This window comes from Chryseobacterium sp. CBSDS_008 (assembly GCF_049959325.1).
Taxonomy (GTDB): Bacteria; Bacteroidota; Bacteroidia; order Flavobacteriales; family Weeksellaceae; genus Chryseobacterium.
In genome coordinates this window covers 2248939-2479624 of record NZ_CP188202.1, presented here as the reverse complement: position 1 = coordinate 2479624, position 230686 = coordinate 2248939, and the positions used below count along the sequence as shown (strand labels likewise).

Genomic DNA, 230686 nt, shown 5'->3' with positions numbered 1-230686 from the left:
GTCTTGCAATGGCAACTATGGATATCATCAAATTATCAGGTGGTAACCCTGCTAACTTCCTTGATGTAGGGGGTACTGCAGATGCTCAGAGAGTACAGACTGCTTTCGGAATCATCTTAAGAGATCCAAACGTAAAAGCTATCCTGATCAACATCTTCGGAGGTATCGTAAGATGTGACAGAGTTGCTCAGGGGGTTGTAGATGCTTACAAAGCAATGGGTAGCCTTCCGGTTCCATTGATCGTAAGATTACAGGGAACTAATGCTGTAGAAGCTAAAAAATTAATTGATGAGTCTGGTCTTCCGGTACACTCTGCAATTACTTTAGAAGAAGCTGCAAACAAAGTAAAAGAAGTTTTAGCGTAATCTGAAATTTTCAAATAAATAGAAAACCGTTCCATTTTTGGAACGGTTTTTTTGTTGGCAAAAGTAATGGTAAAGTTTTTAACTTCAGCTGGAATTGTTTTATTGTAAACCTAACAGGTTTCGGAAACCTGTTAGGTTTTTTACCGATCATCATAAAAAAACACCTAGTTTTGAGGTGATCTTTATTTTATATCTCTGTGGTTACTTATCCTGATGGCTTTCAGGTAAAATATTCTCTCCACTGGTAATGCTGATGCTTGTAGGTGTTACCAGCTGAATATTGTCTGCATCAAGGCGTGTTTTAATGTTCAGGTAGGCGCTGCTTCTTACCTGGGCAAGATTGGCGCCTACTTTTATCCAGAATTTGACCTGAAGATTGAATGAGCCTTGCTTTAAATCTGTAAAAATAACTTCTGCCGTATCCAGCTTATCTACATTGTCAAGAGTTTTAACCACCTCTAAAATTGCTTTCTGAGCTTTACTGATATCTTCGTCCGCAGGAATTTCAAAATTTAAAATAATCCTGCGCTGTGGAGAAGCTGTAATATTGTAGAACGGGGCATTGAAAACAACCTGATTAGGAATGTATGCTTTCTTTCCATCATCAGTAAGAATTTTGGTGGTTAAAAAACCAATTTCCTGTACCGTTCCGGAATGGGTTCCAATGGTAATATAATCTCCTACTTTATATGCTTTATCAATTCCGATAAGCATCCCTGAGAAAATACTTGAAACAAGGTCTTTCAGCGCTACCCCGGCAATAACCCCGGCTACTCCTAAACTTCCGATGAACTTCCAAAGAAAACCGCTGAAACCCATTATTTCAAGGGAAATAAACGTTCCCATCAGCATGATCAGGAATCTGAATACACTGATTAAAGTGACTAATGAACTCTCTTTTTGGCTTTTGGGGAAAAATTTGTGAAATAATTTTACTGCTCCTTTGCTCAGATATTTACTGCTGATAAGAAAAAATGTAAATACTAAAACGCCGACAATCAACTTTGGGGTAAGCTTAGCAAAGGTAATATACCAATTTTCCAATACTTTACATACAACATCTAGATACCTTAATCCGGTTTTCTCCATGAATAAAATTTTAAATAAATATATAAATTTTCAGCAAAAAATTTGCCAGTTCCAAAAAGTCTACTAAATTTGTAGACTATAAAGAGAGCATTATGTCAATTAAACTAGGAGATACAGCACCTAACTTTCAGGCAGAGTCATCTGTAGGTGACATCAATTTTTATAATTATCTGGGGAATTCCTGGGGGATTCTGTTTTCGCATCCTGCAGATTATACGCCGGTATGCACTACAGAGCTCGGATATACTGCAAAGCTGCAGTCTGAGTTTGATGCGAGGGACACTAAAGTGATTGCTTTAAGTGTGGATGGAGTAGAAGACCATCAAAACTGGGTGAAAGATATTAATGAAACCCAGAATATCAACGTCCTGTTTCCTATCATTGCTGATAAAGACAGGAAAGTCTCGGAGCTGTATGATTTTATTCACCCGAATGCCTCAGTTACGGCAACTGTACGCTCACTTCTGATTATTGATCCTTCAAAAAAAGTACGGCTGATTATTACTTATCCGGCCTCTACAGGAAGAAATTTTGATGAGATCCTTAGAGTGCTGGATTCTTTACAGCTGGTAGATAATTATCACGTGGCAACACCTGTTAACTGGAAAAATGGGGAAGATGTGATTATTCCGCCTGCAATTTCTACAGAGGAAGCCCGGGATATATTCCCGAAAGGTGTAACGGAAGTAAAACCGTATTTAAGATACACACCTCAGCCTAATACATGATTTATTTGATTTTTTATAGTTTAGTTTTAATTTGTACGAAAAGCGCCCCGAAATAAAATTTCGGGCGCTTTCATTTTTTTATACGTATTTTAGTGATTACTTAACGTCGTTGATGATTTGTTTTGCTTTAGAGGTTGGAAGATAAATCTGGAATCCTAACCCAAAAGTAATTTTGTTAGTATATCCACCGCTTCCGAATCCTGCGTTTGCATCATACTTCACTAAACCTTCCAATCCGATGTTTGGAGTGATAAAGTAAGAATATCCAGGTCCGAATCCGAAGTTAAGGCCATTAGAAGAAGAACCTCCTTTAGAGATCGACATCCCCCCAACACCTAGGTTACCTTCGAAGAACCATCTTCCGTGGTGTAGTAAGTTATTTACTCCCTGCTCTCCCGGATTAAGATAATAACGTCCTAACGCTCCTACGTTATAAGTGAAAGTAGTCGGAGCATCTTTAGCTCCCTTGAAGCCCAAATCTACATATCCACCAACTGCAATATTGTCTTCAATGAAATATGCTCCTTTTGGTTGAATGGCAAAATCGTATCCTGCTCCTTCATTTAAACCAAAATTAGCACCTACAAGGTTACCCCCTACCATCCAATTACCTTTTTGAATCTGAGCGTTTGCAGTTGCTGTTAACCCTGCTACGGCTAATATCCCTGTTAAAATAAGTTTTTTCATAATTTATTATTTTAATAATTAAATGTTTTATTATTCACGAATTATAGAAAAAACAATAAATGTGCCAGACTCTTAATTTTACGTAATTTTTCTAAATAAACGTTAACGTTGTCAGGGACATAGAATTTATTTTTTTAACATATTAACTGAATATATCGTAATGATAAAGAAAATAAAATGGTTGTTTTACGAAAGAAATGATAAAAGTGGGTGGCAGATCGTTAATTGTAAAATGCTTCTTTTATTTCGCTCAGTTCCTGATTTTTAAATAAATAAAAGAATTACAGAAATAATTAGTCCTGCAATCGTAAACCTGATCCCACGTTTGAATGCTTTTGTCTTAGGATTAAACATCCAGAAACTGGAGATTACAAAAAAGAAAAGAGAAACTCCAAAGAATACGTTTAAAGGAGATAAGGTTTCTTTAGACTGTGATTTGTGAAGAGAAACCATTTTGTCTAGTACGAACGGTAGCTCTTTTTTGGAGTACTTGGCTTTTCCGGTGGCACTGTCATAAGTTCCCTGTTTAAAATAAAGGACACTTCCTTCTGTTTTTTCCACTTCAAGGCCTTTCATCTTAAGCTCCTTTTTCAGTTCTTTTTCTGAAAGATTGGCGGCAATGTTTTTTTCATATTTCTTTTCACTTTTCAGAAAATCGGTGTCTCTGTACACCAGAAGAATGCCGCTTAATGAATACACAGCCATAATTCCGGCAAGGAAATATCCCAGATAACGGTGTGTAACTCTCATAAAACTTCTTGTGTCTTTAATCTTATCCATATCTTATTGTTTTGTTTTTGTTTAAAATTTCAAAAGTGGAAACTGCATTTTTGTAGTTTCCACTTTTAATGAAAGAATTATTATATAAAGAATTCTAAAGTCTGTATGTCAGTGTAAAATAATAGTTTCTTGGAGTGATAGGGTTCACTGAATAATTCTCGTGAACATTGTAGTTGACAACATCAAACAGGTTGCCCACTCTTCCTTGGATTGAGAATTTGTTCCACTCGTAGCCAACCGATACAGAAACAGTGGTGTAATCTTTCAGATCAAACATTCTGCTCACGTTATTTCTGCTTGTATTGGTAGATTTTGTGTCATTCCATCCGGCAACTCTGTCGCCGATGTAGTAAACTCCGGCTCCTATTTTTAAGCCTTTTACATAGTTTGTGAATTTATAGAAAACGGAAGCATTTGCTGTTGTAGCCGGTGTTCTTACCAGTCTTTGGTTTTCAATATACCCCTTTTCAGGAGTGTCAGTATAAACAGAATTGTTATAAGAAAAACCTCCGATTATAGATAAGTTTTCTGTGGGATTTCCTGTAATATCCAGTTCCACACCACGGCTTCTCATATTTCCTGCAAATTCTTTAAGATTGGTATCTGTCGAATTTACCGGTGCTCCGTTTGGAGCAGAAGCGAACCAATATGGTTGATAATAATTGTTATACATAATCTGGTAAGCCGTTAAGTTGACAGCTAAAGCATTGTTCCAGAAATTCTTTTTAATACCAACCTCGTATTGATCAACTGTTGAAGGTTTTATGCTTTGTCTTGATAAAGTAGTTAACTGATTTTGAACATCTGTAACAGGTTGATTGGTATTTACTGTACCAAATTGATCTGAAGTATATCCTGCATTTGAAGCAAACGAATTCGTATAAGTTGCAAACACAGAAAGGTTTTCATTTGGAGCATACACCAAACCTACTTTTGGAGAAAATGCATTGTCAGAAGTTGAAGAATTTGCTACTTCAATTTTATCATTTGATGCAAATCGGGTTGTCAGAGTAGGCATATTTTCGATATAAGACCATCTTAGCCCTGCAATTACTTTTAATTGCTTTGTTAAGCTGATAAAATCTTGTGCATAGATACCGATTCTTCTTGTATTGATTCTGTTTCTCGTAGTAAGAGTAGAGTTCGGCATATCAATACTTCCCCACGTTGAAGGATCATCTAAATACAGAAGATTTTTTGGTGCTGTAACACTATAAGCATAAGCATCCGCCTGGCCGTAATCAGCATCTGCCCCAATTAAAACTTTATGGTTGATTTTTCCTGTATTGAATTCACCATTGATGTTTACCTGTGCTGAGGTATAGTTTTGTTCGTTATAAGTTCTGCCGAAAGGTCTTTTCCAGGATAATCTGTTAGGATCTACAGTGGTATCTTTAGTATCATATATCCATTGCACTCTTTCAGAAGAAAAATAATCTTTAGTATAGTTTTGGTAAGAAGCAGTTGCGTTCAAAGACCATCTTTCGTTAAATTGATGATTAAAAGTTACATTCGTAGAAGCTTGCTGTACATTTTGGTATTGCCAGTCAGTTCCGAAGAATGTGTTTCTGGAAACAGTATCATTCAATCTGTAGCTTTGGTCTTTTTCCGTAATAGATCCAATCCCGAAATCCGGGGTAAAATTAGTTTTAAGATAATCTGCCTCAACAATTAATTGTGACTTATCACTTAAGTTAAATAGAAATGATGGATTGAAATAATATTTCTCCGATTCTACAACATCTCTGAAACTTTCAGCATGCTCATAGGCACCATTTATTCTAAATGCAATATTCTTGGATAAAGGTCCATAAATATCAACTGTTGGTTTATAGGAATTCCAGCTGCCACCATTTAGCCCTACACTTCCACCAAAATTGAATTTAGGTTTTTTTGTAATCATATTGATAACACCTCCAGCTGCTGTATTACCAAAAAGCATAGCATTAGCACCCTTTAAAACTTCTACTCTTTCCAGACCACTTACTTCAGGGAAAACACCACTATTTATTCTTGAGCCATTCTTAAAAATATTATCATTTCCTAAAATGAAACCACGTCCACCAAAGCTATCCTGAGAATTTCCCCTGGATGAAGTGATATACAGACCGTTTACATTCTGAAGAACATCGCTCAGCTGCTTCGCTTGTTGCTGCTCAATGATTTCGTGAGTCACAATAGCAATAGGCTGTGGATTTTCCATTATCGTCAGATTAGATTTTGTCGATAATGGTCTTGCCTGGTTAGGATTTCCTGTTTTATGAAGGTTGATATCCTCAATAGTCTGAGTTCTGATAGTATCTGCTTCAGCATTTTTCAGCTGTGAACTTGCCGAAACAGCGATAAATAGAAGACCTAAAGAAAGTAATTGTCTTTTCATTTTATTTTTATGTAGAACAGTTTTAAATAAGGCGCAAATGTAAGTATTTGTTTAGAATAGATAAAAATAATTTTATGATTTAAATCATATTTTTTAGCGATGATGAGATGGATTATTTCTATACCTCCTTTAGACTAAGGGATAGAGAAATTTTTATGAATATATTTGTTAAAAATTTTAATATGCAATTGGTAAAAGCAGGGCTTTGCGCCTTTGGAATGAGCGGAAAAGTATTCCATGCTCCCTTTTTAAAGGAACATCCGGGATTCTTTATTGCTGCCGTAGTAGAAAGAAGTAAAGAGGAGTCAAAGGAAAAATATCCGGAAGCAACAATTTACCGTTCTGTAGAAGCCATGCTTGAGCAGGCAGATGTAGAACTGGTGGTTATCAACACTCCGGTTCAGACCCATTACGAATATGCAAAAAAAGCATTGGAAGCCGGGAAAAACATTATTGTAGAAAAACCTTTTACAGTAAATGTTTCTGAAGCAGAAGAGCTGGTGAAATTAGCTGAAGAAAAAGGGTTATTCCTGAGTGTATATCAAAACAGAAGGTTTGACCGTGATTTTTTACAGGTTCAAAAAGTTTTGGCTGATGGAAAATTAGGAAATATAAAAGAAGTTGAGATCCGTTTTGACAGATTCCGTACTACTGCCAGCGGAAAGCAGCATAAGGAAAGTCCAGATCAGGTAGGCTCAGGATCACTTCATGATCTGGGAGCACATCTTGTAGATCAGGCGGTACAGTATTTTGGATATCCTGAAAAACTTTTTGCTGATGTATTTTCTATGAAGGGTAAAGAGTTTGCGAATGATTATTTTGAAGTTCTTTTATTCTACAGAGATGATCTTAGGGTAAGACTTAAATCCTCAGTTTTCAGTAAAGAAGGTCACTATGCCTATACCATTCATGGGGATAAAGGAACTTTCCTGCAGGAAAGAACCGATAATCAGGAGAATGAGCTGGTAGCTGGTTCTGTTCCTGAATATGGTAAAGAATGGACACAACCCTTACAAGAAGCTGATGGAATTTTAAACTTCCTGAATGATCATTCTGAAACAGAAAGAATTCTTACCTCAAGTGCAGCCGGAAATTATATGGATTATTATCAGCAGATTTATGAACACATTGTTTTCGGATATGCATTACCATCTCCGGGAAAAGAGGTGATTCAGAATATGAAAATCATTGATGCTTCCCTGCAAAGTGCAAAAGAGGAAAAAGTAATTAAATTATAGTTGAGAAGTTATGAATGAGTTCAGGGTGTAAAGTTCAGGGTTGATACCGGTTGGGATCAGGAATTTTCAACTCGTTTACCCTCAAACCCTCAAATCCTCCAACTCTTTGAACTCATTCATATTCTTATTTTTTAGAGAATTTCCTGAAGTTCCAGCCATCTCATTTCGTAGTTCTCCAGTTTTTCTGAGACCGTTTCCAGTTCTGAAGACAGGCTGGCTATCTTTTCATAATCAGCTTCGTTGTTGAGCTTGTCCAGAATTTTGGCGCGCTGTTCTTCCAGCCCCGGCATTTCTTTTTCAATAGTTTCCAGCTCTCTCTGCTCTTTGAAAGTTAATTTTCGTTTAGCACCTGAGGCTGTTGAATTTTCTACAATGGAAGCAGTTTCTTTAACCGGTTCAGGTTTTACTGCAGCATTTTTTTCTAATGCTTCTTCGCGGCTTCTCGCTTCTCTGTATTCTGAGAAATTTCCTACAAAATCTCTGATTTTTCCGTTGCCTTCAAAAGCCAGCACATGATCTACAATTCTGTCCATAAAATACCTGTCGTGAGAAACGATAATCAAAGACCCCTGGAATTGCTGCAGGAAGTTTTCAAGAACCGTTAACGTTGGAAGGTCAAGATCATTGGTAGGTTCATCAAAAATCAGGAAGTTAGGATTCTGATATAAAATATACATCAGGTGTAGTCTTCTCTTTTCACCACCCGAAAGCTTGGAAATAGGAGAATACTGCGTCTGATCGTCAAATAGGAACAATCTTAGGAACTGTGAGGCAGATAAACTTTTTCCATTGGCTAAAGGATAAAATTCTGCAATCTCCTTGATGAAATCAATCACACGTTCGTCCTCTTTATAAGTAAGCCCTTTTTGTGAAAAATAACCGAAAGAAATAGTTTCGCCGGTTTCAATTTCCCCTTTATCAGCCTTTTCGAGCCCTTGGATGATATTGAGAAGAGTAGATTTTCCAGCACCGTTTTTTCCGATGATTCCCACTTTTTCGCCACGTTGAAACTGGTAGCTGAAATCTTTTAAAAGAACTTTAGATCCAAAACTCTTATCAATATGTTTGAGTTCAAGAATTTTATTTCCCAGACGTTTCATCTCAAAATCCAGTTCCAGCCCGTCTTTTCTGGTGTCGGTTTTGGCCACTTTTTCAGTTTCATAGAAAGCATCAATTCTGCTTTTTGATTTTGTAGTTCTGGCTTTCGGCTGTCTTCGCATCCATTCCAGTTCCTTTCTGTAAAGGTTATTAGCCTTATCAATAGTAGAATTAAGGTTCTCCTCACGGATCATTTTGTTCTCAAGATAAGTCGCATATGAGCCGTTGTGAACATACAGATTTTGATCTTCCATCTCCCAGATAATATCACAGACACTGTCAAGGAAATAACGGTCGTGGGTTACAAGCAGCAGCGTGATTTTTGCTTTGTTCAGATAATTTTCAAGCCATTCTACCATGTCCACATCCAGGTGGTTGGTAGGTTCGTCCATGATAAGAAGTGTATGTCTGTGTTCGGCTCTTGTTTCTGTTAAAAGCTTAGCCAAAGCCACACGCTTAATCTGCCCTCCCGACAGAGTTCCCATTTTAGCATCCAGATCAGTGATTTTAAGCTGGGAAAGAATCTGCTTCATTTCATTCTCAAGGTCCCAGGCCTTGTGAACTTCCATGTCAGCCAATGCTTTTTCAATAAAATCATGATCTGTAGAATGAAGGGATTGATGATAGTTTTTAAGCGCAAGAATAGGCTCCGAATCCAGGGCCATCATAAATTCTTCAATGCTGAGCTCAGGATCATAGTCGATCTCCTGGTCGAATAATACCACCTGGATATCTTTGCTGATGACCGGAGTTCCGCTGTCTGCAATTTCTTTACCCATTAATATTTTCAGAAGGGTAGATTTTCCACTTCCGTTTTTGGCAACAATAGCTATTTTATCTCCTTCATTGATGTGAAAAGATATGTTTTTAAACAAAACCTTGATGCCGTAAGATTTGGTGAGATTTTCTGCAGAAACGTAATTCATTGGGAATTAATGGTTTGATTTTAATTTTGAATTGAACCGCAAAAATACGAAAATGTAACCTAAAATTTTCCGGAACCTCTTTTATAAAAATAAATATTTATAATTTTTTAATGGACTGTGTCCGCTCTCTGAGAAAACTAATCAGTAAATTTGGTAGGCTGTACATAACACAGTTTAAGAATAGTAATACAAAAATCTGATTGAAGTAATGAAAAAAATTATTGTCGACATGGATGGGGTAATGGCCGATGTATATCATCAGCTGGTACAATTTGAAAAAAGAGATACGGGAAGAGAAGTGGAGATTAGTGATTTCGTGGGAAGACCGGAAATAGAAGCTTTCCCAAATGGGAAGAAACACGTTAATGAGGCAGGATTTTTCAGAACCTTACCGGTGATGAAAGGAAGCCGTGAAGCAATGGAATATCTGAATAAGAAATATGAGCTCTATATTGTATCTGCCGGAATGGAGTTTCCCAACAGCTTGAGGGAAAAGTATGACTGGCTGGCAGAGCATTTTCCATTTATCACATGGGAGCAGATTGTTCTTTGCGGAAGTAAGAAAGTAGTTTCCGGAGATATAATGATTGATGATTATCCTAAGAATTTAGATCATTTTTCAGGACAAAGACTAATCTTCACCCAGCCTCATAATGAACTGATTGAAAATGAAACTTACCAGAGAGTTCATTCCTGGGAAGAAGTGATGAATATTCTTTAAAAGCCGGAAGAAGGAAGCTGGAGGCTGGAAGTTACCTAAGACAGATTATTTCTGAAAGCCGATATGGAATTATGCGGTCAGCATTAACTTCCATCTTCCTGCTTCCATCTTCACTTTTTACTAATCAAGCGTAAGCCTTTTCAAGGACCAGGAATTACCATTGTAAATATCAAGGTCCACTTTCGCATTGATGCCGTGTACGATACCGTTTTCTGTAAACTGCCAGAAATCCCACTCATCATCGGGAGAAGGAGAAGGAACATCGTTGTAATTGGCCAGCCATAAAGGATACCCTTCAAATTCACCTTTCAGAAAATCTTTATAATAGTGATAGTAGGTATAGATGATGGGTTTTTCACCGTAAGCATCTTCTACAATTTTACACCATACTTTCAAGTCTTCAACCAGTTTTTTGTTGGTTTTGCGTTTGGGGATTTTTTCAATATCGAGAATCGGAGGGAGATCCCCGCTCTCCAGTTTTACATTCTCTAAAAAATTATTCGCCTGGATCACAGGATCTTCATCAGCTCTGTAAAAATGATAAGCTCCACGGATAAGCTCATGCTTTTTGGCGCTTTCCCAAAACTCATCAAAATGTTTATCGGCACTTCGGTTTCCCATCGTTGCACGCATGACAACAAATTCTAATGGAATGGTTTTATTTCCAATGCTCAGGCTGTCCCATTTAATATCTTCCCTGTTCTGGTAATGGGAAACATCAAAACCATAGGTTTTGTCAAGGTTGTTAGCTAATACCCTTTGAATTCTCGCGGCTTCCTTTTCGCTGTTATGAAGCTTTTTATGCTTAAATTTATTAAAGTACAATGCATAGTAATAACTGATGGACTGTTTTAAGTAAAGCCCTGTTCCTATTAATGCTATCATTAAAATTGCCAATATCACCCACCTTCGGAAAAAATACTTCTTCCGTCGGGATTTATGAACTTGTTTGGCAGTTTTTTTGGTGTACTTTCTTGGTGTCATAAAGTTTTGCAAAACTAACTTTTTTCACTGCTAAATGCTAAAATAAAATCAGTAAATTTGTGTATTATGGAAACACGCGAAAAAATCATCATCATAGGAGGAGGATTTGCGGGGCTGCAGCTTGCAAAAACATTAAATAACAAGAACAAAAAAGTAATCGTTCTGGATAAAATGAATCACCATATGTTTCAGCCGCTTTTTTATCAGGTAGCCTCAGGAAGGATAGAACCTTCCAACATTTCTTTCCCCTTCAGAAAGATTTTTCAGCAGTCCAGAAACACGCAGTTCCGAATGACCGAGGTAAAAGAAATAGATCCCGCCGGCAATAAAGTAATTACCGACGAAGCGGAATTTACCTACGATAAACTCATTATTGCAACAGGCTGTAAAACAAATTTTTTTGGAAATAAGGAACTGGAAGGTAAAGCTTTCGGAATGAAAAATACCCAGGAAGCCATCAGTATCAGAAATCATGTTTTGATGACCTTTGAAAAACTGATTATTGAAAAAAGCCGAAGTGATGACGGAAACTGGAATATTGTTATCGTAGGAAGCGGTCCCACCGGAGTAGAACTGGCGGGAGCTTTTGCCGAAATGAAAAAAGACATTCTTCCCAGAGATTATCCCTATATGAATTTTGATCACCTGAAGATTATTCTGGTAAGTTCTACAGAAAAACCACTTGCTGTAATGAGCAGCGAAGCCCAGGAAAAATCTGAAAAGTATCTTAAAGATCTGGGAGTAACTTTTCTGAGTGGGGAAGTGGTAACTGATTACGACGGAGACAAGGTACATTTAAAAAGCGGAAAAGAAATTCCATCCAATAATGTCATCTGGGCAGCCGGAGTTACAGGAAATGTTGTGGGCGGTTTTCCGGAAGAAAAATTAGTAAGAAACAGATATATTGTAGATCGATATAATAAAATAAAAGGTTACGATAATATTTATGCCATCGGGGATATCGCTTATATGGAAACGCCCAAGTATCCGCAGGGGCATCCTCAGGTAGCCAACGTAGCCATTAATCAGGCAAAAAATTTAGGTAAAAATCTATTAAAGAAAAATCAAGACGAATGGAAAGAATATGAATATGATGATAAAGGATCACTGGCGACTATTGGGAAGCACAGAGCCGTTGTCGATCTGCCGTTCATAAAATTTCAGGGATTTTTCGCGTGGTATTTCTGGATGTTTCTCCATTTAATGCTAATTTTGAGCGTTCGAAATAAGCTGGCTATATTCTTCAACTGGATGTGGAGCTATATCAACAAAGATTCTTCTTTACGATTAATTATTATACCTACTAAGAAAAACGGAACATTACAATGAGAATTGACATAATAAGCGTACTTCCCGAGTTGATGGAAAGTCCTTTCAAAACTTCTATTTTGAAAAGAGCGATGGATAAGGGGCTGGTAGAAGTACACTTTCACCATTTGAGAGACTGGGCCATCAATAAGCACAGACAAATTGATGATGAGCCTTACGGAGGCGGAGCAGGAATGGTAATGATGGTTGAGCCATTGGATAAATGTATTTCAGAGCTTAAATCTCAAAGAGACTATGATGAGGTAATTTACCTGACACCGGATGGGGTTACTTTGAACCAGAAGATTGCCAATTCACTTTCCATCAAAGAAAATCTGATCTTTCTCTGCGGTCATTACAAAGGAATAGACCAAAGAGTAAGAGATCTTCATATTACAAAAGAAATTTCCATCGGAGATTACGTTCTTACAGGAGGAGAACTCGCTGCCTGTGTTCTGGCGGATTCAATTATCAGGCTGCTTCCCGGAGTTTTGAATGATGAGCAGAGCGCTTTAACAGACAGTTTTCAGGACGATCTTCTTTCACCGCCTATCTATACCAGACCTGAAAGCTATAAAGGCCTGGATGTACCCAAAATTCTGTTGAGCGGCAATTTTGGGAAAATTGAAGAATGGCGCCATGATGAAGCTGTACGAATTACCAAAGAGAAACGCCCCGATTTATTGTAAACGAAAAGTGTCGGAATTTTTAGCTCTTACTCTTACTTATTTATTCCATTGATCTTAGTATGAGATAAATGGAATAATATTTGTTATAGTTTTAATAAATATAAAAAATATTACTTTTTCTAATTTTAAATTGGAAAAATTTTTCGATTATCTCTGATTTTGTATATTGTCTCAGTTTTGACTAATATACAATAAGTCATGAATAATTGAAAAATTAATTTATTATAGTTTATTTCATTGGTATTTTTTACTATATTTGAATAGCTTTTTAGTGGAATTGATTTATTCTTTAGGGGTAAATCAGGGAAATTTTAAAAAAAATAATAAATTTACACCTTAAAGGGAAAAAAGAACATATAAATTAAAGTATAGAAATTAGTGTAGATGGAGCTGTTCTCTTTTTATAATGTTGAAAATTTATTTTTACCCGATCCGAAACCTGTCCATAAGCTAGATCCTACCCGGTCAGGATTAAGGAATTGGGATGAAAAGAGATACAGAAATAAGCTTTTCAAGATCTCGCATGTATTTCAGCTGATGAAGGAAGATAATGGCGTACTGCCATTTGTAATAGGATTGTCTGAAGTTTCCGGAAGGAGAGTTTTGGAAGATCTTGTACAGATGGAGCCTTTTAATTCAGAATATGGAATTGTACATTATAATTCCATGGATGAAAGAAAAGTGGATGTAGCCATGTTATATGATAAAAGCAAAGTAGAGGTTATAGATTCAGAGACCATTACTTTCTTTTTTGAAATAGTAAATAAAAACACAGAAAATTACGACACAACCAGAGACGTACTTTTTTCAAAAATTAAATATAAAGGAGAAATTATTAATGTCTTTATCGCTCATCTTCCCTCTAAGCGCGAAAAAGATATCAATAAACCTAAAAGAACTTTTATATTAAATGAAGTCCGGCAACGGATTATGAAAATAGTAGATGCCAATAATGAGCATGTCATATTGTGTGGTGATTTTAACGAAAACCCGGATGATGAAAATTTAGTACAGATTCTCTATGACAATGACGATGAGAAGGTCTTAATGAACCCTTTTCAGCAATTGTTTTCTACAAGAAATTATTCTACTTTTCATTATAAATCTGGATTGCTGTATGATCAGATCATTATGTCAAGATCTTTGCTTGATAATAAAACGCTGGCTTTTCAGGATGCCCATATATTCAATTCTGAAAAAATCCGCAGCAGAACCAGGAATTTTGAAGGACGGCCATTCCGAACTTATGCTGGTACACGGTATTTAGGCGGATATAGCGATCACTTCCCGGTTTTTGTAAAATTTAAAAATTTACAGTAAAAAAACATAAATAATAAAAAAAGTAGAAAATGAAAAATTCGAGCAACACAAGCTACCATTTAGATTCTATTGACAAAGAAATCATCTACATGTTGATGGATAATGCTAAAACTTCTTTAGCCCACATTTCAAAAAATGTTGGAATTTCCACCACTGCAGTGCATCAAAGAATCAAAAAACTCGAACACGCAGGAGTTATTGAAAATTCAATATCATTTCTTAACCCTAAGAAAATTGGATATAAAGTGATTTCCTATATCGGCGTATTTTTGGATCAGCCAAGTCATTATCCGGAAGTGGTAAAGTCTTTGCATGATATCAACGAAGTAGTGGAAGCCCACTATACTACAGGAAACTATACAATATTCCTGAAAGTTTTATGTAAGGATAATGATCACTTAATGCAGATCCTTAGCAAACTTCAAAAGCTGAAGGGAGTGACAAGAACAGAAACTTTTATTTCTTTGGAACAAGGCATTTACAGACAATTGAAAGTATAATCATATGAACATAGCCCAATATTTGGATTCAACCTACCTGAAAACACCAGAACAATCAGGTATTTCCCATGAAGAAACACTTCAAAAAGATAAAGAACTTGCTCAGGAAGCCATTGATAATGGTATTTTTGCCGTGATGATTCGTCCGGATTATGTGTCTGAGATCAAGAAATATATTCAGGAAAGAAATTCAAATGTTGCAGTAGGAACTGTAATAGGCTTTCACGAAGGAACGTATTCTATTGACGGGAAACTTGCAGAAGCTTCACAGGCAATAGAAGACGGAGCTGATGAACTGGATTTTGTTATTAATTACACTGCTTATCTGCAGGGAAATATACAACTGGTAAAAGAAGAATTTGTAAAATGTACAAGATTATCTCTTGAGCATCATAAAATTGCAAAATGGATTATTGAAATTGCAGCTTTAACTGATGAACAAATTGCAGATCTTACTAAAAATATTTCCACATGGGCAGAAGAGAACTTCTCTGAAAATGAGCTGTCGAAAATTTTTGTCAAGTCATCAACAGGATTTTACCAAACTGCAGAAGGAAAACCTAACGGAGCAACCTTTGAAGGGATAACCATTATGCTTAACAACGCAGGAAAACTTCCTGTAAAAGCAGCGGGTGGTGTGAGAACTCCTGGAGATGCTGAGAAAATGATCAACATGGGAGTAAAGAGAATTGGAACCTCTTCCGCATTAGCATTAATTAAAAATGAATCTTCATCAGAAGGATATTAATATTAAATTCCTAAATAATAAAAAACCATCAGTTTTGCTGATGGTTTTTATTTTTATAGCTGTGCCTGATATTCTTCGTAGAACTGTTGGGTCTCTTTGATCAGGCTGTCCATTTCTTCCATGGTAAAAACTTCCAGGAATTTTTTTCTAAACTCCTTGAAATGCGGAATTCCTCTGAAATAATTGCTGTAATGCTGTCTCATTTCCACCAATCCTAATCGCTCTCCTTTCCATTCGGCACTCCATTCTGCGTGTTGGCGAACAGCCAGTAACCGGTCTGAAATTGTCGGTTCAGGTAAATGTTCTCCGGTTGTAAAGAAATGTTTGATTTCATTAAATATCCATGGATATCCAATAGCTGCACGCCCGATCATAATCCCGTCACATGCATATTTTTGTTTATATTCTAAAGCTTTTTCAGCAGAATCTATATCACCATTTCCAAAAATAGGAATCTCAATATTAGGATTTTGTTTAATTCTTGAAATATGCTCCCAGTCTGCTTCCCCCTTGTACATCTGGGCACGGGTTCTGGCGTGGATGGTAAGAGCTTTGATTCCTGTTTCCTGCAGACGTTCTGCCACTTCATCAATATTAATACTGGTGCTGTCCCATCCTAAACGGGTTTTTACCGTTACAGGCAGGTGGGTAGAGCTTACTACCGCTTTTGTAAGGCGAACCATAAGATCGATATCTTTTAAAACACCAGCTCCTGCTCCCTTGCAGACAACCTTTTTTACCGGGCATCCAAAATTAATATCTACAAGATCCGGATTTACCGTTTCAACAATTCTTGCAGACATGGCCATAGCTTCTTCGTCTCCACCAAAGATCTGTATGCCAACCGGTCTCTCATAATCGAAAATATCCAGCTTTTTACGGCTTTTGATTGCGTCACGAATCAACCCTTCAGAAGAAATAAATTCCGAATACATTAAATCTGCACCGTGCATTTTACACAAACGTCTGAACGGAGGATCACTTACGTCTTCCATCGGAGCCAGCAAAAGTGGAAATTCCGGCAGTTCTATGTTGCCTATTTTTATCATGGTGCAAATTTACGAAATTCTGAAAAACAATATTTTTAATTTTCATTGTGAATTATTTTTGCACGATGTATGAAAGTAACCTTCGGAATAACACGGTGGAGAAAGGATATATGAGATCCTCCGATGTTGAAAATACTGTATCAAAAGCTTGCTTTTACCTGCATACTTCCGATATGAATGGTTCTGTCACCGGAATTTCTTCCTTCATAATTAAGATTCAGCTGGATAAAAGAGTTGATAGCCTGTTGGATAAATACGCTCCATACCTGGTTTTTACCCGGTTTCAGTCCATCCAGCATCTGATTACCTACAATACTGAAATTGTTTCCGGTAAAATTGTTGCTGATGAACGAGAAATTTCCGCGGATAGAAGTTTTTCTCCGTTCCCATTGGATGGTTCCGGTGACATCAAATGCTTTAAGAAGTTCTTCGCCGTCTAATCTTTGCTTCTGACGGAAAGCAGATGATAATTCAGCCTGAATGGCATCTGTGAACTTATAAGTTGCCTTAGGCTTGGTTTCAAAATTATTGAGACGATAATCTCTTGTTGTAAATAATTGTGAAGAGTTTTTAATATCGTGAACCGAGTTTTCCCAATCTATCCTGAATTCTTTATTGAACCAATACCCTATATTCAGGAAATGGGAAGTCTGTTCACGTTCTTCATTGCTGAAATTGGCATTGATCAGGTTGTCATTGGTGATGAACCTGTAGTTTCCGTTCCAGCCTGATTTGTCGGTTGGATTAAACTGTACAGAGGCGAGAATATTCTGATTCTTAAGAATCTGATCACTGTTCTTTTCAAAAGGGTTTAAGACAAGAACTTTGTCCTTTTTATAGAATGAGTTCTGGGAATTCAATGAAATATTGAAATTCCAGCGCTTTAAAAATCCATTTTCTGAATTGAAAACAATTGCCGGATTAACAAATAAAGCCAGCTGTATTTTATTTTTATTGGAAGGAATATATCTTACGGAATTGGTATAGATACGGATATATTGTGCAAGATCAGAATACTCGGCAATTTCAAATTCGTCCAGCTGCTGAATCCCGTCTCCGTTATAATCGGTCCATTTATAAACACCCTGGCCGTCCGTTACTTTAATGTATTGAAATTCCCTTTGGGCTTCCTGTCCGTTCCCAAGTTCATAGAAAGCCTGAAGGCGCATTCCGTTTCTGAAAAGCTGCTGATTGTATAAGATATTTCCGACAACGAAGTCATTGTTTCTGGTTACTTCACCTTCAGCACCTGCGTAGAAGAATTTTCGGTAGTGGATTAAAGCATTTAAAGTGGTTCTTTCTGTTTTGATAATCTGACTTTCGGCCATGATTCCCAAAATATTATTCATATTCTGAAGCCTGTTGTCACGTACAGAGTCATTGTCTCTCATATATACCTTTGCCAGTAATTTGGTTCTTGTGCTATCGCCGATTTTCTTTTGTAAAAAGATTTCCTTCCAGCTGAAACTGGTGACATCCATAAGTTGAGTGTCATTGTATTTTTTCTCATTATGCTCCATGCTTCCGCCGATGGCCCAGCTTCCTTTTTTACCGGTAAATTCTGTAGAAACTCCACCACGGATGAATTTTGTATCCTGAAGGGTAGCATTGGTATTCAGATAAGATAAATTTCCTTTGGTAAAGAATTTACCGGTAAGCCAGCCGAAGTCCAGGTCATTTTTAATTCCTTTGTAAGAATCCTGTTCATTCAGATAGTTGACACGGTAATTTAAAGTAGACTTATTATTCCATTTATTCAGAAAACTGAAGATAAATCTGTTTTGAGTTCTTTTATTAAATTCCTGCGTAAGGTTGAAATCTCTGGAGAATTCCACATCATTGATACGGTCAAGGATATGAAACTGTCTGTCAATATACTGATATTCAAAACTGGGAGTTCCCTTCCATGTGTTTTTCGTGAAGCTTTTATTTCCAAAGATACGCCAAGCATACCCCATATTCTGATCAGAATCCTTTGATGAAAATAAATTGACATCATAATTACTCAGGGAAATATCAGCACCTATTTTTCCTTCGTTCAATACATATTCAGAATTCAGAGAGTATACCTGTGATTTCTGTGGAGAAGGAAGTTTTCTTACTGCCCGGTAGTCTCCGGCATTAGGTCCTACATATTCAAAAACACGGCCGTTATTCGTGGTCTGTGCTATTTTATAATCTCCCAGGTTGGCTCCGAAATAAGTAAAAGAAACCTGGTAAAGCGTTAAGCTTGAATCATTAGAATATTCGTAGAAATTTCCAGGATTTAATTTGTATAAAATTTTATTGACATCATACTCAGTTACCACTCCTGAAGGGGCATACATCAGATCAGGATTGTTTCCGGCATCAGCAAGAATCTGTTCATCCTCCTTGGAAAGACTTAATGAAAGAGGGGCATTTTTATTGTCATTTTCCATGAACCAGCTTAACCCTACTTTAAATTTTTCTCTTTGATGTTCCAGCTTTCCTGTAAATAAATATCTGGAATAATTTCTGTTCGCGTAGTTATAAGAAATGGTAATGAAATTCTGCTGGAAAATAGGACGGAAACTGGTAAAAGTAACTTCTCCTGTATTATAGTTGATGATATAATCCTGGTTTTCGCCACGCTTCATCAGGATCCCGTCAATAAATACCTGCTCAGAACCGGAGATCAGCGTGATAAATTGTTCCCCGTTCTTACCGGTCAGACGGTAAGGTCCCTGGTTACCTTCAACCCCCTGAAAACGGATCCTGTGAAACTCACTTCGTGCAACACCTGCAGAGATATCTACCAATGTTTTATTTTCTTTCCCGAATTCTGTCTGGAACTGAAGCCCCATACTTCTTCTCTGGTATTTGGCAAAATAATTTTTAGCTTCTAGAAGATCAAGGTGTCCGGCCCTCAGGATAGACTTTTCCTTAATATTAAGCTGCATATAAATTTTGTCAAATTCTTCCAGAGTCTGCGTATAGCCATCAGCCTGAATAGGCAGGTTGTGGTCTGAAATACTGGCCAAAATGGTAACATCTTTTGATAAACGCCCTGAAATCTGAAGATCCATAGAGCTCTGTACAGACTGTCCCTGATTGTTCCCAAAAGTAATCCCCCGGATAATAGAACCTTTTGAATTAAGCTCTCCTAAGAATCTTTTTTTATCATTTTTCGCCAGTACAGCTTCATCAATAATGATCTTGTTGTGCGTTCTTATGAAATCAAGGGTGTCTTTTGCAAAGATATCCTGTTCCAGTCTTGCTGCAAGAATACTGTCCTTTTTGATGCTGTCTTCAGGAATGTTGGGATTTTTCCATGAAAATACCTGAGCATTTCCTGAAAATATGCCTAAGAAGAATAATACAAATAGAAGGATATAATTGCGCAACTTTTAAAATAATCCGTAAAAATAATTAAAAAATGTTAACATTCAGAGATCAACTATAATTAACAGAAACTTAACCTATTTATTGTCCCAGATAAAAAATTAGATGTAGTTTTGTTAAAATTATTAACAACAAAAATCTGAATTATGAAAAAACTTTATTTTCTTTTCGCAACAGTAGTGATGAGCGCAGTTGCTTTTGCGCAAACAACGTATGTTTGGGATTGTACTTCTGTAAATCCTATTTCCGGTACAAATGCTAATATTTCAAGTGTGGCATTTGCTGCAACTCAGGGAAATAATAATGGTACTACAGCTTTAATTACCACTTCATCAGTGTCTTCTGGCTATACAGGCGCTAGCGGATCCAGCAATTTTGGTGCTGCTGCTTATAAAGAAGTTCTTTCTACTGCTACAAGTACCTATTTTAGCGTAACTGTTACTCCTGTTGCTGGTAACAAAATAACTTTGAATTCTTTAAGTTTAGGTTCCAGAGGGACATCTACCGGGCCAGGGAAGATTACTGTATATTCCAGTATTGATAACTATACTACTGCAATAGGTAGTGCAAATGTTAATAACAATAGTACATGGGCATTGAGTAGCATCACTTTTTCAGGTGCTAATTTAGTAGGTGCAGAATCGGCGCCGGTTACATTAAGAATCTATGGAAGCGACAGTGCGGGTACGGGAACTCCATCTCTTGGTACTGCCAACTGGAGAATTGATGATATTTCTTTAATTGTTACTTCGTCTACTGCCTCTCTAGCAGTTGTCGACAGTAAAAGCCTAAAGTCAGGAAACTTTGTAAAAAACTCTTTCGTTAAAAATAATGAGATCGTTTTTGGATCTGATGTGAAAGATATAAAAGTTTTCAACATGTTCGGACAGCTTGTAAAAGAAACTTCTGTAAAACAAAACGGAACTGTAAGCGTTGCTGAATTAGCAAAAGGAAACTATATTGTAACAGGTACTGTGAACAACCAACCGGTTTCTCAAAAAGTTCTTAAAGACTAATCTCTTTTAAATAAAAATATAAACAGCCGCTTCATTGAAGCGGCTGTTTTTTATGCTGTTATTTACTGATTTTACATTTTTATGTCCTATATTTCTTAATTTGCTGGTATTGTTTTTGATGTTTTATGATTCAATCCATTTCTAAAAAATTGTTACGATGAAAAAAATCTTTACTCTTGTTGGACTTATGTTATTGGCTTCCCTTTCAAACGCCCAGATTGTGATCAATGAAATTTATGGCGGGAATGTAAGCTCAGGTGCTGTATTGAAGAATAACTATATTGTCCTTAAAAATACCGGAACTACTTTGGTTTCCCTGACGGGGGCCAGCATACAATATGCTCCGGCAATAGGTGCTTTTACCGAGTATCATACCCTGCCTGATTTTACTCTGGGGCCTGAAGAAACCTATTTAATTCAGGAATCAGCGATTGAAGGAGGTGTTGAAGATCTGCCGACACCGGATTTTATTGCAACAACAATCATAAATTTTGACGGCACTCCGAATAAATCTTCAGGGCTGAAAATTTCCGGTGTATCCGGAAAAATTGCTTTAGCCGCAAATATAGTCCAGGTGGCAGGGCCTTCTGCCTCCAATGTACTGGATTTTGTGGGATACGGATCAAATGCAGATCAGTTTAAAGGAGAGGGCCCGGCTCCTTCTCCCACTACAAATGCAGCTATCAAAAGAACCTTGATAGGAAGTAATAATAATATGGCGGATTTTTCCCTGGAAGGAAGTGTGAAATCCGGTTTTGTACAAAATCTCTTTATAAAAGATAATAAAGTTGTGTTCGGAACTGAGGTAAAAGATGTGAAAGTATATGATACATTCAGGCAGGTTGTTAAAAAATCACCTACGAAGTTGGCCTTGACACTTGATATTGCAGAGCTTCCAAAAGGAACTTATATTGTCACAGGAACAATAAACAATATTCCGATTTCACAGAAAATTATAAAAGATTAGTTTTTAATAAAAAGAACAGCCTGTATTCATAAGCTGTTCTTTTATTTTTATATAATGTGTTATCCATATGGATTTAATCCACAAAGATATCCACAATTTTTTTATATTAATACCAGCCTCTTCTTGCGGCATTAATGATTGATCCAAGATTAAGAATCAATGTATACCTGATACGTTTACCATAATCTTTGAATGAAGGCTCAAACCCTAAAGAGGACTGTATCGGGAAATAAACTTCCAGAAAATCAGGGATGATTCTTACTTTAACTCCGGTGTCCCATATGAATTTGGCCGGCAGATCCTTGTTTTTATACACTCCGGCATCAGCATACACATGAAATATTTTCCATACGCTTGAATCTACGTTGGCAGATGTGATCCATTGGTTTACCGTTCCCGGTAGAAAAGATTTAAAACCACCGTCAGCTAATATAAACTGTTGGGATAGAAGGCCGCTGCTAGCGCTCTCTCCTAAAAGGGTATAAGAGAAAGAGTAATTGGAAACCCTTGAAATTCCATAATCGAAAAGGTTGTTTCGGGTGTTGTTTCTTAAAAAATATCCGGCAAATAATCGTAAGCTCAGCTTTTGTTTCGGGGCAAATTCCCATCTGTAGAAACCTTCAGCTGTTATTTTGTTGAAATCTTCCATTCCCTGGGCACTCAGACTAAAGCTTTTTTCATGAATCATCTGGCTGTCACTATAGCCATACCCGATACTCCAGAGATTGTACTTGCTGTAGTCGTTTTCAGCGATCATTTTAGGACTAAGATCCCTTTCAAAATAATTATAGGAAATCCCCAGGCCTCTGCTTACCGTACTCCTTGGGTTCTTTCTGAAGTTGATGGAAGATGATATGGAGGTTTTTCTGTACGCCAGATCATAATCATAATGAAAATATGAACCGGAAACCCCGAATGTCAGACTCCGGATGATACTTTCTGCAGGCAGAATAGAGTAGGAGACAGCTCCAGAGCCTGTCAGCTTTCCTGTTCCGGTACTGTAGGTTGGTGTAACAGAGTACAGGAATTTCTGATCAAACAAAGATTGATTTTTAAAATTTAACCCCAGAAGGAATTTATCATAGGTATTGTTGAAACGTACTCTTGGACTGATGTAAATTTCATTATATTCCGGATTCGGAATATCTTTTATTAATTTAAGTTTAATTTTTTTTGCATTGGAAAACAAGCCTTTTGCATACAGGAAATTGTCTCTGTAATTGGATTCCGGGAAAGTATAACCGCTATTTAAAGTGACTTTATAAATATTGTCTGACGCAGGAAGAGACAAAGTAGAGTTGCGTTCATTCTCCTCAGTATCTATCCAGTAAGACTTCTTTTCACCTTCTTTGGTTTCTGTTTCCAGTTTTACCGGGATAGAAACATCTGTATTTTTTACAATTCTTATTTGTAGGGAATCGTTTTCTTTTCTGATGTTTTTTAATTTAAAATCAACCCTGTTTTTCTGTTTAAAAAAGTTGGAAAGATAGGCTGTTGATTTATTATTTTCAGAAAGGGCTGCCAGAAATTCTTCGGGATTTATTTTTTTTCCTGAATTCCGGGAAATAGTATTTTTTATAATCCCATCGAATTGATCATATCCCATTTTGTCTGCCGAATAATTGAAAAGACTTCCGGTTTCAAAGCTGCTGATAGCCATATCATTGAAGTTACTCAGAACAGGGAAGTGTTCATCAATCTTCTGATCAAGGTTTTGCAGCATGATATACTGATAGGAGAGTCCATAGCGGTCCAGAAGTTTTACCCTGGATGCATGAAATAATTTTAAAGGTTTGAGTCCAAATATTCTGGTTTCAGGAAGGGTACCCAAAAGTTTCGTGTCAGCATAGAACTTTTTGAGATACTGAATTTCAAGATAAGATTTTAACCCATTTTTAAACCAGTGGTCTTTTTCTTTATCCGCAATAATGCTTTGGTCAAGAATTTTCTTGGCAATAATGCCAAAATAATCCATATCTGTTTTTTCTGTCTCGGTAAATAACCGGAATCTGAATTTCCAGAAAGTAATATCATTATTTCCGAAAAAGTCTTCTTTAGCTCTGAACTTATCTGAAATAAAAATGCTTTTCGGAAGAAAACCGATGCGTTCTTTAATAAACTTTAATTGCAAAGGAAGATAGAATTCCAGGTTTTGTTTTTCTTCCGGTTTCAGATTGTACCCAAACTTGATTTCGACTTCAGATCCTTCAACATTGGTTTTTATCGAAGGAAAGGCGGTTGGAGAAATCAAAAATTCAGGATCTGAATCAAGGTATCCCCTGAAGGAATTCATCTGAATCTGTGGAAGATTACCTTCAACAAAACTATTGACAGGAATATCAAAATTTATAGTCCAGAAAGTGTTGAAATTTACCTGTTCTTCAATATCGTGGTAGTTTCTTCTGGAAATATTGTCCGGATCAAAATGATCCGGAACAATAAAGAAATATTTTAATAGCGTATTCTGAGCGGACGTTCCATATCCCGTAAACGTTTTATCGGGAAGCTGCATGCTGTATTGCAACTGTAAGGTGACGCTTTCGCCGGGTTTTAATACATTTTTCAGTGGAATAAAAAGATTTTCATCCGAAAGTGTATTAACAGGAGCAGCTTCATTTACAGAACTTTTAATATTCAGTTCAAGAAGCTTTCCCAATTGATCATTTTTTGCAAAATGCAAATCATTATTTCGGTCTTCCAGTTTTCTGTAGACTAAAGAGGTTCCCCGTTTATTGTATGCGGAAACCCAATTCAGGAGTTTTACGGTCTGAAGGTCCTTTCCGGAATGATTGTAATAAACAATTTCCTGTCTGACCTCAAGGTTCCTTTTGTCCGGAGACAGTTTAGCTTCAATGTATATACTGTCTGTCTGTGCAGAAACCTGTACAACTCCCCACAACAAAATAAGGCAAATGCTGATCTTTTTCAAATATTCGTGATAAAGCTCAAATATAGCTTTATTTTGTATATATTTTATACGATTTTAACCCTGAACTGCTTTTTTTTCCAAAGAATTAATATATGCATTCCATCCCTCTGTTTTATAGGTGATCGCAGATGCTTCAGGATCATGGGATTGGTAGATTCCTCTTCCTACGATAATAAAATCTGTGTGCAGTGTGTTGAAAACATGTTCCGGTGTGTTGTACTGCTGTCCTTTACCATCCCCAGAATCTGCAAGATTTACTCCCGGAGTGAATAAAAGAAGTTCCTCGGGAATTTTATTCTGAGATACACCACCAATTACGTTAGGATGGGATAAAGCTACTTTTAAAGCTTCTTCACGATAGCTTGCAGTTGTTAATGTTCCCTTGGAAGACATTCCAACGATGGCTACCACTCCTACATTTTTGAAGCAGTCTAATGATTCAAAACCGCCGATTACCTGAGAGGTCACAAAATCTGCCCAATTTGTAATTTTGAAAACCCCGCTTGTAAACTGAAGTTCCTGGGTATTTCCGATGTCAGCAAATTTTCTGTCTTCCATCAGTAAAAACTGGTGTTTTTCAGCGATTGCTTTTAAAGGAGTAATTGTTTTTTCATAATCGAAATCAGAAATAATATCGATATGTGTTTTTAAAGCAATAATATGCGGACCCACTTTTTCTGCCAGTTCCAATAGCTCCTGAGTTGTTGTAACATCTGCAGAAGCAATAAGATTTGATTTTTTGGCTAAAGCTGCTTCCAGTAATTTTTTTGAAACGGAGTGCTGGGTAACCTGAAGTTTCTGCTCATAAGAAGATCTTGTTTCTTCTTCAAACTGAATATGATTCCCCTGAAGAAAGTCCTGAATTCTTTTTACCTCTTCATCTGACAATTCCCCGGTTCCCTGAAGAATACAGCATACTTCTGAAATATTGAAAAGAGTATGTACTCTGTAGCCTTTATTTTCCAGTAATTGTTTTCCTCCCTGTTCTCTGTCCAGTACCACAACGATATCCGAAACTTTAAGATCTTCCTGTTCTATTTCAGGAATAGTTTCTAACAAAGATTTTCCTGATGTGATCACATCTTCTACCAAAAGGCAGTTTTGACCTTTCTGGTAAATTCCTTCAATCAGTTTTTTTGTACCGTAACTTTTCGCTTCTTTTCTTTTAATAATTAATGGAATATAGCTTTCCAGAGACATTGCAGTCGCCATAGGAAGAGCCGCATACGGAACTCCACAGATTAAATCAAAATTATCTAACGGAAGCATTTCCAATAAATAATTAGCAAGATTTTTTAAAATTTTAGGATCTGAAGCCAAAGGTCTCAGGTCTACATAAAAAGGACTTTCAATACCGCTTTTCAGGGTAAACCTGCCGAATTTGATGATGCCTAGTTTGTAGCACTCTAAGAAGAATTCTTTTTTACTTTCCATTATTTTTTATTAGATATTGCAAATTTAAGGAATTGAAATAAGGCTTAAAAATTTATCGCTCATTTGACAAAAAAAAACCATCCCGGATTGATCGGGATGGTGTGAGATTGCAGATTATATTGGAGGGAATATTTTTTTATAATGTCTGTTTTTACTTTCTATTATAATATTCACATTTACTAGTATGTTCTTATTCATTCTTGAATTCTTTCTGTTCTGAAGAAATCTCCCAATTTCCACTATGATTAAGGCTGTATTTATTTATATTAATATGACAACATCCTATAATACTTTGTGTTGTAATTCTAACCTTTTGAATAATTTGTGATGTTGTATTTTTATCTTTTCTTAGTTTTGTAAAACCATCTCTTTATAACTAAAAAAGAAAGATAGGGGGAGTAATAGAAATATTTTTCATTTATTCTGATAGGATTTTATCCAAATCAAGCTGTTTGAGCGATATTTTTTTAGAGATCTCTTTTTGCATCCATTCTTCCTCACCTGTTTTCGCACTCGTTCCCAAAGTTGCGATGAATAATTTTTCAATAAATAAATCATTATTTTTGAAAAAAACGGGTATAACAATTTTTCGAGACGTATTTTGATACTGTTCTGTGTAACCTAAAATTAAATTGAAAGCTTGTTTGTTTTTTGTATCAGTATCTATTTCTATAAAATCACAGCTAATATTTTTTGTAAAAAATACTTTATTATCGATTTGCGCTTTTAAAGTATAGTCATTTGTATTTTTTTCTATAAGAATGAGATCATTTTTGTCACTTTTATTGAAGTTAACTCTATAGTTTTTAGTTTGTGTTGAATTTGAATTAAAAGAAGAAGGTAGATCTTCTTCGTTCATATTTTCTTTAGACTTTAGGAAATATTTTTTACATTCTGGTAGCTCACATCCGAGAATTTGTGTTTTTTTTCCATCAAAAAAAGAAATGTATGAACCTCCATTAATTTGTAAGTCATATTTTTTTCCTTTATACGAATAGCCTTTTATATCAATATTACACGGTGTAATTGGATATGAAAAATGCCATTCTTCATCAGTAATGAGAATTGATAAATTCATGATTTTTTCAACATCATTACTATTGAGAGACCATGCTATATCTCTTTCAGTTAATTTTTCTTTTGTAGAATATTCACCTTTACAGTTTGCAATGTAAACTTTTGTTTCTATTCTCTTTTTTTCATCTTTATCCTGGCCTTTACAAGATATTATAAATGAAAATATTATTGAGAAAATTATAACAGTATTTTTCATAGTTCTAATTTATAAATAGCCTTTAATAGCATTATATACAATTTGTCCTTCTCCTGCCTCTTTAGGAGCTAAATGTTCGTGGCAATCAATGTTACTTTTATCTAAATTATAATAATTTAAAAGGGCTTTGACTAAACATGCTACTGATTTAGCTTGTTCTTCCGTTAAGTTTTCCCATCCAACCACTGGGTTTTGTCCTTTTAATCCTAGGGTTGGTTTACCATCTTTATCAATCGCAAAGCCAACAACTTCAATTCCAACAGATTTTGAATTCCATCCAGCGCAATGCCATGTTACTTTTGTTAAATTTGCGGTTTGAGTAATAATTCCATCTTTTCCAACCACAAAATGAGTTCCATAATGATCTATACCTCCTTTTTTATTTTTTCGTCCTCCTTTAAAAGCATTTATGCACGCCTGGGTTGTTCCACCTGCTGTTCTATGTAAAATTATTTTTTGAATACTTGTTTTAAGATCTTTAAACGTTCCATGTTCAATAACACTTACATGATTTTCAACAACTCTAGAATGCTTTATAAAACCATTTTCAACTGTAAATTTATCAAGGCAGATACAACTTTTTAAACCACTAGGGCAAGGTGTCTTTTCTTTAGCATCTTCTTTGTTTCCTAGGCTAACACATTCTTGTGGATATTTAAATACTATTTTAAGTGCATTAATAGCATTAATTCTTTGATTATAACCAATAATAGAAGAAGACTTTGTTGCATTCGGTTTGTTAACCAATCTTGATGTATCAAAAATATTATCTTTATCTGCAAATGGATTTATATCTCCAATATCATTATACTTCCAATACCAACCGCTTGACATTGCTGCAACTTCTATATTAGTAGAAACTAATTTAGGGTTATTTACAACATCATATCCGGAGTTATCTTTAAACTTTTGATAATTTCCTAGCAATGTTAAATGTATAAAGCCTCTTCCTCTATAAGGATCATACCAATATTCTTGGCTTTTCTTACCTTCTACACTTTTTACAAAGGAACCTGTTTCATGATAACATTGTCCTAAAAAATGAATTTTTCTTATGCACGTATTTATATCATAGTTTTCGAACGTTTTATTCAATACTTCTGCAAATTTTTCATAGGTTTTAATAGTAAATTGTTCGTGACCACCTGTGAATAAACTATCCTTATTCCATTTATAAAAATTTTCTCCAGCTTCATCAAAAGTAGCTTTCCGCATAGCAATTACCATTTCTTTTAATTCTTCGCGAGTAATTTTCCTATTACAAAAACATTTTGCAACTATTGGCTTCTCCGGTTCAGGCTGCTTCTCCACCACCGCCGCACTCTTCACCCTCTCCACTTCCATCAAACCATCCGAAGTTACCCCAAATTTCTGAGATTCTGCTGACAGATCTTTGGAGATAATTTCTATAAAGTAGTTTTGCTTATATGAATCTAGATTACCGATACTCGGGTCCATTCCTTTGTTAAAAATATCTTTGGTAATGACAAATCCTGAGGTGTCGCATATATCTGCAGGGATTTTAATCATTGCACTTCTGTAGACTTCATCGTGGAATACCGAGTCAGATTCCCAGATGACATATTGGATGTGTTTTCCCACCATATTTTTGGAGTGAATTCTTATCCTAACTTTATCTCCTACCGTTACTTTGGAAAGTTCTTTTCCTGTATCGTCTATGAAAACAGCTTCTATAATATTGCCTTTGGGATCAGGCTGTTTCGGGGCGTTTCCTGATCCGGCAGGGAATTTCGGGGTGTCTTTCTGAGGTTGAGGCTTAGGCTGGTTTTGAGGCTGTCCTTTATAATCAGGGTTGGCCACATTTACATTCACCTGGCTTGCTCCCTGTATTTTCCCGGAATAAGTAGCTGTAACATAATACTCATGATTCGCGCCTTCATCTCTGTCACCTTTCATCATAAACTGATTGGCGATCTGGCGGAGAATTTTTTCGTCAGATATCAGCGGTATCTGTACTTCGGCAATACCATTTGCATTCACCTTTGCTTTGTAGCTGCGTGTATGGCGGTTGTTTTTGTTGATACTGGCATCGTGGCCTTTTCCCGCAGCATCATCTTCCCAAAGATGGAATTCTATCTCTTTATTAAACATCGCAATGCAGTGAGCCTGCGCAATAAGGGTATCATGGTAGCTGGCTGTATTGAAGTCTTTTGCTCCTCTGTTGAAGAGCACTACTTTATCTATTTTCGGGACTTTGTTGCTGGCAGGGATAATGGTAAGGGTGCCTGCCAGCTCTTTGGTATCGGGAAGTCCCGGTAAAATTCCTTTCTTAATCTCGTAGACTTTCATTTGAAATTCTATTCCCAAAGCTATTTCCCCAAATTTGTAGGTTACTTTTTCCCCGGTTTTAGGAGTGCCTGTGATGTCTTTCCAGTTTCCGCTTTTCTGTTTCTTGTAAATATACCATTCATATTCACCTTTCAGTCCGAATGAAAAACCGGAAGGCATTATTTCGTAGGAATATGTTATTCCTACAAGAGGATTTTGATTCCCCGTAATATGTCCTGTCATGGCTAATATAATTTATAAGCAGCCTCCAGCCGGAAGCTGTTTAGACAGGTATTACTTGTAAGATGAGATTGCAGGAGAAGATGAAGGATTTTATCCTCCCATAAGGTTACATTTTTTTTCATCGTGTTTTTGTGTTGGTTCAAAAACAAAAATAAAAAAAATCATAATATATTGATATAAAAAACCACCCCGGATTGATCAGGGTGGTGTGAAAAATATAATAAACTGTTATTTTACGATTTCGGCATCAATGACTTGAGCGCCTCTGTATCTTTGTTCGGTTTCCCATAATAAAAACTTGTCAACCTCTTTGATAAGTTTAGGAATCGTTAGTGACAGAACTGCCAGGTCATCCATAACTCCAAGTACTGGTATGGCAAATTCAGGAAGCAGGTCAATAGGAGAGAGTACATATAAAATTCCTAGTAAAGGAAGAATAATGTCGATGGATTTCATAGGATAGATTCCTTTTCTCCACATTTTAACCATTCTGAAAATATCAGGGATCTTTTTTATAAAGCCCTTGTGATTGATGGCTTCTTTTGCAATATTTAATTTTGAATATTTCATTTTGTGTTTGGATTTAATAAATTTTTCAACATTTATAAATTTCACAAATCCTGTACCAACAAATTATAAAATTAGTTAAATATTATTTAATGATATTATCAATGAACTGATGCACAGTCTCTGTATCCCAGTCTTTTGTAGCGTCTTCTTTAATAAGGATTCTTCCATGCTTATCCAAAAGGAAAGTAGTAGGGAATACTTTTGGAAGAATTTTCTCAGAAATCGGACTTTGAGCAATATAAACAGGAACGGTATAATTGTTTTCTTTCAGAAACTTTCTTACATCCTCTTCTTTATCATTCATGGCAATCAGGACAAAATCTACATGATCTTTTCTGGAATCATACAATTTCTGAATAGAAGGCCATTCTTTTCTGCATGGCGGGCACCATGTTCCCCAGAAATTCAGGAATATACCCTTGTCTTTAAAGTTTTTAAGATTGGTGCTCGGTGCATTAATACCTTTAAGCTCTATATCGTAATCTTCTTCACTGATATGCACTGCATTTTCAATGGTGGCTACCGGAAAGAAGGCGTCTTTAAGAAAATTTCTTACCCCGGGTATAAAAGCAACACCCGCAATAATGACGATTAATATAAGATAAATGACATTTTTTTTCATATCTCTTTTTTATAAAAGATCTAAAATTTCCTGAACAGCATCTTTTCCTCTGTTTCTGGCATAATATATCTGCAGGTCATTATAGAAAGTATCTTTTGGATACGCTTGAGGATCAGCTTTATATTTCATCAGAAGCTCATATCCATATTTCGGACGTGGTCCCCATGAATTTTTTACATTCAGGTCTTTATCCAGAATCAATACTTTAGGGATAGATTCTGTACCATTGGTCAGAAACTGATTGATTAGGCTTTTATCGCTGTCTCTCAGAAAAACTCTTACTTCATTATGTCCTTCAAAAAATCTGAATACTGCAGGCACTGTTGCACTTGCATCTCCACACCATGCTTCGGAAATGATTAAAATCTTTCCGTCAAAGTTTTTGGCAGCAAGTTCTTTCAGCTGATCTTCATCGGGAACGTATTTTTTTACCGTTCTGTCCATTCTCTGAAGACCCAGTTCATAATATTGTTTATAATCAGCTTCCTGCTGGTTGGCAGGATTCTCTAATCTTTCTTTTGCAATCTGAAGGTACTCTTCAAAAGAAATTCCCTTATCCCAGTAATTTTTCATTACCAAAAATATTTATTAAAAGTTATTGATATTTCTTGTTTTGTTGATCAAAAACAGGTCTGCCAGTACAAATGCAGCAAGGCCTTCCACTACGGGAACCGCTCTTGGAACCACACAAGGGTCGTGACGTCCTTTTCCTTCTACGATAACAGGATTTCCATCCTTATCAATACTGTCCTGGGGTCTCAGAATAGTTGCCACAGGCTTGAAAGCTACACGGAAATAGATATCCATTCCATTGGAAATCCCTCCCTGAATCCCTCCTGAAAGGTTAGATTTTGTAGTGAAATCTGTATTGAAAGCATCATTATGCTCTTTTCCTGTCATTTTGGCGCCGCAGAAACCGCTTCCATACTCAAAACCTTTGCAGGCATTGATATTCAGCATTGCTTTTGCCAGTTCGGCCTGAAGTTTTGAAAATATAGGTTCACCTATTCCCACAGGAACATTTTTTATCACACAGGTGATCGTTCCTCCGATTGTATTACCTTCTTTTTTGATCTCTTTGATCCTTGAAATCATCTTTTCTGCCGTTTCCGCATCCGGACAACGAACATCATTGCTTTCTGTTTTGGAAAAATCTAAATCCTGATATGGTTTTTCACAGAAAATATCACCTACGGAAGAAACGTACGCGTTGATCTCAATGTCTGGTAGAAGCTGCTTGGCAAGTGCTCCGGCAACCACCCAGTTCATTGTTTCTCTTGCAGAAGATTTTCCGCCGCCACGATGGTCTCTGAAACCAAATTTCTGGTCATACGTGAAATCAGCATGACTTGGACGATAGGCTCCTGCAATATGATCATAATCTTTTGACTTCTGATTTTCGTTTTCAATGATAAAGCCTATTGGGGTACCCGTAGTTTTGCCATCAAAGATTCCTGAAAGAAACTTTACTGTGTCACTTTCTTTTCTTTGAGTAACGATTGCTGACTGGCCGGGTTTTCTTCGGTTCAGTTCATATTGAACTTTATCGAGATCTACCGTTAAACCCGCCGGAAAATTAGTGATGATACCGCCATAAGCCACTCCGTGACTTTCTCCAAATGTTGTAAGACTAAGAAGATTACCTAATGTATTGAACATACTACAAAATTACCTTTTTTTCTTCAGATAATAAAGTTTCTGGATTTGTTCTATTTATCAGTGTTTTTGATATTATTGATAACCTTTTGGGCTTCCTTTTTTTCTTCTGAAGTCATTTTTTTCCAGACAAATCCTTTTTTGATATTATTTTTGTCTGAAAGCTGTGGAAAAATACCTGCTTTTAGATCGTCAAAAAGATAATCAGGGGTAACAGCCGGGATAGGGGTGTCAAAGCTATAAGGGTAATGGTGGGACACATTAAATTGAAAATTCCCGATTTTAAATGTATTAAACTGCTGATATTTGTAGGCTGAAGGTCTGTAAAACTGTTCCTTTTCAAATCCGGTCATAAAACTTCCCACACGGAAACTGGGAATATATTTTTGAATGATTCCCGGAAAAGATAATATTGAAATGAAAAATAAACTGAGAATTGAAAAGGCAAGGATAGATTTTTTTTGATCAAAATATTCATGAAACAGAACAAAGAATATAACAAAAAAAACATCTATAAAAAACCGGTACTGGGCTGAGAAAGCAAGAACCAAAATGCTTTTTATCAATATTGAAATACAAATAAATGTGATGAGTTTTCTTTTTTTTATCCAGGCAAATACCGTAAACACAGCTAAGCTTAGTATAAAAAGAATATTAATTTTTGATTTAATTCCTTCGAGGGAAAGCCAGTTTCTAATATAATCAGCTGTTGAAAACTTTTGAATTTCTTCATAAGAATATTGCATGTCATATGTTTTCATGACTGCAAATTGTGACGAGATTTTTAAAACTTCAGGATTCGGTTTCCATGATAAACCAAAATCACCCATGGCTACCGGAAAGACAGGATATCCGAATGTCCAGATATTTTTGATGAAAAATAAAAAGAGAATTGACGATCCTAAAAGAAGGTGTTTCAAAGTACTTTTAAAAATAAAAACAGAGCTTAAGAAAACCAGTATGGGCACCCAAATCATTGTGGGTTTTATCGCAAAAACAAAGGCTGAAAATGCAAAAAGAAGATTGATATTTCTGTTTCCTGTTATCATTTCATTTAAAATAATGAGTGAAAAAATAATGACAGGAAGGTCAGGGCTTGGAGATTGAGAAAATAACAGCAATACGGGAAGGAAACAAAGATGTATCCAGTTTTTTCTTTCAACAATGTAAAATATATAAATGATCAGCAGCACTGTGTTTATCCTTAAAAACGGATCTGAAAAGTTTGAAAATCCGGCCTGAAAAATATGCCATACAGACATCTGGCCCAATGTAAGATCTACATTGGAAATTCCTTTTATAAGACCATATTCTGTAAGCCACTGAAGAGTAGGAATATAATACCCGAAATGATCTAATATATAAGGATAAAAAGACCCTGCGAATATAATAAACAGAGTTGCAAAACCAATTAATATAAAATCTTTTTTTGAAAAATGATCAAACTGAAGATAAAGTTTATTTTTAAAGAAAAAGAATAATCCCGGGAGTATAGAAGCTGTTTCTACATATAGATTCAAAGGTGTAAAAAAGGAAATAACAGTCCATGCCAGGCTTATTCCTATAATTCCGGACAGTATTTTCCAGGAGATTCCATGAAATAAAATTCCCCAAACATGTTCCATGATTTTTCCCCAGCCTATTAAGACAGGAATAATGAAAATTGAAGAAAACAGAATCAATATCATAAAAAAAGATTGCTTAAAAATAAGCAATCTTTATATTTTATGGTGAAAATATTTATTAACGGGGCTGCACCCTTCCATCTTTTCTATCTTGTGATCTACCAATTGTATAACCGGTTGCACCTCCTACAACACCACCAATAACAGCTCCCAGTCCTCTGTTTTTCTTAGCAATAAGGGCTCCGGCAGCCGCACCACCTACAGTACCAATGACGGTTCCTTTGGCCGCTTTACTCCAACCTTTTTTCTGAGTCGTTCCCTGTGAAGTACCGCTTCCGTTATTGGCATAACTTCCGTTGCTGGCTCCTCCAGAACCTGAGTTTGAGCTTCTGTCTCTATATACTGTTCTGGTTTCTCTGATCACCTGTGGTCTTGAATTATTTTCAGAAGCAGCTTTTGCTTTTTTGTTTTCTGATATACTGTCTGCTTTTTTCTGGGCTTCATATACAAGCTTTTCTTTTTCAATGGCCAGTTTTTGCTTTTCTATTTCAAGTTGTTTTGCCTGAAATTCAAGTTTCTGTTCTTCCAGAGATTTCTCAGCAGTTCTGTCATCTTTCTTGCAGGCCGTCATTAGGAAGACGGATAAAAAACCTGCTATTATTATCTTTCTCATAATTCAAATTTTAATAAGGTAAAGTCAACAAGACTTTAATTTTAGTTTTATTTTCAATTATGAAGCCAAATTTTAGTTAACGAATGTTAAAGTTAACAATATAAAAGGGAAATAATTTTGAATATTGATTGATTTTATATTGTTGATGCAGGGTTTCAAGCATATTTGTAAATTTTAATTCATTGATAGTTTTCATTAAATTCATATAAGTTGAGTATTTTTGAATATCAAATTACTTTTTAATATGAAAAAATCAATTTTTACAGTATCAGCAATTATTGGGTTGTTTGCTGTTACAACATCGTTTTCCTCCGCGGAAACAGGAGAAGTCCCTAAAGGGTGTTCAGAAATATCTGATAAAGCACCAAAAGCGGATACTTATAAAGTTCGGTATGGTCTTCTTTCAAAGAGTGGAGCAAAAATTCTTTCAGGAAATTATGATGTAGGAAGTTTCATTGCTGAAAATATGACTACAGGAGAAGTGTATGATACTTATTATAGTGGCGGATTTCAGTCTGTTCCTCAATATTATAATGGTCTTCCGGCAGGAACCTACACTTTTTCTGCAATGCAGGGACAGGGAGGATGGGTTGGTTATGGAACGGTAGTTGCTACGGTTTCGGATGCACAGGTAGATTCCGATGGATACATTACCGTGTATATTCCGGTCATTTGGGAAGAATAAGCCTTGTGAACAAAAAAATATTTAGCTACATTTACCCATTCAGAAGTGAATATTTTTTTAACCATTTGTCTTAATGGTGTAAACTATATTTTTTTTCTTCAGAATGCCGCTGGTTTCTTATAGAAAGTATTCATTCTTCAATCATATATTGTATTATATTTTTCTACATCAGAAATATAATCATAGAAGTGTTGAATGATTTTACAATATTCTGTTTGGATTTTTCTAAATAGATTTTTTTCATCATTTGTGTTTTTTAGGCCTCCTAATGGAGGCCGTTTCTTTTTATACCGGTTGTATGATTTTGTGTATAAAAATTGTTCAAAACCTGATATTTTTCTGTAAATATTCATTCATAATCACCAAAAAAGACTCTTTGGAGTAAGGAGTCTTTTTATATATTGCCTAAAGTAAGTTTTATCTTACTGATCAGCCGGTGCATTTTGTTCGTCTGATAATTGAGAAGTTCAAAAATTTCATGTGAACTGGTAAAAAACTCGGGAACAACTTTATGGTTGATGCTTTTAATTCCCCGCCTTTTCATGGTATCATGTATTACTCTGGCAAATGACTCTTTTGAACTTTGTTTTGCCTTATCCTGAGAAATTCCATTAGAATGGAGCCTGTAATAATAAAGGGGTTCTCTGATATATTTCACTTCTCCCTGTTCCAGGATTTTTAGATAAAGATCCTGGTCTACTGCATTTTTCAGATAGGGATTAATTCCTGTTGTTCTTAGGTACGCTTCTCTTTTAAAAGTGAAAAAATGTGCAAACTGAATGGGATAGTTGAAGAAATACCGATTATTATAAATCTGCTTGGTACCGGCATATATTTTTTCAGGGATCAGTTTTTCATTACAAAGAATCATCTGAGAATAAGCGGCTGCAAGATTATCCCTGTTCATGAATCCTTGGACCATTTTTTCCAGCGCCTGCGGATACAAGGCATCATCGGGATCCAAAAAAGCGCATAAATCTCCCTGGGCATATTTCATACAGGCAGCTTTGGTAAAGCCACAACCTTTATTAACTGAATGATGGTAAAGGGTAAAACGTGAATCTTCTTTAATCAATGATTGTATGACCTCTACTGAATTATCTGTAGAGGCATCATCAATAATAATCACCTCCCAGTTTTCGTAGGTTTGGTTGATTAATGATTGATAGCATTCCTTAAAATACTTTCCATTATTATAATTGGCTATAAGTATAGAAAAATTTATCACGAGATGTAGAATTAATGATACGAAGTTATAAAATAGTAAATATGAAAATCATAACCCGGGTCATCACTTATCTAGTATTTTTTTCTTATATTGTGCAATTATGGATGCTGAATTATTTCTTGAATGATATTTAATATAAATAATCCGAATAATAATTTATGACAACAATTTTTTATTATTGTCTTTTTTTGAGAAATAATGATGGTAATTAGAAAAGCTTTTATTGAAAAGAAGTAATAATTTTATGATTGTACTCATAAAATAAAAAAAAAGACTGATATATCTTTGATTTAGAATTAAAAGATAAATAATTTTTATCTCTGATATAAAATTTTTTTTCATCATTTGTGTTTTTTGAGGCCTCCATTTCTGGGGGCTTTTTGTATGGAAACCTATGCGTGTATTATACATCAAAAAGGATTCTGCCGTCAAACGGATTATCCCAGATAATATATATCTTGTCATTTGATTTTTGTAAAGGGGCCTGAATTATTTCATAGTTTCCTTTGTCGGTCAACCTTTCTACGATAAGATTAGATCCTTCACCTATTTCACTTATAGTATATTCCAGCTGGTATTCTTTTTCATTAATCTTTGTGAAATCTTTTTTATTAAAAATTTTTTGTGACATAATTTTAAAATATTAATGGATTAATATGAGGAGAGAATAAAGTGTGCCAATTTGGTACTTAAATTTTTTTTATGTCCAATCGGTTCACTCTAATTTTTTTATGTCATGAATGTAAATTTTATATTATTAAAATGTAAATTATTTTTTTTTTAATACTTTTGCCGGAGCATTATATTTATCTGAATTAATTATAGATAATTATGAAGTGGTTTTTAAAGTATCAGTAAAATCGATTTAAAATGCTGAATTGATAAAAATGGTGCAGCAAGAATAAATAAACTTTTTTTCTCAAAATTAATATTCTTGGCACGATTTTTCAATATAGAAATGTAACTCATGTTTAATTTGAGTTTTCATGGTTATTAGTTTTTATCCTCGGAATTTCCGGGGATTTTTTTTGCCTTAATATGACGCTGCTCATAAAACCTGAATTGATTAATCCTCTATCTTTGATTTAAGATAATTTTCTATCCATCATTACTTTTTGCATTATTTACCAAGCTCTTCTTTGATCTGGAGGAGCTTGTTTTGTATCTTAAAAAGAAAGGTTACATGATAAATAATAAACCATAAAGATTGAATAATGAATGGAAAAGTACGGTTAAAATAAACTATATCTATAGACGTGATGGATGTAATAAATATAAAGGTTATTTAAAATAATGCCTCCAAAAAATGTCATAACAATATATAGCCAATTATAATAATGCATTGATGCGAAAATGATACTCATAATGATTATACAAAATACTTTATTGTTGAGCTTTATCCATTTACTTAAGATGAAATAGGGAAGATACTGAAATAGAAAAGTCTCCAGAAAAGGAGCAATGAAAATTGCAATGAAGTTTAATTCATTTTTTGAGATATTTTGAGACTTATTGTAATTTACATCAAAATGTAAATATGCATCATTAATATAATTAAAAAAATAACCATTTAAAAGGGCAAATACAAATGAAACGATAAAAAAGGTGACTGTTTTTTTCATAAGTATATTGTTAATAAATGAATGGAATATCTGAAAAAATTTAAGCTGTAAAAATAAAAAAACCTCTAATTTAATTAGAGGTTTTTTTGAGGTACCTAGCGGATTCGAACCGCTGTAGATGGTGTTGCAGACCACTGCCTAGCCGCTCGGCCAAAGTACCATTTTTACCATTTTTGAGGTGTGCAAATATAGCAAAATTTCTTTATGAACAAAAGTTTTTAAGCAATTTCTTTCTTTCCAAGGTCTTCAATTTCGCTTTTTACTTGAATTTCAGTCTGATAATTTTTGATGTTAATAACCCTTGTTTCACTCCACTTGTCATGCCAGCCGTTTACTCCAAGAAATGACAGCCCATCAAAAGGAACAATTCTGGTAAGACTTCTGTAAATAATTTGCTGGGTGGTTGGTTTTGTGCCATCTGTACTGATTACTTTAGTGCCTGTAATATACTTTGCAACGGTTCTTCCGTCTAAATAGTTTTCCATCAAAAAGTAATAAAGGCAATAATTGAAATTTCCAATAAAGAGCTGCCATAATATATTTCCATTACTATAGAAGTAGAAAAACTCAATTGAAGTTACTTCATAAAGAAAATTAGAAACAATAGAGAGGAGATAATTAATAATATATAGTATTATAAGATCAAGGAAATTATTAGCAAGTCTAACCCCTGATGAGGCTTTATTATATTCAACAACATTTAGAATTCTTTTCATGTGTAAGATTATTAGTTTTTATGTTAGTTTTTATTGAAATTTTTTAAAATCCGTTGACAAGTAGTTTCAGCGAAGCATTCGTATCAATCACAGCTGTAATTCCCGTATTGCTGAGTAGAATCTTGCTGGGCTTAAGATTGAAAACTTTTCCGTTCATCTTTAACCCTTTATAATATTCTTTGTTAAAGGCTTCTTCAATGCTCTTTCTTGACGTTTCTTCCAGTTCCTGGGTAGGAATGCCATATTCCTCTTCAATCATTTTTACAATTTTCCCCTGGAATAGGAGCGAAGCTGTTTTTTGCAGGATGTTGGTGGTTTTCAGTTTGAATTTGGTTTCCGATAAAACAATTTTTCTTTTTGTTTCATCATACACAGGAATTCCTGAAATAATGGATGTTCCTTTTATATAGCCATCGGTTTGTGCTTCAATGACCACTCTGTCATCAACTCCATATACTCTGATATCGGTTACTTTCACTTTAGAGTCCCGCACATCAAACTCCTTGTTTAAAAAAGTTTTTCTTGCCATACTGCTTGCTTCTGTAAAGGGAATATTGGCTGTAGTCTGTAAAATAAACCGATCTGCAACAGTAGGGGTGGAGTTAAAATTAGCAACGCTGGTTACCGGTAAAGATGCTGAAGGTTTATTTCCCGTAAAAGTTTCGGAATAAATATCAACACCAAGCGTTGCATTGATCTGGTTTCCGTAAAATTTAAAAGGCGTTATATTGACTCCCACCGGGCTTACTTTCAGCCAGGTGTTGTATTCATCGGAGATATTGAAAGGCTGCAGAAAAGTATTCCACGCCATTAAGGCGTATTGCTGGAAATTCAGCTGCGTAGCCATTTGCTGGTCTATGGTTTTGCAGAATTTTTCCTGCTGCTCTTTTAAGCTTTTTTCAACGATCGAAGTAATGGGAATCTGTATTCTTCCATAATCAAGTACCGGTTTTGTTACCCACCTGAAACCATTGGGCCTGGTATTGGTAATAATGGTCCAGTTATTTTTAAAAGTAACTGTTGTGTTGAATGACATTACCGTTTCAAAAGTGGTATTCTGATACGTGTATACTCCCAAAGTACCAATTCCTTTTTCTGCCCATATTTTTAATGGAACTTCAATCAGTAAATTCTGGCTGGTTCCGCCTACAAGACGAATAGGTCTGGTCTTCCAAACCTTTACTTTGAACTGATCATTATTATTATCCGTATAAGAATCATCCTGGTACACCAGATCTTTCACAGAAGCATTGATCATATTGCTCAGCTCCGAAAGAGGAATTGTCACAGGCATGGTAATACTTGATCTGATCTTCGGAAAGTTATAAGCTGCCAGCTGATTATCAACGTTGGTCTGACCAAAAACGCTGATCCCTGCGGCTAAAAATAATATTTTAACGAATTTCAATGTGTATCTTTTTTAATGAACGAAAATAAGAATTTTAATTTTCCGGTTTAAAGCTTTTTTCAAGCTCAATGCTGGCACCCTTCATTTCTCCCTGCATCGGCGGAGCTGTTTTCGTGATTTTTAATTTAATATAATCAATCTGTGGAAAGCTGTCGTGAATTTTTGTGATGATTCTGCCGGCTACATGTTCCAGTAACTTGGATTTTATTTTCATTTCCTTATGGAGAATATCGTTGATATCCGCATAGCTTATGGTGTCATGCAAATCATCGGATGCAGCTGCTTTCCACAGGTCGGTATGAAGTTCTGCATTCAGAATATAATATGTTCCGATGATATTTTCCTCAGGAAGTACACCATGGTACGCATATATTTGTACATCTTCAAGATATATTTTGCTCATTGCTTCAGATTTTATGAAACAAAAATCGTCTTAATTCTTCAAAATCTGAATTTATTTCTACAGTTTTTTTCTCCTTTTTCATAAGTTCATTTAATGATTCAGGAATTTCAATCTGGGTATGAATAGCTTTTTCCACAGCATCAGGGAACTTTACCGGATGTGCAGTACCCAGAATAAATCCTTTTTGTCCTGGGTTTTCCTGCAGATATTGTTCCATTGCAGCAAATGCGACAGCACTGTGAGGTTCCAGCATATATCCGTATTTCTCATAGATTTCCGTGATGGTGCTCATTGTTTGATCATCATCAATGGAATACGCTGATATTTTATTTTTCAATGTTTCAAACTGATGCCCGAAAAGTTCCAGGATTCTCACAAAATTGCTTGGATTTCCTACATCCATGGCATTGGATAAAGTAGCAATGGCTTTTTGCGGCTGATAGTTTTTAGTTTTAAAATAATCTGGAATTACATGATTGGCATTACAGGCAGCAATAAAATGGCTGGCAGGCAAACCTCTGAAATGAGCCAGCAGTCCGGCACAAATATTTCCGAAATTTCCGCTTGGAACACAGATTACGGGTTGCTCTTTATGATACGGCATCCATTGTTTCAATGCTATTAAATAATAAATTTGCTGGGGAAGCCATCTTGCCACGTTGATAGAATTAGCAGACGTCAGAAACAACTGGCTGTTGATTTCTTCATCCGAAAAAGCCTGTTTTACAAGATTCTGACAGTCATCAAAACTGCCGTTGACTTCCAACGCTGAAATATTTTCTCCTAATGCAGTCAACTGCTTTTCCTGAACCGGGCTTACCCTGTTCTTAGGATACAAAATAACTACATCAATCTGTGGGATTTTATAAAATCCATGGGCAACAGCACCTCCTGTATCTCCTGATGTAGCTACCAGAACAGTGACTTTTTTCTGCTCGTCTTTCAGGAAATAAGACAGACAACGGCTCATGAATCGGGCTCCGATATCTTTAAAGGCCAGCGTAGGACCATGAAATAACTCCAAAATTGATATCTGCTCATTAATCTTAACTAACGGAATTTCAAAGCTGACGGTTTCGGCTACAATTTCTTTGAGAATTTCTGATGGAATTTCATCTCCGACAAAATCTTTCATGCATTGGTATGCAATCTCTTCATTAGAATATTGATCAAGATTTTGAATAAATTCTTCATCAAACTGAGGAATGTTCTCAGGGAAAAACAATCCTTTTTCTTTTCCCTGACCTTTTATGGTTGCCCCTCTAAAATCAATTTTTTCCTGATGATCCTTTAAATTATAATATTTCATTTTTGTTTTTTTATGATTAAGCTTCCCCGATGATCTGAATGCCTGCCGGATTTATTTTTGAGACATAGACAAGGCTTTCTATTTCAATTTTATCATATACTGATTGCATCATTTGAGCAATTTTTTCTGCGGTTTCTTTCTGTTCGGACAGCATGAAAATAGAAGGTCCTGAACCGGAAATTCCACCTCCCAATGCACCTGATTGCAGACTTTTTGTTTTAATTTCATCAAATTTCGGAATCAAAATACTGCGGACAGGTTCTACAATGACATCGTTAAGACTCCTTCCAATCAGCGGAAAATCATTTTTCTGAATTCCTGCTACCAGACCTGCTATATTTCCCCACTGTTCTACAGCACTTTTTAAGGTGATATTTTTCTTTAAAATCTGTCTGGCATCTGAAGTTTTGACTTCCACCTGCGGATGTACAGCTGTTACAAATAAATCAGGACTATTTAAAGGAATAATATCAATAGGATTGGTAGATTTTACCAGGGTAATTCCGCCATAGATGCACGGTGCGATATTATCTGCATGGCGTACTCCTGAAGCCAGTTCTTCTCCAAACATGGCAAAATAAACCATTTCCTCTTTAGAAAGCTTATTTCCTAATAAAATATTGGCTCCAAAGGCGGCTCCGGCGGCACTTGCCGCGCTGGAGCCGAGCCCGCTTCCTGGTTTTATATGTTTATGGATAATGACTTCAAATCCGTTTTTCAGATTGAAATATTCCTGAATTTTTAATAGAACAAAACCCGCAACATTTTTAGAAGCTTCTTCTGGAAGCCCGTAAGAATCTGTATGTTTTATAATAATTTCGGGAGTTTCCAGTAATCGGAATTCCATCTCATCGTATGGATCATGAACTGCCATTCCTAAAATATCAAATCCGCAAACCAGATTGGCTACCGTAGCAGGAACTTTTAATTTTACATTTTTCATAATTGTATTTTTAAATAGAGCGAATAATATCTGCAAAAACTCCACTTGCCGTAACATCAGCTCCGGCACCGGCACCTTTCACTACCAATGGCTGTTCGGAATATCTGAGGGTTTTAAAAATGACAATATTGTCTTTGCCATACAGGTGAAACAGATCACTGTCCGGAGCGATATGCTGTAAACCTACTTTTGCTTTTCCCTCTTCAAATTTTGCAACGTATTTTAATATTTTGCCTTCGTTTTCAGCTTCGTTAAATAAGTTCTTAAAATGATCTTCATACACTGTCAGTTTTTCATAAAAACTGTCAACACTTTCCTGCATGCATTCTTCAGGCAGAAAACCTATGTTTTCAATTTCTTCAAACTGAAGGGGATATCCGGCTTCTCTTGCCAGAATTAAAATTTTTCTTGCTACATCAGTTCCGGACAAATCGAGTCTTGGATCCGGTTCCGTATATCCTTCTTTCTGGGCCTGAGCTACTACTTCAGAGAATGTTCTGCTGCCATCATACTCATTAAAGACAAAATTCAATGTTCCACTTAAAACGGCCTGGATGGATTGGATTTTATCACCGCTTTTGATGAGGTCGTTAATAGTTCCTATCACGGGAAGACCGGCTCCTACATTGGTTTCAAAATAGAAATTGCAGCTATGGTTTCTCGCCGTATTCTTTAAGGTTTTATACTTTTTAAAATCTGAAGAAGCTGCAATCTTATTACACGCAACGATATTCACACTTCTTTTCAATAGCCCTTCATACACTTCAGGAACATCAGGACTTGCCGTTACATCAACGAAAATGGAATTTCTAAGGTTTCTGTGGATAATTTCATCAGCAAATTCCTGGGCAGAGGCCTTTTCACCCTGCTGATTCCAGTTAAGGTAATTTTCCCTTGGTATTCCCTGATCTGAAAACAGCATATAACGGCTATTGGAAACCCCTGCGATTCTCAAGTTGATCAAAAAATTTTCTTTTAAATATTCGTTTTGGTCATAAATCTGCTGAATCAGTTTTGAACCTACATTTCCAGTTCCACAGATGTAGAGGTGGATTTGTTTTATTTCAGATTCAAAAAATTCTTCGTGAAGTACATTCACTGCTTTTTTACTGTCTTTTTCTGAAATAACAATACTGATATTTCTTTCTGAAGATCCCTGCGCAATGGCTCTTATATTGATACCATTATTTCCCAGGCATCCGAACATTTTTGCACTGACACCGCTTCTGCTTTTCATGTTTTCTCCTACAAGCGCTACAATGGAAAGTCCTGTTTCGATTTTTACGGCACAGACCCTTTTAAGATTGATATCATCAGCGAAAGAAGAATTGATTGCGTATTCCGCACGTAAAGCTTCTTTTTCTTCAATAGCTATGGTGATAGAATGTTCTGAAGACCCTTGTGTGATAAGGATTACATTTATTTTTTCATGACTTAAACACTGGAAAAGTTTTGCTGAAATACCCGGAATTCCTACCATACCGCTTCCTTCTAAGGTAAGCAGAGCAATATTGTTCATATTTGAAATTCCTACTGCAATCTGTTTTTCATTGTCTGAAGATTTCAGTTGATGAGAAATTAAAGTTCCCTGTGCTTCAGGATCAAAAGTATTCTTGATGATCAGGTTTATATTGTTTATCATTACAGGCTGAATAGAAGGCGGATAAAGTACTTTTGCCCCAAAATGAGAAAGTTCCATGGCTTCATGATAAGAAATTTCTGAAATAGGTTTGGCATTGGAGGCCAGACGTGGATCGGCAGTCATCATCCCACTTACATCGGTCCAGATCTGTAGCTCTTCTGCATGCACAGAAGCTGCAATAATAGAAGCGGTATAATCTGAGCCGCCTCTTCCTAATGTTGTTGCATTATTTTTTTTGTCATGGGCTACAAAACCGGGGCCTACGATAATACGGTTCTGATTTTCATTCATAAAATGGATAATATTCTTTTCGGTAGCGGCGAAATCTACTTTTGCATTGGTGAAATTGCTGTCTGTTCTGATCAGATCTGCAGTATTCATCCATGCACAGTCTAAACCTTCATGATGAAGTTTTGCTGCAATAATTTTTGAAGACAGAAATTCTCCGTAAGAAGCAATTTTATCTTTTATTCTATCTGTCAATTCACCAAGTACAGCGATTCCGTTGCAGAGGTCTTCAATGTCATTGAAATGTTTTTTTACAAAACTTAGCCATGAACTTTGTTCTGCAATTGGGAACAGTTCTTTAACCAAAGCGAGATGTTTTTCTTCAAGGTTTTGAACAATCTGATTATAATTTTCATCTTTTACGGAGGCATATTCTGCTGCTTTGATCAGCTGGTCGGTAACACCGTGAAGGGCTGATACAATGACAACAACTTTACTTTTTAAAGATTCTTTTTTTATGATTTTTTCCACCAGTAGGATATTCTGGGCGTGGGCGACTGATGTTCCGCCGAATTTTAAAACTTTCATCAATTATTTTTTTGAAGTTGGATAAAAAGAAATAGCTACTCTTTAAAAAAAGAGTACAGGTACCGGAAATAATATGTGAAAATTTACCCCGTTATGGGGTAGTTGTTGTAGTTGTGAATGTAGAAACGGAAGATATGCCTGAAATAGGTAATCTCAGGGCAGAAATATCAGATATGTTTCTTAATAAATTCATCGTAACAGAACAAATGTACAACTTATTTTGAAACAGCCAAGCTTTTAACATAATAAAATATATTTCCTTTTTTAGAGATATATTTGGTGTAATTAATTAAAAATATTACATTTATCGTATTAACTAATAACGAAATAACCATGAAAAATTTAAAGAAATTAAAACGTCAAAACCTGAAATCAATCAGTGGAGGAGATGTGAATACCTGTTTTGAGAATTGTCCTGCCGGACCCTACGGACCGGGTGAAACCAGATCATGTGCTGATTATTATGCCTTACCGGAATGCTGTAAAGGAAGAGTATTAGTGAGCTTTGAATGCTTCGGTCCTTACTAAATTTAAATGATAAAAATTTATTGCTAATACAGAATACCAAAATTATAATATGAAAACAATCAAAAAATTATCAAGAGAGGATAAGAAAAATATCAAGGGTGGTTTCACGGATATTCAGATTGAAGCTTGCGGAGGAGAACAGTTTGTTTGTTTCCGTGGAGGCGGAAAATGGGGCTGCTGGCTGAAGCCGGGAGGAACCTGTTATGCACCAATGCTGTAATAAGAGAGATTAAATTATTTAAAAAAACTTAATCAAGCTAAATTGCCATGAGAAACTCTAAAAAATTAAACAGAGAAAATTTAAGATCCATTATTGGAGGTACAGGAGACAGTTGTGCTGTAGATCTTGACTGCGGACCAAAAGGATGTGCGGTATGTACAGATTTTAAAGGCCGTAAAGTTTGTCTTTACCTTTTCCCTTATGATCCATCCATTCCGGGCAGCTGTCCAATTCTTGAAGCCTAAAAAATAAATCAGAATATAATTTAAAACGACTATGAAAAATTTAAAAAAATTAAACAGAAAAGAGCTTGAACAATTAAATGGAGCTGCAGGTCCGTCAAGATGTGCAGGATGTCCGCAGAATGCTACATTTGGTAATGGTCCGGAATATCAGTATTCATGTGCTGCTTATCAGGGACTGCCTGATTATTGTAAGATGTGTGTTCTGGTAAGCATGGAATGTGTGGATGGAGGAGTATCCTAAAAATAATATATGTTCGTAACAATAATAAAGCACTGCAAAAACAGTGCTTTATTTTATTTTAACAATTATCCGGAATATACATTCCTCTTGGTACGCAGATCAATTCTCCATTGCATCCTGAACCACAGGTTTCGTGTATTTCGCAGTTTAAGTTGCATATACCGCTGCCTCCGTTTACATTTTTAAGACTTCTTCTGTCCAATTTTTTTAGATTTTTCATATTTATTATTAGTTTGAATGCTAAATATAATAAATATTGAATAACAAAAAGAAATTATTTTATGCTTTTAGAAAGGTCAAGCATGGCTTCAATAGGCTTCAATGCTTTTAACCTTAATTCTTCGTCGATAAGAATTTCAGGAAGCTCATATTTCATACATAAATACAGCTTTTCCATTGTATTACGTTTCATGTAGAAACATTCTGAACAGTTACAGCTTTCATCAAAAACCAATGCAGGAATCAGTTCCTTATGAGGAGCACGCTTTCTCATTTCATGAAGAATTCCTTCTTCAGTTGCAATGATGAATTTCTGGCAGTCATCTTTTTCTACATAGTTCAACAGAGCAGAAGTGGAACCGATAAAGTGAGCCAGTTTCAAAACAGCTTCTTCACTTTCAGGGTGTGCAATCAGCTTGGCATCCGGATTGTCTGCCAGCTGCTGGGCAATTCTTTCCATGGAGAATGCTTCGTGTACTACGCAGCTTCCATCCCAAAGGATCATATCACGACCTGTTTTTTTAGATAAATATCTTCCCAGGTTTTTATCCGGTGCGAAAATAATCGGTCTGTCTTTTGGCAGGGCTTCAATTACTGTTTCAGCATTTGAACTGGTTACGATGATATCACTTTCTGCTTTCGTTTCTGCGTTACAGTTGATGTAAGTGGCAATTAAAGCATTCGGGTGCTGTTCACGCATTTTTCTTAGTCCTTCTCCGGAACAGCCATCTGCCAGAGAGCATCCGGCCATGGTATCAGGAAGAACTACTTTTTTAGTTGGATTCAGAATTTTTGCTGCTTCTGCCATGAAATGTACACCGCAGAATACAATCATGTCAGCATTGGTGTCTTTTGCCTGCCTTGCCAGCTGTAAAGAATCTCCCAGAAAGTCAGCGATATCCTGAATTTCTCCGGGCTGGTAATAATGGGCAAGAATAACAGCATTTTTTTCCTCTTTAAGCTTCAGAATGGCTTTTACCAATTCTTCACCCTGAGGAATAGCAATATCTTTAATATCCAGAAATCCTCTGACAGGAATTGCAGATTTAGCTTTTTCTAATGTTTCGGTACTCATATCAACCTCAATTTTTTCTTTTATAGAAGTTAGAGATTAGAAACTAGAAGTTAGTATAAAATGAGGATAATTTTTCCTGACACTAAAAAAACTAACTTCTAATTTCTAACTTCTAGTTTCTTTCTATAAAACTTTTTATTAAACTTTCTATTTCTATTTTAGCTGCATCAAGATCTTCATTAATAACGATCTTGTCAAACCCGCCGGCGTAGGTCATTTCTTCTTCTGCCTTTGCTACACGGGTTTTTATGGTTTCTGCATCATCTGTATCTCTGGAGATCAATCTTCGTTCCAGTTCTTCAATGGAAGGTGGTTCTATAAAGATAGACAGGGCTTTTTCACCGAAATATTTTTTTAACGAAATACCTCCTTTCACATCTACATCAAAAATAACTACTTTTCCCTGATTCCAGATTTTTTCTACTTCAGATTTTAAAGTACCGTAATATTTGTCAGTATACACTTCTTCATATTCTACAAAAGCATCTTCGGAAATTTTCTGTCTGAATTCATCAGGTGTCAGAAAATGATAGTCCACAGCATGAACTTCACTTCCTCTCGGCTGTCTCGTTGTACATGAGATTGAAAATTCAAGTTCAGGAAATGTTTCTAATGAATGCTTTACCAGTGTAGTTTTTCCGCTCCCTGATGGTGCTGAAAATATAATTACTTTATCCATTTCTATGGGTTTCGGGTTTCGGGATTGTGAGTTTCGGGTAGTGATTCCGTAGTATTTGTACTCGGAATTATTACCTCGCATCTCGAACCCCGCAACTTATAATACGTTTAACGTTTGTTCTTTAATTTTTTCAAGGTCATCTTTCATCATCACGACCAGTTTCTGGATTTCTGCGTGATTGGCTTTAGAACCCAGGGTATTGATTTCTCTTCCGATTTCCTGAGAAATAAAGCCCAGTTTTTTTCCGTTGAAAGATTCATTGTCCATTACTTCTTTATAATATTTCAGGTGCTGGGCAAGTCTTACCTTTTCTTCAGAAATATCAAGTTTTTCAGTGAAATAGGCCATTTCCTGGTAGAAACGTGTTTCATCCACGTTTTCAAATTCTTTCAAAGACTTCTGATAACGCTCTTTCACACTTACAATTCTTTCTTCTTCAAAAGGAATCACTTCTCCAAGATATTTGTCGATATTCTGAATATTCCTGTTTAATTCTTCATGTAAATTGCTGCCTTCAGTTCTTCTGAATTCTTCGAATCTGTCTACGGCATTGTTAACAATCTTAGCCAAAGCTTCCCATTCGCCTTCCGTCAATTCATCAGGTCTTGATGTGATGGCATCAGGAAGTCTTACCGCCATTTTAAGGTATTCGAAATCGGGACCGTCAGAAGCTATGTTTTTAAGTTCATTGATATAAGAGTCAATTAAGTTTTTATTAATTTTTACATCATTAGACTCTTCAAGGTTCTCAATATTAACGTAGCAGTCTACTTTTCCACGGATAATTCTATCGTTAAGAATTTTTCTGATTTCAAATTCTTTTTCTTTATAACGTAAAGGAATTTTAATATTCAAATCAAAGCTCTTGCTGTTCAGAGATTTAATATCTATAGTAATTTTTTTTCCTTCAAAAACATCTTCGGCTCTACCGAATCCGGTCATTGATAAAATCATAGTTTTTTATTGTTCTACAAAGATAAACATTTAAGTCTATAGTTTGGCTACTGTTGAATGGCTGGAAGGTGGAGGCAGGAAGCGGGAAGATTGTTGTGAATATATAAAGATATTTAATTTTAAATTCCAGCCTCAGGCTTCCATCTTCCAGCCAATTAAATAAACTCATTTTCGTAAATTAGCGCGGTGAAAAAGAAAAATTTGATTTCTGTAGTAGGACCCACCGGAATTGGTAAAACGAGATTGGCAATTGATTTGGCTCAGCATTTCAATACAGAGATTATTTCCTGTGATTCCCGTCAGTTTTTTAAAGAAATGAAAATAGGAACAGCAGCGCCCTCTGAAGAAGAACTGGCCGGAGCACCTCATCATTTTATCGGAAATCTTTCGGTGGAAGACTATTATTCTATCGGGCAATATGAAGAAGATGCTCTTCAAAAACTCAATGAACTTTTTACAATTCATGACACGGTAATTCTTGTGGGTGGAAGCATGATGTATGAAAAAGCTGTGATAGAAGGTCTCCACGATCTTCCGGAAGCTGATGCTGAAAATCAGGAGAAACTCCAAAATATCATGGAGCAGGAGGGAATTGAAAAACTTCAGGAAATTTTACAGGAACTTGATCCCGAGTATTTCAATGTGGTGGATATTCACAATCACCGCAGGCTGTTGAGAGCCATTGATATTATCTGGCAAACGGATAAAAAATATTCTGAACATATTTCGGTTTCTCAAAATGGAAGAGATTTTAATGTCATCAGAATCGGAATTGAAGCGCAAAGAGAAGAACTGTATGACAGAATCAACCGTAGGGTGGATATTATGATGAAAAACGGATTGCTGGATGAGGTAAAAGGTCTTGAAAAATTCAAAGAATTGACTGCTTTAAATACGGTAGGATATGCTGAGCTTTTTAAATATTTTGACGGAGAATGGGATCTTGATTTTGCGGTTTCAGAAATTAAAAAAAACAGCCGCAGGTATGCGAAACGCCAGCTGACATGGTACAGAAAGGCGGATGATATTCATTATTTACAATTGGGATATTCTGAAAAGGATTTTGAAGATTTGCTGAAATGGATTGAAAATCAGTTTCAAAAATAAATACTTTTACATTATTGAGTGGCTCTGGAAGCTTTGAAAATATAGATTCCTACGGAATGACACAGTGTACGGATAAACTAAGCGCTTAGTTTGTCATTCTGACGAAGGAAGAGTCTCATCGATTGTTTTTAAAGATTCTTCATTCCACTTTGTTCCATTCAGAATGACAGTACAGATGGTAATTAATTAGGGTGTTTTTATACTGAAAAAAATGCGGCTCTGAAAAGAACCGCATCTTAAAACAAATATAATTTAATGTACTACTTCCAACCGCCGCCTAGCGCTCTGTATAAATCTACAATGCTGCTTAATCTCTGTCTTTTAATGGAAGCCAGATTCAACTCTGCCTGTAGGGAATTTCCCTGTGCTGTAATCACTTCCAGGTAATTGGCTGAACCTCCTTTGTAAAGAAGTTGTGCGCTTTTAATTCCATCTTTCAAGGTAGTTGCCTGCTCTGCAGCTTTCTGTTCCTGAACTTTTAAATTTTCATTGGAAACCAAAGCATCGGAAATTTCTCCCACTGCATTCAATACCGACTGACGGAATGCCAGCACATTTTTCTCTCTTTGAATTTTTGCTACTTCCAGATCTGTTTTTAATTGTCTTTTCTGAAAAATAGGTTGGGTAAGTCCCCCTAAAACAGATCCGAATAATGAAGCCGGAATCTGAAACCAGTTATCAATTTTAAATGAATTTACTCCTCCGTTGGCTGTAATCTTCAATGCCGGATACATATTCGCCTGAGCAATTCCTACCATGGCATTGGATTCTAATAAAACCAATTCCTGCTGGCGCACATCCGGTCTTCGGCTTACCATAGCTGCCGGAAGCCCTGCGGAGATATTCTGAGGTAATGAAGTATCAGACATTTCAATGGTTCTGTTTACTTTGTTAGGAAGTTCACCTGTCAGAATGCTCAAAGCATTTTCCTGAATAGCGATATTCTGTTCCAGCTGCGTAATCAGAAGTTCTGTTGCCTGTTTCTGAGCGGCTGCCTGCTGAACTCCTAAAGAGGTATTATCACCACTTTCCCACATTTTTTGGGTCATCAAAAGGGTATTGCTGGTCAGTTCCAGATTAGATTTTGCAATGGCTAATTGTCTGTCAAGCATTAACAGGTTATAATATCCCTGAGCAATCGCCGCTACTACCTGAGTCTGAACTGCCTTTGAACCTTCATAGGTTTGAAGATACTGCATTCTTGAAACTTCCTGCTGGTTTTTGATTTTTCCCCAGATATCCGCTTCCCACGAAAGGTTGAAGGCTGCATTATAATCTTCAACATGGCTTGAGCCTAAAAATAAATTTAAGCTTTGCCCGTTCATGCTGTTTTTGGAAGGTCTTGAAATCTGTCCGCTAACTCCGAAACCTACGTCCGGATATTGCATATATTTTGCCTGTTTCAGTTTTTCCTGTGAAGCAGCAACCTGCTTTAAGGCAATCTGAAGGTCATAATTATTTTTAATTCCTTTTTCAATCAATCCCTGTAAAATAGGATCGCTGAAAAACTGTTTCCACTCCAGATTGGCAATACTGGCAGTGTCGGCAGTTGCTGTGTACTGGAACTTTTCCGGAAGAGGAAGCTCAGGCTCCGTGTATGCCAGTTTAGACACACACGAAACAGAGCCGATGGCCAGCACAAATGTTAGAATAATATTTTTTACTCGTTTCATAGTTTTTAAACTTTTAATTGAATACAAAACTTAGAGAGGTTTTTTGAGGCAAAAATTGTCTTTAGTAGGAGAAAATAGTTAGCTTTTGTAAACCATTAAGAACAGAAAAGGAGAATAGTTAAGCCTTTGTGATCTTAAAATTTTCTCTAAGTTTTTGTATTTCATTTTTTATTAGTGACTAGCAGCTAAAAGTTCTTCCTCCATTTGTTTTTTCAGAAGTCTTTTCTTTTTTCTGCTTGGCATTTTTTCATGCAGATACTGGAATACTACATACATTACCGGAATGATAAAGATTCCCAATATTACTCCTGTAAGCATTCCTCCTACGGTACTGTAACCGATAGAGTGGTTTCCTTTTGAAGAAGCACCCTGTGTCCATACCAGTGGAAGCATTCCCACGATGAAAGCAAAAGAGGTCATTAAGATCGGTCTTAAACGTAATCTTGACGCCTGAAGGGCAGATTCAATTAATGTTTTACCTGCTTTTCTTCTCTGTACGGCAAACTCTACAATCAGGATGGCATTTTTGGCCAGTAGCCCGACCAGCATGATCAATCCTACCTGAACATAAATATTGTTATCAATTCCCGCTAATCCTGTGAAGGCAAATACTCCGAAAATCCCGGTTGGAATGGTAAGAATAATCGCAAACGGAAGAATGTAGCTTTCATATTGAGCTGCCAGTAAGAAGTAAACAAACAGAATACTTAAGAAGAAAATGAACGAAGTCTGTCCGCTTGTTTTAATTTCCTCACGGGTAATCCCTGTCCACTCATATCCATATCCTCTTGGAAGGGACTGCTGAGCAACTTCTTCTACCGCTTTGATGGCATCTCCGGTACTGTAACCGGGTTTTGGTGTTCCGTTAATCGTAACTGCGTTGAAAAGGTTATTTCTTGTTACCGTTTCAGGACCGAAAGATCTTTTTAACGTTACCAGTGTTTTGGCAGGAACCATTTCTCCTGATTTATTTTTCACATAAATTCCTTCCAGTGAATTGACATCCGTACGGTAAGGAATATCTGCCTGAGCCATTACTCTGTAATACTTTCCGAATCTGTTGAAATCCGATACAAAGCTGCTTCCGAAATAAATCTGCATGGTCTGCATCAATTCTGTTACAGAAACACCCAACTGATTAGCTTTATCCGTGTCTACATCAATGGTATACTGAGGATTTCCTGCTGCATACGTTGTAAAGGCAAATGCAATTTCAGGTCTTTTCATCAGCTCTCCAATGAACTGTTGAGTAGTTGTTCCCAACTGTTCGAAAGAACCGTTTGTTTTATCCTGAAGCATGAATTCAAATCCGGAAACGTTACCGAAACCTTGTACAGTAGGGAAGTTGAAGAAGAATGCATTGGCATCTTTCACCTGGCTTACCTTACCTGTCAATGTTGCTGCAATCTGATCAGTATCTTTCATTTCACCACGCTTGTCATAATCTTTAAGCTTAATGAAACCTGCAGAATAGGGAGAAGCGTTCGCATTACTGATGAAGTTCATTCCATCCGCTACCCAAAGGTGGTTGGTTGCTTTTTCACCATTAATAATTTTATCAATTTGGGCCGTAGCTCTGTGTGTTCTTTCTAATGAACTTCCCGGAGGAGTATTTACTGCATACAATACGAATCCCTGGTCTTCAGTAGGAATAAATCCTGACGGTGCTTTTTTGATCAGGAATATACTTGCTGCTGTGATAAGAACAAGACCTCCTATCGCCACCCATTTGTTTTTAATTAAAAACTTAAGGCTGTAGATATACTTTCTGGTCATGCTGTTGAAACTGGCATTGAAAGCATTGAAGAATCTTGCTCCAAAACCTTTTTTATGACCGTGTTCACCATGTTCTCCCTGAGGATCATTTAAGAACATCGCACATAATGCCGGGCTCAATGTTAATGCATTCACTGCTGAGATTAAAATCGCAATCGCTAATGTGAAAGCAAACTGTCTGTAGAAAACCCCTGCAGGTCCCTGCATGAAGCCAACCGGAATAAACACGGCACACATTACCAATGTAATGGATATAATAGCTCCTGAAATTTCACTCATCGAGTTCATTGTAGCCTGTTCTACCGGCATACCTGTCTGTTCCATTTTAGAATGGACGGCTTCTACCACTACAATGGCATCATCCACTACAATACCAATGGCCAGAACCAATGCGAATAAGGTAAGCATGTTGATACTGAAACCAAATAACTGAAGGAAGAAGAATGTTCCGATAATCGCTACCGGTACGGCAATAGCCGGAATTAATGTAGATCTGAAATCCTGAAGGAAGATAAATACTACAATAAATACCAATACAAAGGCAATAACAAGCGTTTCCACAACCTGATGGATAGAAGCATCCAAAAAGTCTTTGGAATTGTACATGATAATGGGTTTCACTCCTTTTGGAAGCGTGGTTTCCATTACTTTTACCTGGCTTTCAATTTCAGTCAGGATTTCATTGGCATTGGATCCTGCAGTTTGTAGGATGGCAAATCCGGCAACGGGTTTTCCGTCTACTCTGTTGGTGGCAGTATAGGTATAAGATCCAAACTCTACTCGTGCAACATCTTTTAATCTTAAGAAAGAACCATCACTATTTGCTTTGATAGCAATATTTTCATAGTCTTCATTCTTATTCAGTTTTCCTTTATACTTAAGGATATATTCGTAAGTTTCCTTACTTCCCTGTCCAAGACGGCCTGGGGCTGCTTCAAGGTTGTGATCTTTAATGGCTGCTAAAACTTCCTGTGGAGAAAGATTATTTGATGCCAGACGATCCGGTTTCAACCAGATTCTCATGGAATAATCCCTGGTTCCGAATACCTGAGCCTGTGCAACTCCGGGGATACGCTGTATCTGTGGAATAACGTTGATCTTCAGATAATTTTGAAGGAATAATTCATCATATTGTTTTTCATTTTCACTGGTCAGTCCCATGAACATGATCATACTGTTCTGAACCTTCTGGGTTGAAATCCCGGCCTGTACTACTTCCTGAGGCAGCTGGCTCATTGCTTTTGATACACGGTTCTGTACGTTTACCGCCGCGTTATCAGCATCTGCTCCCTGTTTGAAGTACACACTAAGTGTCATGGTACCGTCATTACTGGAGTTGGAAGTCATATAGGTCATATTTTCAACCCCGTTCACTGCTTCCTCAATAGGAGTGGCAACCGAACGTGCTACAACCTCCGCGTTGGCTCCAGGATAGAATGCCGTTACCTGAACGCTTGGTGGAGCAATATCCGGAAAGAGGGCAATCGGTAAATTAAAGAGAGACAAAGCTCCCAATAATAAGAGTATTATGGAGATGACCGTTGAAAGGACCGGTCTTTCTATAAATTGTTTTAACATAAGAAGTTTATTTTTTTAAGTCTTCTGTTTTCGGAAAGGACTATAATGGTTTCGCTTTTAATAAGCTGTCAGACGAAATATTTTTCGGTCTGATGGAGACGCCGTCTTTTAAGCTTCCGATTCCTGTGTATACGATTTTTTCTCCACGGGAAAGTCCCTCAGAAATAAAGTAATAGCTGTCTGTTTTTCCGGATATTTTAATAGGTCTCCCCATTACTTTTTTATCTTTATCCATCACATATACATAGGTTTTATCCTGAATTTCGAATGTGGATTCCTGAGGAATAACGACGGCATTCGAGATCAGCTGAGGCATGCGCACTCTTCCTGTGTTTCCGGTTCTTAAAGTTCCGTTGGTATTAGGGAAAACGGCGCGTACACTGATGGCTCCGGTAGTTTTATCAAATTGCCCGTCTACAATACTTAATCTTCCTTTTTCAGGGTAAGTACTGTTATCGGCGATGACAAGATCTACCATCGGCATATTTTTAAGTTTCTCTTCTAAGCTTGCTCCCGGGTATTTGTTTTGGAATGCAATGAAATCAAGTTCACTTAAAGAGAAATACGCGTAGATTTCACTGATATCAGATAATAATGTTAATGGATTTGGATCTGTTCTGGAGATCAGACTTCCTTTTTTGTAAGGAATTCTTCCGATATAACCGCTTACAGGAGCTGTAATGGTTGTAAATCCTACGTTGATTCTTGCGCTTCCAACAGAGGCTCTGGCTTGAGAAGCAGCAGCAACGGCAGCTTCATAATTGGCTTTCGCTGTTTTAAGCTGTACATCAGAAACTACTTTGGCAGCAACCAGTGGCTGAAGTCTGTCTACTTCCACTTTTGCTTTTTGGATATTGGCATTGGCAGCCTGAAGATTAGCCTGAGCCATATTCATCTGCTCGCCGTAGCTTCTTGAATCTATTTTAAATAACGGTTGTCCTGCTCTTACATAAGCTCCTTCTTCCACATAGATTCTATCCAGGTAGCCGTCTACCTGAGATCTGATTTCTACGTTGTTTTTCCCTTCCAAAGCAGTTGGGAATTCCTGATATGTAGTAGCGGGTGATGTAATAACGGTATAAACCGGAAGTTCTGGAGCTGGAGGCGCGGCATTGGTTCCTTCTGCGGCTTTTGTGCAGCTCTGTAAAAGAATTATACTTGCAATAAGTACAATAAACCTTGTTTTTCCAGGTATTTTCATTGTTAGTTTAATTTTTTTAATGAAGTGTTAGATTTAAGTAAAGTTCTTTTTAATAAATGCTGTATTTTTTCCTAACAGTGTTAATAATTAGTTCAAAAAAAATTACAGAATTTTTAATGTCCAATGAAGTCGATTGTTTCCATAATTGAAAATTGTTTTTAATGTATTTAAGTGTATAATGATGGTGTAAGGTGTGTTAATTTTACTAACAGTGTTAATTGATAAGCAAAAAATGACTAATTTAACAACTGAATACTAGGAATGGTTCCATAAATGATTGATTTTTAATCAGGAATAACAGAATAATTTAAATTAATTCGGTGTTAAATTTCCTAACGGTGTTAATTTTTAATTCAAAAAAAATTTACAAAGACTTAATAAAAGCCGAAACAGTTTCGTCCAAAGTCGTTTTATTCATCGTTGAAGGGATATCAGCTGTACGCATCATCATAATAGAGATCATTCCGTGTACGGCAGAAAACAGAGCATGAGACATATGACAGGCATTGTCCGGATTGGATCCGTTTTTCTTAATAATCTCATAAGTACATTCATAGATCAGTTCCTGAAATGATGAGAATTCTTTTTTCATCTGCCCTTTTCCGCAGCACTGCATTCCAAGACCAAACATAAGCTGGTAATATTCCTTGTTTTTAAAAGCAAAGTTCCAGTACGCATCCACAATGGCAACAAGCTGCTCTTCCGGAGTATCGTGTTTTTGCTGAGCTTTTAATAATTCTATGTGTAACTTGTGAAAGCCGTCTAAAGAAATCTCAAATAGAATGGCTTCTTTGTTTTCAAAATAATCATATACTACAGGAGCACTGTATTCAATAGCATCAGCGATCTTTCGCATAGAAAGTGATGCCCAGCCTTCAGTTTTAGCCAACGTAAAAGCAGCCTGCAAAATATTTGCACGGATAGATTCTTTTTCTCGTTGACGGCGTTCATGTAGACCCATGATATTTTTTTACTAACAGCGTTAGCAAAACTACAAACTTTTTACTATAACTTCCAAAGGATATTATGAGTTTTATAGATTGGGCGACTATTTAAAGAAAAATAGATCAAAGGCTGGAAGCTGGAAGAATGGGGGCTGGAAGTTGTTTCGCGTTAAAAAATTACCATAATAGAATTTGACTATAACTATTTTTGAGGGGCCAATATCTTCCTTCCTCCAGCTTCCAGCTTCCTTCCTCTACTAAAAATAAAAGGTCTGTTTCAGAACCCAGCCCAATTAATAAAAGAAATATCTATCTTTGCCAATAAAGAAAAAAGGATATGAATACTCCATCAAATATGCTTGCATTAGGAACAAAAGCACCGTTTTTTGAACTTCCTAATCCGTCAAAAACGAATGAACTTCAGTCTTTGGACGAACTGAAAGGAGAAAAAGGAACCTTGGTGATCTTCATGTGCAACCACTGTCCGTTTGTGCTTCATGTGATCGACAAGATCAATGAACTATACGAAGATTATAACGAACGTGGAATTGAATTCATCGCCATCAATGCTAATGATATTGAAAAATATCCGGCAGATTCTCCTGAAAAAATGATCGAATTCCAAATTGAAAGAAATTTTGATTTCCCATATCTGTTTGATGAAAGCCAGGCTGTAGCTAAAGCTTATGATGCGGCTTGCACACCGGATTTTTATTTCTTTGATGATAAATTAGACCTGGTTTACAGAGGTCAGATGGATGATTCAAGGCCTGGAAATAATAAAGATGTCACCGGAGAAGATTTAATCATTGCTTTTGAAAATCTTTTGGCTGGGGAACCGCAGGAAGAAATTCAAAGACCTAGTATGGGATGCAATATTAAATGGAAATAATTGGTGGTTGCTGGTTATTTAGTTACTGGCTTTACTCATTATAATACAAGCTGCTCTTTAAGAGTGGCTTTTTTGTTTCTTGTTAGATTATTTTTCTCCCACAGATTGGCAGATAACACAGAACCGAACAAATTATTAAAAGCTTATTTTAGCCTTAGTCTCCTTTTCCACCTTCAAATCTACATTCACTTTATTATGAGAATAATTCCTGATAAACTCAGAAGGAGTCTTCCCGGTATATTTTTTAAACATCCTGTTAAAATATGTGACATTATTAAAACCACATTGATAACTGCATTCAGAAATAGATCTGTCCTGAGCCATCAGCAGACATGCCTTATTGATTCTATAGCGGTTCACGAACTCTGTGAACGTAATCTGTGTCGCTTTTTTAAAGAAATTACAGAAAGCCGGCAGGGTAAGATTGGCCAGTTTGGCAACGTCTTCAATATCAATTTCCTTGTCGTAATGATGTTCTACATAAGTGAAGATATTTTCAAGGCGGGTTTTATTTTTTGAAATAATGGTATAAGGCATGATTTCCTTATTTAAAAGATCATAATCTTCACATTTTGAAAGTTCAAAAAGAATTTCCAACAGCAATAAGTATCTTTTATAGCCTTCTGATTCCAGCATCAACTTCAGTTTGGGAAGCATTACTTTTTTTACTTTTTGATGAAAATGAATCCCATATTTAGAAAGTTCCAACAAGTTTTTGATAGATAGAGCTTCCACTTCCTGCTGGGGAAACTGAAGGATTTCTTCTTTGAACTGAAGTACAATTTCTTCGTGCGGATCAATAGAATTCAGCCCAAAACCGGAGTGGGGAGTATTGGAACCGATTAATACCAGATCTCCATTCGTATAATTACTTTTATGGTACCCCACATGGCGGGTTCCACTCCCGGAAATCACACATACCAGCTCAATTTCGGGATGATAATGATATTCCCATTTGAATTCCGAGATAGGGGAATTGTTATGAATGGTACGGAATGAACTCTTTTCATCAGGGATAACCCTTTCAAAAGTAACTTTCATTTAATTAATCATATTTAATTACTAAAAATACTAAATATATTAATATAGTTCAAATATTCATTTACTGTGTTAAATAATCGTTAACGCAAATGCTTCTATCTTAGCCGACAAGAAATAACCTGAATGAAAAATATTAACATCAAGGCCGTTTTATTTTTAAACTATTTTGTCTTTGCCATTCTTCTGAATTCTGTAGGAACAGTCATCCTGCAGGTACAGCAGAATTTTGGGATTTCAAAATCTTCGGCCAGCATTTTGGAAGGCTTTAAAGATCTTCCGATTGCCATATGTTCTTTCATTCTGGCTTCATTTCTTCCGAAGATAGGAATCAAAAAATCAATGCTGATTGCTTTATTGCTGGTAAGCTGCATGTGTTTTGTAATGCCGTTTACCAATGATTTCTGGGTTTTTAAATTATTATTTGCAACTGTAGGGGTTTCTTTCGCATTGATTAAAATATCGGTTTTTACTTCTATCGGGCTGGTAACGGAAACAGATAAAGAACATTCCAGCTTTATGGGATTTCTGGAAGGGTTTTTCATGATCGGGGTATTGGCCGGAAATATTTTGTTCAGTTTATATATGGATGATCATAATCCTAAATCTACAGAATGGCTGAATGTATATTGGGTGTTGGGAGGGCTTTCAGGTTTATCTTTTTTATTCTTATTCTTTTCAAAACTGAATGAGCAGGAAGCTAAAAGTGAGAAAACAGATCTCCTGGGGGATTTAAAAAACAGTGCAAGCTTATTCAGTTATAAAAAGGTATTGTGCTTTTTATTATGCGCTTTCCTTTTTGTACTGGTGGAGCAGAGTTTTCAGACCTGGACGCCTACATTTTATAAAGAAATTTTAAAAGTGCCTACCTCTATGAGTATCCAGGCGGGAGCGGTTTTGGCAGGAGCTTTTGCCCTGGGAAGATTCTTATCGGGATTCTTTTCCAGGAAATTCAGCTGGATCTATGTAGTTTCTTTCTGTGTGGTTGGTTTTGCCATCAGTTTACTGCTGGTTTTACCTCTTACCCATAATATTCATATTGATACAAATACAAACTGGATGAATGCACCGTTGGTGGTCTATTTATTTCCTTTGATGGGAGGTTTGCTCGCACCGATATATCCAAGCATTAATTCTGTAATTCTGGCATCTATCCCGAAATATTTACACAGTGCCATGTCAGGATTGATTGTTGTGTTCTCAGCAATCGGAGGAACGATAGGTTCTATTATTACCGGTTTTGTGTTTCAGGAGTTCAGCGGGCAGCAGGCATTTTATCTTTCCCTGATTCCACTTTCACTACTGATCACATCAGCGCTTTTCATGAATAAATTAAAAATTAATCCTAAAAAATAACAATGAGTAATCAGCTTTACATAAAAGAAATTCAAAGCCTGTTTGATGAGGTGCAGAGATCTGAAATTTTTGATGATCAGAAAATGATGACAGATGCAGTTCCTCTGTTTCCTATTGCAAAGATTAATGAGGATTATGTACAATCAAAAAATACAGAAGGTTTTGATCTGAAAGATTTTGTGATGGCTCATTTTGATTTTTTAGGAGCCCGAGTTTCTATTCAGCGGGAAGAACATCTTCCAATCGGTGAACATATTGAAAAGTTGTGGGATGACCTTACCCGTACATCCTATGAAGAAAAAGGAACCCTTTTACAATTACCGAAGCCTTACATTGTGCCGGGCGGTCGTTTTAATGAGTTTTTCTATTGGGACAGCTATTTTATTATGCTTGGATTAAAAGCTTCAGGCAGGATAGAAATGATGGAAAATATAATTGAAAACTGCGCTTATCTGATTAAAAATATAGGATTTGTTCCGAATGCGAGCAGAACACATTTCTTAAGCAGATCGCAGCCTCCTTATTTTTCATTAATGCTGGATCTTCTTTTTGAAACGACACATGACGAAGGAATTTATACCCAATACCATGAAACTCTTGAAAAAGAATATGCTTTCTGGATGGATGGTGAAGAAGAACTTGAAAACAATCCCAGTGTAAAAAGAGTGGTTAAAACAATAGATGGAGATATCCTGAACCGTTATTACGATGCAGAAAATGCACCGCGTCCCGAAAGTTACCTGATCGACATCGAAGATCATGAGACCGCTTCAGGAGATGAATTTTACAGAAACATAAGAAGTGCCTGTGAATCCGGCTGGGATTTTTCCAGCAGATGGTTTGCAGACGGAGAAAATATACAGACAATAGAAACGCTGAACCTTGCACAGGTTGATCTGAACTGCCTTTTGTGGCATTTGGAAATGACTTTGGCAAAATCTTCAGCACTTCAGAATCTGAGTGAAAAAAACAATTATTTTTCAGAAAGAGCAGCAAGCCGAAGACAGATGATCAATACCTATTTCTGGGATGGAAATACTAACAATTATAAAGATTATCACACTAAAAAAAACACAAAAACACCGTCTGAACATATTGCTGCTCTTTACCCTTTATTCCTGGGAATTGCAGATCAGGAGCAGGCAGAGGCGGTTGCCAAAGCGGTTGCTGAAAAATTCCTTTATCCGGGAGGATTGGTGACAACCACCAAAAATTCAGGACAGCAGTGGGATCTTCCCAATGCATGGGCTCCTTATCAGTGGCTGGGCTTTAAAGCCATGAAAAATTACGGCTTTGATGAGCTGGCAGAAAAAATTAAAAACAACTGGTGTTCCAATGTAGAAAGGGTCTACAAAAATACCGGGAAACTGATGGAAAAATACAATGCATTAGACACAGAAACAATAGCAGGCGGCGGGGAATACCCCAATCAGGATGGATTCGGTTGGACCAATGGAGTGTATTTACAATTACAACAAAATTGAAACTAACAATAAAAAATAGGGCTATGAAAAAAAAATCAGTCTTTTTAATCGCCGCAACAGCTACATTATATTTTAATAATGCTTATGCTCAGGAAACGCCGCAGGATTCTGCAAAAATTTCCTCTATCGATCAGATTGTCATTACCGGAAACTCAAATCCAAAGAAGAAAATAGAATCCAGTACTGCGATTTCTACATTTAGTGCCAAAGAAATTCAGAAGCAGAATCCAATCAGTGCAGCGGCTTTGCTGCAGAGAGTTCCCGGATTTGCGGTGGAAACTTCGGGAGGTGAAGTAGGAAATAACCTTTTTGCAAGAGGAATTCCTTCCGCGGGAGCTTATGAGTTTGTACAGGTGCAGGAAGACGGTCTTCCGGTTTTTGAAGATGGGGCTCTTCAGTTTGCCAATGCAGACAACTTTTTCCGTGTTGATAATTCGGTAAGTCGTCTGGAAGCGTTGAGGGGAGGCTCAGGTTCTATTTACGCCAATAATTCTCCCGGTGGTCTGATCAACTTTATTACGAAAGAAGGAACCAATGATTTCAGAGGTACGGCAAAACTCGAAACAAGTACCTATGGTTTGATGCGTACCGATGTGAATGTAGGAGGAGCTTTGGTTCAGGATAAATTGTTTTTCAATGTCGGCGGTTTTTACAGAACAGATGACGGAATCAGAAAAACAGGTTTCAAAGCCAATAATGGCGGACAGATCAGGATGAATCTGAAATATGTATTTGATAAAGGTTATGCAAAAATCTATTATAAAAAGCTGGACGACAGAAATACCTTCTATTTGCCGATCCCTTTGATACAGGATGGAAATAAACTGAAAAAATTCCAGGATTTTGATCCAAATTACGGAACATACAGTTACAGAGCTATCAGTCAGCTGAATATTCCACAGGCTGGAGGCGGATTTTTCAACAGAGATCTGGAAAATGGCATCCACCCGAAAGTCGATGTATTGGGAGCAGAATTTAAATACGATCTTGGAAACAATTTCAGTGTTTTAAACAAGACCAGATATACGAATATCAATATGAACTATACAGGGATTTTCCCTGCAGGAGCTCCATACACAGCAGCAGATTTTGCCAAAAAAAGCGGAATTTCCGGAAGCAATTATCAATATTCTTTGGTAAGTAGCGGAGCTGTTGTAAACCCTGCCAACGTACAGGAACTTGGATTCTGGGCAATTGATAAACAGATGAATAATTTTGTTAATGATTTGCAGTTCAATTATAAATTCAATAAAGGAAATGTAACTGCGGGTTTTTATAAATCAAACTGGAAATCTCATCAGTACTGGAACTGGAGTAATATTCTGACAACAGCTACAGACAGGCCTCAATTATTAAACCTTGTAGATTCTTCTCTTAGTCCGGCAGATGCAGGATATTCAAAAACGTATAACGGAGTGACAAGCATGTCTTTTCTGATCAGAGATTCGCAAATTCAGGGAAGTCTTAACGATGTTTATATGAATCTGGATTATAATATTACTGACGCATGGAGCTTCAACGGTGGTATCCGTTACAGCCGTGATTATTATAAAGGATACGGAGTCAATACGACAACAGCCAATCTAAATAATTCAGGATTAACGGTGGATGGCACTCATAGTTTTGCCACTACAACAGCTGATGATAAGATGTCTGTATTAGGAAATAAATATACCTATTGGTACTATGACATCAACAAAGTTTCCTATACGCTGGCAACAAATTATAAAATTAATCGCGAAAATGCAGTGTATGCCCGTTTTTCCAATGGATTCAGATCTCCGAACGAAGAAGCGTATTATAATAATATGGCAGATCTGAGCCAGATCAAACCTGTATTGACAAATCAGCTGGAAGTAGGATATAAATATTATTCCAGAACATTTGATGTTGCGGTGATACCGTTTTATTCAACTCTTAAAAACCTTTCGTTTACAGATGTTTTCTCTGATGGAACTTCTGAGAATAAATTTGCAAATACAACCAACCTTGGAGTGGAGATTGAAGGATACACAAGGTTATTCAATAATATCCTGGAAGTTACTTTTAACGGAACCATTCAGAATCCGAAATATAAAGATTTCAAAGGAAGAAATGCAGATGGTTCTGCATTCGATTATGATGGAAATGTGGTAAGAAGAATGCCGAAGCTGTATTTCAATATTTCACCGGCAGTCAATATTACAAAAGCATGGAGAACCTATGTAAGTATGAACTATTATGGTAAACGTTTTCAGAATGAAGGAAATACTGATGATAATATCCTGCCGTCATTTACTGAATTTGGTGCAGGGATGTCTTATCAGCTTGGAAAAATCAGATTTGCAGTGGATGGTACGAATATTTTTAATACCATTGGAATTACAGAAGGAGACCCAAGATCGCAGACAACAGCTGGAAATATCAGAATGGCCAGACCTATCATGGGAGCAGCTGCCAGAGCATCCATTACTTTAGATTTCTAAATTCTATTTCTTTATAACAGCAAAACCGTCAGAATATTCTGGCGGTTTTGTATTTTTTATCATTACTATCCGATAAAAAGTCTAAATACATTGGAAATATCAATATTTATGGCATGGATTAACAGGTCGCACCTCCGGAGCTTTGTTTTACGGTGATCTCATTTTTCTACTAACAGTTGATCCCCATGGGATAAAATTCAGCTCCAACGGGAGCTAACTGTTAATAGAACGTATATGCTTTAAAATTAGAGCTCCGTAGGAGCGACCTGTTAATTATGTTTAAATTTAACGAACAAAAATGATTATGACGCTCAAACCCTCCGACTCTCAAACTCTCTTACTTAAAAAAGGATTATACTGTTTCTCAAAACCAATCGAAGTAGCATTTCCATGACCAGAGAAGACCTGGGTATCATGATCTAAAATAAAAAGTTTCGATTTAATTCCTTCAATCAGCTGATCATAATTTCCTTTATATAAATCTGTTCTTCCGATACTGCCTTCAAAAAGTACATCACCCGAAATCATGAATTTCTGATTATCATTATGATAGACCACGCTTCCTGGCGAATGTCCCGGAACATGATAAATTTTAAACTTCTCACCGTCCAGATCCAGTTCATCACCTTCCTTGATGTATTCTACATCCACTTTCACAGGATCTATCTGCATTCCGAATCTCATACCGCTTGCCTGAAGCATATCCAGTACCTCCTGATCTTCCTGATGCATATTGACAGGTACATTAAATTGGTCAAAAGCCCACTGAAGTCCCAATACATGATCAATATGAGCGTGGGTCAAAAGGATTCTCTGAATTTTAAGCCCTTTTTCAGTAATGAAGCTTTCAATAGCCTGAGTTTCCTGAGCATTCATATTTCCCGGATCAATAAGCCAGGCATTTTTATGGTCGTTATAGATGATATAAGTATTTTCGCTCGCAAAGTTGAAAACGAAACCCTGAATCTGAAGCATATCTGAATATTTTTATTCAAAAATACGATATTATTAAGAAAATGGCGATTTTTCGTTATCTTCGTCATAATGAAAACTTTGCGAATACTCTTACTTTCTTTGGGCGGACTGGTTTTTGGACAAAATATCCAAAGTATTCAGCTGTTCAATCCTCAGACTAATGACGAAACCCCCGTAATCAGGATAGGGGAGCAGTTGGTGCTGGGCTTTGATGATCTCACTAACGGCAGCCAGATCTATCGGTATACATTCAAACATTATGACAGAAACTGGAATGAAGATAATCTGTTTTTTACAGAATTTGCTACCGGAAGTATGAATGCGCTGCTGGATCAGTTTCAGTACTCTTTCAACACACTGCAGGCTTATACCCACTATAAACTGGTTTTCCCGAACGATAAAATCCAGCTGAAGGTTTCAGGGAATTATGAGCTGATTGTTTATAAAGATTCCGCAGACCAGCCTCTTTTCAAAAAAAGATTTTATCTGGTAGAAGATATAACATCAGTCGGTTTAAATATTTCAAGATTTGCAGATGCAAAAAATCCCAATCTTAACCAGCGGGTAGAAGTGAACGTTTCTCCGAAAGGCGGAGATATTTCTTCCAACGTGAATTCGATCACAATGAATGTGATGCAGAATAACAACCCGAATATGGTGATTTCCAATCTTAAGCCAAGCAGCGTTTTAGGGAATCAGGTACTTTTTCAACAGATGAATCTTACGTTCCCCGGGGATAATGAGTTTTATTACTTCGATAATAAAAATATGAATATGGCAGCGGATATGGTGCGGGCTGCCGAAATAAAAGATGATGTCAACCAGACTTATCTGCATCCGGTATGGGCCTTTCCTTTAAATTATCAGTATCAGCCTGATGTCAACGGAGCATGGTATTACAGAAGAAATGATTTGGGAAGAGAAAGAGATGCCGAAAGGGAAGCTGACTATTCCTGGGTACATTTTTATCTTGAATCAGATCCTGTGGATAAGGAAATTTATGTGCTGGGAGGATTTAATAATTTTAAACCAGGCAAAGAAAATCAGATGCAATATGATGCTGCAACTAAACAATATGTAGCCAGAATATTTCTTAAACAAGGTTTTTATAATTATGTACTGGCAACAAAAGAAGGAAGCGGTCCTTTGAATTTTGGAGAAGTAAACGGTAATTTCTGGCAGACGGAAAACCTGTATCAGGCATTTCTTTATTACGCTCCGTTCGGGAGAAATTACGATGGGCTGATGGGATATGGAGAATTCAGAACTCCGATAGCCAACAAACGCTAGCCAGCGTTAAATAATAAAAATTATAATATAAAATGGGACTGTCTTTTAAGATGGTCCCTATTTTTTTATTCATATTAAAAAAAATTACCACCCAAATCTCAGATCAGGGGTTAATTTTTTAAATTATAATGCACTACATAGTGAAAAAAAATAATTCACAAAATTTTTATTTTAGTTAAATATTTTAACATAAAATTCACATTACTGAAAAATTATATTTAAATAATTTTCTTTGTTTTAAAATCATCATTGTGTTTTCTTTATTGATTTATAATATCTATTGAATTTTCTTTACCGTTTATATCATTTTATTGTGAAAAGTTTATAAATTCGTCATCACAATCAACCAATATTATTATGAAAACGAAATTTATCTTAGTGGCAAGCGTTGCTGCCTGTTCTTTTGTCTTTGGACAAAACACACCGTCGAAATTAGTTCCGGGTAAAAGCGGATTACACGCAGAATTTATGAGATTTGAAAAAAATGCACCTGCATTCCAGGGCAGTCCTGTTTTATTTGACGAAGCATCTCAGAGGCTTTCTCCGGGGCAGGCTCGTAAACTGGGCTTAGAAAAAGATGCATTAGGTTTTGAAACCCATAAATTCCAACAGACTGTAAACGATATTCCTGTAGAATACGGAATGATGGCAGTTCAGACAAAAGACGGTAAAATTGTTGGACAGTCAGGAAAGTGGGTTATTAAAGTTCCGAAAGTGCTTGACAAAAATGCCAGCCTTGCTGAAAATGCCGCATTACAAAGTGCTCTATCTTTTGTAGGGGCAGAATCCTATAAATGGAAAAATAAAGAAGAAGAAGATTTTCTTAAAAAAGAAACCGGTGATCCCAATGCAAGCTTTGCCCCCAAAGGTGAACTGGTTTATTATTCAGACCCTGATGATGACAAGCTGGGTGATTTAAGACTGGCCTATAAATTTGATATCTATGCTGAAAAACCATTAAGCAGACAATATGTTTTTGTAGATGCAAAAAATGGAAAAATACTGGGAGTAGATGCCATTATTCATGAAGTGAACAGCCCGGGGACAGCAGTTACCGGATACAGCGGAACCCGTAATATAACCACAGACTCTTATAACGGAAGCTACAGGTTAAGAGAAACAGGTAGAAATGCAGGAACAGCTGTAGAAACCTACAACCTGAGAAAAGGAACCAGCTATTCTTCTGCGGTAGACTTTACCGATACAGACAACAACTGGAATAATGTCAATACCAATAAAGACCAATATGCTACTGATGCGCATTGGGGAGCAGAAATGACACTGGATTATTACTATACAAAATTTGGAAGAAAAAGTATAGATAATAATAATTTTGCCATCAAATCTTATGTTCATTATTCTACTAATTATTTCAATGCATTTTGGGATGGTTCAAGAATGACTTATGGCGATGGAAGCTCCACAACCAATGGAGGAAAACCTTTAACAGCAATAGATGTCTGCGGCCATGAAATTACACACGGGCTGACTTCCAAAACTGCTAATCTTGCGTATCAGAGAGAATCTGGAGCATTAAATGAAGGGTTCTCAGATATCTTTGGAAATACCATTGAGCGCTGGGCAAGACCTACTCAGGCAAGCTGGACACTGGGCGAAGATTTCAATTATGTAATCAGAAATATGGCTAATCCCAATGCTTACAGCCAGCCGGATACTTATATGGGAACATACTGGAAAACAACAACAACTTCCGGTTGTGTTACGCCAAGCCAGTCTAATGACTATTGTGGGGTGCATACCAATTCAGGGGTACTTAATTTCTGGTACTATTTGTTAGTAACCGGAGGATCAGGTACCAACGATAAAGGATTTGCTTATAATGTTTCCGGAATCGGCCTGGATAAGGCAGGGGCAATTGCCTACAGAACATTAACAACTTATCTTACTTCTTCTTCTACGTATGCAAACGCAAGAACCTATTCCCTTCAGGCAGCAGCAGATCTGTATGGAGCTGGAAGCAATGAAGTAACACAGGTTACTAACGCATGGAATGCAGTAGGCGTTGGAGGTGGAACATCACCGGTAGGACTTGTTGCAGCCACTTCAAATGTTTCAAACTATACGATCAGCCCGAATCCGGCAACAGACAGATTCACCGTAAACTTCGAAGGCAAAGCCGGAAGAGGAGTGGTAGAGCTGGTAAGCCTTACAGGTAAGAAAGAAATTTCTGAAAAAGTTGAATTGACAGATGGTACGAATAAACTGAATATCCAATTACCTTCCAACTTACTTCCAGGAGTATATGTGGTAATTGTCAACGGAGAAAAAGCAGGAAACCTGATTAAAAAGTAAACCAAATTTTTTAATATATTTATAAAAAGGCCACAAGTAAATTCTTGTGGCCATTTGTATATGGTGAGTGAAACAGATTACACCAGATAAAAATCATTCAGTTTTTCTTCACACAATATTTTTACTACCTCAATCCATCGGTCCTCATTGTTCAGACAGGGAATATAGTGGAAATTTTCACCGCCGCCATGCATGAATTGCTCTTTTCCTTCTACAGAAATTTCTTCCAGAGTCTCAAGACAATCGGAAACGAAAGCCGGACATACAATGGCCAGGTTTTTTATCCCTTTTTTACCAATGGTTTCCAATGTTTCGTCGGTATAGGGCTCAATCCATTTATCTTTTCCTAATCTTGACTGGAAAGAAACAATCGTTTTCTCTTTAGGTAAATTCAATTTCTCAATGACAAGCTGTGTCGTTTTATAACATTGATGACGATAGCAGAACTGATGACTGGGATTATCTTCCCTGGAACAACAGTCATTAAGATTACAGGTTTTCGTAGGATCTGTCTTATAAATATGTCTTTCCGGAACGCCATGGTAAGAAAACTGCAGGGCATCAAAATTTTCAGGAAGCTTCTCTTTAATACTTTCCGCAAGGCAGTTGATATAAATATCCCTGTTGTAGAAAGGTTGAATATAATTGATCTTTACAATTGGGAACTTCTTCTTTCTTACTTCCTCTGCCTTTTCAATCACCGTTTCCGTTGTACTCATCGCATATTGAGGATATAAAGGAAAAAGAACGATTTCAGTAATCCCCTGATCTACCAGTTTCTGGATACCGGTTTCAATGCTTGGTTCTGCATATCTCATTCCGATTTCTACTGGAACATCTACCACTTTCTGAAGTTTTTTCTGAATTTGTTCCGTGATGACAATCAGTGGAGAGCCTTGATCTGTCCAGACCGTTTTATAGGCTTCAGCAGATTTGGCGGGTCTTGTTTTCAGAATGATTCCCTGTACAAGGAGTGCACGAAAGATCCAACGGTAATCAATCACTCTTTCATCCATCAGAAATTCATCAAGATATTCCTTTACGTCGTTTACTGAAGTTGATCTCGGTGATCCGAGGTTGACGAGTAAAATTCCTTTCTTATTCAATATTATAAATTTTAATTATGAAACAGAGTTCTAAAATCTGTTACTAATTTTGATACTTTAGCAAAGGTATTACTTTCCAGTAAGCCATTGCTGTCAAATTTGCCTTTTATCCCTTTTATTAATGCCTGATGTTTATCATCTGTTACAGCTCCAAGTGTTCTTAAAATAAGCAATAGCTCTTCGTGGCCTTTTTCTCCACTGGCGGAAGCGGTGATCACAGCCACCGGCTTTGCAGAAAAAACGGTGGTGGAAACACACCATTCCAACAGGTTTTTTAATCTTCCGGGAATGCTGAAAATGTATTCCGGGGTAGAAAATATAACGCCGGCCGAATTCTTAATATCTTCTCTGACCTTCAGAACTTCTTCCGGAGTATCATCATCCGTTAATGCGGTATCAAAATGTGGGAAAACAGAAAGGTCATCATACATTTGAAAATTCATATAACCTGTCTTTTCCAGTACCTGCTCCATCAGTTTCTGGTTACTGGAATTTTCAGAAGCACTTCCTATAATGATTAAAATTTTCTTTCCGGGAGGCATTTCAAATGTTTTATCCGTTTACAGCTTCCACTTTTTCTACTAAATCAGGAACGAATTGCTTTAAGATATTTTCAATTCCGTTTTTCAAAGTAGCTGTAGAGCTTGGGCAGCCGGAGCATGCACCTTGTAAAAGCATTTTTGCGGTTTTGTTCTCCTGATCATATTCCATTAATGAAATCTTTCCGCCATCATTTTCCACGGCAGGAGCCACATATTCATTTAAAATATCAGAAATTTTCTGCTCATCTTCAGTATAATCTCTGTTGATGATCTTTTCAACAGGATTTTCATGTTTCTGAGGTTCGATTTTTGAAATTTCGCCTCCGTTTTGAAGATATTCGGCGATAAGTGCACGAACAGTCATCATCACCTGGTGCCATTCTACAGAATTATCTCTTGTCACGGCTACAAAGTTGTCAGAAATGAAAACTTCCGTTGCAAAATCAAACTCTTTAAAAATAGCCAGAGCCAAAGGAACTTCTTCCGCAGCTTCTTTCGATTTTACTTCCACAAAACCATCCATCAGCAGCTTGCTCGAAACAAACTTCATTACATTGGGATTAGGAGTCATTTCAGCATAAATCTGATACATTTCTTTTTTCTTCTGAAGATAAATTCTCGGATTAGCCAGTAATTCATCTTCAATCACATTTTTCAGACTTTCAGCAACATGTTCCCATTCAATGGTATCCTGTTTTGCTACAGCTACAAAATTAGCGGTAATGAAAACTCTTTCCACAAAAGGATAATTGAAAAGCTCCTGTGCCAAAGGAATTTCTGAAATATCTGAATTTCTGTCCAGTTCTAAAGACCCTGGGATGAGATTGTAATCTGCTACAAATTTCATCACTTTTGGGTTTTCAGTTGGTTCTATAAGTACGGTACGCATTTTTTCGTTAAATTTGAGATACAAAAATACGCATTAGAAGTTAGAAGCTGAAAATTGAGAGTTAGATTTTTGCTATTACTATAATTTAGAAGTTAGATACTGAAATTATAGCATACATATTCTGCTTTCAAATCGGCATATTTTCAAATTTTCAAATTAATATTATGGCACTTATAAAAGAACTTTTAGGAAAAGCACCACAGATCGGAGAAAATACTTTTTTAGCAGAAACAGCTACCATTATTGGTGATGTAACGATGGGAAAAGACTGTAGTATCTGGTATAACGCAGTGATCCGTGGAGATGTTAATTATATCAAAATGGGTGATAAGGTGAATGTTCAGGATAATGCAATGCTGCATTGTACTTATCAGAAATTTCCATTGAATATCGGGAATAATGTTTCTATCGGGCATAACGCGATTGTTCATGGATGCACTATTAAAGACAATGTACTGATCGGGATGGGAGCTATTGTAATGGATGATTGTCTGGTAGAAGAAAATTCTATTGTAGGAGCTGGTTCTGTAGTTACTCAGGGAACCCACGTCAAATCCGGAGAAGTCTGGGGTGGAGTTCCTGCAAAAAAAATCAAAGATATCAATGCGCAGCTACTGGAAGGAGAAGTGAACAGGATTGCAGATAACTATGTAAAATATTCATCATGGTATAAGGAAAATGTGAAAGACCATCAATTATAATCTGGCTAGTGAATAGTCAATTCTCTGCGCTTGTCAATTTTTATTGCGATCAAAATTCACGATTCACTTGCGAAGCAAAATTCACGATGATCTGTTTAAAATATAAAAGCTCTGTCTCAGGACAGAGCTTTTTCGATTTGATATAGAACCTTTGCTTTATTGTTAATTATTATCCGGTGTAATAAGTCTGATCTTGCCATTGATACATTTAAGAGATGCAGGAGGCATCACCATCATACAGTCAGACGTAATATTATACTTTTCATTAAAAGCTTTCACCTTATCTGTATACTCATTCACTCTTTGTAAGAAAGTTTCTTCTATTTTCTTAGGATAAGCAATGTATTGCTGCGGCCCTCCACAGGCCTTAGCGCCCATAGGGGCAAATGCCCACTCACCGGCATCCGTACATTTTCCGCCTGATACTTCAGATTCGATAGAGGCTTTTAATCTATCCAGCTGTGCCTGTTCATATTTCTGACTGTCTTCATCAGCAGGTCTGTCTGCGATATCAACAGGCAGATTGGCATTGGCATTCTTTGATGTATTACAGGAAACTAAAGTTAATGTAGCACATAATACTATTGCCGGAATATGAAAGAATAATTTTTTCACAATAAACTTTTTTCTCTTTAAGAATTTTCAAAACTTATGCCAAGGTAAGAAAATCAAATTCATTTCCGTATTTTTGACAACGATGAATAATCATTTTTTTGACTTAATAGAATATACCAACAGAAGTGTTTTTCTGACTGGGAAAGCAGGAACAGGGAAGACTACATTTCTTAATGATTTTGTAAGACGTACCAGGAAAAAGCATATTGTAGTGGCTCCCACAGGGATTGCTGCGATCAATGCAGGAGGCGTAACCATTCATTCTATGTTTGGGCTGCCATTAAGAACCTTTCTTCCTACTACAGAAAGGATAGATACCAGTTTGGCTAATAATATCGCCGATCTGATGCCTCATTTCAAATACCGTAAGGATAAATTGAAGCTTCTGAGAGAAGTTGAAATCATTATCATAGATGAGGTCTCAATGTTGAGAGCGGATGTTCTGGATATGATGGATTTTTCTCTGAGATTTATCAGAAGAAACAACCAAAGGTTTGGGGGTGTACAGATGCTGTTTATCGGAGATTTGTTTCAGCTTCCTCCCGTGGTGAGGGATGAGCATATCCTGAAAATGTATTACAACTCACCTTTCTTTTTCGACAGTCATGCGATTAAAGAAATCCCCATTGTTACTATTGAGCTGACCAAAGTGTACAGACAGTCTGACGAGAATTTTCTTGAGATTCTGAATGCTATCCGTGACGGGGATGTAGATAATATCGATTTTAACCATCTTAATGAAAGGTATGATCCTGACTTTGATATGGGGAAAGAATCCTACGTTTATCTGTGTTCTCACAATAAGATGGCGGATGAGATCAACCAGGAGAAGCTGGCGGAGATCAAAGCCGATCCTCAGGTTTATGAAGCTAAGCTTGTAGGAGATTTTAAAGAAAACCAGTTTCCAAACGAGCAGTTTCTGGAACTTAAAATCGGGGCTCAGATCATGTTTATCCGGAATGATATTTCCGGGGAGAAGAAATATTTTAACGGAAAGCTGGGGGAGATCATTGGATTGGACGAAAATGAAATCCGGGTGGTTCTGGATGAAAGTGAGAGGGAAATTGTGGTAAAAAAAGAAATCTGGGAACAGAAAAAATATTTTCTTGATACGGATAAAAATATAAAAGAAGAAGTATTGGGAAGCTTTGAACAGTTTCCTATAAAACTTGCATGGGCCGTAACGATCCATAAAAGCCAGGGATTAACGTTTGATAAAGTGATTATTGATGCCGGAAAAAGCTTCACAGCCGGCCAGGTTTACGTGGCCTTGTCCCGTTGCAGAACATTGGAAGGAATTGTTTTAAAATCAAAAATTACTCCCGAAGTTATTTTTAAGGATAACAGGATCTTACATTTCCATACCGATACGATTGCCAACGACCATGTTGATGCGATTCTGAATCAGGAAAAGTATGATTACAGCATCAGAAAGGTGTTGCGTACGCTGGACTGTACGTGGTTTTTAAAAGAAGTGGAAGAGTGGAATAACCTCTCGATTGTAACCAAGAATATTGATCATGCTAAAACCAAACAGATGTATCTGCAATTAAAGCACGAAGCTGTCAATCTGGGAAAAATCTTTGAAAAACTGGAGCGGATCATTTTCCAGAAGGTTAATAATTTTATTGAACAGAAAGAAGAATGGTCCGAAATCGAAAGCAAGTCAAAAGGTGCCGTTAATTTCTTTTTTACAGAAACCAGAAATAAAATTTTCGATCCTTTGAAAGATTTTTACGCCGAAATAAAAGGAGCAAAAGGTTTAAAACAATATAATGAAGAATTCAAAAACTGGCTGGAAGACCTTGAGGAATATCTGAACAGCCTGAGAGAGATTCATCTTCTTGAAACAAAGCTTTTAGACGAGAAAAATGATAAGGAAATCAATCTGAAAATTGCTAAAGTTCCTTCTCAGGTCTTAACGTTCCAGTTATTTGAACAAGGAAAAACCATCGGAGAAATTGCATTGGAAAGAGGTTTGGTAAAAGAAACCGTGATCGGCCACCTTGCTAAATTTGCAGAACAGGGACTGCTGGATATTGCCAGAGTTATTACTTCAGATAAAATCAAGGCTTTTGAAGATGAATTCTACAAAAAACCGCATGAAACCCTTACAGAATGGAAAAACGCACTGCCAAGTCATTTTGAATTTAACGAGATCAGGATTTTGATCAATCATTACAATTATAAAAAAGAAAAGAACTCATAAGAGTTCTTTTTTATTGATGTTTTTAGACGCTAAATTAAGGATACATCGCATTGATAGTATTGATATCTCCTGTCGTAAAGCCGGTTCTGTTATAGGTAAAGTTTGAGTTATCAGCTCTTGTGATTGAAATATCATCCGGATTTTTTCCATAACGAAGTTCCCAATAAAATTTTATAGGAATTTTTTCACCGTCTGTTTTGTCAGACTCTCGGTCTTTATAAAATTGATTGAAAGAGCAGCTTATTAAAAGGAATGATAAAAGCAGCAAATAAATATTTTTCATTTAAATTTTAATATCTAAGATTAATTTTCTGCGGTTGTTGTCGTAAAAAGTAGCGTGGTAACTTTCGTCTCTGAAATCAGTTTCTGTATTTTCTATTTCATTAAATAAACTTTTGTCTGTCCGGGAAAATTCAACAATTTCAAAGTACTTTTCATCAATACTATTAAAGTCAACTAATTTCAGATAGTCATTAATGGAGTTTTTGTCAATCATAATTTTTCCACCACCAAACTGATGCCTGTTCTGACCATTTTTCTTAATGCCGGATACCCAATATTCTTCTCCCGTTTCTATATCAAAATGATTAGCGTTGATTCCTGGCCTTTTGAGTTTTTTGAGTGCCTTGCCATCGAAATAAACAGTTTGTCCTGATTTTGAGAATTCTACAAAACCAATCCATGCCGGTCCGTGATGTCCGTAGGATTTGTTTTCGACATACATTATTTTTGTTTTCATGTTCTAGTTGATACTGCAATTTACCCAAAATCTTATAAGTAAAATCATGTAAACAAAAATTTTATTCCAATAGTTTTTCCCTGAACTGATCCATTGTTTTTATTAATTACAAAAAGTAACTAATGCAGTTTTTATGTTTTAAATTTGTCTCGTTTTTCAGACTAAGAAAAATTAACATCATAACATGAAAAATTTTGAAATTTCTGTTTTAGATCTTGCCCCGGTAAAGCAGGACAAAAGCATTCACGATACTTTTCAGGACAGCTTATCATTGGCTCATCATGCTGAAAATTTAAATTATAAAAGATTCTGGCTGGCGGAACATCACAATATGGAAAGTATTGCGAGTTCAGCAACCTCTGTTTTAATAGGTTTTATTGCCAATGGAACGAAGAGAATCAGAGTAGGTTCAGGTGGAATTATGCTTCCCAACCACAGTTCTCTGATTATTGCAGAGCAGTTCGGTACTTTGGAATCCCTTTTTCCTGGAAGAATTGATCTTGGAGTAGGAAGAGCACCCGGAACTGACGGATTAACGGCTCAGGCTTTAGGAAGAAATCCAGCCATCATCAATGAACAGTTTCCAAGACAGATTCTTGAGCTTCAAAGATATTTCTCAAAAGAAAATTCAGATGCGATGGTTCGGGCGATTCCCGGAGAAGGTTTGGATATTCCGCTTTATATTCTGGGATCAAGTACAGATAGTGCATGGCTGGCTGCAGAACTTGGTTTACCTTATGCGTTTGCAGGACATTTTGCGCCAGAGCAGATGGAGATGGCTTTTAAAATATACAGAGAACATTTTGAACCGTCAAAATATTTGGACAAACCTTATATCATTGCCTGTGTAAACGGAGTTGCGGCAGAAACTTCCGAAGAAGCTCATAAGATATCTACAACGTTATTCCAGGCATTCATCAATATTGTAAGAAACGACAGAAAACCTTTTGCACCGCCGGTGGATGATATGGATGATATCTGGTCACCTATGGAAAAATCTATGGTTTTACAGAAACTGAGATATACTTTTATCGGAGACCAGGCTGAAGTTCAGGAAAAGCTCAAAGATTTCCAGGAAAGATTCCAGGTTGATGAGCTGATGATCAATTCACATATTTATGATCATCAGAAAAGATTAAGATCTTATGAGATTTTCAGAGAGGCTGCAGACTCCTTATCCAAAGCGTAATAAACCATTCATAATTAATTGGCAGATGCTTATTTTTATGAGTATCTTTGCAAAAATAAAAAGTAAAAATGTCCGATATTAAATTAAATACTATTCCAGAGGCTATTGAAGACCTTAGAAATGGTAAAATAATAATAGTAGTAGATGATGAAGACAGAGAAAATGAAGGCGATTTTCTTTGTGCAGCAGAATTGACAACGCCGGAAATTATCAATTTTATGGCTCTTCACGGGAGAGGGCTTATCTGTATGCCGCTGCCTGAAAAAAGATGTGATGAGCTTGGACTTGAAGTAATGGTAAGCAGAAGCAGCGATCCTAAAGAAACTGCTTTCACCGTATCAGTTGACCTTTTGGGTAACGGAACATCTACCGGAATTTCTGCTGGAGACAGAGCAAAAACTATTTTAGCCCTGATGGATGAAAAATCCAAGCCTACAGATTTTATGAGACCTGGCCACATTTTCCCGCTTCGTGCAAGAAAAGGAGGCGTATTGAAAAGAGCCGGACATACAGAAGCAGCTATTGATCTTACCAGCTTAGCCGGTTTAAAAGAAGGAGGAGTAATTTGTGAGATCATGAATGAAGATGGAACAATGTCCCGTCTGCCTGAGCTTCACGCATTCGCTCAAAAGCATGACATGAAGATTGTTTCTATTGAAGATCTGATCCATTATCAGCTTAAAAAAGGAAACCTGGTAGAGAGATTGGAAGAGAAAAAAGTAAAAACCCACTATGGTGAGTTTGATTTTTACGCTTTCAGAGAAACTTCCAATGACCAGATCCACTTTGCTTTGACAAAAGGAGCATGGACTGTGGATGAGCCTGTTTTGGTAAGAGTACAGTCTTCTGATTCTTATTTTGATGTATTAACAAGACTGAATAACGGTGAGAAGCCATTGCTGGAAAAAGTAACGGGCATGGTTAATGAAGCCGGCAAAGGAGCGATCATTTTTATCAATAACGTTTCCAATTCCGAAAATACATTGAGAAAGCTTCAGCAGTTCCTGAATTATCAGGATGGCCAGGAGCAGCACCCTACATTGGCGTACAATTACAGAGATTATGGAATTGGAACGCAGATCTTAAAGAATTTAGGAATCAACAAGTTTAAAGTAATCACTCAAAACCCAAATATCAAGCCTCAGGTTGGAGGATATGATGTAGAGGTAACTGAAATGGTACAACTATAATAAATGAATAGTCAAGGGTAATCTTGACTGTTTACAAAATAAAAAAGGTTTAGAATTTTCTAAACCTTTTTTATTTATTTAAGGTGATGTAATATCATTTTCTAGTGTAATGAGATTCCTTCAAAATTTCGGAACCCGTTCAGAAAATCTTTTATCATCATTCTTTTTTTGCCTTCCAACTGAAGCTCCATTGGGTAGTATATTCCGTCCGTGGTATAAATTTTAAATTCAGTTTTTGAGATATCCATGGTTCCAGCTGGTTTTCCGTGATCAGCAAGTTCAAACTTACCCCCGAATATTTTCAATCCTTTTTCTTCGTTTTCAATCTTTAACGTGGTGAAAGCTGCAGGATAAGGCGACATTCCAAGGATAAACTGATGAACAGCTTTTGATGGCTGCTTCCAATTGATTTTAGTATCTTCTTTGAAAATTTTATAAGCATTTTTAGGATGTTCAACCTGTGGCTGAGGTTTTTCTTCAATAGCATTTTCGGCCAGGCCATCCAGCGTTTTTACCACAAGTCCTGATCCCATTACCATGAGCCTGTCGTGAAGGCTTCCTGCAGTTTCATCCGGTAAAATGTCTATTTCCTGCTGAAGAAGAATATTTCCTTCATCAATTTTTTCATTAATAAAGAAAGTAGTAGCCCCGGATTTTTCCTCTCCGTTGATCACTGCGTAATTGATAGGGGCAGCCCCTCTGTAGTCGGGTAGTAATGAAGCATGAAGATTGAATGTTCCCATTTTAGGCATTTCAAAAAGTACTTTAGGCATCATTCTGAAAGCTACAACTACAAAAACATCAGCATCCAGCTTTCTAAGATCTTCCAAAAACTCAGGGTTTCTTAGCTTTTCCGGTTGAAAAACAGGGATATTATTTTCTTCTGCATAGATTTTTACCGGTGATTGGTGAATTTTCTGTCCCCTTCCGCTTGCCTTATCGGCAACGGTTACAACACCTACTACCTGATGGTGGGATTGATGGATCGCCTCCAAAGAAGTTTTTGCAAACTCAGGAGTTCCTAAAAAAACGACTTTCAATGATTTCATCCTGCAAAGATAAGTTTTTGAGCCGAGAGTCGAAAAGTATTAGGGTTGGAGAGTGATAGAGTTTTAGAGATAAAAACATTAAAGTATTTTATCCAAACAATATGTATTTCATTCCTTACATTTCATCTCATTACTCATACTTATCATTGCTTACTCATGATTCAGCGCATACGTTCTGAAATTCAGCATTCTTACTTTTCCTGAATCCAAAAGGAAGATCAGGTTTTCAAGTATATTTTCTTTTGAATGGTAGCTGAGCTGGATAGACAGTTCTTCAATGGTTGCAGCCTTCTTAGCTAATAAATTAATGATTTGCTGGGAAATGTTTTTTCCAAAGATAGACTGCTTATTTTTTTCACAGACGGAACACTGACCACAGTTTTTTGAATTTTTTTCACCAAAATAGGCAAGTATTAGTTTCATTTTACAGTAGTCGTTATTTTCTACGTAAAATTTCATCTCTTCCCATTTCTGGATTTTGTTTCTCTGAATATGTTCAAACAATTTCCAGTAAGCGCTATTTACGGCTCTTTCATCGCGGGGTCTCAGGAATTTAATGCTGGAAAGCGCACCATCAATATATTCAAGATAATTCTTTTGCTGCATCTCCTTCAGGCGTTCTTTGATCAAAGGGACACTGATATTGATTTTATTGCTGATCTGCTGTTCACTGAACATTACTTTATGAGTGGTTATTCCGGATATAGTACGGAAAAGAAGCTCTATAAAGTGAGCATCCTTTTGCGGCAGCTGATCTATCTCATCAGCTTTGATATAAAGTTCCAGCGAAGAGAGGCTTTTATTTTCATTATAGTAAATAATTTCCTGGTTGTGCAGAAAATTAAGTATGTTGTTGATTTTTGCTTTCGAAAGCTTTGTAAAGTTTTGTATACCAAGGGTGTTCAGCTGAAATGTTTTTTCAGGAAGTTCAAATTCCGCTACCTGAAAAATGGAGTAGAGGTAGCTCACAATCTTTAAAAACTCTGCTTTGTTGGGAGTCTGGTTTTTTAAAATCTGATCAAAATTCTGGAGCTCCTGTTTATTCCAAAGCATGAAGGCAAAACTGTCTTTTCCATCTCTTCCGGCTCTTCCGATTTCCTGGTAATAGTTTTCCAGAGATGCAGCAGGCGAGTAGTGGATTACAAACCGCACATTGTCTTTGTCAATACCCATTCCAAAGGCATTGGTAGAAATGAGGACATGGTTGTCACTGTTGTTCCACAGATTCTGTCTTACATTTTTTTCTTTGGTTGTTAAACCGGCATGAAAATAATCCACATTTTTCAGTTGATTTTTTTTCAAAAATTCTGCCAGCATCTCAGCTTCTTTTCTGGTTCTTACATATACGATTCCGGAGTCATTACTGTATTTTAAAATATCAAAAACACGTTGGAATTTATCAGATACTTCATCTGTAAATATTTTGATATTATCCCGCCTGAAACTTTTCTGGAAAACTGAAGGTTTTTTCAGTTCCAGTTTATTTTTGATTTCCTCCAGAACTTTTGGGGTTGCAGTTGCGGTCAGCGCAAGGCAGGGGATTTCAGGATTATTACTTCTGAATCCTTTAATATTCTGATAACTTGGCCGGAAATCCTGGCCCCATTCTGAAATACAATGTGCTTCATCAACTGCAATAAAGGATAACTGTATTTCCTGCATGTTCTGAATAAACTGAGTATTGGTAAGTCTTTCAGGCGAAACATAGAGTAATTTGGTGAGCCCTTCCTTACATCGGCCATAAATGGTTTCGGCGTCATATTCATCCAGTTCAGAGGAGAGGTACTCTGCTTCTATACCCCGGGACTTAAGCTGATTAACCTGGTCTTTCATCAATGCCAGCAATGGAGAAACTACAAGACATGTTCCTTCTTTCAGCAAGGCAGGCAGTTGATAGCATAAAGATTTTCCTGCTCCTGTGGGTAACAGAACCAGGGTATCCTTTTCGTTGATAACAGCATTGATAATGTCTTCCTGAGAATCCCTGAAGTCAGTATAACCCCAGAAATACTTAAGAGTATCATATTTCAGCTTTTGAAAATCCTGCGGAGAAATCATATGGTAAAAATAAGGAAAGATTCAGGACAAAAAAAGTCACGCGGGGCGTGACTTTCATATAATATATCAATAAGTTTATTATTTAGCTTCGAAGTATACTCTTCTATTGGCTCTGTTTTTCCATTCAGGGCATTTCGTTGCTGGTTCACACTCAGGATATTTAAGGTCTTTTTCACCTTTTCCTATTGCCTGTAGTTTACCTGTTTGAACACCGTTTTTGATCAGATAGTTCTTAACGTTGTTTGCTCTTCTTTCAGATAGTTTTTGGTTGTAAGCGTCTGTACCTCTTGTATCGGTAGCTCCGATTACACTGTAAGAACCATTTGAAGAATTAATATAGTTTACAGCATTATTTAAAATTGGAGTATTTGATGGTAAAATTCTGTCAGAATTTAAGTCAAACTCAATTCCCTCTAATTTAGTTTCTGTTTCTACTACAGGTCCTGTGGTTGCTACAGGACATCCGTTGTTTTCAACAGGTCCGGGAACCGTTACACATTTATCGTAAAGGTCAATTACACCGTCAAGGTCAGTATCAAGGGCAACTCCGGCGCCATCCACTCTTGCCCCTGCAGGAGTATCAAGCTGTCTGTCCCAATCGTCACATACGCCGTCGTTGTCTGCATCTCCTTTTTTACACACTTCAATATCCTGGTTTTTATTAGCCAGTACATCCAGTTTATAATAGATTTCCTGAAGCGGATCATGCCACATTACGTGAGATTCATGTTTTCCAAGTTTTAAAGAAACCCCTAAAGTAGCATTGAAGAAGTTGTCAGAAACCTGCTCAGAACGCTTGTTGATCGCGCTGTACGCATCACCGCCACCATCAAATTCATCATCACCGGTTACTACATACATTAGTCGGCCTTCAATATCAATTCTTCTGTTTACTTTGAATTTCAGACCTGTACCAGCCTGCATAAACATGGAACCTAATTGGAAAGGTTTAACCTCGGTCATCAATCTTTGTTTGTTGCTGCCGTCTTTCTGGTATGCTCTGTATGCAATGGTACCGATACCTGCATATCCATGAAGTGCCCATCTGTAAGGAGAATGGTTGTCTACTCTTCTTAACAGGTTAGAAAAGTTAATATCTCCTAAGATTGAAATTGCGTCATACTGAGTTCTTGCTCCTACTGCTGATGCATCGGGTGCTGCATTTTTAGTATTGAACCATCCTTGTCTGGTTTCACCTCTGTCATACTGTAAATTGATCCCAAAAGCATGGGTAATCGCTTTATCAATACTTACATACGCTGAATATCCAAAAAGGTTTTTACCGTTACCATTTTTGATGGAGGTTAAGTCTGCTGACTGAAGAAGTGGAACACCCACCCCAGCAGAAATAGACCAATCATTAAATCTTTTAGATTGATTGGTAAATGGGGAAACATTAGCAGATCCCGAAGAAAATGTATTAGGATATTCTCCTTTTGAAACTGCCGTTGAGTCTTGTGCATACGTGGCAGAAGGAATTGCCAAAGCAAATGCAACAATTGCTAAACTTAATTTCATAGTGTTATTTTTTTAAGTTAAGTTATTTTAAATGATTTTTTACGTTAAAGTGATTTTATGTTAATTTTTTTCAAAACAAACTTGCTGGTTTATAACATGTTTCATGCCAGTTGTCTTAAAAATAATGTTAAAGATATGCAAAAAATTTCGTAGTAGAAAAAAAATAAACCGAAAAGAACAATTCTTTTCGGTTTATGATGTATTTGAAATTATTTTTTCTTTTTCTTAGCAGGAACTTTTTTTACTGCTTTTTTTACAGGAGCATCTTCATAGTCTTTCTTTTTGATAGAATCCCAATCTGAACTTTCTATAAATCTTACAGTAACTTTTCTGTCTGCCATTCTTTCAGCATCTGAAGCTGATGCAGGAATAGTGGCTTCAGCGGAACCTACTCCTTTTGATTTCAAGACATTTTCATTGATTCCTCTGGTCTCCAAAGCGCCTACTACAGCCGCTGCTCTTTCTTTAGATAGTCTTAGGTTGTAAGCTGCATTTCCTTTGATATCTGTATGACCTGTTAACAGATAGTTTCCTCCGTTTTCTTTAATAATCGAAGCTGCCAGATCCAATTTTTCGTTAGATTCAGGTCTGATCGTCGCTTTATTGAAATTGAAATAAATATCTTTAAGGGTTTTCTCTACTTCAACAGCAGTTTCCTTATTGTCTTTTTTAGCAATAGGGCATCCGTTGTTTTCAACAGGTCCGGGAACCGTTACACACTTATCGTAAAGGTCAATTACACCGTCAAGGTCAGTATCAAGGGCAACTCCGGCGCCATCCACTCTTGCCCCTGCAGGAGTATCAAGCTGTCTGTCCCAATCGTCGCATACACCGTCGTTATCAGCATCTCCTTTTTTACACACTTCAATATCCTGGTTTTTATTAGCCAGTACATCCAGTTTATAATAGATTTCCTGAAGCGGATCATGCCACATTACGTGAGATTCATGTTTTCCAAGTTTTAAAGAAACCCCTAAAGTAGCATTGAAGAAGTTGTCAGAAACCTGCTCAGAACGCTTGTTGATCGCGCTGTACGCATCACCACCACCATCAAATTCATCGTCACCGGTTACTACATACATTAATCGGCCTTCAATATCGATTCTTCTGTTTACTTTGAACTTCAGACCTGTACCAGCCTGCATAAACATGGAACCTAATTGGAAAGGTTTGATTTCGGTCATCAATCTCTGACCGTTGATATCTTTCTGGTATGCTCTGTACGCAATAGTACCGATACCTGCATACCCATGAAGTGCCCATCTGTAAGGAGAATGGTTGTCTACCCTTCTTAACAGGTTAGAAAAGTTAATATCTCCTAAGATTGAAATTGCGTCATACTGAGTTCTTGCTCCTACTGCTGATGCATCGGGTGCTGCATTTTTAGTATTGAACCATCCTTGTCTGGTTTCACCTCTGTCATACTGTAAATTGATCCCAAAAGCATGGGTAATCGCTTTATCAATACTTACATAAGCAGAATATCCGAAAAGGTTTTTACCATTACCATTTTTTATAGAGGTCAAATCTGCTGACTGAAGAAGGGGAACACCTGCTCCTACAGAAACTGACCAATCATTAAATCTCTTGGACTGGCTGGTAAATGGGGTAACATTGGCTGATCCTGAGGAAAATGTATTGGGATATTTTCCACTCGAATCTACGGTTGTGTCTTGTGCATAACCAGCCATAGGAATGGCTAAAGCAAATGCAGCAATTGCTAAATTTAATTTCATCGTGTATTGTTATTTGATTTCTTTTTTTAGAAAAAGAATTTTATGTTTTTTTAATTATTTAACAGGGCAACCATTATTTTCAACAGGTCCTGGTACCGTTACACACTTATCATAGAGGTCAATAACTCCATCAAGGTCCATATCCAAAGCAACACCGGCGCCATCTACTCTTGCCCCTGCAGGAGTATCAAGCTGTCTGTCCCAGTCATCGCATACTCCATCATTATCTGCATCTCCTTTTTCGCAAACAACAAGATCGGTACTTGCATTTTCAAGAACACTGGTTCTGTAATAAGCTTCCTGAAGCGGATCATGCCATGCCAGGTGCGATAACTGCTTTCCTAATTTGAAAGATACTCCTAAACTTACTGTCCAGGCGTTATCAGATCTTCTTGAGTTCAGCATATTATATTTTGAACCTGGTGTGGAAGGATCATAATCATTGGGATCTGCCCATCCGCCGCCATCAAATTCATCATCACCACTGATGATGTACATGGTTCTTGCTTCAACATCAATAAGTTTTGAAACATTATATTTTATTCCTAAACCTCCCTGATAGAAGATCGAGTTGATATCAATGTCCTGCTTAATGAATAACGGGGTTCTTCTTGGGGTAGTGCTCCATCTGAATTCATCATTATCATGTAGTGATGTTCTGAATCCCTGAAGCCCAATACCCATGTATCCGTGGAAAGCCCATCTGTAAGGAGAGTGGTTGTCTACTCTTCTGAATAGGTTTGAGAAGTTGATATCCCCCAATAAAGAGATATTGTCAAATTGTGTTGTTGCAGTAGCTATTCCGGATTTTACACCTGCAGCACCGGGAAGCTGTGCTGTCTGTTTCGTTTCTCCTCTCATATACATAAGGCTTAGCGCAAATGCATGGGTGATTTGTTTGTCTACGCTTACATATGCATTGTACCCCCAATTGGTCTTATCCTTACGGATAGATTTTAAATCGGAGTGTACCATAAATGCAGGACCTCCTCCAACAGAAATAGACCAGTCTCTGAAACGTCTGGCTTTATTGTCAAAGGGTTGTACATTAGCGGAACCTGAGGAGAATGTATTAGGATACTCTGTGGAAGAGTTTACTGTAGTGCTGCTGTTCTGAGCGAAAGCTGCAATTGGCAATGACGTAGCCAATAATAATAAACCTAATTTCATACAATATGTTTTATGTTTTAAATAAAATCTTTTAATAATATTCTGGAAAAGTCTCTTTCAAAAAGATGCTTTCTATGAGGAATTTCTAATCTTTCTGATTTAAAATTTAACTCATTATACATAATGATATCAATGTCTATAATCCTGTCAGTATACCCTCCGGATACTTTTGAATCATTAATTCTTCCCATCTCAACTTCTATATTCTTAATACAATCAAGCAGTTGAATTGGCGAAAGGTGCGTGAATATTATTGCTGCAATATTACAAAAAATATTGGAACTTACAAACTCTACAGGGTCAGACATTAAAAATTCGCTGGTTTGTGAAATGTGATTTCCGGCTTCGCTGATCTTCTTCAATGCCAGTTCTACATTTTTTTTTTGCTCTCCTAAGTTACTTCCTAGTAACAAAACGACCTTATGCTGCGACATATTGTAAAATTGATTGATTTATGAGAAGTTTCTTCAAAAATGTTTTGGCAAATATAGTAGCAATTATCATACTTTGCGCTCTATTTTTCATCTTTTTCATTACGATGCTTGTGTTTAGTTCGATGGGTAATGATAAGACGGTGGCGGTGAAAAAGAACTCGGTTCTTACGATTAATTTAAAGACTAATATAATCGATAGTCCTACTGAGGAACAGATGGGGCTGTTCGGGATAGGTGCCCAAAATAAAAGTATCCTTATATATGATGCGCTGGAAGCTATTAATAAGGCAAAAACTGATGATAATATTAAAGGAATCAGTATAGAAGCTGATGATCTGAATGCAGGGCTTACTCAAATTGACGATCTTAGAAATGCTATTGAAGATTTCAAGAAAAGCGGAAAGTTTGTATATGCTTATGGAAACGGAGTATCACAGTCGGCTTATTATTTAGGATCTGTGGCTGATAAATATTATCTGCACCCTGCGGGAGGAATCGAATTAAAAGGACTTTCCACTGAGGTTACTTTCTTCAAGGATTTTGCTGATAAATACGGAATCGGTATTGAAGTGATCCGTCACGGTAAATTCAAATCTGCAGTAGAACCCTTTTTAAGAAATGATATTTCTCCTGAAAATAAAGAACAATTAAGTACCCTTTTGAATGACCTTTGGAAAAACACTTCCAATAAAATGGCTGCTTCAAGAAAAATTGATACCGCTCAGTTCAGAACGATTACAGACAGTTTATATGGAATGATCCCTGAACAAAGTTTAAAATATAAACTTGCGGATAAACTTATCCAGAAATCAGAATACGAAGATCTTCTTAAGACGAAACTAAGTGTAAAAGATAAAGAAAAGCTGAATAAAATTTCTTTGACAAGCTATATCAATTCTTATGCTGATGAAGATAAATCGGGTGAAAAAATAGCTGTACTTTATGCTTCAGGGTCTATTAATAACGGAGATGAGTATAATGATATTCATTCTGAAAAATATGTAAAGTATATTAAAAAGCTTCAGGAGGATGATAAAGTGAAGGCCGTTGTTTTCAGAATCAATTCTCCGGGAGGAAGTGCGAATGCTTCAGATGAAATCTTATTTGAACTGCAGCAGCTGAAAAAGAAAAAACCTTTGGTAGTATCTTTCGGTGACTATGCAGCATCAGGAGGGTATTATGTTGCGATGGCTGCGGATAAAATTTATTCAGAGCCCAACACGCTTACAGGTTCTATCGGAGTGTTCGGGGTGATGCCTTATTATAAAGATATTGCTGCTAAAAACGGTATCCGTGCAGATATTGTTTCTACCAATGCGAACTCTATGTATTATTCCGGATTAAACGGAGTAACTCCTTATGGGGTTAATATGATGACAAGAAGTGTAGAAGGTACCTATAAGAGATTTGTATATTTTGTGACGCAGAACAGAAAGAAAACTTTTGAGCAGATTGATAATGTAGGAGGTGGAAGAGTATGGAGCGGGGCTCGTGCAAAACAAATAGGATTGATAGACGAATTAGGTACTTTGACTGATGCCGTGAAGTTTGCTGCACAGAAGGCAGGCTTAAAATCATACCAGGTAGAAGCTTTCCCTAAGAAAATGTCTCCGTTTGAGCAGATCTTCAAAGACCTGAATGAGGAAGATGTTTCTGCAAGAATCATTAAAAACAAGATAGGAAAATCTAACTATGAAATTTTACAGCAGATCACAGACAAGAAATTACAGTCTGAGGTGAAAATGGAAATGCCTTATCAGATTAGAATCAACAACTAACTAAATTATATTGTATACAAAAATCCCGGATCTGAAATTTCAGATCCGGGATTTTATTTTTTATCAGCGTTAGTATCAGCTCTTCCTTGTTGCCATTCCGTAAATCCAGAGGATGATTAAAGCACCTCCGATTGAAAGAATCCAGCTTCTCGGATTCCAGAATGAAGTGACATCTCCCCAATGTAAAACGTAAACTCCTATAGCTCCTCCTATAAAAGCTCCCAGAATTCCCAGGATAATAGTAATCAGCCATCCTCCTCCCTGAGTTCCCGGCATGATCATTTTAGCAATAGCACCTGCAATAAGACCGAATAAGATCCATGTTATAATTCCCATAGTTTCAAATTTTTTATTGTTAATATTTAAAAATGATTTGTTTACTAATATACGGGAAAACATGATATAAATCATCTTTTCTTGAAGAATGAGTCTACAAATTCCGTACCATTAAAAAGTTGTAAATCCTGCATTTTCTCGCCTACTCCAATATATTTGACCGGAATTTGGAATTGATCGGAGATCCCAATGACCACACCTCCTTTTGCTGTTCCGTCTAATTTTGTTACTGCTAAAGCATTGACTTCTGTTGCGGCCGTAAATTGTTTTGCCTGTTCGAAGGCATTCTGCCCTGTGGAACCATCAAGCACCAATAAAATTTCATGAGGAGCGTCAGGAATAACTTTCTGCATTACTCTTTTGATTTTGGAAAGCTCATTCATCAGGTTGATCTTATTGTGAAGTCTTCCTGCGGTATCGATGATGACAACGTCTGCATTTTGAGCTACAGCACTTTGTACCGTATCAAAAGCTACAGACGCAGGATCTGATCCCATTTCCTGTTTTATAATAGGAACACCCACTCTTTCACTCCATATAACAAGCTGATCAACGGCAGCAGCCCTAAAGGTATCCGCAGCTCCAAGAACCACTTTTTTACCTTCTGACTTGAATTGGTGGGCAAGTTTTCCGATGGTCGTTGTTTTTCCCACTCCATTTACCCCTACAACCATGATGACATAAGGTTTTTTGGAAGTATCAATGTTTCCTGTGCCGGCATGGGGGTTTTCAAGCAGTAATCCTGAAATCTCTTCACGAAGGATATTATCCAGTTCGTTTACCCCTACATATTTGTCTCTTGCAACACGCTCTTCAATTCTTTCAATGATTTTGATAGTGGTAGAGGCACCTACATCAGAAGCTATCAGAACTTCTTCAAGGTCATCCAGTACTTCGTCATCTACTTTGCTTTTACCGACTACGGCTTTCGTCATTTTTTCAAAGAATCCCTGACTGGATTTTTCCAATCCTTTGTCCAGGGTTTCTTTTTCTTCTTTTTTGAAAATATTTTTAAACCAACTCATAGTTTTAGTTTATTCTTATTTATTTTTAATCACTGCTGTGGCTTCTACTTCTATAAGTATATCATCTCTGAAAAGCCTGCTCACTTCCATAAGGGTGCTTACGGGAGGGTTCTGAAGATTGACATACAAATCCCTTACTTTTCTGAAGTCAGCCGTTTTTTTGATGTCTGTGGTAAAGATTCCCAGTTTGATAATATCTTTTCCTGTTCCTCCGTATTCTTTCAGGATGTTTTCAATATTTTTGAAAACCTGCCGGGTCTGCTCTTCTATTGTATTGCCAACAAGGTTACCTTCCGAATCCAGAGGGACCTGCCCGGATAACAAAATCATTTTGGAATCTCCGCAATCAATACTTACCGACTGGGATAATCCTTTTATATTGAAAACTTTTGGCGAACTTTTATATTCTGCAGGGTTCATTGTTTTCTGACTGAATGAAAATAGAAAAGTTACTGTGCAGGCCAGAACAAGGATCTTTTTCATACTTTACTGATTAATAATCTGGTGAGCAAAGATAACAAAAAAACTACCCAAATCGGGAGTTGTTTTTTTATATGTAAACAAAGTACTGTTTATTTTTATTTATTAATATTCATTATCAGGAGTTTTATTGCAGTCTGATGAAAGAATCTCATGATAGCTATAATTCAAACTCATCTCCCAGCCGTGCAATATTAAAACCTTTTTCCATGACCTCTTTACTTTGTTTGCTGTCCGGATTTAAAATTTTATTGCTATGATTAAAGTGGATGAAGAAAATTTTCTTTTTATATTCAGGTGACAGGTTTTTAAATAGATCCATGCTCTCCACAACGAAAGGATGGGGGATGTCTTCAATGTTTCTGTACCCCATTTCCGCCGGATCATAGAATGTGCCGTCCAGAAATGCATAATCTACTTTTTTTATAAAATCCGCGATGCTGTATTTCCACTTATTCCATTTATCAATATCCGGAATGAATAATGCTTTTTTGTGAGGACCTTTAATGATGAAACCTACCGTTTCCGAATATTCATCACGATGGGGTACCTGTATAGGAGTGACCTCTAAATGGGAATTCACCTGGATCGGCACTTCATTCTGCATCTCATAGGGAACTGTATTATCCAAACGGACCAGCTGGGACCATGGTCCATTATTTTCAAAGAACTTTTTAAGCCTGGGCATGGTATAAACAGGCACAGCCTTGGAATTCATCCCTTCTTTTCCTAAAAACATAAGACCGGTATAATGTCCGATATGAGCGTGGGTGATGAAGATACCATCAGGAACTGTCTTTTTCTGGACTGCTGAATGCTCCATCAGCAGCTCCAGCTGCCTGGGGAAATCCGGGCTGGCATCGAAGATATAATTTTTCTGCAGTTCTCCATCAATGACTCCCAGAGATGTTACTTTCCTGTCTTCCCGGGGATGTTTCCAGAGATCCATACAGCATTCTTTATGACATCCGATCTGCGGAGAGCCGGCGTCCTGAACATTCCCTAAAATAATAATTTTTATATTCTCCGGAGAATTGCTTTTGTTGTAGTGGGCTTGAGAATGACAGGAAGAGCCCGTAAGTAGCAGGGCTGAAAGTAAAATAAATAATTGTTTCATAAAGTGTTTTTTATGAAACTAAGATAACAAAAAAACTACTCATATTCTGAGTAGTTTTTTATATTGTAAATAAAGTACTGATTATTTTTTTAAATAACCATCTACTTCATCAGCATTCATTACTTTTTCTTCGAAAACATAAGCTCCTGATTTAGAAGACTTAATCATTTTCACTACCTTAGTCATTTTCTTAGACTGACCGCTTTGTAGGGTTGCTACTACTTTCTTTGCCATGGTAAGTTATTATTTATAAATTACTTAATTTCTTTGTGAAGGGTAGATCTCTTAAGAACAGGATTGTATTTTTTCAATTCCAATCTTTCTGTAGTGTTCTTTTTATTTTTTGTAGAAATGTATCTAGACATTCCTGGCATACCACTTTCTTTGTGCTCTGTACATTCAAGGATTACTTGAACTCTGTTTCCTTTTTTTGCCATGATTTATTAATTCTTTTTAATCAATCCGTTTCTAGTAGCTCTTTCAATAGCTTCCTCGATTCCAATCTTGTTAATCACTCTCAATCCATGAGCTGATACTTTCAGTGTTACGTGCTTATCTTGCTCTGGAAGGTAAAACTTCTTCTCTAATAAGTTAATTTCAAAACGACGCTTCGTTTTGTTATTAGCGTGAGAAACGTTGTTACCAACCATTGCACGCTTTCCTGTTATTTGGCAAATTCTTGACATATCTCGATGTTCTTATTTGTATAATATTTGAGAGTGCAAAATAACGAAGAATTTTTTAGATAGACAAATCTTTTAGAAAATATTTGTAAATAAGTGACTGATTAATAATCATGAATTTTTAAAATAGCAGATTCCTTGGGATACAGCAGATAATCAGTGCTGATATATTTCATACAGGCTTTTTTTAACCCGGAGAATTTAATATTCTATCTTTGTTTTTAATTAATCTAAATAAAAACAACTATGAAGAAGATTTATATTGTATTGTCTATGTGGCCTGTCAGTATGATGGCTCAGAACTTTACTGAGATCCAGACCGGGATGAGTAATTTTTATTATTCCGCAGCAGATATTGCAGATATAGATAACAATGGTACGCCGGATATTGTGCTTAACGGAGCGGTGGATTCTGATGGTGATGGGAATGTAGACAGTACCTATAATGAAGTATATCAGAATGATGGAACAACATTGCTGCCATTTGCAGGACTGGGAACTGCCGTGACGCATCTTGGCGATATCAGATTCATTGATTATAATAATGACGGGCTGATGGATATTATTTCCACAGGACTCAGTTATATGGATGTTGTTAATTATAAACAGTACCGATTCAAAAATACCGGGGCCGGATTTGTAAAAGAAGCCGAATTACCAGGTAAAATTTATGGGTCTCTGGAAGTTTTTGATTTTAATCACGATGGAAAACCCGACTATGCCCTTAATGGAACTCAGTATGCTCATGGAGGAGGCTTCGGCAATAGCTTGGATTATTATACAAATACAGGAGCTGGTTTTGATATGACGGAAAACTGGGTGGACGGAACTCAGGGGGGAAGCTTTAAAGTGGTAGATCTTAATAATGATAACCTTCTGGATCTTGTGATTATCGGGTCAGATATCAATGGCGATCCCGTTTCCAAAGTATATATGAACCAGGCAGGAGTTCTGATTCATACACAGGATCTTGCTCCCGTAGCAGTAGGAAAAATAGATTATGCAGACTTTAATGCAGATGGTTTCCAGGATATTGTAATGATAGGAAGGGATGCCAATGACGAAGGATATTTTGCTGTGTTAATGAATGATGGAACCGGCACCTTGACCCCGCAGACAATTGCTGTAAATGATATTTCTGATGTAGCATTGAGCGTGGGCGATCTTAATAATGACGGTTATTACGACTTTATTATTTCAGGAAATGAAAATTACAATGCGGTTGTGAAAACGTATATATATGATGTTTCCCATCATAAGTTTAATGAAGGAACAGTAACCGGTATTAATGAACTGGGAGGTCCGGGGCTGGTGCAGCTTTTTGATTTTAATAATAACCATCATCTTGATGTTTTATTGGGAGGATTCGACTGGGCTTCGTCTGATCTGCCATCCCTGACTAAAGTATTCAAAAATACTGCAACAGCAACAAACGCAAAACCTACAGCACCTACTCAATTGAATCTGACTAAAAACGGAAACCGGTTCACTTTTACCTGGAGTGGAGCTTCAGATGATAAAACTCCGGTGAATGCACTGCGTTATGAAATTAGCGTAGGATCTGAACAGGGAGCTCATGATATTGCCCGATATGTGGTAACAACACCTTCGTGGTTTCTTGAGCTTGATCCATCCATTCAAAATGTGTACTGGAGTGTGAAATCTATTGATGCTGCAAAAGTATATTCTGACGCTTCTACACAAAGTGTGCTGGGAACAGGAGAAAGCAAATCTGATAAAAAAGTTGCCATCTATCCGAATCCTGTATCAGATAAAGTCTATATCAAAGGAGAAAAGGTTTCAGAAGCTGAAATGTATTCTATGGATGGGAGGAAACTTAATATCAGTGTAAGTGAAGATCAGTCTATTGATGTTTCTCATTTGCCTAAAGGAATATATCTGTTACAACTGAAGATAAAAAATGAAATAACCACAAGGAAACTTACAATTAAGTAATTGAATTAATTCCATCTTCTATCAATGAGAAAAGCCAGACGTCCAGCTGGCTTTTCTCTTTTGTATGCTCAAAATATTTTTAAATATCGCAGATAGTGTTATTCGTGTTTAAGATCTAGGCCTTCTTTGTTTTCTTTTTGAACCATTCAATCAGATAATAAAACAGTAAAAATCCTAATGCAAAGATTGAAAACCTTGAAAGAAGATCTCCGGCTCTTGTATAAAAGGTCATGTTGTCATACAGGTTTACCTTCGCGAATAGGGCTGTCTGGTCGCCGTAGAAAGTATCAGCAGTTACCTCCCCTTTAGCGTTGATATGTGCCGAAATTCCACTGTTGGCGGCACGTGCAATTTCTCTTCTGGTTTCAATGGCTCTTAGTTTAGCATAAGATAACAGCTGTTTGTGTCCTTCTGTAACGCCCCACCAGGAGTCATTGGTCATAATGGCTAAGAAATTGGCTCCTTTTTTCACATAATCTGTTACAAACTCGCCATAAATACTTTCATAGCAGATGATAGGAGCTAGTTTTCCTTTATTATAAGGGTTTGAAAAGGCCACCCTTTCCTTATCTGTTCCCAAAGAGGCTACAGTGCCGCCGAGGTTAAGCATGGCATCTCCTAAAAGTGGTTTTAAAACACTCATATAAGGGAATATTTCCACACCCGGTACGAGTTTTCCTTTATGGTAAGCCTGTACTTTCTCATTAGGTATAAGCTGGATAGCGGTATTATAACTGCTCACCCAAACACCGCTGTTGATCTGATACGCTTCTTTGGGCAGATCAGCAGGATTATAATAAAAACGGTGTGAAGAAATTCCTGTTGCAAAAACAGATCCTGGATGACCGGACAAGAATCCTTTGATATTGTTTAAAAGAAGGCTCTTTTCAAAAGCTGTTTCAGAAACAGATCCTCTCCCCGGAAGAGCTGTTTCCGGTGCAATATAATAATCAATTTTACCGGTAGAATTTTTTTCAGCAAGAGCTAATAAATCCTGTTCTATGGCCAGACTGTCTTTCGAATATTTTTCAGCATAAGGATCAAGATCAGGCTGAAGCATCAATACATTAACCTGGCCGGATGGTTTCTCATCAAAATTATTGTATTTAATGACTGAAATAATCATGGGAAGAACAATTAAAGCTCCAGCGATAGCCGAATTTTTAATCAAATCTTTTCTTTTTCTTCCGGCTTCCCAGGTTCTTACTGTGTAAAAAATCAAAACATTAATCAAAAGAATCCAGAAACTCCCTCCGGTTGCTCCTAAAGTGTCATACCACTGGATCAATTTCGGGTAGTCTGAAAATACGTTCCCCAGATTCAGCCACGGCCATGTTAATTCCCATCCCAAATGAAATTTTTCAAAACTCATCCAGATGGCGATCAAAAATCCTAATCCCCAATAGGTTCCCTGAGCATTTTTGTACCAGTGATAGCATTGGAACACTAAGGCATATAAAAAAGAATTTACCATTACGGGGAATAAAACAGCCATCAGGGAATGGCTTCCATCAGGATTCTTTGAGCCGTACAGCCATCCTGTAGTGACTACATTCCAGATCACAAAGCATACGTAAGATAGTCCGAAGACAACCCAGCTTTTCCTTTTATAATCTGAAAATTTGGAAACTCCATGTTCCATCATCAAAAGAGGAACAAGGGCAAAAAAGATAAAAAACGGAACTCCATAAGTTGGCCATGAAACCGACAGCAGCATTGCTGAAATAAGTGTAAGTAGAACGTATTTCATTAAATTATTTTAAACACAAATTTAATGTTTTTGAAATGAATATATTAGCAGTTCAATGTTAAAGAAAATATATAAAATCATTATTTTTCCATATGCTTTGTTTTTGCTCTATCTGATGTTTTTAGGAATGGGTAGATTTCAGTACGAGGAAAACCTTATTACGGTAGAACCTTTTTTTTCTACAATAAAGTTTATCCGGGACCACAATAAAGCAATAGATACTGTAAAGATTGTTTTGGGAAATATAATAATGTTTATCCCTTTTGGATTTCTGGGCTGGATGATTCCCGAACTGAAAAAACTGAAGCCGCTGATATTTGGTTTTGTCTCATATATCGTTATTGTTGAAGCGCTCCAGTACTTTACAAGAATGGGAATATTTGAGGTAGACGATATCATCCTGAATACTTTTGGAGTATATCTGGGATGGGTGTTCTGCAGGATGATTGAAAAGAGGTTTAGCGATTAAGTTCCTTCGCACGCTTTTCCGCGTTCAGAATTCCCTGTTTCAGAATTTCCTTGAAACTGTGGTCTTCGAATGTTTTTAAAGCGGCCTCAGTAGTTCCGCCTTTAGATGCTACATCTTTAATAAGTTCTTCCAGATTTTTTTCTGAATTATTGATTAAATGATAAGCACCCAACATGGTCTGTTTTACAAAAAGCTTGGAAAGATTTTCCTCAATTCCCATTTCAATACCAGCCTTAATCATTGCATCAATGATATAGTAGAAATAGGCCGGGCCACTTCCTGAAAGAGCAGTAACTCCATCCAGAAGATTTTCTTCTTCCAGATACACTGATCTTCCGGTACTGTTCAGCAACCTTTCTATATTGATTAATTGGCTGAAGGAAATTCCATCTGCAGCAGTATAGCCTGTGATTCCCATTCCCAGAAGGGTAGGAGAGTTGGGCATTGCCCGTACCACAAGCGGGTGATTCAGTAATTTCTGAATTTTCTCAATATTGATTCCGGCCATGATGGATAAAACCATCTGGTTTTCTCTTAACGTAAATTGAATATTCTGGGCAACCGTTTGAAAATCCTGAGGTTTTACTGCGATGATAATCAAATCGGCATCAATATCTTTTACTTCGTCAAAAGTGGAAATTTTAGATTTCGGGAACTCTTCAGCTATTTTGGAGATTTTTTCATGATTTCTGATAATAAGGTGAAGGTGTTCAGGTTTGATCAGTTCATATTTCAAAAATGATTTTGAAAAAGAAAGTCCCATGTTTCCGGCTCCAAGAATAGCTATTTTCATCACAAATTGTAATTTTTAGCTAAAATAATGATTTTCCGGAGACTAGATATGAATTGATTCTGATTAATTTTTATAGAAACCTCACCGTTTATCCAACAGATAAAAAAAGCTGTACTCAAAATGAATACAGCTTTACCTATTTTTAGATTAAATAATATTCACTTCCCGTTCAAGTTCTATCCCGAACTTTTCTTTCACAGAATTAATGATCTCTGTAGAAAAATCAAAAATTTCTTTTCCGGTAGCATTTCCTGTTGCATTGATGATTACCAGAGACTGCAGTTGGTGTGAAGCTGCATTCCCGATTTGCTTTCCTTTCCATCCGCATTGTTCAATCAGCCATCCGGCAGGAACTTTTACCATGTCACCATTTGGATAACCCTGAATATTTTCAAACTTTTGCTTCAGTATTTCAAACTGAGCCAAAGGAATGGTTGGATTCTTGAAAAAACTTCCGGCGTTTCCGATTTCTTTAGGATCCGGCAGTTTGCTTTGCCTGATATTAATGACCGCTTTGGAAATATCCTGTATGGTAGGATTTTTAATGCCGAGTTTTTCCAGCTCAGATTGGATAGCTCCATATTCGGTTTTGATATGGTGGTTTTTTTTGGTCAGTTTAAAAGTAACTTCCAGAATAACGTATCTGCCTTTCCCTTCCTGTTTGAAAATAGAATCCCTGTAACCGAACCTGCACTGTTCAAGATTGAAAGTTATAAGTTCAAGACTTTCTAAATCCAATACCTGGCAGCTTACAAAAATATCTTTGATTTCGGTTCCATAAGCTCCGATATTCTGCATCGGAGAAGTCCCTACATTTCCGGGAATCAAAGAAAGATTTTCAAGTCCGCCATAATTTCTCTGTAAACAGTGCATCACCAATTCATGCCAGTTTTCACCTGCTTTTGCAGTTACCCATACTTCGTTTTCGTTGATGCTTTCTTCGGAAATACCTCTTAAATTAAGTCTGATGGCAAGACCTTCAAAATTTTTGGTAAGAAGAATATTACTTCCGCCTCCTAAAAACAGAAGCTGAAGGGATTGGTTCTTTGCAAAGATAAGTGCCTCTTTTAATTCATCAATGGTATTGACTTCAGTAAAATACCGGGCTTTGGCTTCAACACCAAATGTATTATAAGGCTTTAATGAAAAATTTTCCTGCATGTTTTATTGGTATTCTTTGGGAAGAATATGGTCTAATTGTTCTTTAAGTTGTTGTAGCTGCTTGTAGTGTAAAGTATCCGCATACGCATTCACATAGATATGCGACTTTTTGGGAGTCCGGATCTGGAAGGTTTCATCCATTCCGTCTGCAGACTGCCGGCTGGGAGAACTTTTTATATGGTCAAGATCTACAATATTGACTGATGATACAAGCTTTTTCCAGGTTTCGGGATTAATGGCAGATACCCATTCTTTATGGGTCTTATTGGCTGTCATCCCTTTTTCTACAAAAACAGAATCTTTTGTGGCTTTGATAATCCTGTAATTTCCAAGATTTCCACCGATATCAGAGACACTTATCAACGTGATCTCATGCGGACTTTTGTGGAAAACAGATGGTTCCGCTTTTTTGGAATCACATGAAAAAAATGCCGACAGCAAAAGAATCGAAAACAGAATTTTCAGATATATTATTTTTGTTGTCGGCATAGGGTTTATTTTACAGACTGAATTCTTCTCTGTACTTTTTTAGAGCTTCTTTAAGAATTTCAGCACTTCTCTTTAAATCTTCTTCTTTCAGCACGTAGGCAATTCTTACCTGTTTCTTACCTAATTCAGGATCGCTGTAGAACCCTCCTGCAGGCGCAACCATGATGGTTTCGTTATTCAGGGAATATTTTTCAAGCAGCCACTGTGCAAATTTTTCAGTATCGTCTACCGGAAGTTCAGCAACACAGTAGAAAGCTCCTCTCGGCTTAGGGCAGATAACGCCTGGAATAGCATTTAAAAGATCTACCAATACATTCCTTCTGTGGGTATATTCTTCTCTTACCGCTCTGATATAAGGACCGTCGTTCTGGTGTGCCGCTGTTGCTGCAATCTGTCCTAAAAGAACCGGGCTTAATCTTGCCTGTGCAAAAAGCATGGCAGCATTACGGATCTTATGGGAACGTGTCACCATACATCCGATTCTTACCCCACACATAGAATAACGCTTGGATTCTGAATCGATGATAATACAGTTTTCAGCCAATTCAGGGAAATCAAGCATTGATATCTGCTGTTTTCCATCGTATACATATTCTCTGTATACTTCATCAGAGATGATTACAATGTCATATTTTAAGGCAATTTCTGCAAGCTTTTGAAGCTCCTCACGGGTATATAGATATCCTGTAGGGTTTCCCGGGTTACAGATGATAATTGCTCTTGTTTTTTCTGTAATTTTTTTCTCGAATTCCTCAATAGGAGGCAAAGCAAAACCCGTGTCAATTGTAGAAGGTACAGCTACAACATTCACATCAAAAGTGCTGGTAAAGCCATTGTAATTTGCATAATAAGGCTCAGGAATAATCACTTCATCGCCTTCGTCACATAAAGTGGAAATCGCGAAGTTAAGAGCTTCAGAACCTCCGTTGGTAACAATGAAGTTATCAGGGGTAAGATCTGAGAAACCTAATGAATGATAATATTCAGTAAGGGCTTTTCTATATTCAATATTACCTTCAGAAAGCGCATATTCCAATACTTTTAAATCGATGTTTTTTAAAGCATTTAAAGCATTTTCCGGAGTTTCAATATCAGGCTGCCCGATATTAAGGTGATATACTTTTATTCCTTTCTGTTTTGCTTGTAACGCAAAGGGAACCAGTTTTCTTACCGGCGATGGCGGCATATGCAGTGCTCTGTTTGAAATATTCGGCATTGTTCAAAAATTTGTATGACAAAAATAAGGTTTAATTTCTCAATAATAAAATTATGAGTCAATTAAGAAACGGGGTACTGTTTTTTTAATTTTTTTTACTGTTGATAATTTTGGAATGCTGGAATATTAATATTTAGCTGTTTTCAATATTATATTAATTTTTATCTAAAAAAAAACTTTTTTGTATTGAAATTTTTACTAAATTTCCCCACAAATGTGATTAAAATGGTAATAAATTTATTTTCTAGAGTAATACCCGCTATTGCTCTGTTTTCAGCCACGGCTATGATGGCTCAGAATTATCAAACTATGCCGGTTTCCTCAGGCTTTACCGCTGATGTGATTGCAAACGGGATAGGTTCTTCAACAATTACTACAAACAATGACGTAGATGGAGTATCTTACGCTTTTGTAGCTAAAGACTTTCAGCTGACCTCCACAAGTGCCGCTATTACGTATGGTATTCCTGTTGATGGCGTTATTAATTCCGTAGTGGGAACCACTCCCGGATTGAGCTTTCAGTTAGCAAGTTTGAATGCAAACAATTCTTTAAGGCTGGCTGCAATAAATGATGCCGGAACTCTGGCATTTACAACTCCCAAAGCGGCCACCAAGCTGTATATGCTTGCGGTAAGCGGAAGCGGTACTTCTACGGTAAGTGTAGTGGTAAATTTTACAGATGGCAGTTCACAGACGTTTTCAAGTATCAGTCTTGCAGACTGGTATAATGGATCTAATTTTGCCATACAGGGAATAGGAAGGGTTAAAAAGCCGGGGGCCACTCCCGCTGCTGGTGATGATGTTCCATCTCCTGAAGGCGGAACCAATCCAAGATTATATCAAAGTGAATTGGCAATAGATGCAGCCAACCAGGCAAAACCTATACAAAGCGTGATGGTGACCAAAGTAAGTGGTTCAGGTATACCGAATATTTTTGCTTTTTCGGCAGACGCCTATTCAGATTGTGCTCCTCCTGTATTACAGGCCGTTTCAGGAATTACAGCTAATTCTGCTTTAGTTTCATGGACAGGTAGTGCTGCCAGTTATGATGTATACCACAGTACTTCAAACACAACACCGGCAGGCTCAGCAACGCCTACTTATCCGGGAGTAACAGGTACAAGTACTACTATTGGAGGTCTTAATTCAAATACAACCTACTATTATTGGGTAAGATCCAACTGTAATACTGCCACCGGCCAAAGTGTATGGTCTTTTGCAGGAACATTTAAAACAGCGTGTTCTACGTTCACTGTTCCGTATACAGAAAACTTTGATACGACCAGTACTGGTTCGAGCACCAACAACAATGCTCCAAGCTGCTGGGCATATCTTGAAAGTGCATCATTTGCGGGCTATGGATATGTAACAACATCCAGTAACTATTCAGCACCTAATGCTTATTATATGACCAATTCAAGTGCCACTACAGGTAGTCAGATGTTAGTTGCGCCTCCTACTATAAACCTTTCAGATGGAACAAAGCGTGTAAGATTTTATGCAAAAAGCGGCGGAAGTAATTATACATTATTGGTGGGGACGCTATCAAACCCCGCAGATCCGGCATCTTTTACACAAATAGGTTCTCCTATCGCTTTGACAACTACGCACACCCAGTATACGGTAAATATTCCTGCAGGTTCCGATTTGCAGCTAGCATTTAAGCATGGTTTAGGAGGTACTTCACGTTCTATTTATATTGATAATATTACGGTTCAGAATATTCCTTCCTGCGTTGAGCCAACTGCAGTTACATCATCCAATGTGGCTGTGAATTCAGCAACAATCGGATGGACAGCACCATCTTCAGTTCCTGCAAGCGGATATGAAGTGTACTACAGTACCAACAATACTGCACCTGATGCTTCCACTGTTTTAAATGGTGCAAACTCTGCAACGTCTACAACAACTTCTGCACCGATAAGCGGATTGCAGCCATCCACAACATATTATGCATGGGTGAGATCTAACTGTAGTGCAGCTGATAAGAGCATCTGGTCTGAAGTTCCTGTATCATTTACAACTCCTTGTCTTCCAACTACATTACCTTGGAGCGAAAATTTTGATGCAATGACGAATATAGGGTCTGCTGTCATTCCAAGTTGCTGGAAACAAACTCCGGGTGGAACTTCATCTTCCTATAACTTTACTTCAGCAAATGCTTCCCAGCAAGGATATAATGATCCTAAATCTGCTCCCAATTATCTGACGATCTATTATCCATATAGCAATGCTGCTTATTTATGGACCCCTACATTTACTTTAACTGCCGGGACTTCCTATGATTTCACTTTCTATTGGGTAGGAGACGGCTATACAGGCTGGCAAAATGAAGTATTGGTAAATAATGGACAAACCGCAACAGGAGCCACCAGCTTAACAACATTTATTACGTCTGATCAAACAGCTGCAGGAGGAAGTAATAGTACTGCTTATAATAAAGTTACGGTTTCGTATACACCAGCGTCTACCGGTGATTATTCATTTGGAATTAAAGCTTTCAATACAACAACAGAGCCCTATTATATGGGATTTGATGATTTTTCTCTTACACAGTCTAATTTAGCCACCGCTGAAACATCTGTTAAGAAAAAAGAAGTGAATGTATATCCGAATCCTTTCAAAGATGTTCTGCATATTGCGGATATCAAAGATGTAAAATCTGTAACAGTTACAGATGTAGCAGGAAGAGTAGTGAAAACTATTGACAATCCGAATACAGAGCTTCAGTTAGGAGAATTGAATGCCGGCCTATACTTAGTGACGATGAACTTTAAAGACGGTTCAAAATCAACAGTAAAAGCCATTAAAAAATAAAATTTTTTGAGTTAATAATTTCTGTAGGCAGCCACATCCGTGTGGCTGTCTTTTTTATGACCAGTTTAAATCATAACTGGAAAAATATTATCGAGAATATTGATGAAATTATTATATTTAACCAGTTTCAGAAAAATTACAATATGCAGATCCAGTCAGTTTCTATAGAAGATTATATCTCAAAAATTCCTGAAGAAAGACAGGAAGCTTTTAAAAAACTTTTTGATACAGTGAATAAAAATCTTCCGACAGGTTTTGAAGAAGCTACAAATTACGGAATGATAGGCTGGGTAGTACCGTTGGCAACATTTCCGGCGGGATATCACTGTGCTCCCGGGGCACCACTGCCTTTTATCAACCTTGCTTCCCAGAAGAATTTTATAGCACTCTATCATATGGGACTGTATTCAAAACCGGAACTGCTGGATTGGTTCGTAGGAGAATACCCCAAATATTCGAAGAAAAAGCTGGATATGGGTAAATCCTGTGTCCGTTTCAAAAAAGTGGAAGATATTCCTTTTGAGCTGATTGCTGAACTGAGTCAGAAAATGACTCCTGAAGACTGGATCGGAATTTATGAATCGCAGTATAAGAGATAAAAAAGCTCTGAAATCAGACCGATTTCAGAGCTTTTTTTATGCTGGAAGATGGAGGATGGAAGCTGGCGGTAGTATTGGTGTTATAACTTCTGATGGTTCATTCAGGATAAATATTTTTGTTTATTAAACAGTGAATAGGGCTTTCAAATATCTATTCATAAACTTCCAGAATTCCCTCTCCTGGCTTCCTTCTTCCTGCTAAAAATAAGGAAGTATTTTTTAAACTTAAAAAGTTAATTAAATGGTGTGTATTTATCCATCGGCATCCGGACTTAATCCTCTATCCGTAAATGCGGAAGCTGTAAGATAAAAGCTGGAAGCTGGAGGTAGTATTGGTGTTATAACTTCTGATTGTTCATTCAGGATAAATATTTTTGATTATTAAAAAGTGAATAGAGCTTTCAAATAGCCATTCATAAACTTCCAGAATTCCCTTTCGGCTTCCTTTTTCCTGCTAAAAAGAATAAGTATTTTGATTAAATGGTGTGTGTTTATCCATCGGCATCCGGAACTTCCATCCTCCAGCTTCCCTCTTCCATTCTAAAAATGAATATCCCAGATTCCTGCTTTACGTTCAAGCTCAATCAGGGCGGCTGCATTATCCGCAAGAGCCTGATAATAATCTTTTCGAACATTGTTATAGGTTCTCTGGGCATTCAGGACTTCAAGAATAGAGCTTTCTCCTCTTTTGTAGCTGTAGGTAACCCCTTCCAGAATACTTTGTGCTTCTGTAAGCATTCCGTTATGGAATTGCCTGAGCTGTTTCTGGGTGGCTGTATATTGTTGATAAGCCTGCATTACTTCGGCTTTTATGCCCTGTTCAATCTGTTTGTATTCAACTTCTGCCTGAGAATGGGCCATTTCTGCTATTTTTAATCCTGCATTTCTTCTGTTGGAAAATTTCAAAGGAATACTAATACCCATTTTGACAGCATTTACGGTTGGGGAAGGAGCAATTTCATTGATGGCTTCGGTGTGCCGTTCTGCTCCGGCACTGATGCCTAAGTCTATAACACGGTTGGCTTTTTCAAGGTTGATCTGGCTTTTGGCAACTTCGGTATTTTGTCTGGCTGCCAATAAATCTGCTCTTTCATTCAATGCCTGAAGAATCAGATCATCAATGCTGAAGTCTCTGTTGAAGGCATTAAAGTCTCCGGTAACATCTCTGCCTGTTATTTTGCTGTCTCCAAGGAATACAGACAAACTGGTGAGAGCCTGGTCTTCCGCACTTTCAGCCTGATATACTTCATTAAGCAGAGAGGCAGCTTCAAGCTTACTCTGTTTCGAAGTGACTAATGATATAGTCCCTAATCGGTAACGAATACTGTCAGATTTTGCCAGTTGCTGCATGTTTTTATAGAATCCTGCTGTACTTCAAGCAAAGCTTTAGATTTTAAAGCATCAATATATCCTAAACTGGCGTCTGCACGGAGATTCCTGAAAAAATCCTGCAGTTGTATCTTGCTAAGCTCCAATTGGTTTCTGGCGAGATTAACTCTGGCTTTTCTTTTACCACCCAATTCAAGCGTCCAGCCGATGGAAGCACCATAGACATAGCCCATATTCTGCTTCACTCCGTTATTGGTGGTTTCCATTTCCAGTTGAGGATCAGGAAACATATTAGCCGTCTGGATAGCAGCTTCGGCCATACTTACGTTATATTTCTGAGAAGCGTAGCCCAGATTTTTATTTCCGACAAGACTCAGGTATTCTTCAAATGGTAAAAACTCTTTTTCCTGTGCCTTAATACCCGTAATGCTGAATACTATTACAGATAATATAATAATATGAACTTTAATTTTCATTTGATTCTAAATTTTGTTTTTCGCTTCGGCGTTCAGCCATAAAATAAATAGCCGGCAGCACAAATAGGGTTAAAATAGTAGAGAACATCAGTCCGTAAACAATAACTGTTGCCAGTGGACGCTGTACATCGGAACCGATTCCTGTAGCCAATGATGCCGGAAATAATCCGATTACGGCAACCGTTGCGGTCATCAGTACTGGTCTGAAACGGTCTTTTGCACCTTTGATGGCTGCCTGTTTCAGTTCATATCCTTTTTTACGTAAATCGTTGATATGAGAAATCATAATAACTCCATTCTGAATAGCAACTCCAAAGAGAGCGATGAATCCTACTGCAGAAGATACATTCAGAGACATGCCTCTTATATTGAGAGCCAGCATTCCGCCAAATAATGCCAATGGAACAATAGACATCAGAACCAATGCCTGTCTGAAATCTCCAAATGCACCATACAACAGAAGAAACATGATGGCTAATGCCAATGGAACGATAAATGCTAACCTTGAATACGCTCTGTTTTGATTTTCAAACTGTCCGCCCCATTTGATCTGGTATTTCTCGTGATCGTATTGAATATCTTTTTCAATTTTATCCTGTGCATTTTTCAGGAAAGAAGAAAGATCAGTACCTCTCAAATTCAGCTTTACCGTAAGATGTCGTTTATTCATTTCCCGGGTAATCGTGCTTTCACCGGTACTCAGTTTCACTTCTGCCACCTGTGATAAAGGAATTTTCGCTCCGGAAGCTGAGGTCAGCATCAGGTTTCCGATTTTATCAGGAGTATCACGGCTGTCTTCGGTATAGCGGCATGAAATATCATATACCTTATTGCCGATAAAGATCTGGGAAATGGCTTTTCCTCCTAATGCCACTTCAATAAGATCGGCTACATCGGCTACATTCAAACCGTACTGAGCAATCTTGTCCCTGTTGGCAATAATCTGCAATTGCGGCAATTGCGGTTCCTGATCAATGGCAAGGTCTGCCGAACCCGGAATTTTATGTAAAGTTGACAATACATTTTCCGCAATTCTTCTGGTTTCTTTAAAATCTTCTCCATACACCTTTACTACCAGTTCGCTGTGAGCTCCGGAAATTTTATCCATAACTCCGTCAATCATAGGCTGTGAAAAACCTACGGTAAATCCCGGCATATCTTTATAATCAGCTGCCAGTTCTTTGATGAGGTCTGCTTTGGTTTTTCCTGCCGGCCATTCGCTGTAAGGTTTTATTCCGACAGAAACTTCAAAATGGGAAGCTGTCCATGGGTCGGTACCATCATCATTACGTCCTGCCTGAACCATCATATACGTAATTTCAGGATGTTTCAAGGTGCGGGCACGTAAGGTATCACTCATTTCTTTTGATTGGGCTAAAGAAATTCCGGGTGGCAGCTGTACCTGAAGCCAGATGGAACCTTCATCCAGCTCCGGAAGGAAGTCTTTTCCTACATGATAGGAGAGAACTCCGGCAGAAACCAGGACAATCACAATAGGAATGATCACTCTTTTGGGGGTCTGCATTATTTTTTCAATGCTCTTTCCGTAGGCTGTACTTAGCTTTTCCAGCCATTTATTATGATAAATCTTCTGTGGTTTGCGATAAATGACGTAAGCCAATCCCGGAATCAGAAGCAATGCTACTGCAAGTGCTCCCAATAGCGCATATCCTACTGTAAAAGCCATGGGGGTAAATAATTTTTTCTCTACTCTTTCAAAAGCAAACAAGGGAAGATAGGCGGTAATGATGATAATGGTTGAAAAGAAAATAGGTTTGGCTACTTCAATCACTTTTTGGGTAATGGTCTTTTCTTCCAGAGTTTGTTCTGAATTTTCTTCCCGTTTCTTCAGAATGGTTTCCAGCATAACGATGGCTCCGTCTACAATAATCCCAAAATCAATAGCTCCCAGTGAAAGAAGGTTGGCCGGAATATGGGTAAAATGCATTAATATAAAAGCAAATAATAAAGAAAGCGGAATGGTAATCGCCACCAACAACGCTCCACGCCAGCTTCCAAGAAATACAATCAGCACAATAATAACCAATACAATTCCTTCGGTAAGGGTATGAGAAACTGTAGTAAGCGTTGTTTTTACAAGATCTGTTCTGTCCAGGAAAGGATGAATTTTTACTCCGGCAGGAAGTGTTTCATTATTCAGTTCTTCAATAGCTTCATGCACCCCTTCTAATACTTGTGAAGGATTTTGACCTCTTAATAAAAGTACGATTCCTTCCACACTTTCAGAATAATTGCGGTTTCTGTCGGTGTAGCCAAGAATTCCTTTCCTTTCCAGATTCCCGTATTTTAATGTTCCTACATCATTCAGGAAAACCGGAACTCCGTTTTGGGTTTTGACTACAATTTTTCCAAGATCATCTAAATCTTTTACCAAACCTATTCCACGGATTACATAGGCAAGATTTCCACGGGGAAGCATGCTTCCTCCGGCGCTCACGTTATTTTTGGAAATTGTTTCAGTAACTTCAGAAAGTGACAGTCCGTATTGTTCAAGCTTATGCGGATCCAGCTCAATCTGGAATTGGGTGGTAATTCCTCCGAAATTGGTGACATCAGCAATTCCTGAAACCTGTTTGATGCGCGGAATGATTACAAACTTTTGTAAATCCGTCAATTCCCGCAGACTGTGGTTGTTGCTTTCAATGATATAACGGTAGACTTCGCCGATAGGAGAGGTAAGGGGATCTAATCCGGGTTGTGCGCCATAAGGAAGCTCCACATCCGTCAGTCTTTCCTGGATACGCTGCCTTGCCCAGTAATCATCTATACCATCATCAAAAACGATAGTGATAATGGATAGTCCGAAGGTACTTTTACTTCGCATCACATGCATTCCCGGTAGACCGTTCAGGGATCTTTCCAAAGGAATGGTGATTTGCTGTTCCACTTCTTCAGCGGCCAGCCCCGGAACCTGTGTTACTACCTGGGAAGTTACGTCGGCAATATCAGGGTAGGCTTCTATGGATAATCTGGTCCATGAATAATACCCGAAGAATCCAAGTAAAAGGAAGAGGGAGAGCATCAGCCATCTCTTCTGTATGGAGAGTGTAAGTAATTTCTTCATAGTTTTTCATTTAGATTATTTCGCATCCGGCATATAAATTCCTCCTTCAGTCATGATGGTTTCTCCGGGTTGTAAGCCTGATGTGATCCTGACTGTTTTCTGGTCGGTTTCTCCTGTTGTCACTGAACGTTTGGTAAACTGGTTCTTACCGGTTTTTACCCAGACATATTGAGCGCTGTCCTGCTGCATTAAGGCTGTAACCGGAATCATTACTGCTTTTTCAGGCGTTGTTGAAAAGTTAACTGTTGCGTACATACCCGGTTTTAGCTTTCTGTCAGGGTTATCACATTCAATAAGGACTTTTATACTTCGGGTATCTTCGTCTACGGTTTCATTGATATGATAAACTTTTCCGGTAATATTTCTGTCGGGATAGGCGCTTACCTTTACAGAAACCTGATCTCCGGAATGGACAAATCTGATGTCTTTTTCTTTTACATCACCGGAAATCCAGACTTTGGATAATTCTGCGATGATCATTACCGGATCGGCATCTCCTTTCAGATACTGACCGGTTACAAGTTTGTTTAAAATAATTTCTCCGTTGATAGGAGCTCTTACAACAAGAGGGCTTCCGATACCTCCACCTTTGCTGCTATACACTTTTAAGGCAGAAGAAGTATTGGAGAGGGAGGTTTTTTTGTTTTTAAAATCGGTTTCCGCTTCTTCCAGTTCTTTCTGAATACCGACTCCATGTTTTACGAGATCCTGCTGGCGCCTGTAATTCTTTTCCGCAAGCTGTACCTCATTCAGTGCGTCCGTATAATCCTTTTGAACAGAAAAGTAATCTGAAGAAAGGATTTCAAAAAGCGGACTTCCTGCTGAAACATTTTGTCCAAGCTGAATAAACGATCTGGTAACTCTTCCGGAAAAAGGACTGGCAATTTCTGCATAATGATTAGGAATTGCCTGGATTGTTCCTGCTGAAACCACACCATCACTGTGGTCCTGTTCGGTAACAACCTGCGTTTTAATTTTTTTGAAAACTGGATTGCTTTCCGGGATGGTAATCTGGATTCCCTGAGTAATGATTTCCGGACCTTTATTTTGCTGAGGTGTATTTTCTTTACAGGAAACTGCAAAGAAAATGATACTTCTTAAGATTATTTTTTTCATGACTTTAATACAATTGAGTGCTATTGCTGATTTTTACTTTTTCTTTGTTATTTTTCTTGGTGCTGAGCCATTTTTTGCCTCTGGTTTCCTTCTGAGAGGATAGAGTAGGTCTCAGGAATATATTGACACAGACAATAAAGAGAACTGTGATGAGCGCTTCTACAGGATATCCCAGAGCACACAATGCGCCTATGGCTGCTGAACACCATAGTGTAGCTGCTGTATTGAGTCCTCTTACGGTAAGGCCGTCTTTCATGATAACCCCGCCGCCAAGGAAACCGATGCCGCTGACAATATAAGAAGTGATTCTTCCGGCTGCATCGCCACCAATTCTTATGGCTATCAGGACGAAAGCTGCAGAGCCGATGCATACGAGTGTATTGGTACGGAGACCTGCATTTTTTTTACGCCACTGTCTTTCGAAGCCAATACCGGCTCCCAGGCAGCATGCAGTGAGTAAGCGAAGGGTGAATTCAAAGGTATTCATAACTTTTCCTGTTTTTATAAAGCTTTGCTGCTGTACGGGAAAAGTGGTACAACTAAAGCTTTTAAGATTGATAATTACTGTAAGGATCTGAGTCCATATGCTTTGTTTTTTACTGTGCAAAAGTAAAGATGACAGGCTTTTTTTACCGTTAGAAAAGCTTTAGAATGTTATTAGAAAATCATTAGAAAGATGTTTTCTTATTTTAAGTATACAACAAAAAAGAAAAAATAGTGATTTATTAAGTCCTGTTAATAAATGAAAACTGTACCCATTATAAAATGTAAAAATTCAATACATTTGGGGAGCCTGTTTTACCTGATGAATTTTTTGGGTTTATCATATAAAATAAGAGCTGCTTTAATCCCGGAGACTTCTTTCCAAAATCTTTTTGAACTATATATTGTAGAAATGAAAAAATCAAACATAGCAATACCAGCTACGCTTTTAGCGATCATCTGTGTGCAGGGCGGGGCCTCCATTGCTAAGCAGCTTTTTCCTGCCATTGGTGCTATTGGTACGGTTACTTTAAGAATTGTACTTTCTGCTGTTCTTCTTACTTTGATTAACCGTCCGAAATTTCTACAATTTGACAGGCAGAAATGGAAATACTGTGCCCTATACGGAATCGGACTGGCAGCAATGAACCTTATTTTTTATATGGCGATTCAAAGGATTCCTTTGGGGCTGGCGGTTACTGTGGAATTTGCCGGACCCTTATTTCTTGCTCTGGCTTTGTCCCGTAAACTGCTGGATGTCGTATGGGCATTACTGGCTTGTGTGGGAATTTTACTGATTGTTCCGTGGCAGAGTGATCATGTAGATTTGACAGGTCTTGGTCTTGCTTTTCTGGCAGGCATGTTCTGGGCTGTTTATATCATCATGGGAGGAAAGGTCTCCAAAATAATGGACGGAAAAGATGCAGTTACTACCGGGATGATATTTGCAAGCATGGTAATCATACCTTTTACGATCTGGGATGGAGCAGTTTTCAATATTACCCCTGCTATTTTTGTGAAAGGACTTGGAGTTGCTATTCTTTCAAGTGCTTTGCCGTTTTCGTTGGAAATTATGGCGTTGAAAAGGCTTCCTGCAAAAACCTTCAGTATTCTGATGAGTCTGGAACCCGCATTTGCCGCATTTTCAGGACTGGTTTTTCTTTCCGAAAAACTGTCTTTTTTACAATGGATTTCTATTGGCTGTGTGATTGCGGCGAGTATAGGAACTACTGTTTTCAATAAAAAATCGCTGTCTCATGAGTAAGGACTGAATTTTTTAAACCTTTATCCTTAAAGATTAAGATTCAAATAAATTTGAACGAGGTTTTGATACATTAGCTAATCATAAACTCTACCGTAAAAGTTATCTCTTTATGTTCTGATACAACGTTGACTTTTGCATTATGGAGCAGAATAATCTTCTCGGTAAGGAATAGCCCTATTCCATGACCTTTTTCATGTCTGGATGTTTCGCTTCTGTAAAAAGGTTCGAAAATATGCTGTAAATCTATTTCATGAATAGTATTTCCTGTATTGGTAAAACTTATTGTAAGGATTTTCGAATTCGTCCTTACATCAATCAGGCAGGTATGTTCCGGTGAATATTTACAGGCATTGTCAATAAGGTTATTAAAAGCAACCTGCAGAAGATATTCATTTCCCTGGATGATAAGCTGATGCTCTTCTAGCGAATCTTCTATGTTCAATGAAACTTTATATCCTGAATTTTCTTTTATGATTTTAGTGTAAGATTCCAGCAGCACTTCATCAAGACGTACTTCCGAAAAACTAATCTCATTAGGGTCATAGCTCGCTTTGGCAAGATCCATTAAACTATTGGAAAGCTTTACCATATTGCGGGCATCTTCCAGCGCATATCGGATGGTTTCCTGATATTCTTCTTTGGTTTTATCCTTTTCAGAGGCCAGTTCCAGCTCCGTAATAATAGCCGACAGGGGAGTTCTCAGCTCGTGTGAAATATTGGATACAAAATGTTTTTGCGAATCAAAAGAATTTTCAAGCCTTTGCAGCATTCCATTGAAATTTTGGGCAAGTTCATTCAGCTCGTCTTTTTCTTTAGTTGTTTTCAGACGCAGCTGTAATTTTCCGGCTGTAATCTTTTTAATCTGATTCACCATCTCACTGAGCGGGCTCAATGCCTTTTTGGAAAGAAATATTCCTGCCAGGTAAATCAGGATCAGAATACTGAAAAAAGAAATAATACTGATGGTAAGAAGGTGGGTGAGATATTCATATCCGTACTGATCATAAGCTGCTGCGGTTACAGCATACGTTTTTCCTTCATAATGATACACCATTCCGATTACCTGCAGATCATCTAAAAAGAAACTGATTTTCTGTTTCCGGAAAATCTGAGCAAGCATCTCCGGGGTTTCCTTTACATCATCTACTTTGGCATCATCATGATAAACCAACTGATTATTAGTGTCATAAATGGCGACCTGAACTTCATTAAGGGTTCTGGTATTGTTTTTATAAAGCTTGTGCATTTCCTGCTCGGGAAGGGAGCTTCGGAAAAATAAATCAGCCTTGGCTATTGCCTCATTCTGAAGTTCGCTGTAAAAAGATTTCTCTCTGGCTTCTTTTGATGAATAATAGATCGAAATGCTGTAAACGCTTAAAAGCATTGCCGTGATTAAGGTAAAAAGCAGCGTAAGCCGGGTTCTTATTTTCATCCTGATATTTTTAGTTCATCTCAATGATTACTGTACAGCGCCTGATTCATAGTCTTTCTTCAGAATAAAACCCATGCCGGCTTTGGTGTGGATAAGTTTGGTGTCAAAATCTTTATCTATTTTCTTTCTGAGATAATTAATATAGACGTCAATAAAATTAGTTCCCGTATCAAAATGGGTTTCCCATACTTTCTCGGCAATTTCACTTCGGGAAAGAACCCTTTCTGAATTTTCCAGCATGAATTTTAAAAGATTAAATTCTTTGGGGGTTAATTTGACCGGAATTTGATTCCTGCTTACCGTTTTCTGCTTCAGGTTCATTTCAATGCCTTCATATGTAAGAACAGAAACTTTTTGGTGCAGCTGTTGCGAAAAGCGCTTCAGAAGTACCTTAATCCTTGCCACCAGTTCCCGCATTTCAAAAGGTTTGGTGAGATAATCATCAGCTCCGGCATCAAATCCTTCCAGTTTGTCATCAGTGGTTCCCAGTGCAGTAAGCATAATGACAGGAAGATCAGGTTGTAATGTTTTGATTTCATTGCAGAATTCAAGACCATTTTTTCCGGGTAACACAATATCGGTCACTGCCAGATCAAAATGGTTCTGCTGCGCCAGTTTCAGACCTGTGATTCCGTCATAAGCCACAGTGACCTCAAATTCAGCTTCCTGAAATCCTTTTGCAATCAATTTTGAAAGTCTGTCGTCGTCTTCAACTAATAAAATATGGGGCATGAGAATTTTGAAAATGTTTGGGTTGGTGTGAAGAATAGATCAATGTTTTCACAAATGTAATGAATTCTATTTTGTAATTTTGGCATTGAAAGTATAACGGAATGTCTGAATTTAAAATATCTTTTAGCAGAATCAAAGAAATTATTGTTGTTGGAATTTTATCCTGTTTAATAATTACATTGGTTCAGTGTAATAATGCCCGCTCTGCCAATGTACAGCTTCAAAACGGAGATCTGCTTTTTGTTACGGCAAAAGAGTCGGGACTTTCCGGTGCGATCAATAATGTCACTCAGAAACAAAAGACGGCGTCTTATGATCATATAGGAATTCTGGAAAAAGAAGGGAACAAGATGTTTGTTCTGCACGCTGCACCCAAAGGCGGTTCTCAAAAACAGGATTTAAAAGATTTTATAAAAGATCAGAAGCAAGAAGGGCAGCAGGTGATGGTATACCGTTTAAAACCTGAATACAGGAAGGTAATTCCTGCAGCCGTTAAAAAGGCAGAGTCCATGCTTGGAAAACCATACAACTTCAATTATATTCTGGATGAAAATTCCTATTACTGTTCAGATTTTGTAGAAAGAGCTTTTCGGGATAATCATATTTTCAAACTGGAACCCATGACATTTATTGATCCGAAAACAGGAAAAACAAACACATTCTGGGAAGAATTTTACAGCAAGAAAAATCTCAAAGTCCCTGAAGGAGAGCTTGGCTGCAATCCTAATGGACTGGCGGGTTCTGACAAATTGGAGAGAGTAGGAAATTTTTAAAATACAGAGAGAAGCTGATAAGGCTTCTTTTTTTTATGTTAAATTTTAAAAATATTAGTCTACTAATTTGGTGGACTAATATTTTTTTATATTTTTGTCACAGATTTAAATGCAGAGCGCACCATGATCTGATAATGTTTAGCCCAAAAATGTTTAGCGATGATTACACCTAATCCCGGCCTGCAGGTTTTGCAAAACAAAATAAACCTGCCTAAAAAAGAATTGTTACTGGAAATAGAGTTGAATGGCAAAATGAAATTTGAACATTTGATGAATACCATCTACAATCAATTAGGCATCTGTCATAGAGTGTTATCTGCTAATGTAGAGTACGTGAACGGATATAGTTTCGGTTCAGTACAGTTATATATAAATGTCAATTCAGAAGATTTTCAGCAGCTTGAAGTCTATCTGAATAAAAATAAACTTATCAATACAACGGTAGAATATACCTGCAGAACCTATTTTTAAGTGAGATTCATATAGTTTTAATTACTCAAAGTGTCCGGTTTTTTTACCGGGCACTTTTTATTTTTCGTTATAACAGATTTAAATGACGAATTATTAATTGGGACAGAAATGAGGTTGCCTCAAGGGTATCATTCTGAACGAAATGAAATGTAGTTAAGAATCTCATATATATTTGATTGATAATAAGATTCTTCCTTCGTCAGAATGACAAAAGTAAAACAAAAAAAGCGCTCAGAATACTCTGAACGCTTATATATATTAAATAAATAATTTTAGATTCTTTCAATATCAGCACCGATGGCTCTTAGCCTTCCATCAATATTTTCATATCCTCTGTCGATCTGCTCGATATTGTGGATGATAGATTTTCCTTCTGCAGAAAGTGCAGCAATAAGTAGTGCGTTTCCGGCTCTGATGTCCGGGGAAACCATGGTTGTTCCTCTTAGCGGGGCTTCCTGGTTCAATCCGATTACTGTAGCTCTGTGCGGATCACATAAAATGATCTGTGCTCCCATATCAATTAATTTATCCACAAAGAATAATCTGGATTCAAACATTTTCTGATGAACCAAGATACTTCCTTTAGCCTGAGTAGCCACCACTAAGATAATGGATAATAAATCCGGTGTAAATCCTGGCCATGGGGCATCTGAAATAGTAAGGATAGAACCGTCAATAAATTTCTGGATTTTATAATGTTCCTGAGCCGGAATGTAGATGTCATCACCACTCTGCTCAAGCTGAATTCCTAATTTTCTGAATGTATTCGGGATAACACCAAGCTGGTTCCAGTTTACATTTTTAATGGTGATCTCAGATTTTGTCATCGCTGCAAGACCAATCCACGATCCGATTTCTACCATATCCGGAAGCATAGTATGCTCAGTTCCTCTAAGATAATCTACTCCTTCAATCGTAAGGAGGTTAGATCCGATACCTGAGATATTCGCTCCCATTCTGTTCAGCATTTTGCATAATTGCTGAAGATAAGGCTCGCAGGCAGCATTGTAAATCCTTGTTTTTCCTTTTGCCAGAGCTGCAGCCATTACAATATTGGCTGTTCCGGTAACGGAAGCTTCTTCTAAAAGAATGAACTTCCCTCTTAACTCTTTAGCCTTTAAAGAATAGAAATATTCCTCTTCATCATAATTGAATTCCGCACCTAGTTCAACAAGACCCTGGAAATGAGTGTCAAGCCTTCTTCTTCCGATTTTGTCACCACCGGGAGTCGGCATATACGCTTCTCCATAACGGGCAAGCATCGGCCCCATCAGCATAATGGAACCACGTAATTTTGCGCCGTCTTTTTTGAACTCGTTAGACTTTATATAATCAAAATTTACCTGATCCGCCTTGAAAGTATAATCTCCCTGTCCGTTTTTAGTAATTTTCACTCCAAAATCCCCAAGAATTTCAATCAGCCTGTTAACATCATGAATATCCGGAATATTTTTGATTCTTACTTCTTCATCAGTAAGGAGAACAGCACATAAAATTTGCAGAGCCTCATTTTTGGCTCCTTGTGGAGTTATTTCACCCTGCAGTCTTTTTCCTCCTCTTATTTGAAATGTTCCACTCATTATTTTCTGTTTTTATTATTGTTATTATGCCTTCTTTTGTTGGGTTGGTTATTGTTTTTATTATTATTGTTGCTGTTCCTGTTGTTGTTATTGTTATTATTCCTGTTGTTGTTATTGCTGGTATAATAGATTTTACTTTTCTCTAGAGAATCTATTCCGGTAAGATCCAACCTGTTTTCAGACAGTTCTTTCAGGTGGCGGAAAATAACATCGTCCGTTACGTGTTCTTTATTATAGACATTATAAGATTTCTTCATATTGTTGGCAATCACTTCGATAAGGGCTTCTTTTTCATCACCCGGTTCCAGTTCGATTGCTTTTTCTATCAATTGAAGAATACTTTTTCCGTAAAACTTAAAGTCACCTTGAAGTTTTGGATATTCCATTCTTTTAGGTTTTTCTGCCAGCTCTTCCATAGTTGGAAACGGATAAGGAGAATCTACATCCAGATCATAATTGGCAAGAATATAAAGATGGTCCCAAAGTTTATGTTTATAATTTTCCTCGTCGCGGAGTTGTGGGTTTCTCTGACCCATAAAATCGATGATTGCCATAGCCATTTCATTCCTTTCCTCTTTGGTAGGAAGTTCTTTGCAGCGCTCAACCAACTGTTGTATAATTCTGCCGTATTCCGGCATATGAAGCTGAGTTTTTTGGGTGTTGTATTCCATAGTATGCAAATATATGGATTAAAAGAAAAATTGTTTCGAGAAACTTTAAAATTTATGATTTTTTAATGAAAAATTTGATTGCCTTTCATCTTGATTTATGATTAATAATTAAAATATCTCCCTTTCATTTGAATTTGTTTTTAATAAAATTGTATCTTGTTTAATAGATTGATAATTAATATTTACGATGAAAAAAACAACTTTTTTCCTTTCCCTGCTGGCTTTAGCATTTGCTCATTCATGCCGGAACAGTGATGAATTGACCATGGAACCTTCCAGACAGGAAGAAGTTCACAACAAAACAGTAAATGTAACCCACCATGATGGCCGACCCTTCAGTACAGGAAACGGTTCTGGTTCTGCACAAAGTAAATTTATAGCCGGTCCGGGAGGCGGAGTTCTGATGCAGGGCTTTTACTGGGATGTTCCCGGTGGCGGAAACTGGTGGAATACTGTTAAAGATAAACTGACAGCATGGTCTGGTGCAGGAATTGGCGCCGTATGGTTGCCGCCCGCATCCAAAGCACAGAACGGAGCTTATTCTATGGGATATGATCCTACGGATTATTACGATTTTGGAGATTTTAACCAGAATGGAAGTGTAGAAACCCGTTTCGGATCCAGAGCCGAACTGGAAGCATTGATAACAAAAGCTCATACCGAAAATATGCAGGTGTATGCAGATATTGTGATCAATCATAACAGCGGAGGGCAATCCGAAGCCAATCCTTTTACCGGAACCAGTACATGGACTGATTTCTCAGGTGTAGCTTCCGGAAAGTTTCAGAGAAACTATAACGATTTTTATAAAAATGCTTACGGAAATAATGATGAAGGCGCTTTTGGGGGCTTTCCTGATTTATGCCATGCCAACCCGCATGTGCAGGACTGGCTGTGGGGAAGAGATGACTCTGTTGCAAAATATTATAAAAACGTGATGAAGTTTGATGGCTGGAGATTCGATTATGTAAAAGGATTCGGACCATGGGTAGTCAATACCTGGAATTCTAATGTAGGAGGCTTTTCTGTCGGAGAATTATGGGATTCCAATGTTAACACACTGGAGTGGTGGGCTAATAATGCGAACAGTTCCGTATTTGATTTTGCTGCTTACTATAAAATGGATGAAGCTTTTGATAACGGAAACCTAAACGTTCTGAATGATGATATGATGTGGAAAAGAAATCCCTACAAAGCAGTCACTTTTGTAGCCAACCATGACACGGATATTATTTACAACAAAATGCCGGCATATGCCTATATTTTAACACACGAAGGATATCCGACTATTTTTTACAGAGATTATGAAGAATGGTTAAATAAAGAAAGACTGAACAATTTAATCTGGATTCACAACAATAAAGCTACAGGAACTACTTCTATTCTATATACCGATAACGATGAATATATCGCAAGACGTAACGGCTATAATGGTAATCCGGGGCTCGTTGTTTATATCAACACTTCATCAAGCTGGCAGGAAAGATGGGTAGAAACCAATTGGAGCAGCCAGCAGATTAAAGATTTTACGGGAAATTCAAGCTGGTATCCAACGACTCAGGGAGACAAATGGGTGAAAATCCAATGTCCTCCGAATTCTTATTCTGTTTGGTCGCTGAATTTATGAGTAATGAGTAATGAGTAATGAGTGATAATTGATAATTGATAATTGATAATTGATAATTGATAATTGATAATTGATAATTGATAATTGATTAAGCTGGTAAGAGACTGTTCTTCAGTTTAATTTCCATTAAACATTAAACATTAAACATTAAACATTAAACATTAAACATTAAACATTAAACTAGCAAAACTATACGTCTTATTTGTCATTCCGTAGGAATCTATACAATGCATTTATATTGTAGGAAACTCTTACGGAATGATCTTTTTATAAGTTAAATGAAACGGTGTAAGAATAATTAATTACACCTGGATAAACTTTTTCCGCTGATGTGGATCCGGCAGGTAGCATTTCTGATTGGCCAGCTTCATTCTGTTGCTGGAAATAATATCATATACCTTATCACTTAAAAACGAAGGAATAATTTTTCCGACAAAGGAAAGTTTATAAACTCCTCCCAATAAATTGGCAATTTCCAGTACTGCCCTTGATTTGATCTGATAATACCTTCCTGGTTTCCAGAGATACATCGTATTGAATACATTGGTTTCCAGTCCTCTTTCGGATAAAAACTTTTGCCCGAAATCAGATTGAAGAGAAGCAAACATGAACTGGTCTTTCTTGTCCCGTTCCAGAATCCACTGCACCCAGAAATTACAGACTCCGCAATCTCCGTCAAAAAAAACTATATGTTTGTTTTCCCAGTTTTCCATCATTTTATTTATTAAACATGATCCCTCTTTCTGTATCTTCTTTTACCTTTTTGAAATATTGAACAAGATCTGCACGCTGCTCATCCGATAGTTTAGCATTCTGATGACCTAAATAATAAGACTCAAGCGGCATTTCTTTTTTTTCAACCATTTCTATACATTCTTCCAGTTTATGAAGCTGTCTTTTAGGCTCATATACTGCAAAGATAGAAAAATTAAGATTTTTTCGGCCTTCATCAATGTGATTTTTCACCCACCATGAAGCAGGAGAAATATTGGTATACCAAGGATATGCTGTTTCATTGGAATGACAGTCATAGCAGGAAGTCCTGATGGTACGGGCAATTTTTTCCGGAGTATTTTTAATCTTTAGAAAATCCATTCCGGGGGTTAGTGGCGGATTGGTCTTGTCAATGGGAAAAAACTGAATGATGATAAAAGCAACAAGAATAATAACAATTATTTTTTTCATAAAGATCATGTTTGATATATAAAGATAGTTAATTTATTTTTAGTGAGAGAAAGTTGGAAGCTCGAAACAGGAAGAGGAAAAGCTTCTAGAAATTGTTGTAATGGTGTGTTTCTTCAGCAATTATTATGTTATTTTTCCTGATGATATTAAACACCCTCCTTTCACCTTCCTTTTCTCTTTAAATTCTTACGTTGAGTAATTCTAAATTGGGCTGTATACTGTTGTTTTTATTTAAGTTAATTTGAAAAATAACTAACTTAATACCACAATTTTGCCTTAGAAGAAATGCAGTCGGATTTACTTATTTATAGTTTCTAACTATTATAGAAATAAAAATTAATAGATTGTATTTATAACATAAACGTTGTAGGTTTGTCATGTCTTACAATAAGAATTTAAACTGTATTAATCAAAAGAATAAAATAAACGACAATGGAAAAAGATTTGAATGACATCAGTAAATGCCCGTTTCATAACGGAACAATGAAGAAGAACGTAGCAGGTGGCGGAATCCGGAATTCAGATTGGTGGCCGGATCAGCTTAGAGTAGATCTTCTGCGCCAGCATTCTTCCCTTTCTGATCCTATGGATAAGGATTTTGACTATGCTAAAGCATTTGAAAGCCTTGATCTGGGGGCTGTAAAAAAAGACCTTCACGCATTAATGACAGATTCCCAGGAATGGTGGCCGACAGATTTTGGCCATTATGGTCCGCTTTTTATCCGTATGGCCTGGCACAGTGCAGGAACATACCGTGTGGGGGACGGAAGAGGAGGAGCAGGAGCCGGACAGCAGCGGTTTGCGCCGCTCAACAGCTGGCCGGATAATGTAAGCCTTGATAAAGCAAGAAGGTTACTATGGCCAATTAAGCAGAAATATGGCAGGAATATATCCTGGGCTGATCTTTTGATCCTTACCGGAAACGTTGCCCTTGAATCCATGGGGTTTAAGACATTCGGATTTGCGGGAGGACGTGCAGATGTCTGGGAACCGGATTCCGACATATATTGGGGATCCGAGAAAACATGGCTGGGAGGTGATTTACGGTATGCCCACGGTTCAGAAGGAGTAGTAGAAGGGCATTCGGCAGTTCTTCCTACCGATGATGATGCAGACGGGGATATTCATTCAAGAAACCTTGAAAATCCGTTGGCTGCCGTACAAATGGGACTTATTTATGTAAATCCGGAAGGGCCGGATGGAAACCCGGATCCTATTGCAGCTGCTAAAGATATCCGTGATACTTTCGGACGTATGGCGATGAATGATGAAGAAACAGTTGCTTTGATCGCCGGAGGACATACTTTCGGTAAAACCCACGGTGCAGGCCCTGCAGATCATGTAGGCAAAGAACCTGAAGGTGCCGGGATAGAACAACAGGGACTTGGATGGACGAGTACTTATAAATCAGGCCGCGGAAGAGACGCTATTTCCAGCGGTCTGGAAGTAACCTGGACAGAAACCCCGACTCAATGGAGTAATTATTTCTTTAAAAACCTTTTTGAAAATGAATGGGAACTCACAAAAAGCCCTGCCGGAGCTCACCAATGGGTAGCGAAGGGTGGAGCGGATATTATTCCTGATGCATTTGATGCTGACAAAAAGCATAAGCCAACAATGCTTACAACAGACCTTTCGTTAAGATTGGATCCTGTATACGAAAAAATTTCAAGACACTTCTACGAAAATCCTGATGCGTTTGCCGATGCCTTTTCCAGAGCATGGTTTAAATTAACGCACAGAGATATGGGACCACGCACCCGTTACCTGGGACCGGATGTACCACAGGAAGAGCTTATCTGGCAGGATCCTATTCCGGAAGTGAACCACGAACTGGTTGACGAAAATGATGCAGAAGCATTAAAATCAAAAATTTTAAATTCAGGATTGAGTATTTCTGAGCTGGTATCTACAGCCTGGGCTTCCGCTTCTACTTTCAGAGGAAGTGATAAGCGTGGTGGTGCCAACGGAGCCAGAATCAGACTGGAGCCTCAGAGAAACTGGGAAGTGAACAATCCTTCTCAATTGAATAAAGTATTAAATGTACTGGAAGGAATTCAAAAAGAATTCAACGATACTCAAAGCGGAGGTAAAAAAATATCATTGGCAGATTTAATTGTATTAGCCGGTAATGCTGCTGTTGAACTTGCTGCAAGAAATGCAGGCCAGGACGTAAAAATTTCTTTTGCTCCGGGAAGAATGGATGCTTCTCAGGAACAGACGGATGTAGAATCCATGGGTTACCTTGAGCCTGCAGCTGATGGATTCCGTAATTATCTGAAAAGAAAATACACCGTATCTACAGAATCTTTATTGATTGATAAAGCACAGTTATTAACCCTTACCGCTCCTGAATTAACAGTACTGATAGGTGGGATGCGTGCTCTGGATACCAATTTTGACGGTTCAAAGCATGGCGTATTCACCAGCCGTCCGGGAGTGCTTACCAATGATTTCTTTGTGAATCTTCTGGATATGGGAACGCAATGGAAAGCCATGTCAGATGATAATGAACTGTATATAGGAAGTGACCGCTCAACCGGTCAGCCCAAATGGACCGCCACCCGTGCCGATCTTGTTTTCGGATCAAATTCTGAATTGAGGGCCGTAGCTGAGGTTTATGGAAGCGCCGACGCACAGGGGAAATTTGTAAAAGATTTTGTGGCTGCATGGACGAAGGTGATGAACCTGGACAGGTTTGATATATAAAAAATAATTTTTACATAATAGGATCGGCTGTCTAAAAAGTCCAAAAAAATATCCCCGTTACTTAAAAAAGTTTCGGGGATTTTTTTGTTGTTTGTCCTTTAAGATTTATCTTTAAGGTGCACCCAAACAAACATTGATATGAAAGTACGGTTTAAATCTTTACCCACCAATACTCCCAGCTTATTTCCTGAAGATATTTTTGATAAGATAGGTGCTAATCATCCGGTACGTCTTATCAATGAATTAGTGGATAACTTGAATATCGATCATATTATAAGTGAATATAAAGGCGGTGGAACGACAAGTTTTCACCCCCGGATGATGATCAAAGTTTTATTCTATGCCTATTTCAACAATATTTATTCATGCCGTAAAATAGAAAAGGCACTTGGAGAAAATATTCATTTCATGTGGCTTTCCGGCAACAGTAAGCCTGATTACAGAACCATCAATTACTTTAGGAGCAAACGGCTTAAAAACCATATTCACCGTCTTTTTGCAGATGTTACCGTTGTTTTGCAGAATTTGGGTTACGTAAGTTTAAATGTTCAATATATAGATGGTACAAAAATAGAATCATCTGCCAACCGATACAGCTTTGTATGGAAAAAATCTGTAGAAAAGAATAAATTAAAACTGGAAGCTCAAATTCATTCCGTACTTGAAGATATTGAATCCCAAATCAAAGAAGAGCGTTATGAATCCCATGAAAAGCCCCTTCCAAAATCTATTGACAGCAGAGAGCTTCAGGATAAAATAGCAGAACTTAATCACTCTTTGGCACAGGACAATAAAACCGGTAAGAAGCTCATTAAAAAGCTTCAGCATCAGGACCTGCCCAGATTACAGAAGTATGAAGATCAATTAAAAATACTCTCAGGCCGCAACAGTTATAGTAAGACAGATCCCGACGCCTGCTTCATGCGGCTCAAAGACGACCATATGAAAAATGGGCAGCTTAAGCCAGCCTATAATGCACAGATCAGTACTGAAAACCAGTTTATCACCCATTACAGCATTCATCAGACTCCTGGAGATACCACTACATTGAAGGATCATCTTAACGGCTTTGAAAATCAGTACCACAAACAAAGTAAAGAGGTAGTAGCAGATGCCGGATATGGAAGTGAAGAGAATTACGAAATGATGGCAGAAAAAGCTATAGAGGGCTATGTAAAATATAATAATTTTCATAAAGAACAGAAGCGCAGTGAGAAGAACAATGCGTTTGCTGTACAGAACTTATATTATAATGAGGAAAATAACTTCTATGTATGTCCCTGCGGACAGCAAATGAACTTTATCGGTAAAGGCAAAAGGATCAGCAGTAACGGATATGAATCTCAGGTACATTATTATCAGGCTTTCAGATGTCAGGGTTGTCCTCTTAGAGAAAGCTGCCATCAAAGCCAGGATAATCGATTAATCGAAGTGAATTATAATCTGAACCATCACAGAATGAAAGCCAGGCAAAGGCTGATATCTGAAAAAGGGCATTACCACAGAAGTAAACGGCCTATAGAAGTAGAAGCTGTATTCGGGCAATTAAAAAGCAATAATAAATTTTCAAGATTTACTCTAAAAGGACTTGAAAAAGTAAATATTGAATTTGGATTAATGGCATTGGCACATAATCTTAGAAAATTAGTGAAAAACAGAAAACTTAACCGTAAAAATTGGCTAAATACACTTAAATGCAAACAACATATGTATCTTTTCCATAAGTATATGGAAATCCAAAAGTATAAAATTGCTGCATAACTATACGCAGTCTCAAAACAAAATAAAGAGGCTGACCTTTTTGGACAGCCTCTTTTTGATGCTTATAAAATCAAATTGGTTTTGTAGATCTACAAAAATTGAGGTAGTGCTAGGAAATACAAAAATCAGGCAAGGTATTAACTAAAAATATTATAGAGTATTTATTCAATTGAGAATAAATTAAATTTACAAGTGGTTAAAAATTAGATGTTTAATCGATATGAAAAAATAATAACAAAAAAATTGTAGTTGATCAGAAACTATCCTATTTTCGAATCAGATATAAAAAATTTATCAAGAAATAGCATTGGTGAGTACTTATCAAAGTTTATAAATTCAATATATTACTTTAAAGTTTTTTATAAAAATATAATACGACAAGTATTGTCGCTTTGCAGGTATATCTTTGCTTTATTAAAGAAAAGTTAATAAATTTTCTTTGGGATGGTATAAACTTTAAAAATTTTAATTTTGTAAGCATTAAAAAACATAACCATGAAACAATAATTACACTCGATAATTTGTGTATTTCTATATACACAATAAATCAATCAACATTTACTTAACATTAATAACACAAGTATGAAAAAACTCTACATGTGTGCATTGTCTCTATGCACTATTACGGGCATATTTGCCCAAGAGGTACTTTGGCAGAAAGATATAAAATCCAATTCGCAGGATTTTTTAAGCCAAATAACTACAACAATTGATGGACAATACCTTATTACAGGGAGTAGCATTCAAACTAATAAACTCCAGCAAACCAGTAAACAGAACAACGGGTATGATTTTCACTTGATTAAATTAAACCAGCAGGGAGAACAGGTTTTTGAAAAATATTTTTCTGGAAACAATCACGACTATTTATCTTCAACTATCACTACCCAGGACGGAGGGTTTCTTATTTCTGGTACCTCGTATTCAAGTAAAGGTCTGGATAAAAAGGATGATTCTAATGGAGGATCAGACATTTGGTTAATTCGAATCAATGAATTTGGAAACCAGTTATGGCAGAAAACCTTAGGGAGTTCTTCTGATGAAGAGGCAAGAGCTGTGATCCAAACTACAGATTTTGGATTCTTTGTTGCTGGAAATATACAGAATGCCGTAAAGAGTTATGGCTCCAAAGATGTTTTAATTGTCAAATTAGACAAAGACGGAAAAGAATTATCCCAACTTATTTTAGGTGGGAAAGGTTTAGATGAAGTCGAAAAAATGATTCCAACACGTGATGGTGGTGCATTGCTTGGAATATATTCTCGAAGTAATGTGGGCGGAACAAAGAAAACTGAAAATTATGGAGAAGGAGATTTTTGGGTGATAAAAATTTCTAAAGATAATAAAGTAGAATGGGAGAAGAACTTCGGGGGCAAAGGTGATGATCATTTGAGAACTCTGGCCTTAACTTCAAATGGTTTCATTATTGGTGGAGAATCCAGATCGGAAAGATCAGGAAATAAAACCGTCGGATTAGAAGAAGGAACAGACCTTTGGTTAATCTCTTTAAATGAAAGAGGTGAAGAACAGTGGCAGAAGTCTTACAATTTTAAAAACAGAGATATTCTGATGGGAATGAGTGTTCTTCATTCAGCAGATGATAAATCTTCTAAAGGAATTTTATTGGGAGGTTATACTCAGGCAGAAGGAAGAATAGAAACAGATGATGAAACTTTCTGGATGCTGTATTTAGATCAAAATGGTAATGAACAATGGAGAAAACACATAAAAGGAGAATCCAGAAAGAAGGAAGAGAGACTTTCTGATTTAAAGCTGAACAGAGATGGTTCTATTGTTCTTGCAGGGACAAGTGCTGAAGAGCTGGGGAAAGAAAACTGGAAAATTGTAAAACTGGGAGACAAACAGGTTGATCAGCTGATTGAAAAATATGATATCAAAATCTATCCAAACCCTGTTTCGGATTATGCTTATGTGGAAATTGGCTTTGATTTCAAAGATGCTGAGATTCTGTTGTATGATATGAGCGGAAGACAGCTTCAAAATCTTACTACTAAAAACAGAGTTACCAAGCTAAACACCCAGGCACTTATTCAGGGAGCTTATCTGGTAACAATCAAAACAGACACGAATAAAACGGCAAGTGCCAAACTAATTAAGAAATAATACGATGAAAAAAACTTTAACATTGGCAGGGATTATTCTTTCTGCTTTAATGTATAGTCAGAGTAATACTCCACAAGATTATACTGCCAATACAAATGATGCTGGTAAGCACATTCCCAAGATATCTCCAACCAGCCCTGAATCATTTAAATTCAGCCAATATGGAAATGTTCCTATAGGAATGTTTACAGGTGCTCCCAATATTAATATACCAATTACAGAACTTTCAGTTGATGGAAACAGTATTCCCATTTCTCTAAATTACGCTTCCAACGGTATTAATGTGGATGAGATGAATGGCTCAGTTGGATTAGGCTGGACATTTATTTCAGGTGGAGTAATTACCAGAACCATACGGGATAAACCCGATGAAGGAAGTAATTTTAATAGCGGGGATGTACCACTAACTGAAAACTTTGCTACACAACTGAATGCGTACCTGGCATTTTGTGAAAATGATGATTTTGATTCTGAACCTGATCTGTATACTGCCAACTTTGCTGGTTATAATGTGAAATTTGTGATCAATAAAGCAGGTAATATTATTATGATTGATCAGAAAGATTACCAAATTAAAAGAAATGATAATGGAAACTTATTTTCAATTATCCTGGATAATGGGGTACGATATAATTTCAATGCTGTAGAATATATACAAAACAGGACACTTAATACTGGAGGACATCAGCCTCCACAACAATATATACAATCATGGTATTTAACTTCCATCATTACTCCTAATGGCCAGAAACTTACCTGTGAATATCAGGATGTGAATTATACCACTATTCTTTCACAGTCTCAAACAATGACCTATACCAAAGAACCACAGTATAAATATGGAGATGAATTACCTGGTGGTTCTTTAGGGCTGCCTTACTGTCCTGTTATACCGTATACAATACCCCCGGATTTAGGGCTTATTGCTGATTCAGAACAGTATGTAGTGGGTAAACAGCTCAAGAAAATATTTGATACCAACAATAACTCCATTGTTTTCTCTTATGCAGCTCAGAATGGTGATTATTCAAGGCTCACCAATATAAAAAAGTATCATAATAATACAGTCATTGATGATATTAGCTTTAATTATTTGACAACGAATTCTTTAAGAGTATTCTTAATCGAAATACAAAATAATAAAACGAATTCATCACATAAATTTACCTACAATAATCCTCAAAGTTTTCCTTCAAGATTGAGCTTCTCAAGAGATATGTGGGGGTATTATAATGGAGCTGGCAACAGTAGTCTCGTACCAAAATTGTTTGCAAGCACAGATATTACAGCTCCTCAATATGATGGAGCTGATCAAAGTGTTAATCCCTCTTATGGCCAATATGGACTATTGAAAATGATTACTTATCCAACAGGAGGAAATACACTTTTTAATTACGAAAATCATGTTAGGAAGGAAAATGTTTTGGTATATGCGCCTGAAGTTCATATAGGAACCTCAGTAGTGAATGGCTCTAACAGCTATGATTCAACACAGGAATTAACTATTACTCCTGCAAAGGCAGGGTATGTTCGTATTGGATTAGCCAATTATCTTAATCCTTACGGAAACTGTAAAGACAGTCCCGTTTTAGAAACTGATAAGCAGAAAGGTGGGATGTGGGTTAAAGATCAGGCGGGAAATTATATGCCTTTATTTGAATATTTTCCTGGTATCGGATACACCTCTCTTGGTATTTCGGCAGACTCTTCATTGAATAATAGCCAAACTGCCTATGTTTATGTTGAGAAAAATCAGACCATTAAAATCACTGTGCAAGCATTATTCGCTTGTTGTCAGGCATATATTCAGGCTTACTACTTTGATCAGGAAGACAAATATGTATTACAAGATGTGCTAAAAGGAGGATATAGAGTTGCATCAACGGTTGACACTCCTGTTGACGGACTTCCTATAACCAGAAAATATAAGTATATCAGGGATAATGGGGAGTATTCTATTAATATTACCAGAGACCCTGTATTTATTGAAGACAGGTCGGCAGGTTCACTTTGTATGGGTACTATGAATCCGTTGCCTGCTATGTCCACCTATACGGCCATTACTTCATCTAACATAGGCAGATTATTTTCTTTTAATCCGAATATTTTTTATGATACCGTGGAAGAACAAATAGAAGGAAAAGGAAAAAGCATCCATTATTTCAGTTCCGAGACGGATTACCCGGGTAATGCTATTAAAGGAGGCTCTATTATCTCTGCTCCCTGGACGAACTCAAGTTGGAAGAATGGAAAAGAGGTATTAACCGTTTATAAAGACAATGGGGGAACTACCTTAAAAACTGTTGAAAATCTGTATGCTGAAGATCCTATCAGAACATCTTATCTGGGAGGTATCAGCAGACGAAAAATTTATGAACCTATTATCAATGTTGGAAATTGGGATGCTGATTATCCACATATGGATGTTGTATATTATAAAAACATCAGTCGTTTTACCTATTTACAGTCTCAGAAAACAACGGATTACTTTAATGGTACACCTTTTGAAACTAAGACAGAGTATTTTTATGGTAGCCCTTCTCATCGTCAATTAAAGAAACAGAAAAACATTATGCCTGATGGAGTAATTAATGAGACTGAATATAATTATGCTTATGAAAAAGGCAACCAAAAACTTATCAATGCTAATATGATAGGAATTCCTTTGGAAACAACTGTGGTGAAAAAGATCAATGTAAATGATAATACAGGAAAAATTATTTCTAAAACGGAAACGAAGTATGATAATCCATTGAACTTACTACCAAGCTCTGTTGTGTCTACCGATTTGCAAAATACCCAAACCACAGAAGTTACTTACGATCAATACGATTCCAAAGGGAATCTTCAGCAGTACACCACCAAGAATGGGGTTTCCACAGTAATCATCTGGGGTTACAACCAAACCCAGCCGATAGCAAAGATAGAAGGAGCTAAATTAACAGATATTTCACAGTCGCTGATTGATTCCATTGTTAATGCTTCCAATACAGATGCTTCTGCTGTGGCTAACAATGATGAGTCTGCATTTTTATCAGTGTTGAATACCTTTAGAAGTTCTCTATCAAACTATCAGATCACTACCTATACCCATGATCCATTAATTGGAGTCAGAAGCATTACTCCACCGTCAGGAATCAGAGAAAACTACATTTATGATTCTGCAGGCAGACTTCAGAAAATAGTAGATGTAAACGGACATACTGTAAAGGAAATGATGTATAACTATAAAAACTAAACACAATGAGAAAAATAATAATCCCCATAAGTGCTTTATTTATAGCAGGTACTTTACAGGCACAGCTTTCCACGATTTCTAATACGGAAAACTATATCCAGAGCAAAACCTATCTGGATTATAATGGTACCACGGCTACCAAATCCTCGGAAACGGTACAGTATTTTGATGGGCTTGGAAGACCTAAACAGATTGTCAACTTACAGGCTTCACCTCTGGGACGTGATGTTGTCACCCATATTGAATATGATCAGTTTGGAAGACAGGTAAAAGATTACCTGCCTGTTCCCCAACTTTCTACCAGCAACGGAAACTATTATTCCGGCCCATTGGGAGTGTATCCCACCACGTATGGTGATGAAAAAATCTATTCCGAAAAGGTTCTGGAGAATTCCCCTTTAGACCGGGTTCTGGAGCAGAAACAGGTAGGTAATGACTGGAACGGAAAATCTGTAAAGTTCGGTTATGACACCAACGGATTTAATGAAGTCTATCAGTACATTACTACCACGAGCTGGATAAATGGAGCTACTAAAAGTGTACTGAGCTTATCGCCTGCCACGATTTATGCCCCAAACCAGCTTTATAAAAATTCTGTAAAAGACGAGGATGATAACGAAACTATTGAGTTTAAAAACGGTAAAGGCCAGGTTTTATTAGTTCGAAAAATAAAGAGTTCTTCGGAACATATCGATACCTATTATGTTTACAATGAATATGACCAGCTGGCTTTTGTAATACCTCCTCTGGCTGTTCATAAGCCTATTACGGATGATCTTCTCAATATCTTATGCTATCAGTACCGTTATGACGGAAAGGGCAGATTGGTGGAAAAAAAGCTTCCCGGAAAAGGATGGGAATTTATGATTTATGATAAAGCAGACAGACTTGTAGGAACTCAGGATGCTGTATTAAGTGCAAAAGGGCAATGGCTGTATACGCAGTATGATCAGTTTGGAAGAGTTGTTATTACGGGACTTGCTACAGGAGGCGACCGCAATACAGAACAAACATTGGCTGATGGTTCAAATAATATGACACGGACTAATTCTGTGGTATTTAACAGGCAGGGAATGGATGTTTATTATGACCCTGGTGTCACCTATCCTCATGCCTCTAAATGGGTTTCTTTATTATCTATAAATTATTACGACTCTTATCCTGCATACGGTTTTAATCCTGTATTTCCTTCAACTATTCAGGGAGAACCTGTACTTTCTGATTCACCTACAACCGATGGAAGAAGTACCAAAGGACTGTCTGTAATGAGCTTTGTAAAGAATATCGAAGATGATAACTGGACAAAGAACTATACCTATTATGACAAGAAAGGAAGAGTAATTGGAGGTCATTCTATCAATCATTTGGGTGGATATACCCACACAGAATCCAAGCTTGATTTTGCAGGATTACCACAACAAACCATTATCACTCATTTACGAAAAGCAGGGGAAACTGGAATCACTGTAAAAGAACGCTTTGTATATGATAGTGGAAACAGGCTAAAAGAACATTACCATCAGGTAGACAGTAATCCAGAAGAGCTACTGGCTAAAAACAGCTATAATGAACTCTCCCAGCTGGTCAACAAGCAGGTAGGAAACAACCTTCAGAGTATCGATTATGCTTACAACATCCGAGGTTGGATGACGGGTATTAACAAAGATCAGATGAGTCTTACGGATTTGGGAGGAAAGCTTTTTTCTTATAAAATCAAGTATACTCAAAAAGAGGGTATCAGCAATCCAGATCCTGCACAATTTTCGGGTAAAGATGTACTACCAAGATACAACGGCAATATCGCAGAAGTAGACTGGAGATCTGTTGAAACATTGGGCGTAAATCCTTCATTAACACCAAAGAGATATGGTTATGCTTACGATAAACTCAACAGGCTGACGGCCGGATACTATCAGAATCCCAACAACCCATACAGCAAAGAGAATACAGAATCTCTGCAGTATGATGTAAATGGTAATATTACCGCTCTTTACAGGACTTCTGTGATGGAGAATGGAAGCAATACAGCTACCGTAATTGACAATCTTGCATATAATTATATGGGAAACCAGGCTGTCAAAATCAAGGATGACAGCGGTAATAGTACAGGGTACGAAGGTACAGTCGGACTTCCAATCGGATATGATGCCAATGGAAATATGACTTCCATGCAGGATAAGCTGATCTCAGAGATCAGGTATAATTATTTAAATCTTCCTCAGGAAATGAGTATAGATTTTGGTCCTTCTGGTAAAGTTATAAATACCATGTATAGGGCAGATGGTACAAAGCTGGAAAAAACGGCTGTAAACAGTGTTTCAGGATATTATACCGTTACCACCACTACAGAAAAGACAGATTACCTGGATGGTTTTCAGTATTTTAGAAGAGACATTGTTACCTCAGGAGGGAATCCGGGAGGAGAAATTGAAATGATGACAGCAAGAGCAATGGAACCCCAGGCATTTTCTTTAATACAACCTATTGACCCCACGATAGAACCTGTTTTTGGAGGAGGAAACCTTGGAGGAAATATTGTTCTTGACCTTAAAACTCCGGACTTACAGTTTTTCCCTACTTCTGAAGGGTTTTATGATTATCAGAAAAATCAGTATATTTATCAATACAAAGATCACTTAGGAAATGTCCGTGTGAGCTTTGCAAAAAACAGCACAGGCGCTCTTGAAATCGTAGATAATAATGATTATTACCCTTTTGGAATGAATCATTTGAAAACAGGAACGGCTTATTTTGGACAGGATAGCTTTAAAAAGTACAAGTACAACGGCAAGGAGCTTCAGGAGACAGGGATGTATGATTATGGTGCACGGCTATACATGGCAGATATAGGTAGATGGGGAGTAATAGATCCACTGGCTGAAAAGATGACAAGACATAGCCCTTATAACTATGCTTTTAACAATCCTTTGAGATTTATTGATCCTGATGGAAGGCAGGCAACAGATTGGTATCGTAACAAGACGACAGGTAATTATGTATGGAAAGATACTAATAAACAAATTGCAGGCTATGAACATTTAGGCAAAAAGTATCAATTTGGAGAATCCTATAATGGACAGGACAGAATGTATTATCTGCATGCCAATGGTTCTGCTACAGCTAAAACAGGTAATAATAGTGTTACCCTTGCTCATGTTGAAAATGGCAACTCAATTAGAACCATTAATGGTGAAAAAATTACTTCATCTGCAACCAGTGTAAGTGGTTTAGCTGCTCAGGTTTCATATAATCAAAAATTAATGGGTTCTGTTGGAGTTACTGGAAGTTTTGGTTATGTGGCAGATTCAAGTACGGGGACTTTTGGAGGAAAATTTTATTATTCTTATGGCTGGTCTTTGTCAAACAGCAGTGGTTTTTCGGTTGATTTTAATACAATAAGGTCTACAGATCCAGATACTTTATTTAAAGTTAATGACTTTAAAGGTTTTGGAAATAGTGTAACAGGTGGATTTGGTGGTGGTTTTTCTTGGGGAGGATCATCTTTAACTCAGAAAGCTGATGGTTTAGATATTTCACATGGTCAAGAATGGGGTAAATATCCGGGAGGGTATAATACTTTTGGGGTTTCGTATGGTCTTCAAAATAAACCTTCATTTGGGATTTCAATATCAAGAACGCAAACTAGATTTGTTAGCGATATACCTAAAGATTGGAAATAATGGATAGAAATAAGAGTTTATTAACAGTGTTAATTATTATTGCGATAATATTTTTGTATAATCGTATATTTTCCTCAAAAAATGGAGGAGGCTTTTTAGATGGGGTGAGGGAAAAAGAAATAAAATCCTTAGTCATCAAAAAGTATATAAATTACGATAATCACAATATACCATTCTTAGTCTACGGAAATAAGGACAGTATAGTGATTTACAGAGACTGGTGGGAAAAGATTTTTGTTGGAGATTCAATAATAAAGCCAAAAGGTTCTTTAGAAATAGTTATAAAAAATTCTAATGGAATCGAAAGGTTTAATTATCAAGATAAATTTGGTTTAGATAATTAGTGTTCCTGCTAGCGAGTGTCTTGCTGGTATCCTATGGTATACAATAAAAGCCACTGCAATTTTTTTTTTGCAGTGGTTATTGTCTTTATAAACATGTTCAAATAAAGCCGACAACTAGAGAATAAGGTTAACTCTTAGTAGAATTTGTAAAAAGAAAAAACAAAAACCACCCAAAAAGGATGGTTTGTAGACCCACAGGGATTCGAACCCCAGATGACTGAACCAAAATCAGTAGTGTTACCGCTACACCATGGGTCTGTTTCTATGCCGCGAAATTATAGAATTTATTTTAAATATGAAAGTCTAAATTAAAGATTTATTAGCATAAAAGGAGCTTAAATAGCATTACTTATTGATATCCAAATAATTATTTTTCAAGAAAAATTTTAAGAAAAAGCTTTTCACCCTGAATAACCGGATACTAGAACCTACTCACTCACATTCATTGAAATGACGAGTATGACTATCTTATAGATCATGACTTCCAGCTTCCCTCTTCCAACTTCCCCTCTTCCAGCTCAGTTAAATAATAAAGTCCTATCTTTGCAAAAAAATTGGGCTCCAAAAGTTGGAGTAACCCATTAATAACATATCCTGAGCAAAGCAAAAGGATTATTAAACATTTTTTATGTCAAATATTGTCGCAATCGTTGGACGTCCCAACGTAGGAAAATCAACGCTTTTTAATCGTTTATTAGAAAGAAGAGAAGCTATTGTAGATTCTACAGCCGGTGTTACCAGAGACCGTCACTACGGAAAATCAGATTGGAATGGAGTAGATTTTACGGTAATTGATACAGGAGGATATGATGTAGGTACAGATGATATCTTTGAAGAAGAAATCCGTAAGCAGGTGCAGTTGGCGGTAGATGAAGCAACGTCCATTATCTTTATGATGAACGTGGAAGAGGGGCTTACTGATACAGATTATGAAATTTACAGACTTCTCAGAAGATCAAACAAACCGATTTATATCGTTATCAACAAAGTAGATTCTTCGAAAGAAGAACTTCCTGCAACAGAATTCTATCAGCTGGGAATAGACAAATATTATACTCTTTCTTCAGCAACAGGTTCCGGAACAGGAGAACTGTTGGATGATATTGTTAAAGATTTTCCAACTACAGAATATAAAGATCCATTTGAAGGGCTTCCTAAAATTACCATTGCAGGCCGTCCGAACGTAGGGAAATCTACAATGACTAACGCTTTATTGGATGTTGAAAGAAATATTGTAACCGATATCGCAGGAACAACAAGAGACAGTATCCAGACTTTATATAACAAATTCGGACACGAGTTCGTATTGGTAGATACAGCAGGGATGAGAAGAAAGTCTAAGGTAAACGAAGACCTTGAATTCTATTCCGTAATGAGATCTATCCGTTCTATCGAATATTCTGATGTAGTGATCATTATGGTGGATGCTACACAGGGATGGGAATCTCAGGATATGAATATCTTCGGTTTGGCTCAGAAAAACAGAAAGGGAATTGTAATCCTTGTTAACAAGTGGGATTTGGTTGAAGATAAGCAGACCAATACCATGCGTGATTTTGAAAAATCAATCAAAGATAAGATAGGTCAGTTCCAGGATATTCCAATCCTATTTGTTTCAGCTTTAACGAAGCAGAGAATTTTAAAAGCAGTAGAAGTAGCCATGCAGGTGTATGAAGACCGTAAGAAGAAAATTAAAACTTCAAAACTGAATGAAGTAATGCTTCCGATCTTCGAAAATACACCGCCGCCGGCATTGAAAGGAAAATACATTAAAATCAAATATTGTGTTCAGCTTCCTACGCCGTCACCACAGTTTGTATTCTTCTGTAACCTTCCGCAATACGTGAAAGAACCATATAAAAGATTTACTGAAAATCAGCTGAGAAAAGAATTCGGGTTTACCGGAGTTCCGATTGAAGTGTATTTCAGACAAAAATAATAAGAACAATTGTTCATGAAAATCCGGTGAGCCTGCTTACCGGATTTTTTATGCAATCAGAACAGACTTTCTCCTTAAGCCCGATCTTTCAATTCGTTTTTTAGTTGTAATTTTGCAGGAATTAATATCAATTAACTGAAATTTAAAAATAAAATTTTCATGCTTACTATTTTATCGCAACATTTTTCTCTTGTCAATGAATGGATTAACGAACTTAGAAACGTTACTATCCAGCATGACCGAATGAGATTCAGAAGAAATATGGAAAGAATCGGAGAAATTGCCGCTTTTGAAATCAGTAAAGGATTGGAGTACAGAGAGGTTGAAATTCAAACCCCGTTGGATACAATAAAAAGCAGGGAAATTGCTGTACAACCGGTTATTACAACCATTCTAAGAGCAGGAGTTCCATTATTCGAAGGAATTCTGAATTACCTTGACAGGGCAGACTGCGGTTTTGTGGCAGCTTACAGAAAACACGATGCCAACGATTATTTCTCCATCAAACAGGATTATCTTACCTGTCCAAGTATCGAAGGAAGACCTTTGATTGTAGCCGACCCGATGTTGGCAACAGGAGCTTCTTTAATTGAAGCCATTAAAGATTTGCTAACCAATGGAAATCCAACCCAGCTTCATATTGTAGCTGCAATTGCTTCAAAACAGGGGGTTGAAACAATTCAGAGCGCTTATCCTGAAGCTCACATCTGGGTAGGAGCTATTGATGAACATTTAACATCTAAAGGGTATATTACTCCGGGATTAGGAGATGCCGGAGATCTGAGCTACGGAGAAAAACTTCAGAGATAATTTAATTTAAGAAAGATTCCAGAAATCTTTCATTACATTCAGCAATAAATCAGGTCGTACTTTATCCATAGGATGCTTTGTATCCGGAAGTACGGCCAGTTTTGCATTAGGAAGGCTTCTGTAAACCCTTGCGCTTTCTTCAATGGTAACCATATTGTCTTTATCTCCCACCATAATCTGAACCGGAATATTAATGGTGGCAAAATTATTTTCCAAAGGAGGGTTCTTACCTAAATCAATCATTAAATCAGCAATAGCCGGAAGCAGCTGTTTCCATTTTGAGCCGTGCTGTAATTCTAAAAGCTGAGCATACTGCGGAATCTTTTCAACAATAACATCAGGATTAAGCATCTTACTTTCCTTCAAAGCTTCTTCTTCAGTCCAGTCAAACTTTGTTCCCAGCGTTACGACAGAATTCACATTGTCAGGATTTTCCATTGCGTAGCAAAGCGCAGCATAACCGCCCATGCTGTGCCCGAAAATTGATACATCTTTCAGATGGTGCACTTTACAATACTCGGATAATTCCTGAGCGTACTTTTCAATGCTGATACCGTCTGTCGGAAGTTCTTTATTGCCATGCCCTGAAAATAAAGGAGTATGCACTTTAAAATATTGAGATAAGGTGCTCAGATAAGGCATAAAAATGTCGCTGTGACCTAAAGCTCCGTGTAATAAAATCAGATTGGGCATAGTGGTTTAGTTTCCGGAAAATTAGCAAAAAGAATTGAATAGAGAAAATAGATTGATAAGAGGGGAAGGTAAGAGCGTGGGAGAGTGAGCGTGTTAGGGTTGAGAATATCCCCAGAAACTCGTACCCCGGATCAAACATCTTCAGCCATCACCAAAACGCTGACTTTATTATTCCCTGCATTTAAAATCTCCCATGCCACCGATGATACAGTATTTCCTGTGGTGAAAACATCATCAATCACAAGAATATGTTTTTCCGTAAGCGGGCGGGTGATTGAGAATGTACTGACAGTTTCCAATCTGTGTTTCTTGTCCTTTAAAGCTTGTGCTTTTGAATAATGATTTCTCCTGACTAATTCATGATCGAACGGAATATTATAAAACTCAGATAAAGCTTCAGTAAATAAATGAAGCTGATTATACCCTCTTTCCTTCAGCTTCTTTCGATGAAGCGGCACACTGACCAAAAGATCAGGTTTATTGCCTTTAAAATCCAGACGCTCTGTAGTCCATTCCGCTAAAACCTTTCCTGTCTTTTCCCTGCTTCTGTACTTCAGATCATGGATAATCTGCCGGCTTAAACTTTCCTCTTCAAAGTGTATTAAAGCAAACGCATTTTCAATCGGAAAGAATAAACTGCATTTTTCCTTAATCGGATTGTTTCCGAAATAATCATAATGGGTAAAATGAACCTGATTAAAGCAAAGATCGCATACCAGAATCTCAGAATCAATGATTCTGTTGCAGTGGATGCACCGGTTTGGAAACAATACATCTAATATCATAATGTGTTTTTACTAAGATATGAAAATATTGGTCAGTTTTTGCTTAGCAAAGTCAATAGTGAATTTTGTTTTGCTTGTGAATGGATTGTATTATAAAAATTCAGAAGCGAAGCGAATTGACGATTCCCTATTCACTCATTAATTCTCAAACCTCTTCCTGATCTTCTCCACAGAGCTCTTCATACTCATATTAAAATGCTCCTTTTCCAGCCTTACCGGTGGTGCCTGTCTGACTTCACAGTCAGGAATACTGCAGGATTCACAGGTAACTCCTACATTGATGGTTTTTAAAGAAGGAGACTTTATAAAGCCTATCTTTTTGATCGTTTGGGAATTCAGTAAAATGCCGAGGCAATAACTTCTGTTGCTTCCATCGGAAAAAGGATTCTTCTGTGAAGTGGAAATAACCAGATAACTTATTCCCTGATCTTTATAATGAGAAACCTGAGCATCAGTAAGGGTTTCATTTTCTTTTAAGTGATCAAGATTTTTCACAGCAATCCATCTTCTGCAGTAATGTTCGTTGGTGGCATTGGCATGAGGAGCCTGCTGATGATTAAGATGAAGCTCTTTTAAAATCTGAATCTTATCCGAATTTTTCTTTTTTACCAGGCACAAATAAAACAGGTCTTTAATTCCCATTTCAGCCGAAAGAATGTTGGTCAGCCGGTAATAGAATGTTTCAGGAGAATGGGTGAAGCTGCTGATAAGGCTTTCAAAATTCTTCGGTTCCCATTTGTTTTGCTGGAAGAATTCTGAAGTTTTTTCAATAACAGGTTCTTTTGAAATTAACAGAGCGCCTGCAAAATAGGAAGCATAAAAATTATTCAATATTTCCTCAAAACTTCCGAAATCAAGCCAGGAATAAGTATGAGGTCGGTTTTTTAATTCCAGCACATTGAACCCGATTTCTTTTGCAAGGATAAAAGTTTTCTGGTCCTTCTCCAGTTTTTGGTTCAGCAGTAAAAGTTTTTTCTCCGGAATAAAAAGAGAACGAAGATTATCCAGAGTCCCATATTTTTCAAAATCTTCAGATTGAATCATATAGCTGAACTTTTCTGCCAGAATCTTTTCCAGCATATCAGACTTTAAATTTTTCCCGGTTTGTAACTGGTTTTCCCGGGTGAACAGGTTTACCTTTTCCTCAATTTCCGGGAAATAATTGTCATATAATTCCTGAAATGACCGTAATACAGCAAAATAAAATCTTTCCTTTCCAAGATTATAATTCTGCGAAATTTCGATCAGGGCATTGATAAAAGCAGTAACTTTTTTAGGAGCATCACTGATAATACTGATCAGGTTGTTTTTGTTGATTCCGAAAAGTTCCAATGGAACTTCTTTGAAGAAATCAGATTGCAGGATTTCATTGAATGGAGCAAGGCTTTTATCAAGCTTGGTAGAAACCAAATCATCAAAAGTACAGTTCAGCGCTTCAGAAAGCTGAATAATCTTATCATGCTTAGGGTATTTTTTTCCATTCTCAATTTCATTAAGATAAGATTTTGATAATCCTGTCTTTACGGCAAGATCCTGCAGAGACCAGTTTTTTTTCTGTCGCTGCTGTTTCAGTTTTAGCCCGAAAACTGTTTTGATAAAGTCGCTATCTGAATTCATTACTCAAATATAAATAATTAGATGCGATTATTCGCATAATAAATTTTAAATAAAATTAGCGAACGTTCGCTGTTTGTGAAAATTTTTGTTTATGTTTGTAATATCAAATCACAAAATCAATACGTTATGGAAACCAAAACTCAATTAGTAATAAAGTCACAGAAGCAGTTTAAAGCAGTTTTTACTCCGGATTTGGTAGATTTTCTGATTGCCCTTCATCAGAACTTCAATCATAAAAGACTTGGGCTTTTAGAAGAAAGAAAAAAAATACAACAGCAATTCGATAACGGAAACCTTCCTGAATTTTTAAAAGAAACAGAAGAGATCCGAAATGGAAACTGGGTATGCGCACCGTTACCCAAAGATCTGCTGGACAGAAGGGTAGAAATTACCGGACCGGTTGACCGTAAGATGATTATCAATGCTTTGAATTCAGGAGCTTCTACGTTTATGGCTGATTTTGAAGACAGCAGTTCGCCGGTATGGGAAAACTGTATTCAGGGACAGATTAATCTTTCTGATGCTGTTAACCGGACTGTTGATTTTGTCAATGAAAAAGGAAAAGCCTATACGCTTAATGAAAAAACTTCGGTTTTACTGGTTCGTCCGCGAGGTCTTCATCTTCCGGAGAAGCATATTGAGATCAATGGAGAGAAAGCTTCCGGTTCACTCACTGACTTTGGAATTTATTTCTTCAGAAATGCAAAACAGCTTTTGGAAAACGGCAGCGGCCCCTATTTTTACCTTCCGAAACTGGAACATTATAAAGAAGCCCGTTGGTGGAACGAAGTTTTTGTCTTTGCACAAAACTATCTTGGAATTCCGGAGGGAACCATTAAGGCTACTGTTTTAGTAGAAACGATTACGGCCTCATTTCAGATTGATGAAATTCTATTTGAATTAAAAGAACACAGTGCTGGTCTTAACTGCGGCAGATGGGATTATATTTTCTCGTACATCAAAAAGTTCAGAAATATTCCGGAATTTATCGTTCCGGACAGGGATCAGGTGACAATGACTTCTCCCTTTATGAGTGCCTACTCAAAAAGAGTGATCGAGGTTTGTCATAAAAGAAATGTACATGCTATCGGCGGTATGGCTGCACAGATTCCCGTAAAAGATGATGAAGAAGCTAATAAAAAGGCTTTTGAAAAAGTGAAAAATGATAAAGAACGGGAAGTGAAGAACGGTCACGACGGAACCTGGGTGGCACATCCTGCACTGGTGGCTGTAGCTAAAGAAGTTTTTGACGAATATATGCCTTCCGGAAACCAGATTGATAAAAAATTTGAATACCATATCACAGAAAGCGATCTGCTGGAAATTCCCAAAGGAGATATCACAGAAAAAGGAGTCCGGAAAAATATCAATGTAGGAATTCTTTACCTTGAAAGCTGGCTGATGGGAACCGGTGCTGCTGCCATCTACAATCTGATGGAAGACGCCGCTACTGCTGAGATATCAAGAACACAGATATGGCAATGGCTGAAAAATGAAGCTGTTTTAAGCGATGACAGAACTTTAACCCGAAGTATGGTGCTGCAGTGGGAAAATGAAGAAATGGACAATATTGAAAAGTATGTAGGAGAAACCCGATTCAAAAACGGGAAATTCAACCTTGCCAAAGAACTTTTCAATGAGCTGATCTTCTGTGAGAATTTTGAAGAATTCCTGACCCTTAAAGCTTATCCTTTTATCTAGTTAGAGACTGGGAGAGTAGGAGTGTCTGAAAGTTTGGGGATCATTTTCCAAACCCCGCACCTCGTTTCCCGCACCTCAAATCTAATCAAACAAAATCCAAATATTATGAAAACAAGACAAGAACAAATCCAGGCTATTGAGCAAGATTGGCTGACAAATCCACGCTGGAAGGACATTAAGAGACCTTATACAGCAGAAGAAGTTTTAAAACTCCGTGGTTCTTATACCATAGATTATACCATTGCTACAGAAATGTCCAAAAAATTCTGGGATAAATTGAATAGCCAGGATTATGTGGCCGGGCTCGGTGCTTTGACCGGTAATCAGGCGGTACAGGAAGTAGATGCCGGGCTGGAAGCAATTTATCTTTCCGGATGGCAGGTAGCCGCAGATGCTAATTTATCAGGGGAAATGTATCCGGATCAATCGTTATATCCGGCTAATTCAGTGCCTTCTGTTGTAAAGAAAATTAATAATGCCCTATTGAGAGCAGATCAGGTACAGTCTGTAAGCGGAACCGGTGATAAAGAATATCTGGTACCCATCATTGCCGATGCAGAAGCTGGTTTTGGCGGCAATCTGAATGCTTTTGAACTGATGAAACAGATGATTGAAGCAGGAGCCGCAGCCGTACATTTTGAAGACCAGCTTTCCTCCGCAAAAAAATGCGGACACTTAGGCGGAAAAGTATTGGTGCCTACCCAGGAAGCAGTGAATAAATTGGTTGCTGCCCGTCTGGCTGCCGATGTATTGGGCGTTCCAAGCCTTATTATTGCAAGAACAGATGCTGATGCTGCGGATCTGCTGACATCTGATATTGATGACAGGGATAAAAAATTCGTAACAGGAGAAAGAACATCCGAAGGATTTTATGTCGTAAGAAACGGAGTAGAACAGGGAATAGACAGAGGGTTATCTTATGCACCATATGCAGACCTGATCTGGATGGAAACCTCCAATCCTGATCTGGAGCAGGCCAGAAGATTTGCAGAAGGAATTCATGCAAAATTTCCAGGAAAAATGCTTGCCTATAACTGTTCTCCTTCATTCAACTGGGCCGCAAGACTGAGTGTGGAGGAAATGTCTACCTTCCGTGAGGAGCTGGCTAAAATGGGCTATAAATTCCAGTTTATTACACTGGCAGGATTCCATGCATTGAATACAGCGATGTTTGAACTGGCTTTGGCATATAAAGAAAGAGGAATGGCAGGCTATTCAGAACTTCAGGAACGTGAGTTTGCATTACAGCAGAAAGGATTCAGAGCGGTAAAACATCAGTCTTTTGTAGGAACAGGATATTTTGACGAAATACAGAATATTGTTACAAGCGGCTCTTCAGCCACTGTAGCTATGAAGGATTCTACAGAAACCGCACAATTCCATTAATCATTTTCCCCATATTTTTTGATGTTAAACCTTCTCTTAATCCGGGAAGGTTTTTCTGTGTTTATGATGATTGGGTTCAATTGTAAATTTCATTCAATTTGTGAAATGATAAAGCAAAATATCCGTTGATGAATAAATGAAAATTTGAATTATATTTGAGGACGAAAAAATTATTAAAAATGAATTTAATCAAAGTACTTTTTATTACATTAGGATTAACACTTACTGCAAATGCTGCAAAAGCCCAACAGAAGATTGGAAGCGTGAATACTGATGACATTTTTGCAAGTTTACCTGAAGTAAAAACAATAAGTGCAACTGTGGATAACCTGACAAAAGCCAAACAGACTGAAATTGAAAAATTAATCGGTGATTATCAGACAAAGCTGAAAACAGCACAGGATAAGGAGAAGACGCTTAATGAATCTAACAAAGAAGCGGTAACCAAAGAACTGATCGCTGCCCAAACTGAATTACAGGGTCTTGGTAAAAAAATAGAAGAATCAAGAGCACAGGCTGCTAAAGATATTTCCGCAAAACAAAATGAATTGTTTACTCCGCTGCAGCAAAAAGTAAAAGCCGCTATTTCTGCTGCTGCCAAAGAAAGAGCTATCAATTATGTTTTTGATATAGCATCTCAGGAATCGAATAATCTTGTTTACAACGACGGTAGTGAAGATATTACTGCCCTTGTGAAAAGTAAACTGGGAGCTTCGGCAACTACTGCCAAACCAGCCGGGAAATCTAAATAAAAATTTCAATATACTGAATATTGTAACGGGATCAGAACGGCTGATTCCGTTTTTTTATGTGCAAAAAGTAAACGCTATCAATAAGGTAATTCTGTTTTAAAATGATAAATTTGAATAAACTTTCAGGAGAATGAATTTAATGTACGAAAAACAGATAAAAGTAACGGAAAATCATATTGATCAAAATAATCATGTGAATAATGTGCAGTATGTGCATTGGGTGGAAGAAGTGGCAGCTGAGCACTGGGATCTTTTAAAACATCAAACCGAATATGTAAACGATGTCTGGATGCTTCTGGACCACCACATCCAGTATAAAAAGCAGGTGTACCTGAATGATATAATCACCGTGAGAACCTATCCCATGGCACCTGAAGGAGCCAAACAGCCAAGAAAAGTTGAATTTTATTGCCATGATGAACTTGTGGTAGACTCCAGCACACTTTGGATTCTCTTTGATCCTGAAACCAAAAAGATCAAGCGTCTGGAAAGCGACTGGCTGGAGAAGTTCTTTTAACTGTCTGACATTAATCAAAAACTAAATACACATGAAACTCTTTTATTCACTGGCCTTACTGTTGTTGAGCTTGGCAGGTTTTGGTCAGGAAAATCCATACTGGTTTACCGATGATATTAAAAAAAAGGTGGAAGACCCTGCTCAAAGTCAATCCTGGAAAAGCCAGATGGAAGCAACATATTATTCAATAAGCGGACAATACCAGCCTGCATTAGAAAGTTGGGATGTAACTTTTGGACGGGTAAAAAAGTTGAGCACAGCGGATAGCCTAAAATTTACAAAATTAATCCCTGTCAAGGCAAAAGATTATATTTTAAAAAAAGCAGCGAATGAGCAGATTATGATCATTAATGAGGCCCATCACAACGCCAGCCACAGAACTTTTGCTTCTTCTTTACTTCAGGGGTTGTATGACAGAGGGTACAGGTATTTAGGAATAGAGACATTAGCGAGTGATTCTTTACATATAGGAAAGTTTGCGACCCTCAGCAGTGGGTACTACTCCAAAGAACCGGAATTTGGAAACTTTATCTACAATGCCCTGAAGATTGGATTCAGGCTTTTTCCATACGAAGCCGAAGGAAATAATAAAGAAAGAGAAATTGGTGAAGCAAAGAACATCTTTGATTTTATGCAGAATAATAAAGATGGCAAATATCTCATCTATTGCGGTTATCAGCACGCTTATGAAGGAATTCACAAATCATGGGAGAAAACGATGGCGGGAAGGCTTTCAGATTTAACAGGTATCAATCCGTTTACCATTGATCAGACCCAGTTTTCGGAAAAAAGCAATCCGAAGTATAATGAACCGCTCTTAAGATTGGTAAACAATACTGCTCCTGTTGTTTTACAAGATGAAAATCAGAGAATATACAATGGGGAAGACAAGGATTTGTATACCGATATTAAAATCATTCATCCTATTACAAAATACATCAAGGGCAGACCCGATTGGATGCTGAAGGAAAACCGGAAGTTGTATAAAATTCCGGCTTCTAAAGTTTCAATCTATCCTGTTTTGGTTTTGGCTTACAGAAAAGGAGAGTTTGATCAAAAAGGAATTCCCGCCGATATTATTGAACTCAATACTTCCAAAGACAATCGTTTTTTAATTCTGGATAAAGGAAATTATGATATTGTTATTAAAAATAAGGACTACAAAGTCATTCATAAATTTGAAAAAACAATAAGATAGTCTCCTGAAATAGATTGAAAGAAAAAATAATTGTCATTTAAAACCCGAAAATACCAGATAATTCTTTCCTAAATGTAATATAACAGAATCCACAGCTGTTTTAACAGAGAAACATTAACCATGAAATCATCCATTTCATCCATATTATTTTTAAGCTTTTTCTGTACAGGTTACAGTCATACTGCAGAACAATCAAAAGCGATTGATAGCTATATAAAAAAGGTCATTCAAATCAATGAGATACCCGGAATGGCCGTAGGACTTTAAAAAAGAAATCTATGGCTATCGGACTGAAAAGGGCAATGTTATTTTTCTTACCGGTTTCCGGACAAGCAAAATACAGAATATATCAGGAGTATTTCAGTTACAGGCTCATTTAATGATTGGAATCCCGACGATCAGGCATATTATATGAATCGGAAAAATAATAATACTTTTGAATTGGTATTCCCAAAATCTCAGTTTGAAAAAGGAAAAACGTATCAATTCAAATTTGTCATGAATAAAAACGGCTGGCTTTCTGTACCTTACCATGCGCTCAATGTTGATGGATCCGGAGATCATAATTTAACATTCAAAATTGATTAAAAAAGAAACTGTAAAATCACTGTAATAGAAACAGTCTCTTTCTGTGTTAAGCTGTTTTGTCATATCTTTGCAGTATGATACGTATTACAAAAATTTTTACATTCGAAACGGCCCACGTGCTTTACAACTACGACGGGAAGTGTAAAAATATGCATGGACATTCCTATAAGCTGTTTGTAACAGTGAAAGGAAAACCGATTAATGATATTGAAAATCCTAAAAATGGAATGGTGGTAGATTTCGGAGATATCAAAAGTATCGTAAAATCTGAGATCGTGGACGTATGGGACCATGCGGTTCTTGTCAATGCACTGTCTCCACACAGAGAATTAGGAGATGACCTTGAGCAGAAAGGGCATAAAGTAATTTATTGCAGCTTCCAGCCGACCTGTGAAAACATGTTGTATGCCATCGCCGCAAAAATCAAATCTAGACTTCCTGAAGGAATCTCTTTAGCCTATCTTAAACTTCATGAGACAGAAAACTCTTATGGAGAATGGTTTGCTGAAGATAATCAATAATTTTACCCCACAAAACTCAGAAGGTGTTAAAAACGATAATTAACTTAGAACCTGGAAAAAAAATATATTTCGCTTCGGATCAGCATTTTGGAGCTCCTACTCCCAAGGAGAGTAAGGTGCGTGAGGAGAAATTTATACGCTGGATGGATGAGATCAAGGAAGATGCGCAGGTTTTGTTTTTAATGGGTGACCTTTTTGACTTCTGGCATGAGTGGAAGCATGTCATCCCCAAAGGATACGTCCGGGTGCTTGGGAAAATTGCAGAACTTAAAGACAGAGGAATCCATATTTATTTCTTTGTCGGAAACCATGATCTTTGGATGAAAGATTATCTGGAAGAGGAAATCGGGTGTACCGTTTTTTATCAGAAACAATATTTTGAAATGGGAGGGAAGCAGTTTCTGCTGGCTCATGGTGATGGGCTGGGACCTGGTGACAAAGGATATAAAAGAATGAAAAAATTATTCACAAATCCGCTGGCCCAATGGTTTTTCAAATGGCTTCATCCGGATATTGCGATGAAGATTGCATTATACCTTTCTCAAAAAAACAAAATGATCTCAGGAGAGGAGGACAAAGCATTCCTGGGAGAAGATAAAGAGTTTTTGATTATTTATTCCAAAGAAAAGCTGAAAACGCAGAAAATTGATTATTTTATCTATGGACACAGACATCTGCCTATGGTACTGGATCTGGAACCCGATGCAAAATATATCAACCTCGGAGACTGGATCTCCTATTTTACCTACGGAGTATTTGAAAAGGATTTTGAACTAAAGACTTTTGAAAAATAAAGCAAAAAAAATTACCCCTAAAAAGAGGTAACTTTCGAGCGGGTGGAAAACCCACTCTTGTTTTTAATCCATATTCCAGATAACTGATTGCAATAAGTCTACCAAAATAGCCTGCATACATTAAAAAAATATTAAATAACAATATTTTATTTCTATAAGTGCCTTGTAGTGAGGAATTAAGAAACTCAAAAAATATGGACTTGAAAAATATATTCAACATACAGACTGAACAGGATTTCCTGAATGCCTCACTGAAGACATTTCGTTATCAATATGAAAATGTTGAAATATACAGGAAATTCGTTGACTTTCTGAATGTTAATCCCCATGAGGTAGATCATTTGGCGAAAATCCCTTTTCTGCCGATAGAAATGTTTAAAAACCATCAGATTCTGGATAAAAACAGGACTACAGATTTGTTTTTTCAAAGTTCAGGAACCACTCAGATGAATCTTTCAAAACACTTCATCGCAGATACTGAACTCTACGAAGAAAGCATTTATAAAAGCTTTGAGCAATTTATAGGAAAGCCGGAAGATTTTATTTTTCTGGGCCTGCTTCCAAGTTATCTTGAGAGACAAAATTCATCACTGATCCATATGGTAGACTATCTGATGAAAAAATCTGCCAAGCCGGAAAACGGATATTTTCTTTATAACCATTCTGAACTATTTGATCTTCTGAGCCAGCTGCAGAATAAAAAAGTTATTCTTTTCGGAGTTTCCTTTGCCTTATTGGATTTTCTGGATTACTGCTATTCTGAGCACAGTGAAGAATCTCTGAATTTTCCTGAAAATTTAATAGTAATCGAAACCGGAGGAATGAAAGGCAGAAAAGAAGAAATGACCAAAGATGAACTGCTGAAAATCTTACAGGATGGTCTTAAAACAGATAAGATCTATTCAGAATATTCCATGACGGAGCTGCTTTCACAGGCTTATTCCCTCGGAAATAACGAATATGAATGCCCGAACTGGATGAAAATCATGGTACGGAATGCAGAAGATCCTCTGGCTTACGAAAAAGAAGGCCGAACGGGTGCTATTAATATTATTGACCTGGCCAACATCCATTCCTGCTCATTTATTGCGACCCAGGATCTGGGGAAAATAGCCGGAGATAAATTTCAGGTATTGGGAAGAATAGATCATTCAGATATCAGAGGTTGTAGCCTGTTGGTAAGTTAGAAAACGTCTAAGATTAATGGTGAACGGTCAATTCGCTTCACTTATCAATTTTTATATAATTGTAATAAATAAAGAAAGATAGTCTGTAACTTTTGCTGAGTGAAGCGTCATTGCGAACATTTAACAGTAGTAAATAAAAACTTTGCGAACATTGCGTTTACAATATTTACTATTAAGGAAACGCATTATTATTAATACTTTTTACGGTTATAATCAATGATCAAAATAGAAGAACTTATACACGCCTACATCCATTCGCACTGCGATTTTGAAAAAGAAATCGTACTGACTAATTATTTCCAGGCCGATTGGGAAGCGGATATTCTGATCATTGATGCAGCAGGTGGAAGTCATGAAATTGAGATTAAGCTTTCTAAAAGTGATTTTAAAAATGATTTTAAAAAAGCATACCTCAATAAAGATACGGGAGAAAAATTTCTGAAACACGATAAAATTTCATGTGGAGATTATATGTGTAATTCTTTCAGTTTCCTGATTCCAATGGGAATGGTAGATGCCGTACTTATTCCCGAACATTGTGGAATCATCGAGTTTTATCATAATGTAGACACCTGGGAAACCGAGTTTTATCTGATCCGTCAGCCGAAAAGACTTCATGAAGATTCTTACTGGAAGCTCAATGATAAAGATTTTTTTATCAGGAAAATGGCTCTCAATCTTCTTCAGCGTAAAATGGAAATCAAAGGAAAACATGAAGAACTGATTTTCAAAAATCCTTTTGACATCAAAAAACCGAAATAAGATCAAAAAATTCTTTATTAACGCAAAAGTTTAATTTCTTATTTGATATGTCTTAAGGATGCAAAGAAGGAATCAATTTCATTGATTTTTATTAAGCGGTTGTAAAACCTATCACTTCATCAACGACGTAGTCGTAACCACTTTGCTCCCTTAAATAAAAAGTTTCTCTTATAAAATCTTTGCGTTTACAAAAAATCAAGAACCAAAAAATAAAAAAAATCCTGCCGCCTGACAGGATTTTATAATGAGGGTTATGTTAAAATTATTCTGCAATTTCAGCAGTATCTCTCTGAAGTAAAAACTTGTAGATTAATCCTCCTACAACTCCTCCTAAAATTGGAGCTACCCAGAACAGCCACAGTTGCGACATCGCTGTTCCTCCCACGAATACCGCTTGCGAAAGAGATCTCGCAGGGTTTACGGAAGTATTTGTAATCGGAATAGAGATCAGGTGGATCAAAGTAAGGGCAAGACCTATTGCAAGGCCGGCAAACTTACCGTTAGCCCATTTGTCCGTAGCTCCCATAATCACAATAAGGAAAAAAGCAGTTAATAAAAACTCAGCAAGAAATGCGGCTCCCATACTGAATGCTTTACCATTATAAACGGCTTCTCCATAAAAGTTCGTGGCAAAATCCCCGGGTTTTGAGAATTCTACTGCGCCGGCGCCGTTTAGAATCGTATACAGACATCCTGCTGCTACAATTGCTCCCAGACACTGTGCTACAATATAAGGAATAAGGTCTTTTGCAGGAAATCTTCCTCCCGCCAGAAGCCCGAAAGAAACTGCCGGATTAAAGTGCCCTCCTGAGATATGTCCTACGGCGTAAGCCATTGTAAGAACCGTAAGACCGAAGGCTAAAGCAACTCCTAAAAGTCCGATGCCAATATCTGGAACACCGGCTGCGAAAACAGCACTTCCACATCCTCCGAAAACAAGCCAAAATGTGCCGAAAAATTCAGCGAAAAGTTTTTTTATCATGTTGTTTATTGTTTAAAGTATCTCAAATGTAGAATTTAAATCTTAAAGTAAAAAGTAAAAACTGAAAAAATATTTCAAAAAAGAGCGAACAAAAATTACAAAATCTGTAATTTGGTGTAAAGTTTGTTTGGGATTTATTGATAGAGTATGATAGTCAGTTTTGAAAGATATAACATAAATGTTTTATCCTTCATTTGTAATTTAAAAGGATGGTGAATGAGAACGTTTTTTTGTGTGGTCTTTGTACCTTTTATTTATAGTTTACATTATTCGCAGGCAGCCAAAAAAGCTTTTCCCTGTTATGATCTTACTACTGTATTGAAGGTTGAACCTACGCCGCTTTATAAATCTCATCTTGATGCCTCAAAAAGTTTTGGGGTAAAGCTGCTGAAAGATTCCAAAACAGTACAGAAATACATCAATAACGGGAAGTTCCACAAAATAAAAAAAACCGGCAAAGGGTACCAGGTGCAGAGGCTTGATTACAGCAGAGCGTATATGGTATCCAAGGCAAAAACAACCCTGGAAAAAATAGCATCGAAGTTCAGCAAGGATACAAAAGGCGGTACATTTACCGTTTCATCCATAACCAGAACTCTTGAAGACCAGTGCCGGCTGAGAAGAGTAAACTCTAACGCCTCACTGGGAATTAGTTCTCACAATTATGGCAACTCTTTTGACATTTCTTACATCAGATTCAACAACGTCCTAAAATATAATCCGAAAATGGAAGTTGCTCTGGAGAAAGTTTTAAAGTATTATCAGAATGCCGGTAGAATATATTACATTAAAGAGAAACAACAGAGCTGTTATCATATTACTGTGAAAAATTATTAATTAAAATCTTACTTGCGTAGCATATTTAGTTTATATACTTTTATAAGACTAAAAACTATGCTTATGTCAACATTAAACATTGTAGGCTATATGCTGCCTGTAGAAGAATGCAGAGCCGCATCAAATGAATGGAAAGCTTCCTTTTCCGATTTTTCCAGAATTCAAAAGCTTATTCCTACCAACTATGTTTTTACTATTTCCCGAGAACATCTTGAATGGATGAAAGGGTTCAAAGACTATAAAGACTTTTGTGCGGCCGTAGGAGTTTACAGGGACCGATTGATTCTTATTTTTTATCCCATGAACAATGACGGGGAAAAAATAGACGTAAAAGAATATCCATACAGTTTCCTTACTGAACTTGACAGAGATCTGAGACTCCAGGAGATCCAGGAATATACTGTTATTAGAAATGCAGTACTTTCCAAAGATCTTGAAAGCATGGAGAAAAATGCCAATATGGGATTCCCGGTATCCAATACACCTATTCTTGAGCAGGACAAAGCCGTAGAAGCTATTGAGCGCTGGAGAAACGAAGGAATGGACTGGTTTTATAAAGAAAGCAGAGAAAATGAAGGCAGCGGAATTTTCAGGAAATTCTATGTTCCTATAGCAGACCTTTGCCTTTCAGACGAAGGCCTGGCCGGTATTACCTGTTCTTTTGGTATCCGATACAATGATATTTATGGGAAAATGCTGGTAACGCTTATTTTTATCTCTTTCCGTGAAAATCTTAGGAATGCAGAACTGGGCGTAGATACAATTTCCAATACATATGACTGGGCAAAACCATGTCCTCCTATCTGCCGCATACCGGATGTAGATGTTGGATGTGAATTCTAAAATGATAAACTGAGGAATGGCTGAACTTTATAAGGCAATCTTATTCCTGAACTATGCGCTGCTTCTGTCTGTTATACTGTTGGGAGGAGCAAAATACCGCATATTAAATCATAAAGAAAAGCAGTATTTTCATTGTATTGCTTTTCTTTTTTGTATTGAGCTGCTGAATCTGGCACTGCCTTATATCTTCAGGCTTAATGATACGTCATTCCTTTATCCTTTATATATCGCAGGAGAGTTTTTTCTGCTGACCGGTCTGTTTATCAGAAAACTGGATTGGCCGAAATCTGTTCTGGGATTTGCAGGAATGCTCGCAGCAGGTTTTATGCTGTCTAAATATGGATTTGATTATCCTGCAAATGCTGATATTGCAAAAGTGATTTCGAATATCATCATCATCTGTCTTTCCGGCTATACCCTGATCCGGGAGATTAAGAATACATCTGCACAGAACCATTTTCTCCTTGTAGATGCCAGTATTTTTTTCTACTATTCCGTTTCGGTATTTATTTTTATTATCCAGCATCAGATTGCGAACCTGTCGGAAAACGATTATTATATGATTCTCAGTGCCAATAATATTCTTTCGGGTATTTTGTACTGTTCATTTTTATATACATTTTTAAGATTAAAGAAGTAACCTTAAATATCAATCTGCTGATCCTTATAATTGTTACCATAACAGTTATAGTATCTTTTATTCTGCTGGCTTACCGGGCTTTTATAGCCAGAATCATTAAGGAGAAAAATGTACAGCATGAGGCGGAAGTTCTTCATCAGAAAAAATTGGTGCTGGAAAACATCAAAGCTCAGGAAGAAGAAAGGAAAAGAATCGCAGTAATGATTCATGATGATATCGGAAACCGCCTTAATATTCTTTCCCTATGGCTGAATAACCTTGACACCCAGGGAGATGAGCAGATCAAAAAAAATATTTACGGCCAGATGTCTTCCCTGATTGATGCTGCCAGAAGTATTTCACATTCTTTATACCCTGTAAATCTGGAATCAGTAGGACTGGTGCTGTACGTTGAAGAATTAATAGCCAACCTTTCCCACAAAATTAATATTTCCCTGCAGGTGATGCCGGGATATGAAAAGAAAGATCTTTTCGTGGAAGTACAGCTGTACAGGATCATTCAGGAGTTTACCACCAATGTGATCAGGCATTCCGATGCTACGGATCTCTGGATTTATATAAAAGACTATCCCGAAAATATGGCAGTGGTGATTTCGGATAACGGACAGGGATTTGAATATGAAGAAGTAAAAAAGGGAATGGGAATCAAAAATATTGAATCCCGTATCAAGTCAATGAATGCCGCACACAAATGGAAAAAAACTTTTTCAAACAAAGGAAGTCGTTTAATCATAAAAATTCCAAAATATCATGAGTTCCCAAATCAAAGTAGCACTGATTGATGATGAACAGCTGATCCTCGAAGGAGTAAAAATGCTGCTGTCCAATGAAAAAAATATATCGGTATGCCTTACCGCTGATAACGGCCCCGATTTTATAGAAGACCTCGGAAAACTTGCAACAGACGAATTTCCTGATATCGCCTTGGTAGATGTTCAGATGAAACCCATGAACGGTTTTGAACTGGTAGAAATTCTGAAGGAAAAGTTTCCCGATCTTAAAATCATTATCCTGTCATCCCATTATAAAACCTCTATCCTTGGATATATGGTCAAGCTGGGAGTTTCAGCATTTCTTCCGAAAAATTCAAATAAAAAAACATTCATTGAGGCCATCACCATGGTAGATAAAAATGGTGTTTTCTTCACTGCTGAAGACCATCAGATGCTGTTTACCTATATGAACAGTTCTGCCAAGAAAAAGTCTCTTTTTGAAACCGAAGATGAGCTGTCCGAAAGAGAGAAAGACGTTGTAAAGCTCATCTGCCAGGAATTTACCAATAACGAAATAGGCGAAAAACTTTTTATCAGTCCAAGAACTGTAGAAAGCCACCGGCAGCGTATTCTCGAGAAGATAGGAGCCAAAAACACAGTGGGAATAGTCATTTATGCCATTGTCAACAATATTTATGCTCTTGAAAAAATATAATCTGATTCCGTAGAAATACGGAATTTTTTATTTGGTACTTTTCACTCTAGCTAGCCTTGTTTTTCTTCTGTTATTTTGAAATGTCTCTTGAAGGGATGCTGATTAAAAAAACACAAACAGAACTGTAATAAAAAAAATTAAAGTAAAGCATGAATGGCAGCAGCGTGATTTCCGTCGGGATTTTCTTTGACGGTACAGGAAACAATGGGGTAAATATTCTTTCACCGGATAAACCGCTGAACAATAATGAAAGCTATTATGGAACATTTACCAATATCTATAAATTATACAGTTTATTCGTTGGAGATGAAAAAATATATATCGAAGGAATTGGAACCGTACCAGGCAGTGAAGATAATAATTTTGCCATGGCAACATGCGCAAATCCACCTTATGGAAGCGGATACTCTTCCGATGATAAACTTCATAAAGCCGGAGATTTTGTACAAAATATTGCCCGTGAAGAGACCCGGGAATATCATTTCTATATATACGGCTTCGGGAGAGGAGGAATGCTGGCCAGAACTTTCTGTCATCAGCTTTTGACTTATTATGCTCCGACAAATGGCAGGATAAAATTTTTAGGTGTTTTTGATACCGTAGAATCCAAACCTTTTAATACCTATAATCTGAGTATCCCTTTGCAGGTAGAAAATGCTTTGCATATATGTGCTGTCAATGAAAGCCGGTTTTTCTTTCCGCTTACCGGTTTTTTTGAAAACTCGGGAACAATGCAGGATCAGAAATCAGAAAATAAGTCATCTTTCTGGAAAGAAATCTTCGTGCCTGGGGATCATGCTGATATCGGAGGCGGATATCTGGAAGGACCACAATCTGTATATATTTCTACAGATTTTATCAATGTTGAAGATCTGCACCACTACGTTTCAGATATCAGAAATGAAAAAATGAATGCGGATGGAAATAAAATCTGGGATGCATTGCTCTCTGGATACGGAATTGAAACAGCCAATGGGCTCTCACAGGCATATGTGTGCCGTGATAAAGTATACAATGACCTGTCAAAAGTATATGGAAAACTAATGATGGATGAAACGAATGCTGTACTGTCAGTTTTTAATACTGAAAACGAGGCTTATTTTGGAACAGACTATAATAAACATTTTTTGCTCACTCGTTTTTATATCCAAATGAAGGAATATTTAAAAGACCTTTCTGCTAATAAAAAGCCGATATATGACTTCGGGAAATTTGCAGATTATATCCATATTTCAGCAAACTTCGGGTTATACAGTGACAGTTTCCGGTACAGGACTCAGCAGGAAATTAATATTGAGCTGATTAATAAAGGGCTTAACGTATCAAGCAGTACCTCTGTTGATCAAGCCAGCCAAACAAGGCTTTCCGTAGAACTTCACCTGCCGGAAGACAGTTTTGTGGCAGACTTCTTATACGGAACCAGTGTTCCCAATAATGACATCTGGGTCCGTTCCATTTTAAAAACACCGGAAACGATCACATTAAAAGAAATTAAAAATTAGTGCCAACGCTTCTCAGTTTTAAATTTAGGTTTGGAGACATCGTATGGTGTCTCCTTTTTTCTAAGTTTAATACATACTTTATAAAGAGAAAAGCAGTTCAAAACAGACTGCTTTTTTTATTTCTGGGCCATTCATTTCTTTTTCCGTATTTTTGCCGGCGAAAATTCATTATTCATTACTAATTATTAATTAAGATGCTTTCGGTTCAAAGTTTAGGATTACATCATTCAGGAAATTATTTATTTCAAAATGTCAATTTCACCATTAAAAAGGATGATAAAGTAGGTCTGGTAGGTAAAAATGGAGCGGGGAAATCCACTTTGTTGAAAATGCTTTCCGGGGAAATTAATTTCTACGAAGGAGAAGTTGTAACGGAAGGAAGCGTTACCATTGGTTTCCTGAAGCAGGATCTTGATTTCGTAAAAGGAAGAACGGTTTGGGCTGAAACAATGCAGGCTTTTGAACAGATCAATGCCTGGAAAAATGAGCTTGAAGAGGTGAATCACCAGATGACTGTCCGAACAGACTACGAAAGTGATTCCTATACAGATCTGATTAATAAAATGACCGAGCTGAATGACCTTTTGATGAACCATGATGCCTACAATCTTGAAGGTGACATGGAAAAAGTGTTATTTGGTTTAGGATTTAAAGCAGATGACTTCCAAAAAATTACCGATGAATTTTCCGGAGGATGGAGAATGAGGATCGAATTGGCAAAACTACTTCTTCAGAAGAATGATATTATGCTTCTCGATGAGCCTACCAACCACCTGGATATGGAATCCATTATCTGGCTGGAGAACTTCCTGAAAGATTATCCGGGAGCCATTGTTCTGGTAAGCCACGATAAGCAGTTTATGACAGCGGTTTGCAACCGTACTTTCGATATCAACAATAGAAAAGTTGATGACTACAAAGCCAATTATTCCAAATATCTTGTCATGAGAGAAGACCGCCGCGAAAAACTGATTCAGGCTAAAAAGAATCAGGATGCGGAGATTAAGCAGATGGAAGACAATATTAATAAGTTCCGTGCAAGTGCTACAAAAGCATCTTTTGCGCAGTCGCTTATTAAAAAATTAGATAAAATAGAACGTATCGAAGTTGATAATGAAGACGTTTCAAAATTCAATATCCGTTTCGTACAGTCTATGGTTCCCGGAAAAGTAATTTTCGAGGCAATAAACCTTGGAAAAGCTTACGGACAGAAGCAGATTTTTGATGATGTAGACTTTATCGTTCAGCGAGGAGACAGAATTGCTCTTTTGGGGCAGAACGGACAGGGAAAAACGACGTTGGCTAAAATTTTAGCCGGAGATATTAAAGATTATTCAGGAACCTGGAATCTGGGCCATAACGTCAACATCGGATACTTTGCACAGAATCAGGAAGAGGTTTTAACGCCTAATAAAACGGTTCTGGAAGAAGCAGAAGATGCGGCAACGGAAGAGACAAGACCAAGAGTAAGAGACTTATTAGGATCTTTCCTTTTCCAGGGAGATGCCGTTACTAAAAAAACAAAAGTGCTTTCCGGAGGAGAAAGAAACCGTCTGGCACTTTGTAAACTGTTACTTCGTCCTTTCAATACCTTAATCATGGACGAACCTACCAACCACCTTGATATCCAGTCTAAGGAAATTATCAAGCTGGCGCTGCAGAATTTTGAAGGAACTTTAATTGTGATCTCTCACGACAGAGAATTCCTTCAGGGGCTTTGTGATAAGATTTACGAATTCCGTGACGGGAAAATGAAAGAGTTCCTGGGAGATATCAACGAATATCTTGAGTACAGACAAAAGGAAACCATCAGAGAAATTTCTGCTGAAAAGGCAAAACTTCATAGCGAAGTAAAGGTAGAACCTAAAAAAGTAGAAGAAAAACCTGTGGTAAGCAACAGTCCTTCTTCCAGTATTGTAAGTAAAGAACAGAAGAATATTCAGAATAAAATCAAGAAGGTGGAAGAAAGAATTGCCGAGCTTGAAACAAAAATTGAAGAGATGGAAGCTTCTTTTGCCAAAGAAAACCCTTCAGACGAAACCTTAGAGAAATATAATAAAGCTAAGGAAGACCTTGATACAGCCTTACAGGAGTGGGAATATCTTGGAACCCAGCTTGATTAATCAAAATATAAATGCTTCATGATTAAAGTTATGGAGCATTTTTGTAACAGAATCGTCTTCATTTCTACCTATTATCATAGTCATTAAGTAATTTAATAAAACTTTAAGGAAACAATTAAATTATTTTCATAATTTTGAACCATGATTTTTAAAGAAAGCAGAAACCTAAAGAGTTTTATCTCCAAGCTATTGTTTGGAGTATATTTCCTTGCGCTGCTTTCTCAAAGCTTTCACCATCACGATTCTGTAGACTATTTTAAGGCCTTTCATCTTAAAAAAGCAGAGAATACGGTGACGAAAGCCGTTACTAAAGAGAAAGCTGGCGACTGTCTGGCCTGCCACTTTTTGGTTACCGGACATACATTAGCTCCTGAAGAATTCAGTTTTACTTTTGAGCATTACAGCCATGAAGTAAGACAAATGATCGCTATCCAGGAGAAAATCTGGTCACAGACCAAATTCACTTTTCAGCTTCGGGGGCCGCCCGCAATTTCATAATTCATAGATTTTACAGGGTTTAAGGTTAATACTTTAAAGTTCAATGTTGAATGCTTTAAATTATTTGATGTTTAAAGGTTTAAAGTTGTTATGAAAACAACTGATCGTTTGTAATTAATATTTAAATAATGTTCAATTACTAACTACTAATTTCTAACCTCTAACTTCTCATTAGACATTTACAATCAAACCAAACCCTTTCCACAAATTTTAACGAAAAATGTACCTTATTGAAGGTACGCAATCAATCTATTTACAATGAAATTGATATATTGCCTGCTGCTGATCTTTTGCGGATCAGTATTTACAAGTGCACAAAAAACTTATACTGTAGAGGGAACCGTTCAGGATTTTCACGATAAAACGTCGCTGGAAAATGCTGTGATTAAAATCGGAACCTTTACAGCCAAAACAAATAAAAAAGGTCAATTTTCTTTTGACAAAATTCCTGCAGGAAAGTATACGCTCATTGCACAACATCCTGATTGCAATGATTATACTGAAAATATAGGAGTTGATCAGGATGTTCATTTGGTTATTACGCTGGAACATCATGTGAAAGACATTGAAACAGTGACCATCCATGGAAGTCATAAGAACAATGGAAGCTTGGTGGTGAAAACCATTGACAAAGCAATGATTTCAAGAAATGTTTCCGAAAACTTAGGAAATTTACTAACGAATATTTCTGGTGTTAACGTGCTTAAGACGGGAAATAATATTGCTAAACCAATTATCCATGGCTTGTATGGAAGCAGGGTTTCCATTCTTAATGATGGGGTGAAGCTTGCCGAACAGGAATGGGGAGTAGAGCATGCACCCAATGTGGATGTGAATAATTTTGAACATATTGATGTGATCAAAGGAGCATCTGCCCTGAAGTACGGAAGTGGTGCAGTAGGCGGTGTAGTGGTTTTACAACCTCAGGTTTTGCCTAAGAAAGATACTATTATGGGGAATGTTTCCCTTTCTGGAATTTCTAATGGAAGAGGTGCCGATCTTAATGTAAAGCTTGCAAAAACCTGGGAGAATGGATGGGCCATCAAAACCAACGGAAGCTATAAAAAACTGGGGGATCTTGAAGCTCCGGAATATGGCTTGATGAATACAGGACTTGAGAGCTCAGGATTTAATTTCGGGGTGCAGAAAATGACATTTGAAAAAGGTTTTTCATTTGATTATTATCTAACCAAAAGCACAGTTGGGATTCTTAGAAGCTCTCACGTAGGGAACTCTGAAGATCTTCGCACTGCTCTTACCTCTCCGGAACCAATTTATCAAAGAGATTTTAGTTATGATATTGATAATCCTAAACAGGAAATCGAACATCATATTGCTAAAGTTTCTGCTTACAAAAGGTTTGAGAATTTTGGAAAAATTACGGCTACTTACAGTTTTCAGTACAATCATAGAAAAGAATATGATATCAGACGTACAGAAGCACTGAGCAAAAAGCCGGCACTGGACCTTGAACTGATCACCAATGATCTGAATGTAAATCATCTGATAGAAAGAGGAAAATGGAATCTTGAAACAGGGATTAATGCAGGGTATCAAAACAACTATTCCAATACGCAGACCGAGGCAAGGCGTCTTGTCCCGAACTATGACAGATATTATGCAGGAATTTATTCTGTATTAAAATATAAAATAGCACCTGAACTGGATCTTGAGTTGGGAGGCAGATACGATTACGATCATTATGATGTGACAAAATGGTATGATCTGAGTGATTGGAATAAAACCTATGCAGCGGATTATTCAGATTTTGTAGTGAGAATCAACCAAAATAGAATTCTTACCAAGCCATCATTAACATATAATAATTTTTCAGTAAACGGGGGAATTGTTTATCACCCATCCGAATATTTTAACCTGAAATTCAATTACGCCAGAGTTTCAAGATCTCCGAATATTGCTGAGCTTTTTGCAGACGGGCTTCACCATTCTGCAGCCATTATTGAAAGAGGAGATATGAGAATGAAAAGTGAAACAGGAAATCAGTTTAATCTGGTTGCAGATGTAAAAGCAAATGTTTTAAAAGGATTGAATATTTCAATAAATCCATACTTCTTTTTCACTCAGAATTTTATCAATCAGATTCCTACAGGATATCAGAATACCCAGTGGGGAGGAGCTTTTGTGGTATACAGTTATCAGCAGATCAATGCAAAAATGTATGGATTAGATATTGATGCGCAGCTTAAGATCACAGATAACCTGACTTATAAAGGAAGCGGATCTTATGTTTACGGGCAGGATACTACTCATGATGTACCGCTTATTCTTATGATGCCTCCAAATTTTAATAATTCATTGGAATTCAATAAAAAAGAATGGAAAAATTTCTATTTCACAGTAAGTAACAATACTTACCTGAAACAGACAAGATTTCCCGTTTATAATGTTCCAATCAGGTTATTCGATTCAGACGGAAATCCTTACAACGAAGAAGTGGATATCTCTACACCACCCAGCGGATATTCACTCTGGAACCTTCAGACAGGAGTGAATCTGTCTAAAAATTTCGGAATTGATTTTTCAGTTCGGAATATATTCAATACGTCTTACAGAGATTATCTGAACAGACTTCGTTTCTTTTCCAACGAAATGGGAAGAAATTTTATTGTAACTCTTAAATATCAATTTTAATTACTTAAAATCAAAAAAAATGAAAAATATTTTTAAAAATACAACACTTATCTTAGGACTTTTATTCTTAGCCGTTTCTTTAAGCTTAACATCATGTAACAGAAGCGATGATGAAGCAGACGATCTTCCTCAGGAAGAACTTTCAGATGTTCTTTTAAGAGTAACAGATCAGGCTAATCCTAATAATCATATTGTTTATGACTATCAGGTGAACAGCACTACTAATCCTAATGTTAAATTGATCGACGGTCATACCTATGATGTAGAAGTTATTTTCAAAAACGGTGATGAAGATGCTACTCAGGAAATTATAGAGGCAAAAGATGCGCATTTTCTGGTATACAACTTTCCAAATTCTGATATTACTTTAACACGTACAGATGATTTCACAAGAGGAGATGGAAACCGTGTTGGGCTGAAAACTAAATGGGTAGTCAATACTGCTGTAAAAAATGCTTCTGCATCTAGTCAGCTGGTTCTTACATTATTCCATGAGCCGGTAACGGTTTCTGAAGCTTCTGCTGTGAGCGGAAACGGAGTGATCTATGGAACTCATACAGGAGGGGAAACAGACGCACAGGCCAACTATAATATTATTAATTGATATATCCTTTAATCTTGTTTAAGCCACCGGAATTCTCCGGTGGTTTTTTATTTAACAATATTTGGCGTTATAAGTTGATTTTAAATGGGTGATTTTCATAAAAAATTCCTATTTTTGCAACCTAAAATTTTAATCAATAATGAAGGTTACCGCACAAAACCATGATGACGTAAGTGCATTACTTACAGTAACATTGGAAAAATCTGACTACAAAGAAAAAGTAGAGAAGCAGTTGATTAATTATGCTAAAAATGCGCAAGTTCCTGGGTTCAGAAAAGGGAAAGTGCCTTTGAGTATGGTTAAAAAACAATATGAAGCAGGTATTGCATTTGAAGAAATCAACAGACAAGTTTCTGATGCATTGAACAACTATGTTAACGAAAACAAATTAAGATTAGTTGGTCAGCCTATTCCTCAGCCAGTAAACGAACTAGATTACAATGCTGATCAAATAGAAGTTGCTTTCGAAGTAGGATTTGAGCCTGAATTCACTATAGATTTAGCTAAATATGAAGCTCCTCACTACAAAGTAGAAGCTTCTGATAAAGAAATCAGTAAGAGTATTGAAAACATGCAGAAGCGTTTTGCTGAGCAGGTTCCTCAAGATAAGATCACTAAAGATTCTTACATTGCTTTAGAAGTTTCTCAGGTTGTGGAAGAAGATGCTGAAGGAGAACACCACCACCACCCGAAGAACGTTACTATTACCGCTGAAAACAAAGAAGCTTTCAAATTGGTAAAAGGACTGAAAATGGATGGATCTGTAAAAGTGACTAAAGAAACTCTTGCCGGTGACGAAGAATTAGCTAAAGAATTAGGATTCAGCAAAGAAGAAGTGGAGCACCTGCACCACAACGAAGTAGAAGTGAAAGTAAAAGATTTCTATTCATTAGATTTAGCTGAGCTTAACCAGGACTTATTCGACAAAGTATACGGAGAAGGAAACATCAAGTCTGAAGAGGAGCTTAAAGATAAAGTAAAAACTGAATTAGACGAGTATTTCCAGCAGAATGCTGATGTTCACTTTGTGAATAAAGTGTTGGAGCAGGTAACGGAAAAAGAAGAAGTAAAACTTCCTGAATCATTCCTTGTGAAATGGTTATTATTCTCTAACCAGAACATCCAGTCTGAAGAGCAGGCTAAAGAAATTCTTGAAGCTGAGAAAAACCAATTGAAATATCAGATCATCGAAGGTAAATTGATGACTGAGAACGAAATCAACCTTGATTATGCTGATGTATTGGCTCAGGCTGAGCAGTTGGTAAAAAACCAATTGGCAATCTACGGAATCCATCATTTAGGTGATGAAGAAATCCAGAAATACGCTGTTGAAATGTTGAAAGACCAGGAGCAGGTAAGACAGATTTCTTCTGAAGTAGCTATGGCTAAATTGAAAGATGTAATTCTTGAAAAAGCCAGCAAAAAAGAAACTAAAATTTCTCACGACGAATTTTTAGAAGAACTTAAGAAATAATTATACACCGATATAAATATTTGAAAACCGTCAATTTCTGACGGTTTTTTTATATCCATACCAAAAAAATAATTAATCACCACCACCAATCATTTATCAATGATTACTCATTACTAATTGCTTATTATTGATTTGTATGTCCTCCAATATTCCTATATTTACCCTTTAAACTTTATTATAATATGAAAAAGATCATCATTCCGTTTTTCTGCGCTGTACTTTTCTCAGTTCCTGCAGCAGCTCAGAAAAAAGGGTCAGCACCTGTAAAAACAGAAGCTGTAAAATCAAAACTGACACCTAAAGAAGTGGTTGATAATTATTTCAAAGCGCTGGGTGGAAAAGATAAACTGGACGCTGTAAAATCTACCATTACTGATAATACGGTTATCGTACAGGGAATGGAAATTCAAATGACGACTAAGAAATTAGGAAATAAGTTCAAATCTGTACAATCGCTGATGGGTAAAGAAATGGTTCAGCTTTTTGACGGTGAGAAAGGATACTTTGATCAGATGGGAACCAAAACGGATATTCCTGCAGATAAACTTGCTGAGCTGAAAAAAGGAAAACCAATTGATGCCCTGGCTTTTGACGCTTCTAATTTCCAGACTGTATCTACAGAAAAATTAGATGGAAAAGACTATAATGTCTTGTCTTCAGACAAAGGAAAATTTTATTTCGATGCGGGAACAGGACTTTTGTATAAGACAGACGCAGGAGAAGGAAATGCAACCATTAAAAGCTATATGACTGTAGACGGAATACAGTTTCCTGCTGAAGTAGACGCTGAAGGTGGAGGTCAGAAAATGACCATTAAAACTACAAAGGTTGTCATCAACGCTGGAGTTACAGATGCTGATTTTAAATAAAAAATTACTTTTTAAAAAATAAAAACCGGGAATTTCCCGGTTTTTTTAGTATATAAATAAATTTAACTCAAATTTAACTATAAAATAGATTTTATGATTTCTTCATCTTGTGAATAATTGGTAGTTTTAAGTCTTAAATAAAATCAAATACCATGAAAAAAGTATTATCTTCATTTGCGGTCATCTTTATGATGTCTGCAAATGCCTTTGCACAGAATATTCCAGTAGATCCCTCCGTGCGGATGGGAACTCTTTCCAACGGAATGAAGTACTACATCAAAAAAAACACCTTACCTGAGAAGAAAGTAGACTTCCGTCTGGCAATCAATGCCGGGTCTATTCTTGAAGACGAAAATCAGAGAGGATTGGCTCACTTTATGGAGCACATGAACTTCAACGGCACCAAAAATTTTCCTGATAATAAATTAGTGGACTTTTTACAGTCTATCGGAGTAAAGTTCGGGCAGCACCTTAATGCTTACACAGGTTTTGACGAAACCGTCTATATGCTTCCGGTTCCATTGGATAAACCGGGAAATCTGGATGCCGGACTGAAAGTGATGGAAGACTGGGCATTTAATGCAACGCTTTCTGATGAGCAGATCAATAAAGAAAGAGGAGTGGTATTGGAAGAGCTGAGATTGGGTCTTGGACCAGATAAAAGAATGATGGATAAATACCTGCCGAAGCTTTTATACAAATCTCAATATGCAGACAGACTTCCGATCGGGAAAAAAGAAGTACTGGAAAACTTCAAGCCGGATGTTATCAGAAAATTCCACCAGGACTGGTACAGACCGGATCTGATGGCGATTGTTGTGGTAGGAGATATCAATGTAGATGAAATTGAAAAAAAGATCAAGGATAACTTCAGTAAGTATAAAAACCCTTCAAAGTCCAGAGAAAGAAAATCTTTTGATCTTCCGAATCACAAAGAAACTCTGGTAGCTATTGAAACAGATCCGGATGCCACCAATTCTATGGTGCAGTTTATCATGAAGGATGCTGATGCCTACAAACCGGATGTAACGGTTGAACAGTACAATCAGAGTCTTATAGAAAATCTTTCCACCACGATGTTGAACAACAGGCTGAAAGAGCTGATCAATTCTACAAACCCACCGTTTACTTTCGGATCCGTTTATCATGGAGGAACGTATGCCAGAAGCAAAGAAGCTTTCCAGGGATTTGCGATGGTGAAAGAAGGAAACCAGCTTAATGCCCTGAAAGTTCTTCTGGAAGAAGTGGAAAGAGCAAAAAGATTTGGGTTTACCCAATCTGAACTCGACAGAGCGAAATCTCAGGTGCTTTCCAATCTTGAAAGATCTTATAACAACAGAGATAAGACAGAAAGTGATATGCTGGTTGAAGAATACGTAAGAAATTTCCTGGAGCAGGAACCGATTCCTGGAATTGCATGGGAATATGAAGATACCAAGTCTTTCTTACCGTCTGTTACCCTTGCACAAACCAATGACATCATTAGGAAAATGGTGAAAGATGACAGCAGGGTAATTGTGATCACCGGGCCTAAAAAAGATAATGTAACCATGCCTACAGAAGCGATGGTACTGAATACATTCGATGCTGTGAAAATAGCAGATCTTAAGCCGTATGAAGAAAAGGCTGCCATCAAAAATTTAGTAAAACCTTTCAAATCTGAAGGAAAAATTGCCAAAACAGAAACAGATGCCAGATTAGGTACGACCACATGGACGTTAAGCAACGGAGCTAAAGTAACTTTCAAAAAAACAGACTTTAAAGATGACGAAATTGTATTTACTGCAAGAAGTTTAGGAGGAAGTTCTCTTATTCCGGATGCAGATTACAATAAAACACAGTTTGCTTTCTCTGCATTAGCAGAAGCAGGGGTAGGAGGATTCTCTAAAGCAGATCTTACCAATTATCTTGCCGGTAAGCAGGTGAGTGTAAATCCTATGGTAACGTCTCTTTTTGAAGGTGTTTCCGGAAGAACTACACAAAAAGACTTAGGAACAGCTATGGAGCTTATGTATGCTTATTTTACAAGCTTAAATTACAATCCGGCATCCTTTAATGCTTACAAAGAAAAGCAGTCTGCAATGCTTAGTAACCTGTTGTCCAACCCTCAGGCCTATTTTTCTAATGAGCATGCAAAATTTATGAATCAGAAGAATCCTAGATTTATCGGAGTATTCCCAATGGAAAAAGACTGGGCGAATACAGACTATAAAAAAGCATATGATATCTACAAGGATAAATTTGCCAACGCCGGAAACTTCCAGTTTTATTTCGTAGGAAACATCGATGAGGCGAAGTTTAAAGATGAAGTGCTTCAGTATATTGCAAGTCTTCCAACGTCAGGAAAAACAGCAACATATAAAGATACAGGATACCGTACGATGACCGGAGACTATACCAAAGTATATAAAAAAGGAAAAGATCCCAAGAGTATGGTATCTATCTCATACAGCGGGGAAGCTCCTTACAATGAAAAAGAGGCTTTAGCATTATCAGCCCTTGGAGAAGTAGCTACCATCAAGGTTATCGAAAAGCTAAGAGAAGATGAAAGCGGTATCTACGGAGGAGGTGCCAGAGGTGGTATGAACAAAATACCTTACGGGACTTACAATTTTGGGATTAACTTTCCTTGCGGTCCGGAAAATGTTGAAAAACTGACGAAGAGCGCTATTGCAGAGCTTCAGAAGCTGATAGACAATGGTCCTGAACAGAAAGATCTGGATAAATACAAAGAAGGAGAATACAATGACAATAAAACAGAACTTAAAGATAATATGTTCTGGATGAGTGCTATTGCTAAAAACCAGTTGGATGGAAGTGATAAGTATGATATCCTGAATTACCAGGATAAAGTAAAAGCACTTACGGTAAAAGATCTTCAGGATGTCGCTAAAAAATATCTTACAAAAGGTAAAATTGTAGCGACTTTGATGCCGGAAGACGGTTGGGAAAAATCTGCCAAGACAGATTCAAAAGCAGTCGTTACAGGAGCTACTGTCGTAAAGCAATAGTTGTTAACCTGTTTACCATAAAACCCGCAGAATATATACTGCGGGTTTTTTATTTACATTCAAATCCTGACCGGTTAAGAGCCATATTCTTTTTTCCATTCGTCAGCAGCTTCACTTAATACGGTATAGAATTCTTCACCGTATTTTCTGATCAATGGAGTTTTTAAAAACTTGTAGACAGGAACCTGAAGTTCTTTTCCAAGTGTACAGGCATCGCTGCATACATTCCATTCATGATAATTCAATGCGGTGAATGCAGAATATTCCGTAACACGGATAGGGTATAAGTGGCATGAAATAGGTTTTTGCCAGTCTACAGCACCATCTTCGTACGCTTTTTCAATACCGCATTTAGTAATTCCTTTTTCATCGAACGTTACATAAGCACATTCGCGGTTTTCCACCATAGGAGTAACATACATTCCGTCGTGTGGATCAGTAGTCCATGTGCCCTGTTCTTCAAGGGCTTTGATTCCTTCCTGAGTAAGGTAAGGCTTTATTTTATCAAAAATACTGTCCAATATTTCGAGCTCGTTTTTATCCAACGGAGCTCCCACATCGCCTTCCACACAACATGCACCTTTACATTTTGTAAGGTTGCAAACAAATTCTTCGGAAAAAATTTCCTCGGAAATCAATTTATCGTCTATCTGAATCATAATTTTTTAAAATAAATCAAAAACTGTACCCGCTTTAAAGGTCAGTAAGCTAATAATAATAAGCCATACACTGGCTTCACGCATCCAGTATTTAGGTAAAAATCTCATCATTCTGCTCAGAATAATGCTTGAAGGAAATGCCAGGAGAAGCAGATATTCATAGCTCTTATTCATATACAGGATGATGGAAATAAGCTGTGCTGCCGAAAAGACCAGCAGGAAGGTATACTTGTATCTGCTTATCGGGCTTTTCTTATTATAATTTTTAAAATGGTCATATACCGCATAAATAAGCATCAGTACCACAGGTATCAGTGGCAGAAGCTCTGTATAATCTGTTACCGGCTTCATTTTTCCAAAAGGAAAATAATCTATATTCCAGGAAGTAAACTGAACAAAATACATGACAGCAAAATAACTGAAGGTAATCAGAACAATTCCTAAAAGGAACCTGAAAAGATTCAACCCGATTTTGGCAGAGGTTGCAATCACGTGGATGATCACAAAAACAGCCATTGGCCAGGTGGTAGGAAGAAAAATAAAATTCAGTGCCACAATAGATCCTACCAATACATAAGACTTCTTTCTGATATCTTCATCAGCACTGGTCAGAAGAAGGATAAGAAAAGAATTTGTAAGCAGCGAAACGGCAATTCCTATATCCAGATTTCCGGGATACAGCCCGAAAATAAAAAAAGTATATAAGAATAAGGGCAGATGGGTCTGGTAATTAAGAGCAATACTGTGAAAACAAAAATATCCCAAAGCAATTCCCAGAAAAGTTATCCCGGCAACTATAGCTTCATAAGTGTTGAAATTCAGTATGTTAAATATTATTACTACTAAAAGAAGAAAACCAATATAAACAGGAATTGAAAAAATATTGCTTTCTTTTGAAAGTAATTTAAACATTTTTTATAAATTTGTACAAAGTTAATTTAAAAAAGGAAAATAATGACGTCTTTCTTTCTATTCTTAAGCAAAGTTTTCAAATGGTCTTTCGGTTTCTTTGATGCTTTCGGTAATGTTTTAAACTGGATTCTATTTATAGTTTGCTGTGCACTGTTTACATATTGGTGCTATGTACTGGTGGTTACACTAGGCGGCGACAAAGATAAAGACTATTATTCTCCAACGGAAGGTAAGCATCCTTACTACGATCCGAATATCTACAAAAAAGAAGGTTAATTAATTGGTTATATAGTAAAAAACCGATCAAACAATAGGTTTGATCGGTTTTTTTATTACTAACGATTAAAATTTTCTTTTCTTAGTCGTGAATTGGAAGCACCAGGACAGGAATGCTTGAGCTTTTCGTAATCCCTTTTGTTAAACTTCCCACGAATACATCATAAATTCCGCTTCTGCCATGTGAACCCATCACAATATAATCTGCATTTTTTGCCTTGGCGTATTCCAGAATAATATCTTTGGCAAGCCCTTGCTTTAAAAGGTGTTCACAATCGATATCATGGCTGATGATCCTTTGCTCAATTTTATTAAGCTGCACCAGCTCCTCTCTGATTTCGTTGGCTTCCACTTCCGGAAAATATTGAAATCCCATATCACCAATGGCAAAGCCGATATCTGATGGCGCTACATGGATCAGGTAAATCCTGCCGTTAAGCTGTTTTGCAAATTTTATGGCACCGTCTACCAATTGGTCTGTCTTGTCCCCAAAATCTACGGGTAATACAATATTTATCATAACCTTTAATTTTGTTACCTAAAGATATGAAAAAATTGTCAGACTTTTGTATTAAATATTTATAATATTCGGATATCAAGGATTTTTTCCTCTTCAAGATAAGCTTCCAGGATATCGTTTTCTTCCACTTTTCCAACCCCTTTTGGAGTTCCTGTGAAGATAAGGTCACCTACTCTTAACGTAAAATACTGAGAAGCAAAAGCGATGATATCATCAAAATTGAACATCATATCTTTTGTATTGCCATCCTGTACTTTCTCTTTATTTTTTAACAGTGAAAACTGAAGGTTCTCAAGACTGAAACGTTCTTTTTTAAAAAAGCTGCTTACCACAGCAGAACCATCAAAACCCTTGGCCAGTTCCCAGGGAAGACCCTTTGATTTTAGCTCACTCTGAAGATCTCTTGCTGTGAAATCTATTCCAAGGCCAATTTCTTCATAGTGCTTGGGTGCTGTTTCTTTCTGAATATATTTTCCACCCTTGGAAATTTTTATGACCACTTCAAGTTCGTAGTGAATATCACTGGAAAATTCAGGGATATAAAAATCATTTCCCTTTAGAACGGCTGTATCTGGTTTCATGAAGATAACAGGATTCTCAGGAACTTCATTTCCTAATTCTTTTGCATGCTCACTGTAGTTTCTTCCTATGCAGATGATTTTCATAACTATTTATTGTTTTATTTTTGACTTCGTCATTGCGAGGAACGAAGCAATCTTTATTAACGATGAGGGGTATTATTGATTATGCGTAAACTCATTCCCACAATAATAACATTTGAATTTATGACTTGTCAGAAAAGAAATCCCAAAGAAGCTCGTGGCACTGTCATCCCTGTAAATATGATTGGAACCGCATTTCGGGCATACAAAATCAAACTCAGGATCTGTAATCGTATGTTCTACTTCCAGGGAGTACTGTTCATTCTCTTGGTAATCCTGCAGAATTTGCCGGGCTTTTTCCACATCATCTTCAAACACCTGCAGCTGTATGCCGCCTACGGCCTGCGACAGAAGCCAGTCCGACTGGATAAGCTGTTCATTTGCAATAAAGCTGTTGATGCCGTTTTCAGCCAGTATCTGCTTGTCCCTGTTAGCTTCCAGGGCAGTTTCATAAAATTTAAAACGAACCAGTTCTGACATTTTTAAAATCTGCTTGATAGTTGAATTTTTGTAAAAATCTTCTTTGTGTATAACGGGAAATCAGCGTTCTGAAGCCATCCGAAATATCCTAAATCTTTTTGGAATATTGCTTTCACCCCCTGGCCTTTATACTTCCCAAAGTTGAAAACTTCTTCCATTTTTTCATTATATCCAATAAATCCGGCAAGATCTGCATTCTTGTTATGGAATGTAAACTCACTTAGCGGGGCTATTTCATTCGGAATATCATCGTATTTTCCCACCTGAGCATCCAGCACTTCAAATGTTGCCATAACATCAGCTTCTGCAGAATGGGCATTTTCCAATGTTTTTCCACAGTAAAACTGATAAGCAGCTCCTAGGTTTCTGGGCTCTTTCTTGTGAAAAATAGTCTGTGCATCTACCAGTCTGAATTTACTCAGATCAAAATCCATTCCTACCCTTAAAAGCTCTTCAGCCAAAAGCAGAACATCAAATCGGTTGGAATTAAATCCTCCCAGATCACTTCCGGTAATCATTTCCATAATTTTAGAAGCAATATCCCTGAAGGTAGGAGCATCTTTTACATCTTCATCATAAATGCCGTGGATCTCACTGCTTTCCTTGGGAATAAGCATTTCCGGGTTTACGCGCCATGTTTTGCTTTCTCTGGAAGCATCCGGGTTTACTTTTAAAATACAGATCTCTACAATTCGGTCTTTCCCGATGTTGGTACCTGTTGTTTCCAGATCAAAAATACAAAGTGGTTTATGGAGTTTTAAATTCATGTCTATAATTGATTGTGTTAATTTGAAAATAAGCTGAACTTACATTTGCAGCTTCAAAAGTCTAATGTCTAATATCTGAAATCTGATTTCTATTTTAACTGTCCCTGAAAAATAAGAGACACCAATATATAATAAAGAACGAGCATCGGGATTCCTACCACCTGAAATAGGGCAAGAATAGCAATTCCTCCTACCAATAATACTACTTTGGGATAGTTGTCTTTTAATTGTTTTGATTTGAATTTCATTGCCATCATTTTGATCGGGCTGATCAGAAGCCATGAAGTAAAAAGAGTCAGCAGAACCAATAGCAGTTCGTTATCAAACAAAAAGCTGAAAGTTCCGGTTTCTTTAAAGGCATAATAAAGGCCGAACAGTAAAACGGTATTGGTAGGGGTATTCAACCCTTTGAAATAATAACGCTGCTCTTCATCAAGATTGAAGATGGCAAGCCTAAGGCATGAAAATACCGTAACGATCAGTCCCAGATACTTGATTTCAAACGGAAAGTGAAGTCCAAGAAGTTCAGCTCCGAAAGGTTCGAGTGCTTTATACATAGTGAGTCCCGGGATCACCCCAAAGCTTACCATATCCGCAAGAGAATCCAGCTGAAGTCCCAGATTGGAGTTTGATTTTAAAGCTCTGGCTACAAAGCCGTCAAAAAAATCGAAAACCGAAGAGAGAATAAGGCAGATTGCCGTTGTCTGATAATCTCCTAAAATTAGATGTATTGCACCTACACAGCCTGCAAATAAGTTAGCCAGGGTTAAAGCATTGGCCAGATTATTTTTTATAAAATCCATAAGCACAAAATTACAGTTTTTAAAAATTCTAAGTCAAAATATTCCACACTAAAAAATGCATTAAAGTGATTTTGATGTAAATTTGTCCCATGAAATTTTTAAAAGGATTTAGAAAACAGGAAGTTCTGGCATTGGTATACAGGATTTTTCTGGCCTATATTTTTTATCAGATTGCCAGGCTTTTATTCTGGTATTTTAATAAAGATCTGATTAAAGTTGACTCTGTTTCAGAATATATAAAGCTGGCTTTCCATGGTACGGCTTTCGACACCACAGCTATTTTGTATGTCAATGCCTTATTTATACTCCTTAGTTTATTGCCATTGGTAATCAATACGAAGAAATTTTTTCAACAAATTCTCTTCTGGCTGTATTTTATTACCAACGGGATTGCATATGCCATGAACTTCGGGGATTTTATTTACTATAAATTTTCACAGGCAAGGCTTACTTCAGCAGTATTCCAAGTAGCTGAGCATGAATCTAATGTTTCCAAAACATTGATGATCTCTGTGGGAGAGCATCCTTTTGTGCTGATCTGGTATGTGGTTTTGATGGCCCTGTGGGTTTTCCTTTACAAAAGGGTGAAGGTAGAGGAGACAAAACCTCTGAAACTGCTGCCTTACTTTATTACTTCCATTCTTACGCTGTGTATCACAGCGGTATTGGTTGTAGGAGGAATCCGGGGGGATTTTAAACACAGTACAAGGCCTATCAATATGGTAGATGCCACCCGTTTTGTGACCAATCCACTGCAGGGAAATATGGTGCTTAACAGTACATTTTCTTTTTTCAGAACTTTAAATACGAATAACTTTAAAGAAGTTCATTTTGTAGATGAAAAATATATTGAAGAGAATGTACACCCTTATAAAGTATACGACAGAAAAGTGGAGAACCGTCCCAATATTGTTATTTTCATTGTAGAATCTTTCGGGAGAGAATATTCCGGTGCTTTTAATAAGGATAAAAATATTAAAGACTATGTCTCTTACACTCCGTTTATGGATAGTCTGGCTGGTCAAAGTCTTATATTTCCTAATACTTTTGCGAACGGAAGACAGTCGATTCACGGAATGAGCAGTGTACTGGCAGGAATACCGAGTCTTACGGATGCATTTACGGGATCTCCGTATTCCAACCAGAAAATTCAGTCCATAGTTTCCGTATGCAATGACCTTGAATATGACACCTCTTTTTATCATGGAGCACCAAACGGTTCTATGGGATTCCTTGGGTTCGGAAATATCTTGGGATTTAAACATTATTTCGGGAAAACAGAATATAACCATGATGAAGACTTTGACGGGATGTGGGCAATCTGGGATGAACCTTTTCTTCAGTATTTTGCTAAGAATGTCGGGAAGAAACAACCTTTCATGACCACGGTGTTCACTGCTTCATCACATCACCCTTTTAAAATACCTGAAAAATATAACGGGAAGTTTAAAAAAGGGAAAATAGAAATTCATGAGCCGATGCAGTATACGGATTATGCGATCAAACAATATTTTGAAACGGCTAAAAAACAGACCTGGTACAACAATACGATCTTTGTTTTTACGGGAGATCATACCAACCAGGTGTATTATCCGGAATATGAAAGAGCGATGAACCGCTATGCCGTTCCGTTGGTTTTCTATTCTCCGAATCCTGCCTATCAGCTAAAAGGAGTCAGCCGGGAAATAGCACAGCAGGCAGATATCTATCCTACATTAGCTGATCTTATTGGGTATAACAAACCTATCAGAAGCTGGGGAAGAAGTCTGGTAAGTGATAAAAAATATCCTTTTATCGTTGTAAATTCAGATGGAAGTACGGATCAGTTCATGATTGGAAACTATATTTACCGCTTTGACGGAAAAGAAATCATCGGCGTATACGATAAATCTGATCTGAGCCTTGAAAAAAATATAATGAATGAAGTTAAAACCCCTGAAGTAGAACAGGGAAAGAAAACTGCAAAAGCCTGGTATCAGGATTATATGGATAGGGTGATTAACAGGAAACTTTATTAAGGTAAGGCGATAAAGATGTATTAGAAAACAAATTTGTCAACTCGCTTTCTTCTCTCTTTATGCTTTGTATAATAAATGTTTTTGTTTGTTGAAAATTAATTTATATTTTTATCAATACGTAGATAAGAATATTGTATAAAATTAAAACTATAAGAAATATGAAAAAAATATTGTTAACGGTGGCACTTTCTTTATGTGGTGTGCTTACATTTGCACAGATAGAAGGTAAGTGGAAAACGATAGATGATGAGACAAAACAGGCGAAATCTATTGTTGAAGTGTACAAAAAATCAGATGGGAAATATTATGGAAAAGTTTCCCAGTTATTGATAAAACCTGCTGATCCTAACTGTACAGCTTGTAAAGATGACAGAAAAGGAAAGCCAATTGTAGGATTGGAGATCATCAGAGGACTGAAAAAAGAAGGGGATGAGTTTACCGGAGGAACCATTACAGATCCTAAAACAGGAAAAACATATAAATGTACCATTACAAGAAGCGGTGATAAACTGAACGTAAGAGGTTATTTGGGATTATCCTTGTTAGGAAGAACCCAGGTTTGGGAGAAAGCTAATTAAATATAAGTTTAAATAGAATTTTAAGATGGCATTTCAGAAATGAAATGTCATTTTTTTGTATATAAAAGAATTTTTCAAAATTTCTTCAAAATTTCTTCAAAACTTCAGAAATGACTGTAAATAACTGAACCGGAATGAAGAAAATTCATTTTAAATAAAATTCATATTAAAGCTTTCCGTTCAAATGAGATGGCTTTTTAGTATGTGTATAATAAAAAAACACTATTTTTGTAGTCTAAATTTTTCGAATAAATATGGCAGAATATACTTTTCGTGAGGTAATTGCACAGGCAATGAGCGAGGAAATGCGTAAAGACGAATCCATCTTTTTAATGGGGGAAGAAGTTGCAGAATATAACGGTGCATACAAAGCTTCAAAAGGAATGTTGGATGAGTTTGGTCCTAAAAGAGTAATCGATACTCCAATTGCAGAGCTTGGTTTTACAGGAATTGCTGTTGGTGCTGCGATGAATGGTAACAGACCAATTGTAGAGTATATGACATTCAATTTCTCATTGGTAGGAATTGATCAGATTATTAATAATGCTGCAAAAATCCGTCAGATGAGTGGTGGGCAGTGGAACTGTCCAATCGTTTTCCGTGGCCCTACAGCTTCTGCAGGTCAATTAGGAGCTACCCATTCTCAGGCTTTTGAGAACTGGTTTGCCAACATCCCCGGCCTTAAAGTAGTGGTTCCTTCAAACCCTTACGATGCAAAAGGGTTGTTGAAAACTGCAATTCAGGATAATGACCCGGTTATTTTCATGGAATCTGAGCAGATGTATGGAGATAAAATGGAAATTCCTGAAGAAGAATACTACTTGCCATTAGGAAAAGCAGATATCAAGAGACAAGGAACAGACGTTACTTTAGTTTCTTTCGGTAAAATCATGAAACTGGCTTTACAGGCTGCTGAAGATATGGCTAAAGAAGGAATCTCTGTAGAAGTGATCGATCTTAGAACAGTTCGTCCTCTGGATTTTGATACGATTTTAGAATCCGTGAAGAAAACAAACAGATTGGTTATTTTAGAAGAAGCCTGGCCATTTGCTTCTATATCTTCTGAAATTACTTATATGGTACAGCAAAAAGCATTTGATTATTTAGATGCTCCAATCAAGAGAATTACTACTCCTGATGCACCTGCACCTTACTCTGCAGCATTATTTGCAGAATGGTTCCCTAAGCTTGAAAAAGTAAAAGAGGAAATCAAAAAAGCGATGTACGTAAAATAGTTATAGAGAAAAACTTCCGAAAGGAAGTTTTTTCATTTATTATATTCATGAAGAAAAGTTCTTGACGTCATAAAATTAGTATAAATTTGCGCCTTTAAATAAATAAGCTGATATGGCAGAAGCTACAGAAGATGGCTACCACTTTGACATAAAAAAACTTTCCTTTATGGGAGTTTTAGTGTCTCTAGGAATTGTTTTTGGAGATATTGGTACCTCTCCGCTTTACGTAATGAAAGCAATTGTGCATGCAAGGTCACAGGGGAGCAATATGCCTTTCAATGAATACATAGAAGGAGCACTCTCCTGTATTATCTGGACCCTTACTCTTCAGACCACAATAAAATATGTAATCATTGCCTTAAGAGCAGATAACAAAGGTGAGGGAGGTATTCTGGCTTTGTTTTCACTGGTAAAAAACCTTAAGAAAGGGTGGCTGTATCTCATCGCCATTATTGGTGCTGCGGCACTTATTGCAGATGGAGTCATTACCCCGTCACTGACAGTGATGTCAGCTATTGAAGGTCTTGAAATTTATAATCCTCACACGCCTGTTGTTCCTATAACCATCGGAATTCTGATTGCCATTTTCGTGGTACAGCAATTCGGAACCAGCTTTATCGGAAAGTTTTTCGGTCCGGTGATGGTAGTTTGGTTCTTAGTATTGGGAGGTCTGGGAGTCATGCACCTGAGTGAGAATTTTGAGATTTTAAGGTCTTTCAATCCTTATTATGCATACAAGCTTATTGCCAATTCTCCGAGTGCAATTGTTATTCTCGGAGCCGTTTTCCTTTGTACAACAGGAGCTGAAGCATTATATTCTGACTTAGGGCACTGCGGTGCCAAAAACATCAGAATAAGCTGGGCATTCGTTAAGATTATGCTTATTTTAAATTATCTGGGGCAGGGAGCGTGGCTTTTGACCAATTATAATAAACCAGGGTTTTCCGTAGTAAACCCGTTCTTTGGAATTATGGAAGAATGGATGATCATCCCCGGTGTAATTTTAGCAACAGCCGCTGCAATTATTGCCAGCCAGGCATTGATTACAGGTTCTTTCACCATATTCTCAGAAGCAATGTCCCTTAACCTGTGGCCGAATCAGAAAATTGATTACCCTTCCGGGGTTAAAGGACAGATGTATATCCCAAGAATCAACTGGGGGCTTCTTATTCTTTGTATTATTGTTGTGCTGCACTTCAGAGAATCAGGGAAAATGGAAGCCGCCTATGGACTTTCCATTACGGTGACGATGCTGATGACAACAGTTTTGCTCGTATTCTGGTTACTGAAACACAGGGTGAGCAAAGTTCTGATATTGTTTTTCGCATTAGTGTATATGGCAATTGAACTAGGATTTTTCAGTGCCAATGTTATCAAATTCATGGAGGGTGGATGGATCACCGTTGTACTGGCTGGTTCTATCGGAGTGTCTATGTATGCATGGTATAACGGAAGATTAATCAAAACAAGATTTATCCAGTTTGTGAAAATAGAAAAATATGTATCTATTCTTAAAGACATGAAACTGGATGAAACCATTCCGAAATATGCTACCAATCTGGCTTATCTGAGCAGAGCAAAAAGAAATGATGAAGTGGAATCAAAAATTATTTATTCCATTATCAAAAAACAGCCGAAAAGAGCAGACCATTATTTCATTCTGAGCATTGTAAACCAGGAAGATCCATATACTTTCAGATATACAGTAGACGAAATTCTTCCCGGGACCGTATATAAAATCAACTTCCTTTTAGGATTTAAAGTAGACCGGAGAATCAACGATTATTTCAATATGGTCCTTAAAGATTTAATGGCAGACGGAACCATTCCTTCAAGAAGCAGCCATCCATCTTTAAGAGCTCATGATATACCGCCGGATCTTAAATATGTAATCATAGATAACACCTATATCAACGATATACTTTTAACGGTTAAGCAAAAAATAACCCTTAATATTTACAACTTTGTGAAGTACATCGGAAGTGATGACTTTAAAGCCTGGGGAGTATCTTCGCATAACGTCGAAGTAGAATCTGCACCCATCACAGAACTTACCGTTTATGACAATAAGATCGAGCAGTCCGGATACTTCCGTCACAACTCTTAACCGCTAGTATTTAACCATAATATCTATTTAAATAAAATTCAATAAATTTGTAGATAATTTTTTTAATGGATACAGTACAAAAAGAAAAAAATATAGCTTTGATCAAGGATGTTTTGAGAAACTACTTATTAGAAAAGGGGTTCAGAAACACACCTGAAAGATATACGATATTAGAAGAAATTTATAATATGGATCATCACTTCAACGTTGATGATCTGTATCTTCTGATGATGCAGAAGAAATATCATGTTTCAAAAGCAACGATCTACAACACGATTGAAATTTTCCTTGATGCAGGTTTGATCCGTAAGCATCAGTTCGGAGAAAAGACACTGACCTCTTCATCTTATGAGAAGTCTTATTTTGACAAACAGCATGACCACCTGGTGATCTACAAAAAAGACTCTGATAAAGAGATTGAAGAAATCATTGAATTCTGCGACCCAAGAATCCAAGGAATCAAAGAAGCCATTGAAGAAGCATTTGGCGTAAAAATTGATTCTCATTCGCTATATTTTTATGGCACTAAGAATGACTAATTAATGAGAATAGCCCTTTTTCTGTTACTCTTTATTTCTACGCTAAACTTTGCGCAGGATAAAATCCCTGTGAAGAGAGATCCTTATTTGCAGGCTCCTTCACCCACTCAGCCTAAGCAGTTGAAACCTGAAGATAAAGTAAAGATCATCAATGCAGACGAGATCAAGAAAAGCCCTGAAAAATACGACGGGAATCAATATTTTACCGGAAACGTTAAGATTGAACACCAGGGCTCCATTCTTACTGCGGATGAAGTAGTTCTGTATAGTGAAGAAAACTTTGTAAAAGCGATCGGCAATACAAGGCTTCAAAATACAGACGGCTCTGTAATTACGGCAGGAGAAATGGAATATGATGCCAATACCCAGAAAGGTGTTGCGAGAAAAAATGTAGTTCTTACCGATCCCAAACAAACGATAAAAACAGATATCCTGTATTATGACAGGCTGGCTAATCAGGCTTACTTTAATACTGGAGGAACAATTTCTGACGGTCAGAATGTAACCTACGCCAAAGTAGGAACTTATTTTCTCAATACAAGAGTGGTGGATCTTACCGGAAATGTAAAAATAGAAACCCCTCAGTATATCATAGACGGACCTAATATCAAGCAAAATCAGAATACAAAAATTGCTGATTTTATAGGGCCTACAACCATTACCAGCAAAACCAACCCAAGAAACAGAATTTACACTGAGAAAGGAACTTATAAAATGGATTCCAAGGAAGCTTTTTTAACCAAAAACTCCAGGATCTTTTATAATGAAAAAATCCTTACCGGTGACGATATGTACTACAATCAGATTTCAGGATTCGGTAAAGCTACAGGAAATGTAACCCTTGATGATCCTAAAGAAAGAAGATATATAAAAGGAGGCTACGGAGAGATTTTTGAGAAAAAAGACTCTGCAATGATGACAAAAAGCCCGTATGCCGTAAAAGTAATGGAAAAAGACTCCATTTATTTTGCTGCAGAAAAAATTATCTCCTATCAAAGACCCGATTCTCTTGATATTAAAGTGAAGAAAAGTTACCTGAGAGCCTTTAAAAGGGCCCGTGTTTACAAATCTAATGCACAGGGAAGGGCGGATTCCATTGCCTTCAATGAAACAGACGGAATCATGCATATGTATACCAACCCGATTCTCTGGAGCGGTGAAAAACAGGTAACCGGTGATAAGGTAGAAGCCTACTTCAATACAAAGACTGAAGATATTGATTCATTAAAAGTAATCGGAAACGCTTTTGCCATCAGTAAAGTAGATTCGCTTACGCTGAAAGATGAGTTCAACCAGGTGAAAGGAAAATTCATGACGGTTTACTATGAAAAAAATGCGATCAAAGAAGCAAGAGTAGTGGGAAACGCCCAGTCTATCGTTTATGTTGACGATACCGATCAGGAAACCAAAAAACCGGAAAGAATAGGGATTACACTTTCTACCTGCGGAATTATCGGCGCATTATTTGAAGAAAGAGCTTTACAGATTATTTCCTGCAGTATTGGTGCTGCTTCAGATACCTATCCTATGAGCATGATAGAACCGGCAAAAAGAAAATTCCCGGATTTTAACTGGAATACCAAAGACAGGATCCGGAAATGGCAGGATATTCTGGTAGACACCCCGAATTACGAAGAAATACAATATACAGCTGATAGCGAACTGTTTGATAAAGCACAGAAAGCAATCGATGACGAAAAAGCGAAAGAAGAAGCTAAAAAACCTAAACGAACCAGAAAATAATACCAAAGACCAGTATCTCGCTGGTCTTTTTTGTGGATTAATTTCAGCGTTTAATGAATCTTTTATAGCTTTGCTGAAATTTTGGAGACAATGGACATGCATAAAGATTTTTTTCTATACCAGGCACAAACTACAAAGTTTGCAGCAGGTTTTGAAGTTGAAAAAGCTGAAGGAAGCTATATTTACGGAACTGATGGGAAGAGGTATCTTGATTTTGTAGCAGGCGTTTCTGCCAATACTTTGGGACATTCACATCCTAAAATTGTGAATGCGATCAAAGAACAGGCAGATAAATATCTTCACGTTATGGTATATGGTGAATATGCACAGGAAAAGCCCATTGCATTATGCCGGCTGCTGGCGGAAGCTACTCCGGATCCATTGGACGTTACATACCTTGTAAACAGTGGTGCAGAAGCTATTGACGGAAGTTTAAAACTGGCAAAAAGATATACGGGGAGGGAGGAAATTGTTTCTTTTAAAAATTCCTACCACGGAAATACGCATGGTGCTTTAAGTGTTTCAGGAAATGAAACCCATAAAAGAGAGTTCCGGCCTTTACTGCCGATGGTTTCTTTTATTGAATTTAATAATGAAGATGATTTCGATAAAATCACAGAGAAAACCGCGTGTGTTATCCTGGAAACTATTCAGGGAGCAGCCGGGTTTCTGGTCCCGGATAACGATTATCTGATCAAGCTGAAGAAAAGATGCGAAGACGTAGGAGCGCTTCTGATTCTGGATGAAATACAGCCCGGATTCGGAAGAACAGGGAAGCTATTCTCTTTCGAACACTTTGGAATTGTTCCGGACATCCTTGTTATGGGAAAAGGAATGGGAGGAGGCGTTCCTGTGGGAGCTTTCATGAGTTCCGGAAAAATTATGGAAACCCTTTCACACTCACCAAAACTTGGTCACATTACCACTTTTGGAGGAAATCCATTAATTGCGGCCGCAAGTTATGCCACTTTAAAAGAAGTTCTGGACAGCGGCCTGATGGATGAGGTGGAAGAAAAAGAAAAGCTGTTCAGGGAACTGCTGGTTCATCCTAAAATTAAAAATATCAATGGCAAAGGCTTAATGCTTGCTGTAAATCTCGGATCTCCTGAATATACGCTGGAAGTAGCAAAAAAATGTATGGAAAAAGGACTGATTGTTTTCTGGCAGCTGTACAGAAACGAATACCTGAGAATTTCTCCGCCCCTTACATTATCGCTGGACGAAATCAGAGAAGGCTGCCGTATTATTCTTGATATCCTGAATGAAAATTAGCTATAAAATCTCTCCGGAAAGGAGAGATTTTTTTATGTTTTGCATGGCTGTTTTAAGCCCTAAGATTTAGTATAATAAGGATTTGAATCCCGTGATAAATATCATGCTGATTCTATAAAAAAGTAATTGTTTTTTTGCGTAATAAAAAAATTAATTTATATATTGCGGGACGATAAAACAAAGATTATATGGCGAAACATAAAGTCCATTACGAATTTCCAATGCACTGTTTATCAGAGATTTTGTATGAATATCTGGCGACTGCAGAAGGATTATCTGAATGGTTTGCGGATGAGGTAACAGAGAAAGGCGATGATTTCTTTTTTAGCTGGGGCGGAGGTCCTGCTGAGAAGGCCACTTTGATCAGATATAAGCCTGAAGGTTTCGTGCGTTTCAGATGGGAAGAAGATGAAGGAACAAAAAATTTCTTTGAAATGACTATCACTATTGATGATATTACAGAAGATCTGGCTTTAAATATAACCGATTTCTGTGAAGAAGGTGATGAAGAGGAAAATGCAATGTATTGGGAAAATCTTATTGAGAACCTGAGAATAAAACTAGGTGCGGCATAATACCAGGCTCTATTAAATGATAAAACTGATGAACGATTTATCGTTCATTATTTTTTTGTAAATAAATCACATCAAAAATTGGAAAATCAATATTTTACATCAGACGAGTTAAATGTAAAGAACAGAGCCTTCCTTTGGGGAGACTCAGTGAAAGTTTCTTTCTTTGTAAGAAATGGAGGATTGATCATGGACGAAGAATGCTATTTTTTCCTGATGGCCTCCATGAGAAAGATGAGGCTGAATATTCCTTTGACGTACACCCTGGAGTTTTTCCAGACACTTTTTCAGAAAGATATCATTGGTAAAGGAGTACATAACGGAATTATCAATTTCCAGGTCTTCAGAAATAATGACGGAATAACATTGGCAAAATCTTCTGTTTCCTACTTTTATGAAGTAACGGAAATGACCGATGTGCTGGCTGTTCATCAAAGACCGCTGGAACTGGATTTGATTAAAGAAATTAACGTTAATAACAACCTTTTGAGTAATATCAGGGTTCACAGTCCGGAAAATATCTACGGAGCGATCTATGCTCAGGAAAATGACCTTGACGACGTGATTCTTCTGAATCCAAACAAAAGAATTGCGCGCACTACTGCCGGAAACCTTCTCTTTTTAGAAGGTGACGTAATCAAAGTGCCAAAACAGACCGAAGGAGCTTATATCTCGCCCTTAATGGAAAATTTTGTTACTTTTTTACATAAAAATAATCTTGCCGATATCCAGGAAAACGAGATTATCGCATTTGAATCTCAGAAAGCTGAAGAAATTTTAATGATTTCTGAAGAGAAAGGTATATTTTATGTAGGTAAAATAAGAAATAAGACTTTTGAAACTTCCCGTTTCTCAGGATTGGTGGAAAGCTGGAGAGAAAGTTTTAATCAATAAAAATTGACAAACCCGGTAAACAACAAAGTTCCAAAAGTCCTTTACCGGGTTTTATTCTGAATAAATCAGAAATTGTTTCTTTGTTTAATATTCGTTGATGATTTCAACAAATTTCTGTGCGATTTCTTTTTGCCCTTTTTCACTCGTGATATAATTTCTGTTTTCTGAATTATTGATAAATCCGAGTTCTACCAGTACAGCAGGCGAATGGGTTTCTCTTAGAATATACAGATTGCTCTCCGATATTTTACGGGCATTGAATTTCTTATAAATTTTTCCAGCCAGCTCCTTTGAAAAATCAGAATTCTGAACGTAAACCTCAAATCCGTTGTCAGATCTTTCCTTTTGCGGAGAACTGTTAACGTGTAGGGAAATAACCATTTCAGGATTAAGTCTGTTGATCTGATCTGTTCTCTCGGAGAGACTAGGGCTGCTGTCCGCATCCCTGGTTAGAATGATTTCATATTTGTCCTTGCTTTCATTGATCTTCCGGATTTCCTTAGCAATGCTTAAAGCAATATTTTTTTCCAGAATTTCACCATGAATAGCCCCAAAATCATTTCCGCCATGCCCGGCATCAATGACAATGTATTTTTTGTTGATAGGAGTAAATGATAAAAACGCTGTAGAAAATATTGATAAAGCAAGTAATGTACTACCTTTCATATCAGTGATTTTAGTTTTCCAAAGAACGTAAAAACTTTCTTTAAAATTGGTTAAAGGAATCTTAAAGTTTGTTAATTATCAGGCAGATACGAAAAACATAGGGTTAGTTTAACGAAATGTCTTCAGGTGAATTGGCCCAAAGAAGAAATTCTCCCCCAAGATTCTGCATAATAGATTTCCAAAGGGTCTGGTCATTGGGAAGCGTATAATCAAGATTATAAACGTCCACTACGGTCCACATTTTCCTTTGAACCTCAGTATCCAGCTGATTAGGCGACCACCCGGAATATCCTGAAAATATTTTGATATGTTCAATGTCCAGCTCACTGCTTAAAACAGCATTAATGATACGTTCTATATCCTCTGTAAGGTAGTATTCATCAGTGATATCTGTATAAATTTCAGTAACCCTTTTGCCTTTTACAATGAAAAATACCTTATCATTTTCCACAGGTCCACCATCATATACCTCAATTTTAAAGTCAAAAAAATCTTTGAACTTGCCACTCATCTGGCTGTTCTTTTTATTCAATATCAAACCAAATGCACCACTTTCATTATGTTCAATAACCAATACAACCGATCGTGAAAAAATATCGCCGGAAATGTCAGGTGTCGAGATTAATATTTTACCTTTGTATGAGTGATTCATACTCAAATTTAATAAAAAATATTTATGGAAAACCTGCACGACAAAAGAAAAGTGTATGAGAAATCCCAACTTATTGAAAGTGAGATAAAACAAAATCCAATTGAGCAGTTCAGAGACTGGTTTTTGGAGGCAAGTGAAAGTCCGATGATCTCGGAAGCTAATGCCATGGCAGTTTCTACAGTAGAAGAAGATGGGTGTCCAAGAACGAGAATGGTGCTTTTGAAAGCATATACCCATGAAGGGTTTATTTTTTATACCAATTATAACAGCAGAAAAGGAAAAGCAATAGAAAACAATCATAAAGCTTGTCTGCATTTTTTCTGGCCTAATCTTGAAAGGCAGATTATGATCAAAGCTGATCTTGAAAAAGTGGCAGAAAACCTGAGTGATGGATATTTTCATTCAAGGCCTAAAGGAAGCCAATTGGGAGCTGCTGTATCCCCGCAGAGCCAGGTGATTCCCAACAGAGAATTTCTGGAAGAAAAATTAAAAGAGCTGGAAAAAGAATTTGAAAATACTGAAGTTTCAAGACCTGCCAATTGGGGTGGGTATCTTGCAAGACCTTATGAAATTGAATTCTGGCAGGGAAGACCCAACCGTCTTCATGACAGGATTATTTATCAGCTTGAAGATCTGGATTGGAAGATTTCAAGACTGGCACCGTAATGAGAAATTAGAAGCTAGAAATTAGATGTTAGTGATTTGTTTTTTTAAATATGATACTGGCATGCTGAAAATATAAACGTAATATCAATAGAAGCGGGCTTCAGCCCGCTATTTGTTTATGAAAACTAGCCATGTTAAAAGAATGATGCATAAAATGTTTAATATAGATACTTTTTAAGCTTTGGCTAAAGCCATCGGAAATAATATTTATTTGAACGGGCTAAAGCCCGTCCCTATTGAATAAATATATTTTCAAACACATCATGGGTGCCAGATCAATAGAAGCGGGCTTAGCCCGCTTATTTTATTGTGTGTAATTAAAATAAAAAGAGCTGTTTCTTAGAAACAGCTCTTGAATTTTTGTAATCTGAATGATTATTTTTTCTTAGCACCTGAAACTGCATTTGATAAATCAGCTCCAGCCTTGAATTTAGCAACTTTTTTAGCAGCAATTTTGATCGGTTTTTTAGTTGCAGGGTTAATACCTTGTCTAGCCGCTCTCTCAGCTACTGAGAAAGTACCGAAACCTACTAAAGAAACTTTTCCGTCTTTTTTCTTTAAAGTAGTAGTTACGTTACCAATGAAAGATTCTAAAGCAGCTTTAGCTGCAACTTTAGTGATACCTGCATCTTTTGCGATTGCGTCGATTAATTCAGACTTGTTCATAATTTTTAATATTAAAGTTAGTTCGTAATTATAGCAAATATAATACTATTTTCTAATTGTGCAATTTTTTTATTAAAACTTGTAAAATTTTTTTACTTTTTGGTGAAATCAGTTAAAATATGATAATTCCACTTTTCACAGAAAATCTACGTTACGGGTTACTAAAATCATGCCAAATGCTTATGTTTATTGACTTTAGCAAAAAGCTAATATTATTTCCTTTATTTATTAAATCCTAAATTGAGTGTAAACAATTAATTTTTTTGACCATATGATTATTAAATTTATAATCAATTTTCAGATTTCTTGTATTTTGTAAAATTAAACCCCTGTGTTTGTGGGAGTTTTAAAATGATAGTAAAGGTCTGTTTTATTAATTTTTATTAATAAATTTGCAGCATGTTAATAGAAGTTTTCAAGTCTAAGATTCACAGGGTGAGAGTAACAGCCTCTGACCTTAATTATATAGGGAGTATAACGATAGATGAAGATCTTATAGAAGCTGCCGGTCTGGTAGTGGGAGAAAGGGTCTATATCGTGAATGTAAACAACGGAGAGCGTTTTGATACTTACGTTATCAAAGGGAAAAGAAAATCAGGGGAAGTGTGTCTGAACGGGCCTGCTGCAAGAAAAGTACAGAAAGATGATATCATCATCGTTATTGCTTATGCACAGATGACTCCGGAAGAAGCAAAAGACTTTCAGCCGAAAATCGTTTTTCCGGATGAAAAAACAAACCTTCTTACATAATACATGGAGAAAACATCAAAAAGTCCCATAAAGTCAATACTTACAATAGTAATATCGCTTGCTTTTGCAGGCTTTTTTTTATGGCTCGCCTTAAGAGGGCTGGATTTTAAAGTGATTCAAAAATCGTTGGCAAAAGCTAATTATCTTTGGGTGCTGTTTGCATCCGTATTCGGGCTTCTTGCTTACTGGTTCAGAGCAATCCGCTGGAATCTGATGCTGGAGCCGATGGGACACAGAATTTCAAATTCCAATGCGCTTTGGTCCATATCATTTGGATATCTGATGAATCTTACCATTCCAAGAAGTGGGGAAGTGGCAAGAGCTACCGCTTTATATGGAGTGGAAAAAGTACCTGTGGATAAATCTTTCGGAACTATTATTCTGGAAAGAGTAGTAGATCTTATCTGTATGATGGGATTTTTAGGATTGACTTTATTGTTTAAATATGATGCCATTCTGTCATTTTATAAAAATTCTGGAGTAAATATCAACTCTACTAAAATAATATTGATTCTTTCAGTTCTGGTTGTAGGAACAATCTTATTTTTTGTATTTAAAAAGAAACTTTCTGAAGTTCCATTTCTAGGGAAAGTGGTTAGCTTTATTGATGGTATTTTTCAAGGGATAACTTCTATCTTTAAATTAAAAGAAAAAGGAAAATTCATTCTTTATACATTAGGAATCTGGATATGCTATTATTTTGCTGCTTACCTGGTGTGCTTTGCCCTTCCTGAAACCTCAGCATTTACTTTTGCAGACGGGTTTTTCATTATTGTAGTGGGAACACTGGGAATGATTATTCCTGCCAGTGGAGGAATCGGAGCGTATAACCTTGCGATGAAGTATGGCTTCATGGCACTCTTTATCTCTATAGGAAAAAGCGCAGATTTCGGAGGTGAAATGGGACTTACCTATTCCTTTATTTCTTTACCGCTGCAGATTGTGATTATGCTGGTAATGGGATTAATTTCCATTCCTATGCTGGCAAAGGCAAGAAGTAAAGCAGTATCCGATAAAGAATTCGAAAATTAATTAAATACATTTTTATATAATACAAGGTTCAATTTTTTAATTGGACCTTTTTTTATGGCCATTTTGTGACTTAAATAGTTTTAAATTAAGCGGTATTGAACATTTTTTCGATAATAAATTTGGTCAATTCGTAAATCACTTCTATCTTAATGCAAAAAATAATCATAATATAAAACACTATGGCAATTAATCTACAGAAAGGGCAAAAAATTGAGATAGGATTGACTAAAATGACGATTGGGTTAGGCTGGGATCCGAATGAAGGAACCGGCTACGATTTTGACCTTGATGCTTCTGCAATCATGATTGATTCTGACAGAAAATTAGTAAGCGAAGAATACTTTGTTTTTTACAATAACCTGAATTCTCCGGACGGAGCACTTACTCATACAGGGGATGATCCGAGTGGTAAAAACAGTGATGGTGATGATGATGAAGCAATTATTATTGACCTTGATAAAGTAGATCCAAGAGTGGAAGAGATTCTTTTCGTGGTAACCATCGAAGATTTTGAAAGAAGAAGGCAGAATTTCGGACAGGTGAGAAACTCTTATATCAGAGTGGTAGATAATCATTCCAGCCAGGAAATTGCAAAATATGAACTGGACGAAGATTTCTCTATTGAAACAGGAGTGGAGTTTGGAAGACTGTACAAAAGAAACGGAAGCTGGAAGTTTGAAGCTTCAGGAATAGGATACAGGGCAGACTTAGGTTTCTTCCTTGAAAAATATTACAAGGGACAAATCATCAAATAAAATCATCAAATACACAAAAACGATAACTATGGCAATCAATTTACAGAAAGGACAAACGATAGATTTAAGAAAGAACGACCGCGGAGAAAATGTTTATGATCTTTCAAAAGTAACCATCGGATTAGGATGGGACGTAAGAAAACAAGGCAGTGGATTCTTTGGGAAACTCTTCAGTAAAGAAGCCGAATATGACCTGGATGCAGTAGCATTTCTTTTAGACGGCAACGGAAAAGTAGCCAATCTGGGAAGAACGGTACAGACTAATGACGGAAGACAGATGGGGTTATATCAGGGAGATGTGGTTTTCTTCAATTCTATGCAGCACCCAAGCGGGAATGTATGGCTTACGGGAGACAACAGAACGGGAGCAGGTGATGGTGATGATGAGCAGATTATTGTGAAACTGGACCAGCTGGATCAGAGCTATCAGAAAATTGTATTCATTGTTACCATTTATCAGGGAAGAACGAATAACCAGCACTTCGGAATGATCGAAAATGCATTTATCCGTGCGGTAGATGCTTCAGGAAAAGAAATCACAAAATACAGCCTCTCCGGCGATTCAAGTATGAATGGTAAATGTGCTATGGTCTTTGCAGAAGCATACCGTCACAATGGAGACTGGAAATTCCGTGCTGTGGGAGAGCCGCACAATACAGATAACTTTATCGATATTCTGAAGCAGCAATACGCTTATTCCAACTAGATTCTCAAATTTTTTCAACTCACATAAAAGCCGGCTTGGAAGTCTCCGACTTCCTCCGCCGGCTTCAGAATTAATACTTATCTATAATGAGCAGGAGATTATTAGCTTATTTTTTATTAGATACTTCAGGTTCTATGAACGGAGAACCTATTCAGGCTTTGAATAATGGATTCAATGGCCTTATCAGTATGCTTCGGGCAGATCCGCAGGCGATCGACAGTCTGCATTTAAGTGTCATTACCTTCGATAGAGAGGTTAAGAATATTATACCATTAACAGATCTGGCGAGTTTTTATCCCATGGAAATTACCTGTCCGGATAGTGGGCCAACCCATACAGGGGCTGCTCTGGAAATGGTTTCCGAACTGGTTCAAAAAGAAATTGTAAAAGAATCGGCCGATGCAAAAGGCGACTGGCAACCCTTACTGTTTATTTTTACGGATGGAAAACCTTCGGATATTCAAAAGTATAGGCAGATGATCCCTGTGATCAGAGGACTGGAATTTGGCGCCATCGTAGGATGTGCAGCAGGCCCGAAAGCGGATGAGCAGTTTTTAAAAGAACTGACGGATCATGTCGTAAAGCTTGATACTACAGACGCTATTACCCTTTCTTCCTTTTTCAAATGGGTGAGCTCTTCCATTACACAGGGAGGACAGTCACAGAATACGGGAGAAAATATCACACTACCTCCGCCGCCATCGGAGCTTACTATTATTATTTAAAAAATTGTCTTTAGATCATGAGAAGACTGCCCATTTATTTTTTAGTAGATATCTCCGAATCTATGGTAGGAGAGCCTATTGAGCAGGTACAGGAAGGTATCGCCAATATCATCAGGGAATTAAAAAAAGATCCCTATTCCCTGGAAACCGTTTATATTTCTGTGATAGGTTTTGCAGGAGAAGCTGAGGTAATTACTCCGATGCAGGATATTATCAGCTTTTATCCTCCAAAAATTCCCATCGGAAGCGGAACGTCACTTTCTCAGGGCTTAATCAAAGTGATGGATTGTATCGACAGGGATATCGTAAAAACAACCTACGAAAGAAAAGGCGACTGGAAACCTATCGTCTTCCTTTTTACAGACGGTGTCCCCACTGATGATGCTACCAAAGCCATTGAAAGATGGACTCGCAAATACAACGGAAAATCCAATACGATTGCTGTATCTATTGGGGGAAATACCAATTATAAGCTTCTCAGTTCTCTGGCAGACAATGTTTTACTGTTTAATAATTCTGATGAAAATTCTTATAAAGAGTTTTTCAAATGGGTAACGGATTCTATTAAAACAACCAGTCAGAGTGTAACAGAAGCAAAAAAAGAAGGAATTAATCTATCCAAAATTGACTCCCTTATTCTGGAAAAAGTAGATCCTGAAATGGAACAGAGATTCCCGGATAATAACTTTGTCGTGTTAAACGGAAAATGCCAGGAAACGGAAAAGCTTTATCTGATGAAATTTAAAAAAGCATTTGCAGAATCCAGCATACCGGGAATGGCTACAAGATATTACAGATTGGACGGAGCTTATAAAATTGATGAAAAAGCCTACTACAGGCTTTCCTCAAATCAGAAAATGCATCTTAAAATCAATATAGAAGAGCTGGATGGAGGAACTTCATGTCCTCACTGTGCGAATCCCATTGCATTGGCTACCTGCTCATGTGGTGGAATTCATTGCCTGAGAGGAGAAGGATACAGCAAATGTCCATGGTGTGGAACTTCGGATTATTATGGATTTTCCGGTGGAGGATTTGATATTAACAGAACGCTGGGCTAATGATGGGCAAGTTTTTCAGGAAATCAGCTGCTGAATCCAAACCGAAGACTATGGAACAGGCTCTTATCTATAAAGAAAAAGAAGAATTCAAAGAGGTTCATTGGGTATTGAAAAATGCCAGTGCAAAGCAGTTCTATGAATTCAGTTTCGATATGGAAGACTTTCCCAACATAAAGATTCAGAAAATCGGAAACCTGAATGAAACAGGACTAAGTTTTGAAAACGGAAAAATCTCAGGAACTCCGGTTGCCAATAATATGTATCATCTGGACATTCAGTTTTATCACGTCCATGATCAGAATCAAATGGAAACCAAAAAAATACAGCTGTTTGTCAACGCAGATCCGAAAGACTTATGGAAAAATATTCCAGGCGATAAAAATGCTGCTTTTTATAAATCGGATGAAGATGCATTCAAAGATTCTTTTTCAGATAAAAAAATTGTTGTCGTTTCCAAAAGAGGACGTTCCCATGCTCATGAAGGGAAATTTCGTGAAGATGATTTTGCTGTAAATATTCTTTCCAATGGCTGGAATATTGTTTCTGTCTCAGACGGAGCAGGCTCGGCTAATGCTGCAAGAGAAGGTTCGAGAGTGACAACAACAACGATCAATCAGTTTTTCAGTTCGCATGAGATTTTAAACCAGATTGAAAATCATATCAATATTCTGCATAGGGGTCAGTCTTCCGGTGAAGAACAATCAGAAGCTAAGAAGAATATCATCCATATCTTATCGGAAAGTGTTGTACATGTTTATCATACATTAGAAAAAACAGCAGCAGACAATGCACTTTCAGTGAATGATCTGCATGCGACACTTATTTTTACGTTGCTTAAAAAGTTCAGTTTCGGTTATGTTATTCTGAGTTTTGGAGTAGGAGATTGCCCGATCAATCTGATCAATACAGACTTTTCTGAAGTTAAACTTTTAAACCGAATGGATGTCGGAGAATTTGGCGGAGGTACCCGTTTTATCACCATGAAAGAAATTTTTAATGATAAAATGGCTTCCCGTTTTAGAATTACGTGTGTGGAAGATTTTTCTTATCTGGTACTGATGACAGACGGTATTTATGATCCTAAATTTATCACAGAAAATAAACTGAGAGACACAGAAAGCTGGAAATTATTTTTTGAAGACCTAGCCGGAAATAATGATGACCGGGCAAAAGCTGATTTTATCAACGATGAAAAAATTGATGAAGAACTTTTAATCTGGAGCGATTTCTGGAGCAGAGGAAATCACGACGACCGCACCTTGGCCATAATCTATTAATACCATGAAAAAGACCATTAAAGTTGTTTCTGTTCTGAACACAGCCAAATCCTATGAATATGTAGATGAAAACCCTATCAGGGGCGGAGTGAAAGATGTTTATTTTTCGCCTGATAAAGAATATGTAGTTGCTTTCTACCGGAATCCGCTGGATGAAGGACAGAAAGAAAGAATCATGAGGATTGTTTCCACGTATCTGCAGAATATACAGAATGGAAATACTTCAGACTACTTTCTGAACGAAATTTTCAGATGGCCTTACGATATCGTGGAGAGAAATAAACTCACAGGAATTGTGGTTCCGGTTTATCACAATAAATTTTATTTTGCCAAGGGATATATCGGTTCAGATAATATCCAGGGACAGGATAAAGTGGGGAAGTGGTTTACCGCTCCCATGTTCAGAAATCAGCAGTATCCGTTGAGACTGGATCAGTCAGAACTGGGAGATTGGCTGAGCTATTTCCAGATTGCAGTTAATATCAGCAGAGGCGTGAAAAAGCTCCATCAGATGGGGCTGGCACACTCCGATTTGTCTTACAATAATATTCTGGTAGATCCCGTGACAAAATCTGCCTGTATTATCGATATTGACGGCCTTGTGGTTCCCAAACTCTTTCCGCCGGAAGTGATAGGAACCGCAGATTTTATTGCTCCTGAAGTGTTGAAAACAAAACATTTAAGCCTTCAGGATCCGGAAAGACATTTACCCAATCAAAAAACAGATCTGCATGCCCTTGCTGTTCTGATTTATATGTATCTGCTGAGAAGACATCCGCTTCGTGGAGGGGAAATCTGGGATCTCGATTCCGAGCAGGACGAAATTTTATCCATGGGAGAAAAAGCCATGTTTGTAGAACATCCGGAAAATAGTTCCAATCATGTAAAATCAGATCATCTCAGAAAATGGGATGCATTCTGGGGAGATCCTCAGAAAATTCCGTATACCGTTACAGGTCCTTATATTTCAGAATTGTTCCGGAAAACATTTATAGAAGGATTACATGATCCCATCAGACGTCCCACGGCCAATGAATGGGAAACTGCTTTGCTGAAAACTGTAGATCTGATTCAGCCTTGTCAGAATTCCAATTGTACCGAAAAATGGTATGTCTTTGATAATACCAGCAATCCAAAATGCCCGTTCTGCGGAACATCTCATCAGGGAACATTACCGGTTTTAGACTTATATTTTAAGTTTGATGATGAGGTATGGAAGCCGGAAAATCACAGATTAATGGTGTATCATAATCAGTATCTGTTCAAATGGCACGTTTCCAGAAAGGTCATAAGAAATGAAAACCTGACGATGCAGGATAAAATGCCTGTAGGGTATTTTACATTCCATCAGGGAAAATGGGTATTGGTAAATCAAGGGTTATCCGGAATGAAAGATGTCACAGAACAAAAAGAAATCCCGCCAGGTTCTATGGTAGAACTCACCGATGGTAAAAAGATACTTTTGTCTTCAGAAGAAGGCGGAAGATTAATCTACGTAACGATGGCCAATCAGAGTAACCCGTCATTGCGAACGTAGTGAAGCAATCTCAAATTCTCAGATCTCACAGATAATTGTGGCTATTTGTGCTCATTTATTTGTGAGATTTGTGTTTAAATCAAAGGAAACATTCAACGGCTTTAGGATCCAAAACTTAGATAGTTTTCCATTACTCCCTTTCCGTTTCCATAAAATAAGAATACTGATCTTCATCCACGATTCTGAACCCAAGACTTTTATAAAGATGCTGGGCTTTATTGGTTTTCAAGACACTTAATGACACTGTTTTCCCTGCTAAAGAAGCTTCCTCTAAAATATCAGATAAAATCCTTTTTCCAAGTCCTTTACCTTGCTGGCTGGGATCAATCTGAAGTTGCAGGACTTCAATATTGGTAAATGTCCTGTCTAGTTTTAACAGTCCGATAGGCTGGTTATCTAAAAAAATAATATTGGCTTTTTTAAACTGATACAGAACTCTTTGCATTGTCGTTTCTCTGTCCGTAGAAAGCCCTGAAGTTTCATAATGAGGATTCATGGTTTTCATTCTGAGATTGAGAAGAAAATCAATATCAGTTTCATCAGCTTGTTTGTAATGCAGGTCAAGATTCATATTCAAAAAAATTAGAGTTCTTACTTTAATGCAATTTTTAGTCCCATTTCTTCTTTCATGTGTGGCAAAATGAATAAGTTGAATAATGTAAGGTTAAGGGTTGGGAGCTGGAAGAGGGAAGCTGGAAGTTACTATTGTGCTGTAGAGAACTTCTGCGTTTTTTATTGATGTTTTCAATGTTTTTATACTTTTTATCGGACAGTAATGAAAAAAAATTTCCTATCAAAAAGCTTTATAAGTTCATCGTCTGACAAAACTTCCATCCTCCAGCTCCCATCCTCCATCCTTATACTAACTCAAAAAAGCCCCTTTTCCCGATTTTTATTTAAAGGTTTGGGAGCTGGAAGAGGGAAGCTGGAAGTTACTATTGTGTTGTAGAGAACTTTTGCGTTTTTTAATTTTAGCTTTTGTTTTAAAAAATCATTCCTGTCCGATTAAATTAAAGCATGATTAGCAGGTCACTCCCGGGAGCTTTATTCTTATAGGGACTTCATTTTTTTCTACTAACAGCAGATCCCGATGGGATCAAACCCAGCTCCTATGGGAGCTGACTGTTAATAGGAAGTATTTGTTTTAAAATTATAGCTCCTGCGGAGCGACCTGTTAATTCATACCGTAAATATTGATGTTTTCAATGTTTTTATATTTTTATCGGACAGTAATGAAAAAAAATTTCCTATCAAAAAGCTTTATAAGTTCATCGTCTGACAAAACTTCCATCCTCCAGCTCCCATCCTCCATCCTTATACTAACTCAAAAAAGCCCCTTTTCCCGATTTTTATTTAAAGGTTGGGAGCTGGAAGAGGAAAGCTGGAAGTTACTATTGTGTTGTAGAGAACTTTTGCGTTTTTTAATTTTAGCTTTTGTTTTAAAAAATCATTCCTGTCCGATTAAATTAAAGCATGATTAGCAGGTCGCTCCCGGGAGCTTTATTCTTATAGGGACTTCATTTTTCTACTAACAGCAGATCCCGATGGGATCAAACCCAGCTCCTATGGGAGCTGACTGTTAATAGGAAGTATTTGTTTTAAAATTATAGCTCCTGCGGAGCGACCTGTTAATTCTGTCTTCCCATGGTACAGTTGAAAAGCTGATCCGTGCCACCCATTTCGATGTCACACTCAATTTTTACAGAATCAAACCCCTGAAGAATCGGGTATAACAGTTCATGCATGGCAATAGGTGTATTTTCTGTGAATCTTTTATTGAAATCATTGCGGTGCATCAATTGAGCAACAGTCACTTTTGAAAGCAGCTGAATAACTTCTGAAAAATCCAGCGCATCCAGCCAGTCAGAATTGAAAACAATCTTTGTCTTCTCTACATCAATTACTTTGGAAAGCTGTTGATATAAGTTTGGGCATTATGCTGTACATCTCCAGCACTTAAAGGTTTTCGGGCTTTATTTTTTCTGTAGGATCACCAATTCTGGCCGTAAAACTTCCTACGACAATAACGATCTGATGCCCCAGATCCTGAAACTGTTTCAGCTTTTTTAAAACCACCGCATGTCCCAGATGCAGATCCGGAGCTGTAGGGTCAAAGCCCAGTTTGATGGTGAGTTTTCGGTTTTCTTTATTGGCTTGAGCTAGTTTTTCTTCCAAGCCGTTTTCCGGCAGGATGATAGCCACATTTTCTTGTAATGAATCAATCATATTGAATAGTTTTAAAATGAAAAAGCCCGAACAGGTACTGTCCGGGCTCTATATATACGTTAGATTATTTTATTGGATTACAGATATAGAAAGTCTTCCCGAACGATAGCCCGGAGTGTAATATTCACTGAAGAATGGAAGACGTAATATACTGTTCAGATGTTTCATTGTAATGTAAATATACAGGAATTTCCTGAGGAGCCAATATTTAAACCATCAAGATGCATTGCAGGGTTATAACAAGATTTGTTTTAAAAAAACTTAACCATCCATCAATCTTAATGGCTTAAAATAATGGTTCAAAACAATTTTACTTGCGGTTTTTGAAGCTAATTTCATGCCATAAATCCCTTACTGGCAAAATACAGGAGAAAGATATAAAACCGTATTTTATTATTTTCTTAGTCACTTGAGGAGAAGCCTTTATAGCAGGACTGATATTTGGTTTTTCAACAGGAATTTTCATAGAAAAAATTAATAATTTAATACATGTTCAGAGTATAAATTTTTAATTTGATCTTTCCAGATTTCCAGATTTTCGGGAGAAGTTTTATCTGCTTTATCAAAAAATAAATGCCTGATGATTTCCAGTCCGGAATAGATGAAAATGCCATTATCAGAGGTTAAAGTGAGGGCTTTATCCATTCCTGTTTTCTCATATTCTTCATAAGATTTTCCGTGGGTATTGATAATTACGGTTTTTTTACCTTTCAAAAGTCCTTTTTGTATGCCCTGATCATACCGGTAGGCAAATCCATAACTGAATACACGGTCTATATATCCTTTCATCATAGCCGGAAGTCCCGTCCACCAGACAGGATAGATAAAGGTGATCTGTTCTGCCCAGGAAATATGATTCTGTTCGGTTTTTACATCATCTGATACCTTTCCCATACGTTGTCCCTGCATATCTGCCAGAGACAATACAGGATCAAAGCCTATTGTATAAAGATCTCTCACTATAATTTCCTCATTCCTGGATTGGAGTGTTTCAACAACAGTATGTAAAAGAGTATGGTTTAAACTGTTTTCATTAGGATGCGCGTAAATAATTAAATGTCTCATTGTTTTGATTGTTAAGATTAATGAGACAAAAGTAATCCAGTGTACTTTTCAAAAATTGTAAGAAAACGAAACCGTCTATTTTGATGTTGGATTGCAGATCTCCTGCTGGAATTTTAAGTACTGGGCAGGGGATAGGTTGATAAAATGTTTGAAATCATGGATAAGCTGGCTCTGATCATAATAGCCGCACTGATCAATAATGGTAAACCACTTGACCTGATTTTGCTTTTCGGTTTCTTTTTCAATGATTTGTATCGCTTTTAAAAAACGGTTATAGCGGTTGATTTCTTTTAAAGAATATCCAAATTGTTCTTTCTGCTTTCGCTGAATATTTCTTTCCGTCTGTTGGGTCTGTTCTGCAATAACTTTTATCGGATTTAAAAGATCATTCTCAAAACGGCTCAAAAGCTGGCTGGTAGAATCCTGATGCTGAAGATAAGGTCTGCAGAATTCAAGAATATGATTTACCTGGTTTGTGGCAGAATTTAATTTTGTCAGCTGATGCCAGAGATCCGTAAAGCAGTTTTCCTCCAGCAGTTCGTCCGGATGTTTTGCAGATTGCTCAAGTGATATTTTTCCAAAAAACCTAAAGAATGCATCACCCTTAAAATTAGCAACCAGAATTGAGCATCCTGCGGGAAGCGTATACTCAAAAGCTTGTCTTACCGGCCCGAGCACCATGCATTTGTCTATACCTATGGTCGTTTGTTCCCGCGTAGAAATCGCAGCACTTTCTCCAAAGCAAAATAGCAGAATCGTCTGATATGTTGGCAAAAGTATTTTGGTAACCAATATATCAGAAGTGTTTTCAGCAAAATAAAAATGGGTGAAGACACTTTCAAATTCCTTTGGAACTGAAATTCTGTATTCATTATATTCCCGATGTAATTCCATAAGCCTGAAAATTAGCGATGAGGTGCGTTTTTATCCCTGGTTTAATAATTATTCCTGTCCCTTAGTTTATTTTGAAAGCTTTTGTTTCAGTTATATAAGACATGTATCGAATCCAGAATGTTACATAAAGCAGTGAGTATTTTTTTAAACTCATTAATATTGAAGTTTTCTTTTGGTATTTTTGTATCGTTCAAAATACTCACTTCAAATGTACGACAAGCTTTTACAATACATCCGGTCCGGCCATGATTTTCCCCAGAAGGAAACAGAAGCTGTGAGAAAGTATTTTGAGCCTGTTGTGTTTTCAAAAAATACAGTGATAGAAAAGGCAGGAAAAGTTCCTCAATATCTTTACTATATCGTTTCCGGATATCTAAGGCTTTTTTATACGGACCAGAATGGCAGTGAAGTGACCACTCATATTAACTGTCCACCCGGATTTTTTACGTCCTATTCTGATTTTATCAATGCTGCTGTTTCTGAAAATAATGTGGAATGCATCACGGATGCTGCGCTTCTGAGAATTTCAAAAGAGAACCTCGATATTCTTATCAGTAAAAGCCAGGCTATGAAAGATTTCAGCATCTCTGTTTTTCAGCAGTCCATTGCTTACAATGAGAATCGTTCCAAAGAACTATCTGTTTTGAATGCCGAACAGCGTTATCTGAAACTGATGAAAGATTATCCGGAAATTATTCACAATGTTCCTATCCAATATATCGCTTCATTTCTGGGAATGAAACCGGAAAGTCTGAGCAGAATCCGCAGGAAAATAATTAACTAACAAAAGTCAAGTGGTTCTGGTGCCGGGAAGATGAACTTTGCAGCATTAAATCAATGCAATGACACAGAATAATGTAAGCCTTGTTTCCGGAGCCAATGGGCATCTGGGAAATAACTTAGTCAGGTTTTTACTGAAAAAAGGATTACCGGTACGGGCTGCCGTAAGGAATATCAATAACAAAAAACCTTTTGAAGGATTGAATTGTGAACTGGTGCAGGCAGATATCACGGATAAAGCTTCTTTCGTAAAAGCACTTCAGGGTGTGGAAATCTTCTATGCCGTAGGAGCCACTTTTAAATTATGGGCAAAAGACCCCAAAAAAGAAATTTATGATGTGAATATGAAGGGCACCAGAAATACCATCGAAGCAGCAGCTGAGGCTGGTGTGAAGAAAATAGTGTATGTAAGCTCCATTGCTGCACTGGATTATACTGCACTGCCTACCCGGGAAAGTAACGGCTATAACCCTGACCGCAGAGATATGTATTATAATTCCAAGAATGACGGTGAGAAACTGGCGCTTGACCTGGCTGCAAAGCTGGGAATAGAACTGGTCTCAGTGATGCCCTCCGCTATGATTGGCAGTGAAGCATTTTCCCCGTTAAATGTTTCCTACGGCGTATTGAAGCTTATCCTGAACAAGAAAATTCCGGTAGATACCAGAATCACCCTCAACTGGATAGACGTTAAAGATGTGGCGGAAGGATGCTATCTGGCAGCGGAAAAGGGACGTTCCGGTGAACGTTATATTCTGGCCAATGAGAAATGTATGACCATTACAGATACGACGGTTTTAGCCAACACACTTTATCCCGAATTGAAACTTGAAATTCCCCGGTCTGTACCTAAGGGAATTCTGTTCACCATTGCTGCCATCATGGAATTCACAGCAAAACTCAGCGGAAAGCCACCGGTTTTGACCCGAAAAGATATTGCCATGTTTTCAGGGCTTCAGCAGGATTTTGATATCTCCAAAGCCAGAAATGAGCTGGGGTTCAATCCAAAAAAACCTGAACAGGCAGTGAAAGAAGCATTGGATTATCTGATGAAAAATCCTGACATTTTAAAAGAGAGCTGAAAATCTCTTTCTATTCCTGTTCCAGCTTGATGATAGAGCCTTTATAAAACTTGGTAAGATCATACAGGTCAGTAAAATAATGCTGCAGATCCGGAATGATTGTATGGTCAAATTCTTTTATACCACATTGGTTTTCAGCCAGAAGATATAAAGACTGGTTATCAGGTTTCAGATATTCACAAAGGATATTGTCCGGATGCTGTTCTCTATTGATAATATCTGTCAGGAATATTCCGTAGATCAGAAATTGATTGAAATTCCTGGAATCCACAATATAATTCATGTCCTGCTTCAGCAGCTTTTCATAATCTGAAAGAATGTGCAGGAAATTTTCGGCATGAACGGTTGTTGGAATTTCATAAAAAAGATCGATACCATTGATGAAAAGCTGTGTTTTGGTCTCCTCACGATCTGACGGATACGCTTTGCTGAACCATTGGAAAATAAGTAAAAGTTCATCCTGAGTAAGCTCTTCCAAAGAATCTTTTACTTTGTTTTTAATGTTCTCAAGCGTATCTTTTGCGTCAGGGGAAAGAAGTTTCAGAATATTTTCTTCCTCACGGCTAAGCTTATTGTACAAATTAATTTTGGCAATTGTTGGGTTTGTTTTGATGAAATAAAGTTCTTCTGCCATAGTATTTACCAAATAAGATTTCAAATGGTCATTTAAATATACAAAATATGCCTCAACTTTATTTAAAAAATTAATATGTAATGAATGGTATGGCTATTTTTGTTCATGCAGCGCAGTGCTTTTCCAATGTTCTGTCAATATTCTATGGCCCAAGCTAAATAATGTTCCGTTTTTTTGGACGGCTTGTTGACATGTCTTTAGCAAGCGCCTGGTAACAACATTTTTCATAGCATGACATTTAAATGCAGCGTTATTTTTACTGATCTGGAATAAGTTTAATTAAAAAATAGATAGACCTATCTATTTTTTTTGATTAGATTTGTAAAAATTTTCACGGTGAAAAAAGAAAAAGTGCGCGAAAGAATTATCAGGGTTGCTTCAGATCTGTTTTACAAACAAGGGTACAATTCTACAGGTATCAACCAGATTATTGCTGAAGCTGATATTGCCATTGGCTCATTGTATAACCACTTTTCCTCAAAGAATGATCTTCTTCAGGCCTATCTTGTTAAAGAAGAATTCGATTGGTTTGAAGGATTTGAAAACAGTACATCTAAAATTTCAGATCCTAAAGAAAAGCTTCTGGCATTGATCGATTACAGGAAAAAGCTGCAGCAGACCTCCAAATTTGCAGGATGCCACTTCATTAAAATTGTTTCTGAAATAGGAGAAGGGAATCCTTCCATATCCGCATTTACCAGACAACATAAGGAAAAGCAAAAGGATTTGATCAGAACACTGGTAATAGAATACGGAAGTAAAATTCAACTGGATGATCCTGATTTCATTGCAGAAAATATTTTCCTGTTAATAGAAGGAGCTGTGGTTACATCTACGATCAACAGGCAAAATGATTCTTTTGATCAGGTCAAAAAAATAGTTCAGGGTTTATTGCCCTAATTTTTTTTAAGCATATAAAAATAGATATATCTATATAAAAATGAAGCATAAGTATTTGAAATTGTTGGTGATATTATTAGGTCAGTTATTGACGATCATGGATATTTTTATTATCAATGTGTCCATACCTTCTATACAGCGTGATCTTCATGCTTCTAATGGAGAAATGCAGTTTATGATTGCTGCTTATCTCATCGGGTTTGCCTCTTTTCTCATTACCGGCGGCAGACTTGGGGATCTGTACGGAAGAAAAAAGATATATATGATCGGATTAACAGCTTTTATGCTGAGTTCTGCGGCTTGCGGAATCTCTATAGGTGCGGGCCAGCTGGTCGTTTCAAGATTTGTTCAAGGAATAAGCGCTGCGATGATGGCTCCACAGGTACTTTCGATGATACAGATTCTATTTCCGGATCATCAGGAACGTACAAAAGCGATGGGATGGTATGGAATTACGATTGGAACAGGAACTGTTTTAGGGCAGTTTCTCGGAGGGTACTTTTCATCATTAACGGTTATGGAAGAACCCTGGCGGCTTATCTTTCTGATGAATATTCCTATTTGTTTACCGGCAGTTTTCCTTACCCTGAAATTATTGAATGAATCTAAAACTCCGCTACATCAGTCCTTTAATATGAGTGGTGTTGTCATGCTTTCTGCAGGATTGTTCTGTGCTGCCTATGCGTTAACAATGTCTGAGCATGAAGGACTCCATTTTAAAAACGTTTTACTGATGGCCATTTCAGGAATTATTGTATTCAGTTTTATCAAAAATCAAAAGAAAAGAATCAAAAATAAACGTTCTTATCTGATAGATTTTGAATTGTTCCGTTATAAAAATTTCAATCTGGGGATTATAGCGGTTTCCTTCTTTTTTATTATGCTGGACTCGTATTTTTATATTTTGTCTCTTTTTTTTCAGGATGGATTACAAATCAAACCGTTAGATGCCGGTGAAATTATTGTTTTTCAGGGGTTGGGTTTTATACTGGCATCCCTTATTTCTGTAAAACTGATTTTAAGATATGGCAAAAAAGCCCTGCTAGCAGGGCTAATTTTTATTATGGTGATACTTATCCTCCAACTATTTTTATTCAGAATGCAGCCCGGTTTTCCCGTTTTCTGTCTGCTTTTGTTTTTGCATGGACTGGGAGTAGGAGCCGTTATTCCTTCGCTGGCGAATATGGCTTTGTCTGGGATGTCTGAAAAGCTGATAGGGAATGCCTCCGGTGTTTATAATACCTTTCAGCAGATAGCAGCCATTATTGGTATTGTTGCGGTAGGTAGTGTTTTCTATTATTTTCTGGGAATTAAATCAACAATAACGCAATATCATAATGCTTTTTCAATTGCTATACTGATCAATATCCTCTGTTTGGTTTTTGTGATTGTCTCTGTTTTTAAAGTTCCGGGTCATGTACTTCCTGAAATGAGCCATAAAAATAATATTGAAAGGTAGTCTTAAAGTTTTTTTTGATGGGGTTTTGATTCATTTAAAGTTGCTTTCGCAGGCATTTCCGTAACTTCAGTAGGATAGTGGCTGTCGCAGTTGCTGAGACCGATTACATATATATTAAAGTTATTTTGACTTTTTTATTATCCATGTCAAGGTTCAAAACTTTGACATGGAATATGGCGGTCTTTCTGATACTAAACTCAGAAATTTTCAGACTTTGACCGTAAATTTACAGGAATATCGAGCTCAGAGATTGCTGATCACTGAAAAGTAAAAGCTGCATGTAAAACATCCAGCTTTATATCAATTCTCATTTGAAAAAATTTTTAATTCGATTCTGTATATTTTTTGAAATTATCAAGAATAGCCTGCCAGCCTCCTTTCTGCATTTCTTCAGGATTCTGGTTTTCCGGATCAAAAGCTACATTCACAAGAGTCTGGCCATTATTTTCTTTAAAGTCAAGATGTGCCTGTCTTCCATCCGGCATAGTATACGTAAAGCTTTCGCCCTCTTTTATTTCATCATACACTGCTTCAAAATCAAAACCGAAGCTTCCGTCTTTAGCTTCCATTCTTGCGGCATATTTTCCTCCGACTTTCATATCGTTGGAAGCAGAAGGACATTGCCATGAAGGATCAGCAAAGTTCCATTGAGTGATGTGTTCGGGGTTGGTGTAGTAATTCCATACTTTTTTTGCATCTGCATTAATGGTAGCAGAAACTGTGATTTTTTGGCTCATTTTTTATGGTTTTAATGTTAGCAATAATTCGTCAAGTTTTTCAAGTGTCGCCATCATTCCCTGTTCCATACCCATTTCCAGAATGGTTTCCAGATCAGTTAAGGATTGATAGGTGACAATAGTTTCTACAAGGGTATTTTCATTTTTATCTGTGAAAGTAACTACCCATTCTGCCTGAGGTAAATCTGTATTGATTTCTCCTTTTTCATTACAAAATGCATCACTGGAAGTATAAGAATCAACAGGATTGATCTTGTGGTATCCGACCCATCCCCAGTATTCTGTTCCGTTGGGCTCTACCATAGCATAATGCCAGTGTCCGCCTTCACGAAATTCCATGGATTTTGTTTTTGTGGTCAGTGGTTTCGGGGCAAACCAGCGGTCAAGAAGCTCACTCTTTGTGTAACAGTCCCAAACCATTTGTCGGTCGGCCATAAATTCACGTCTGATCGTTAGCGTGTTCTTTTCCTTGTCTGCAAGAAAATCGAACTGAAGATGATGTTTCATAATAATATTTTTATAGTTGTTTTGATTAATGTTACATTTATTTCTGCTGGCTTTTCAATGTTACCAGTAACGTATCAAGCTGCTCGAAACGGCTTTCCCATATTTTTCTGAACTGTTCCAGCCACTGATCTATTTCCTTCATTTTATCAATTTCTAAAAAATAATAAATTTCTCTTCCCTGATGATTTTGGGTAACCAATTCACATTCAGTCAGGATTTTCAGATGTTTGGAAACGGCCTGTCTTGTAGTGTCAAAGTGCTCAGCTATTGCATTGGGTGTCATCGCCTGTACTGCTATCAGTGCAATAATAGCCCGGCGTGTAGGATCTGCAACTGCCTGAAAAATATCTCTTCTCATACGCATCAATTTTTATATGAAACCATATGGTTGCAAATATATGTGCAACTTTTCGGTTTCGCAACTTTTTTTTGAAAAATTTTTGAAATAAGAAATTATAGATAGGTAAGTGTTGTGTAATCAGTTGTTTATACTGGATCTGGCTACGGTTTATTTTTTGTTTTCCCGCATTGCTTTGATCAGTCTGTTATTTCGTTTATCTGCTCTTTCGTTATTTAAAGAAAGGACAGCCCATATGGCAGCAGGAAGCCATCCGATCAGGGTGATCTGTAAAATCAGGCAGATTATCCCGGTGAAAATTTTTCCACGGACGATGAAAGATAAGAAAGGAAGTAAAATGGCTAATAACATGATTTTAAGTTTTAATTGAACTGGCTTTAATGAGATTGAGGATCGAAATATGCTTTAAAAGTAAGAGGATCCTCCACTTTATCCTCAGCTTCTTCAAGATATTCCAAATACTCTTCCTGATGTTTTTCCATATAAATAAGCACAATCGCAAGGTTTACAAACAGATTTTTGTCTTTAGAACCCAAATGTAATGCCTTCTTTAGGTACTCCAGTGCTTTTTCATTTTCCCCCATGTCAGAATACACAGCACCAATGTTAATTAAAGCCGATGTGTTTTCAGGCTCGATAAGTAAAATCTCTTCCAGTTCTCGGATTAATAGATCATTTAAAGTATCCCAGTGATCTTCATTTTCCCATCTTTTAGCCTGAAGTTTTTTTATGTTTTCTAATCTTAGTGTTATCGTGCTCATTAATTTAAATTACAGAATGGATGATTGCTTTATATTATATATGGTACAAATTTAACTTTCTTAGAATAGATATATTATTTTTTTTAAAGTTTAAAAGAACTTTATTCTTTAAGTCCATCCAGTATGGCTGCTTTCAGTATGTCAGTATTGATATCTTTCATAGATTTGAATTTAATACAATATCCTGTTACGCTGGCTCTTCCTATTGTATCTCCATAAGTTTTTGATAAGTGGGTTTTATCATTGATATTCATGACATAGATCGAAATTCCGGTGGTATTGGCGCTCATCCCAATCTGGTAAAAGTCTCTGGTTTTTCCGCCAGTGTATTCCATCGTATACGATCCATATCCGATATTGGGATTGGACACCGTTTTATTTTCACTGTCTTTCCCGTCGGAAAACCACAGCTGGCAATCCGGCATGAGCTTAAGAATGATTTGTTGGAGCTCATGCATGTCATGACGTTTGGATTCAGGCTGGCTGTTGATATAGTCTTGGATTTGTTCTTGAATGGTCATTGGAATCAAATGGATTGGTTATTTGATCGGTTAATTTACAAATTTCTCAAAGGCATTTATAAAACAAAAAAGAACAGCAACTGCTGTTCTTTTTATATTGTATTTTCCTAATCTCTTCAATCAGTTTTTATCGCTTATCCAAATGCTCTTTTCAGTAAGCTTTCCACTTTCGGCTCACTGCCTCTGAAATTCTTGTAAAGCTCCATTGGATCTTTTGTTCCGCCTGAAGAAAGCAATACTTTATATCTGGCTGCAATCTCAGGGTTGAAGATCCCGTTTTCTTTGAAATACTGGAAAGCATCGGCATCCAGAACTTCCGCCCATTTATAGGAATAATATCCTGCAGAATATCCGCCCTGGAAAATATGCGAGAAACTTGGACTCATCGCCGTTTCGGAATTAGAAGGATAAAGGCTTGTGGCTTTTGTATATTTATCTTCAAATTCTTTCACGCTCTCATTTTCCAATTCTCCCACTTTTGTGTGGTAGTTCATATCCAGAAGTCCGAAACCTAATTGTCTTAAGGTTTGATATCCTTCCATGAAGTTTTTAGACTGCTCTATTTTTTCAATTTTTTCGTCAGGAAGTACTTCTCCGGTTTTATAATGCTTTGCAAACGTTTTTAAAAACTCCGGCTCATAGCAGAAGTTTTCCAGGAACTGTGATGGAAGTTCCACAAAATCCCATTTTACAGAAGTTCCGGAAAGGGTAGGATATTGAGTATCCGCCATTATTCCGTGAAGAGCGTGCCCGAATTCGTGGAATAAAGTAGTCACCTCCTGGAAAGTCAGTAGGCTAGGCGTATCTTTTGTCGGTTTGCTGAAGTTGCAGACAATTGAAATATGCGGACGGGAATTTTCCCCGTTTTGCTTGTACTGGTTTTTGTAGCTGGTCATCCATGCACCGGCTCTTTTCCCTTTTCTCGGGAAATAATCAACGTATAATAATGCCTTGTAGCTGCCAGCCTGAGCGGAGTCGAAGGCCTCTTTTACCTCGTACACTTTTACCTCTTCGTGGTATTTCGGAATGTCGTTTCTTTCTTCAAAAGTCAGCCCGAAAAGTTTCCCTGCCAGCCCGAATACAGCATCCTGTACCTGGTTTAACGGGAAATAAGGCTTCAGTTCTTCATCATTAAGATCGAATTTTGCTTTACGAAGCTTTTCAGCATAGTAGGCATGGTCGTAACCTTGCATTTCGTCAATTCCGTCAGCTTTTGCTAAAGACTTTAATTCTTCAATTTCTTTCTCAGCATAAGGTTTTGCTTTCGTTAAAAGTTCATTGAGAAAATCAAGAACTTTTACCGGAGACTTGGCCATTCTTTCTTCCAGCACGAAATCCGCATAGTTTTTATATCCTAAAAGTTCAGCTTTCTGCTGCTTTAAATTCAGAAGTTCTTTGATCAGATTCTGATTGTCAAATTCTCCACCGTCGAAAGACTTTTTACCATTGGCTAAAGCCAGTTCCTTTCTCAGTTCACGGTTTTCTGCATAGGTCATGAACGGAATATAGCTTGGATATTGTAAAGTTACTACCCAGCCGTCCAGGTTTCTTTCTTTGGCTTCTTCAGCATATTGATCGATGATGGCTTCAGGGATTCCTGCAAGATCTTCTTTATGGGTGATATGTTTAAAATAAGCATTGGTGGAAGCCAGTACATTTTGTCCGAACTGTAAAGATTTTAAAGAAAGGTCCATGCTGATTTTTTTTAATTTTTCTTTATCTTCCTCATTCAATAAAGCTCCGCTTCTTACAAAACCTTTGTAGGTTTCATTTAAAAGCATTTCCTGCTCTTCATTAAGATTATATTTTTCCTTTTCATCATATACTTTTTTGATTTTGTTGAAAAGGGCTTCGTTTTGAGAAATTTTTGAAGAATATTCCGTCAAGATCGGAGAAACTTCCTGGGCAATCTGCTGGATCTCATCACTGGTTTCTGCAGAATTTAAATTGAAAAAAATATTGGAAACCACATCCAGCTGTTCTCCCGAATAAGCCAATGCTTCAATTACATTTTCGAAAGTGGGAGCATCAGGATTGTTGACAATAGCATCAATTTCTGCTTCAGATTTCTGAATCAACTCTTTAAATGCTGGAAGATAATCTTCATTTTTAATGCCGTCGAACGGGGCCGAATGATATGGAGTGTTAAATTTTTCTGTTAAAATATTCATTTTTTGATCTTTTAGTCTAAGGTAAATTTAATGATTCATTAGGAATCACAGCTTAAATCCTCAAAAATAATGCCTCACCGGCAACTTGTGACAAAAATACCTTATCTTTAATTAATCTTGTCATATGCAAAGAGGGAGTGATGTGGGAATATTTAATTTTGAAAACAGATTTGAAAGTCATCATTAATATAAATAACCTTAAAAATATAAACTATGAAAACACTCTTAAAAATTATAGGTATTATCATTGTACTGATTCTTATCTATGCTGTAATTGCCTTACTGACTTTCAGTAAAGATTACCATTATGAAAAATCTATTGTTATCAATGCACCACAGGAAAAAGTATGGACTTACACTGGCAACCTGAAAGGATATAACCAGTGGGATCCTTTCTCCAGAGCGGATAAAAAAATTGTAATTACCTATTCGGGAGAAGGAGATAAGTTAGGCGATTCTTATCACTGGAAGGGTGATAAAAATGTAGGTGAAGGTGAGCAATCTATAACCGAGCTGATTCCCAATCAAAAAATGACTACAAAACTCCACTTTATAGAACCTTTTGAAGGAGATGCTAAAAGTAATATCGTTCTGACTCGTGAAGGTAATGGAACCAGAGTAACCTGGATGATAGATAATGAGCTGACTCCCATGATGAAGATGATGAAACCCATGATGGACGGTAATATGGATACAATGTTTGGTCAGGGTTTGGATAATCTTAAAAAATTAGCGGAAAAATAAAATGAAAGAAGCTGTCTCACAACTGAGACGGCTTTCTTTTATAATAAATTCTTATTATTTGAATTAAATCATATTTTTTTCTTCTACTTTTTGCAGACGTTATTTTATGTTAGCCCATTGAAATATTATTCTAAAATATTATCTTTATATTAAAGAATAGATTCTATGGAGAAGATTGTATTTGAAAAAAGTGATATCAGAGACTTTGTAAAAACTACTATCGCAGAGAAAATTGAAAAGCTTAAAAACTTTATCGAATTTACCCTGGAAGCCAGCCGTGACATCAAAAAAACTCCAAAATATGACAGCATGAGAGAAGAAATGCAGGAGGAAATTTATCAGATGCAGCGACAGCTGGGGGCTTTGAATGATCTTAAAATAAATATGGCAAAAGTCCTGAATACCGCTACGGAAAGGGTTCAGCTTGGCTCTCTGGTGATCACCAATAAAGCCAGGTTTTATATATCAGTGTCATTAGGGGAGTTCTTTTTTGAAGGAGACAGGTTCTATGCCATCTCTCCTGAAAGTCCCATGGCCAAAAAAATGATGGGCATGAAGGGCGGTGATGAATTTATCCTCAATAAAATCCATCAGAAGATTATAGAGGTTTTGTAAAAGTAAAAAGTGAATTTCATAGGTTTCCATTATCTGTCACTAGTCAAATAGTAAACTTCCTTCAACACGCTTTCATCTTTTTTGTAATTTTGTTACATGAATAAAGCATCCATCTTAAAAGAAATCATAGAGCAAAGAAGAAGTATTTTCCCGAAAGATTATACGGATACGGAAATATCTAAGGAAGTTTTGGAAGAGATTTTACATTCTGCCACATTGGCTCCTAACCATAAACGGACTAAACCCTGGCGTTTCAAAATATTCAAAGGGGAAGAAAAAGCACAGCTGGCTTCAGAAATGCAGGCAATCTATAAAGCAACAACACCCGAACAGCTTTTCCTAGAGAAAAAATACAACGATATTGGTTTTAAAATCAATAAAGCTAATGCTGTAGTTTCCATCGTTGTCAATTTCAGCGGAATGGTTCCTGAATGGGAAGAGATAGCAGCTACCTCCATGGCCGTTCAGAATATGTATCTTACCTGCACAGCAAATAATATCGGGTGTTACTGGAGTTCTCCTAAAATCGTAGATGAGCTGAAAGAATCTCTTGTTATTGAAGAAAACCAGAAATGTCTGGGATTTTTCTATATGGGAACCGTATAGTATTTTTAATGTAACAATCTGAAAATTTACCAATGTAACAATAGTGTAAAAACAAATCAAATATTGTTACACTGCTAGATTGATAAATTGTTATATTTATTAATTGTTCAATTAGAATTTTTGTGTATCTTTGCACTCTTAAATATTTAACTGGGACGAGTTCCCATAAAATTCAAACATTATGTCAGTAAAAATCAGATTACAAAGACACGGTAAAAAAGGAAAGCCTTTTTTCCACATCGTGGTTGCAGATTCTAGAGCGAGAAGAGATGGTAGATTCATCGAGAAACTAGGAACTTACAACCCAATTACTAACCCGGCAACTATCGAATTGAACGTTGATTCTGCTGTACAGTGGTTAAACAACGGTGCTCAGCCTACTGATACTGCTAGAGCTATTTTATCTTACAAAGGTGCTCTTTACAAAAAACACTTACAAGGTGGTGTAGCTAAAGGTGCTTTTGACGAAGCTGAAGCTGAAAAAAGATTCAATGCTTGGGTAGAAGCTAAAGATTCTAAAGTACAAGGTAAAGTAGACGGTTTGGCAACTGCTAAAGCTGATGCTAAGAAAGCTGCTCTAGATGCTGAAGTAAAAGTAAACGAAGCTAGAATTGCTGCTGCTGCACAAGTAGAAGCTGATGCTAAAGCTGCTGAAGAAGCTGCAAATGCACCTGCTGAAGAAGTTGTTGCTGAAGCTGCAGAAGGAGAAGCTCCTGCTGCTGAAACTGAAGAAAACACTGAAGCTTAAGAACAAACCCTGTTATGCGTAAAGAAGATTGCTATTTTTTAGGAAAAATCACACGCAGACACGGACTTGCGGGTAACGTAATCCTTAAATTGGATACCGATCAACCCGAGCTTTACAATAAATTGGAATCAATATTCGTTGAAATCAACGGGTTATTGGTTCCATTTTTTATTGAAAAATCATCATGGAGCAAACTTGATGCTCTGAATCTTGCATTCAAAAACTCTTCCGAGGCTATGATAGACCAGGTGCTGGGTAAAAGTGTTTACCTTCCGCTTGCTTCTCTGCCAAAACTTTCAGGAAAACAATTTTATTACCACGAAATCATCGGATTTGAAATTTTTGACCAACATGATAACAACTGTGGAGTGATCAGATCCGTAAACGATCAGACGGCACAGGTGTATTTCATTACCAACCTGGATGGAAAAGAAGTGGTTATTCCTATGATCAAAGACTGGATTCTTGAAGTTGACAGGGAAGAAAGAATAATCAAAATGGAACTTCCTGAAGGTCTTATTGATGTATTCCTTGTTCCATCCAAGAAAGACGAATAATTTTTGCAATAAGCAATAAGCAATTACTATCCTTTCTCATTTTTCTACATTACTCATTACTGATTATTCATTACTCATACTCAAGGCTGGTAAAAGATAATCCTGTACTATTTTTTCAGATTGCTGGTGTGCATAAGGTTTATTGTAAGCTTGTGCTGTAATCACTATGACAACTGGTATTTCGGTGAAGATAATGATTTTGTTTCCTCCATTTCCACTGGATTGGAAAGCTTCATAACGGTTGTTTCCCACCGTATAAACCTTTCTCCAGAATAAATATCCATATCCTTCAAAATCAGGGTTATCTGTGAAATAGCTGGTGAAAGATTTCTTAATCCAGTCCCGGGTCAATATAGTTTTTCCATCCCATATGCCGTTATTTTTATAGAGCTGCCCGAATTTTGCAAAATCAAGCGCTTTCATCCGTAATCCCCCTGCCAGGGAAGGCTTTTGCTGTGGTGTAAACTGCCATTTGAAGTTGGTAATTCCAAGAGGATGAAATAGTTTTTGATCGGCATATTTCTCCAAACCCTGTGGAACTTTTTTATCCAGAATATCTCCGGTTAATACAACTCCGGCAGTGAAATAACTCCAGTTTTTCCCTATTGTATTCTCTGTCATGGGCAGATCCAATATAAACTTGATCCAGTTTTCGGTCGGGTACATATTTTCCTCATTTCCGGGAGATTCAGAATCCTCATCGTTCCCGTCAAATCCTGAGCTCATAGTCAGTAAGTTTTTTATGGTGACATTATCTTTTTGAGCAGAATAATTTTTAAACTGCTTCAGATCATAAAATTCACTCAGTTTCTGGTTTTCGTTTTTTAAATATCCTTCTTTGATGGCAATCCCCGTTAAAGCTGAAGAAAAAGATTTTCCTACTGATCGCGTGTCTTGTAAAGAATCTCTTCCGGATCCGTTGAAATATTCTTCAAGAAGAAGTTTTCCATCTTTTATCATCACAATTCCGGTAATATTTTTAAACCTGTTTTCTGCAATTTTCTTATTCAGATTTCTGATGGTTTCTGTATTGATTTTTTCCTGAGAAACCTTCCATCCGCTATTGGACTGGATGGGCTGAATGGCGATTTGCTGCTCTGTAATATTTTGAGCAGGAACCGTAAGATTGATTTGTCCTTCTGCAATGACAGGCCCTGTTTTAATTGTGGAAGTATTGAGATAAGGCCGGATTTCAATTTTTAAAATGTGATGTCCAGCTGTAAGTGCATCAATTCCGTCATGAGCCATATAAAAACGCATCCATAAATACCTTCCCCATGAATCTTCATTCTTACTGCTGAGAAGAGGAATCCGTAATGTAGTTTTGAATTTTTTTTGGTCCGGAGTGCCTGCTCCCGTATTAAGATTTTCTTTATAGATCAGCTTTCCGTCTACATAAAATGAAAATTGATAATTTCCTTTTTTAATCAATTCATCAGCAGTCCAGCTGGGTTCAAGCTGATGAAGATCGTTGACCAGAGAATTGTCAAAGAAAGCATGAATCCCAAGATCTCCGTTTTCCTGAAATACCGAAGAACTGAGAAAGTCTGAATCTTTCAAATTTTCCAACGCTGTATTTTGGGTTAGAAAAACAATTTTCCCGGAATATTTTTTCTGAATTGGATTCTCAGTTTTCTCGGCATCGATGATATTTTTACTTTGCCCCTGATACAAATAAAAGATACAAATAAAGATCAATAATAGGATAGATTTCATCTCAAGAGGTATTTAAGCAAAAATAATAAACTTCTCTCGAGGAAAATAGAATGAAATTAACATCATCTTTTATTTTAATAAATCATTTCAAAACGTATCTTAATTGAAAAGTTTTCTGAATTCTCCTGGTGACTGATTGGTTTTCTGTTTAAAGAGTTTGTTGAAAGACTGCGGATGTTCAAATCCCAGTTCATAAGCAATTTCACTCACAGATAAGCTCGTGGTGCTCAGACGTTCCTTGGCCACATCAATTAATTTATTCTGAATATGCTGCTGGGTGTTTTGCTGGGTATGAAGCCGTAAAAGTGTTCCCAGATAATTGGGAGAAATATTCATCTGTTCGGCAATAGTTTTTACCGATGGAATGCCGTTTTCAAGAAGATTTCCACTTTCAAAATATTGGGAAAGGATGTCCTCAAATTTATACAGCAATTCATGACTAAACTTTTTTCTGGTGAAAAACTGACGTTCATAAAAACGGTCAGAGTAAACCAGTAATAATTCAATCTGGGCAATGATCAGCTCCTGTGTGAATCTGTCAGTATTGGTCTGATATTCCCGTTCAATATTTTTAAAAATATCAACAAGAATTTTCTCTTCTTTATCAGAAAGGAAAAGCGCCTCTTTCACCTGATAACTGAAAAAATCATACGATTTTATCTTTCGGGTTAATGAAGTATTCCACAGAAAATCAGGGTGAATCAGCAATAAAAATCCGGTAGGCTCTACTTCTACATCCGGATTGATTTCGAGACTTAAATACTGTTGGGGTGAAACAAAACACAATACCCCTGAATCGAAATCATACTGCTGCCGGCCATAATTAAACTTTGGGCTGACATTCTTTTTCAGGCCAATGGAGTAAAAATTCTGGATCCATTTCAATTCTTCATTTTCTACAACATACCGGACTTTGCTGTAATCTATCAGGCTGATCAGCGGATGCTCAGGATTGGGCAGGCTGCAGAAGGCATGAAAATCTGAAATAGAATTAAAACGAACGGGCTGTTTCATAAAAGCTAAATTAGTTGTTTTTACAAAAAGTATAACACATTGATTTAAAAAGTCTTCGACTCTGATCAGGCTGACTTCTCTAAAAACTTTATATTTAGTTCATGTATATAAATTAAACATGGAGTAGTAGGCATGTCATCCTGAGCGGAGTCAAAGGATAGTATCAAATTAAATCGCCGTAGAAACAGTAAGACTTTCCCATTTCTCAGCGTCTTTCTTTAAAATATCAATCTTATTATTCAGAAATTCCACCGTTCCTACACCCAATAGCAAATAGACTGCACCCAAAAGTTTAGACAAAATTAAACAATATTATTATATGAAAGAGTTCGGTACTGTACCGGGCTCTTTCCTTTTAGATTAAGTCTTATCCTGTCGTTATTGTAGTAATTGATATACTTCTTTATTTCTTTTTTGAGCTCATCAATGGTTTTAAATTTCTTAGTATAGAACATTTCAGATTTTAAAGTTCCAAAGAAGTTTTCTATTACCGCATTATCCAGGCAGTTTCCTTTGCGGGACATACTTTGGATAATGCCTTTTTCTTTTAACAGCTGCTGATAGGCCTTCATCTGATATTGCCAGCCTTGATCAGAGTGGATGATGAGGTTTTCAGTATTCTTAATTTTTCTGAGCCCTTTTTTGAGCATATTCACAACCTGCGTAAAGACAGGTCTTTCCGAGAGATCGTAACTGATAATCTCGCCATTGTAAAGGTCAATTATCGGCGAAAGGTACAATTTACTGCCCGAGACATTAAATTCTGTCACATCAGTGGCCCATTTTCTGTTTGGCTGATCTGCCTTAAAGTTCCTCTTCAGAATATTTGGCGCTATCCTGCCTTGCTCTCCCCGGTAAGATTTGTATTTTTTAACCCTAACGATACTTTTCAATCCCAGGGTCTTCATCAGTCTTAAGACCGTTTTATGATTAATTACAATTCCTTGTTGATTCATAATCAAGGTAATACGACGATATCCAAACCGACCCTTATGCCTATGATAAATTTGTTTTATCAAAGTTTTTACTTCTCCATATTTATCCTTTTTATCAAGAGCTTTCTGATGGTAATAGAAACTGCTTCTGGCCATACCTGTACAATCCAGCAGGAGCGACAGGTCATATTTTCGCCTTAATCCTTCGATGGCCTCTGCTTGTTCTTTTTGAGAGTTAAGGCGTCTAACTTTTTTAGAAAATCAATTTCAGCTCGCAGTCTTTCATTTTCCAGTAAAAGTTCTTCTTCTCTGGTCAATGGCTTATCCGACTTTCTTTTCTTACGTTTGTAATCACTCATAATCCTGGGTCTTCCTTTGGGGGTATTCTTTAACCCTAAAATACCACTTTTTTCGTAATCCCTCTGCCAGCTCAATACTGTAGACTGAGCTGCGATATCGAATCGGATACATGCTTCCCTTTGTGAGATACCTTCTGTTTCGATGGCTTTTAAAACTTTAATCTTGAAATCCAGGGAGTAGCTTCTGTTTTTTCTAGGTTGTAGTCCTGAGATTCCGTACTTGTTATAAAATCCAAGCCATTTGCGAAGATTAGATTCATTAAAACTCTTTTCTAATGCAATTGATTTTATGGAACGATGGGAACCTAAATGAAGTTCAATACATTCCAATTTGAAATCAATACTAAATTTTTCTTTCTTATACATAAAAATGCCCCTAAAAAGCGTCTAACTTTTTGGGGGCAGTCCAAAATGAACTGGTGGATTTTTCTCTTTACTGATCTGAATCAGAACATCAGCTGCTTTTTCAGGGTCATTAGGTTGATTTCCATTGATTTCATTAAGGTGTGCCTGTTCAGAATTTCTTGCGGCTTCATAAGCCTGAATAGGATTGGAAGGTGTTTTCACCGAATCTTTAGTTAAAAAATCTGTACGGAAATATCCCGGATAAACAACGGTAGCATGCACTCCGAAATCTTTTACTTCTTCAGCCAGTGCTTCTGTAAATCCGGCAACAGCAAATTTTGTAGAACAGTAGATTCCCCAGCCTGGAAAATTGGCTGAATATCCGCCAACAGAAGAAATATTGAAGATGTGTCCGGATCTTTGCTCACGAAGATATGGCATGGCGTTTCTGATCACATTCAACGTTCCGAAAACGTTCACCGCATAATTTTCTCTTGCTTCTTCATCGGTAAGTTCTTCCAGCGTTCCGATTTGGCCATAACCTGCATTGTTGACCACTACATCAATTCGTCCGAAATGTTTCACTGTTTTTGCGATGGCAGATTTAATGTCGTTATTATCTGTAATGTTGACGCTGAGCGGAAGGAAGTCTTCCGAAGTTTCTCCGATGGTAGAGATCAGGGATTCAACGGTACGGCTTGTAGCAGCAACCTGAAATCCCTCGGACAGTAATTTTTTTACCAACTCGAATCCTAAGCCTTTTGAAGCTCCTGTCACGAACCATACTTTTTTTGTTTCCATTTTTAAATATTTTTTTGTTTAAATGATGGTACAAAGATGGAAACTTACGAAAGGGGAAATGTATCCAAATCGGGGAATGATGTATCCAAATCGTGAATGGTATTATTTCAGGAGTGTCATTCTGAATGGAGTGAAATGTAATGAAGAATCTCAAACAATTGATAAGTAATAAGATTCTTCGTTCGTCACGATTACAAAAGTGGAATAATTTGACTTTCAGGACAGTCTTTCTGAATTCGGCCAGATTCTAATGATTTTTCAAAAGCTTCCTGTATTTCAGAGGCGTAATTCCTATATTTTCTTTGAAACAACGGATGAAATGACTCTGATCTGAAAAACCGCATTCCAAAGCGATATCCGTTAAAGAACAGGATAAAGTGAGAAGCTCAAGAGATTTGTTGAGTTTTAATTTTCTTAGGTATTCACCCAAATTACAATGGAAATATTTATGAAAATCTCTGCTGAGATGAATAGGGTGGATGTTCAGTGTTTTGGAAAGTTCCGTAAGGCTGAGACTCTCCGTAAAACTTTCATGCAAAATTTCACTGATCTGACCTACCCACAAAGGTTTTCTTTCTATACTTTCCTTCTGATGGGTTAATTGACTGAAAAGATGTAATAATAACTGATTGACAGCTATTTCAAAAGATAACTCATTGGTTTTGGCTTCCTTGAACATCTGATAAATCAGTAGTTTTAAAGTGGGATCTTGTATATTAAAACTGCCTTCCACTTTATTTTTCTGAATATCAAACCGGTCAAACCAGCTTTGCGAAAGTTCGATGTGAAAACCTCTTGTAAAAACATTCGGTTTAATATTGTAATGCGGATCTTCCCAATGATGATACAATAATGTTCCCGCAGAGCAATCATACGTTTCTTTTCTGTTTCCTTCTGTCATATTGCCTTGCAGAAGAAAAGTGAAATATGCATTTTCATGATAATGCCAGTCTACATAAGGATGCGTATACTCCGTGTCGGTGATGGTCAATCCTTCTAAATTGACTAATTGATTGGTGTCTCCAAAATATTCGCCGTTACGAAGCGTATTCATGATAAATTGTGTTTTAACCGGTCAATCTGTTCATACATTTTATTAAAAAACATTTTCCTTTCGCGGTTTCCGGATTCATTCAGTGATCTGGAATTCTTGATCTGATGCTCAAAATAGCTCAGAGAATCTTCACATGTCATTTTATCATTGGTCATCATATATCCGAACATGCTGAAAGGTACAAAAAAAGAACACTGCTCTTGATTTTTAAATAAAATAGCGTTGTTTAAAATGACTAAATCATTCACATAGATCTGAAAATTAGTTTTTTCCAGAATTATATTCTATTGTAAACTCATGAAACAGGCTTAAGAATTGATCGTGATTCAGCAAATTCCTCCAGACATAAAACTTGAAACGGACATAATCAACATTAATTGTAATCAAATTATTCCCATCCACAGAAAAAAATAAAAGGATTGGTACATCTACTGAAGAAAAATAATATTTTTGTAATATAGCCATGATGAATGATGAAAATAAAATATTTACTGCTGTTATTGATTATTGGAAATGTGCTTTCTTATGCACAGCCCAATAATATAGAAAAAAATACTCCGGAAAAAAAGACCTATGAGGCATTGGAGAAAGAATTCTACAGCAGCCGTGCCGGAAATGTGAACAGTAAAAGTATTGCAGATAATTATCTTAAAAAGGCAAAATCTGACAAAAATGCCGTTCGGATTGCTGAAGGATATGTCATGTCTCATTTTGTCGAAAGCTTACCCAATGCATTACAATATCTCGACAGCTTACAGCATATTACCAAAAATTCTAAAGAAAATATCTATCCGGCCAGAACTTATCTCTTAAGAGGAAATCTTTATTTCAATGCAGGTAATCTTCAGGCAGCACTGGACAATTATATCCTGGGTCTTAAATATGCAAAAGAAAAAGACAACAAAAGGCAGATGGCCATGGCAGATATCAGTATTGCTTCCCTGAATAACAATATCGGAATGTATGACGAAACAGCCAGAACATTCAGATACTATCTGTACAATGCCGCTTATATACCGGAGGATGAGCGGAATCATATCAGACTTCAGCTAGCGGATGCTTACATAGAAATCAATAAAATGGATTCTGCCTATGCATTGATTCAGGAAGGCCTGCAGATTGCCAAAAAAGACAAAAATGATTACGCTTATTATCAGGGATTGGGATTAATGGGATATTATCATTTGCATTCAAAAAAATACCAGCTTGCTGTTGATCATTTATTGGAATGTAAAAAATTCTTCTTTACCACAGAAAATGCGAATAAGAGAAATGAAAACTATACGCTGGTCAACTTAGGGAAATCCTATGCCGGACTTCAGCAAACTGATAAAGCGATAGAATGTTTTATGAAAATTGACTCGATGGTTCTGAAAACAAATTGCGTTTTTCCCGAACTCAGAGATGTCTATAAGTATCTCATTGATCACTACAAAGCTAATAATGACAAAGAAAAGCAACTTTACTTTACAGAGCGATTTCTAAAAGTGGATCAAGTACTGGATTCTCAATTTATGTATATTTCCAGAGAGCTTCCGAGAAGATATAATGCACCGAAACTGGTACAGGAAAAAGAATCCGTTACCCATGAGCTCCAAAAGAGAAAGAACCTTTTTTATATTGTTCTCAGTCTGCTGCTGATATCACACCTGTTATTCATCAACGTTTATTTTAAATATAAAAAGTCAGAAAAGAATTATAAAAAGATTGCGCAGGACCTGATTCTGTCTGTTAATGAAAAAAGGTTCGGAAAAGAAAATAAATCTCAAATAGAAAAAGAAACCTTTTCTGAACCTCTTCCGATAGAAAATACAGGAAATTCTGAAGACAGAACATCCAGAACGGTTTCTGAAGATATTGCCCAGACTATTTTAAAAGAACTTGAAATATTTGAAAACAAAGACCAGTTTTTGAATAAGGGAATTACATTGGGAAGCCTTGCCAAAAAAATAAAAACAAACTCCAAATATCTGTCGGAAATTATCAATACCTACAAAGGAAAAAACTTTGCTACCTATCTTAATGATCTCCGTATAGATTATGCCATCAGCAGACTGGCCAATGACAGAAAATTCAGGTCTTATAAGATTCCGTTTATCGCTGAAGAATTAGGATATAATAACGAACAGGCCTTCACTTTAGCCTTCAAAAAACGAACCGGAACACCTCTTTCTGTCTATCTGAAAGAAATCGAAAATATGTCTTCGAAATAGATTAATTTATTGATTTACATGTGATTGTTGTTTATAAATTCATGATTTTAGGTATATAAATTTATGAATCTATAAAGCATTCCCTTGTGTCGTTATTTCACTTCCTGCATCTTTGCTTCAGGTAAAAACACAATATTTTTATTTTGTATGTGCACAGTACAAGATAACAGTTCCAGACTGTTGATTTATTAAAATCCCAATCAGGAATTGTATAACAAAATTATTAACGAAACTGGTCACAGTGAGAAAAGACAACCAGTAAAAAACAACATGTAAGAATGAAGCAATTGTTCAGAATTTAGAGATGTAAAGTGTAGTGATCATTTTAAAAATCATTAAACAGTATAAAATCCGGGGAATCCGCCACAAAGTTTAAAAGTATAGTATAGTTTAAAATGGAGGTGTGACCCGTAGTTTACCATAAGGTATCACTTAAAAACTAATAACCATTTCAGTAAAACCAATTCCATGAAAGCTCAGAGTAAAATAAAATTTTATTCTTTTTAAAAGTGATAGTGTAGTGTGTTTACTCCGGGTCAATTCGGATTTATATTGAGGTTCAGGGTAATATTGAGTGGAAATGTATCCTTGATAATGAAGAAGGCTCAGCAGCAGACAAAAGGTAAATTTTCTGAACTGAAAGTTTAAATGCTTGTTAAATGATTTTTAAAGACGGCGCAACCATCAAGTTGCGCTGTTTTTTTGTAACTTTGCAGACATTAATTTTTATATAAAAAATTTATCATCAACAAATGAAAAAGCAAACGATCAAAGAAATCCTGAAGGATTACAAGAAAGTATTACATCATGACATTACAGTTTACGGATGGGTAAGATCATTCCGTGCTAATCGCTTTATTGCACTTAATGATGGTTCTACGATTAATAATTTGCAGATAGTTGTTGATTTCGAAAATTTTGATGAAGCTATTATCAAGAATATCAGTACAGCTTCATCCCTGAAAGTAGTAGGTGAAGTGGTGGAAAGCCAGGGAGCAGGACAGTCTGTGGAAATCATTGCGAAAAAGATCATTATTTTAGGAGATAACTTTACAGAAGAACTTCAGAGTACAATTCTTCAGCCTAAAAAACACAGTCTGGAAAAGCTTCGTGAGCAGGCACACTTAAGATTCAGAACCAACCTGTTCGGAGCCGTGTTCAGAGTGCGTCATGCAGTAAGCTTTGCCGTTCACTCGTTCTTCAACCAGAACCAGTTTTTCTATATCAACACACCGGTTATTACAGGAGCAGATGCGGAAGGAGCAGGTGAGATGTTTGGAGTAACAAACTTTGACCTGAACAACATGCCGAAAACGGAAGAAGGAGAAATTGATTTTGCACAGGATTTCTTCGGTAAAAAAACAAACCTTACGGTTTCAGGACAATTGGAAGGAGAAACTGCAGCCATGGGATTGGGAAGAATCTACACTTTCGGGCCTACTTTCCGTGCTGAAAATTCCAATACCACAAGACACCTTGCGGAGTTCTGGATGATTGAGCCGGAAGTGGCATTCAACAATCTTGAAGACAATATCGACCTAGCGGAAGATTTCCTGAAATATGTGATCCAGTACGTATTGGATAACTGTAAAGATGATCTTGATTTCTTAGACAAGCGTTTTGAAGAAGAACAAAAAACAAAACCAGAAAAAGAAAGAGCAAAAGAAGGTCTTATCGAAAAACTTCAGAATGTTGTGGCTAAGCGTTTCAAACGTGTAAGCTACACAGAAGCTATCGAAATCTTATTGAATTCTAAAGAAAATAAAAAAGGAAAATTTGCTTACCCGGTTGAAAAATGGGGAACTGATCTTCAGTCTGAGCATGAAAGATATCTTGTTGAAAAACATTTTGAAAGCCCGGTTGTTTTATTTGACTATCCGAAGGAAATCAAAGCTTTCTATATGAAACTGAACGATGACAACAAAACCGTTGCTGCTATGGATGTTCTTTTCCCTGGTATCGGTGAGATCATTGGTGGATCTGAAAGAGAAGCCAGATTGGACGTTCTGAAGCAGAAAATGGCAGATATGCATGTGGATGAGCACGAGCTTTGGTGGTATCTTGATACCAGAAAATTTGGTTCTGTGCCGCATGCAGGCTTTGGTTTAGGATTGGAAAGATTAGTTCTTTTCGTAACGGGAATGACGAATATCAGAGATGTAATTCCTTTCCCTAGGACGCCGAAAAGCGCTGAATTCTAGAACAATAAAAAAAGCCTTAATCAGAAGTTAAGGCTTTTTTTATTCTCTAATAGTTTATTATATCGGCATAAGTAATGCAAAAATCATGCTAAATGTGTTTTTTATCAAATAAATTTATTAAATTCGTAGAATATGTTATGTTAAAACGCCAATAAAGAATATGCTTAAACAACACTTACAACTCAAATTAGGACAGAAGCTGGCCCCTCAGCAGATCCAGTTGATGAAGCTTATTCAGCTTCATACTCTTGAATTTGAAGAGGAGTTGGAGAGAGAGTTAGAAGAAAACCCAGCTTTGGAAATTGCGAAAGAAGATTCTAAGGAAGATGAATATTCTTCTCTTGAAGACGCTTATCAGGATGAGGGTACGGAAAGCATTGAAACAGATTTCGACGTCAATGAATATATCTATGACGACGAGCCAAGCTATAAAACCGCGTCCAGCAACTACTCTCCGGATGATGAAGAATTTGATAACGAGAGTCTTTTAACAGAAGGGCAGTCCTTATATGATTATCTTACAGAGCAGATTCACCTGGTGAATATCAGTGATGAAGATCTGAAGATTGCAGAATACCTTATCGGAAATTTAGATACAGACGGATACCTGAGAAGAGAAATCAAATCTATTGTTGATGATCTGGCTTTCTCACAGGGAATTTACACCACCAAAGAAAGGGTTGAAGATATCCTTGAAAATTATGTTCAGAAACTGGATCCGCCCGGAGTGGGAGCAAGAGGGCTCCAGGAGTGCCTGTTGTTGCAGATTGAAAAGAAAGTAAGCTCTGATAAAGCGGTTTCTCTGGCAGCAAATATTTTGAGGCATCAGTTTGAAGCTTTAACAAATAAGCACTATAACAAGATCATTCAGAAATATGATATTGAAGAAGATGATCTGAAAGATGCCCTGGATGAAATCTCAAAATTATCTCCTAAAGTTGGAGGAAATTTTGACACTCAGACTATTACCATCAATCAGGAAATTATCCCGGATTTTGTGATTCAGGTGAAAGACGGCCAGGTAATTCCTATGCTGAACAGTAAAAATGCACCAACTTTAAGGGTTTCTGAAGAATATAAAGACATTCTGACAACATATTCCCATGATAAAAATTCATCAGAACACAAGCAGGCTGCGTTATTCATCAAACAAAAGCTGGATGCTGCAAAATGGTATATAGATGCAATTAACCAGCGTCAGAATACTTTATTACAGACAATCAATGCTATTGTAAAATTCCAGAAGGATTATTTTATCACGGGAGACGAAAAGTCATTGAAACCAATGATCTTAAAAGATGTTGCTGATATTACAGGATTTGATATCTCTACGATTTCAAGGGTGGTAAAAAGTAAATATGCCGATACTCCTAACGGTATTATTTATCTTAAAGACCTGTTTTCAGACAGTTTAACGAATGACGATGGAGAGGAAGTTTCTACCAAAGAAATCAAAACCCACCTTCAGGAAGTGATCAGTAAAGAAAATAAAAGAAAACCGCTTACCGATGATGCATTAGTGGTCATTCTGAAAGAACAGGGGTATAATATTGCCCGAAGAACGATTGCTAAATATCGTGAACAGCTCAATATTCCTGTCGCAAGATTAAGAAAAGAACTTTAACAGATAATACTAAAAGGTGAATAGATAGCTATTCACCTTTTTTATTTAAACTGATTGGATATCTCTAAGAAATCAGGAATACATTGTCACTTATCTTTTTGAACAGACTGAATGTATTGATCTGTTTTCCATATTCTTTGCTTTCCCAATATACTTTTCCGTCTTTATAATCATTCATCAATACAAAAATTCCTCCATTGATCTTTAAGAAAGCAATAGCAGGGAAACTGATTTCTTCAATATCTTCCCATTCATCAAGCCTTATCACCATTGCTTCAATATCAAAATCATTCTGTAGTATATTGTAAAAGCTAAAGAAGTTATAATCTTCCAGCGGCAGAGGATAATCTTTTATTTTTCCTGCCTTTTTATGCTGCTGTACAAATTTCTTCAGCAAAAAGTTGAAAGACAGTAAATAATCATATTTTGCAATCATAAATGCTGACGGTTTTTAATAGATATAGTATGCATTCTCTGTGATACGGTTCTTTATACTCTTTATGCTTATTTTATAGGGAATATCTTCCTGGTTTTTATAATGAAAATCAATAGTGCTGATGTTCTTTTTGCTTACTCCTATCCATTGATTGTCTTTAAGTTTATAAAGAGAAAATTGATTATAATGAAGCGCGTTTTCACCTTCGTTAATAATGATCAGTTTGTTCTTATCCTGCGGATAAAAGGTAATATGGGTTTTCCCGATTTTGTAAGACTGTTCTTCCAGAAAACTGACATGCTGCTTCTGGGTATAAGCGAGAAGCTTAGATTTCAGCAGTAAAAATCTGTAGCGGGCATTAGTCACTCTTTTCTCTATTTTTCTCCTGATTTTCTTTAAAGGGTAAGAAATCTTGTTAGATTTATAATGAATTCCCTGTGGAGAAATTGAGAAATTGCCCTTTGCTTCAAAAGGATCTATAAAGAAATACGGATTGTCCTTAAGATTAATAAGGTGAATCAGCAGGTATTGTTTTTCTGTTACGGTATTGAAAATATTACCTTCTACCCAATGATGGGTTACATTGGAATAAACGAACTCCTGAACAATATTTTTATGATAATATTTAATTTCTTTTTGAAGTTCCAGCCTCCTAACAACAAGAGTGAAACTTTCAATTTCAGTCTTGATATCTGTAATATCTTTGGTATGAACAAGATTAAATTCAAAGTTGCATTCATCAAAACAGAAATGACGTGTATTTTGCAGAACATGGGCGTAATCTTTACTCTGTTTGAATAGATTAATGCATTGTTCATTGTTTTTCAATAAGGTGAAAAAGCCGGCAGGATAATTTTTGTGGGGTGAAATAACATCATATTTTTTCAATAATTTCTCTGTGATAAAATACCGGATATTCCCGAAAATAATATCAATATCACAATATCCCCAAAATTCATATTCTTTTAAATATTCCTGAAATATCAATCCATAAGTAGGCTTAAAATCACACAGTTTGTAGCCATCCAGAATGTTGATGGATAAGTTCAGTTTTTCGCTTGCTATTGTACTGAATTCAGCAAGATTACTGATCTTTATAAAATGAACATTCGGTAAATGAAAAGGTGCCTCCAGATTGGTGAATAATAAAAAATCGACATCCGGATTGTATTTGCAGCTGTATAAAAAATGATTGAAATACTCAGGCCAGCTTTTGCCAAAATAACAGTTTATTAATGCGATTCTGGTCATGTTACGTCAGTTTTTTAATATTCAATAGTGAGTCATAGCTTTTATGTAAGAAATAGTATAAAATAGACTCATGGATATTCGGTTTCGAAGCAAACGTTCTGTTGATAAACATATGAATATAGCTTACCACCAATGATTTTACCATCTGCTGAGACTGCAGTTCCTTAACTTCAGCAATGTAGCGGGCTGTTTTTTTAGACCTTATATCCAGAATTTTAGAAAACTCATCTGTACCTGCAAGAAGTTCCAGGGTTTGATGCCTGTGATCTCTGTACTTATCTTTTAATGTCTGTTTAGAATGGTCATCAAGCATGCTTCCGTATCCATTGGCAAGCTGGTGCAGGATGTCCCTTTTTTCCGTCATGTTATAGCCGAAATCATCAAGAATACGGTTGATTCCTGCAACGGCAGCTTTCCAGATGGGCGTTTCTGTGTATTCAGCTTCTTTCATTAACTGGCAGACACATTCACTGTCGAAGTAAAAAATACTTTCCATCTGATCTATTGTAGTTTCACCATATCGTTCAATCTCCCTGTTGTAGGTATCCAGAACAATTTTATGGATAATCATTTCTCTGGTCAGATATTTGTCAAGTAACTGATAAATCTGGCTGGAAAGGGTATGATCTTGTGACGTGGTCAAAAACCTTACTCTGATATGCATATCCGGATCACTGTAACGGATAAAGAACCATTTTTTTATAATTCCTTTTTTTACAAGTCCATTGGCGAATTTATAGATGGTGTCTTTAATAATCTGATCTGAAACCTTTGTGCTGCAATAAATCTTATAGAAAAGCCACTCACTTCCGGGAACAAAATTCCGAACCACTGTATTTTTTACAGGGAAAAGGGTAAGCTTATCCTTCTTTTTGCTGCTGAAATTATGCCATGGAATAAGAAATTCATTACTGTGTAGATTTCCGTTCTCATCCTTAGTCACTGTTTTGTATTGTCCGGAAAGATTTTCCAGCACTCTTATCTGCTTTTCTTTTAATAAATGATCATAGAGAATTTCCAGAGAAAGCGCATTGTTTGTAAATACGGGAAGTTCCATGTCTTTTTCTGTGAAAACACAGATTTCCGGAATGTTTTTCTCCTTTAAATACTCTTTGAAAACCTGAATGGAAGCCTTCTTGCCATTGAAAATTTTAGAATAATCCAATAACCATGATGCTCTGGAAAGTATCACATTGTTGATCATGATTCTGGGCAGATATTCATAATTAACAAACATGCCCCAGTTCCAGTTATAGGAAGGAGTTGTATGCTGGTACTGAAGATCACAGAGAAAATGATACATCGGTACTTTATGCAGGTTATAATTATGCGCAGACGAAAGACTTGGAATAACTTCTTTATTATATTTTTTGGAACGAAGAACAATTCTGTCATTTTTCACAGAAATCATAAGGTCATTCAGGTAGATGGGTTCGCTATCTGCATTGTGACGGTTAATGATTGGGATTTCATATTTTCTTAAATGTGGTCTGATCGTAATATTCCCGACTCTCGGCTGCGGATTGTGTACCACTTCAGCAATAATCTGCCCGTCATAGAAAGACTCTTCTTCAGACAGTGCATTTTTCACGGATTCCTCCAATTGGTCATCCATATGACAAAAGCGTCCCAAATAGGTGGAAGATGAGGGGCCATCACTGAATTTATGGAAAATAACCGGCTGTCCTTCCTGATCTTCATAGATATGTACCAATGAAGACATTGAGAAAGGAATATTTTTATTCTCCTCTAAAAATGGGCTAACATCTTCTTGTGTAATCTGTATTAAATCTTCATTGTTTTTCAGAGCATTAATTAATTTCTCTCCTAAAAACTGATTCCATTTCAGGGAACCCTGAATGATATTGGTCGTGTTTTCAGATTTAAACTGGATTCCATCGGTGAGATTAGAGCTGTCATTATCTGAATGTAAAGGGTAATTGATGCCTGATAACGGATCAAGGGCTAATAGTATCGGAATTTCCTGCTGATCATATCTTGCCGTGAATTCCTTTTTAAAATTATCCAGAGAATCAATAGTGTCAGCCGCTCCAATCTGAAAAACAGTAGAAAGTACTTTTTTAAAGTCTTTAAAAATATTCTTATCAAGCGTATTGGAAGTTTTTCCTTTCAATAAGTCAGTCTGAAGGATATTTTTTTTATGGTTTTTAATCCCGATTGAGATTAATATTTCAGAAATCTGATCAACAGCAAGAAATGTGTTATTGGTTTTGTTCGCTTTTTGTACAATTTCAAAGATGGTAATCAAACTCTGGATCAATTCTGCATCCTCTTTGTTTTCTTCATCTGCAGGAATTTTCAGTTCTTTTAAAAACTGGTAGATAAAATTCTGAAAATTCTTGTCAGTAACTTTTGGTGAAAGTTCACTGACAAGAATTTTTGAATCTATCAATTCGTTGATATAGTCGAAACTGTCTTCATAAGAAATGTCCTGATTAACTAATATTTCTATGATTGCTGACAGCTTTAAACCGTCCTGACAGGCTTTTATAATTGAATTCAGATATTTGTTTTTTTCAGTAGAAATAATCTCATACTTCAACCCTGAATCCTTGATGGTAGGCTCAATATAACGGTATTTATTTTTAGTGCTGTAAATTGTGTTGTTGGTATAGAATTTACAAACTTTTCTCACGTGCATATTCTCTTCCAGCTTTACCGTAATATCATGCAAAAGCTGCATATCCAGTCTTGCAAATATTTTATCCTGATCTTTATCCAGGGTAATATGAGTGCTGTCACTCCATTCGCCCATACTTACGCCGGCATTGGTGCCGAAAGGAATGGTTCTGAAATGAGTTCTCAGCCAATATTTCAATAGAGATTTTTTTATTCTATCAGCTTTTTCTTTGGACAGTTTTTTTTCGTCCCAATGAATGAGCTGTTCATATAAATCCGGTGATGATAAATAAATGGTATTACGGAAGCTTTCTGTATGGATGTCCTCTTCCCACTGACCAATATTTTTCTGTGGAAGAAGTGGTGTTCTCAGCAGATAAAAGTTCAGTTTTTCTATATCGTTGTATTTCATCCTATGTTCATTAAATAAATTTTGTCCCAATCTCTGGCTTTATCGGGATACTGATAATCCAGCAATACCATTCCTACTCCGGAAATACCTTCCAAAAGTCCTGTGTGTTCTACCCATTCGTCATTCTTAAGGTCATAAGGGAATTTTACCCCTTTGTCCAATTGGTTTAGGGTTAAGGACATCCAGTAATCATGTGCTTCCTTCAGTTCTTCATCTTGAAATATTCTGTAGAATTTATTAAATATATGAGATATTCCTGATGTCCCGTGGCATATTCCTGTGTCTATACACTCATTTTTTTGACTGTAGAAAACCCCGGACTTGTCTGCTTTTACTTTTGATACATTCAGAATAATGGAGTGGCACATTGTTTTCAGATCCTCTTCCTTCAAAACGGTATAAGCTTTCCAGATGCTTATTGCAACTCCTAAGTCTCCATAGCACCATGCCAGCCTTTCTGATAATTGCTTTTCTCCCGTGGCGATATTAAGTTTTGAAGGAAATATGAATTGTGAATCTTTATTTTCTTCGTAAAGTTCCTTTAGAAAGTTGACACTTCCTCTTATCAGTTTTGCACACGTTTCTTTCTCGCAGCCTTTATGATAGCATTCGGCTAAAAATGAGATGATAGAAGGCTGGCCGTGAGCAAGACCAAGGTCGATGATATTGTCTTCTTTTACTATATGATCAATCCAGAAAAAGGATTGGTTTCTTTCATGTTTTAAATGCTCTATATGAGACACTATTTTGGCCGCAGCATCAAATTTTTTAATTTCAAGAAAATAGATTCCTAAGCCGATCAGTCCTGTAAATAAATCGTATTCCTTCCTGTCTGCAGCGGCAGAAAGCAGTTCTAAGAAAAATTCAATAGAATCTTCTTCAATGCTTTCAATATCTTCATCCGTAATAATATTGGCATTATGCAAAAGCCTCATGAAGTAGATGATGGCTAAGCTGCCGGTAGCAAATGAGGAATAAGAAGCTTCTGAAGCCATGTCAATGAGTTCTTCAATCTTTTCAATCTCAACATCATTGTTGTAAAATAATGAGTAATACCCATTTCCCAGGCTGAATGTAATATTTTCACCTTTGTCTTCATTACATTTCTCTGAAATTTGGGTCAAAAAGAAGTCAATTTTATCTTTATACATATTGGCTTAATATTTCAATGGCTGTTAAGGAATCTTTGTGTGATCTTGAGATATTATTAAACATGAATTCATTATATCCGTAGAGCTCTTTAAATTCCAACAGTTTTTCCTGAAAGAAACTTCCGTCTCCTACAAGGCTTATATTGCTTATATCATTGTTGGTACTTTTTTTAGCAACATTGATCGCCTTTTGTTTTGTTTTATGGCAGCAACCTGAAAAAGTAAGCACCATTGAAGGTTCTTTTCCATGTTTTGCTTTGTATTCTGTTCTGAAGTTTTGTAATTCTTCTTTAAGATAATCTTTGTTTGATTCTCCATGAAATATGGATCTTGCAAAATTAAGATCATGCTCTAAAGCTACTTTTAAACCTGAGTGTGAAGATCCCATATACCATACATCCGGAATATTTCCTTTGTAAGGAGGGATAATTAAATCTTTTTTGAGAAATTCACTTTCATCTCTCAGAAAGCTTAAGGTAGATTCCAGTTTGGGAAGAAATGAAGAAAAATAGTTTTCTTTATCTACATCCACATTAAAATACTGAAGATCATATTCACCAACAAGGCCCTTAACGAACCCTAGGTCTAATCTTTTGGGATATAAACTGGATAACAGTTTATAATTGTGAGCCACTCTGAACGGACTTTGTAGGGGTAAGATAACTCCTGCTATTCCTATTTTTATTTTTTCTGTTAATCCTAATAAAATGGGAATCAGCATTTCAGGAGTAGACCAGGCCATGTCATGTGCTTTTGAAAAATAGTTTTCGGTAACCCAGAATCTGGAAAAACCGAGTTCATCCGCTCTTGTAGCATAGTCAATGATATCGTATAATGATTTCTTAGAATTGTTGAGCGAGTTTTCTCTTATGCCAAATTCTAAAAGGCCTATTTTTAATTTATTTGCCATAATAGAGCTATTAAAAGCAGCTACCCCTTACGGAGTAGCCACAGTTTTTTGTAAAATGTTTCTGATTTACGATACAGGACAAACGCAAAGGTTTGTAGATCTGCTGCTTCCTGCTGTGCATGTCCAGTGTGAACAATCAAAAACAGATGTTACCAGCTCTTTTCCTGCTTTTACAGATTTCATCTCGTCAGAGTTTAATTGAGATAACTTCTCTTTTTTAAGAGTTAACTTTTTTGTAAGCTTTTTGCTCATGGTTTAAAAATTTTAATTTGTACCTACTCGTTAGCTTTTCGGTTTCCGCTTTATTATCAATTAAATTATATTTTTAAAAAGTTGATGATTGACTTATTGAGCAGGTCTGGTTTTTCAAACGGAACATAATGAGAGGCATCAGGAACAATCAATAGTTTTGAATTGGGAATACTACTATTGATCAATTTTGTATGTTCTTCCCTGATCACATCATTGCTTCCTGCGATAACCAAAACAGGATTTTTAATTGTCTTCAGCTGTTCTGTTTGTATATGAGGGTGCTGAACCATTAGTTTTATTAATCTTTGGTTGGGGGCATCCTTTATTTCAAGCTGTTTTTTAAAAGTATCCAGGGTTTTAGGCTCTATTCCTTCAGGATTTGTATTTGCTCCAATAACGACCAGTTTATTAACTAAATCAGGATGATTAATGGTAAATAGCAAACCTGTAATTCCGCCATCGCTCCAGCCTACAATATTGAATCTGTTGAGATTAAGTTCTTTTGTTACGGCTAATAAATCCTCAGAAAATTCTTCATAGGTATAATCATCTGTGGAAAGATCTGTGCTTCTTCC

The 230686-nt window shown here is 36.9% G+C and carries 213 protein-coding genes and 2 tRNA genes (2 of these 215 running past the window's edge); 99 read left to right on the top strand and 116 right to left on the bottom strand.

Annotated features, from left to right (window positions below):
- Positions 1 to 365 carry the end of an ADP-forming succinate--CoA ligase subunit beta gene (sucC, locus tag ACP3T3_RS11140; protein WP_426479929.1) on the top strand. Its footprint begins 826 nt before the window's first position, so 365 of the gene's 1191 nt are visible here — the last part of the coding sequence; the start codon falls outside the window, past its left edge; its stop codon occupies positions 363 to 365.
- A 201-nt stretch (positions 366 to 566) separates the two neighbouring features.
- Here sucC and ACP3T3_RS11135 read toward each other — a convergent pair whose 3' ends face one another.
- On the bottom strand, positions 567 to 1454 hold the full coding sequence (locus ACP3T3_RS11135) for a mechanosensitive ion channel family protein (protein WP_426479928.1): 888 nt from the start codon (positions 1452 to 1454) through the stop codon (positions 567 to 569).
- A 92-nt stretch (positions 1455 to 1546) separates the two neighbouring features.
- Here ACP3T3_RS11135 and ACP3T3_RS11130 point away from each other — a divergent pair, with 92 nt between their 5' ends.
- Positions 1547 to 2182 (top strand): peroxiredoxin, encoded by a 636-nt coding sequence (locus ACP3T3_RS11130; protein ID WP_426479927.1) that lies wholly within the window; start codon positions 1547 to 1549, stop codon positions 2180 to 2182.
- Between the two features lie 96 nt (positions 2183 to 2278).
- On the opposite strand, the gene ACP3T3_RS11125 is transcribed toward ACP3T3_RS11130, so the two are convergent.
- The 3 genes from ACP3T3_RS11125 to ACP3T3_RS11115 form a co-directional block, all read right to left on the bottom strand.
- On the bottom strand, positions 2279 to 2869 hold the full coding sequence (locus ACP3T3_RS11125; RefSeq protein ID WP_426479926.1) for a hypothetical protein: 591 nt from the start codon (positions 2867 to 2869) through the stop codon (positions 2279 to 2281).
- Between the two features lie 264 nt (positions 2870 to 3133).
- Positions 3134 to 3649, bottom strand: coding sequence for a hypothetical protein (locus ACP3T3_RS11120; RefSeq protein ID WP_426479925.1), 516 nt, complete (start codon positions 3647 to 3649; stop codon positions 3134 to 3136).
- A 94-nt stretch (positions 3650 to 3743) separates the two neighbouring features.
- Complete coding sequence (locus ACP3T3_RS11115; protein WP_426479924.1) at positions 3744 to 6029, bottom strand: TonB-dependent siderophore receptor; 2286 nt, start codon at positions 6027 to 6029, stop codon at positions 3744 to 3746.
- A gap of 182 nt (positions 6030 to 6211) precedes the next feature.
- On the opposite strand from ACP3T3_RS11115, the gene ACP3T3_RS11110 reads away from it, so the two are divergent.
- Positions 6212 to 7267, top strand: a complete 1056-nt coding sequence (locus ACP3T3_RS11110; RefSeq protein WP_426479923.1) for a Gfo/Idh/MocA family oxidoreductase — start codon at positions 6212 to 6214, stop codon at positions 7265 to 7267.
- 131 nt (positions 7268 to 7398) lie between these two features.
- Here the strand turns inward: ACP3T3_RS11110 and ACP3T3_RS11105 are convergent, their stop codons facing one another.
- Positions 7399 to 9291: an ABC-F family ATP-binding cassette domain-containing protein gene (locus tag ACP3T3_RS11105; RefSeq protein ID WP_426479922.1), complete on the bottom strand. Its 1893-nt coding sequence runs from the start codon at positions 9289 to 9291 to the stop codon at positions 7399 to 7401.
- 208 nt (positions 9292 to 9499) lie between these two features.
- Between ACP3T3_RS11105 and ACP3T3_RS11100 the strand changes: the two genes are divergently transcribed.
- The gene (locus tag ACP3T3_RS11100) at positions 9500 to 10012 is read left to right on the top strand and encodes a 5' nucleotidase, NT5C type (RefSeq protein WP_426479921.1); all 513 of its coding nucleotides are present in this window, start codon (positions 9500 to 9502) and stop codon (positions 10010 to 10012) included.
- A gap of 120 nt (positions 10013 to 10132) precedes the next feature.
- On the opposite strand, the gene ACP3T3_RS11095 is transcribed toward ACP3T3_RS11100, so the two are convergent.
- Complete coding sequence (locus ACP3T3_RS11095) at positions 10133 to 10996, bottom strand: glycoside hydrolase family 25 protein (RefSeq protein ID WP_426479920.1); 864 nt, start codon at positions 10994 to 10996, stop codon at positions 10133 to 10135.
- 66 nt (positions 10997 to 11062) lie between these two features.
- Between ACP3T3_RS11095 and ACP3T3_RS11090 the strand changes: the two genes are divergently transcribed.
- The 5 genes from ACP3T3_RS11090 (at position 11063) to deoC (ending at position 15561) form a co-directional block, all read left to right on the top strand.
- Positions 11063 to 12325, top strand: coding sequence for an NAD(P)/FAD-dependent oxidoreductase (locus ACP3T3_RS11090; protein WP_426479919.1), 1263 nt, complete (start codon positions 11063 to 11065; stop codon positions 12323 to 12325).
- The gene (trmD, locus tag ACP3T3_RS11085) at positions 12322 to 12993 is read left to right on the top strand and encodes a tRNA (guanosine(37)-N1)-methyltransferase TrmD (RefSeq protein ID WP_426479918.1); all 672 of its coding nucleotides are present in this window, start codon (positions 12322 to 12324) and stop codon (positions 12991 to 12993) included. The genes ACP3T3_RS11090 and trmD overlap by 4 nt, the downstream gene beginning before the upstream one ends.
- Positions 12994 to 13377: 384 nt before the next feature.
- Positions 13378 to 14313 carry an endonuclease/exonuclease/phosphatase family protein gene (locus ACP3T3_RS11080; protein ID WP_426479917.1) on the top strand — a complete coding sequence of 312 codons (936 nt, stop codon included), beginning with the start codon at positions 13378 to 13380 and terminating at the stop codon, positions 14311 to 14313.
- Between the two features lie 29 nt (positions 14314 to 14342).
- Positions 14343 to 14813, top strand: a complete 471-nt coding sequence (locus ACP3T3_RS11075) for an Lrp/AsnC ligand binding domain-containing protein (RefSeq protein WP_002976659.1) — start codon at positions 14343 to 14345, stop codon at positions 14811 to 14813.
- Positions 14814 to 14817: 4 nt separating this feature from the next.
- Positions 14818 to 15561, top strand: a complete 744-nt coding sequence (gene deoC / locus ACP3T3_RS11070) for a deoxyribose-phosphate aldolase (protein ID WP_426479916.1) — start codon at positions 14818 to 14820, stop codon at positions 15559 to 15561.
- A gap of 53 nt (positions 15562 to 15614) precedes the next feature.
- On the opposite strand, the gene dusB is transcribed toward deoC, so the two are convergent.
- Both dusB and ACP3T3_RS11060 read right to left on the bottom strand, forming a co-directional pair.
- On the bottom strand, positions 15615 to 16610 hold the full coding sequence (gene dusB, locus ACP3T3_RS11065; protein ID WP_426479915.1) for a tRNA dihydrouridine synthase DusB: 996 nt from the start codon (positions 16608 to 16610) through the stop codon (positions 15615 to 15617).
- Between the two features lie 140 nt (positions 16611 to 16750).
- Complete coding sequence (locus ACP3T3_RS11060; RefSeq protein ID WP_426479914.1) at positions 16751 to 19975, bottom strand: hypothetical protein; 3225 nt, start codon at positions 19973 to 19975, stop codon at positions 16751 to 16753.
- A gap of 144 nt (positions 19976 to 20119) precedes the next feature.
- On the opposite strand from ACP3T3_RS11060, the gene ACP3T3_RS11055 reads away from it, so the two are divergent.
- Positions 20120 to 20989: a T9SS type A sorting domain-containing protein gene (locus tag ACP3T3_RS11055; protein ID WP_426479913.1), complete on the top strand. Its 870-nt coding sequence runs from the start codon at positions 20120 to 20122 to the stop codon at positions 20987 to 20989.
- Positions 20990 to 21146: 157 nt separating this feature from the next.
- Positions 21147 to 21956 (top strand): T9SS type A sorting domain-containing protein, encoded by an 810-nt coding sequence (locus ACP3T3_RS11050; protein WP_426479912.1) that lies wholly within the window; start codon positions 21147 to 21149, stop codon positions 21954 to 21956.
- Between the two features lie 106 nt (positions 21957 to 22062).
- On the opposite strand, the gene ACP3T3_RS11045 is transcribed toward ACP3T3_RS11050, so the two are convergent.
- The 10 genes from ACP3T3_RS11045 to ACP3T3_RS11000 all read right to left on the bottom strand — a co-directional run bounded on the left by ACP3T3_RS11045 (position 22063) and on the right by ACP3T3_RS11000 (position 35270).
- The gene (locus ACP3T3_RS11045; protein ID WP_426479911.1) at positions 22063 to 24885 is read right to left on the bottom strand and encodes an aminopeptidase; all 2823 of its coding nucleotides are present in this window, start codon (positions 24883 to 24885) and stop codon (positions 22063 to 22065) included.
- Positions 24886 to 24939: 54 nt separating this feature from the next.
- Complete coding sequence (gene pyrF, locus ACP3T3_RS11040) at positions 24940 to 26319, bottom strand: orotidine-5'-phosphate decarboxylase (RefSeq protein WP_426479910.1); 1380 nt, start codon at positions 26317 to 26319, stop codon at positions 24940 to 24942.
- A 418-nt stretch (positions 26320 to 26737) separates the two neighbouring features.
- Positions 26738 to 27592, bottom strand: coding sequence for a hypothetical protein (locus ACP3T3_RS11035; protein WP_426479909.1), 855 nt, complete (start codon positions 27590 to 27592; stop codon positions 26738 to 26740).
- Between the two features lie 9 nt (positions 27593 to 27601).
- Entirely contained in the window at positions 27602 to 30124 is a 2523-nt protein-coding gene (locus ACP3T3_RS11030) for an N-acetylmuramoyl-L-alanine amidase (RefSeq protein ID WP_426479908.1), read from the bottom strand.
- A 228-nt stretch (positions 30125 to 30352) separates the two neighbouring features.
- Positions 30353 to 30694 (bottom strand): YkvA family protein, encoded by a 342-nt coding sequence (locus ACP3T3_RS11025; RefSeq protein WP_426479907.1) that lies wholly within the window; start codon positions 30692 to 30694, stop codon positions 30353 to 30355.
- Positions 30695 to 30776: 82 nt separating this feature from the next.
- Entirely contained in the window at positions 30777 to 31316 is a 540-nt protein-coding gene (locus ACP3T3_RS11020) for a TlpA family protein disulfide reductase (protein WP_426479906.1), read from the bottom strand.
- A 9-nt stretch (positions 31317 to 31325) separates the two neighbouring features.
- Positions 31326 to 31889, bottom strand: coding sequence for a thioredoxin family protein (locus tag ACP3T3_RS11015; protein ID WP_426479905.1), 564 nt, complete (start codon positions 31887 to 31889; stop codon positions 31326 to 31328).
- Between the two features lie 15 nt (positions 31890 to 31904).
- Positions 31905 to 32975 (bottom strand): chorismate synthase, encoded by a 1071-nt coding sequence (gene aroC, locus ACP3T3_RS11010; protein WP_426479904.1) that lies wholly within the window; start codon positions 32973 to 32975, stop codon positions 31905 to 31907.
- 50 nt (positions 32976 to 33025) lie between these two features.
- Positions 33026 to 34597: an LIC_10190 family membrane protein gene (locus ACP3T3_RS11005; RefSeq protein WP_426479903.1), complete on the bottom strand. Its 1572-nt coding sequence runs from the start codon at positions 34595 to 34597 to the stop codon at positions 33026 to 33028.
- A gap of 118 nt (positions 34598 to 34715) precedes the next feature.
- Positions 34716 to 35270, bottom strand: a complete 555-nt coding sequence (locus tag ACP3T3_RS11000; protein ID WP_426479902.1) for a YMGG-like glycine zipper-containing protein — start codon at positions 35268 to 35270, stop codon at positions 34716 to 34718.
- A gap of 244 nt (positions 35271 to 35514) precedes the next feature.
- Here ACP3T3_RS11000 and ACP3T3_RS10995 point away from each other — a divergent pair, with 244 nt between their 5' ends.
- Entirely contained in the window at positions 35515 to 35955 is a 441-nt protein-coding gene (locus tag ACP3T3_RS10995) for a hypothetical protein (protein ID WP_426479901.1), read from the top strand.
- A gap of 394 nt (positions 35956 to 36349) precedes the next feature.
- Here the strand turns inward: ACP3T3_RS10995 and ACP3T3_RS10990 are convergent, their stop codons facing one another.
- From ACP3T3_RS10990 to thrA, 10 genes are all read right to left on the bottom strand, one after another.
- Complete coding sequence (locus ACP3T3_RS10990; RefSeq protein WP_426479900.1) at positions 36350 to 37183, bottom strand: glycosyltransferase family 2 protein; 834 nt, start codon at positions 37181 to 37183, stop codon at positions 36350 to 36352.
- 403 nt (positions 37184 to 37586) lie between these two features.
- Entirely contained in the window at positions 37587 to 37814 is a 228-nt protein-coding gene (locus ACP3T3_RS10985) for a glutathione synthase (RefSeq protein ID WP_426479899.1), read from the bottom strand.
- Between the two features lie 601 nt (positions 37815 to 38415).
- Positions 38416 to 38805, bottom strand: a complete 390-nt coding sequence (locus tag ACP3T3_RS10980) for a CPBP family glutamic-type intramembrane protease (protein WP_426479898.1) — start codon at positions 38803 to 38805, stop codon at positions 38416 to 38418.
- 89 nt (positions 38806 to 38894) lie between these two features.
- Positions 38895 to 38965 (bottom strand) — tRNA-Cys (locus tag ACP3T3_RS10975).
- Between the two features lie 58 nt (positions 38966 to 39023).
- Positions 39024 to 39521 carry an RDD family protein gene (locus ACP3T3_RS10970; RefSeq protein ID WP_426479897.1) on the bottom strand — a complete coding sequence of 166 codons (498 nt, stop codon included), beginning with the start codon at positions 39519 to 39521 and terminating at the stop codon, positions 39024 to 39026.
- Between the two features lie 43 nt (positions 39522 to 39564).
- A complete protein-coding gene (locus tag ACP3T3_RS10965; protein ID WP_426479896.1) occupies positions 39565 to 40929 on the bottom strand; it encodes a DUF4403 family protein in 1365 nt (454 codons plus the stop codon).
- 34 nt (positions 40930 to 40963) lie between these two features.
- Positions 40964 to 41332 carry a dihydroneopterin aldolase gene (gene folB, locus ACP3T3_RS10960; protein ID WP_426479895.1) on the bottom strand — a complete coding sequence of 123 codons (369 nt, stop codon included), beginning with the start codon at positions 41330 to 41332 and terminating at the stop codon, positions 40964 to 40966.
- A gap of 4 nt (positions 41333 to 41336) precedes the next feature.
- The gene (gene thrC, locus ACP3T3_RS10955; RefSeq protein WP_426479894.1) at positions 41337 to 42641 is read right to left on the bottom strand and encodes a threonine synthase; all 1305 of its coding nucleotides are present in this window, start codon (positions 42639 to 42641) and stop codon (positions 41337 to 41339) included.
- A 16-nt stretch (positions 42642 to 42657) separates the two neighbouring features.
- Positions 42658 to 43584 (bottom strand): homoserine kinase, encoded by a 927-nt coding sequence (locus ACP3T3_RS10950; RefSeq protein WP_426479893.1) that lies wholly within the window; start codon positions 43582 to 43584, stop codon positions 42658 to 42660.
- 10 nt (positions 43585 to 43594) lie between these two features.
- Positions 43595 to 46042 carry a bifunctional aspartate kinase/homoserine dehydrogenase I gene (gene thrA, locus ACP3T3_RS10945; RefSeq protein ID WP_426479892.1) on the bottom strand — a complete coding sequence of 816 codons (2448 nt, stop codon included), beginning with the start codon at positions 46040 to 46042 and terminating at the stop codon, positions 43595 to 43597.
- 333 nt (positions 46043 to 46375) lie between these two features.
- Here thrA and ACP3T3_RS10940 point away from each other — a divergent pair, with 333 nt between their 5' ends.
- From ACP3T3_RS10940 to ACP3T3_RS10925, 4 genes are read left to right on the top strand one after another with little or no spacing between them, the layout of a single operon-like run.
- Entirely contained in the window at positions 46376 to 46570 is a 195-nt protein-coding gene (locus ACP3T3_RS10940) for a bacteriocin-like protein (RefSeq protein ID WP_426479891.1), read from the top strand.
- A 49-nt stretch (positions 46571 to 46619) separates the two neighbouring features.
- A complete protein-coding gene (locus ACP3T3_RS10935; protein WP_156121586.1) occupies positions 46620 to 46790 on the top strand; it encodes a bacteriocin-like protein in 171 nt (56 codons plus the stop codon).
- A 47-nt stretch (positions 46791 to 46837) separates the two neighbouring features.
- Entirely contained in the window at positions 46838 to 47035 is a 198-nt protein-coding gene (locus tag ACP3T3_RS10930) for a hypothetical protein (protein WP_426479890.1), read from the top strand.
- A 31-nt stretch (positions 47036 to 47066) separates the two neighbouring features.
- Entirely contained in the window at positions 47067 to 47276 is a 210-nt protein-coding gene (locus ACP3T3_RS10925) for a bacteriocin-like protein (RefSeq protein ID WP_426479889.1), read from the top strand.
- Positions 47277 to 47334: 58 nt separating this feature from the next.
- Here the strand turns inward: ACP3T3_RS10925 and ACP3T3_RS10920 are convergent, their stop codons facing one another.
- The 4 genes from ACP3T3_RS10920 to ACP3T3_RS10905 form a co-directional block, all read right to left on the bottom strand.
- Entirely contained in the window at positions 47335 to 47496 is a 162-nt protein-coding gene (locus ACP3T3_RS10920) for a bacteriocin-like protein (protein ID WP_153816329.1), read from the bottom strand.
- Between the two features lie 54 nt (positions 47497 to 47550).
- On the bottom strand, positions 47551 to 48570 hold the full coding sequence (gene nadA, locus ACP3T3_RS10915) for a quinolinate synthase NadA (protein ID WP_034694934.1): 1020 nt from the start codon (positions 48568 to 48570) through the stop codon (positions 47551 to 47553).
- Positions 48571 to 48682: 112 nt separating this feature from the next.
- Entirely contained in the window at positions 48683 to 49249 is a 567-nt protein-coding gene (gene gmk / locus ACP3T3_RS10910; RefSeq protein WP_426479888.1) for a guanylate kinase, read from the bottom strand.
- A 96-nt stretch (positions 49250 to 49345) separates the two neighbouring features.
- Positions 49346 to 50203 carry a YicC/YloC family endoribonuclease gene (locus ACP3T3_RS10905; protein ID WP_426479887.1) on the bottom strand — a complete coding sequence of 286 codons (858 nt, stop codon included), beginning with the start codon at positions 50201 to 50203 and terminating at the stop codon, positions 49346 to 49348.
- 186 nt (positions 50204 to 50389) lie between these two features.
- Between ACP3T3_RS10905 and miaA the strand changes: the two genes are divergently transcribed.
- Positions 50390 to 51310: a tRNA (adenosine(37)-N6)-dimethylallyltransferase MiaA gene (miaA, locus tag ACP3T3_RS10900; protein WP_426479886.1), complete on the top strand. Its 921-nt coding sequence runs from the start codon at positions 50390 to 50392 to the stop codon at positions 51308 to 51310.
- Positions 51311 to 51570: 260 nt separating this feature from the next.
- Here miaA and ACP3T3_RS10895 read toward each other — a convergent pair whose 3' ends face one another.
- From ACP3T3_RS10895 to ACP3T3_RS10880, 4 genes are all read right to left on the bottom strand, one after another.
- Entirely contained in the window at positions 51571 to 52983 is a 1413-nt protein-coding gene (locus ACP3T3_RS10895) for an efflux transporter outer membrane subunit (protein ID WP_426479885.1), read from the bottom strand.
- Between the two features lie 171 nt (positions 52984 to 53154).
- Positions 53155 to 56337, bottom strand: coding sequence for an efflux RND transporter permease subunit (locus ACP3T3_RS10890; protein WP_426479884.1), 3183 nt, complete (start codon positions 56335 to 56337; stop codon positions 53155 to 53157).
- 40 nt (positions 56338 to 56377) lie between these two features.
- Positions 56378 to 57538: an efflux RND transporter periplasmic adaptor subunit gene (locus ACP3T3_RS10885; protein WP_426479883.1), complete on the bottom strand. Its 1161-nt coding sequence runs from the start codon at positions 57536 to 57538 to the stop codon at positions 56378 to 56380.
- A gap of 364 nt (positions 57539 to 57902) precedes the next feature.
- A complete protein-coding gene (locus ACP3T3_RS10880; protein ID WP_142017878.1) occupies positions 57903 to 58499 on the bottom strand; it encodes a TetR/AcrR family transcriptional regulator in 597 nt (198 codons plus the stop codon).
- A 320-nt stretch (positions 58500 to 58819) separates the two neighbouring features.
- Between ACP3T3_RS10880 and ACP3T3_RS10875 the strand changes: the two genes are divergently transcribed.
- Positions 58820 to 59374, top strand: coding sequence for a thioredoxin family protein (locus ACP3T3_RS10875; RefSeq protein ID WP_426479882.1), 555 nt, complete (start codon positions 58820 to 58822; stop codon positions 59372 to 59374).
- A gap of 135 nt (positions 59375 to 59509) precedes the next feature.
- Here ACP3T3_RS10875 and ACP3T3_RS10870 read toward each other — a convergent pair whose 3' ends face one another.
- The gene (locus tag ACP3T3_RS10870; protein ID WP_426479881.1) at positions 59510 to 60415 is read right to left on the bottom strand and encodes an AraC family transcriptional regulator; all 906 of its coding nucleotides are present in this window, start codon (positions 60413 to 60415) and stop codon (positions 59510 to 59512) included.
- A 123-nt stretch (positions 60416 to 60538) separates the two neighbouring features.
- On the opposite strand from ACP3T3_RS10870, the gene ACP3T3_RS10865 reads away from it, so the two are divergent.
- From ACP3T3_RS10865 to ACP3T3_RS10855, 3 genes are read left to right on the top strand one after another with little or no spacing between them, the layout of a single operon-like run.
- Entirely contained in the window at positions 60539 to 61768 is a 1230-nt protein-coding gene (locus tag ACP3T3_RS10865; RefSeq protein ID WP_426479880.1) for an MFS transporter, read from the top strand.
- 2 nt (positions 61769 to 61770) lie between these two features.
- Entirely contained in the window at positions 61771 to 63252 is a 1482-nt protein-coding gene (locus tag ACP3T3_RS10860) for a trehalase family glycosidase (protein WP_426479879.1), read from the top strand.
- A gap of 23 nt (positions 63253 to 63275) precedes the next feature.
- Positions 63276 to 65717, top strand: coding sequence for a TonB-dependent receptor (locus ACP3T3_RS10855; RefSeq protein ID WP_426479878.1), 2442 nt, complete (start codon positions 63276 to 63278; stop codon positions 65715 to 65717).
- A gap of 327 nt (positions 65718 to 66044) precedes the next feature.
- On the opposite strand, the gene ACP3T3_RS10850 is transcribed toward ACP3T3_RS10855, so the two are convergent.
- Entirely contained in the window at positions 66045 to 66692 is a 648-nt protein-coding gene (locus ACP3T3_RS10850) for an MBL fold metallo-hydrolase (protein ID WP_426479877.1), read from the bottom strand.
- Positions 66693 to 66761: 69 nt separating this feature from the next.
- On the opposite strand from ACP3T3_RS10850, the gene ACP3T3_RS10845 reads away from it, so the two are divergent.
- Together ACP3T3_RS10845 and ACP3T3_RS10840 are read left to right on the top strand one after the other, a co-directional pair.
- Positions 66762 to 67982, top strand: coding sequence for a DUF5103 domain-containing protein (locus ACP3T3_RS10845; protein WP_426479876.1), 1221 nt, complete (start codon positions 66762 to 66764; stop codon positions 67980 to 67982).
- Positions 67983 to 68339: 357 nt separating this feature from the next.
- Entirely contained in the window at positions 68340 to 70295 is a 1956-nt protein-coding gene (locus tag ACP3T3_RS10840) for a M4 family metallopeptidase (protein WP_426479875.1), read from the top strand.
- A 77-nt stretch (positions 70296 to 70372) separates the two neighbouring features.
- Here the strand turns inward: ACP3T3_RS10840 and hemH are convergent, their stop codons facing one another.
- From hemH to ACP3T3_RS10825, 3 genes are read right to left on the bottom strand one after another with little or no spacing between them, the layout of a single operon-like run.
- The gene (gene hemH / locus ACP3T3_RS10835) at positions 70373 to 71401 is read right to left on the bottom strand and encodes a ferrochelatase (RefSeq protein ID WP_426479874.1); all 1029 of its coding nucleotides are present in this window, start codon (positions 71399 to 71401) and stop codon (positions 70373 to 70375) included.
- A gap of 11 nt (positions 71402 to 71412) precedes the next feature.
- On the bottom strand, positions 71413 to 71943 hold the full coding sequence (locus ACP3T3_RS10830; protein ID WP_426479873.1) for an NADPH-dependent FMN reductase: 531 nt from the start codon (positions 71941 to 71943) through the stop codon (positions 71413 to 71415).
- Between the two features lie 10 nt (positions 71944 to 71953).
- Positions 71954 to 72832: a NifU family protein gene (locus ACP3T3_RS10825; RefSeq protein ID WP_426479872.1), complete on the bottom strand. Its 879-nt coding sequence runs from the start codon at positions 72830 to 72832 to the stop codon at positions 71954 to 71956.
- 164 nt (positions 72833 to 72996) lie between these two features.
- Between ACP3T3_RS10825 and ACP3T3_RS10820 the strand changes: the two genes are divergently transcribed.
- The gene (locus tag ACP3T3_RS10820; RefSeq protein WP_426479871.1) at positions 72997 to 73533 is read left to right on the top strand and encodes a gamma carbonic anhydrase family protein; all 537 of its coding nucleotides are present in this window, start codon (positions 72997 to 72999) and stop codon (positions 73531 to 73533) included.
- Between the two features lie 162 nt (positions 73534 to 73695).
- Here the strand turns inward: ACP3T3_RS10820 and ACP3T3_RS10815 are convergent, their stop codons facing one another.
- Positions 73696 to 74148, bottom strand: coding sequence for a hypothetical protein (locus ACP3T3_RS10815; protein ID WP_426479870.1), 453 nt, complete (start codon positions 74146 to 74148; stop codon positions 73696 to 73698).
- Positions 74149 to 74230: 82 nt separating this feature from the next.
- Between ACP3T3_RS10815 and ACP3T3_RS10810 the strand changes: the two genes are divergently transcribed.
- The gene (locus tag ACP3T3_RS10810) at positions 74231 to 76357 is read left to right on the top strand and encodes a helix-turn-helix domain-containing protein (RefSeq protein WP_426479869.1); all 2127 of its coding nucleotides are present in this window, start codon (positions 74231 to 74233) and stop codon (positions 76355 to 76357) included.
- A gap of 34 nt (positions 76358 to 76391) precedes the next feature.
- On the opposite strand, the gene ACP3T3_RS10805 is transcribed toward ACP3T3_RS10810, so the two are convergent.
- The gene (locus ACP3T3_RS10805; RefSeq protein WP_426479868.1) at positions 76392 to 76640 is read right to left on the bottom strand and encodes a hypothetical protein; all 249 of its coding nucleotides are present in this window, start codon (positions 76638 to 76640) and stop codon (positions 76392 to 76394) included.
- Positions 76641 to 77096 carry a hypothetical protein gene (locus tag ACP3T3_RS10800; protein ID WP_426479867.1) on the bottom strand — a complete coding sequence of 152 codons (456 nt, stop codon included), beginning with the start codon at positions 77094 to 77096 and terminating at the stop codon, positions 76641 to 76643. It abuts the gene before it with no gap.
- Positions 77097 to 77280: 184 nt separating this feature from the next.
- Here ACP3T3_RS10800 and ACP3T3_RS10795 point away from each other — a divergent pair, with 184 nt between their 5' ends.
- Positions 77281 to 78285, top strand: coding sequence for an LLM class flavin-dependent oxidoreductase (locus ACP3T3_RS10795; RefSeq protein WP_426479866.1), 1005 nt, complete (start codon positions 77281 to 77283; stop codon positions 78283 to 78285).
- Positions 78286 to 78353: 68 nt separating this feature from the next.
- On the top strand, positions 78354 to 79475 hold the full coding sequence (gene ribB, locus ACP3T3_RS10790) for a 3,4-dihydroxy-2-butanone-4-phosphate synthase (RefSeq protein WP_426479865.1): 1122 nt from the start codon (positions 78354 to 78356) through the stop codon (positions 79473 to 79475).
- A 101-nt stretch (positions 79476 to 79576) separates the two neighbouring features.
- On the opposite strand, the gene fmt is transcribed toward ribB, so the two are convergent.
- From fmt to folK, 6 genes are all read right to left on the bottom strand, one after another.
- Positions 79577 to 80524: a methionyl-tRNA formyltransferase gene (gene fmt / locus ACP3T3_RS10785; protein WP_426479864.1), complete on the bottom strand. Its 948-nt coding sequence runs from the start codon at positions 80522 to 80524 to the stop codon at positions 79577 to 79579.
- Between the two features lie 150 nt (positions 80525 to 80674).
- Positions 80675 to 82582, bottom strand: coding sequence for a RecQ family ATP-dependent DNA helicase (locus tag ACP3T3_RS10780; protein ID WP_426479863.1), 1908 nt, complete (start codon positions 82580 to 82582; stop codon positions 80675 to 80677).
- A 78-nt stretch (positions 82583 to 82660) separates the two neighbouring features.
- Positions 82661 to 84100 (bottom strand): OmpA family protein, encoded by a 1440-nt coding sequence (locus tag ACP3T3_RS10775; protein ID WP_426479862.1) that lies wholly within the window; start codon positions 84098 to 84100, stop codon positions 82661 to 82663.
- Between the two features lie 209 nt (positions 84101 to 84309).
- Positions 84310 to 85836, bottom strand: a complete 1527-nt coding sequence (locus tag ACP3T3_RS10770; protein ID WP_426479861.1) for an OmpA family protein — start codon at positions 85834 to 85836, stop codon at positions 84310 to 84312.
- Between the two features lie 54 nt (positions 85837 to 85890).
- Positions 85891 to 87006 carry an OmpA family protein gene (locus ACP3T3_RS10765; RefSeq protein WP_426479860.1) on the bottom strand — a complete coding sequence of 372 codons (1116 nt, stop codon included), beginning with the start codon at positions 87004 to 87006 and terminating at the stop codon, positions 85891 to 85893.
- Between the two features lie 17 nt (positions 87007 to 87023).
- Positions 87024 to 87440 (bottom strand): 2-amino-4-hydroxy-6-hydroxymethyldihydropteridine diphosphokinase, encoded by a 417-nt coding sequence (folK, locus tag ACP3T3_RS10760; RefSeq protein WP_426479859.1) that lies wholly within the window; start codon positions 87438 to 87440, stop codon positions 87024 to 87026.
- A gap of 20 nt (positions 87441 to 87460) precedes the next feature.
- Here folK and sppA point away from each other — a divergent pair, with 20 nt between their 5' ends.
- Complete coding sequence (gene sppA, locus ACP3T3_RS10755; protein WP_426479858.1) at positions 87461 to 89218, top strand: signal peptide peptidase SppA; 1758 nt, start codon at positions 87461 to 87463, stop codon at positions 89216 to 89218.
- Between the two features lie 75 nt (positions 89219 to 89293).
- Here sppA and ACP3T3_RS10750 read toward each other — a convergent pair whose 3' ends face one another.
- The 7 genes from ACP3T3_RS10750 to rpmB all read right to left on the bottom strand — a co-directional run bounded on the left by ACP3T3_RS10750 (position 89294) and on the right by rpmB (position 92862).
- Entirely contained in the window at positions 89294 to 89554 is a 261-nt protein-coding gene (locus ACP3T3_RS10750; RefSeq protein ID WP_426479857.1) for a GlsB/YeaQ/YmgE family stress response membrane protein, read from the bottom strand.
- Between the two features lie 71 nt (positions 89555 to 89625).
- Entirely contained in the window at positions 89626 to 90579 is a 954-nt protein-coding gene (ftsY, locus tag ACP3T3_RS10745; RefSeq protein ID WP_426479856.1) for a signal recognition particle-docking protein FtsY, read from the bottom strand.
- 15 nt (positions 90580 to 90594) lie between these two features.
- On the bottom strand, positions 90595 to 91062 hold the full coding sequence (locus ACP3T3_RS10740) for a RidA family protein (RefSeq protein ID WP_426479855.1): 468 nt from the start codon (positions 91060 to 91062) through the stop codon (positions 90595 to 90597).
- A 157-nt stretch (positions 91063 to 91219) separates the two neighbouring features.
- Positions 91220 to 92176 carry an MBL fold metallo-hydrolase gene (locus ACP3T3_RS10735; RefSeq protein ID WP_426479854.1) on the bottom strand — a complete coding sequence of 319 codons (957 nt, stop codon included), beginning with the start codon at positions 92174 to 92176 and terminating at the stop codon, positions 91220 to 91222.
- 81 nt (positions 92177 to 92257) lie between these two features.
- On the bottom strand, positions 92258 to 92410 hold the full coding sequence (locus ACP3T3_RS10730) for a DUF4295 domain-containing protein (protein ID WP_073175385.1): 153 nt from the start codon (positions 92408 to 92410) through the stop codon (positions 92258 to 92260).
- A 20-nt stretch (positions 92411 to 92430) separates the two neighbouring features.
- Positions 92431 to 92613, bottom strand: a complete 183-nt coding sequence (gene rpmG, locus ACP3T3_RS10725; RefSeq protein WP_027373683.1) for a 50S ribosomal protein L33 — start codon at positions 92611 to 92613, stop codon at positions 92431 to 92433.
- 6 nt (positions 92614 to 92619) lie between these two features.
- Positions 92620 to 92862 (bottom strand): 50S ribosomal protein L28, encoded by a 243-nt coding sequence (gene rpmB / locus ACP3T3_RS10720; RefSeq protein WP_002976757.1) that lies wholly within the window; start codon positions 92860 to 92862, stop codon positions 92620 to 92622.
- Between the two features lie 243 nt (positions 92863 to 93105).
- Between rpmB and ACP3T3_RS10715 the strand changes: the two genes are divergently transcribed.
- Complete coding sequence (locus ACP3T3_RS10715) at positions 93106 to 94815, top strand: T9SS type A sorting domain-containing protein (protein WP_426479853.1); 1710 nt, start codon at positions 93106 to 93108, stop codon at positions 94813 to 94815.
- A gap of 115 nt (positions 94816 to 94930) precedes the next feature.
- Here ACP3T3_RS10715 and lnt read toward each other — a convergent pair whose 3' ends face one another.
- Positions 94931 to 96565: an apolipoprotein N-acyltransferase gene (lnt, locus tag ACP3T3_RS10710; RefSeq protein ID WP_426479852.1), complete on the bottom strand. Its 1635-nt coding sequence runs from the start codon at positions 96563 to 96565 to the stop codon at positions 94931 to 94933.
- Positions 96566 to 96620: 55 nt separating this feature from the next.
- Between lnt and ACP3T3_RS10705 the strand changes: the two genes are divergently transcribed.
- The gene (locus ACP3T3_RS10705) at positions 96621 to 97034 is read left to right on the top strand and encodes a VanZ family protein (protein ID WP_426479851.1); all 414 of its coding nucleotides are present in this window, start codon (positions 96621 to 96623) and stop codon (positions 97032 to 97034) included.
- Here ACP3T3_RS10705 and proC read toward each other — a convergent pair.
- The 4 genes from proC to ACP3T3_RS10685 form a co-directional block, all read right to left on the bottom strand.
- On the bottom strand, positions 97024 to 97827 hold the full coding sequence (gene proC, locus ACP3T3_RS10700) for a pyrroline-5-carboxylate reductase (RefSeq protein WP_426479850.1): 804 nt from the start codon (positions 97825 to 97827) through the stop codon (positions 97024 to 97026). The genes ACP3T3_RS10705 and proC overlap by 11 nt on opposite strands.
- 147 nt (positions 97828 to 97974) lie before the next feature.
- The gene (gene murB / locus ACP3T3_RS10695) at positions 97975 to 98988 is read right to left on the bottom strand and encodes a UDP-N-acetylmuramate dehydrogenase (RefSeq protein WP_426479849.1); all 1014 of its coding nucleotides are present in this window, start codon (positions 98986 to 98988) and stop codon (positions 97975 to 97977) included.
- A gap of 3 nt (positions 98989 to 98991) precedes the next feature.
- Complete coding sequence (locus ACP3T3_RS10690) at positions 98992 to 99477, bottom strand: hypothetical protein (protein WP_426479848.1); 486 nt, start codon at positions 99475 to 99477, stop codon at positions 98992 to 98994.
- A 10-nt stretch (positions 99478 to 99487) separates the two neighbouring features.
- Positions 99488 to 100693 carry a pyridoxal phosphate-dependent aminotransferase gene (locus ACP3T3_RS10685; protein ID WP_426479847.1) on the bottom strand — a complete coding sequence of 402 codons (1206 nt, stop codon included), beginning with the start codon at positions 100691 to 100693 and terminating at the stop codon, positions 99488 to 99490.
- Positions 100694 to 100918: 225 nt separating this feature from the next.
- Here ACP3T3_RS10685 and ACP3T3_RS10680 point away from each other — a divergent pair, with 225 nt between their 5' ends.
- Positions 100919 to 103510 (top strand): fibronectin type III domain-containing protein, encoded by a 2592-nt coding sequence (locus ACP3T3_RS10680; protein ID WP_426479846.1) that lies wholly within the window; start codon positions 100919 to 100921, stop codon positions 103508 to 103510.
- A gap of 143 nt (positions 103511 to 103653) precedes the next feature.
- On the top strand, positions 103654 to 104109 hold the full coding sequence (locus tag ACP3T3_RS10675) for a DUF1801 domain-containing protein (protein WP_426479845.1): 456 nt from the start codon (positions 103654 to 103656) through the stop codon (positions 104107 to 104109).
- Positions 104110 to 104649: 540 nt separating this feature from the next.
- On the opposite strand, the gene ACP3T3_RS10670 is transcribed toward ACP3T3_RS10675, so the two are convergent.
- Genes ACP3T3_RS10670 through ACP3T3_RS10650 form a run of 5 tightly spaced genes read right to left on the bottom strand, consistent with a single transcriptional unit; the run spans position 104650 to position 110602 of the window.
- Complete coding sequence (locus ACP3T3_RS10670) at positions 104650 to 105459, bottom strand: TolC family protein (RefSeq protein ID WP_426479844.1); 810 nt, start codon at positions 105457 to 105459, stop codon at positions 104650 to 104652.
- The gene (locus ACP3T3_RS10665; RefSeq protein ID WP_426479843.1) at positions 105417 to 105914 is read right to left on the bottom strand and encodes a TolC family protein; all 498 of its coding nucleotides are present in this window, start codon (positions 105912 to 105914) and stop codon (positions 105417 to 105419) included. The genes ACP3T3_RS10670 and ACP3T3_RS10665 overlap by 43 nt, the downstream gene beginning before the upstream one ends.
- The gene (locus ACP3T3_RS10660) at positions 105904 to 108999 is read right to left on the bottom strand and encodes an efflux RND transporter permease subunit (protein WP_426479842.1); all 3096 of its coding nucleotides are present in this window, start codon (positions 108997 to 108999) and stop codon (positions 105904 to 105906) included. Before ACP3T3_RS10660 ends, ACP3T3_RS10665 begins: the two co-directional genes overlap by 11 nt.
- Before the next feature lie 15 nt (positions 109000 to 109014).
- Positions 109015 to 110115 carry an efflux RND transporter periplasmic adaptor subunit gene (locus tag ACP3T3_RS10655; protein ID WP_426479841.1) on the bottom strand — a complete coding sequence of 367 codons (1101 nt, stop codon included), beginning with the start codon at positions 110113 to 110115 and terminating at the stop codon, positions 109015 to 109017.
- A gap of 4 nt (positions 110116 to 110119) precedes the next feature.
- Positions 110120 to 110602, bottom strand: coding sequence for an MgtC/SapB family protein (locus ACP3T3_RS10650; RefSeq protein WP_426479840.1), 483 nt, complete (start codon positions 110600 to 110602; stop codon positions 110120 to 110122).
- Positions 110603 to 111010: 408 nt separating this feature from the next.
- Between ACP3T3_RS10650 and ACP3T3_RS10645 the strand changes: the two genes are divergently transcribed.
- Positions 111011 to 111862: an EamA family transporter gene (locus ACP3T3_RS10645; RefSeq protein WP_426479839.1), complete on the top strand. Its 852-nt coding sequence runs from the start codon at positions 111011 to 111013 to the stop codon at positions 111860 to 111862.
- Between the two features lie 70 nt (positions 111863 to 111932).
- Here ACP3T3_RS10645 and ACP3T3_RS10640 read toward each other — a convergent pair whose 3' ends face one another.
- Together ACP3T3_RS10640 and ACP3T3_RS10635 are read right to left on the bottom strand one after the other, a co-directional pair.
- A complete protein-coding gene (locus ACP3T3_RS10640) occupies positions 111933 to 113294 on the bottom strand; it encodes an ATP-binding protein (RefSeq protein ID WP_426479838.1) in 1362 nt (453 codons plus the stop codon).
- 27 nt (positions 113295 to 113321) lie between these two features.
- Positions 113322 to 114026: a response regulator transcription factor gene (locus ACP3T3_RS10635; RefSeq protein ID WP_426479837.1), complete on the bottom strand. Its 705-nt coding sequence runs from the start codon at positions 114024 to 114026 to the stop codon at positions 113322 to 113324.
- A 101-nt stretch (positions 114027 to 114127) separates the two neighbouring features.
- On the opposite strand from ACP3T3_RS10635, the gene ACP3T3_RS10630 reads away from it, so the two are divergent.
- Positions 114128 to 114799 (top strand): YiiX/YebB-like N1pC/P60 family cysteine hydrolase, encoded by a 672-nt coding sequence (locus ACP3T3_RS10630; protein ID WP_426479836.1) that lies wholly within the window; start codon positions 114128 to 114130, stop codon positions 114797 to 114799.
- 159 nt (positions 114800 to 114958) lie between these two features.
- Positions 114959 to 115270 carry an NIL domain-containing protein gene (locus ACP3T3_RS10625; RefSeq protein ID WP_121488903.1) on the top strand — a complete coding sequence of 104 codons (312 nt, stop codon included), beginning with the start codon at positions 114959 to 114961 and terminating at the stop codon, positions 115268 to 115270.
- Positions 115271 to 115542: 272 nt separating this feature from the next.
- Here the strand turns inward: ACP3T3_RS10625 and murA are convergent, their stop codons facing one another.
- Complete coding sequence (gene murA / locus ACP3T3_RS10620; RefSeq protein WP_193544219.1) at positions 115543 to 116850, bottom strand: UDP-N-acetylglucosamine 1-carboxyvinyltransferase; 1308 nt, start codon at positions 116848 to 116850, stop codon at positions 115543 to 115545.
- A complete protein-coding gene (locus ACP3T3_RS10615; RefSeq protein WP_426479835.1) occupies positions 116850 to 117521 on the bottom strand; it encodes a DUF4290 domain-containing protein in 672 nt (223 codons plus the stop codon). The genes murA and ACP3T3_RS10615 overlap by 1 nt, the downstream gene beginning before the upstream one ends.
- A 187-nt stretch (positions 117522 to 117708) precedes the next feature.
- Here ACP3T3_RS10615 and ACP3T3_RS10610 point away from each other — a divergent pair, with 187 nt between their 5' ends.
- Entirely contained in the window at positions 117709 to 119148 is a 1440-nt protein-coding gene (locus ACP3T3_RS10610) for an alpha-amylase (RefSeq protein WP_426479834.1), read from the top strand.
- Positions 119149 to 119450: 302 nt separating this feature from the next.
- Here the strand turns inward: ACP3T3_RS10610 and ACP3T3_RS10605 are convergent, their stop codons facing one another.
- Positions 119451 to 119864, bottom strand: a complete 414-nt coding sequence (locus tag ACP3T3_RS10605; protein ID WP_426479833.1) for a thiol-disulfide oxidoreductase DCC family protein — start codon at positions 119862 to 119864, stop codon at positions 119451 to 119453.
- Between the two features lies 1 nt (position 119865).
- Positions 119866 to 120333, bottom strand: coding sequence for a heme-binding domain-containing protein (locus tag ACP3T3_RS10600; RefSeq protein ID WP_426479832.1), 468 nt, complete (start codon positions 120331 to 120333; stop codon positions 119866 to 119868).
- Between the two features lie 432 nt (positions 120334 to 120765).
- On the opposite strand from ACP3T3_RS10600, the gene katG reads away from it, so the two are divergent.
- From katG to ACP3T3_RS10570, 6 genes are all read left to right on the top strand, one after another.
- Positions 120766 to 123042 (top strand): catalase/peroxidase HPI, encoded by a 2277-nt coding sequence (gene katG, locus ACP3T3_RS10595; RefSeq protein ID WP_426479831.1) that lies wholly within the window; start codon positions 120766 to 120768, stop codon positions 123040 to 123042.
- 138 nt (positions 123043 to 123180) lie between these two features.
- Complete coding sequence (locus ACP3T3_RS10590; protein WP_426479830.1) at positions 123181 to 124803, top strand: IS1182 family transposase; 1623 nt, start codon at positions 123181 to 123183, stop codon at positions 124801 to 124803.
- A gap of 582 nt (positions 124804 to 125385) precedes the next feature.
- Positions 125386 to 126927 carry a T9SS type A sorting domain-containing protein gene (locus tag ACP3T3_RS10585; RefSeq protein WP_426479829.1) on the top strand — a complete coding sequence of 514 codons (1542 nt, stop codon included), beginning with the start codon at positions 125386 to 125388 and terminating at the stop codon, positions 126925 to 126927.
- 4 nt (positions 126928 to 126931) lie between these two features.
- Positions 126932 to 130165 (top strand): hypothetical protein, encoded by a 3234-nt coding sequence (locus tag ACP3T3_RS10580; RefSeq protein WP_426479828.1) that lies wholly within the window; start codon positions 126932 to 126934, stop codon positions 130163 to 130165.
- Positions 130166 to 130170: 5 nt separating this feature from the next.
- A complete protein-coding gene (locus ACP3T3_RS10575) occupies positions 130171 to 133845 on the top strand; it encodes a DUF6443 domain-containing protein (protein WP_426479827.1) in 3675 nt (1224 codons plus the stop codon).
- Positions 133845 to 134189 (top strand): hypothetical protein, encoded by a 345-nt coding sequence (locus tag ACP3T3_RS10570; protein WP_426479826.1) that lies wholly within the window; start codon positions 133845 to 133847, stop codon positions 134187 to 134189. The genes ACP3T3_RS10575 and ACP3T3_RS10570 overlap by 1 nt, the downstream gene beginning before the upstream one ends.
- 187 nt (positions 134190 to 134376) lie before the next feature.
- Here the strand turns inward: ACP3T3_RS10570 and ACP3T3_RS10565 are convergent.
- A tRNA-Gln gene (locus ACP3T3_RS10565) sits at positions 134377 to 134447 on the bottom strand.
- Between the two features lie 370 nt (positions 134448 to 134817).
- Here ACP3T3_RS10565 and der point away from each other — a divergent pair.
- Together der and upp are read left to right on the top strand one after the other, a co-directional pair.
- Positions 134818 to 136128, top strand: coding sequence for a ribosome biogenesis GTPase Der (gene der / locus ACP3T3_RS10560; RefSeq protein ID WP_426479825.1), 1311 nt, complete (start codon positions 134818 to 134820; stop codon positions 136126 to 136128).
- 159 nt (positions 136129 to 136287) lie between these two features.
- On the top strand, positions 136288 to 136938 hold the full coding sequence (upp, locus tag ACP3T3_RS10555; protein ID WP_426479824.1) for a uracil phosphoribosyltransferase: 651 nt from the start codon (positions 136288 to 136290) through the stop codon (positions 136936 to 136938).
- 6 nt (positions 136939 to 136944) lie between these two features.
- Here the strand turns inward: upp and ACP3T3_RS10550 are convergent, their stop codons facing one another.
- The 3 genes from ACP3T3_RS10550 to ACP3T3_RS10540 all read right to left on the bottom strand — a co-directional run bounded on the left by ACP3T3_RS10550 (position 136945) and on the right by ACP3T3_RS10540 (position 140033).
- A complete protein-coding gene (locus tag ACP3T3_RS10550; RefSeq protein WP_426479823.1) occupies positions 136945 to 137631 on the bottom strand; it encodes an alpha/beta fold hydrolase in 687 nt (228 codons plus the stop codon).
- Between the two features lie 131 nt (positions 137632 to 137762).
- On the bottom strand, positions 137763 to 138416 hold the full coding sequence (locus ACP3T3_RS10545) for a ComF family protein (RefSeq protein ID WP_426479822.1): 654 nt from the start codon (positions 138414 to 138416) through the stop codon (positions 137763 to 137765).
- Positions 138417 to 138554: 138 nt separating this feature from the next.
- Entirely contained in the window at positions 138555 to 140033 is a 1479-nt protein-coding gene (locus ACP3T3_RS10540; RefSeq protein ID WP_426479821.1) for a helix-turn-helix domain-containing protein, read from the bottom strand.
- 126 nt (positions 140034 to 140159) lie between these two features.
- On the opposite strand from ACP3T3_RS10540, the gene aceB reads away from it, so the two are divergent.
- From aceB to ACP3T3_RS10490, 10 genes are all read left to right on the top strand, one after another.
- Complete coding sequence (gene aceB, locus ACP3T3_RS10535) at positions 140160 to 141734, top strand: malate synthase A (protein ID WP_426479820.1); 1575 nt, start codon at positions 140160 to 140162, stop codon at positions 141732 to 141734.
- A gap of 105 nt (positions 141735 to 141839) precedes the next feature.
- Positions 141840 to 143120, top strand: a complete 1281-nt coding sequence (gene aceA / locus ACP3T3_RS10530; protein WP_426479819.1) for an isocitrate lyase — start codon at positions 141840 to 141842, stop codon at positions 143118 to 143120.
- 179 nt (positions 143121 to 143299) lie between these two features.
- On the top strand, positions 143300 to 143872 hold the full coding sequence (locus tag ACP3T3_RS10525; RefSeq protein ID WP_426479818.1) for an OmpH family outer membrane protein: 573 nt from the start codon (positions 143300 to 143302) through the stop codon (positions 143870 to 143872).
- Positions 143873 to 144002: 130 nt separating this feature from the next.
- On the top strand, positions 144003 to 144389 hold the full coding sequence (locus ACP3T3_RS10520) for an acyl-CoA thioesterase (protein WP_426479817.1): 387 nt from the start codon (positions 144003 to 144005) through the stop codon (positions 144387 to 144389).
- A 31-nt stretch (positions 144390 to 144420) separates the two neighbouring features.
- Positions 144421 to 145587: a hypothetical protein gene (locus ACP3T3_RS10515; protein ID WP_426479816.1), complete on the top strand. Its 1167-nt coding sequence runs from the start codon at positions 144421 to 144423 to the stop codon at positions 145585 to 145587.
- 411 nt (positions 145588 to 145998) lie between these two features.
- Positions 145999 to 146175: a hypothetical protein gene (locus ACP3T3_RS10510; RefSeq protein WP_426479815.1), complete on the top strand. Its 177-nt coding sequence runs from the start codon at positions 145999 to 146001 to the stop codon at positions 146173 to 146175.
- A gap of 74 nt (positions 146176 to 146249) precedes the next feature.
- Entirely contained in the window at positions 146250 to 146696 is a 447-nt protein-coding gene (locus ACP3T3_RS10505; RefSeq protein ID WP_426479814.1) for a 6-pyruvoyl trahydropterin synthase family protein, read from the top strand.
- 23 nt (positions 146697 to 146719) lie between these two features.
- Positions 146720 to 147490 (top strand): UDP-2,3-diacylglucosamine diphosphatase, encoded by a 771-nt coding sequence (locus ACP3T3_RS10500; RefSeq protein ID WP_426479813.1) that lies wholly within the window; start codon positions 146720 to 146722, stop codon positions 147488 to 147490.
- A 194-nt stretch (positions 147491 to 147684) separates the two neighbouring features.
- Complete coding sequence (locus ACP3T3_RS10495) at positions 147685 to 148677, top strand: acyl transferase (protein WP_426479812.1); 993 nt, start codon at positions 147685 to 147687, stop codon at positions 148675 to 148677.
- Between the two features lie 216 nt (positions 148678 to 148893).
- Positions 148894 to 149439 (top strand): hypothetical protein, encoded by a 546-nt coding sequence (locus ACP3T3_RS10490; protein WP_426479811.1) that lies wholly within the window; start codon positions 148894 to 148896, stop codon positions 149437 to 149439.
- A 262-nt stretch (positions 149440 to 149701) separates the two neighbouring features.
- Here ACP3T3_RS10490 and aqpZ read toward each other — a convergent pair whose 3' ends face one another.
- Positions 149702 to 150418, bottom strand: coding sequence for an aquaporin Z (gene aqpZ, locus ACP3T3_RS10485; RefSeq protein ID WP_426479966.1), 717 nt, complete (start codon positions 150416 to 150418; stop codon positions 149702 to 149704).
- Positions 150419 to 150637: 219 nt separating this feature from the next.
- Between aqpZ and ACP3T3_RS10480 the strand changes: the two genes are divergently transcribed.
- The 13 genes from ACP3T3_RS10480 to ACP3T3_RS10420 all read left to right on the top strand — a co-directional run bounded on the left by ACP3T3_RS10480 (position 150638) and on the right by ACP3T3_RS10420 (position 166902).
- A complete protein-coding gene (locus tag ACP3T3_RS10480; protein WP_426479810.1) occupies positions 150638 to 151258 on the top strand; it encodes a DUF5715 family protein in 621 nt (206 codons plus the stop codon).
- 63 nt (positions 151259 to 151321) lie between these two features.
- Complete coding sequence (locus tag ACP3T3_RS10475) at positions 151322 to 152101, top strand: hypothetical protein (protein WP_426479809.1); 780 nt, start codon at positions 151322 to 151324, stop codon at positions 152099 to 152101.
- 16 nt (positions 152102 to 152117) lie between these two features.
- Positions 152118 to 152741: a hypothetical protein gene (locus tag ACP3T3_RS10470; RefSeq protein WP_426479808.1), complete on the top strand. Its 624-nt coding sequence runs from the start codon at positions 152118 to 152120 to the stop codon at positions 152739 to 152741.
- 149 nt (positions 152742 to 152890) lie between these two features.
- Complete coding sequence (locus tag ACP3T3_RS10465; RefSeq protein ID WP_426479807.1) at positions 152891 to 153523, top strand: sensor histidine kinase; 633 nt, start codon at positions 152891 to 152893, stop codon at positions 153521 to 153523.
- The gene (locus tag ACP3T3_RS10460; protein WP_426479806.1) at positions 153492 to 154169 is read left to right on the top strand and encodes a response regulator; all 678 of its coding nucleotides are present in this window, start codon (positions 153492 to 153494) and stop codon (positions 154167 to 154169) included. The genes ACP3T3_RS10465 and ACP3T3_RS10460 overlap by 32 nt, the downstream gene beginning before the upstream one ends.
- Positions 154170 to 154318: 149 nt before the next feature.
- The gene (locus tag ACP3T3_RS10455; RefSeq protein WP_426479805.1) at positions 154319 to 155671 is read left to right on the top strand and encodes a T6SS phospholipase effector Tle1-like catalytic domain-containing protein; all 1353 of its coding nucleotides are present in this window, start codon (positions 154319 to 154321) and stop codon (positions 155669 to 155671) included.
- 194 nt (positions 155672 to 155865) lie between these two features.
- Positions 155866 to 157794 carry an ABC-F family ATP-binding cassette domain-containing protein gene (locus ACP3T3_RS10450; RefSeq protein ID WP_426479804.1) on the top strand — a complete coding sequence of 643 codons (1929 nt, stop codon included), beginning with the start codon at positions 155866 to 155868 and terminating at the stop codon, positions 157792 to 157794.
- 141 nt (positions 157795 to 157935) lie between these two features.
- A complete protein-coding gene (locus ACP3T3_RS10445; protein ID WP_426479803.1) occupies positions 157936 to 158292 on the top strand; it encodes a hypothetical protein in 357 nt (118 codons plus the stop codon).
- Positions 158293 to 158550: 258 nt separating this feature from the next.
- Complete coding sequence (locus tag ACP3T3_RS10440) at positions 158551 to 160944, top strand: TonB-dependent receptor (protein ID WP_426479802.1); 2394 nt, start codon at positions 158551 to 158553, stop codon at positions 160942 to 160944.
- Between the two features lie 19 nt (positions 160945 to 160963).
- On the top strand, positions 160964 to 161548 hold the full coding sequence (locus tag ACP3T3_RS10435; protein WP_426479801.1) for a hypothetical protein: 585 nt from the start codon (positions 160964 to 160966) through the stop codon (positions 161546 to 161548).
- A gap of 139 nt (positions 161549 to 161687) precedes the next feature.
- Positions 161688 to 163022, top strand: a complete 1335-nt coding sequence (locus ACP3T3_RS10430; RefSeq protein ID WP_426479800.1) for a trigger factor — start codon at positions 161688 to 161690, stop codon at positions 163020 to 163022.
- A 182-nt stretch (positions 163023 to 163204) separates the two neighbouring features.
- A complete protein-coding gene (locus tag ACP3T3_RS10425; RefSeq protein WP_426479799.1) occupies positions 163205 to 163891 on the top strand; it encodes a hypothetical protein in 687 nt (228 codons plus the stop codon).
- 152 nt (positions 163892 to 164043) lie between these two features.
- A complete protein-coding gene (locus ACP3T3_RS10420) occupies positions 164044 to 166902 on the top strand; it encodes a M16 family metallopeptidase (protein WP_426479798.1) in 2859 nt (952 codons plus the stop codon).
- 74 nt (positions 166903 to 166976) lie between these two features.
- Here the strand turns inward: ACP3T3_RS10420 and ACP3T3_RS10415 are convergent, their stop codons facing one another.
- Both ACP3T3_RS10415 and ACP3T3_RS10410 read right to left on the bottom strand, forming a co-directional pair.
- The gene (locus tag ACP3T3_RS10415; RefSeq protein WP_426479797.1) at positions 166977 to 167561 is read right to left on the bottom strand and encodes a DUF3109 family protein; all 585 of its coding nucleotides are present in this window, start codon (positions 167559 to 167561) and stop codon (positions 166977 to 166979) included.
- 6 nt (positions 167562 to 167567) lie between these two features.
- Complete coding sequence (locus ACP3T3_RS10410) at positions 167568 to 168473, bottom strand: DUF6427 family protein (protein ID WP_426479796.1); 906 nt, start codon at positions 168471 to 168473, stop codon at positions 167568 to 167570.
- Between the two features lie 42 nt (positions 168474 to 168515).
- On the opposite strand from ACP3T3_RS10410, the gene ACP3T3_RS10405 reads away from it, so the two are divergent.
- Positions 168516 to 168749 carry a DUF6341 family protein gene (locus ACP3T3_RS10405; RefSeq protein WP_076446780.1) on the top strand — a complete coding sequence of 78 codons (234 nt, stop codon included), beginning with the start codon at positions 168516 to 168518 and terminating at the stop codon, positions 168747 to 168749.
- Between the two features lie 82 nt (positions 168750 to 168831).
- On the opposite strand, the gene ACP3T3_RS10400 is transcribed toward ACP3T3_RS10405, so the two are convergent.
- The 5 genes from ACP3T3_RS10400 to ACP3T3_RS10380 form a co-directional block, all read right to left on the bottom strand.
- Positions 168832 to 169269 carry a universal stress protein gene (locus ACP3T3_RS10400; RefSeq protein WP_426479795.1) on the bottom strand — a complete coding sequence of 146 codons (438 nt, stop codon included), beginning with the start codon at positions 169267 to 169269 and terminating at the stop codon, positions 168832 to 168834.
- Positions 169270 to 169328: 59 nt separating this feature from the next.
- The gene (locus tag ACP3T3_RS10395) at positions 169329 to 169934 is read right to left on the bottom strand and encodes a fumarylacetoacetate hydrolase family protein (protein WP_426479794.1); all 606 of its coding nucleotides are present in this window, start codon (positions 169932 to 169934) and stop codon (positions 169329 to 169331) included.
- 72 nt (positions 169935 to 170006) lie between these two features.
- Positions 170007 to 170411 carry a DUF2007 domain-containing protein gene (locus tag ACP3T3_RS10390; RefSeq protein WP_426479793.1) on the bottom strand — a complete coding sequence of 135 codons (405 nt, stop codon included), beginning with the start codon at positions 170409 to 170411 and terminating at the stop codon, positions 170007 to 170009.
- 2 nt (positions 170412 to 170413) lie between these two features.
- The gene (locus ACP3T3_RS10385; RefSeq protein WP_426479792.1) at positions 170414 to 171178 is read right to left on the bottom strand and encodes an exonuclease domain-containing protein; all 765 of its coding nucleotides are present in this window, start codon (positions 171176 to 171178) and stop codon (positions 170414 to 170416) included.
- An 89-nt stretch (positions 171179 to 171267) separates the two neighbouring features.
- Positions 171268 to 171981: a CDP-alcohol phosphatidyltransferase family protein gene (locus ACP3T3_RS10380; protein ID WP_426479791.1), complete on the bottom strand. Its 714-nt coding sequence runs from the start codon at positions 171979 to 171981 to the stop codon at positions 171268 to 171270.
- A gap of 89 nt (positions 171982 to 172070) precedes the next feature.
- Here ACP3T3_RS10380 and ACP3T3_RS10375 point away from each other — a divergent pair, with 89 nt between their 5' ends.
- From ACP3T3_RS10375 to ACP3T3_RS10335, 9 genes are all read left to right on the top strand, one after another.
- The gene (locus ACP3T3_RS10375; RefSeq protein ID WP_426479790.1) at positions 172071 to 173999 is read left to right on the top strand and encodes an LTA synthase family protein; all 1929 of its coding nucleotides are present in this window, start codon (positions 172071 to 172073) and stop codon (positions 173997 to 173999) included.
- 158 nt (positions 174000 to 174157) lie between these two features.
- Complete coding sequence (locus tag ACP3T3_RS10370; RefSeq protein ID WP_426479789.1) at positions 174158 to 174577, top strand: DUF2147 domain-containing protein; 420 nt, start codon at positions 174158 to 174160, stop codon at positions 174575 to 174577.
- 254 nt (positions 174578 to 174831) lie between these two features.
- The gene (locus ACP3T3_RS10365; RefSeq protein WP_089689880.1) at positions 174832 to 175812 is read left to right on the top strand and encodes a pyruvate dehydrogenase complex E1 component subunit beta; all 981 of its coding nucleotides are present in this window, start codon (positions 174832 to 174834) and stop codon (positions 175810 to 175812) included.
- Between the two features lie 112 nt (positions 175813 to 175924).
- The gene (locus ACP3T3_RS10360) at positions 175925 to 177919 is read left to right on the top strand and encodes a KUP/HAK/KT family potassium transporter (RefSeq protein ID WP_426479788.1); all 1995 of its coding nucleotides are present in this window, start codon (positions 175925 to 175927) and stop codon (positions 177917 to 177919) included.
- A 65-nt stretch (positions 177920 to 177984) separates the two neighbouring features.
- A complete protein-coding gene (locus tag ACP3T3_RS10355; RefSeq protein ID WP_027374694.1) occupies positions 177985 to 178458 on the top strand; it encodes a Fur family transcriptional regulator in 474 nt (157 codons plus the stop codon).
- Positions 178459 to 178461: 3 nt separating this feature from the next.
- Positions 178462 to 180201 carry an OstA-like protein gene (locus ACP3T3_RS10350; RefSeq protein ID WP_426479787.1) on the top strand — a complete coding sequence of 580 codons (1740 nt, stop codon included), beginning with the start codon at positions 178462 to 178464 and terminating at the stop codon, positions 180199 to 180201.
- A gap of 96 nt (positions 180202 to 180297) precedes the next feature.
- Positions 180298 to 181473 (top strand): aspartate aminotransferase family protein, encoded by a 1176-nt coding sequence (locus ACP3T3_RS10345; RefSeq protein WP_426479965.1) that lies wholly within the window; start codon positions 180298 to 180300, stop codon positions 181471 to 181473.
- Between the two features lie 188 nt (positions 181474 to 181661).
- Positions 181662 to 182048 carry an START-like domain-containing protein gene (locus tag ACP3T3_RS10340; protein WP_034696870.1) on the top strand — a complete coding sequence of 129 codons (387 nt, stop codon included), beginning with the start codon at positions 181662 to 181664 and terminating at the stop codon, positions 182046 to 182048.
- A 78-nt stretch (positions 182049 to 182126) separates the two neighbouring features.
- Positions 182127 to 182939, top strand: coding sequence for an aminotransferase class IV (locus ACP3T3_RS10335; RefSeq protein ID WP_426479786.1), 813 nt, complete (start codon positions 182127 to 182129; stop codon positions 182937 to 182939).
- Positions 182940 to 183023: 84 nt separating this feature from the next.
- Here ACP3T3_RS10335 and ACP3T3_RS10330 read toward each other — a convergent pair whose 3' ends face one another.
- A complete protein-coding gene (locus tag ACP3T3_RS10330; protein WP_426479785.1) occupies positions 183024 to 183605 on the bottom strand; it encodes an N-acetylmuramoyl-L-alanine amidase family protein in 582 nt (193 codons plus the stop codon).
- A gap of 103 nt (positions 183606 to 183708) precedes the next feature.
- Complete coding sequence (locus tag ACP3T3_RS10325; protein WP_426479784.1) at positions 183709 to 184257, bottom strand: YqgE/AlgH family protein; 549 nt, start codon at positions 184255 to 184257, stop codon at positions 183709 to 183711.
- A gap of 24 nt (positions 184258 to 184281) precedes the next feature.
- Here ACP3T3_RS10325 and pdxH point away from each other — a divergent pair, with 24 nt between their 5' ends.
- Positions 184282 to 184923 (top strand): pyridoxamine 5'-phosphate oxidase, encoded by a 642-nt coding sequence (pdxH, locus tag ACP3T3_RS10320; RefSeq protein ID WP_426479783.1) that lies wholly within the window; start codon positions 184282 to 184284, stop codon positions 184921 to 184923.
- A 375-nt stretch (positions 184924 to 185298) separates the two neighbouring features.
- Here pdxH and ACP3T3_RS10315 read toward each other — a convergent pair whose 3' ends face one another.
- Positions 185299 to 185589, bottom strand: coding sequence for an HU family DNA-binding protein (locus tag ACP3T3_RS10315; protein ID WP_002976900.1), 291 nt, complete (start codon positions 185587 to 185589; stop codon positions 185299 to 185301).
- A gap of 399 nt (positions 185590 to 185988) precedes the next feature.
- Between ACP3T3_RS10315 and panD the strand changes: the two genes are divergently transcribed.
- The 8 genes from panD to ACP3T3_RS10275 all read left to right on the top strand — a co-directional run bounded on the left by panD (position 185989) and on the right by ACP3T3_RS10275 (position 193432).
- Complete coding sequence (gene panD, locus ACP3T3_RS10310; RefSeq protein ID WP_047386679.1) at positions 185989 to 186339, top strand: aspartate 1-decarboxylase; 351 nt, start codon at positions 185989 to 185991, stop codon at positions 186337 to 186339.
- 3 nt (positions 186340 to 186342) lie between these two features.
- On the top strand, positions 186343 to 187371 hold the full coding sequence (locus ACP3T3_RS10305; protein ID WP_426479782.1) for a lysylphosphatidylglycerol synthase transmembrane domain-containing protein: 1029 nt from the start codon (positions 186343 to 186345) through the stop codon (positions 187369 to 187371).
- Positions 187372 to 187550: 179 nt separating this feature from the next.
- Complete coding sequence (locus ACP3T3_RS10300; RefSeq protein WP_426479781.1) at positions 187551 to 188126, top strand: TerD family protein; 576 nt, start codon at positions 187551 to 187553, stop codon at positions 188124 to 188126.
- Positions 188127 to 188154: 28 nt separating this feature from the next.
- Entirely contained in the window at positions 188155 to 188832 is a 678-nt protein-coding gene (locus ACP3T3_RS10295; RefSeq protein ID WP_426479780.1) for a TerD family protein, read from the top strand.
- An 86-nt stretch (positions 188833 to 188918) separates the two neighbouring features.
- A complete protein-coding gene (locus ACP3T3_RS10290; RefSeq protein ID WP_426479779.1) occupies positions 188919 to 189557 on the top strand; it encodes a vWA domain-containing protein in 639 nt (212 codons plus the stop codon).
- Positions 189558 to 189574: 17 nt separating this feature from the next.
- Complete coding sequence (locus ACP3T3_RS10285) at positions 189575 to 190618, top strand: TerY-C metal binding domain-containing protein (protein WP_426479778.1); 1044 nt, start codon at positions 189575 to 189577, stop codon at positions 190616 to 190618.
- Positions 190618 to 191895 (top strand): PP2C family serine/threonine-protein phosphatase, encoded by a 1278-nt coding sequence (locus ACP3T3_RS10280; RefSeq protein WP_426479777.1) that lies wholly within the window; start codon positions 190618 to 190620, stop codon positions 191893 to 191895. The genes ACP3T3_RS10285 and ACP3T3_RS10280 overlap by 1 nt, the downstream gene beginning before the upstream one ends.
- 4 nt (positions 191896 to 191899) lie before the next feature.
- Complete coding sequence (locus tag ACP3T3_RS10275; RefSeq protein WP_426479776.1) at positions 191900 to 193432, top strand: helix-hairpin-helix domain-containing protein; 1533 nt, start codon at positions 191900 to 191902, stop codon at positions 193430 to 193432.
- 130 nt (positions 193433 to 193562) lie between these two features.
- On the opposite strand, the gene ACP3T3_RS10270 is transcribed toward ACP3T3_RS10275, so the two are convergent.
- The 6 genes from ACP3T3_RS10270 to ACP3T3_RS10245 form a co-directional block, all read right to left on the bottom strand.
- Positions 193563 to 194003 carry a GNAT family N-acetyltransferase gene (locus ACP3T3_RS10270; protein WP_426479775.1) on the bottom strand — a complete coding sequence of 147 codons (441 nt, stop codon included), beginning with the start codon at positions 194001 to 194003 and terminating at the stop codon, positions 193563 to 193565.
- Positions 194004 to 195060: 1057 nt separating this feature from the next.
- A complete protein-coding gene (locus tag ACP3T3_RS10265) occupies positions 195061 to 195291 on the bottom strand; it encodes a hypothetical protein (RefSeq protein WP_426479964.1) in 231 nt (76 codons plus the stop codon).
- Between the two features lie 97 nt (positions 195292 to 195388).
- Positions 195389 to 195658: a hypothetical protein gene (locus tag ACP3T3_RS10260; RefSeq protein ID WP_426479774.1), complete on the bottom strand. Its 270-nt coding sequence runs from the start codon at positions 195656 to 195658 to the stop codon at positions 195389 to 195391.
- A 310-nt stretch (positions 195659 to 195968) separates the two neighbouring features.
- Complete coding sequence (locus ACP3T3_RS10255) at positions 195969 to 196124, bottom strand: hypothetical protein (RefSeq protein ID WP_426479773.1); 156 nt, start codon at positions 196122 to 196124, stop codon at positions 195969 to 195971.
- Between the two features lie 8 nt (positions 196125 to 196132).
- Positions 196133 to 196723 (bottom strand): NAD(P)H-dependent oxidoreductase, encoded by a 591-nt coding sequence (locus tag ACP3T3_RS10250; protein ID WP_426479772.1) that lies wholly within the window; start codon positions 196721 to 196723, stop codon positions 196133 to 196135.
- 75 nt (positions 196724 to 196798) lie between these two features.
- Positions 196799 to 197617: a helix-turn-helix domain-containing protein gene (locus tag ACP3T3_RS10245; protein WP_426479771.1), complete on the bottom strand. Its 819-nt coding sequence runs from the start codon at positions 197615 to 197617 to the stop codon at positions 196799 to 196801.
- A gap of 208 nt (positions 197618 to 197825) precedes the next feature.
- Here ACP3T3_RS10245 and ACP3T3_RS10240 point away from each other — a divergent pair, with 208 nt between their 5' ends.
- Positions 197826 to 198401, top strand: coding sequence for a Crp/Fnr family transcriptional regulator (locus tag ACP3T3_RS10240; protein ID WP_426479770.1), 576 nt, complete (start codon positions 197826 to 197828; stop codon positions 198399 to 198401).
- A 58-nt stretch (positions 198402 to 198459) separates the two neighbouring features.
- Positions 198460 to 199479 carry an NAD-dependent epimerase/dehydratase family protein gene (locus ACP3T3_RS10235; RefSeq protein ID WP_426479769.1) on the top strand — a complete coding sequence of 340 codons (1020 nt, stop codon included), beginning with the start codon at positions 198460 to 198462 and terminating at the stop codon, positions 199477 to 199479.
- A gap of 10 nt (positions 199480 to 199489) precedes the next feature.
- Here ACP3T3_RS10235 and ACP3T3_RS10230 read toward each other — a convergent pair whose 3' ends face one another.
- Positions 199490 to 200113, bottom strand: coding sequence for a hypothetical protein (locus ACP3T3_RS10230; RefSeq protein ID WP_426479768.1), 624 nt, complete (start codon positions 200111 to 200113; stop codon positions 199490 to 199492).
- 336 nt (positions 200114 to 200449) lie between these two features.
- Here ACP3T3_RS10230 and ACP3T3_RS10225 point away from each other — a divergent pair, with 336 nt between their 5' ends.
- The gene (locus ACP3T3_RS10225) at positions 200450 to 201013 is read left to right on the top strand and encodes a TetR/AcrR family transcriptional regulator (RefSeq protein ID WP_426479767.1); all 564 of its coding nucleotides are present in this window, start codon (positions 200450 to 200452) and stop codon (positions 201011 to 201013) included.
- 40 nt (positions 201014 to 201053) lie between these two features.
- Positions 201054 to 202472 (top strand): MFS transporter, encoded by a 1419-nt coding sequence (locus ACP3T3_RS10220; protein ID WP_426479766.1) that lies wholly within the window; start codon positions 201054 to 201056, stop codon positions 202470 to 202472.
- A gap of 323 nt (positions 202473 to 202795) precedes the next feature.
- On the opposite strand, the gene ACP3T3_RS10215 is transcribed toward ACP3T3_RS10220, so the two are convergent.
- The 7 genes from ACP3T3_RS10215 to ACP3T3_RS10185 all read right to left on the bottom strand — a co-directional run bounded on the left by ACP3T3_RS10215 (position 202796) and on the right by ACP3T3_RS10185 (position 207527).
- The gene (locus ACP3T3_RS10215) at positions 202796 to 203209 is read right to left on the bottom strand and encodes an SRPBCC family protein (RefSeq protein ID WP_426479765.1); all 414 of its coding nucleotides are present in this window, start codon (positions 203207 to 203209) and stop codon (positions 202796 to 202798) included.
- Positions 203210 to 203212: 3 nt separating this feature from the next.
- Positions 203213 to 203716, bottom strand: coding sequence for an SRPBCC family protein (locus tag ACP3T3_RS10210; protein ID WP_426479764.1), 504 nt, complete (start codon positions 203714 to 203716; stop codon positions 203213 to 203215).
- A gap of 37 nt (positions 203717 to 203753) precedes the next feature.
- Entirely contained in the window at positions 203754 to 204074 is a 321-nt protein-coding gene (locus ACP3T3_RS10205; RefSeq protein ID WP_426479763.1) for an ArsR/SmtB family transcription factor, read from the bottom strand.
- Positions 204075 to 204224: 150 nt separating this feature from the next.
- A complete protein-coding gene (locus tag ACP3T3_RS10200; RefSeq protein WP_426479762.1) occupies positions 204225 to 204425 on the bottom strand; it encodes a YqaE/Pmp3 family membrane protein in 201 nt (66 codons plus the stop codon).
- Between the two features lie 26 nt (positions 204426 to 204451).
- The gene (locus ACP3T3_RS10195; RefSeq protein ID WP_426479761.1) at positions 204452 to 204835 is read right to left on the bottom strand and encodes a tetratricopeptide repeat protein; all 384 of its coding nucleotides are present in this window, start codon (positions 204833 to 204835) and stop codon (positions 204452 to 204454) included.
- Between the two features lie 101 nt (positions 204836 to 204936).
- Positions 204937 to 205356: a DUF1801 domain-containing protein gene (locus ACP3T3_RS10190; protein ID WP_426479760.1), complete on the bottom strand. Its 420-nt coding sequence runs from the start codon at positions 205354 to 205356 to the stop codon at positions 204937 to 204939.
- Positions 205357 to 205490: 134 nt separating this feature from the next.
- Positions 205491 to 207527 (bottom strand): M3 family metallopeptidase, encoded by a 2037-nt coding sequence (locus tag ACP3T3_RS10185; protein WP_426479759.1) that lies wholly within the window; start codon positions 207525 to 207527, stop codon positions 205491 to 205493.
- A 213-nt stretch (positions 207528 to 207740) separates the two neighbouring features.
- Between ACP3T3_RS10185 and ACP3T3_RS10180 the strand changes: the two genes are divergently transcribed.
- From ACP3T3_RS10180 to rimM, 5 genes are all read left to right on the top strand, one after another.
- Positions 207741 to 208271, top strand: a complete 531-nt coding sequence (locus tag ACP3T3_RS10180; protein ID WP_426479758.1) for an SRPBCC family protein — start codon at positions 207741 to 207743, stop codon at positions 208269 to 208271.
- Positions 208272 to 208436: 165 nt separating this feature from the next.
- A complete protein-coding gene (locus ACP3T3_RS10175; protein WP_426479757.1) occupies positions 208437 to 208886 on the top strand; it encodes a hypothetical protein in 450 nt (149 codons plus the stop codon).
- A gap of 96 nt (positions 208887 to 208982) precedes the next feature.
- A complete protein-coding gene (locus tag ACP3T3_RS10170; protein ID WP_426479756.1) occupies positions 208983 to 209492 on the top strand; it encodes a nitroreductase family protein in 510 nt (169 codons plus the stop codon).
- A 181-nt stretch (positions 209493 to 209673) separates the two neighbouring features.
- Positions 209674 to 210240 carry a 30S ribosomal protein S16 gene (locus ACP3T3_RS10165; protein ID WP_426479755.1) on the top strand — a complete coding sequence of 189 codons (567 nt, stop codon included), beginning with the start codon at positions 209674 to 209676 and terminating at the stop codon, positions 210238 to 210240.
- A 14-nt stretch (positions 210241 to 210254) separates the two neighbouring features.
- A complete protein-coding gene (rimM, locus tag ACP3T3_RS10160) occupies positions 210255 to 210797 on the top strand; it encodes a ribosome maturation factor RimM (RefSeq protein WP_426479754.1) in 543 nt (180 codons plus the stop codon).
- A gap of 63 nt (positions 210798 to 210860) precedes the next feature.
- On the opposite strand, the gene ACP3T3_RS10155 is transcribed toward rimM, so the two are convergent.
- The 6 genes from ACP3T3_RS10155 to ACP3T3_RS10130 all read right to left on the bottom strand — a co-directional run bounded on the left by ACP3T3_RS10155 (position 210861) and on the right by ACP3T3_RS10130 (position 215967).
- Positions 210861 to 212513, bottom strand: coding sequence for a serine hydrolase domain-containing protein (locus tag ACP3T3_RS10155; protein WP_426479753.1), 1653 nt, complete (start codon positions 212511 to 212513; stop codon positions 210861 to 210863).
- 99 nt (positions 212514 to 212612) lie between these two features.
- Positions 212613 to 213527, bottom strand: coding sequence for a helix-turn-helix domain-containing protein (locus ACP3T3_RS10150; protein ID WP_426479752.1), 915 nt, complete (start codon positions 213525 to 213527; stop codon positions 212613 to 212615).
- A gap of 168 nt (positions 213528 to 213695) precedes the next feature.
- Positions 213696 to 213827 (bottom strand): hypothetical protein, encoded by a 132-nt coding sequence (locus ACP3T3_RS10145; protein ID WP_426479751.1) that lies wholly within the window; start codon positions 213825 to 213827, stop codon positions 213696 to 213698.
- 2 nt (positions 213828 to 213829) lie between these two features.
- Entirely contained in the window at positions 213830 to 214672 is an 843-nt protein-coding gene (locus tag ACP3T3_RS10140; protein WP_426479963.1) for an IS3 family transposase, read from the bottom strand.
- Positions 214660 to 215187, bottom strand: a complete 528-nt coding sequence (locus ACP3T3_RS10135; RefSeq protein WP_426477658.1) for a helix-turn-helix domain-containing protein — start codon at positions 215185 to 215187, stop codon at positions 214660 to 214662. Before ACP3T3_RS10135 ends, ACP3T3_RS10140 begins: the two co-directional genes overlap by 13 nt.
- A 21-nt stretch (positions 215188 to 215208) precedes the next feature.
- Complete coding sequence (locus ACP3T3_RS10130) at positions 215209 to 215967, bottom strand: SDR family oxidoreductase (protein WP_426479750.1); 759 nt, start codon at positions 215965 to 215967, stop codon at positions 215209 to 215211.
- A 22-nt stretch (positions 215968 to 215989) separates the two neighbouring features.
- Between ACP3T3_RS10130 and ACP3T3_RS10125 the strand changes: the two genes are divergently transcribed.
- Positions 215990 to 216136: a hypothetical protein gene (locus tag ACP3T3_RS10125; protein ID WP_426479749.1), complete on the top strand. Its 147-nt coding sequence runs from the start codon at positions 215990 to 215992 to the stop codon at positions 216134 to 216136.
- Between the two features lie 78 nt (positions 216137 to 216214).
- Here ACP3T3_RS10125 and ACP3T3_RS10120 read toward each other — a convergent pair whose 3' ends face one another.
- Entirely contained in the window at positions 216215 to 217021 is an 807-nt protein-coding gene (locus tag ACP3T3_RS10120) for a helix-turn-helix transcriptional regulator (protein ID WP_426479748.1), read from the bottom strand.
- Between the two features lie 470 nt (positions 217022 to 217491).
- On the opposite strand from ACP3T3_RS10120, the gene ACP3T3_RS10115 reads away from it, so the two are divergent.
- From ACP3T3_RS10115 to rpoN, 3 genes are all read left to right on the top strand, one after another.
- On the top strand, positions 217492 to 219234 hold the full coding sequence (locus ACP3T3_RS10115) for a helix-turn-helix domain-containing protein (RefSeq protein WP_426479747.1): 1743 nt from the start codon (positions 217492 to 217494) through the stop codon (positions 219232 to 219234).
- Between the two features lie 752 nt (positions 219235 to 219986).
- A complete protein-coding gene (gene asnS / locus ACP3T3_RS10110) occupies positions 219987 to 221435 on the top strand; it encodes an asparagine--tRNA ligase (protein WP_426479746.1) in 1449 nt (482 codons plus the stop codon).
- A gap of 160 nt (positions 221436 to 221595) precedes the next feature.
- On the top strand, positions 221596 to 223059 hold the full coding sequence (gene rpoN / locus ACP3T3_RS10105; RefSeq protein ID WP_426479745.1) for an RNA polymerase factor sigma-54: 1464 nt from the start codon (positions 221596 to 221598) through the stop codon (positions 223057 to 223059).
- Positions 223060 to 223123: 64 nt separating this feature from the next.
- On the opposite strand, the gene ACP3T3_RS10100 is transcribed toward rpoN, so the two are convergent.
- From ACP3T3_RS10100 to ACP3T3_RS10070, 7 genes are all read right to left on the bottom strand, one after another.
- Positions 223124 to 223495: a hypothetical protein gene (locus tag ACP3T3_RS10100; RefSeq protein WP_426479744.1), complete on the bottom strand. Its 372-nt coding sequence runs from the start codon at positions 223493 to 223495 to the stop codon at positions 223124 to 223126.
- Positions 223496 to 223510: 15 nt separating this feature from the next.
- Positions 223511 to 224746 carry a DUF6625 family protein gene (locus tag ACP3T3_RS10095; protein WP_426479743.1) on the bottom strand — a complete coding sequence of 412 codons (1236 nt, stop codon included), beginning with the start codon at positions 224744 to 224746 and terminating at the stop codon, positions 223511 to 223513.
- 1 nt (position 224747) lies between these two features.
- Positions 224748 to 227798, bottom strand: coding sequence for a lantibiotic dehydratase (locus tag ACP3T3_RS10090; protein ID WP_426479742.1), 3051 nt, complete (start codon positions 227796 to 227798; stop codon positions 224748 to 224750).
- Positions 227795 to 228949 (bottom strand): lanthionine synthetase LanC family protein, encoded by a 1155-nt coding sequence (locus ACP3T3_RS10085; RefSeq protein WP_426479741.1) that lies wholly within the window; start codon positions 228947 to 228949, stop codon positions 227795 to 227797. The genes ACP3T3_RS10090 and ACP3T3_RS10085 overlap by 4 nt, the downstream gene beginning before the upstream one ends.
- The gene (locus ACP3T3_RS10080; protein WP_426479740.1) at positions 228942 to 229859 is read right to left on the bottom strand and encodes an LLM class flavin-dependent oxidoreductase; all 918 of its coding nucleotides are present in this window, start codon (positions 229857 to 229859) and stop codon (positions 228942 to 228944) included. Before ACP3T3_RS10080 ends, ACP3T3_RS10085 begins: the two co-directional genes overlap by 8 nt.
- 66 nt (positions 229860 to 229925) lie before the next feature.
- A complete protein-coding gene (locus ACP3T3_RS10075) occupies positions 229926 to 230111 on the bottom strand; it encodes a class I lanthipeptide (RefSeq protein WP_193544291.1) in 186 nt (61 codons plus the stop codon).
- A 65-nt stretch (positions 230112 to 230176) separates the two neighbouring features.
- Positions 230177 to 230686: the final stretch of an alpha/beta fold hydrolase gene (locus ACP3T3_RS10070; RefSeq protein WP_426479739.1), read on the bottom strand. Its footprint extends 1119 nt past the window's final position; 510 of the gene's 1629 nt are visible here — the last part of the coding sequence; the start codon falls outside the window, past its right edge — the gene reads right to left on this strand; its stop codon occupies positions 230177 to 230179.

Coding starts and splice junctions, on each gene's coding strand:
- ribB (WP_426479865.1), top strand. CDS start 78,354: ATGTCCGATATTAAATTAAATACTATTCCAGAGGCTATTGAAGACCTT.
- ACP3T3_RS10730 (WP_073175385.1), bottom strand. CDS start 92,410: ATGGCAAAGAAAGTAGTAGCAACCCTACAAAGCGGTCAGTCTAAGAAA.
- ACP3T3_RS10705 (WP_426479851.1), top strand. CDS start 96,621: ATGTTAAAGAAAATATATAAAATCATTATTTTTCCATATGCTTTGTTT.
- ACP3T3_RS10765 (WP_426479860.1), bottom strand. CDS start 87,006: ATGAAATTAGGTTTATTATTATTGGCTACGTCATTGCCAATTGCAGCT.
- ACP3T3_RS10890 (WP_426479884.1), bottom strand. CDS start 56,337: ATGTTAAAACAATTTATAGAAAGACCGGTCCTTTCAACGGTCATCTCC.
- ACP3T3_RS11130 (WP_426479927.1), top strand. CDS start 1,547: ATGTCAATTAAACTAGGAGATACAGCACCTAACTTTCAGGCAGAGTCA.
- ACP3T3_RS10365 (WP_089689880.1), top strand. CDS start 174,832: ATGGCAGAATATACTTTTCGTGAGGTAATTGCACAGGCAATGAGCGAG.
- ACP3T3_RS10740 (WP_426479855.1), bottom strand. CDS start 91,062: ATGAAAAAGATCCTTGTTCTGGCCTGCACAGTAACTTTTCTATTTTCA.
- ACP3T3_RS10825 (WP_426479872.1), bottom strand. CDS start 72,832: ATGCGTACCGTACTTATAGAACCAACTGAAAACCCAAAAGTGATGAAA.
- ACP3T3_RS10640 (WP_426479838.1), bottom strand. CDS start 113,294: ATGAAAATAAGAACCCGGCTTACGCTGCTTTTTACCTTAATCACGGCA.
- ACP3T3_RS10330 (WP_426479785.1), bottom strand. CDS start 183,605: ATGAAAGGTAGTACATTACTTGCTTTATCAATATTTTCTACAGCGTTT.
- ACP3T3_RS10840 (WP_426479875.1), top strand. CDS start 68,340: ATGAAAACGAAATTTATCTTAGTGGCAAGCGTTGCTGCCTGTTCTTTT.
- ACP3T3_RS10230 (WP_426479768.1), bottom strand. CDS start 200,113: ATGGCAGAAGAACTTTATTTCATCAAAACAAACCCAACAATTGCCAAA.
- thrA (WP_426479892.1), bottom strand. CDS start 46,042: ATGAAAGTTTTAAAATTCGGCGGAACATCAGTCGCCCACGCCCAGAAT.
- rpoN (WP_426479745.1), top strand. CDS start 221,596: ATGCTTAAACAACACTTACAACTCAAATTAGGACAGAAGCTGGCCCCT.
- asnS (WP_426479746.1), top strand. CDS start 219,987: ATGAAAAAGCAAACGATCAAAGAAATCCTGAAGGATTACAAGAAAGTA.
- ACP3T3_RS10520 (WP_426479817.1), top strand. CDS start 144,003: ATGAATTTAATGTACGAAAAACAGATAAAAGTAACGGAAAATCATATT.
- ACP3T3_RS10185 (WP_426479759.1), bottom strand. CDS start 207,527: ATGAATATTTTAACAGAAAAATTTAACACTCCATATCATTCGGCCCCG.
- ACP3T3_RS10570 (WP_426479826.1), top strand. CDS start 133,845: ATGGATAGAAATAAGAGTTTATTAACAGTGTTAATTATTATTGCGATA.
- ACP3T3_RS10980 (WP_426479898.1), bottom strand. CDS start 38,805: ATGAAAAAAACAGTCACCTTTTTTATCGTTTCATTTGTATTTGCCCTT.
- ACP3T3_RS10525 (WP_426479818.1), top strand. CDS start 143,300: ATGAATTTAATCAAAGTACTTTTTATTACATTAGGATTAACACTTACT.
- folB (WP_426479895.1), bottom strand. CDS start 41,332: ATGAGCAAAATATATCTTGAAGATGTACAAATATATGCGTACCATGGT.
- rimM (WP_426479754.1), top strand. CDS start 210,255: ATGCGTAAAGAAGATTGCTATTTTTTAGGAAAAATCACACGCAGACAC.
- ACP3T3_RS10885 (WP_426479883.1), bottom strand. CDS start 57,538: ATGAAAATACCTGGAAAAACAAGGTTTATTGTACTTATTGCAAGTATA.
- ACP3T3_RS10845 (WP_426479876.1), top strand. CDS start 66,762: ATGAAAACTTTGCGAATACTCTTACTTTCTTTGGGCGGACTGGTTTTT.
- ACP3T3_RS10670 (WP_426479844.1), bottom strand. CDS start 105,459: ATGCAGCAACTGGCAAAATCTGACAGTATTCGTTACCGATTAGGGACT.
- ACP3T3_RS10470 (WP_426479808.1), top strand. CDS start 152,118: ATGGCTGAACTTTATAAGGCAATCTTATTCCTGAACTATGCGCTGCTT.
- ACP3T3_RS11125 (WP_426479926.1), bottom strand. CDS start 2,869: ATGAAAAAACTTATTTTAACAGGGATATTAGCCGTAGCAGGGTTAACA.
- ACP3T3_RS10275 (WP_426479776.1), top strand. CDS start 191,900: ATGAAAAAGACCATTAAAGTTGTTTCTGTTCTGAACACAGCCAAATCC.
- ACP3T3_RS10250 (WP_426479772.1), bottom strand. CDS start 196,723: ATGAGACATTTAATTATTTACGCGCATCCTAATGAAAACAGTTTAAAC.
- ACP3T3_RS10095 (WP_426479743.1), bottom strand. CDS start 224,746: ATGACCAGAATCGCATTAATAAACTGTTATTTTGGCAAAAGCTGGCCT.
- ACP3T3_RS10190 (WP_426479760.1), bottom strand. CDS start 205,356: ATGACCATTCAAGAACAAATCCAAGACTATATCAACAGCCAGCCTGAA.
- ACP3T3_RS10865 (WP_426479880.1), top strand. CDS start 60,539: ATGAAAAATATTAACATCAAGGCCGTTTTATTTTTAAACTATTTTGTC.
- ACP3T3_RS10180 (WP_426479758.1), top strand. CDS start 207,741: ATGAAAACACTCTTAAAAATTATAGGTATTATCATTGTACTGATTCTT.
- ACP3T3_RS10435 (WP_426479801.1), top strand. CDS start 160,964: ATGAAAAATATTTTTAAAAATACAACACTTATCTTAGGACTTTTATTC.
- ACP3T3_RS10285 (WP_426479778.1), top strand. CDS start 189,575: ATGAGAAGACTGCCCATTTATTTTTTAGTAGATATCTCCGAATCTATG.
- ACP3T3_RS10505 (WP_426479814.1), top strand. CDS start 146,250: ATGATACGTATTACAAAAATTTTTACATTCGAAACGGCCCACGTGCTT.
- ACP3T3_RS10665 (WP_426479843.1), bottom strand. CDS start 105,914: ATGAAAATTAAAGTTCATATTATTATATTATCTGTAATAGTATTCAGC.
- ACP3T3_RS10855 (WP_426479878.1), top strand. CDS start 63,276: ATGAAAAAAAAATCAGTCTTTTTAATCGCCGCAACAGCTACATTATAT.
- ACP3T3_RS10395 (WP_426479794.1), bottom strand. CDS start 169,934: ATGAAAATCATCTGCATAGGAAGAAACTACAGTGAGCATGCAAAAGAA.
- ACP3T3_RS10130 (WP_426479750.1), bottom strand. CDS start 215,967: ATGGAAACAAAAAAAGTATGGTTCGTGACAGGAGCTTCAAAAGGCTTA.
- ACP3T3_RS10870 (WP_426479881.1), bottom strand. CDS start 60,415: ATGAAAGTTACTTTTGAAAGGGTTATCCCTGATGAAAAGAGTTCATTC.
- ACP3T3_RS10580 (WP_426479828.1), top strand. CDS start 126,932: ATGAAAAAAACTTTAACATTGGCAGGGATTATTCTTTCTGCTTTAATG.
- ACP3T3_RS11135 (WP_426479928.1), bottom strand. CDS start 1,454: ATGGAGAAAACCGGATTAAGGTATCTAGATGTTGTATGTAAAGTATTG.
- ACP3T3_RS10195 (WP_426479761.1), bottom strand. CDS start 204,835: ATGAGCACGATAACACTAAGATTAGAAAACATAAAAAAACTTCAGGCT.
- ACP3T3_RS10425 (WP_426479799.1), top strand. CDS start 163,205: ATGAAAAAGATCATCATTCCGTTTTTCTGCGCTGTACTTTTCTCAGTT.
- ACP3T3_RS10085 (WP_426479741.1), bottom strand. CDS start 228,949: ATGTATAAAGATAAAATTGACTTCTTTTTGACCCAAATTTCAGAGAAA.
- ACP3T3_RS11075 (WP_002976659.1), top strand. CDS start 14,343: ATGAAAAATTCGAGCAACACAAGCTACCATTTAGATTCTATTGACAAA.
- ACP3T3_RS11025 (WP_426479907.1), bottom strand. CDS start 30,694: ATGAAATATTCAAAATTAAATATTGCAAAAGAAGCCATCAATCACAAG.
- ACP3T3_RS10450 (WP_426479804.1), top strand. CDS start 155,866: ATGCTTTCGGTTCAAAGTTTAGGATTACATCATTCAGGAAATTATTTA.
- ACP3T3_RS10495 (WP_426479812.1), top strand. CDS start 147,685: ATGGACTTGAAAAATATATTCAACATACAGACTGAACAGGATTTCCTG.
- ACP3T3_RS10920 (WP_153816329.1), bottom strand. CDS start 47,496: ATGAAAAATCTAAAAAAATTGGACAGAAGAAGTCTTAAAAATGTAAAC.
- rpmB (WP_002976757.1), bottom strand. CDS start 92,862: ATGTCAAGAATTTGCCAAATAACAGGAAAGCGTGCAATGGTTGGTAAC.
- ACP3T3_RS10585 (WP_426479829.1), top strand. CDS start 125,386: ATGAAAAAACTCTACATGTGTGCATTGTCTCTATGCACTATTACGGGC.
- ACP3T3_RS10750 (WP_426479857.1), bottom strand. CDS start 89,554: ATGGGAATTATAACATGGATCTTATTCGGTCTTATTGCAGGTGCTATT.
- der (WP_426479825.1), top strand. CDS start 134,818: ATGTCAAATATTGTCGCAATCGTTGGACGTCCCAACGTAGGAAAATCA.
- ACP3T3_RS10550 (WP_426479823.1), bottom strand. CDS start 137,631: ATGCCCAATCTGATTTTATTACACGGAGCTTTAGGTCACAGCGACATT.
- ACP3T3_RS10600 (WP_426479832.1), bottom strand. CDS start 120,333: ATGAAAAAAATAATTGTTATTATTCTTGTTGCTTTTATCATCATTCAG.
- ACP3T3_RS10420 (WP_426479798.1), top strand. CDS start 164,044: ATGAAAAAAGTATTATCTTCATTTGCGGTCATCTTTATGATGTCTGCA.
- ACP3T3_RS10080 (WP_426479740.1), bottom strand. CDS start 229,859: ATGGCAAATAAATTAAAAATAGGCCTTTTAGAATTTGGCATAAGAGAA.
- ACP3T3_RS10925 (WP_426479889.1), top strand. CDS start 47,067: ATGAAAAATTTAAAAAAATTAAACAGAAAAGAGCTTGAACAATTAAAT.
- katG (WP_426479831.1), top strand. CDS start 120,766: ATGGAAAAAGATTTGAATGACATCAGTAAATGCCCGTTTCATAACGGA.
- ACP3T3_RS10305 (WP_426479782.1), top strand. CDS start 186,343: ATGGAGAAAACATCAAAAAGTCCCATAAAGTCAATACTTACAATAGTA.
- rpmG (WP_027373683.1), bottom strand. CDS start 92,613: ATGGCAAAAAAAGGAAACAGAGTTCAAGTAATCCTTGAATGTACAGAG.
- ACP3T3_RS10685 (WP_426479847.1), bottom strand. CDS start 100,693: ATGCCGAATATTTCAAACAGAGCACTGCATATGCCGCCATCGCCGGTA.
- ACP3T3_RS10385 (WP_426479792.1), bottom strand. CDS start 171,178: ATGAATTTAAAACTCCATAAACCACTTTGTATTTTTGATCTGGAAACA.
- trmD (WP_426479918.1), top strand. CDS start 12,322: ATGAGAATTGACATAATAAGCGTACTTCCCGAGTTGATGGAAAGTCCT.
- ACP3T3_RS10100 (WP_426479744.1), bottom strand. CDS start 223,495: ATGATTGCAAAATATGATTATTTACTGTCTTTCAACTTTTTGCTGAAG.
- ACP3T3_RS10115 (WP_426479747.1), top strand. CDS start 217,492: ATGATGAAAATAAAATATTTACTGCTGTTATTGATTATTGGAAATGTG.
- ACP3T3_RS11020 (WP_426479906.1), bottom strand. CDS start 31,316: ATGAAAAAAAATGTCATTTATCTTATATTAATCGTCATTATTGCGGGT.
- ACP3T3_RS10235 (WP_426479769.1), top strand. CDS start 198,460: ATGACACAGAATAATGTAAGCCTTGTTTCCGGAGCCAATGGGCATCTG.
- ACP3T3_RS10735 (WP_426479854.1), bottom strand. CDS start 92,176: ATGAAACAATTATTTATTTTACTTTCAGCCCTGCTACTTACGGGCTCT.
- ACP3T3_RS10175 (WP_426479757.1), top strand. CDS start 208,437: ATGGAGAAGATTGTATTTGAAAAAAGTGATATCAGAGACTTTGTAAAA.
- ACP3T3_RS10170 (WP_426479756.1), top strand. CDS start 208,983: ATGAATAAAGCATCCATCTTAAAAGAAATCATAGAGCAAAGAAGAAGT.
- pyrF (WP_426479910.1), bottom strand. CDS start 26,319: ATGGAAAGTAAAAAAGAATTCTTCTTAGAGTGCTACAAACTAGGCATC.
- ACP3T3_RS10415 (WP_426479797.1), bottom strand. CDS start 167,561: ATGATTCAGATAGACGATAAATTGATTTCCGAGGAAATTTTTTCCGAA.
- ACP3T3_RS10135 (WP_426477658.1), bottom strand. CDS start 215,187: ATGTATAAGAAAGAAAAATTTAGTATTGATTTCAAATTGGAATGTATT.
- fmt (WP_426479864.1), bottom strand. CDS start 80,524: ATGAAATCATTGAAAGTCGTTTTTTTAGGAACTCCTGAGTTTGCAAAA.
- ACP3T3_RS11120 (WP_426479925.1), bottom strand. CDS start 3,649: ATGGATAAGATTAAAGACACAAGAAGTTTTATGAGAGTTACACACCGT.
- aceB (WP_426479820.1), top strand. CDS start 140,160: ATGGAAACCAAAACTCAATTAGTAATAAAGTCACAGAAGCAGTTTAAA.
- ACP3T3_RS11100 (WP_426479921.1), top strand. CDS start 9,500: ATGAAAAAAATTATTGTCGACATGGATGGGGTAATGGCCGATGTATAT.
- ACP3T3_RS11105 (WP_426479922.1), bottom strand. CDS start 9,291: ATGAATTACGTTTCTGCAGAAAATCTCACCAAATCTTACGGCATCAAG.
- ACP3T3_RS10780 (WP_426479863.1), bottom strand. CDS start 82,582: ATGATTTCTCCGCAGGATTTTCAAAAGCTGAAATATGATACTCTTAAG.
- ACP3T3_RS10280 (WP_426479777.1), top strand. CDS start 190,618: ATGATGGGCAAGTTTTTCAGGAAATCAGCTGCTGAATCCAAACCGAAG.
- ACP3T3_RS10935 (WP_156121586.1), top strand. CDS start 46,620: ATGAAAACAATCAAAAAATTATCAAGAGAGGATAAGAAAAATATCAAG.
- ACP3T3_RS10880 (WP_142017878.1), bottom strand. CDS start 58,499: ATGGGTCTACATGAACGCCGTCAACGAGAAAAAGAATCTATCCGTGCA.
- ACP3T3_RS10950 (WP_426479893.1), bottom strand. CDS start 43,584: ATGAAAAATGTAAAATTAAAAGTTCCTGCTACGGTAGCCAATCTGGTT.
- ACP3T3_RS10650 (WP_426479840.1), bottom strand. CDS start 110,602: ATGAATACCTTTGAATTCACCCTTCGCTTACTCACTGCATGCTGCCTG.
- ACP3T3_RS10895 (WP_426479885.1), bottom strand. CDS start 52,983: ATGAAACGAGTAAAAAATATTATTCTAACATTTGTGCTGGCCATCGGC.
- ACP3T3_RS10125 (WP_426479749.1), top strand. CDS start 215,990: ATGATGGTACAAAGATGGAAACTTACGAAAGGGGAAATGTATCCAAAT.
- ACP3T3_RS10475 (WP_426479809.1), top strand. CDS start 151,322: ATGTCAACATTAAACATTGTAGGCTATATGCTGCCTGTAGAAGAATGC.
- ACP3T3_RS10605 (WP_426479833.1), bottom strand. CDS start 119,864: ATGATGGAAAACTGGGAAAACAAACATATAGTTTTTTTTGACGGAGAT.
- ACP3T3_RS10795 (WP_426479866.1), top strand. CDS start 77,281: ATGAAAAATTTTGAAATTTCTGTTTTAGATCTTGCCCCGGTAAAGCAG.
- ACP3T3_RS10270 (WP_426479775.1), bottom strand. CDS start 194,003: ATGAATCTTGACCTGCATTACAAACAAGCTGATGAAACTGATATTGAT.
- ACP3T3_RS10515 (WP_426479816.1), top strand. CDS start 144,421: ATGAAACTCTTTTATTCACTGGCCTTACTGTTGTTGAGCTTGGCAGGT.
- ACP3T3_RS10675 (WP_426479845.1), top strand. CDS start 103,654: ATGCAGATCCAGTCAGTTTCTATAGAAGATTATATCTCAAAAATTCCT.
- murB (WP_426479849.1), bottom strand. CDS start 98,988: ATGCAGGAAAATTTTTCATTAAAGCCTTATAATACATTTGGTGTTGAA.
- thrC (WP_426479894.1), bottom strand. CDS start 42,641: ATGAAATATTATAATTTAAAGGATCATCAGGAAAAAATTGATTTTAGA.
- ACP3T3_RS10810 (WP_426479869.1), top strand. CDS start 74,231: ATGAATAATCATTTTTTTGACTTAATAGAATATACCAACAGAAGTGTT.
- ACP3T3_RS10820 (WP_426479871.1), top strand. CDS start 72,997: ATGGCACTTATAAAAGAACTTTTAGGAAAAGCACCACAGATCGGAGAA.
- ACP3T3_RS10150 (WP_426479752.1), bottom strand. CDS start 213,527: ATGAAACAGCCCGTTCGTTTTAATTCTATTTCAGATTTTCATGCCTTC.
- ACP3T3_RS10300 (WP_426479781.1), top strand. CDS start 187,551: ATGGCAATTAATCTACAGAAAGGGCAAAAAATTGAGATAGGATTGACT.
- ftsY (WP_426479856.1), bottom strand. CDS start 90,579: ATGAGTTGGTTTAAAAATATTTTCAAAAAAGAAGAAAAAGAAACCCTG.
- ACP3T3_RS10360 (WP_426479788.1), top strand. CDS start 175,925: ATGGCAGAAGCTACAGAAGATGGCTACCACTTTGACATAAAAAAACTT.
- ACP3T3_RS11000 (WP_426479902.1), bottom strand. CDS start 35,270: ATGAGAAAGATAATAATAGCAGGTTTTTTATCCGTCTTCCTAATGACG.
- pdxH (WP_426479783.1), top strand. CDS start 184,282: ATGGAAAACCTGCACGACAAAAGAAAAGTGTATGAGAAATCCCAACTT.
- ACP3T3_RS10075 (WP_193544291.1), bottom strand. CDS start 230,111: ATGAGCAAAAAGCTTACAAAAAAGTTAACTCTTAAAAAAGAGAAGTTA.
- ACP3T3_RS10220 (WP_426479766.1), top strand. CDS start 201,054: ATGAAGCATAAGTATTTGAAATTGTTGGTGATATTATTAGGTCAGTTA.
- ACP3T3_RS10575 (WP_426479827.1), top strand. CDS start 130,171: ATGAGAAAAATAATAATCCCCATAAGTGCTTTATTTATAGCAGGTACT.
- ACP3T3_RS11110 (WP_426479923.1), top strand. CDS start 6,212: ATGCAATTGGTAAAAGCAGGGCTTTGCGCCTTTGGAATGAGCGGAAAA.
- ACP3T3_RS10260 (WP_426479774.1), bottom strand. CDS start 195,658: ATGATTGATTCATTACAAGAAAATGTGGCTATCATCCTGCCGGAAAAC.
- ACP3T3_RS11095 (WP_426479920.1), bottom strand. CDS start 10,996: ATGACACCAAGAAAGTACACCAAAAAAACTGCCAAACAAGTTCATAAA.
- gmk (WP_426479888.1), bottom strand. CDS start 49,249: ATGGATAAAGTAATTATATTTTCAGCACCATCAGGGAGCGGAAAAACT.
- ACP3T3_RS10850 (WP_426479877.1), bottom strand. CDS start 66,692: ATGCTTCAGATTCAGGGTTTCGTTTTCAACTTTGCGAGCGAAAATACT.
- ACP3T3_RS11015 (WP_426479905.1), bottom strand. CDS start 31,889: ATGAAAAATTACTGGGATAAGGGAATTTCTTTTGAAGAGTACCTTCAG.
- ACP3T3_RS10540 (WP_426479821.1), bottom strand. CDS start 140,033: ATGAATTCAGATAGCGACTTTATCAAAACAGTTTTCGGGCTAAAACTG.
- ACP3T3_RS10545 (WP_426479822.1), bottom strand. CDS start 138,416: ATGATATTAGATGTATTGTTTCCAAACCGGTGCATCCACTGCAACAGA.
- ACP3T3_RS10380 (WP_426479791.1), bottom strand. CDS start 171,981: ATGGATTTTATAAAAAATAATCTGGCCAATGCTTTAACCCTGGCTAAC.
- ACP3T3_RS10800 (WP_426479867.1), bottom strand. CDS start 77,096: ATGAAAACAAAAATAATGTATGTCGAAAACAAATCCTACGGACATCAC.
- ACP3T3_RS10375 (WP_426479790.1), top strand. CDS start 172,071: ATGAAATTTTTAAAAGGATTTAGAAAACAGGAAGTTCTGGCATTGGTA.
- ACP3T3_RS10770 (WP_426479861.1), bottom strand. CDS start 85,836: ATGAAATTAAATTTAGCAATTGCTGCATTTGCTTTAGCCATTCCTATG.
- ACP3T3_RS10715 (WP_426479853.1), top strand. CDS start 93,106: ATGAAGAAGATTTATATTGTATTGTCTATGTGGCCTGTCAGTATGATG.
- ACP3T3_RS10410 (WP_426479796.1), bottom strand. CDS start 168,473: ATGTTTAAATTACTTTCAAAAGAAAGCAATATTTTTTCAATTCCTGTT.
- ACP3T3_RS11050 (WP_426479912.1), top strand. CDS start 21,147: ATGAAAAAAATCTTTACTCTTGTTGGACTTATGTTATTGGCTTCCCTT.
- ACP3T3_RS11030 (WP_426479908.1), bottom strand. CDS start 30,124: ATGACAGGACATATTACGGGGAATCAAAATCCTCTTGTAGGAATAACA.
- ACP3T3_RS10445 (WP_426479803.1), top strand. CDS start 157,936: ATGATTTTTAAAGAAAGCAGAAACCTAAAGAGTTTTATCTCCAAGCTA.
- ACP3T3_RS10985 (WP_426479899.1), bottom strand. CDS start 37,814: ATGTCACAAAAAATTTTTAATAAAAAAGATTTCACAAAGATTAATGAA.
- ACP3T3_RS10165 (WP_426479755.1), top strand. CDS start 209,674: ATGTCAGTAAAAATCAGATTACAAAGACACGGTAAAAAAGGAAAGCCT.
- ACP3T3_RS10090 (WP_426479742.1), bottom strand. CDS start 227,798: ATGAAATACAACGATATAGAAAAACTGAACTTTTATCTGCTGAGAACA.
- lnt (WP_426479852.1), bottom strand. CDS start 96,565: ATGAAATACGTTCTACTTACACTTATTTCAGCAATGCTGCTGTCGGTT.
- ACP3T3_RS10615 (WP_426479835.1), bottom strand. CDS start 117,521: ATGGAATACAACACCCAAAAAACTCAGCTTCATATGCCGGAATACGGC.
- ACP3T3_RS10155 (WP_426479753.1), bottom strand. CDS start 212,513: ATGAAATCTATCCTATTATTGATCTTTATTTGTATCTTTTATTTGTAT.
- ACP3T3_RS10350 (WP_426479787.1), top strand. CDS start 178,462: ATGAGAATAGCCCTTTTTCTGTTACTCTTTATTTCTACGCTAAACTTT.
- ACP3T3_RS10660 (WP_426479842.1), bottom strand. CDS start 108,999: ATGAAGAAATTACTTACACTCTCCATACAGAAGAGATGGCTGATGCTC.
- ACP3T3_RS10345 (WP_426479965.1), top strand. CDS start 180,298: ATGCATAAAGATTTTTTTCTATACCAGGCACAAACTACAAAGTTTGCA.
- ACP3T3_RS10440 (WP_426479802.1), top strand. CDS start 158,551: ATGAAATTGATATATTGCCTGCTGCTGATCTTTTGCGGATCAGTATTT.
- ACP3T3_RS10390 (WP_426479793.1), bottom strand. CDS start 170,411: ATGTCAGAACTGGTTCGTTTTAAATTTTATGAAACTGCCCTGGAAGCT.
- ACP3T3_RS10430 (WP_426479800.1), top strand. CDS start 161,688: ATGAAGGTTACCGCACAAAACCATGATGACGTAAGTGCATTACTTACA.
- dusB (WP_426479915.1), bottom strand. CDS start 16,610: ATGATAAAAATAGGCAACATAGAACTGCCGGAATTTCCACTTTTGCTG.
- ACP3T3_RS10690 (WP_426479848.1), bottom strand. CDS start 99,477: ATGCCGACAACAAAAATAATATATCTGAAAATTCTGTTTTCGATTCTT.
- ACP3T3_RS10120 (WP_426479748.1), bottom strand. CDS start 217,021: ATGAATACGCTTCGTAACGGCGAATATTTTGGAGACACCAATCAATTA.
- ACP3T3_RS11055 (WP_426479913.1), top strand. CDS start 20,120: ATGAAAAAACTTTATTTTCTTTTCGCAACAGTAGTGATGAGCGCAGTT.
- aroC (WP_426479904.1), bottom strand. CDS start 32,975: ATGTTCAATACATTAGGTAATCTTCTTAGTCTTACAACATTTGGAGAA.
- ACP3T3_RS10645 (WP_426479839.1), top strand. CDS start 111,011: ATGAAAAAATCAAACATAGCAATACCAGCTACGCTTTTAGCGATCATC.
- ACP3T3_RS10805 (WP_426479868.1), bottom strand. CDS start 76,640: ATGAAAAATATTTATTTGCTGCTTTTATCATTCCTTTTAATAAGCTGC.
- proC (WP_426479850.1), bottom strand. CDS start 97,827: ATGAAAATAGCTATTCTTGGAGCCGGAAACATGGGACTTTCTTTTTCA.
- ACP3T3_RS10510 (WP_426479815.1), top strand. CDS start 145,999: ATGAATCGGAAAAATAATAATACTTTTGAATTGGTATTCCCAAAATCT.
- ACP3T3_RS10875 (WP_426479882.1), top strand. CDS start 58,820: ATGAATACTCCATCAAATATGCTTGCATTAGGAACAAAAGCACCGTTT.
- ACP3T3_RS10205 (WP_426479763.1), bottom strand. CDS start 204,074: ATGAGAAGAGATATTTTTCAGGCAGTTGCAGATCCTACACGCCGGGCT.
- ACP3T3_RS10355 (WP_027374694.1), top strand. CDS start 177,985: ATGGATACAGTACAAAAAGAAAAAAATATAGCTTTGATCAAGGATGTT.
- ACP3T3_RS10970 (WP_426479897.1), bottom strand. CDS start 39,521: ATGAAAAGAATTCTAAATGTTGTTGAATATAATAAAGCCTCATCAGGG.
- aceA (WP_426479819.1), top strand. CDS start 141,840: ATGAAAACAAGACAAGAACAAATCCAGGCTATTGAGCAAGATTGGCTG.
- ACP3T3_RS11035 (WP_426479909.1), bottom strand. CDS start 27,592: ATGAAAAATACTGTTATAATTTTCTCAATAATATTTTCATTTATAATA.
- ACP3T3_RS11080 (WP_426479917.1), top strand. CDS start 13,378: ATGGAGCTGTTCTCTTTTTATAATGTTGAAAATTTATTTTTACCCGAT.
- ACP3T3_RS10255 (WP_426479773.1), bottom strand. CDS start 196,124: ATGAAAATTCCTGTTGAAAAACCAAATATCAGTCCTGCTATAAAGGCT.
- ACP3T3_RS10630 (WP_426479836.1), top strand. CDS start 114,128: ATGTCTGAATTTAAAATATCTTTTAGCAGAATCAAAGAAATTATTGTT.
- ACP3T3_RS10610 (WP_426479834.1), top strand. CDS start 117,709: ATGAAAAAAACAACTTTTTTCCTTTCCCTGCTGGCTTTAGCATTTGCT.
- ACP3T3_RS10240 (WP_426479770.1), top strand. CDS start 197,826: ATGTACGACAAGCTTTTACAATACATCCGGTCCGGCCATGATTTTCCC.
- ACP3T3_RS10625 (WP_121488903.1), top strand. CDS start 114,959: ATGATTACACCTAATCCCGGCCTGCAGGTTTTGCAAAACAAAATAAAC.
- ACP3T3_RS10680 (WP_426479846.1), top strand. CDS start 100,919: ATGGTAATAAATTTATTTTCTAGAGTAATACCCGCTATTGCTCTGTTT.
- ACP3T3_RS10860 (WP_426479879.1), top strand. CDS start 61,771: ATGAGTAATCAGCTTTACATAAAAGAAATTCAAAGCCTGTTTGATGAG.
- ACP3T3_RS10340 (WP_034696870.1), top strand. CDS start 181,662: ATGGCGAAACATAAAGTCCATTACGAATTTCCAATGCACTGTTTATCA.
- ACP3T3_RS10655 (WP_426479841.1), bottom strand. CDS start 110,115: ATGAAAAAAATAATCTTAAGAAGTATCATTTTCTTTGCAGTTTCCTGT.
- ACP3T3_RS10245 (WP_426479771.1), bottom strand. CDS start 197,617: ATGGAATTACATCGGGAATATAATGAATACAGAATTTCAGTTCCAAAG.
- ACP3T3_RS11090 (WP_426479919.1), top strand. CDS start 11,063: ATGGAAACACGCGAAAAAATCATCATCATAGGAGGAGGATTTGCGGGG.
- ACP3T3_RS10405 (WP_076446780.1), top strand. CDS start 168,516: ATGACGTCTTTCTTTCTATTCTTAAGCAAAGTTTTCAAATGGTCTTTC.
- ACP3T3_RS10295 (WP_426479780.1), top strand. CDS start 188,155: ATGGCAATCAATTTACAGAAAGGACAAACGATAGATTTAAGAAAGAAC.
- deoC (WP_426479916.1), top strand. CDS start 14,818: ATGAACATAGCCCAATATTTGGATTCAACCTACCTGAAAACACCAGAA.
- sppA (WP_426479858.1), top strand. CDS start 87,461: ATGAGAAGTTTCTTCAAAAATGTTTTGGCAAATATAGTAGCAATTATC.
- ACP3T3_RS10775 (WP_426479862.1), bottom strand. CDS start 84,100: ATGAAATTAAGTTTAGCAATTGTTGCATTTGCTTTGGCAATTCCTTCT.
- murA (WP_193544219.1), bottom strand. CDS start 116,850: ATGAGTGGAACATTTCAAATAAGAGGAGGAAAAAGACTGCAGGGTGAA.
- panD (WP_047386679.1), top strand. CDS start 185,989: ATGTTAATAGAAGTTTTCAAGTCTAAGATTCACAGGGTGAGAGTAACA.
- ACP3T3_RS10635 (WP_426479837.1), bottom strand. CDS start 114,026: ATGCCCCATATTTTATTAGTTGAAGACGACGACAGACTTTCAAAATTG.
- ACP3T3_RS10930 (WP_426479890.1), top strand. CDS start 46,838: ATGAGAAACTCTAAAAAATTAAACAGAGAAAATTTAAGATCCATTATT.
- ACP3T3_RS10995 (WP_426479901.1), top strand. CDS start 35,515: ATGAAAAAATCAATTTTTACAGTATCAGCAATTATTGGGTTGTTTGCT.
- ACP3T3_RS10215 (WP_426479765.1), bottom strand. CDS start 203,209: ATGAGCCAAAAAATCACAGTTTCTGCTACCATTAATGCAGATGCAAAA.
- ACP3T3_RS10210 (WP_426479764.1), bottom strand. CDS start 203,716: ATGAAACATCATCTTCAGTTCGATTTTCTTGCAGACAAGGAAAAGAAC.
- ACP3T3_RS11005 (WP_426479903.1), bottom strand. CDS start 34,597: ATGGAACATGTTTGGGGAATTTTATTTCATGGAATCTCCTGGAAAATA.
- upp (WP_426479824.1), top strand. CDS start 136,288: ATGCTTACTATTTTATCGCAACATTTTTCTCTTGTCAATGAATGGATT.
- ACP3T3_RS10200 (WP_426479762.1), bottom strand. CDS start 204,425: ATGTTATTAGCCATTTTACTTCCTTTCTTATCTTTCATCGTCCGTGGA.
- ACP3T3_RS10830 (WP_426479873.1), bottom strand. CDS start 71,943: ATGCCTCCCGGAAAGAAAATTTTAATCATTATAGGAAGTGCTTCTGAA.
- ACP3T3_RS10940 (WP_426479891.1), top strand. CDS start 46,376: ATGAAAAATTTAAAGAAATTAAAACGTCAAAACCTGAAATCAATCAGT.
- ACP3T3_RS10370 (WP_426479789.1), top strand. CDS start 174,158: ATGAAAAAAATATTGTTAACGGTGGCACTTTCTTTATGTGGTGTGCTT.
- ACP3T3_RS11115 (WP_426479924.1), bottom strand. CDS start 6,029: ATGAAAAGACAATTACTTTCTTTAGGTCTTCTATTTATCGCTGTTTCG.
- ACP3T3_RS10590 (WP_426479830.1), top strand. CDS start 123,181: ATGAAAGTACGGTTTAAATCTTTACCCACCAATACTCCCAGCTTATTT.
- folK (WP_426479859.1), bottom strand. CDS start 87,440: ATGTCGCAGCATAAGGTCGTTTTGTTACTAGGAAGTAACTTAGGAGAG.
- ACP3T3_RS10480 (WP_426479810.1), top strand. CDS start 150,638: ATGAGAACGTTTTTTTGTGTGGTCTTTGTACCTTTTATTTATAGTTTA.
- ACP3T3_RS10400 (WP_426479795.1), bottom strand. CDS start 169,269: ATGATAAATATTGTATTACCCGTAGATTTTGGGGACAAGACAGACCAA.
- ACP3T3_RS10460 (WP_426479806.1), top strand. CDS start 153,492: ATGAGTTCCCAAATCAAAGTAGCACTGATTGATGATGAACAGCTGATC.
- ACP3T3_RS10325 (WP_426479784.1), bottom strand. CDS start 184,257: ATGAATCACTCATACAAAGGTAAAATATTAATCTCGACACCTGACATT.
- ACP3T3_RS10315 (WP_002976900.1), bottom strand. CDS start 185,589: ATGAACAAGTCTGAATTAATCGACGCAATCGCAAAAGATGCAGGTATC.
- ACP3T3_RS10290 (WP_426479779.1), top strand. CDS start 188,919: ATGAGCAGGAGATTATTAGCTTATTTTTTATTAGATACTTCAGGTTCT.
- nadA (WP_034694934.1), bottom strand. CDS start 48,570: ATGAGTACCGAAACATTAGAAAAAGCTAAATCTGCAATTCCTGTCAGA.
- ACP3T3_RS10455 (WP_426479805.1), top strand. CDS start 154,319: ATGAATGGCAGCAGCGTGATTTCCGTCGGGATTTTCTTTGACGGTACA.
- ACP3T3_RS10905 (WP_426479887.1), bottom strand. CDS start 50,203: ATGATTTTATCAATGACCGGATTCGGTAGAGCCGAAGATGTTTTTGAA.
- ACP3T3_RS10490 (WP_426479811.1), top strand. CDS start 148,894: ATGATCAAAATAGAAGAACTTATACACGCCTACATCCATTCGCACTGC.